Source organism: Citreicoccus inhibens (assembly GCF_019039035.1).
Classification (GTDB): Bacteria; Myxococcota; Myxococcia; order Myxococcales; family Myxococcaceae; genus Citreicoccus; species Citreicoccus inhibens.
Genome location: NZ_JAHNZT010000002.1, coordinates 112,150 through 342,835, shown reverse-complemented (window position 1 = coordinate 342,835; position 230,686 = coordinate 112,150). Strand labels below are relative to the sequence as shown.

General features: G+C 70.0%; 177 protein-coding genes (2 of these 177 running past the window's edge). 62 read left to right on the top strand and 115 right to left on the bottom strand.

Going from position 1 to position 230,686, the window contains the following annotated elements; all coding sequences use genetic code 11:
- Nucleotides 1-12,444, top strand: the 3' end of a protein-coding gene (locus KRR26_RS03965; protein WP_217079153.1) for a non-ribosomal peptide synthase/polyketide synthase. Its footprint begins 23,937 nt before the window's first position; the window shows 12,444 of its 36,381 coding nt (coding positions 23,938-36,381); its start codon lies off the left edge, out of view; its stop codon occupies nucleotides 12,442-12,444.
- 18 nt (nucleotides 12,445-12,462) lie between these two features.
- Here the strand turns inward: KRR26_RS03965 and KRR26_RS03960 are convergent, their stop codons facing one another.
- From KRR26_RS03960 to sppA, 23 genes are all read right to left on the bottom strand, one after another.
- Entirely contained in the window at nucleotides 12,463-13,269 is an 807-nt protein-coding gene (locus KRR26_RS03960) for a DedA family protein (protein ID WP_120204116.1), read from the bottom strand.
- A gap of 16 nt (nucleotides 13,270-13,285) precedes the next feature.
- Nucleotides 13,286-14,269 (bottom strand): hypothetical protein, encoded by a 984-nt coding sequence (locus KRR26_RS03955; protein ID WP_217079152.1) that lies wholly within the window; start codon nucleotides 14,267-14,269, stop codon nucleotides 13,286-13,288.
- A 67-nt stretch (nucleotides 14,270-14,336) separates the two neighbouring features.
- Complete coding sequence (locus tag KRR26_RS03950; protein WP_217079151.1) at nucleotides 14,337-14,807, bottom strand: cyclic nucleotide-binding domain-containing protein; 471 nt, start codon at nucleotides 14,805-14,807, stop codon at nucleotides 14,337-14,339.
- A gap of 32 nt (nucleotides 14,808-14,839) precedes the next feature.
- Nucleotides 14,840-15,355, bottom strand: a complete 516-nt coding sequence (locus KRR26_RS03945) for a gamma carbonic anhydrase family protein (protein WP_120204112.1) — start codon at nucleotides 15,353-15,355, stop codon at nucleotides 14,840-14,842.
- Nucleotides 15,356-15,394: 39 nt separating this feature from the next.
- The gene (gene miaB / locus KRR26_RS03940; RefSeq protein ID WP_120204110.1) at nucleotides 15,395-16,780 is read right to left on the bottom strand and encodes a tRNA (N6-isopentenyl adenosine(37)-C2)-methylthiotransferase MiaB; all 1,386 of its coding nucleotides are present in this window, start codon (nucleotides 16,778-16,780) and stop codon (nucleotides 15,395-15,397) included.
- 87 nt (nucleotides 16,781-16,867) lie between these two features.
- The gene (locus KRR26_RS03935) at nucleotides 16,868-17,389 is read right to left on the bottom strand and encodes a hypothetical protein (protein ID WP_120204108.1); all 522 of its coding nucleotides are present in this window, start codon (nucleotides 17,387-17,389) and stop codon (nucleotides 16,868-16,870) included.
- Between the two features lie 32 nt (nucleotides 17,390-17,421).
- Nucleotides 17,422-18,819 (bottom strand): vWA domain-containing protein, encoded by a 1,398-nt coding sequence (locus tag KRR26_RS03930; protein ID WP_120204107.1) that lies wholly within the window; start codon nucleotides 18,817-18,819, stop codon nucleotides 17,422-17,424.
- Nucleotides 18,820-18,844: 25 nt separating this feature from the next.
- Nucleotides 18,845-20,134: a class I SAM-dependent RNA methyltransferase gene (locus KRR26_RS03925; RefSeq protein WP_120204105.1), complete on the bottom strand. Its 1,290-nt coding sequence runs from the start codon at nucleotides 20,132-20,134 to the stop codon at nucleotides 18,845-18,847.
- A 37-nt stretch (nucleotides 20,135-20,171) separates the two neighbouring features.
- On the bottom strand, nucleotides 20,172-20,561 hold the full coding sequence (locus tag KRR26_RS03920) for a TIGR02266 family protein (RefSeq protein ID WP_120204103.1): 390 nt from the start codon (nucleotides 20,559-20,561) through the stop codon (nucleotides 20,172-20,174).
- A gap of 53 nt (nucleotides 20,562-20,614) precedes the next feature.
- Nucleotides 20,615-21,271, bottom strand: a complete 657-nt coding sequence (locus tag KRR26_RS03915; RefSeq protein WP_120204102.1) for a CoA transferase subunit B — start codon at nucleotides 21,269-21,271, stop codon at nucleotides 20,615-20,617.
- A gap of 7 nt (nucleotides 21,272-21,278) precedes the next feature.
- Nucleotides 21,279-21,977, bottom strand: a complete 699-nt coding sequence (locus KRR26_RS03910) for a CoA transferase subunit A (RefSeq protein ID WP_120204100.1) — start codon at nucleotides 21,975-21,977, stop codon at nucleotides 21,279-21,281.
- Between the two features lie 78 nt (nucleotides 21,978-22,055).
- A complete protein-coding gene (locus KRR26_RS03905; RefSeq protein ID WP_120204099.1) occupies nucleotides 22,056-23,237 on the bottom strand; it encodes a thiolase family protein in 1,182 nt (393 codons plus the stop codon).
- A 147-nt stretch (nucleotides 23,238-23,384) separates the two neighbouring features.
- On the bottom strand, nucleotides 23,385-25,100 hold the full coding sequence (locus KRR26_RS03900) for a 30S ribosomal protein S1 (RefSeq protein ID WP_120204097.1): 1,716 nt from the start codon (nucleotides 25,098-25,100) through the stop codon (nucleotides 23,385-23,387).
- 555 nt (nucleotides 25,101-25,655) lie between these two features.
- Nucleotides 25,656-26,801, bottom strand: a complete 1,146-nt coding sequence (locus KRR26_RS03895; protein WP_217079150.1) for an acyl-CoA dehydrogenase family protein — start codon at nucleotides 26,799-26,801, stop codon at nucleotides 25,656-25,658.
- A 15-nt stretch (nucleotides 26,802-26,816) separates the two neighbouring features.
- Nucleotides 26,817-27,257 (bottom strand): AgmX/PglI C-terminal domain-containing protein, encoded by a 441-nt coding sequence (locus KRR26_RS03890; RefSeq protein WP_120204094.1) that lies wholly within the window; start codon nucleotides 27,255-27,257, stop codon nucleotides 26,817-26,819.
- A gap of 5 nt (nucleotides 27,258-27,262) precedes the next feature.
- Complete coding sequence (locus KRR26_RS03885) at nucleotides 27,263-28,405, bottom strand: acyl-CoA dehydrogenase (protein WP_120204093.1); 1,143 nt, start codon at nucleotides 28,403-28,405, stop codon at nucleotides 27,263-27,265.
- Between the two features lie 131 nt (nucleotides 28,406-28,536).
- Nucleotides 28,537-29,313: an enoyl-CoA hydratase-related protein gene (locus KRR26_RS03880; RefSeq protein WP_120204091.1), complete on the bottom strand. Its 777-nt coding sequence runs from the start codon at nucleotides 29,311-29,313 to the stop codon at nucleotides 28,537-28,539.
- 30 nt (nucleotides 29,314-29,343) lie between these two features.
- Nucleotides 29,344-30,192, bottom strand: coding sequence for a 3-hydroxyacyl-CoA dehydrogenase family protein (locus KRR26_RS03875; RefSeq protein WP_217079149.1), 849 nt, complete (start codon nucleotides 30,190-30,192; stop codon nucleotides 29,344-29,346).
- 68 nt (nucleotides 30,193-30,260) lie between these two features.
- Complete coding sequence (locus tag KRR26_RS03870) at nucleotides 30,261-30,695, bottom strand: hypothetical protein (RefSeq protein ID WP_120204089.1); 435 nt, start codon at nucleotides 30,693-30,695, stop codon at nucleotides 30,261-30,263.
- Between the two features lie 4 nt (nucleotides 30,696-30,699).
- On the bottom strand, nucleotides 30,700-31,215 hold the full coding sequence (locus KRR26_RS03865) for a hypothetical protein (RefSeq protein WP_217079148.1): 516 nt from the start codon (nucleotides 31,213-31,215) through the stop codon (nucleotides 30,700-30,702).
- Nucleotides 31,216-31,233: 18 nt separating this feature from the next.
- Nucleotides 31,234-32,316 (bottom strand): iron-sulfur cluster carrier protein ApbC, encoded by a 1,083-nt coding sequence (gene apbC, locus KRR26_RS03860; RefSeq protein ID WP_217079147.1) that lies wholly within the window; start codon nucleotides 32,314-32,316, stop codon nucleotides 31,234-31,236.
- A 136-nt stretch (nucleotides 32,317-32,452) separates the two neighbouring features.
- Nucleotides 32,453-33,055, bottom strand: a complete 603-nt coding sequence (locus KRR26_RS03855) for a hypothetical protein (RefSeq protein ID WP_120204084.1) — start codon at nucleotides 33,053-33,055, stop codon at nucleotides 32,453-32,455.
- A 46-nt stretch (nucleotides 33,056-33,101) separates the two neighbouring features.
- Nucleotides 33,102-34,841 (bottom strand): signal peptide peptidase SppA, encoded by a 1,740-nt coding sequence (sppA, locus tag KRR26_RS03850; protein WP_217079146.1) that lies wholly within the window; start codon nucleotides 34,839-34,841, stop codon nucleotides 33,102-33,104.
- 79 nt (nucleotides 34,842-34,920) lie between these two features.
- Between sppA and KRR26_RS03845 the strand changes: the two genes are divergently transcribed.
- A complete protein-coding gene (locus KRR26_RS03845) occupies nucleotides 34,921-35,280 on the top strand; it encodes a hypothetical protein (RefSeq protein WP_120204081.1) in 360 nt (119 codons plus the stop codon).
- A 15-nt stretch (nucleotides 35,281-35,295) separates the two neighbouring features.
- Here KRR26_RS03845 and KRR26_RS03840 read toward each other — a convergent pair whose 3' ends face one another.
- From KRR26_RS03840 to KRR26_RS03830, 3 genes are all read right to left on the bottom strand, one after another.
- A complete protein-coding gene (locus KRR26_RS03840; protein ID WP_217079145.1) occupies nucleotides 35,296-36,372 on the bottom strand; it encodes an RNA 3'-terminal phosphate cyclase in 1,077 nt (358 codons plus the stop codon).
- A 79-nt stretch (nucleotides 36,373-36,451) separates the two neighbouring features.
- Entirely contained in the window at nucleotides 36,452-38,395 is a 1,944-nt protein-coding gene (locus KRR26_RS03835) for a CocE/NonD family hydrolase (protein ID WP_120204077.1), read from the bottom strand.
- A 76-nt stretch (nucleotides 38,396-38,471) separates the two neighbouring features.
- Nucleotides 38,472-41,096 (bottom strand): M16 family metallopeptidase, encoded by a 2,625-nt coding sequence (locus KRR26_RS03830; protein ID WP_236068260.1) that lies wholly within the window; start codon nucleotides 41,094-41,096, stop codon nucleotides 38,472-38,474.
- Nucleotides 41,097-41,378: 282 nt separating this feature from the next.
- Here KRR26_RS03830 and KRR26_RS03825 point away from each other — a divergent pair, with 282 nt between their 5' ends.
- The gene (locus KRR26_RS03825; RefSeq protein WP_120204074.1) at nucleotides 41,379-41,870 is read left to right on the top strand and encodes a peroxiredoxin; all 492 of its coding nucleotides are present in this window, start codon (nucleotides 41,379-41,381) and stop codon (nucleotides 41,868-41,870) included.
- Nucleotides 41,871-41,889: 19 nt separating this feature from the next.
- On the opposite strand, the gene KRR26_RS03820 is transcribed toward KRR26_RS03825, so the two are convergent.
- Together KRR26_RS03820 and KRR26_RS03815 are read right to left on the bottom strand one after the other, a co-directional pair.
- Nucleotides 41,890-43,311, bottom strand: coding sequence for a sigma-54-dependent transcriptional regulator (locus KRR26_RS03820; protein WP_120204072.1), 1,422 nt, complete (start codon nucleotides 43,309-43,311; stop codon nucleotides 41,890-41,892).
- The gene (locus KRR26_RS03815) at nucleotides 43,304-44,641 is read right to left on the bottom strand and encodes a sensor histidine kinase (protein ID WP_217079143.1); all 1,338 of its coding nucleotides are present in this window, start codon (nucleotides 44,639-44,641) and stop codon (nucleotides 43,304-43,306) included. The genes KRR26_RS03820 and KRR26_RS03815 overlap by 8 nt, the downstream gene beginning before the upstream one ends.
- A 450-nt stretch (nucleotides 44,642-45,091) precedes the next feature.
- Between KRR26_RS03815 and KRR26_RS03810 the strand changes: the two genes are divergently transcribed.
- From KRR26_RS03810 to KRR26_RS03785, 6 genes are all read left to right on the top strand, one after another.
- Nucleotides 45,092-46,156 (top strand): HlyD family secretion protein, encoded by a 1,065-nt coding sequence (locus KRR26_RS03810; protein WP_120204069.1) that lies wholly within the window; start codon nucleotides 45,092-45,094, stop codon nucleotides 46,154-46,156.
- Nucleotides 46,153-46,911, top strand: coding sequence for an ABC transporter ATP-binding protein (locus KRR26_RS03805; RefSeq protein WP_217079142.1), 759 nt, complete (start codon nucleotides 46,153-46,155; stop codon nucleotides 46,909-46,911). The genes KRR26_RS03810 and KRR26_RS03805 overlap by 4 nt, the downstream gene beginning before the upstream one ends.
- Nucleotides 46,908-47,843, top strand: coding sequence for an ABC transporter ATP-binding protein (locus KRR26_RS03800; protein ID WP_217079141.1), 936 nt, complete (start codon nucleotides 46,908-46,910; stop codon nucleotides 47,841-47,843). Before KRR26_RS03805 ends, KRR26_RS03800 begins: the two co-directional genes overlap by 4 nt.
- 4 nt (nucleotides 47,844-47,847) lie before the next feature.
- Nucleotides 47,848-48,984: an ABC transporter permease gene (locus tag KRR26_RS03795; RefSeq protein WP_120204064.1), complete on the top strand. Its 1,137-nt coding sequence runs from the start codon at nucleotides 47,848-47,850 to the stop codon at nucleotides 48,982-48,984.
- Between the two features lie 12 nt (nucleotides 48,985-48,996).
- On the top strand, nucleotides 48,997-50,133 hold the full coding sequence (locus KRR26_RS03790; protein ID WP_217079140.1) for an ABC transporter permease: 1,137 nt from the start codon (nucleotides 48,997-48,999) through the stop codon (nucleotides 50,131-50,133).
- 154 nt (nucleotides 50,134-50,287) lie between these two features.
- On the top strand, nucleotides 50,288-51,751 hold the full coding sequence (locus KRR26_RS03785) for a hypothetical protein (protein WP_217079139.1): 1,464 nt from the start codon (nucleotides 50,288-50,290) through the stop codon (nucleotides 51,749-51,751).
- On the opposite strand, the gene KRR26_RS03780 is transcribed toward KRR26_RS03785, so the two are convergent.
- The gene (locus KRR26_RS03780; protein WP_217079138.1) at nucleotides 51,743-54,670 is read right to left on the bottom strand and encodes a PAS domain-containing sensor histidine kinase; all 2,928 of its coding nucleotides are present in this window, start codon (nucleotides 54,668-54,670) and stop codon (nucleotides 51,743-51,745) included. The two genes, KRR26_RS03785 and KRR26_RS03780, sit on opposite strands and share 9 nt — an antisense overlap.
- Nucleotides 54,671-54,831: 161 nt before the next feature.
- Here KRR26_RS03780 and KRR26_RS03775 point away from each other — a divergent pair, with 161 nt between their 5' ends.
- Nucleotides 54,832-55,752 (top strand): cyclic nucleotide-binding domain-containing protein, encoded by a 921-nt coding sequence (locus KRR26_RS03775; RefSeq protein ID WP_217079137.1) that lies wholly within the window; start codon nucleotides 54,832-54,834, stop codon nucleotides 55,750-55,752.
- Here KRR26_RS03775 and KRR26_RS03770 read toward each other — a convergent pair.
- Entirely contained in the window at nucleotides 55,715-56,965 is a 1,251-nt protein-coding gene (locus tag KRR26_RS03770; protein WP_233576748.1) for an OmpA family protein, read from the bottom strand. The two genes, KRR26_RS03775 and KRR26_RS03770, sit on opposite strands and share 38 nt — an antisense overlap.
- Nucleotides 56,966-57,168: 203 nt before the next feature.
- Between KRR26_RS03770 and KRR26_RS03765 the strand changes: the two genes are divergently transcribed.
- The 3 genes from KRR26_RS03765 to KRR26_RS03755 all read left to right on the top strand — a co-directional run bounded on the left by KRR26_RS03765 (nucleotide 57,169) and on the right by KRR26_RS03755 (nucleotide 60,337).
- Entirely contained in the window at nucleotides 57,169-57,855 is a 687-nt protein-coding gene (locus KRR26_RS03765) for a biotin/lipoyl-containing protein (RefSeq protein ID WP_158611412.1), read from the top strand.
- Between the two features lie 95 nt (nucleotides 57,856-57,950).
- Nucleotides 57,951-59,525, top strand: coding sequence for a hypothetical protein (locus tag KRR26_RS03760; protein ID WP_217079136.1), 1,575 nt, complete (start codon nucleotides 57,951-57,953; stop codon nucleotides 59,523-59,525).
- Nucleotides 59,526-59,554: 29 nt separating this feature from the next.
- Nucleotides 59,555-60,337, top strand: a complete 783-nt coding sequence (locus KRR26_RS03755; RefSeq protein WP_120204052.1) for an SDR family NAD(P)-dependent oxidoreductase — start codon at nucleotides 59,555-59,557, stop codon at nucleotides 60,335-60,337.
- Here the strand turns inward: KRR26_RS03755 and KRR26_RS03750 are convergent.
- Nucleotides 60,321-61,742, bottom strand: coding sequence for a ribonuclease H-like domain-containing protein (locus tag KRR26_RS03750; RefSeq protein ID WP_217079135.1), 1,422 nt, complete (start codon nucleotides 61,740-61,742; stop codon nucleotides 60,321-60,323). The genes KRR26_RS03755 and KRR26_RS03750 overlap by 17 nt on opposite strands.
- Nucleotides 61,743-61,757: 15 nt before the next feature.
- On the bottom strand, nucleotides 61,758-64,175 hold the full coding sequence (locus tag KRR26_RS03745; RefSeq protein WP_217079134.1) for a DEAD/DEAH box helicase: 2,418 nt from the start codon (nucleotides 64,173-64,175) through the stop codon (nucleotides 61,758-61,760).
- A 190-nt stretch (nucleotides 64,176-64,365) separates the two neighbouring features.
- Between KRR26_RS03745 and KRR26_RS03740 the strand changes: the two genes are divergently transcribed.
- From KRR26_RS03740 to KRR26_RS03730, 3 genes are all read left to right on the top strand, one after another.
- Nucleotides 64,366-64,809, top strand: coding sequence for a nuclear transport factor 2 family protein (locus KRR26_RS03740; protein ID WP_120204047.1), 444 nt, complete (start codon nucleotides 64,366-64,368; stop codon nucleotides 64,807-64,809).
- Nucleotides 64,810-64,895: 86 nt separating this feature from the next.
- Nucleotides 64,896-66,689, top strand: coding sequence for a GYF domain-containing protein (locus KRR26_RS03735; RefSeq protein WP_120204045.1), 1,794 nt, complete (start codon nucleotides 64,896-64,898; stop codon nucleotides 66,687-66,689).
- Nucleotides 66,690-66,730: 41 nt separating this feature from the next.
- The gene (locus KRR26_RS03730; protein WP_217079133.1) at nucleotides 66,731-67,978 is read left to right on the top strand and encodes an ArsB/NhaD family transporter; all 1,248 of its coding nucleotides are present in this window, start codon (nucleotides 66,731-66,733) and stop codon (nucleotides 67,976-67,978) included.
- 1 nt (nucleotide 67,979) lies between these two features.
- Here KRR26_RS03730 and KRR26_RS03725 read toward each other — a convergent pair whose 3' ends face one another.
- On the bottom strand, nucleotides 67,980-68,816 hold the full coding sequence (locus KRR26_RS03725; protein WP_217079132.1) for a hypothetical protein: 837 nt from the start codon (nucleotides 68,814-68,816) through the stop codon (nucleotides 67,980-67,982).
- 162 nt (nucleotides 68,817-68,978) lie between these two features.
- Here KRR26_RS03725 and KRR26_RS03720 point away from each other — a divergent pair, with 162 nt between their 5' ends.
- Entirely contained in the window at nucleotides 68,979-69,665 is a 687-nt protein-coding gene (locus KRR26_RS03720) for a GspE/PulE/PilB domain-containing protein (protein WP_217079131.1), read from the top strand.
- A gap of 7 nt (nucleotides 69,666-69,672) precedes the next feature.
- Here the strand turns inward: KRR26_RS03720 and KRR26_RS03715 are convergent, their stop codons facing one another.
- The 6 genes from KRR26_RS03715 to trpS form a co-directional block, all read right to left on the bottom strand.
- Entirely contained in the window at nucleotides 69,673-71,739 is a 2,067-nt protein-coding gene (locus KRR26_RS03715) for a cyclic nucleotide-binding domain-containing protein (RefSeq protein WP_217079130.1), read from the bottom strand.
- The gene (locus KRR26_RS03710) at nucleotides 71,740-73,854 is read right to left on the bottom strand and encodes a HEAT repeat domain-containing protein (protein WP_120204040.1); all 2,115 of its coding nucleotides are present in this window, start codon (nucleotides 73,852-73,854) and stop codon (nucleotides 71,740-71,742) included. It lies immediately after the preceding gene.
- A gap of 94 nt (nucleotides 73,855-73,948) precedes the next feature.
- The gene (locus KRR26_RS03705) at nucleotides 73,949-76,393 is read right to left on the bottom strand and encodes a pseudouridine synthase (RefSeq protein WP_217079129.1); all 2,445 of its coding nucleotides are present in this window, start codon (nucleotides 76,391-76,393) and stop codon (nucleotides 73,949-73,951) included.
- 26 nt (nucleotides 76,394-76,419) lie between these two features.
- The gene (scpB, locus tag KRR26_RS03700) at nucleotides 76,420-77,409 is read right to left on the bottom strand and encodes an SMC-Scp complex subunit ScpB (protein ID WP_120204037.1); all 990 of its coding nucleotides are present in this window, start codon (nucleotides 77,407-77,409) and stop codon (nucleotides 76,420-76,422) included.
- Nucleotides 77,396-78,262 (bottom strand): segregation and condensation protein A, encoded by an 867-nt coding sequence (locus KRR26_RS03695; protein WP_120204036.1) that lies wholly within the window; start codon nucleotides 78,260-78,262, stop codon nucleotides 77,396-77,398. The genes scpB and KRR26_RS03695 overlap by 14 nt, the downstream gene beginning before the upstream one ends.
- Nucleotides 78,263-78,412: 150 nt before the next feature.
- Nucleotides 78,413-79,426, bottom strand: a complete 1,014-nt coding sequence (trpS, locus tag KRR26_RS03690; RefSeq protein ID WP_217079128.1) for a tryptophan--tRNA ligase — start codon at nucleotides 79,424-79,426, stop codon at nucleotides 78,413-78,415.
- Nucleotides 79,427-79,671: 245 nt separating this feature from the next.
- Here trpS and KRR26_RS03685 point away from each other — a divergent pair, with 245 nt between their 5' ends.
- Nucleotides 79,672-80,856 (top strand): DUF4388 domain-containing protein, encoded by a 1,185-nt coding sequence (locus KRR26_RS03685; RefSeq protein ID WP_120204033.1) that lies wholly within the window; start codon nucleotides 79,672-79,674, stop codon nucleotides 80,854-80,856.
- Between the two features lie 422 nt (nucleotides 80,857-81,278).
- On the opposite strand, the gene xerD is transcribed toward KRR26_RS03685, so the two are convergent.
- From xerD to KRR26_RS03650, 7 genes are all read right to left on the bottom strand, one after another.
- Nucleotides 81,279-82,211, bottom strand: a complete 933-nt coding sequence (gene xerD, locus KRR26_RS03680) for a site-specific tyrosine recombinase XerD (protein WP_120204031.1) — start codon at nucleotides 82,209-82,211, stop codon at nucleotides 81,279-81,281.
- Between the two features lie 61 nt (nucleotides 82,212-82,272).
- On the bottom strand, nucleotides 82,273-83,202 hold the full coding sequence (locus KRR26_RS03675; RefSeq protein WP_233576747.1) for a hypothetical protein: 930 nt from the start codon (nucleotides 83,200-83,202) through the stop codon (nucleotides 82,273-82,275).
- 71 nt (nucleotides 83,203-83,273) lie between these two features.
- Complete coding sequence (locus tag KRR26_RS03670; protein ID WP_120204027.1) at nucleotides 83,274-83,885, bottom strand: L-threonylcarbamoyladenylate synthase; 612 nt, start codon at nucleotides 83,883-83,885, stop codon at nucleotides 83,274-83,276.
- A 46-nt stretch (nucleotides 83,886-83,931) separates the two neighbouring features.
- Complete coding sequence (locus KRR26_RS03665; protein ID WP_120204025.1) at nucleotides 83,932-85,230, bottom strand: cation:proton antiporter; 1,299 nt, start codon at nucleotides 85,228-85,230, stop codon at nucleotides 83,932-83,934.
- Nucleotides 85,227-86,459 carry a sodium:proton exchanger gene (locus KRR26_RS03660; protein ID WP_217079127.1) on the bottom strand — a complete coding sequence of 411 codons (1,233 nt, stop codon included), beginning with the start codon at nucleotides 86,457-86,459 and terminating at the stop codon, nucleotides 85,227-85,229. The genes KRR26_RS03665 and KRR26_RS03660 overlap by 4 nt, the downstream gene beginning before the upstream one ends.
- 31 nt (nucleotides 86,460-86,490) lie before the next feature.
- On the bottom strand, nucleotides 86,491-86,829 hold the full coding sequence (locus tag KRR26_RS03655) for a hypothetical protein (RefSeq protein ID WP_120204021.1): 339 nt from the start codon (nucleotides 86,827-86,829) through the stop codon (nucleotides 86,491-86,493).
- A gap of 41 nt (nucleotides 86,830-86,870) precedes the next feature.
- Nucleotides 86,871-87,314 (bottom strand): general stress protein, encoded by a 444-nt coding sequence (locus KRR26_RS03650; protein WP_120204019.1) that lies wholly within the window; start codon nucleotides 87,312-87,314, stop codon nucleotides 86,871-86,873.
- Nucleotides 87,315-87,669: 355 nt separating this feature from the next.
- Here KRR26_RS03650 and KRR26_RS03645 point away from each other — a divergent pair, with 355 nt between their 5' ends.
- Both KRR26_RS03645 and KRR26_RS03640 read left to right on the top strand, forming a co-directional pair.
- Nucleotides 87,670-88,335 (top strand): TVP38/TMEM64 family protein, encoded by a 666-nt coding sequence (locus KRR26_RS03645; RefSeq protein WP_233576746.1) that lies wholly within the window; start codon nucleotides 87,670-87,672, stop codon nucleotides 88,333-88,335.
- 296 nt (nucleotides 88,336-88,631) lie between these two features.
- On the top strand, nucleotides 88,632-89,171 hold the full coding sequence (locus KRR26_RS03640; protein WP_233576745.1) for a DUF4833 domain-containing protein: 540 nt from the start codon (nucleotides 88,632-88,634) through the stop codon (nucleotides 89,169-89,171).
- Nucleotides 89,172-89,174: 3 nt separating this feature from the next.
- Here the strand turns inward: KRR26_RS03640 and KRR26_RS03635 are convergent, their stop codons facing one another.
- Complete coding sequence (locus tag KRR26_RS03635) at nucleotides 89,175-89,663, bottom strand: NUDIX hydrolase (RefSeq protein ID WP_217079126.1); 489 nt, start codon at nucleotides 89,661-89,663, stop codon at nucleotides 89,175-89,177.
- Nucleotides 89,664-89,809: 146 nt separating this feature from the next.
- On the opposite strand from KRR26_RS03635, the gene KRR26_RS03630 reads away from it, so the two are divergent.
- The gene (locus tag KRR26_RS03630; RefSeq protein ID WP_120204193.1) at nucleotides 89,810-90,769 is read left to right on the top strand and encodes an alpha/beta fold hydrolase; all 960 of its coding nucleotides are present in this window, start codon (nucleotides 89,810-89,812) and stop codon (nucleotides 90,767-90,769) included.
- A 57-nt stretch (nucleotides 90,770-90,826) separates the two neighbouring features.
- On the opposite strand, the gene KRR26_RS03625 is transcribed toward KRR26_RS03630, so the two are convergent.
- From KRR26_RS03625 to KRR26_RS03560, 14 genes are all read right to left on the bottom strand, one after another.
- Entirely contained in the window at nucleotides 90,827-91,564 is a 738-nt protein-coding gene (locus KRR26_RS03625) for a hypothetical protein (RefSeq protein WP_233576744.1), read from the bottom strand.
- Between the two features lie 94 nt (nucleotides 91,565-91,658).
- The gene (locus tag KRR26_RS03620) at nucleotides 91,659-93,107 is read right to left on the bottom strand and encodes a hypothetical protein (RefSeq protein WP_217079125.1); all 1,449 of its coding nucleotides are present in this window, start codon (nucleotides 93,105-93,107) and stop codon (nucleotides 91,659-91,661) included.
- Nucleotides 93,108-93,168: 61 nt separating this feature from the next.
- A complete protein-coding gene (locus tag KRR26_RS03615) occupies nucleotides 93,169-95,052 on the bottom strand; it encodes an ABC transporter permease (RefSeq protein WP_217079124.1) in 1,884 nt (627 codons plus the stop codon).
- Entirely contained in the window at nucleotides 95,049-96,902 is a 1,854-nt protein-coding gene (locus KRR26_RS03610) for a hypothetical protein (protein ID WP_217079123.1), read from the bottom strand. Before KRR26_RS03610 ends, KRR26_RS03615 begins: the two co-directional genes overlap by 4 nt.
- Nucleotides 96,899-97,852 (bottom strand): ABC transporter ATP-binding protein, encoded by a 954-nt coding sequence (locus KRR26_RS03605; protein ID WP_217079122.1) that lies wholly within the window; start codon nucleotides 97,850-97,852, stop codon nucleotides 96,899-96,901. Before KRR26_RS03605 ends, KRR26_RS03610 begins: the two co-directional genes overlap by 4 nt.
- 63 nt (nucleotides 97,853-97,915) lie before the next feature.
- The gene (locus tag KRR26_RS03600) at nucleotides 97,916-98,266 is read right to left on the bottom strand and encodes a PilZ domain-containing protein (protein WP_233576743.1); all 351 of its coding nucleotides are present in this window, start codon (nucleotides 98,264-98,266) and stop codon (nucleotides 97,916-97,918) included.
- Nucleotides 98,267-98,301: 35 nt separating this feature from the next.
- The gene (locus KRR26_RS03595; protein WP_217079121.1) at nucleotides 98,302-99,087 is read right to left on the bottom strand and encodes a CPBP family intramembrane glutamic endopeptidase; all 786 of its coding nucleotides are present in this window, start codon (nucleotides 99,085-99,087) and stop codon (nucleotides 98,302-98,304) included.
- Between the two features lie 66 nt (nucleotides 99,088-99,153).
- Entirely contained in the window at nucleotides 99,154-99,321 is a 168-nt protein-coding gene (locus tag KRR26_RS03590; RefSeq protein WP_158611409.1) for a hypothetical protein, read from the bottom strand.
- Entirely contained in the window at nucleotides 99,318-100,049 is a 732-nt protein-coding gene (gene ureG, locus KRR26_RS03585) for an urease accessory protein UreG (protein ID WP_120204008.1), read from the bottom strand. The genes KRR26_RS03590 and ureG overlap by 4 nt, the downstream gene beginning before the upstream one ends.
- A gap of 11 nt (nucleotides 100,050-100,060) precedes the next feature.
- Nucleotides 100,061-100,723, bottom strand: coding sequence for an urease accessory protein UreF (locus tag KRR26_RS03580; protein WP_217079120.1), 663 nt, complete (start codon nucleotides 100,721-100,723; stop codon nucleotides 100,061-100,063).
- 12 nt (nucleotides 100,724-100,735) lie between these two features.
- Nucleotides 100,736-102,451 carry an urease subunit alpha gene (gene ureC, locus KRR26_RS03575; RefSeq protein ID WP_120204005.1) on the bottom strand — a complete coding sequence of 572 codons (1,716 nt, stop codon included), beginning with the start codon at nucleotides 102,449-102,451 and terminating at the stop codon, nucleotides 100,736-100,738.
- A complete protein-coding gene (ureA, locus tag KRR26_RS03570) occupies nucleotides 102,448-103,218 on the bottom strand; it encodes an urease subunit gamma (protein ID WP_120204003.1) in 771 nt (256 codons plus the stop codon). The genes ureC and ureA overlap by 4 nt, the downstream gene beginning before the upstream one ends.
- Nucleotides 103,219-103,302: 84 nt before the next feature.
- A complete protein-coding gene (locus KRR26_RS03565) occupies nucleotides 103,303-104,157 on the bottom strand; it encodes an urease accessory protein UreD (protein ID WP_120204001.1) in 855 nt (284 codons plus the stop codon).
- A gap of 19 nt (nucleotides 104,158-104,176) precedes the next feature.
- Nucleotides 104,177-105,103, bottom strand: coding sequence for a LysR family transcriptional regulator (locus KRR26_RS03560; RefSeq protein WP_120204189.1), 927 nt, complete (start codon nucleotides 105,101-105,103; stop codon nucleotides 104,177-104,179).
- Between the two features lie 149 nt (nucleotides 105,104-105,252).
- Here KRR26_RS03560 and KRR26_RS03555 point away from each other — a divergent pair, with 149 nt between their 5' ends.
- On the top strand, nucleotides 105,253-106,623 hold the full coding sequence (locus KRR26_RS03555; RefSeq protein WP_217079119.1) for a hypothetical protein: 1,371 nt from the start codon (nucleotides 105,253-105,255) through the stop codon (nucleotides 106,621-106,623).
- Nucleotides 106,624-106,633: 10 nt separating this feature from the next.
- On the opposite strand, the gene KRR26_RS03550 is transcribed toward KRR26_RS03555, so the two are convergent.
- From KRR26_RS03550 to mutS, 5 genes are all read right to left on the bottom strand, one after another.
- The gene (locus tag KRR26_RS03550; RefSeq protein WP_217079118.1) at nucleotides 106,634-108,322 is read right to left on the bottom strand and encodes a hybrid sensor histidine kinase/response regulator; all 1,689 of its coding nucleotides are present in this window, start codon (nucleotides 108,320-108,322) and stop codon (nucleotides 106,634-106,636) included.
- Nucleotides 108,323-108,340: 18 nt separating this feature from the next.
- Nucleotides 108,341-109,510, bottom strand: coding sequence for an FIST signal transduction protein (locus KRR26_RS03545; protein ID WP_217079117.1), 1,170 nt, complete (start codon nucleotides 109,508-109,510; stop codon nucleotides 108,341-108,343).
- Nucleotides 109,511-109,680: 170 nt separating this feature from the next.
- Entirely contained in the window at nucleotides 109,681-111,492 is a 1,812-nt protein-coding gene (locus KRR26_RS03540; protein WP_217079116.1) for an N-acetylmuramoyl-L-alanine amidase, read from the bottom strand.
- Nucleotides 111,493-111,576: 84 nt separating this feature from the next.
- Nucleotides 111,577-112,347, bottom strand: coding sequence for a DUF3592 domain-containing protein (locus KRR26_RS03535; protein ID WP_217079115.1), 771 nt, complete (start codon nucleotides 112,345-112,347; stop codon nucleotides 111,577-111,579).
- 15 nt (nucleotides 112,348-112,362) lie between these two features.
- Nucleotides 112,363-115,146 (bottom strand): DNA mismatch repair protein MutS, encoded by a 2,784-nt coding sequence (gene mutS / locus KRR26_RS03530; protein ID WP_217079114.1) that lies wholly within the window; start codon nucleotides 115,144-115,146, stop codon nucleotides 112,363-112,365.
- A gap of 150 nt (nucleotides 115,147-115,296) precedes the next feature.
- On the opposite strand from mutS, the gene nhaA reads away from it, so the two are divergent.
- The 4 genes from nhaA to KRR26_RS03510 all read left to right on the top strand — a co-directional run bounded on the left by nhaA (nucleotide 115,297) and on the right by KRR26_RS03510 (nucleotide 120,531).
- A complete protein-coding gene (gene nhaA, locus KRR26_RS03525; RefSeq protein ID WP_120203990.1) occupies nucleotides 115,297-116,664 on the top strand; it encodes a Na+/H+ antiporter NhaA in 1,368 nt (455 codons plus the stop codon).
- Complete coding sequence (locus KRR26_RS03520; protein WP_120203988.1) at nucleotides 116,661-118,346, top strand: ABC1 kinase family protein; 1,686 nt, start codon at nucleotides 116,661-116,663, stop codon at nucleotides 118,344-118,346. Before nhaA ends, KRR26_RS03520 begins: the two co-directional genes overlap by 4 nt.
- Before the next feature lie 143 nt (nucleotides 118,347-118,489).
- A complete protein-coding gene (locus KRR26_RS03515) occupies nucleotides 118,490-118,945 on the top strand; it encodes a hypothetical protein (RefSeq protein ID WP_147422909.1) in 456 nt (151 codons plus the stop codon).
- Nucleotides 118,942-120,531 carry a hypothetical protein gene (locus KRR26_RS03510; RefSeq protein ID WP_217079113.1) on the top strand — a complete coding sequence of 530 codons (1,590 nt, stop codon included), beginning with the start codon at nucleotides 118,942-118,944 and terminating at the stop codon, nucleotides 120,529-120,531. The genes KRR26_RS03515 and KRR26_RS03510 overlap by 4 nt, the downstream gene beginning before the upstream one ends.
- Before the next feature lie 7 nt (nucleotides 120,532-120,538).
- Here KRR26_RS03510 and KRR26_RS03505 read toward each other — a convergent pair whose 3' ends face one another.
- From KRR26_RS03505 to KRR26_RS03490, 4 genes are all read right to left on the bottom strand, one after another.
- A complete protein-coding gene (locus tag KRR26_RS03505) occupies nucleotides 120,539-121,003 on the bottom strand; it encodes a DUF2267 domain-containing protein (protein WP_217079112.1) in 465 nt (154 codons plus the stop codon).
- A 115-nt stretch (nucleotides 121,004-121,118) separates the two neighbouring features.
- Nucleotides 121,119-124,217: an efflux RND transporter permease subunit gene (locus KRR26_RS03500; RefSeq protein ID WP_120203981.1), complete on the bottom strand. Its 3,099-nt coding sequence runs from the start codon at nucleotides 124,215-124,217 to the stop codon at nucleotides 121,119-121,121.
- Complete coding sequence (locus KRR26_RS03495) at nucleotides 124,214-125,416, bottom strand: efflux RND transporter periplasmic adaptor subunit (protein WP_120203980.1); 1,203 nt, start codon at nucleotides 125,414-125,416, stop codon at nucleotides 124,214-124,216. Before KRR26_RS03495 ends, KRR26_RS03500 begins: the two co-directional genes overlap by 4 nt.
- Nucleotides 125,417-125,421: 5 nt before the next feature.
- The gene (locus tag KRR26_RS03490) at nucleotides 125,422-126,756 is read right to left on the bottom strand and encodes a TolC family protein (protein WP_199723708.1); all 1,335 of its coding nucleotides are present in this window, start codon (nucleotides 126,754-126,756) and stop codon (nucleotides 125,422-125,424) included.
- Nucleotides 126,757-126,952: 196 nt separating this feature from the next.
- Here KRR26_RS03490 and KRR26_RS03485 point away from each other — a divergent pair, with 196 nt between their 5' ends.
- Complete coding sequence (locus tag KRR26_RS03485) at nucleotides 126,953-128,866, top strand: putative metal-binding motif-containing protein (RefSeq protein ID WP_217079111.1); 1,914 nt, start codon at nucleotides 126,953-126,955, stop codon at nucleotides 128,864-128,866.
- Between the two features lie 661 nt (nucleotides 128,867-129,527).
- Nucleotides 129,528-131,294: a DEAD/DEAH box helicase gene (locus KRR26_RS03480; protein WP_233576757.1), complete on the top strand. Its 1,767-nt coding sequence runs from the start codon at nucleotides 129,528-129,530 to the stop codon at nucleotides 131,292-131,294.
- A 9-nt stretch (nucleotides 131,295-131,303) separates the two neighbouring features.
- Here the strand turns inward: KRR26_RS03480 and KRR26_RS03475 are convergent, their stop codons facing one another.
- Complete coding sequence (locus tag KRR26_RS03475; RefSeq protein WP_217079110.1) at nucleotides 131,304-132,065, bottom strand: ParA family protein; 762 nt, start codon at nucleotides 132,063-132,065, stop codon at nucleotides 131,304-131,306.
- A 207-nt stretch (nucleotides 132,066-132,272) separates the two neighbouring features.
- Here KRR26_RS03475 and KRR26_RS03470 point away from each other — a divergent pair, with 207 nt between their 5' ends.
- Complete coding sequence (locus KRR26_RS03470) at nucleotides 132,273-133,112, top strand: MBL fold metallo-hydrolase (protein ID WP_120203973.1); 840 nt, start codon at nucleotides 132,273-132,275, stop codon at nucleotides 133,110-133,112.
- A 10-nt stretch (nucleotides 133,113-133,122) separates the two neighbouring features.
- Nucleotides 133,123-134,676: a sigma-54-dependent Fis family transcriptional regulator gene (locus KRR26_RS03465; protein WP_120203972.1), complete on the top strand. Its 1,554-nt coding sequence runs from the start codon at nucleotides 133,123-133,125 to the stop codon at nucleotides 134,674-134,676.
- Between the two features lie 8 nt (nucleotides 134,677-134,684).
- On the opposite strand, the gene KRR26_RS03460 is transcribed toward KRR26_RS03465, so the two are convergent.
- The 5 genes from KRR26_RS03460 to KRR26_RS03440 form a co-directional block, all read right to left on the bottom strand.
- Nucleotides 134,685-135,032 carry a hypothetical protein gene (locus KRR26_RS03460; RefSeq protein ID WP_147422908.1) on the bottom strand — a complete coding sequence of 116 codons (348 nt, stop codon included), beginning with the start codon at nucleotides 135,030-135,032 and terminating at the stop codon, nucleotides 134,685-134,687.
- A gap of 37 nt (nucleotides 135,033-135,069) precedes the next feature.
- Entirely contained in the window at nucleotides 135,070-135,738 is a 669-nt protein-coding gene (locus KRR26_RS03455; protein ID WP_120203968.1) for a spermidine synthase, read from the bottom strand.
- A 61-nt stretch (nucleotides 135,739-135,799) separates the two neighbouring features.
- Nucleotides 135,800-136,819, bottom strand: a complete 1,020-nt coding sequence (locus tag KRR26_RS03450) for a DUF2071 domain-containing protein (RefSeq protein WP_120203967.1) — start codon at nucleotides 136,817-136,819, stop codon at nucleotides 135,800-135,802.
- Nucleotides 136,816-137,430 (bottom strand): hypothetical protein, encoded by a 615-nt coding sequence (locus KRR26_RS03445; protein ID WP_120203965.1) that lies wholly within the window; start codon nucleotides 137,428-137,430, stop codon nucleotides 136,816-136,818. The genes KRR26_RS03450 and KRR26_RS03445 overlap by 4 nt, the downstream gene beginning before the upstream one ends.
- Nucleotides 137,427-138,755, bottom strand: a complete 1,329-nt coding sequence (locus KRR26_RS03440; RefSeq protein WP_217079109.1) for an MFS transporter — start codon at nucleotides 138,753-138,755, stop codon at nucleotides 137,427-137,429. Before KRR26_RS03440 ends, KRR26_RS03445 begins: the two co-directional genes overlap by 4 nt.
- A gap of 47 nt (nucleotides 138,756-138,802) precedes the next feature.
- Between KRR26_RS03440 and KRR26_RS03435 the strand changes: the two genes are divergently transcribed.
- Nucleotides 138,803-140,143 carry an MFS transporter gene (locus KRR26_RS03435; protein ID WP_199723707.1) on the top strand — a complete coding sequence of 447 codons (1,341 nt, stop codon included), beginning with the start codon at nucleotides 138,803-138,805 and terminating at the stop codon, nucleotides 140,141-140,143.
- A 153-nt stretch (nucleotides 140,144-140,296) separates the two neighbouring features.
- Nucleotides 140,297-142,054 carry a DUF4215 domain-containing protein gene (locus KRR26_RS03430; RefSeq protein ID WP_120203960.1) on the top strand — a complete coding sequence of 586 codons (1,758 nt, stop codon included), beginning with the start codon at nucleotides 140,297-140,299 and terminating at the stop codon, nucleotides 142,052-142,054.
- Nucleotides 142,055-142,123: 69 nt separating this feature from the next.
- Here the strand turns inward: KRR26_RS03430 and KRR26_RS03425 are convergent, their stop codons facing one another.
- A complete protein-coding gene (locus KRR26_RS03425) occupies nucleotides 142,124-143,176 on the bottom strand; it encodes an ABC transporter permease (RefSeq protein WP_236068257.1) in 1,053 nt (350 codons plus the stop codon).
- A gap of 161 nt (nucleotides 143,177-143,337) precedes the next feature.
- On the opposite strand from KRR26_RS03425, the gene KRR26_RS03420 reads away from it, so the two are divergent.
- Nucleotides 143,338-145,674, top strand: coding sequence for a hypothetical protein (locus KRR26_RS03420; protein WP_217079108.1), 2,337 nt, complete (start codon nucleotides 143,338-143,340; stop codon nucleotides 145,672-145,674).
- 3 nt (nucleotides 145,675-145,677) lie between these two features.
- Here the strand turns inward: KRR26_RS03420 and KRR26_RS03415 are convergent, their stop codons facing one another.
- The 4 genes from KRR26_RS03415 to KRR26_RS03400 form a co-directional block, all read right to left on the bottom strand.
- On the bottom strand, nucleotides 145,678-146,571 hold the full coding sequence (locus tag KRR26_RS03415) for a hypothetical protein (protein ID WP_217079107.1): 894 nt from the start codon (nucleotides 146,569-146,571) through the stop codon (nucleotides 145,678-145,680).
- Nucleotides 146,572-146,703: 132 nt separating this feature from the next.
- A complete protein-coding gene (locus tag KRR26_RS03410) occupies nucleotides 146,704-147,240 on the bottom strand; it encodes a YceI family protein (RefSeq protein WP_120203953.1) in 537 nt (178 codons plus the stop codon).
- 215 nt (nucleotides 147,241-147,455) lie between these two features.
- The gene (locus KRR26_RS03405; RefSeq protein WP_217079106.1) at nucleotides 147,456-149,732 is read right to left on the bottom strand and encodes a serine/threonine-protein kinase; all 2,277 of its coding nucleotides are present in this window, start codon (nucleotides 149,730-149,732) and stop codon (nucleotides 147,456-147,458) included.
- Nucleotides 149,729-151,390, bottom strand: coding sequence for an adenylate/guanylate cyclase domain-containing protein (locus tag KRR26_RS03400; RefSeq protein WP_217079105.1), 1,662 nt, complete (start codon nucleotides 151,388-151,390; stop codon nucleotides 149,729-149,731). The genes KRR26_RS03405 and KRR26_RS03400 overlap by 4 nt, the downstream gene beginning before the upstream one ends.
- A gap of 151 nt (nucleotides 151,391-151,541) precedes the next feature.
- On the opposite strand from KRR26_RS03400, the gene truD reads away from it, so the two are divergent.
- The 7 genes from truD to KRR26_RS03365 all read left to right on the top strand — a co-directional run bounded on the left by truD (nucleotide 151,542) and on the right by KRR26_RS03365 (nucleotide 159,817).
- Nucleotides 151,542-153,173: a tRNA pseudouridine(13) synthase TruD gene (truD, locus tag KRR26_RS03395; protein WP_217079104.1), complete on the top strand. Its 1,632-nt coding sequence runs from the start codon at nucleotides 151,542-151,544 to the stop codon at nucleotides 153,171-153,173.
- Nucleotides 153,174-153,269: 96 nt separating this feature from the next.
- Nucleotides 153,270-153,842, top strand: a complete 573-nt coding sequence (locus KRR26_RS03390; protein ID WP_407931708.1) for an RNA polymerase sigma factor — start codon at nucleotides 153,270-153,272, stop codon at nucleotides 153,840-153,842.
- On the top strand, nucleotides 153,839-154,342 hold the full coding sequence (locus KRR26_RS03385; RefSeq protein ID WP_120203945.1) for an anti-sigma factor: 504 nt from the start codon (nucleotides 153,839-153,841) through the stop codon (nucleotides 154,340-154,342). The genes KRR26_RS03390 and KRR26_RS03385 overlap by 4 nt, the downstream gene beginning before the upstream one ends.
- 7 nt (nucleotides 154,343-154,349) lie before the next feature.
- Nucleotides 154,350-155,855 (top strand): bactofilin family protein, encoded by a 1,506-nt coding sequence (locus KRR26_RS03380; protein ID WP_217079103.1) that lies wholly within the window; start codon nucleotides 154,350-154,352, stop codon nucleotides 155,853-155,855.
- A 239-nt stretch (nucleotides 155,856-156,094) separates the two neighbouring features.
- Nucleotides 156,095-157,441: a 2Fe-2S iron-sulfur cluster-binding protein gene (locus KRR26_RS03375; protein ID WP_217079102.1), complete on the top strand. Its 1,347-nt coding sequence runs from the start codon at nucleotides 156,095-156,097 to the stop codon at nucleotides 157,439-157,441.
- Entirely contained in the window at nucleotides 157,438-158,925 is a 1,488-nt protein-coding gene (locus tag KRR26_RS03370; RefSeq protein ID WP_120203939.1) for an FAD-dependent oxidoreductase, read from the top strand. Before KRR26_RS03375 ends, KRR26_RS03370 begins: the two co-directional genes overlap by 4 nt.
- A 97-nt stretch (nucleotides 158,926-159,022) precedes the next feature.
- Entirely contained in the window at nucleotides 159,023-159,817 is a 795-nt protein-coding gene (locus KRR26_RS03365; RefSeq protein ID WP_217079101.1) for a trypsin-like serine peptidase, read from the top strand.
- Nucleotides 159,818-159,824: 7 nt separating this feature from the next.
- On the opposite strand, the gene KRR26_RS03360 is transcribed toward KRR26_RS03365, so the two are convergent.
- The gene (locus KRR26_RS03360; RefSeq protein ID WP_217079100.1) at nucleotides 159,825-160,688 is read right to left on the bottom strand and encodes an SDR family NAD(P)-dependent oxidoreductase; all 864 of its coding nucleotides are present in this window, start codon (nucleotides 160,686-160,688) and stop codon (nucleotides 159,825-159,827) included.
- Between the two features lie 138 nt (nucleotides 160,689-160,826).
- Here KRR26_RS03360 and KRR26_RS03355 point away from each other — a divergent pair, with 138 nt between their 5' ends.
- Nucleotides 160,827-161,288, top strand: coding sequence for a universal stress protein (locus tag KRR26_RS03355; protein WP_120203934.1), 462 nt, complete (start codon nucleotides 160,827-160,829; stop codon nucleotides 161,286-161,288).
- A 7-nt stretch (nucleotides 161,289-161,295) separates the two neighbouring features.
- Here the strand turns inward: KRR26_RS03355 and KRR26_RS03350 are convergent, their stop codons facing one another.
- The 5 genes from KRR26_RS03350 to KRR26_RS03330 form a co-directional block, all read right to left on the bottom strand.
- Nucleotides 161,296-162,156 carry a hypothetical protein gene (locus tag KRR26_RS03350; RefSeq protein WP_236068256.1) on the bottom strand — a complete coding sequence of 287 codons (861 nt, stop codon included), beginning with the start codon at nucleotides 162,154-162,156 and terminating at the stop codon, nucleotides 161,296-161,298.
- Between the two features lie 256 nt (nucleotides 162,157-162,412).
- Nucleotides 162,413-163,093 carry a Fe2+-dependent dioxygenase gene (locus KRR26_RS03345; protein WP_217079099.1) on the bottom strand — a complete coding sequence of 227 codons (681 nt, stop codon included), beginning with the start codon at nucleotides 163,091-163,093 and terminating at the stop codon, nucleotides 162,413-162,415.
- A gap of 27 nt (nucleotides 163,094-163,120) precedes the next feature.
- Nucleotides 163,121-165,352 (bottom strand): TonB-dependent receptor, encoded by a 2,232-nt coding sequence (locus tag KRR26_RS03340; protein ID WP_217079098.1) that lies wholly within the window; start codon nucleotides 165,350-165,352, stop codon nucleotides 163,121-163,123.
- A gap of 145 nt (nucleotides 165,353-165,497) precedes the next feature.
- Nucleotides 165,498-166,790: a PepSY-associated TM helix domain-containing protein gene (locus KRR26_RS03335; RefSeq protein ID WP_217079097.1), complete on the bottom strand. Its 1,293-nt coding sequence runs from the start codon at nucleotides 166,788-166,790 to the stop codon at nucleotides 165,498-165,500.
- Nucleotides 166,791-166,849: 59 nt separating this feature from the next.
- Nucleotides 166,850-167,755, bottom strand: a complete 906-nt coding sequence (locus KRR26_RS03330; protein WP_236068254.1) for an energy transducer TonB — start codon at nucleotides 167,753-167,755, stop codon at nucleotides 166,850-166,852.
- Between the two features lie 237 nt (nucleotides 167,756-167,992).
- Between KRR26_RS03330 and KRR26_RS03325 the strand changes: the two genes are divergently transcribed.
- From KRR26_RS03325 to KRR26_RS03315, 3 genes are all read left to right on the top strand, one after another.
- Nucleotides 167,993-168,580 (top strand): hypothetical protein, encoded by a 588-nt coding sequence (locus tag KRR26_RS03325; RefSeq protein ID WP_147422907.1) that lies wholly within the window; start codon nucleotides 167,993-167,995, stop codon nucleotides 168,578-168,580.
- An 809-nt stretch (nucleotides 168,581-169,389) separates the two neighbouring features.
- Nucleotides 169,390-169,563: a hypothetical protein gene (locus KRR26_RS03320; protein ID WP_158611408.1), complete on the top strand. Its 174-nt coding sequence runs from the start codon at nucleotides 169,390-169,392 to the stop codon at nucleotides 169,561-169,563.
- Between the two features lie 86 nt (nucleotides 169,564-169,649).
- Nucleotides 169,650-171,752: a cation:proton antiporter gene (locus KRR26_RS03315; RefSeq protein WP_120203928.1), complete on the top strand. Its 2,103-nt coding sequence runs from the start codon at nucleotides 169,650-169,652 to the stop codon at nucleotides 171,750-171,752.
- Here the strand turns inward: KRR26_RS03315 and KRR26_RS03310 are convergent.
- Nucleotides 171,746-172,801, bottom strand: coding sequence for an alpha/beta hydrolase (locus KRR26_RS03310; protein ID WP_120203926.1), 1,056 nt, complete (start codon nucleotides 172,799-172,801; stop codon nucleotides 171,746-171,748). The two genes, KRR26_RS03315 and KRR26_RS03310, sit on opposite strands and share 7 nt — an antisense overlap.
- A gap of 140 nt (nucleotides 172,802-172,941) precedes the next feature.
- Here KRR26_RS03310 and KRR26_RS03305 point away from each other — a divergent pair, with 140 nt between their 5' ends.
- Nucleotides 172,942-173,463 carry a hypothetical protein gene (locus KRR26_RS03305; RefSeq protein WP_120203924.1) on the top strand — a complete coding sequence of 174 codons (522 nt, stop codon included), beginning with the start codon at nucleotides 172,942-172,944 and terminating at the stop codon, nucleotides 173,461-173,463.
- 56 nt (nucleotides 173,464-173,519) lie between these two features.
- On the opposite strand, the gene KRR26_RS03300 is transcribed toward KRR26_RS03305, so the two are convergent.
- The 4 genes from KRR26_RS03300 to KRR26_RS03285 all read right to left on the bottom strand — a co-directional run bounded on the left by KRR26_RS03300 (nucleotide 173,520) and on the right by KRR26_RS03285 (nucleotide 180,071).
- Complete coding sequence (locus KRR26_RS03300) at nucleotides 173,520-174,290, bottom strand: lysophospholipid acyltransferase family protein (protein ID WP_120203923.1); 771 nt, start codon at nucleotides 174,288-174,290, stop codon at nucleotides 173,520-173,522.
- A 22-nt stretch (nucleotides 174,291-174,312) separates the two neighbouring features.
- The gene (locus tag KRR26_RS03295; protein ID WP_217079096.1) at nucleotides 174,313-175,098 is read right to left on the bottom strand and encodes an exodeoxyribonuclease III; all 786 of its coding nucleotides are present in this window, start codon (nucleotides 175,096-175,098) and stop codon (nucleotides 174,313-174,315) included.
- 107 nt (nucleotides 175,099-175,205) lie between these two features.
- Nucleotides 175,206-179,675 (bottom strand): lamin tail domain-containing protein, encoded by a 4,470-nt coding sequence (locus KRR26_RS03290; RefSeq protein ID WP_217079095.1) that lies wholly within the window; start codon nucleotides 179,673-179,675, stop codon nucleotides 175,206-175,208.
- A 258-nt stretch (nucleotides 179,676-179,933) separates the two neighbouring features.
- Nucleotides 179,934-180,071: a hypothetical protein gene (locus tag KRR26_RS03285; protein ID WP_217079094.1), complete on the bottom strand. Its 138-nt coding sequence runs from the start codon at nucleotides 180,069-180,071 to the stop codon at nucleotides 179,934-179,936.
- A gap of 444 nt (nucleotides 180,072-180,515) precedes the next feature.
- Here KRR26_RS03285 and KRR26_RS03280 point away from each other — a divergent pair, with 444 nt between their 5' ends.
- Nucleotides 180,516-180,917, top strand: coding sequence for a hypothetical protein (locus tag KRR26_RS03280; RefSeq protein WP_120203918.1), 402 nt, complete (start codon nucleotides 180,516-180,518; stop codon nucleotides 180,915-180,917).
- 466 nt (nucleotides 180,918-181,383) lie between these two features.
- On the opposite strand, the gene KRR26_RS03275 is transcribed toward KRR26_RS03280, so the two are convergent.
- The 3 genes from KRR26_RS03275 to KRR26_RS03265 all read right to left on the bottom strand — a co-directional run bounded on the left by KRR26_RS03275 (nucleotide 181,384) and on the right by KRR26_RS03265 (nucleotide 183,306).
- Nucleotides 181,384-181,812 carry a YciI family protein gene (locus KRR26_RS03275; protein ID WP_199723705.1) on the bottom strand — a complete coding sequence of 143 codons (429 nt, stop codon included), beginning with the start codon at nucleotides 181,810-181,812 and terminating at the stop codon, nucleotides 181,384-181,386.
- A gap of 164 nt (nucleotides 181,813-181,976) precedes the next feature.
- The gene (locus tag KRR26_RS03270; RefSeq protein ID WP_120203916.1) at nucleotides 181,977-182,357 is read right to left on the bottom strand and encodes a nuclear transport factor 2 family protein; all 381 of its coding nucleotides are present in this window, start codon (nucleotides 182,355-182,357) and stop codon (nucleotides 181,977-181,979) included.
- Between the two features lie 100 nt (nucleotides 182,358-182,457).
- Complete coding sequence (locus KRR26_RS03265) at nucleotides 182,458-183,306, bottom strand: helix-turn-helix transcriptional regulator (RefSeq protein WP_233576740.1); 849 nt, start codon at nucleotides 183,304-183,306, stop codon at nucleotides 182,458-182,460.
- A gap of 274 nt (nucleotides 183,307-183,580) precedes the next feature.
- On the opposite strand from KRR26_RS03265, the gene KRR26_RS03260 reads away from it, so the two are divergent.
- The 4 genes from KRR26_RS03260 (at nucleotide 183,581) to KRR26_RS03245 (ending at nucleotide 187,442) form a co-directional block, all read left to right on the top strand.
- Nucleotides 183,581-184,483 (top strand): SDR family oxidoreductase, encoded by a 903-nt coding sequence (locus KRR26_RS03260; RefSeq protein WP_236068253.1) that lies wholly within the window; start codon nucleotides 183,581-183,583, stop codon nucleotides 184,481-184,483.
- A 288-nt stretch (nucleotides 184,484-184,771) separates the two neighbouring features.
- Nucleotides 184,772-185,464 carry a hypothetical protein gene (locus tag KRR26_RS03255; protein ID WP_147422906.1) on the top strand — a complete coding sequence of 231 codons (693 nt, stop codon included), beginning with the start codon at nucleotides 184,772-184,774 and terminating at the stop codon, nucleotides 185,462-185,464.
- Nucleotides 185,465-186,366: 902 nt separating this feature from the next.
- Nucleotides 186,367-186,675, top strand: coding sequence for an AgmX/PglI C-terminal domain-containing protein (locus tag KRR26_RS03250; RefSeq protein WP_217079093.1), 309 nt, complete (start codon nucleotides 186,367-186,369; stop codon nucleotides 186,673-186,675).
- A 344-nt stretch (nucleotides 186,676-187,019) separates the two neighbouring features.
- A complete protein-coding gene (locus tag KRR26_RS03245) occupies nucleotides 187,020-187,442 on the top strand; it encodes a (R)-mandelonitrile lyase (protein ID WP_217079092.1) in 423 nt (140 codons plus the stop codon).
- Between the two features lie 1,007 nt (nucleotides 187,443-188,449).
- On the opposite strand, the gene KRR26_RS03240 is transcribed toward KRR26_RS03245, so the two are convergent.
- The 4 genes from KRR26_RS03240 to KRR26_RS03225 form a co-directional block, all read right to left on the bottom strand.
- A complete protein-coding gene (locus KRR26_RS03240; RefSeq protein WP_217079091.1) occupies nucleotides 188,450-189,262 on the bottom strand; it encodes a hypothetical protein in 813 nt (270 codons plus the stop codon).
- A gap of 654 nt (nucleotides 189,263-189,916) precedes the next feature.
- Nucleotides 189,917-190,279, bottom strand: a complete 363-nt coding sequence (locus tag KRR26_RS03235) for a hypothetical protein (protein WP_147422903.1) — start codon at nucleotides 190,277-190,279, stop codon at nucleotides 189,917-189,919.
- On the bottom strand, nucleotides 190,276-191,682 hold the full coding sequence (locus KRR26_RS03230; RefSeq protein ID WP_217079090.1) for a hypothetical protein: 1,407 nt from the start codon (nucleotides 191,680-191,682) through the stop codon (nucleotides 190,276-190,278). Before KRR26_RS03230 ends, KRR26_RS03235 begins: the two co-directional genes overlap by 4 nt.
- Before the next feature lie 435 nt (nucleotides 191,683-192,117).
- Nucleotides 192,118-193,065, bottom strand: coding sequence for an alpha/beta fold hydrolase (locus tag KRR26_RS03225; RefSeq protein ID WP_120204180.1), 948 nt, complete (start codon nucleotides 193,063-193,065; stop codon nucleotides 192,118-192,120).
- Nucleotides 193,066-193,209: 144 nt separating this feature from the next.
- Between KRR26_RS03225 and KRR26_RS03220 the strand changes: the two genes are divergently transcribed.
- Nucleotides 193,210-193,992: a phytanoyl-CoA dioxygenase family protein gene (locus KRR26_RS03220; RefSeq protein WP_120203902.1), complete on the top strand. Its 783-nt coding sequence runs from the start codon at nucleotides 193,210-193,212 to the stop codon at nucleotides 193,990-193,992.
- Nucleotides 193,993-193,999: 7 nt separating this feature from the next.
- Here the strand turns inward: KRR26_RS03220 and KRR26_RS03215 are convergent, their stop codons facing one another.
- Entirely contained in the window at nucleotides 194,000-196,102 is a 2,103-nt protein-coding gene (locus KRR26_RS03215) for a PAS domain S-box protein (protein WP_120203901.1), read from the bottom strand.
- Nucleotides 196,103-196,197: 95 nt separating this feature from the next.
- Here KRR26_RS03215 and KRR26_RS03210 point away from each other — a divergent pair, with 95 nt between their 5' ends.
- Entirely contained in the window at nucleotides 196,198-196,989 is a 792-nt protein-coding gene (locus KRR26_RS03210; RefSeq protein ID WP_120203899.1) for a WbqC family protein, read from the top strand.
- Here KRR26_RS03210 and KRR26_RS03205 read toward each other — a convergent pair.
- Nucleotides 196,978-198,747, bottom strand: a complete 1,770-nt coding sequence (locus tag KRR26_RS03205; protein ID WP_120203897.1) for an ATPase — start codon at nucleotides 198,745-198,747, stop codon at nucleotides 196,978-196,980. The genes KRR26_RS03210 and KRR26_RS03205 overlap by 12 nt on opposite strands.
- Nucleotides 198,748-198,875: 128 nt before the next feature.
- Between KRR26_RS03205 and KRR26_RS03200 the strand changes: the two genes are divergently transcribed.
- The 3 genes from KRR26_RS03200 to KRR26_RS03190 all read left to right on the top strand — a co-directional run bounded on the left by KRR26_RS03200 (nucleotide 198,876) and on the right by KRR26_RS03190 (nucleotide 204,050).
- Entirely contained in the window at nucleotides 198,876-200,537 is a 1,662-nt protein-coding gene (locus KRR26_RS03200; protein ID WP_120203895.1) for an acyl-CoA dehydrogenase family protein, read from the top strand.
- Nucleotides 200,538-200,644: 107 nt separating this feature from the next.
- The gene (locus KRR26_RS03195; protein WP_217079089.1) at nucleotides 200,645-201,391 is read left to right on the top strand and encodes a phytanoyl-CoA dioxygenase family protein; all 747 of its coding nucleotides are present in this window, start codon (nucleotides 200,645-200,647) and stop codon (nucleotides 201,389-201,391) included.
- Between the two features lie 217 nt (nucleotides 201,392-201,608).
- Complete coding sequence (locus KRR26_RS03190) at nucleotides 201,609-204,050, top strand: TonB-dependent receptor domain-containing protein (protein WP_217079088.1); 2,442 nt, start codon at nucleotides 201,609-201,611, stop codon at nucleotides 204,048-204,050.
- A gap of 164 nt (nucleotides 204,051-204,214) precedes the next feature.
- Here KRR26_RS03190 and KRR26_RS03185 read toward each other — a convergent pair whose 3' ends face one another.
- The 7 genes from KRR26_RS03185 to KRR26_RS03155 form a co-directional block, all read right to left on the bottom strand.
- The gene (locus KRR26_RS03185) at nucleotides 204,215-205,039 is read right to left on the bottom strand and encodes a MetQ/NlpA family ABC transporter substrate-binding protein (protein WP_120203890.1); all 825 of its coding nucleotides are present in this window, start codon (nucleotides 205,037-205,039) and stop codon (nucleotides 204,215-204,217) included.
- Between the two features lie 21 nt (nucleotides 205,040-205,060).
- Nucleotides 205,061-205,720, bottom strand: coding sequence for a methionine ABC transporter permease (locus KRR26_RS03180; protein ID WP_120203888.1), 660 nt, complete (start codon nucleotides 205,718-205,720; stop codon nucleotides 205,061-205,063).
- Nucleotides 205,713-206,711 carry a methionine ABC transporter ATP-binding protein gene (locus tag KRR26_RS03175; protein ID WP_217079087.1) on the bottom strand — a complete coding sequence of 333 codons (999 nt, stop codon included), beginning with the start codon at nucleotides 206,709-206,711 and terminating at the stop codon, nucleotides 205,713-205,715. The genes KRR26_RS03180 and KRR26_RS03175 overlap by 8 nt, the downstream gene beginning before the upstream one ends.
- A 435-nt stretch (nucleotides 206,712-207,146) precedes the next feature.
- Nucleotides 207,147-207,428: a hypothetical protein gene (locus KRR26_RS03170; RefSeq protein ID WP_233576738.1), complete on the bottom strand. Its 282-nt coding sequence runs from the start codon at nucleotides 207,426-207,428 to the stop codon at nucleotides 207,147-207,149.
- 946 nt (nucleotides 207,429-208,374) lie between these two features.
- A complete protein-coding gene (locus KRR26_RS03165) occupies nucleotides 208,375-209,082 on the bottom strand; it encodes a hypothetical protein (RefSeq protein WP_233576737.1) in 708 nt (235 codons plus the stop codon).
- A gap of 70 nt (nucleotides 209,083-209,152) precedes the next feature.
- Nucleotides 209,153-212,170 carry an error-prone DNA polymerase gene (locus KRR26_RS03160; protein WP_217079086.1) on the bottom strand — a complete coding sequence of 1,006 codons (3,018 nt, stop codon included), beginning with the start codon at nucleotides 212,168-212,170 and terminating at the stop codon, nucleotides 209,153-209,155.
- A gap of 550 nt (nucleotides 212,171-212,720) precedes the next feature.
- On the bottom strand, nucleotides 212,721-213,575 hold the full coding sequence (locus KRR26_RS03155) for a hypothetical protein (RefSeq protein ID WP_217079085.1): 855 nt from the start codon (nucleotides 213,573-213,575) through the stop codon (nucleotides 212,721-212,723).
- 283 nt (nucleotides 213,576-213,858) lie between these two features.
- Between KRR26_RS03155 and KRR26_RS03150 the strand changes: the two genes are divergently transcribed.
- The 7 genes from KRR26_RS03150 to KRR26_RS03120 all read left to right on the top strand — a co-directional run bounded on the left by KRR26_RS03150 (nucleotide 213,859) and on the right by KRR26_RS03120 (nucleotide 223,515).
- Complete coding sequence (locus tag KRR26_RS03150) at nucleotides 213,859-214,167, top strand: hypothetical protein (RefSeq protein WP_147422901.1); 309 nt, start codon at nucleotides 213,859-213,861, stop codon at nucleotides 214,165-214,167.
- Between the two features lie 123 nt (nucleotides 214,168-214,290).
- The gene (locus KRR26_RS03145; RefSeq protein WP_120203878.1) at nucleotides 214,291-214,782 is read left to right on the top strand and encodes an NfeD family protein; all 492 of its coding nucleotides are present in this window, start codon (nucleotides 214,291-214,293) and stop codon (nucleotides 214,780-214,782) included.
- The gene (locus KRR26_RS03140; RefSeq protein WP_120203877.1) at nucleotides 214,770-215,870 is read left to right on the top strand and encodes an SPFH domain-containing protein; all 1,101 of its coding nucleotides are present in this window, start codon (nucleotides 214,770-214,772) and stop codon (nucleotides 215,868-215,870) included. Before KRR26_RS03145 ends, KRR26_RS03140 begins: the two co-directional genes overlap by 13 nt.
- Nucleotides 215,871-215,968: 98 nt before the next feature.
- Complete coding sequence (locus KRR26_RS03135; RefSeq protein ID WP_217079084.1) at nucleotides 215,969-216,904, top strand: aldo/keto reductase; 936 nt, start codon at nucleotides 215,969-215,971, stop codon at nucleotides 216,902-216,904.
- A 234-nt stretch (nucleotides 216,905-217,138) separates the two neighbouring features.
- Entirely contained in the window at nucleotides 217,139-218,653 is a 1,515-nt protein-coding gene (locus KRR26_RS03130) for an ATP-binding cassette domain-containing protein (protein WP_217079083.1), read from the top strand.
- 151 nt (nucleotides 218,654-218,804) lie between these two features.
- Complete coding sequence (locus KRR26_RS03125) at nucleotides 218,805-222,140, top strand: CARDB domain-containing protein (protein ID WP_217079082.1); 3,336 nt, start codon at nucleotides 218,805-218,807, stop codon at nucleotides 222,138-222,140.
- Between the two features lie 124 nt (nucleotides 222,141-222,264).
- Entirely contained in the window at nucleotides 222,265-223,515 is a 1,251-nt protein-coding gene (locus tag KRR26_RS03120; protein ID WP_120203870.1) for a threonine aldolase family protein, read from the top strand.
- On the opposite strand, the gene KRR26_RS03115 is transcribed toward KRR26_RS03120, so the two are convergent.
- The 7 genes from KRR26_RS03115 to KRR26_RS03085 form a co-directional block, all read right to left on the bottom strand.
- Entirely contained in the window at nucleotides 223,463-224,626 is a 1,164-nt protein-coding gene (locus KRR26_RS03115; protein ID WP_120203869.1) for a winged helix DNA-binding domain-containing protein, read from the bottom strand. The two genes, KRR26_RS03120 and KRR26_RS03115, sit on opposite strands and share 53 nt — an antisense overlap.
- Nucleotides 224,627-224,659: 33 nt before the next feature.
- Nucleotides 224,660-225,799, bottom strand: a complete 1,140-nt coding sequence (locus tag KRR26_RS03110) for a polysaccharide deacetylase family protein (protein WP_120203867.1) — start codon at nucleotides 225,797-225,799, stop codon at nucleotides 224,660-224,662.
- Nucleotides 225,800-225,813: 14 nt separating this feature from the next.
- Complete coding sequence (locus KRR26_RS03105) at nucleotides 225,814-227,013, bottom strand: tetratricopeptide repeat protein (protein ID WP_120203866.1); 1,200 nt, start codon at nucleotides 227,011-227,013, stop codon at nucleotides 225,814-225,816.
- Nucleotides 227,014-227,190: 177 nt separating this feature from the next.
- The gene (locus KRR26_RS03100; protein ID WP_120203864.1) at nucleotides 227,191-228,153 is read right to left on the bottom strand and encodes an NAD-dependent epimerase/dehydratase family protein; all 963 of its coding nucleotides are present in this window, start codon (nucleotides 228,151-228,153) and stop codon (nucleotides 227,191-227,193) included.
- A 4-nt stretch (nucleotides 228,154-228,157) separates the two neighbouring features.
- Nucleotides 228,158-228,694, bottom strand: a complete 537-nt coding sequence (locus KRR26_RS03095; protein WP_120203863.1) for a hypothetical protein — start codon at nucleotides 228,692-228,694, stop codon at nucleotides 228,158-228,160.
- 83 nt (nucleotides 228,695-228,777) lie between these two features.
- Nucleotides 228,778-230,289, bottom strand: coding sequence for a Y-family DNA polymerase (locus KRR26_RS03090; RefSeq protein ID WP_120203861.1), 1,512 nt, complete (start codon nucleotides 230,287-230,289; stop codon nucleotides 228,778-228,780).
- A 3-nt stretch (nucleotides 230,290-230,292) separates the two neighbouring features.
- A protein-coding gene (locus tag KRR26_RS03085) for an ImuA family protein (RefSeq protein WP_236068251.1) crosses the window boundary here: on the bottom strand, nucleotides 230,293-230,686 show its final stretch. The gene runs 488 nt beyond the window's last position; only the last 394 of its 882 coding nucleotides appear in the window; the start codon falls outside the window, past its right edge — the gene reads right to left on this strand; the stop codon is at nucleotides 230,293-230,295.

The following is a 230,686-nucleotide window of genomic DNA, read 5'->3' as shown; positions in this document are numbered from 1 at the left end:
AACGTCCTCAACACGCCCGAGGCGGATGCCTCACCGCGATCGCTGAAACTCAGCGGCGTGGACGTGTCGACGGACACCTCGAAGTTCGATCTGAGCCTGGAGGTCTGGGAGCACCGCGCGGGCCTCTCCTGCCGGTTCGAGTACGCCACAAGCTTGTTCGACGAGCGCACCCTCCAGCGCATGGCCGAGCACCTGTCGCTCCTCGCTCGCGCCGTGATCGCGTCACCGGACACACCGCTCGTGGACCTGCCGCTCCTCACGGAGTCGGAGCGGGCGCGGGTGTTGGTGGCGTGGAATGACACCGCCGCGGAGTACCCACGGGACGAGCAGGTGCACCACCTGGTGGAGCAGCAGGTGGCGAAGACACCCGAGTCCATCGCCGTGGAGTCGGAGGGAGCGCGGCTGACGTACGGGGAGTTGGAGGCGCAGGCGAACCAGCTGGCGCACCAGCTGCGCGCCTGGGGTGTGGGCCCGGAGTCACGGGTGGGCGTGTGCCTGGAGCGCTCGGCCGAGCTGGTGGTGACGTTGCTGGGCGTGCTGAAGGCTGGCGGCGCCTATGTGCCGCTGGAGCCGAGCTACCCGAGGGAGCGCCTGAAGGGGATGCTGGAGGACACGGCGGCCTGCGTCGTCGTCACCCAAAGCGGCCTGGAAGGCAGGGTGTCGGAGACGTCCGCGCGAGTGCTGCGCTTGGACGCGGACGCGGCGCAGGTGGGCGCGCAGCCGAGGACGCCGGTGCATACGGTGGCGGGGCCGGAGTCGCTGGCCTACGTCCTCTTCACCTCGGGCAGCACGGGCCGGCCCAAGGGGGCGATGAATGCCCACCGGGGCGTCGTCAACCGCCTGCGGTGGATGCAGCACGAGTACGGCCTCACCGCCGAGGACGCGGTGTTGCAGAAGACGCCCTTCAGCTTCGATGTGTCCGTCTGGGAATTCTTCTGGCCGTTGATGACGGGCGCGCGGCTGGTGGTGGCACGCCCTGGGGGACACCAGGAGCCGGCGTACCTTGCGCGACTGATGGGCGAGCAGCGCGTCACCACGGTGCACTTCGTGCCCTCCATGCTGCGCGCCTTCGTGGAGGAGCCCGGAGTCGAGCGGCTGACGTCGCTGAGGCGCGTGGTGTGCAGCGGCGAGGCGTTGCCAGTGGAGTCCGTGCGACGCACCCAGGAGCGACTGCCGGGAGTGGAGGTGCACAACCTCTACGGCCCGACGGAAGCGGCGGTGGACGTCAGCGCGTGGGCGTGCCCGCGAGGGGAGTCGTTGCGGCGCGTCCCCATTGGCCGGCCGGTGGCGAACACGCGGCTGTACGTGCTGGACGGACGAGGCCGGCCCGTTCCGGTGGGGGTGCCGGGAGAGCTGTACATCGGCGGCGTCCAGGTGGGGCGCGGGTACTGGGCGCGGCCGGAGTTGACGGCGGAGCGCTTCGTGCCGGACGCCTTCAGCCAGACAGCGGGCGCGAGGCTGTACCGCACGGGGGACAAGGCGCGGTGGCTGGAGGACGGGACGGTGGAGTACCTGGGCCGGCTCGACTTCCAGGTGAAGCTGCGGGGCTTCCGAATCGAGCTGGGCGAAGTGGAGTCCGCGCTGCGCGCCAGCCCTGGCGTGCGCGAGGCCGTGGCGCTGGTGCGCGAGGACTCGCCCGGAGACGCGCGGCTGGTGGGCTACGTCACGGGAGACGGGCCCGCGCTGGAGTCCGCCGCGCTGCGCGCCTCCCTTCAGCAGCGGTTGCCCGAGCACATGGTGCCCACCGTCTTCGTGCACCTGGATGCGCTGCCTCTGACGACGAGCGGCAAGTTGAACCGCGCCGCCCTGCCGGCCCCGAGCGCGTCCGCCCTTCCTCGCGGCGCGCACGTGGAGCCCCGCACGCCCACCGAGCACGCCTTGGCTACGTTGTTCGCCCAAGTGCTGGGTGTGGAACGGGTGAGCGTGACCGACAGCTTCTTCGAGCTGGGTGGTCACTCGCTGCTGGCCACCCAGGTGGTGGCGCGCGTCCGGAGTGGCTTCGGCGTGGAGCTGCCTCTGCGAACCCTGTTCGAAGCGCCCACCGTCGCCGCGCTCGCCGCGAGGTTGGACGAGCACGCCCCTCGCGCCGTCGAGTCGCCTGCGCCACCGACGCTCACCCGCGCGGACCGGACCTCGGATCACCCGCTCTCGTTCGCGCAGCAGCGGCTGTGGTTCCTCGGGCAGCTCGCCTCGACTGGCATCGCCTACAGCCTGCCGTTTGCCTTGAAGTTGACCGGCGCACTGAACGAGGCGGCCCTCCAGCAAGGCTTCGATGCGCTGGTGCGCCGACACGAGTCGCTACGGACCACGTTCCATGAAACGCAGGGAGCGCCCTTCCAGCGCATCCACTCGCCCTCCCCGCTTCCGCTCTCGCGGGGGGACCTGACGGCGCTGCGCGACAGCGCGCAACGTGAAGCGGAGGCCCTGCGCCTCGCCACCGAGGAGGGCTGGCGTCCGTTCGACCTCGTGCGGGGCCCGCTCGTCCGAGCGCTCCTCCTGAAGCTGAGCGACACCGAGCACGTCCTCGTGCTCAACCTGCATCACATCATCTCGGATGGCTGGTCCATGGGTGTGCTCGTGCGCGACATGGCGCAGCTCTACGCGGCCTCGCTTCGGGGACTCCCGTCGTCGCTGCCAGACTTGCCGGTCCAGTACGCCGACCATGCGGTGTGGCAGCGCGGCTGGCTCCAGGGCGACGTGTTGGCGACCCAGCTCGGATACTGGAAGCGACAGCTCGCCCAGGCGCCGTCCCACCTGGAGCTGCCCACGGATCATCCGCGGCCAACGCATCAGTCCTATCGAGGCGCCGCGGTGCGCCTGCATCTCCCACGCGAGCTGAGCCTCGCCATCGAATCCCGAGCCCAGCGCGACGGCGCCACGCCGTTCATGGTGCTCCTCGCCGCCTTCGACGCATTGCTGCACCGCTACAGCGGGCAGGAGGACTTGCTCATCGGCGCCCCCATCGCGGGACGGCGTCACGCGGATACTGAAAACATCATCGGCTTCTTCGCCAATACGCTCGTGCTGCGGGCTCGCATCCATCGTGGCACCACGTTCCGCGAGTTGCTCACGCAAGTGCGCGACACGACCCTGGGCGCCTATGAGCACCAGGAGCTGCCCTTCGAAAAGCTCGTGGAGGAGCTGCGGCCCACGCGCGACCTGGGGCGGTCACCGCTCTTCCAGATCACCTTCAACCTGCACAACACCCCGCTGCCGGAGCTGGCCTTGCCTGGGCTCTCGCTGCGTCCACTGCAAACCGAGCATGGCGTGACGCGCTTCGACCTGGAGCTGGCCCTGCAACGCGAGGCCGAGGGCTTCGTGGGCGGATTCACCTACAGCACGGCGCTGTTCGAGTCCTCGACCGTGGAGGGCATGGCTCGGCACCTGCGGCTGCTCCTCGAAGCGGCCCTCGCCTCGCCGGAGTCGCGTGTGTCCGACCTCCCGCTGATGACCGCGGAGGAGCGGCGGCGCGTCCTCGTTGAATGGAACGACACGGCCCGCGACTTCCCGCGCGAGCTGACAGTGCACGCCCTTTTCGCCATGCAGGCGGATGCCATGCCCGACGCGGTGGCGGTCAGCTCGGGCGAGCGGCGCCTCAGCTATGCCCAGCTCAACGCCCGCGCCAATCAAGTGGCCTGGCACTTGAAGACCCTGGGGGTTCGAGTCGGAGACCGCGTGGGCCTGAGCGTGGAGCGCTCGCCCGAGCTCGTCGTGGGCATGCTGGGCATCCTCAAGGCAGGCGCGGCCTATGTGCCGGTGGAGGCGAGCCAGCCCACGGAGCGCGTGGCGTGGATGCTCCAGGAGGCCGGCGTCAGTGTGGTGCTGACGCAGGAGCGACTGGCGGATGAGCTGCCCGAAGTGGGCGGCCTGCTGGTGCTGCTGGACGCAGAGTGGGACGCCATCTCGGCGAGGCCCTCCACCCCGCCCGATACGCAGGTGTGCGCAGACGACCTCGCCTACGTCATGTTCACCTCCGGAAGCACGGGGCGCCCCAAGGGCGTCTGCGTGCCGCACCGAGGCGTGACGCGACTGGTGCGAAACAACACCTTCGCGCGCTTCGGCCCCGACGAAGTCCTCCTTCAGTTGGCGCCCGTGGCCTTCGACGCCTCCACCCTGGAGGTGTGGGGTGCGCTGCTGCACGGCGCGAGGCTCGTGCTGGCCCCGCCGCGTGCGCTCTCGCTGGAGGAGCTGGGCGCGCTGCTGACTCGGGAAGGCGTCACCACCCTGTGGCTGACGGCGGCCCTCTTCACGCAGATGGTGCAGCACCAGGGCGCGGCCCTGACGCGTGTCCGGCAAGTGCTCGCGGGAGGAGATGTCCTGCCCGTGGAGCGCGTGTCCGAGCACCTGGCGCGGTTGCCCTCGGGCTCGGTGCTCATCAACGGGTACGGTCCGACGGAGAACACCACGTTCTCGGCGACGCACTCGCTGAGGGGCGGCGACTCGGTGGGGCGCACGGTGCCCATTGGCCGGCCGCTGTCGAACTCGACGGCGTGGGTGTTGGATGGCCGCCAGCAGCCGGTGCCTCCGGGCGTGCCCGGAGAGCTGTACGTCGGCGGAGACGGCCTCGCGTGGGGCTACCTGCGTCGAGCGGACCTGACGGCGGAGCGCTTCGTGCCCCATGGCTTCAGCGCCACGCCCGGAGCGCGGCTGTACCGCACGGGGGACAAGGCGCGGTGGCGCGCGGACGGCACGCTGGAGTTCCTCGGCCGAGTGGACTTCCAGGTGAAGGTGCGCGGCTACCGAATCGAGCCGGGCGAGGTGGAGGCCGTGCTGCGCCAACACCCGGGCGTGCGCGACGCGGTGGTGGTGGCTCGCGAGGAGGTCCCCGGAGACAAGCGGCTGGTGGCCTACGTCGTCCCCGGCGGAGAGGTGTCCTCGCTGCGAGCGCACGTGCAGAAGCACCTGCCCGAGTACATGGTGCCCTCGGCCGTGGTGGAGCTGGCCGCGCTGCCGCTGTCCCCCAACGGCAAGGTGGACCGGAGAGCCTTGCCCGCGCCCGAGGCGCCGGTCGCACGGCCCACCGAGGACGCCGCTCCACGCAACGCGCTGGAGGCGCAGCTCGTCGCGCTCTGGGCCGAGGTGCTGGGCCGCCCGTCGGTGGGCATCCACGACAACTTCTTCGACCTCGGTGGCCACTCGCTGCTCGCGACCCAAGTCGTCGCGCGCATCCGCTCGGTCCTGGGACGAGAAGCGCCGCTGGGCCTCTTGTTCGACGCGCCCACGGTGGCGAAGTTCGCCGAGCGCCTCGGTGATATCGCGGTGACTCAGGCCCCGCCCCTGAAGCGAGTCTCGCGAGTGGGCGCACTGCCGCTGTCGTTCGCGCAGCAGCGGCTGTGGTTCATCGATCAGCTCTCACCGGGCAGCCCGCTCTACAACGTCCCCCTGCCGCTGCGCCTGGAGGGTGACCTGGATGAGAAGGCGCTCCTGCGCGGCTTCGAAGAGCTGGTGCGCCGTCACGAGTCGCTGCGCACCACGTTCCGCACGGAGTCGGGAGAGCCCGTCCAGGACATTCACGCGAAGATGGCCGTGCCCATGGCACACGTGGATCTCCGCCACGTGGCGGACGCCTCCCAGCGACAGGCCGAAGCCGTTCGCCTCGCGACCGAAGATGCACGGCGGCCGTTCGACCTCGCGCAGGGGCCACTGCTGCGTGCGTTGCTGCTGAAGCTCCAGCCTCGCGAGCACCTCCTGCTCCTCACGCTGCATCACATCGTTTCGGACGGCTGGTCGCTCGGAGTGCTCGTCCGCGAGATGAGCGCGCTGTACGCGTCCTTCGCCCAAGGCCGTCCATCGCCGTTGCCGGAGCTGCCCGTCCAGTACGCCGACTACGCCGTCTGGCAGCGCACGTGGCTTCAGGGCGAGACGCTCCGCACGCGATTGAAGTGGTGGGCGGCTCGACTCGCGGGTGCGCCCCCCGCGTTGGAGTTCCCCACCGACAGGCCCAGGCCGGCCGTCTTCTCCAACCGAGGCGCCACGCTGTCCGTCGCCTTCCCGCGCGGCGTGAGCGAGGCGGTGGAAGCCCTGGCACAACAGGAGGGAGCCACGCCCTTCATGGTGCTGCTGGCCGCCTTCCAGTCCCTGCTCCAGCGCTACAGCGGCCAGGACGACGTCCTCGTCGGCTCCCCCATCGCCAACCGCCGACTCGCCGAAACCGAGCCCCTCATCGGCTTCTTCGTCAACACCCTCGTCCTTCGCGCTCGCTTCACTCCGGACTCCTCGTTCCGCTCCCTCCTGGCTCAAGTCCGAGACTCCACCCTCGGCGCCTTCGAGCACCAGGACATCCCCTTCGAGCGCCTCGTCGAGGAACTCCACCCCGCCCGGGACCTCGGCCGCACGCCCCTCTTCCAGGCCATGTTCGCTCTCCAGAACGCGCCCGTGCCGGAGCTGGCATTGCCGGGGCTCGCCTTGCGGCCCGCGCGACTCGATGACAGCGGCACGACGCAGTTCGAGCTGAGCCTGGATCTCCGTCGCGCGCCGGAAGGCTTCGTGGGGTGGCTGTCGTTCAGCACCGACCTCTTCGAGCACACCACCGCGGAGCGCCTCCTCACCCACCTGCGCGTGCTGCTGGAGTCCGTCACCACCCAGCCCGAGCTTCCACTGCGAGCGGTGTCCCTGCTCGCTCCCGAGGAGCGGGAGACCCTGCTGCGGAACTGGACTGGCCCTGCGGCCTATCTCCCACGGAGTGGCTGCTTCCCCCAAGCCTTCGAGCAACAAGTCGCCCGGACTCCGGACGCACCCGCGCTCCGCATGGGGGACGTGTCCCTCTCGTTCTTCGAACTCAACACGCGCGCCAATCAGCTCGCGCGCCATCTGCGCGCGCTGGGAGGCGGCCCGGAGAGCCCCGTGGCGCTCTGCATGGAGCGCTCGCCGGATGCACTCGTCGCCCTCCTCGCGGTCCTCAAGTCAGGTGGAGCCTTCGTCCCGCTCGATGTGAGCGCGCCCATCCCGCGTCGCTCCCTCTTGCTCCAGGCCTGCGGCGCAACCGTGCTCATCACCCAGCAGGCGGTGTTCGACGCGTGGCAGCCCCAGGTGCCCAGCGTCGTCTGCGTGGATGCGGAGCATGAGCGACTCAGCACGCTGTCGGGCGAGGACCTGCCCGAGAGCGCCTACCCGGAGAACCTCGCGTACGTCATCTACACGTCGGGATCCACGGGCACGCCCAAGGGCGTGATGGTGCAGCACCGCTCCGTCTCCAACCTCCATCGCGCCATGGTCCGAGCCGCCTGCGGTGCGCTCCCCTCCAACGCCCGCGTCAGCCTCAACGCTCCGCTCCACTTCGACGCCTCGATTGAGCACCTCGTCCTCTGGCTCGAAGGGCACTGCCTGCACATCGTCCCAGACGACGCTCGAAAGGACCCGGAGCAACTGCTGTCGTGGCTCGAACAGCACCACATCGACGCGCTCGACTGCACGCCGTCACAACTCAAGCTGTTGCTCCAAGCCGGCTTGCTCCAGCGGCACCACGTGCCGGGAATCCTCCTCGTGGGGGGCGAGGCCATCGACGAAGCCAGCTGGCTCGCCCTCCAAGCCACGCCGCGCACCAAGGCCTTCAATGTCTACGGCCCCACCGAGTGCACGGTGAACTCGACCCTCTGGCCCATTCAAGGGACGCCTGTCTCGGTGCCTGTCATCGGCCGGCCCCTCTCCAACACCGCCGCCCTCGTCCTCGACTCCTCCGGGCTGCCTTCTCCCATCGGGGTCCCGGGCGAACTCTTCCTCTCTGGCGAGGGCGTCGCACGCGGCTACCTCCATTCCCCCCACCTCACCGCCGAGCGCTTCCTCCCTCACCCCTTCTCCTCAACCCCTGGCGCCCGCCTCTATCGCTCCGGGGACAAGGCTCGCTGGCGTCCCGATGGCTCCCTCGAGTTCCTCGGCCGCCTCGACTTCCAGATCAAACTCCGCGGCCACCGCATTGAACTCGGGGAGATTGAGGCCACCCTGCGCGCAGTGCCTTCGGTGCGCGATGCCTGTGTCCTGCTCCGACAGGACTCCCCAGGGGACTCTCGCCTCGTCGCCTACCTTGTCCCCACGAGCACACCGCCAACCCTCGACGCCTTGCGCGTGCACCTGCGACTCCATCTGCCCGAGTACATGGTGCCCTCGGCCTTCGTCTTCCTCGGCGCGCTCCCGCTGTCCCCCAACGGCAAGGTCGACCGTCGCGAGCTCCCCGCGCCGGAGTGGACCGATGCACAGGCGGCGACTCCGCACGAACCGCCGCGCTCGGGACTGGAAGAACGGCTGGCCGAGTCCTGGCGCGCAGTCCTGCGAGTCGCCGCAGTGGGTCGCCACGACAACTTCTTCGAGCTGGGTGGACACTCCTTGCTGGCCACACAGTTGATGGCGCGCCTGCGCTCGGAGATGGGGATCGAATCGGGCGTTCGGGTGCTGTTCGAAGCCCCCACGCTCGCCCAGTTCGCCGAGCGCCTCCATGACCAGGCCCCGGGCATGCGGCCTCCGCCCCTGCTCCGCACGCCGAGGACCGAGCGCATCCCGCTGTCGTTCGCGCAGCAGCGACTGTGGTTCCTGGATCAGCTCGAACCTGGAAGCCCGCGCTACAACATCCCGGCGGCGCTGCGACTGTCGGGAAGGCTCGACGTGCCAGCGCTTCAGAAGGCTTTCGATGCGCTGCGCTTGCGCCACGAAGCCTTGCGGACCACCTTCCACGAGGAGCACGGGCAACCGTGGCAGCAGATCCACGCGCCCGTGGGCTTGCCACTGAAGGTCGTCAATCTCATCGAAACCCCCGAGGGCCAGCGCCAGGCCGAAGCCATTCGGATCGCGACGCAGGATGCGCGTCAGCCCTTCTCGCTGAGCGAGGGCCCGCTGATGCGCGTCACGTTGATGCGCGTCGGAAACACGGAGCACGTGCTTCTCGTCAACGTGCACCACAGCGTGTCCGATGGCTGGTCCACGGGCATCCTCGTCCGCGAGGTCGGCATGCTCTATGCCGCCTTCACGCAAGGACTGCCCTCGCCGCTGCCCGAGCTGCCCGTCCAGTACGCGGACTTCGCACGGTGGCAGCGCGACTGGCTCCAGGGACCAGCGCTCGACGCACAGCTCACCTGGTGGAAAGAGGAGCTCGCCGGTGCACCGCGCGCGCTGGAGCTCCCCACGGACAAGGTTCGCCCGAGGGGGCTCTCCGCGAGGGGTGAGGCGCTGCCAGTCCATCTGCCCGTGGCCCTCGCCTCCGCGCTGGAGTCGCTGGCACAACGGGAGGGAGCCACGCCCTTCATGGTGCTGCTGGCCGCCTTCCAGTCCCTGCTCCAGCGCTACAGCGGCCAGGACGACGTCCTCGTCGGCTCCCCCATCGCCAACCGCCGACTCGCCGAAACCGAGCCCCTCATCGGCTTCTTCGTCAACACCCTCGTCCTTCGCGCTCGCTTCACTCCGGACTCCTCGTTCCGCTCCCTCCTGGCTCAAGTCCGAGACTCCACCCTCGGCGCCTTCGAGCACCAGGACATCCCCTTCGAGCGCCTCGTCGAGGAACTCCACCCCGCCCGGGACCTCGGCCGCACGCCCCTCTTCCAGGCCATGTTCGCTCTCCAGAACGCGCCCGCCGAAGAAGTGGCGCTGCCCGAGCTGACGATGCGAGGCGTGGACGTGGAGGCCGACACCACGCTGTTCGAGCTGAACCTCACGCTCTCGCGGACCCCCGACGGATACCGGGGCGTGCTGACCTTCAGCACGGACCTCTTCGAGGTGACGACCGCTCGCCGATGGATGACACACTTCGAGCGACTGCTCGAAGGCGCAGTGGCCGCACCCACGCAACCACTGCGCACCCTGTCCCTGATCTCCGCCGAGGAACAGCACGGGCTGATGCGGGAATGCGCGGGCCCCGAGGCCTACTTTCCGCGCACGGTCTGTCTGCCTCAGGCCTTCGAACAACAAGTGGCGCGGACTCCCGACGCGGTGGCCATCGTCGCGGAGCAAGAGACGGTGTCGTTCCTCCAACTCAACGCCCGAGCCAACCAGCTCGCGCGACATCTGCGAGGACTGGGCGTGGGCCCTGAGGTCCCCGTCGCGATCTGTCTCGAGCGCTCCATTGCTGCGCTTGCCGCCATCCTGGGCATTCTCAAGGCGGGCGGGGCCTACGTCCCGTTGGATCCCTCAGCGCCCACGCAGCGCACGGCCTTGCTGCTTCGCGACAGCGGCGCGGCAGTGCTCGTCACGCGTCGTCGGTTGTTGGAGACGTGGCCTCTCGGCGACATGCACCTCGTCGACCTGGACACGGCCGGCCCGGAGATCGCGGCCCAGTCGCCCGATGACCTCACGCACCACACGACCGCCGAGAACCTCGCGTATGTCATCTACACGTCGGGCTCCACGGGCACGCCCAAGGGCGTGATGGTGCAGCACCGCTCGGTCCTCCACATCCATCGGGCCTTGGCTCGCTCGATCTACGCGGGCCAGCCCGCGGGGCTCCGCGTCGCCTTCAACGCACCGCTCTACTTCGACGTCTCCGTGGATCACCTCGTCCAGCTGCTCGATGGGCACTCGCTCCACCTCGTCTCAGAGGAGACGCGAAGGGATCCCGAGCGAATGCTGTCGTGGATGGAGCAAGGGCACGTGGATGTCCTGGGCTGCACACCGGCGCAAGCGAAGCTGATGCTACAGGCGGGCCTGCTCACGCGAGCCCATGTCCCGCGCTTGCTGGTCCTGGCGGGCGAAGCCGTGGACGAGTCCCTCTGGCGAACCCTCTCCGCGACGACGCGGACACGCGCGTTCAACGGCTACGGCCCCACGGAGGCCACGGTCCTCGCCACCACGTGGCTCATGCAGGGGACGGAAGTCCCCGTGCCCGTCATCGGTCGTCCGCTCTCCAACTCCTCTGCCTTCGTCCTCGACGCCTCCGGCCTCCCCTCGCCCATCGGAGTCCCAGGGGAACTCTTCCTTGCCGGTGAGGGCGTCGCTCGCGGCTACCTCCGTTCGCCGCACCTCACCGCGGAGCGCTTCCTCCCCAACCCTTTCTCTTCGGTCCCCGGCGCTCGCCTCTACCGCACCGGAGACAAGGCGCGCTGGCGCCCCGATGGCACCCTCGAGTACCTCGGCCGGCTCGACTTCCAGATCAAACTCCGCGGATACCGCATCGAACTCGGGGAGGTGGAGGCCGCACTGCGTGCACTTCCCGCTGTACGCGATGCCTGCGTCCTGCTCCGCCAGGACTCGCCAGGAGACGCACGCCTCGTTGCGTACCTCGTCCCCGCGAGCACACCTCCGCCGCTCGACGTCGTGCGCACACACCTGCGACTCCATCTGCCTGAGTACATGGTGCCCTCCGCTTTCGTCGTCCTCGAAGCGCTCCCGCTCTCACCCAACGGCAAGGTCGACCGGCGCGCACTTCCCGAGCCGCGGGCCGAGGAGCGCACCACGCGCGAGCGACTCGCACCACGAGACCCCGTGGAGCAACAGCTCGCGCGCATCTGGGAGGACGTGCTCGGAACGAGCGCGCTCGACGTGCGCGACAACTTCTTCGACCTGGGAGGGCACTCCCTGCTCGCGGTGACAGTGATGGCGCGCATCCGAGAGGCCATGGGACGACGTCTCCCCTTGGCCGCGCTGTTCCGCGCGCCGACGGTCGAAGCACTCGCCACGCTGCTGCGAGACGCCCACGCCGAGGCGCACACCTCGCTGGTGCCCTTCGGTGACACGGCGGCTGGAGCGCGACCGCCGCTCTTCTTCGTCCATCCCGTGGGGGGCGGCGTCCTCTGCTACGCGGAGCTGGCGCGACGGCTCGGCCCTGAACAGTCGTTCTACGGACTCCAGGCGCGTGGGCTCGATGGCACCAGCGAACCGAGAGAGACCCTGGAGGCGCTCGCGACGGCCTACGTGCAGGCCATCCAAGAGGTTCAGCCTCACGGGCCCTACACCTTGGGCGGGTGGTCCCTCGGGGGCGTCATCGCCTACGAGATGGCGCGACAGCTTCGCGAGCACGGTGAGCAGGTCGCCCGCATCGTCCTCATCGACGCCTACGCGCCCGCGCCTCCCCACTCGGCGGAGCCAGAGCCGGATGCGCTCCAGCGGCTGGGCATGTTCGCGCGAGACTTGATGGGCCTGTCCCTGGAGAGCCTGGACCTCGGCGCGGCGCGGCGCGCGGACCTGGAGCCTGAGGCCCTCATGAACGCGATCATGGAGGAGGCCGTGAAGTCCGGCGCGCTCCCGTCCGGCATGGGAGCGGACTCGCTGCGCGCGCTGTACCGCGTGTTCGAGGCGCACCTGCGCGCGGGACGGAGCTACCGCGCACGCGCGAGCCCCGGGCCCGTGCTGCTGCTCAAGGCCACGGAGACGCCAGCGGGCCTGCCTCAGGACGGAGGCTGGTCCGCGCTGGTGGGCGCCAAGTTGGAGGTGCACACCGTGCCAGGCGACCACTACAGCCTGCTCAAGGCGCCCGCGGTCGAGGAGCTGGCTCGGAGACTGAAGGAGGCGCTCGAGGCATCGCGCTGACGCCCCGCGAGCGCGGACCTACTTCTGAAGCTCTCGGAGCGGATCCGCAGGCGAGGTCCGCTCCGAGGACACATCGAAGAAGGAGCTGCTGCTGGGCGCGCGCGACGACGCCACCGTGTTCGGCTCACCGGACTCGCCCTTCGTCGAGGAAGCCACCTCGGGAGGAGTCGACACAGGCGATGCCTTCGCCGCCGCGGCGCGCTGATTGGCGGCACGGCGACGGCTCCACAGGAAGTAGCCCACGGCCAGGACCGCCAGCGTCCCGAGGACCGCGACCTGGCCCTCCTTCATCTTGGAGATGACCATGTCCAGCTCGCTGCCGAAGTGGAAGCCGAGCCACACGAACACCGGCGCGGACAAGAGCGCGGCCAGCCCATCCCAGAAGATGAAGCGCCAGTACGGCATGCCCACCGAGCCCGCGGTGAAGTACGTCACCGCGCGCACGCCCGGCATGAAGCGCGCAATCATGACGATCTTCTGGCCGTGCGAGGTGAAGAGCGACTCCACCTTCGCGCGCTTCTCCGGGGTGACGATGCGCGCGAAGAAGCCGCCCGCCCCCCCCTTCCCATCACGCCCGATGCGCGAGCCCAACCGCCGCCCCGCCAGGTAGATGAGGCTGTCGCCCGCGAGGATGCCGAAGAAGCCCACCGCCATCATGACCGGCAGGCTGGCGGCACCCTTGTGCGCGAGGAAGCCTCCCAGGATGAGCGAGATGTCTTCCGGAAGAGGAACCCCCAGGCCGCACGCCACCAGGATGCCGAACACCGTGGCATAGGCGATGAACCCCTGTGAGTTTCCCAGCAGCTGGGTGAGCAGATTCTCCACGCGTCGTTCCGTCCGTTCACTTCCGGAGGGGGCGCGCGGAAACCACCCGAGCCAGCCCCTCCAGCGCCCAAGCATCAACCGGGCGCGAGTCCTCAAAACTCCGAGCCAGGGCCTTCAAACCGAAGTACCCCTCCCGCCCGGCCGCCACGTAGGCCGCTTCCGGCGCTCCCGTGGCCGACAGCGCCAGGGCGCGGCTGAGCAGCGCCACACCGAATTCTCCCACCGATTCCTCGCGAGCCCCCTGCGCCCGAGCCTCCCGCCACACCGCCGCGCCCGCTGTCCACCGTGCCTCTAACTGCCTGCCTACCCGCTCCGCCAGCACCTGTGCGGCCCAGGCACGCACCAGGCACTCGGCACTCGGTGGCTCCCCGGCCCCCACGACAATCCGCCACCCTGCCCCTACCTTGGCCCCCCAACACTCACCTTTGGCACCCAGCAGGGTAACCACAAGCTGGACGGGGGGCTTGCCCTCGGGCAGGGAGAGCAGGCGTGCGGCCCGCTGGAGCGGCGCATCCACCACCGGGAGCCACTGACGTTGAGCGGCCCGATGCGCCTCGAAGGTCTGCTCGCGAAGTGAGCGCAGGGGCCACTCCGCCTCCACCCGTGTCAACACGTCGTCAAGACCCGTCAGGTCGGATGACGCCGTGTCACCCAGCACATGCCCCACGTAGTCCCTTAAGCGCCGGGGGTGTGCGTCGAAAAGGGCCTCGGCCTGCACCAGGGCGGCCGGGGAAGCCGAGCGGAGGGCCTCGCGAACGGCGCTCCGAGCGGGCCCGAAGTCATGCGCACGAATCGGGTGCTCGCGAAGCACGGGGGCCTCGTCGTAGCCCGCGCGATTCAGCAGCGCGAACAGCGAGAACACGCGGTCGTCCGAGCGGATTTCGATTCCACCGGGAGACCAGACGCTGGCGAACCAGTCCGCATCAGTGCCCGCCGCACGCGCACTGCCGGGCCCCAGGGCCACGAACAGGACGGAGGACACCAAGACACGCAGACGCATGAGCGGTCCGCACGCTAGCACGGCAACCGTACAGGCAGGCCGGCGAAACGCGCGCCGCGCGGACGCTTCAAGCCGCGGGGGCCTTGGTGATGAGCGTGCGGAGCATGTCGCGGTTGTCCCGCGCCTTCGTTCCGAAGTGGCTGACGATGCCCATCAACAGCTTGATGCAGGCCTGGGGCTTGGAGACGAGCAGCTTCTGAAAATCCGCGAAACGGATCTCCAGCGCCGAGACATCGGACACGGCCGTGGCCGAGCACAGCCGCTCGCCCTTCTGCACGAGCGCGAGCTCTCCGAGCGGCTCCCCTGCGCCCACCTCGCCCAGCGACACGTCCTCGCCCGACACGCTCTTGGCGCTCAACCGCACCGCGCCCTCCCCCACAATCAGCAACGACTCGCCCGGCTTGCCCTCGGTGAACAACACCGAGCCCTTGGGAAAGGCCCGAGTCACCGCCACCCCCGCGAAAATCTGGATGCCGGTGTCGGTGAAGCCCTTGAAGAGCGGGCACGCCTTGAGGGTCGTCTCGGGCACGAGAGGCATGGGAGTGTTCCTAACACGCACCAACCGTCGCGTCAGCGACTGGCGCGGTGCTCGGCGGCGGTGTGCACATAGTGGTGCGAGGACAAGACGAGGAACTCCCGCTCTGTCTCGGTCAGCGGGCGCTTGACCTTACCGGGCGAGCCCACCACCAACGAGCCCGGAGGCACCTTCGTGCCAGGCGTCAGCAGCGTCCCCGCGCCGATGATGCACTCGTCGCCAATCTCCACGCCGTCCATGACGATGGCGCCCATCCCCACGAGCACGCGGTTGCCGATGATGCAGCCGTGGAGAATCACGCGGTGGCCCACCGTCACGTCGTCCCCCACCTGAGTGGCGTACGAGTCCGCGGTGACGTGGACCATGGTGAGGTCCTGGATGTTGGTGCGCTTGCCGATGCGGATGGGATTCACATCCCCGCGCATGACGGCGTTGAACCAGACCGAGGAGTCCTCACCCAGCTCTACGTCACCAATCACCTGCGCCGAGTCCTCGACGAAGCAGCTCGGGTGGACGCGCGGGAGCACCCCGCGAAACGGCCTCAACGCCATGGCGATACCTCCAGGGATTGGGACAGCGGACGACGGACTTCAGGCCTCGGCGACCACGCAGGTCTGCGGCTCGACCGGATCCTCGACGGGCGCCACGGTGGGGCCTTGGAGCAGCGCCACCTGCTTGCCCGCGAGCTGGTTGGGCGTGGAGCGCTCCACCAGGACCTTCACGATGGCCCCGGCCTGCGCGTCGCCCTCGAAGTTCACGGTGCGGTTCTCCGGCGTGCGACCGAAGCGCTTGGTGGCGTCGTACTTCGAGTGCCCTTCCACCAACACCTCGACCTCGGAGCCCACCAGCGCCGCGGTGTACTCGCCGCTGATGCGCCGCTGCACCTTCTGCAGCCGCTCCAGCCGAGCCACCTTCACCTCGTGCGGCACCGGGCCCCAGTCGTTCTCGCGCAGCGCGGCGCCCGTCTTGGGACGCGGGCTGAAGACGAAGGAGAACTGGTTGTCGTAGCGCACCTGCTCGGTGAGCTGCATCGTCATCTCGAACTCTTCCTCGGTCTCTCCGGGGAAGCCCACGATGATGTCGGTGGTGACGGCGATGCCGGGGCGCGCCTCGCGCAGCTTCGCCAGCCGCTCCAGGTACTGCACCACGGTGTAGTCGCGCCGCATCATCTTCAGGATGCGATCGCTCCCGCACTGCACGGGGAGGTGGAAGTGGGGGCAGATCTTCGGCTGCGTGCGGAACGCCTCGATGAGCTCGTCGGACAGGTCATGCGGGTGGCTGGTGGTGAAGCGCACGCGCTCGATGCCTGGGACCTCGGCGGTGCGCAGCAGCAGCTGCGCGAAGCTGATGCCGCCCTGGTACGAGTTCACGTTCTGGCCAATGAGCGTCACCTCGCGCACGCCCACGCGCGCCAGGTCCGCGACCTCCAGCAGCACGTCGGTGAAGCCGCGACTCACCTCGCGACCGCGCGTGTGCGGCACGACGCAGAACGAGCAGACGTTGTCGCAGCCCTTCATCACCGTGACGAACTCGGTGACCTTGCCCCGTGACGTCTCCGCGTCCGCGCGAGGGAAGACGTACTCCTCGGAGTCCACGAAGGCCGTCTCGACCACGCGCTCGCGCTCGTTCTCCACGCGGCCGATGATCTCCGGCAGCTTCGCGATGTTGTCCGGGCCGAAGACGAAGTCGAGGTACGGCACCTTCTTCAGCAGCTTGTCCTTCTCCTGCTGCGCCACGCACCCCCCCACGCCAATGAGCGCCTTGCGGCTGGCCTTGACGGTGCGGTAGCGCCCCAGCGCGGACAGCATCTTGTCCTCGGCCTTCTCGCGGATGGCGCAGGTGTTGAGGATGATGAGGTCCGCGTTGTCCGGCACCGGGGTCGGCTCGTAGGACATCTTCGCCAACGCCTCGCTCATGCGGAGCGAGTCATTGACGTTCATCTGGCAGCCGAAGGTGTGGATGAAGTAGCGCTTCATGGGGTGGCTCTGGGTCTGAACGGCCCTGTCAAATCGGGCCCTTATGCGATGGCCCGGGCGGGATTGCAACCTGCCGGGCAGAGGGCTTCATCCCCGGCTGAGCAGTCGCGTCAGCCGGCTGTGGAGGTCCAAGAGCGGGGCCTCGCGCTGGCGCAGGAGCGCCAGGGTGGTGTCTCCGTAGCGCCGGGCGAGCGCGTCCGTGGCGCGCTCCTGCTTTGCCACCTCCTGCTGGAGTCGCGCGCGCAGCTCGGGCGCATCCGGGGTGTCCAAGGTCGCCCACCGCGCCAGCCTGGCCTGCAGCTGCGCCACCGCCCAGCGACGGCCGCAGAAGGCGCGCAGGAGCGCGGTGCCGGACTCCACCACCTGGGGCGCCAGCCCGCTGATGCGCACGGCCTCGGCGTGAGCGGCGGCCATGGCCTCGGCGGAGGTCAGGGCGCCCACGTGCGCCAGGAAGGTCTCCTGGAAGCGAATCAAGGCATCGAGCATCGCCTCGTCCAGCGGCAGGGCCGCCATGCGCAGCGTGCGGTCATCCGCCGCCGAGAGGTCCGTGCCGGACTCGACGTTGCGGATGTCCTGATAGGAGAAGTCGTCGAAGATCGAGGGGGCCATGCAGGGTTCCCGAGTCTACAGGGGGAAGGAAGTCAGGCGGGAACGAGCTGATCCGCGATGCGCGCCAGATCGGAGACCGAGGCCACCACCACCGCCTGATGGCAGTGCTTCTCGTAGGTGAGCATCTCGCTGTCGCCGATGCCCCAGTTGCCCCGGTCCTCGGGGCAGATCCACAACAGCCGCTTGGCCTTGCGCCGCAGATCCTTCAGCGCCCACGCGTTGTTGGGGTTGTAGTTATTGCGGCCGTCGCCAATGACCATCACCGTGGTGCGGCGGGTGATGCTGCCCAGATGGTCGCGCGTGAAGTCCGCCAGCGCGCGCCCGTAGTTGGAGTTGGCGCTGAGCGACACGGTGCGCCCCGCGGTGGCCATGTCGATGGCCTCGTCCACGTCCAGGTCCTTGAAGTACTGGGTCACCTCGCCCACGTCGGACACGAACACGAACGAGCGCACGCGCACGAACATCGACTGCAACGTGTGCATGAACAGCAGCATCATCCGCGAGGCGTTGCGGACCGAGTCGGACACATCGCACAGCACCACCAGCTCGGGGCGCTCCGGACGGCGCTTGCGAAACTGGGGCACCATGGGCACCCCACCCCACGGCATGTTGCGCCGGAGCGTGCGGCGCACGTTGAGCGCGCCCTTGCGGTGCGAGCGCTGCTTGCGGATGAGCCGGCTGCGCAGCTTGGCCGACAGCATGCGCACCGAGGCCTCCATCTGATCCACCTCCGCCTGGGTGAGCAGGTGCAGCGGCTTCTCCTGCACGCTGTCCGTGCGGCGCCGGATGCGGGCCTCGGCCTGCCGCTTCACTTCCTGACGCGCGGCCTCTTCAATCTTCCGCATCGCGCCGGCGACATGCCGCGAGACAATCTCGACGCCCTCGGGGTTCACGCCGCGCGCCCGCAGCTCGTCCTCCAGCGACTTCACGTCCGAGCGCGCGCGCTCCATGCCCGCCGCCGCCAGCATCCGCCGCGAGAAGAAGCCCGCCTGCATGGGGCTCTCCAGCTGAGACAAGTCCAGTTGCAACGACGCCTGCCGGAAGATCTGCGCCAGCCGGGCCCGGTCCCCCGAGAGGATGGCCTGCGCCAGCGGCGACATCTCGGGGAGCAGCAGGTTCATCTGGTAGATGACCATCTTCAGCAGGTCACCTTCGAGATAGCCCTCTTCCTCCAACTGCTTGGCCAGCGACTTGTCGATGGCCTCGAAGGTGCTCGCGGCGCCGGAGAAGAAGAAGTCGAACGCGCGGTTGAAGGTGTCCACGTCCAGCTCGCGCTTCACGAGCGTGGTGCGGAGCACGGAGCGGAACAGGGTCCGACTCTTCAAGCCCACCTCGGCGGTGGCGCGCAGGGCGTCCTGGACCTCGGACGTGCTGACGCGCACGCCGTTCTGGCGGAGCACCTCGGCGAACTCGACGATGCGGGCTTCCATGCGCCTCGGGTCCTCTCTGCTCGCGTCAGCGCTCGAACGACATGACGGCTTCGACGTGATGCGTCTGCGGGAACATGTCCACCACCTGCAGCGCCACGGGCCGATAGCCCGCCGCCACCAACCCCGCCGCGTCCCGCGCGAGCGAGGCGGGATCGCACGCGACGTACACCACGCGCCGAACCCCCAACGCCGTCATCCACCCCGCGATCCCCGCAGCCCCCGTGCGCGGCGGATCCGCCAGACACAGGTCGAACCGCCGGCCCTCGGATACCAGCCCGTCGCACACCTTGCGCGCATCGCCTTGGACGAAGCGCACGTTGCCCACCCCACCCTCGCGGGCGCTGCGCTGCGCGGCCTCCACGCCCACCGGCGACGTCTCGACCCCGAGCACCGACGCGGCACAGCCGGCCACGGGGAACGTGAAGTTGCCGTTGCCTGAGTACAGCTCCAGCACGTGGTCGCCCTCGCGCGCGGCCAGCTCCTGCACCGCGGAGGCGACGAGCCCCACGTTGGCCTCCGCATGCGCCTGCGCGAACGCATCCGGCCGCAGGAACATCGGCACCTCGGGCCGCAGCGGAGAGAAGGAGCGCAAGGACGGGCGGCCCACCACGCGAGGCGAACCCTCCTTCGGCACCAGCACCGCCCCCTCCAGCCGCAGCGCGCGCACCGCGCCCTCGGTCGCTTCCAGGTGTCGCGCCGTCACCGGACCGGTGAGGTTCACCGCGAACGCGGCAGCGTCACCCTCGGCGAGCAGCAGCACCTCCTCGGCGTCCTTCGCCAAGGGCTTGAGCAGGGGCGCGAGCTTCCCGGGGAGCGCGGCCAGCACGGGCGTCAGCGCGCCACACTCGGCGACAGGGATGCGCTCGTGGCTGCGCCGGCCGAAGTAGCCCAGCGCGCTCTTGCCCGCGAAGTGCAGCACCGCGCGGCGCCGGTAGCCCCAGTCACGCGGGGCCACCAGCAACGGCCGCACCGTGAAGGACTCGCGAGACAGGTGCCCCAGGTGCTCCAGCGTGGAGAGGACAATCTCCTGCTTCGCGGTGCGCTGCGCGGCCTCGTCCAGCTCCAGCCAGTCGCAGCCGCCACACTCCCCGGCCACCGGGCAGCGCGCCGGGCGCCGGGCAGGCCCCGCCTCCACCACCTGACGCAACAAGCCCCTCAGCACCCGCCCCTGGTGCTCCAGGTGGACGCGCACGGTGTCGCCGGGAAAGGCGCCGGGGATGAAGACGGTGCGCCCCTGCCAGGAGGCCACGCCCTCTCCGAGCTGCCCCAGGCGCTCGATGGTCAACTCGATGGAATGTTCAGGCAACGGCAGCATTCAGGCGCTCGGCGGGTGGCGCCCAGGGCGGCCACCCCTACTTGCGGCTCGCGTCGCGCTCGTCCGGGGGCAGCGCCGCGCGAAGGCGCTCCACGAACCGCTCGATGCGGGACCGCTTGTCGTCATCAACGTCCACGAACTCCACGGCCATCCCCGGCGACTCCGGCGCGGACGCTCCCGGCGTGTTCGAGCGCGTCACCCGTCCCGTCAGGTCCACCGGGAAGTCCGCCCCCGGCAGCGACACCAGCACCCGCACCAGCGTCCCCACGTCCAACGGCTGGGACGTATTGATGTACAGCCCGCCGCGAGACAGGTTCACCGCCCAGTCCGAGACGAAGCCCGCCACCGTGCGATACGCCACCGGCAGCTCGTGCTCAACGCGCGGGGCGCGGTGACCGGGGGATGTCTTCTCCAGGGAATCGGCCATGGTGGACTCCGCCGCGGCGCCAGGACGTCCGGCGCGCGGCGGAGGACCCTAGCTCAGAGCTTCATCTCGCGCAGGTCCGGCGCCACCTTCAGCGTCGGCTCGGTGAGCTTCTTCACCAGTTCCACCGTCACGCCGGGCGCCACCTCGCGCAGCACCAGGCCCTCGGGCGTCACGTCCAGGAACGCGTGGTCCGTGACGATGTGGTGCACGCACTTGAGGCCCGTGAGCGGCAGCGAGCACTTCTTGAGGATCTTCGGCTGCCCCTCCTTGTTCGCGTGCTCCATGGCCACGTAGATGCGCTTGGCGCCCACCGCCAGGTCCATGGCGCCGCCCATCCCCTTCACCATCTTCCCGGGGATCATCCAGTTGGCCAGGTCACCCTGCTCGCTGACCTCCATGGCGCCCAGCACGGCCATGTCGATGTGGCCGCCGCGGATCATCCCGAAGGACAGCGCCGAGTCGAAGAAGGCCGAGCCCTTGACGACCGTCACCGTCTCCTTGCCCGCGTTGATGAGGTCCGGATCCTCGTCGCCCGCGACCGGGTAGGGCCCGATGCCGAGCAGCCCGTTCTCCGACTGGAGCACCACCTCCACGCCCTCGGGGAGGTAGTTGGGAACGAGCGTGGGGATGCCGATGCCCAGGTTGACGTAGTAGCCGTCCCGAAGCTCCTGGGCGATGCGCTGCGCGATCTGTTCACGAGAGAGTGGCATGGGCTCCTCACGCCTGCTTGCGGACGGTCCGCCGCTCGATCCACTTCTGGAGGTTCTTCGCCTGGACGATGCGGTGCACGAAGATGCTCGGCACGTGCACGAGGTCCGGGTCGAGTTCGCCGGGCTGCACGATGTGCTCGGCCTCGACGATGGTCACCTTCGCCGCCATGCACATCATCGGGGAGAAGTTGCGCGCCGTCTTCCTGAACACCAGGTTGCCCCACGTGTCCGCCTTCCACGCGTGGATGATGGCGAAGTCGGCCTTGAGCGGCGTCTCCAGCACGTGGAGCCGGCCGTCGATCATCCGCGACTCCTTGCCCTCGGCCACCTGCGTCCCGGCGCCCGTCGGGGTGAAGAAGCCACCGATGCCGCAGCCGCCCGCGCGGATGCGCTCGGCCAAGGTGCCCTGCGGGTTCAGCTCCACCTCCAGCTCGCCGGAGAGGAACTGCCGCTCGAACTCCTTGTTCTCCCCCACGTAGCTGGCCACCATCTTCTTCACCTGCTTGTTCTGAAGCAGGATGCCGAGCCCCAACTCCGTGGTGCCGCAGTTGTTGGAGATGATGGTGATGCGCTTCACGTTCTTCCGGTGAATCGCCTCGATGAGGTTCTCCGGGTTGCCGCACAGCCCGAAGCCACCGCTCATCAGGGTGATGTCATCGGGGATGTCGGCGACCGCCTCATCCGCGCTCGCGTAGACCTTGTTCATCCGTCCTCCCGCATGTGGAAACGGGATGGAAGCCCTGCCCTGGCCCCCATCCCGCGCAAGATGCCTACGTGCTGAGCCTCAGCGCTCCACCATCAGCGCGATGCCCTCGCCACCACCGATGCACAGCGACGCCACGCCGCGCTTCTTGTCCAGGTCCTTCATCGTCTGGAGCAGCGTCACCAGCACGCGCGCGCCCGACGCCCCGATGGGGTGACCCAGGCACACGCCGCCGCCGCGCACGTTCACCTTGGACGGGTCCAGGCCGAGCAGGCGGTTGTTCGCGATGGCCACCACCGCGAACGCCTCGTTGATCTCCCAGAGGTCCACGTCCTTGGCCGTCAGCGACGTCTTCTTCAGGAGGTTGTTGATGGAGTCCGCCGGCGCGATGGTGAACTCCACCGGCTTGCGAGCGGCCTGCGCGTGGCCCTTGATGCGCCCCAGGATGGTGCGGCCCTCGGCCTTGGCGCGCTCCTCGCTCATCAGCACCAGCGCCGCGGCGCCGTCGTTGATGGAGGACGCGTTGGCCGCCGTGACCGTGCCGTCCTTCTTGAACACGGGCTTCAGGCCCGCGATCTTCTCCGGCTTCGCGTTGCGCGGACCCTCGTCATCCGTGACGGTGACGACGTCCTCGGGCTTCTTGCCCGGAATCTGGACCGGGACGATCTCCGCGGCGAACAGCCCGTCCTTCTGGGCCTTGATGGCGCGCTGGGTGGACTCGAGCGCGAACTCATCCTGCTGCGCGCGGCTGATGCCCTGGGACGTGGCGCACTCCTCGGCGCACAGGCCCATGTGGACGTTGCCGTACACGTCCCAGAGACCGTCGAGGATCATCGCGTCCTTGAACTCCACGTTCCCCATGCGGGCGCCGCCGCGCATGGTGTGGCTCAGGTAGGGCGCGTTGCTCATGGACTCCATGCCGCCCGCGACGATGACGTCCGCGTCGCCCAGCGCGATGGCCTGCGCGGCGGAGATGACGGCCTTGAGGCCCGAGCCGCACACCTTGTTGAGCGTGACGGCGGGGACGCTGTCCGGCAGGCCCGCGAAGATGGCCGCCTGGCGGGCAGGCGCCTGGCCCACGCCCGCCTGGAGCACGCAGCCCATGATGGCCTCCTGGACCGCCTCCGGCTTCACGCCCGCGCGCTCCAGCGCCGCCTTGATGGCGATGGCACCCAGTTGCGGCGCCGTGAGCTTGGAGAGGGCACCCTGGAAGGCCCCGATGGGAGTGCGGGCTGCGCCCACGATGACGACTTCACGAGCCATGACAACTGCCTCCTGAGATGACGTTCGTTAACAGCGGCGGGGGCCCTTATCACTGGGCGTTTCGGAGGGGTCAAGCACCGTCCCCAAAAAGGAAACGGCCGGGCCCCCGCTCGGGAACCCGGCCGTCGCCGACATGACGCGAAGCGACTACTTCTTCAGCTTGCTCGCCATCACGTCGCCCAGGCGCGCCTTGGAGCCTTCCGCCTGCTTGCGGAGGTACTCACGGTAGTCGTCGCCCTCTCCGATGAGCGCCTTCATGGACAGCGCCACCTTCCGGTCCGGGGTGTTGATGTCGATGATCTTGACCTCGACCTCCTGGCCCTCGTTCACCACGTCACGCGGGTTCTCGACACGCTCCTCCTTCAGCTCGGAGACGTGGACGAGGCCCTCGATGCCCGGCTCGATCTCCACGAACGCGCCGAAGTCGGTGACCTTGGTGACCTTGCCCTTCACGCGGCTGCCCACCGGCAGGCGCTCGGACAGGGTGTCCCAGGGGTCCGCGGCCAGCTGCTTGATGCCCAGGCTGAACCGCTCGTTCTCGACGTCGATGTTGAGGACGACCGCCTCGACCTCGTCGCCCTTCTTGAACATCTCGCCCGGGTGCTTGATGCGCTGCGTCCAGGAGATATCGGACACGTGCACCAGGCCGTCCACGCCCTCCTCGACACCCACGAAGATGCCGAAGTCGGTGACGTTGCGGATCTGGCCCTTGATGACGGAGCCGATCGGGTACTTGTCCTCGAGGAGCGTCCAGGGGTTCTGCTCGATCTGCTTCATGCCGAGCGCGATGCGCTTGGCCTTCGGATCGATGTCCAGGACGACGGCCTCCACCTCCTGGCCGACCTCCAGGATCTTGGACGGGTGCTTGAGGCGCTTGGTCCAGGACATCTCGGAGACGTGCACGAGACCCTCGACGCCCTGCTCGATCTCGATGAACGCGCCGTAGTCCGTGATGGACACGACCTTGCCCTTGACGCGGGTGCCGACCGGGTACTTCTCGTCGGCGCGGTGCCACGGGTCCTCCTGGATCTGCTTGAGGCCCAGGCTGACGCGCTCCTGCGTCGGGTCGAACTTGAGGACCACCACGCGGACTTCGTCGCCCACGTTGAACATCTCGCTGGGGTGACCGATGCGGCCCCAGGACATGTCGGTGATGTGAAGGAGGCCGTCGATGCCGCCCAGGTCGATGAAGGCGCCGTAGTCGGTGAGGTTCTTGACCACGCCCTTGAGGACCGCACCCTCCTTGAGGTTCTTGAGGGTCTCCTTCTTCATCTCCTCGCGCTGCTTCTCGAGGAGGACGCGGCGGGACAGGACGATGTTGCCGCGCTTCTTGTTGAACTTGATGACCTTGAACTCGAACTCCTTGCCAATGTACTGGTCAAGGTTTCGAACCGGGCGGATGTCCACCTGGCTGCCCGGGAGGAAGGCCTTCACGCCGATGTCGACGGACAGGCCACCCTTCACGCGGCCGACGATGGTGCCCTTGACGATCTCATCGCGCTCGCAGGCGGCGCTGATCTCGTCCCAGATGCGCATCTTGTCGGCCTTCTCCTTGGAGAGGACGACCATGCCGGTGTCGTTCTCGCGGCTCTCCAGGAGGACCTCGACCGGGTCACCCGCCTTGACGGAGACCTCGCCCCGAGGATTGGTGAACTCGGCGATCGGGACCTGACCCTCGGACTTGTAGCCGATGTCGACGATCGCGAAGTCCTTCGTCACCTGGACCACGGTTCCCTTGACGATCTCCCCTTCCTTGAGGATGCCGTCACCGCCACGCTCCTTGAGCGAGGCCTCGAACAGTGCCGCGAAATCCTCGTCACCACCGGCGTCCATCCCGACCTGCTGGTTCACGTTCTGCTGCATGAAATGAAAGTCCTTGGAAACGGTACAACTGCCCCCTGTTTGAGAATGAATCGCAGCGCCTGCGGGGAGCAACCGGTCGCTGCGGGCGTCCCTCCAATAGGGACATGATGCATGTTGAAGCCGCGCACCCTAGACACCGCTTATTCCGGTAGTCAAGCAGGCGCGTGCCTCATGTGGGGACTCGAGGAGAACTTCCCCCGGCCCTGTCAACCCCAGGCGGTGTCCGCCCGGACGCGGGGCACGACCGCGCCCCGCTGACTCCCGCTCCGCGTGAGAGCGGGACCCTTGATGTAAGGCCGCTCGCCCCGCGCCGCACCTGTTCCCGCTCGGGGAGAGCACCCCTGCCCTGCCCGCCCGGTGGGACTGCCTGGGCGGGGGCAAGCGGCGAATGGACTCGAACCGGGTGCGACATTTCGCGCCGGGGTTCGTCTTCCCGGTGGGCGGGGGCCGAGAAGTTCCGCGTCCGGCACGAAACACGGGGAGGTGCGCCCGGGGGGGTGGACTTGTTCCCGCGTGCCGGCGGATTCGGCCCCGCCCGTCTTGACCTCGCGCGCCTCAGCCGATGAGGCGGAACGTCTCGCGGGCGATGACCAGCCGCTGCACCTCGCTGGTGCCCTCGTAGATGGTCTGCACGCGCGCGTCGCGGAAGTAGCGCTCCACCGGGAACTCGTCGATGTAGCCGTAGCCGCCGTGGAGCTGGACCGCCTTGTCACACACGCGGTTGCTCGTCTCGCTGGCGAACAGCTTGGCCATGGACGCCTCGCGGGTGAAGGGCTGCTTCTGCTCCTTCAGGTACGCGGCGCGCAGGGTCAAGAGCTCCGCCGCGGACAGCTGCGTCTTCATGTCCGCCATCATGAACCGAGGCGCCTGGAACTCCGCGACGGCCTCGCCGAACGCCTTGCGGTCCTTCGTGTACGAGACCGTGGCCTCCATCGCCGCGCGGGCCACGCCGCACGCCTGCGCCGCGATGCCGATGCGACCGCCGTCCAGCGCGGTCATCGCCAGCTTGAAGCCGTCCCCCTCCTTGCCCAGGAGGTTCTCGGCGGGGACCTCGCAGTCCTCGAAGGTGAGCGCCACCGTGTTGGAGGCGCGCAGGCCCATCTTGTCCTCGTGCCGGCCGATGTGCAGACCCTTCGTGCCCCCCTCGACGATGAAGCAGGACAGGCCCTTGTTGCCGGTCCCGGACGTGCGGGCCCACACCACCATCACCCCGGCGTGCGCGCCGGAGGTGATCCACTGCTTGCTGCCGTTGAGGACGTAGCGGTCGCCGCGCTTGACGGCGCTGGTGAGCAGCGCGCCCGGATCCGAGCCCGCGTGCGGCTCGGAGAGCGCGAACGAGCCCACCACCGCCTCGCCCAACGTGAGCCGGGTGACGTACTTCTCGCGCTGCGCGTCGGTGCCGAAGGCGTGGATCAGCTCCGCGCACATGTTCGTCACCGCCATGGCCACGGACACGGAGGCGTCCGCCGCCGCCATCTCCATCATCGCCAGGGCGTAGGCCACCACGCCCGCCTCCGCGCCGCCGTACTTCGACGGGAGGTTCACGCCCAACAGGCCCAGCTCGGCCAGCTCGCGGAAGAGCTCCGTGGGGAAGCGCTCCTCGCGATCCATCGCGCGTGCCTGCGGAGCCACCCGCTCCCGCGCGAACTTGCGGGCGGTGTCACGGATGAGGGTCTGCGTCTCGGTCAGCTCGAGGTTCACGGCGGGCGTCCTGTGCTACTCAATGGCCTTGAGGTTGAACGGGTACTCGATGGGGTGGTCGCGTCCGTCCGTGGGCTTGGGGAAGCTCATGGACATCAGCACCGCCACCACGCAGTCATTGAGCCCCGCGTCCTTCAGCGTGCTCGCCTTCTTCACGACCTTGGCGTCCTTCACCAGCCCATCCGGCGTGATGGTGAAGGACGTCATCAGCTTGCCCTCCACCTTCTTGCCCTTCTCCACCAGGTGGTCCTCGTAGCACTCCTGGATGCGGACCTTGTGGTGGAGGATGACCTGCTGGATGGAGTCCGGCGTGAAGGGCAGCGCGCCGACGTCCAGCGCCTCCTCCTGCCGGGCCGGGGCCTTCTGGGCCGTCTTGTGCTTCGCGGGCGCACCCTGCCCCAGCGCCAGCGCCGGGCTCAGGAGCACCGCCATCGCGAGGGCGAGTGAACGCGTCATGGCGACTAGTCCTTGAGGAGGTTGGCCGAGATGACGATGCGCTGAATCTCGCTCGTGCCCTCGTAGATCTCGGTGATGCGCGCGTCGCGCACGTGGCGCTCGGCGTCCATCTCCTTGCTGTAGCCCATGCCGCCGTGCACCTGGAGGGCCTTGTTCGCCACGCGGCTGGCCATCTCGCTGGCGTACAGCTTGGCCATGGCGCTCTCCTGGCTGTGGCGCACGCCCTTGTCCTTGAGCAGCGCCGCGTTCCACACCAGCAGGCGGGCCGCGTCGATCTCCGTGGCCATGTCCGCGATCATGAACTGGATGGCCTGGTGCTCGCGGATGGGCTTGCCAAAGGACTTGCGCTCACCCGAGTAGCGCACGGCCTCCTCCAGCGCCGCGCGCGCGATGCCCAGCGCCTGGGACGCGATGCCGATGCGACCACCGTCCAGGGTGGACATGGCGACCTTGAAGCCCTCGCCCTCCTTGCCCAGGATGTTCTTGGCCGGCACGCGCATGTCCTCGAAGAACATGGAGCAGGACCACGCGGCGCTGATGCCCATCTTCTTGTCGGGCTCGGCGCGGATGAAGCCCGGCGTGTTGGTGGGGACGAGGAACGCGGTGATGCCCTTGTTGCCCGCCTCCTTGTTCGTCATCGTGAAGAGGACGATGGCGTCCGCCTTCGGGCCGTTGGTGATCCAGTTCTTCGAGCCGTTGATGACGTACTCGTCGCCCCGGCGCACCGCCACCGTCTTCTGGGCCGCGGCGTCGCTGCCCGCCTCGGGCTCCGTGAGACCGAAGCAGCCCAGCTTCTCACCGCTGGCGAAGGGCTTGAGGAACTGCTCCTTCTGCTCCTCGGTGCCGAACTTGCTGACCGGATCGCAGTAGAGCGAGTTGTTCACGCTCATGATGACGCCGGTGGAGGCGCAGCCGCGGCTGATCTCCTCCATGGCGATGGCGTAGCAGACATTGTCCAGGCCCGCGCCGCCGTGCTTCTCGGGGACCGCGACGCCCAACAGCGACAGCTCGGCCAGCTTCTTCACCGCGTCCGTGGGCCAGGCGTGCGTCTCGTCCCACTTGCGGGCGTTGGGGATGAGTTCCTTGGCGGCGAACTCGCGGCACAGACGCTGGATCTCGCGCTGGATGTCGGTCAGCTCGAAGTTCATGAGGCTTCTCGGACGGCGGGAGGAAGAAAGTCGGGCCTACATAGTATGCGGCCCCGCGTCCGGGAACAGCGAAGACGCGGGGCCACGGGACAAGCGCGGGTTGCCGCCGGGATTAGCCGGCGGCCCCTCGCTCACTTCCCGGTGAACTGGGCGGGGCGCTTCTCCAGGAAGGCCTTCATGCCCTCGCGCTGGTCTTCCGAGCCGAAGAGCACCGCGAAGCCCTGGCGCTCCAACTCGTTCGCCGCGCGCAGGTCCTGGTCCGCGCCGAACTCCACCACCCGCTTGGCCTGGGACACGGCCAGGGGGCCGTTCTTGAGTATCTTCCCGGCCACCGTGCGGCAGTGCTCCATGAGCTTGTCCGCGGGAACCACGTCCAGCACCAGGCCAATCTCCTTGGCCCGGGCCGCGTCGATGCGGTCCGCGGTGAAGAGCAGCTCCTTGGCCCGCGATCGACCCACCAGGCGCGTGAGCCGCTGGGTGCCGCCGAAGCCCGGGATGACGCCCAGGGTGACCTCGGGCAGGCCCAGCTTCGCCTTCTCCGAGGCGTAGATGAGGTCGCACGCCATGGCGAGCTCACACCCGCCGCCCAGCGCGAAGCCGTTCACCGCCGCGATGGTGACGATGGGCAGCGACTCCAGGGTCTGGAAGACGTGGTGCCCCAGCGCGGAGAACTCGCGCGCCTGGGCGGCGGTGATGGTGACCATCTCCGCGATGTCCGCGCCCGCCACGAAGGCCTTGTCGCCGCCGCCGGTGACGATGAGCGCGCGGGTGTCGTCGCCCAAGGTCTTCAGGGCGGCGTCCATCTCGTGGAAGGTCTTGCTGTTGAGCGCGTTGAGCGCCTTGGGCCGGTCAATCGTGAGGACCGCGATGCCGCCGTCCTTCTCCAGCCGGATGTTCTCGTAGGCCATGGTGCGGGCTCCTGTCCGTGCTCGGGGGAACTAGTACTTGTAGAAGCCGCGGCCGCTCTTCTTGCCGAACCAGCCGGCGTCCACGTACTGGCGCAGCAGCGGGCACGGGCGGTACTTCGGATCGCCCAGGCCCTTGTGCAGCACCTCGGCGATGAAGAGCACGGTGTCCAGGCCGATGAAGTCCGCGAGCTGCAGCGGGCCCATGGGCTGGTTGGTGCCCAGCTTCATCGCGGTGTCGATGTCCTCCGCGGTGCCCAGGCCCTCCATCAGCGCGTAGCAGGCCTCGTTCAGCATGGGGATGAGGATGCGGTTGACGATGAAGCCCGGGAAGTCCTTGGACACCACCGTCGTCTTGCCCATGCGCTCGGCCAGCGCGCGCGTGGTGTTGTAGGTCTCCTCGGAGGTGGCCGCGCCGCGGATGAGCTCCACCAGCTGCATCACCGGCACCGGGTTCATGAAGTGCATCCCGATGACGGACTCGGGGCGCTTCGTGGAGGCGGCGATGCGGGTGATGGGGATGGAGGACGTGTTGGTGGCCAGGATGCCGCCGGGGCGCACCACGGCGTCCAGCTCCAGGAAGATGCGGCGCTTGAGGTCCTCGTTCTCGGTGACGGCCTCGATGGCGAAGTCCACGTCCTTGGCGTCCGTGGCCTGGGTCAGCGTGGCGAGGTTGGCCTCGGCGGCCTTCTGCTTCGCCTCGTCCAGCTTGCCCTTCTCCACCAGCTTCTTCAGGCCGCCGCGGATGCGCTCGGCGCCCTTGGCGAGCCCTTCCTTGGACACATCCACCAGCGTGACGCGCAGGCCCGCGACCAGCGCCACCTGCGCGATGCCCGCGCCCATCTGCCCTGCACCGACGACGACGACGTGCTCCGTTGCCATGGCGTTCGTGGACCCCTCGGTCATTTGGGAAAACGTGCGGGCGGCCATAACGCACGCCCTGGGGGCGGTCAACGACTGGCGTCCGGCAGTCGGAGCTGGCGAACGATGCGCGCCTCCTCTCCTACGGAGAGGGTGTCCTCCACGCGCAGTCGGGCCTCCTGCCCTTCGCGCTTCACGAACACGAGCGCGCGGAAGGTGCCCTCGGGCAGGGCCGTCTGGACTTCCACCCGGGGTGGAGGTCCGGACGGAAAGAAGCGCTCCTCGCGCTTCTCGATGTGGCCGTCCGCGCCCAGCACCTGGATGTCCAGCGCGCGCGCCGAGGCCCACCCGGAGCCCTCCAGCTCGAACACCAGCTCGCGCTCCGGAGTGGCGGTGACACGCCACAGCCATAGGCCCAGCGCCGCCAGGAGGATGACCGGGAGCCGCTTGGCCAACGGGTGGGAGCGCCACCCCGCACGGGGCTCGGGGCGCGAGGACGGGGGGGACTCCGGTGCTTCCGCCACCCTGCTACTCCTTCTTGGTCCGCCGCGCGGGGCGGCGGGCGTTCAGCTCGGAGATGACCACCCGGGCCGAGTGCTGCGCGGGGGCCTTGGCGGACTTCTTGCGCGGCTCCGGCTCGGCCTGGGGTTCCGGCTCGCGGGGCGCCTCGTCCTTCTCGTGGGGCACCAGGCGGATCTGCGCCTTCACCTCGACCGTCATGCCGGACAGGAGCTTGAGGAACTCGTCGCGGAGCTTCTCCGACTGGAGGAAGCGCCGGAGCTCCTCGGAGACGACGCGGGTGAGGTCATCCTTCGTCTTCTCCGCCTGGGAGAGGATGAAGCCGAGCGCCTCCTTCGGGAGCTTGAGCTGCCCCGACAGCGAGCGGATGCCCTCCTCCGTCATGAAGATGGCGCCCAGGCCCGCGACCGCCATGCGCCGCACGAACTCGGGAACGAAGCCGCCGCCCGGGCGCCCGTCACGGCCGGGGTGCTGCTCGTCGTCGTCGAGCAGCGGATCGGGCGGGAAGTCATCGTTGCCGGCCATGCGGTCTCCTCGGGTTGTTCAGCGGGCCTGGACTACGGGCAGCGGGATGCCCTTCATCGTCTGCGCGGACACGCGCCCCGCGATGTTGCGCGCCACCTCCTGGAAGGCCTTGGCCTCCAGGCTGTCCTTGGCGGCCACCACCACGGGCGTGCCCGAGTCTCCGGACTCGCGCACCTTGAGGTCCAGGGGAATCTCCCCCAGGAACGGGATGCCGAACATCTCGGCGGCCTTGCGCCCGCCGCCGTGGTTGAAGATGGCCGTGGTGTGCGAGCAGTGCGGGCACACGAACTGGCTCATGTTCTCCACGATGCCCAGCACCGGGATGTGGACCTTGTCGAACATCTGCTTGGCGCGCACCACGTCCGCCAGCGCCACGTCCTGCGGCGTCGTCACCAGCACCGCGCCGGCCGCGCGCACCGACTGCGACAGGCTGAGCGCCACGTCGCCCGTGCCCGGCGGCAGGTCCAGCACCAGGTAGTCCAGATCGCCCCAGTTCACGTCGCGCACCAGTTGCATCAGCGCGCCGTGCAACATGGGGCCGCGCCAGATGAGGGCCTGATCCGCCTCCACCAGGAAGCCGATGGACATGACCTTGAGGCCGTGCGCGGTGAGCGGCTCCAGCGACTTGCCATCCGGGCTCACGGGGCGCTTGTCGGACAGGCCCGTCATGAGCGGTACGGAGGGGCCGTAGAAGTCCGCGTCCAGCAGGCCCACCTTGGCCCCGTGCTGCGCGAGCGCGGTGGCCAGGTTCACCGCCACGGTGCTCTTGCCCACGCCGCCCTTGCCGGCGCCCACGAGGATGATGTTCTTCACCTTGGGCAGCATCGCGTTGCCCGAGCCGCCGGCCACCGAGCGAACCTGCGCGCCCCACTCGATGTCGAACGACTTCAGGCCGGGCACCGCCTTGAGCGCCGCCTCGGCGTCCGCCTGGATCTTCCCCTTCATGGGGCAGGCGGGCGTGGTCAGCTCAATCTTGAGTTTCACCGAGTCACCGGCGACGCGGACATCCTTCACCATCCCGGCCTTCACCAGGTCCACGTGCAGCTCGGGATCCATCACCTTCGACATCGCCGTGAGGATGTCGGACTCGGAAACGCTCATCAGGACACCTGAAACCTTTTGGAATACGGGCGTTTGCACGCCTGAACGGGGCGCGGAGATTGCCAGCCCCCCGAGGGCTGTCAACGTCGATTAACGCGCCGGCACGACTGCCGCACGGGAGCGGAAGGACGCCTGTTCATTCGAGCGCCGCCACGCGGTACTCCCCGTCTTCCAGGACGAGCCGCACCGCGCGCTCCTCGCCCACGGGCAGCACCGCGGCCCCCGCAGCCACTCGGATGGGCGCATGCAGGGCGAGCCGGGCGCGGCGCAGGCGCTCCTTCGCCAGGGGTTCTCGCTCGAAGTCCTCGCGCAGCCGCTCCGGGGTGTAGCGGGCGCGCAGCGGCGCGGCGAGCAGCCCCCAGGTGGCCTTCCAGTCCCGAGCCTCGGCCGCGTCCAGGAAGCGCGTCAGCGCGGCGCGCGGCGCATCCGCGGGGCGAGCCTCCACCACCTTCCAGCCCTCCGGGCTTCGCGCCAGGGTGACCGAGGGCGCGCGCGCCTCCAGTTCGGCGGCCCCCGCGCGCACCGCGGCGGCCCGCTCCCGGCGGACCTTCTCGTCGGAGTATTGCTCCAGGAAGGCCCGCTCCCCGTCGGGCGCGCCTTGGGTGAGGGCATACGCCGCGGGCAGCCGGTTCTCCTCCAGCGCCTTCGCATAGGCCTCGGCCACGGCCCCGGGCTCGCGGGGCGCGGTGGCACAGGCGGCGAGCAGGGGCAGGCTCAGCAGCACGGTGGGCGTTCTCATGGGGCGCGGCAGGGTAGACCCGGCGCGGACGGAGCGGCAATCCCTGTTACGGGCGCGTGGCCCGCCACAGTTGGACGAGCCACGGAGGCAGCGCCCCCTCGGGCTCCTCCTCGTCCCAGGACTCCAGCCCCAGCGCCAGGGGGCACAGGGCATAGGTCCCCACGCGCGCCACGCGGGAGAGCAGGCGCACCAGGGACAGGCGCCGCTCGGCGGCCCCGTATTGGACCAGCTCGAAGTCCTGGGTGCCCTGCCCCGCCAACTCCAGCGCACGCCGGCACGCCTCCTCGAAGCCGCCGATGCGGTCCACCAGCCCCGCGTCCCTGGCGCGCAGCCCCGAGTAGACCCGCCCCTCCGCGCGCGCGTGGATCTCCTCCTTCGTGCGGCCTCGCGCCTCGGCCACGGTCTCCAGGAAGGACTGGTAGGACTCCTCCACCTCCGCCTCGAGCGTGGCCCGCTCGTGAGGCGTGAAGCCGCGCGCCGCGGAGGCGAACCCGGCGTTCTGTCCTCGGGTGATGACGGTGCGCCGGACGCCGAACCACTCCAACAGCTCGGAGCACTCGAACTTGCCGATGAACACGCCGATGGAGCCCACGACGGCATACGGCGCCGACCAGAGCTCACGCGCGCCGAGCGCCGCCATGTACCCGCCGCTGGCGCAGACGGAGTCCATGTAGGCCACCACGGGCTTGCGGACCGCCACGCGCCGCACCGCTTCGAGGATCTGCTCCGACGGCAGCGCTCCACCTCCCGGGCTGCTCACGTGCAACAGGACGGCCCGCACGCGGGGATCCCGGCCCGCCCGGCGCAGCGACTTGACCACCGCCTCCGAGGCCGCGAAGCGCCCCCGCCCAGCGCCCCCGCCCACAATCACCCCCGACACCGGGACCAGGCCGAGCCGAGGGCGCCGCCGCACCGGGAGCCACCGCACCGGGGGAAACACGCGCGTCTCCAGATAGCCCGCGAAGGGCGCCAGCGGCGCGGCGTCCTCACCGGGCTCCGTGGCCGGCAGGCCCAGGCGCGCGGGCAGGTCCGCCTCGCTCACCAGCGCGTCCACCAGCCCCGCCGCCAACGCCCGGCGCGCGCTGTAGGGGCCCGCGTCGATGAGCGCCCGCGCCTCGTCGGGCGTGCGGCGCCGGCCCCGGGCCACGGCGTCCACCAGCACCGCGTACCGCTCGTCGAGCAGCGCCTCGATGGTCTGCCGCTGGATGTCCGACACGGCGGCGTGGGTGAACAGCTCTGGCGCCGTCTTGTAATCACCCCGGCGCACGAACTGGGCTTGGACGCCGAAGCGCTTCAGTGCCTCGCCGAGCACGGTGGCCTCGGCCGCGTAGCCCACCAGCTCCACGCGGCCCATGGGCGCCAGGAGCACCTCGTCCGCCGCGCACAGCACCGGGTAGGCGTCCGTGTCCACCGCCACCGCCCACGCCACCACCCGCTTGCCCGCGGCGCGGAAGTCCTCCAGCGAACGGATGAGGGCCTCCCGCCGGGCCAGCGGCACGGACAAGGCCTCCACCTCCAGAAGCACGCCGCGCACGCGCGGATCCGCCGCCAACCCCTGGAGGGCCGCTCGGAACGCCGCGAGCGACGTCACCGTGGCGGGCTCGGGGCGCGCGCCGCCCAGCCAGGCCCAGCGCCTCCGAGGCTCGCGGTACGCAGGCGCCCCCGTCAGACGGAAGCGCACCCAGGCGGGCCGATGCCTCCGGGCCAGCAGGCGCCAGGGCAGCCCCAGCAGCAAGCGCACCAGGAGCAGCAGGTTGGCGAAGGCGACGAGCGGGAGTCGCAGCATGGGGGGCAGCTACGGGAGGGGCCGGGGCCGCGCAAGGCTTGTTCTGCACGGGTGTTGGCTCATGGTAGCGTCGAGCACCATGCGCTCTGCCTCCTTCTCCCGGCTTCTGCTCGTCACCACGCTCGTCTGGGGCGGCGCCGCGTTGGCCCAACCGGCGCGACGTCATCCCCAGGACTTCCAAGCTCCCCAGGCCCAGTCCGCCGAGGAGCGAGAGGCCGCCAAGCAACGCGCCATGGGCGGCAACATCAACTCCTACGGCCGCGACATCCAGCCCAAGGAACCCACCATTCCGTGGATGGCCGTGGGGCTGGCCATCATCGTCCTCACCGTCGCCTCGCCCTTCGCCGTCCGCGCCTACCGCGGGACCGCGAAGGAGATTGACAGCCACAAGGCCTTCGGTGACCGGCACGAGGACAGCGAAGAGGACGAGGCCGCCTGAAGGCAGCCCCCCGATTCACGCCGGACGGACCTCCACCCTGCCGTCCGGCCCCGCGGTCACCCTCACCGGCAGGAACCGCTCGATGATGCGCGCCTGCGACTCGAGCGGTTCGCGCTCGCCCGCGACCGTGAAGCGCGTGGTGCCCGGCGTCACCTGGCCCAGCCGCCCCGAAGCCAACAGCGCCGCCGGCAGGAGTACCTGCTGAGCCAGGAGCGCGTCGAGCGCCCCGCCCGCCTCCATGAAGTCCGCCAGCGCCGCGGCGGCCTCGCGTCCCACGTCTTCGGGTGACCGGCTCCGCTCGCCCAACGCGAGGAAGCCCGCGAGGGTGTACTCGAACTGCGCCAGCACGAAGGCCGCCATTCCGGCCGAGCGCGTGACGGGCACCGGGCGATTCTCCGCCTCCGCGTGGATGCCGCGCTCGCGCAGCAAAGCCACCGCCGCGCGAGACTGACGCTCCGCGAGCGCGAACGGGACGCCTCCCACGCACGCCTGCACGCGCACCTCGCGGAGCATGCCGCGCGCGGGCAGCTCCACTCGAAGCGGGGGGGCTTGGGGCGGGTGCACCTCGGCGGAGAAGTCACCGCCGCCGTCGGGATAGAAGCCGGCGTGCTTCAGGGAGAGCTGCACGGGCAGCCCATAGGCCTGCGCCAGTGGCTGCCACGCGCTCACCAGGTACGGATAGCTGGCGCCCCAAGGCAGGTGCGTGCTGCCGCGCAGCGTGAGCCGCCCTCCTCCCGCCAGCGCGAGCGGATAGAACAACGCCAGGAACAGCTCCGGCGCGCTGCCAGACGGCCCCAGCTCCACCACGTAGTCGCCCGGGCGCACGAGCCCGGGCGTGAAGGACAGCTCCGTGGAGCCCACGAGCGCGCCGTCGCTGACGCCGCCGCCCAGGGCCTCGGCGCCCCGGATCTTCGCCAGATGCTGCGGCCGAAGGCCCGGGGGCTCGCCGCGCGCGAGCAGGTGCGTGAAACGAAACGGGCGGCCGGTGATGAGCGACAGGGACAGAGCCATGCGGAGGTGCTGCGCCTCTCCCGCGGACTCGCTCCCGTCGAGCAGCACCGGCTCGGTGCCGGGCCGGTCGGTGCCGGTCATGACCCTCCCCATCCAGATGCCTGCGCGTGCGGGCGCGGAGCCTAGCAGAACCGACGGCGCGCCCGCGTGAGCCTCGGCCTCACCCGTCGAGCGGCGGCAGCACGCGCACCGTCACCGCGCTGGGATGCGCGGCGGACCGGTACACGCGATGGAAGGCGCGCACGAAGTCCGACTCCTTCGCCTCGAAGATGTTGGGCACGAAGGTCTGCGGGTTGCGGTCGATGAACGGGAACCAGCTCGACTGCACCTGAATCATGACCCGGTGGCCCCGGCGGAAGGTGTGGAACACGTCGTTGACGGTGAAGCGCACCTGGGTGGGCTCGTTGGGCGTGAACGGCCGAGGCTCGCTGTAGCTGGTGCGGAACCGGCCGCGGAACGGCTCGCCGCGCACCAGCGTCTGCTGGCTGCCCCGGTTCAGCGCGCCGGAGTGCTCGTCCTCGCGCGACCAACCCGGCAGCTTGCCTGGGTTCACGTCCACCAGCTTCACCACCCAGTCCGCGTCCGTGGCCGTGGTGGAAACCCACAGGTCCGCGTCCAGCGGGCCCGCCAGCGTGAGGTCCTCCGTCAGCGGCTCCGTCTCGTAGACGAGGACGTCCGGCCGCGTCGCCGCGAAGCGCTGATCCTCGGCCATGTAGTTCTTGGCCCAGCCCGCGGTGAGTTCCTTGGTGTACGGCACCGGCTTGGCAGGGTCGCTCACGTACTCGTCAAAGGACTCGGCGCTCTCTCGCGGAGCCTGGAACGACAGGGTGCCCTTGGGCTGGAAGTACAGCCGCGTCTCGCGCGCCTCGCGAGGCGGCCAGGACTCCATCTTCCGCCAGCGGTTGGCGCCCGTCTCGAACACGAAGGCCTCGGGAATCTCCGGCTTGGGCGCGCCCTTCAGGTGGTGCTTGAAGAAGTTCAGCTGCATCTCCTGGAACGTGGCGCTGGTGGCGAAGCCGAAGTCCGCGTCTCCCAGCGACGCGCCTTCCGTGCTGACCCAACCGCCGTGCCGCCACGGCCCCATCACCAGCGTGTTGGCGATGCCGGGGTTCTGCTTCTCGATGGCCGCGTAGGTGTGAAGCGGTCCGTACAGGTCCTCGGTGTCGAACCAGCCGCCCACCACGAGCACCGCCGCCTTGATGTTCTTCAGATGCGGCAACAGGTTCCGGGACTGCCAGAACGCGTCGTAGTTCGGGTGCGCGGTGATGTCCTTCCAGAACGCGACGTCCCCCTTGAAGTGCTTCGAGTCCGCGTTCGACAGCGGGCCCAGGTCGAGGAAGAACTCATACGAGTCCGGCGTGCCGTGCTCGAACGGCGTCCACTCCTCGCTCGCGGTGGGCGTGGGCCGAGGACGCCCGAACGCCGAGAAGAAGTCGAAGGCCAGCACCAGATTGAAGGCGCCGTGACGGTGCATGTCGTCCCAGAACCAGTCCGCGATGGGCGCCTGGGGCGACACGGCCTTGAGCGCCGGGTGCGAATCAATGGCGCCGGCCGCCGTGTAGAACCCCGGATACGAGACGCCATACATGCCCACTCGCCCGTTGTTGTTCGGCAGGCGCTTCACCATCCAGTCGATGGTGTCGTAGGTGTCCGTGCTCTCGTCGATGTCCTGCGCGCCGCGCTTGCCGGCCACCTGGGGGCGGACATTGACGAAGGTGCCCTCGGACATCATCCGTCCGCGCACGTCCTGGAAGACGAAGATGAAGCCTTCCTTCTCATCCGCGGAGGAGTTGCCCAGCGCGGACTTGTACCGGTCCGCGCCATACGGGGCCACCGAGTACGGCGTGCGCGTCAGCAGGATGGGATAGCGCCGGGTGGGGCTCGCGTCGTTGGGCGTGTAGACGGAGGTGAAGAGGTGCGTCCCGTCCCGCATGGGGATGCGGTACTCGAACTTGGTGTAGTGCGAGCGGATGTACTCGGTCCGCTCCTCGGAGAAGCCGTAGCGCTGTGGCTTCGGCGGGGGCGCCGACTGGGTTTGTGCCCAGGCGGCGCCTGACGCGATGAACAGGGTCAATGCCGCGAGACAACGGGACACACGGGGCATGCACGCTCCAGGAAGAGATGCGCGACATTGTGAGGGATACCCGGCCCTCCTTCCACCGTCGTGTGTCCCTGCCCCGCTAGAGCTGCGACGACTCCTTCGCGGCCGCCTTGGCCTGGGCCTCGTCTGCCTGGACGCCCATCACCAGGTGCTCGGTGCACCGGGCGAACTCGGACTTGAGGTCCGAGGACGTGACCCCCTGGATCAGCGTGGGGCGCTGCGCCACGGACTCGGCCGAGAAGTCACGCACGCGCGCGTCGAGGAGCGCATCCACCCAAGCCTCGGTGCTGCTGAAGTCCACCACGGCCTGTGTCATGAGGCGCGTGCGGGCCCGCTCCAGTTCCGCGGCCGGAACGCCGTCCTTGGCGAAGCTCGCGAACATCCGACGCGCCACGCCCAGCGCCATGCCGAGCTGCGGCGAGTCCACGACGCCTTCCACCAGGAGGTGCGCCGCGCCGCCTCGGGCCACCGACACCTGGGTGTCAAAGCCGTAGCTGGCACCGCGCTGCTGACGCACCTGCGTCCACAAGCGCGCCCGAGCCAGCTCGGCCATGACCGCATAGCGCGCCTCGGCCTCGGGCGTAGCAGCCGGAAGGCGACAGGCGACGCTCAGCGAGGCCTGCGTGGCGCCCGTGACCGGCGTGATGTACAGCGTCGGCGGCATGGCAGCGGGAGGCTCGGGAGGAGCCGGAGGCGCGACGGCGGGCCCCTTCGCACCCCAGCCCCCGAGGTACTTGCGGGCCAGCGGCTCCACCTGCGCCATGTCGAACTCGCCGGCGATCACCACCACCGCGTTGGCGGGCGTGTAGTTCACCTTCACCCAGTCCCGCGTGGACTCCCAATCCACCGCGGAGAGCGTCTGGTAGGTGGCGGGCTGCGCATACAGGTGCTTCCCATAGAGCGCCTGCATGAGCTGGCGGTTCGCGATGACGCCCGGGCGCGCGTCCGCGGCCGCGGTCCAGGGCAGGAGTTCGTCGTGAATGAACTTCACGACCGGCTCGGTGATGCGCATGGTGGAGAGCTTCTCCGCCGTGATGGCCAGCATGTTGCCGACGTTGCCAGCGGGGCCCGCGACTTCGTAGCGGACCTGATCGCTGCGCAGGGACTTGCGGGTGTGCAGCCCCCAATCACTGGGACTGCCCTCGTAGCTCGTCTCGGCCGAGGCGCCGAGGTTCGCGAGGGTGGCCACCGCGCTGGGACCACTCACCTCGCCCCCCTTCAGCGCCACGCCCACGCGCACCAGCGGGAGGCCCGGCCGCGGCACCATCACCACCTCCACGCCGTTGTCGAGCCGCACGGTCTTCACGGGCGCGGAGAACGCGGACAGCGACGGCGTCACGGGCGGCGCGCTCGCCACCGTCTCGTCCGGAATCAGGAGCGAGGGAGCCTTGAGCGCCCCGACCCCGGTGGCACCCGGCCGCACCAGGAAGGCGCGGGCGCGCGAGCGCTGCAGCCACTGATACGCGAAGCCCGTCACCTTGCTCCCACTGAGAGACAGCAGGGCGCCCTGCGCGCGGCTGAAGGCGCGCGCGTCCGTCATGAAGTGCGTCAGCTCGGCCCGGCGCACCGCGCGAGCCAGGAGGTCCTCGGAGTCGAGCACCATTCCGGCGGCCACGTGGCGCCGCATCTCCACGATCGTCTGCTCGCGCTGGGCAACGCCCGCGGCGTCGTTGGTGTCGGACCACGAATGATGCACCTCGTCGAGCACCTTCTCCAGCGAGCGCTTGGGATGATCTCCCTTGTTCAACACCACGCGCACCAGCAGGAGCGACGCGCGCGTGCCTCGGATGAGGCCGGTGTCGATGTATGCGATGTCTCCGTCATTCCAGGCCGCGCGCATCAGGCTGGAGTCCAGCGAGGACGCCACGAACTCCTGCACGGCGCTGGCCTCATCGAAGCCGCGCGGCAACACCCATGACACGTACAGCTCGGGCGACGTCACCGCGGCCTCGTGCGTCACCAACTCCTTGGCCGCGGGCGCGACGGGGGGCTCGACGATGTCGCGAGGCAGGCGCTGCTCCAGCGCCAGCGGCGGCCCCGAGCCCACCCATGAGGGCGGAAGGGCCTTGTTGATGAGCGCATCCACCGTCGTCAACTCCACGTCACCGGAGATGACAATGGTCACGTTCTCGGGCCGGTAGCTCAGCCGCGCGAAGCGCTGCGCGTCCGCGAGCGTGGTGGCTGTCAGGCTCTCATGCGTGCCGATGCCGGGGCGCGCATAGGGATGGCCCTCGGGGAACGCGTTCTCGAAGGCCCAGCTCGTGACCTTGCCCACATAGCCGGACTCGTTGCGCTGGCGCAGCTCGTTGCGAACGACCTCGCGCTCCACGGTGAACACGTCCGGCGTCACGCCATCGAGCGGCGCGGCCAGCCGCTGTCCTTCGAGCGCGAGCAGGGCCGGGAGGGACTCCCGAGGCCCCATGGTCTCGTAGACGGTGTGGTCCATGCCAGTGAAGGCGTTGAAGCGCCCCGCGCCGCTCTGCTCCAACCGCGTCCACACCGAGGCCGTGCCGCCATGCCGAGCACGGAAGGCGAGGTGCTCGACGAGGTGCGCCAGTCCCTCCTTGCCCTGAGGGTCATTGGAGCTGCCCACGCCCACCAACGCGGCGACCGCGACCACGGGCGCGCGCGAGTCCTGCTCGACCACGACGCGCAGCCCCGAGCCCAAGCGGAAGTCCCGCAGCGGGAAGGCCGTATCGCGCATGACGAGCTGCCCCCGAGGGGGCACGGTGGCGCACCCACCCAGGGTCAGTGCGAGCAGGGACAACACGCCCGGGAGGGCACACAGAGAGCGCCGTCCGAAAGGACGTACGCGAGGCATTGGGTTCATACAGTTCCGGAGAGGAGTGAAGGCACGGCGACAGCGGCCCGGGAAGATAGCGACTTCCCTTTCGGCTCACCTGACACTTTGAGCAGGATTTCTCCGTATAGAATGTCCCGAGTTCACTGGCGGGCGTGGTGACCCAGCCTGTCCTGAAAGCGAGCCATGGCCAGAGCGAAGACGCTGCAAGAGGGCGAAGCCATTCCAGACGTCACGCTGCTGGGACCGGGCGAGAAGCCGGTGCGCCTGAAGGATCTGCTCGGCGACAAGGTCCTGGTCGTCTACTTCTACCCGCGGGACGACTCCCCGGGATGCACCGTGCAGTCGTGCAGCTTTCGCGATCAGTACGAGGACTTTGCCGCGGCGGGCGCGGAGGTGGTGGGCATCAGCAGCGACTCGGTCGCGTCCCACGAAGGTTTCGCCACCAAATACCGGCTGCCATTCAAGCTGCTGAGTGACCCTGACGGCCAGGCGCGCGCGGCCTTCGGCATTCGCTCCACCCTCGGCCTCATTCCCGGCCGCGTGACCTTCATTGTCGACCGCTCGGGCATCGTCCGCCACGCGTTCGACTCCCAGATTCGCGTGGGAGAGCACGTGCGGAAGGCGCTCGAAGTGGTGCGCTCACTCGGCGCGGCCAAGGCGCCCGCAGCGCGCTGACGGACCCACGGAGGGCGGCTCACGCCGGTGCCCCGCCCTCCTCTGTTCCGTCCAACCCATACTTGCGCAGCTTGTCGTGCAGCGTCGCGCGGCCGATTCCCAGCCGCCGCGCCGCCTCGCTGCGGTTGCCTCCGGCCAGCGCCATCGCGTCCAACACGAGGCCTCGCTCGTAGGCTTCCACCCGCTCCTTGAGCCCCGCCCCGGCCACGCTGTCCACGGCACCAGCGGATGGGCCGCGCGCGGCGGTCGTCGCCGTCGTCTCCGCGCGCTGAAGCAACTCCATGTCCAGCTCGCCATCGCTGGAGAGCGCCACCAGGCTCTCCAGCGTGTTCTCCAACTCGCGGACGTTGCCGGGCCACGGCATGGACGACAGCCGCTCGATGAAGCCCGAGGGAACCTTCAAGGGACCGGTGTGGAATCGGTCGCGGAAGCGATCCAGGAACATTCTCGCGAGGACCGGGATGTCCTCCGGCCGTTCGCGCAGCGCCGGCACGCGCAGATGCACCACGTTGAGTCGGTAGAAGAGGTCCTCACGAAAGCGCCCCTCCGCCACGAGCTTGCGCAAGTCGCGATGCGTGGCGGCCAGGATCCGCACGTCCACCTTCACCGGGCGATCCGTCCCCACCGGCCGCACCTCGCCCTCCTGGAGCACGCGCAGCAATCGCGCCTGAAGCGTGGATGCCAGCTCCCCCACTTCGTCGAGCAGCAACGTGCCGCCATCGGCCTCGCGGAACAGGCCCGCGCGCTCTCGGTGCGCCCCCGTGAAGGCCCCCTTCGTGTGGCCGAACAGCTCGGCCTCGGCGAGGTCCTCCGTGAGCGACGCGCAGTTGAAGCGCAGGTAGGGCCTGGCCGCGCGCGGTGAGGCGCGCACCAGCGCTTCGGCCACGCGCTCCTTGCCGGTGCCACTCTCCCCGGTCACCAGCACCGTGACGTCCCGAGGCCCCGCGCGCTGGACGAGCTGCGCCAGCCGGCTCATCGACTCCGCGGCGAACACCATGGAGCGCGAGAGGTTCAGCTCTCCCGCCAGCCGCTCGTTGTCCATGCGCAGGCGCACGGCCTCCAACGCGCGAGACACCACCGCCAGCAGCTCATCCACGTCGAAAGGCTTGCGGAAGTAGTCGTAGGCCCCGGCCTTGATCGCCTCCACCGCGAAGCGCTCCGAGCCATGCGCCGTGATGACGATGACCCGAGGCGCATGCGGCATGGCGTGGATGCGCCGCACCAGCTGCATGCCATCCATGCGCGGCATCCGCAGGTCCGTGATGACCAGTCCATAGGCGCGCTCGGCCATCGCCTGGAGCGCGGCCTCGCCGTCCGCCGCCTCATCCACCTCCAGCTGCGCGGTGCTGGTCAGCGTCTCGCGCAAGGTGAAGCGGACTCCGGCATCGTCATCCACCACCAGGACGCGTGGACCTGCCGGCACCGCTGAGTCCCTAGACATGCGCCCTCGTCTCCACACCCGTCCCCAGCGTTCCCGCGGGCAGCTCGCGTGGGAGCACCAGCTCCGCCACGCAGCCGCACGTCCGCCCGTTCTCCAGACGAAGCTCGCCACCATGCTGGCGCGCCAACGCGCGTGCCACCGTCAACCCCAGGCCCGAGCCACGCGCCTTCGACGTCACGCCCGCGTCGAAGACCCGATCCGCCATCTCAGGTGAAATCCCGGAGCCCTCGTCCACGACCACGACGCGCGCGTCCCCCACGTCCGTCGAGCCCACGTGCAGCACCACCTGGGAGCCGGGAGGACTGGCCTCGATGGCGTTGTGCAACAGGTTCATCATCACCTGCTTCACCTTGCGCGGATCACACCGCGCCAGCACTGGCCCCGAGCCTTCGCGGAGCAGGCGCACCGCGTGCTCCGACGCGAGCCCCTCGTGCAGGATGAGCGCCTCATCACACAGCTCCGCGAGGTCGATGGCACTGACGGACAGCGGCACCAGGGGCCGAGAGAAGTTGAGGAACTCGTCCAGGATGCCCTGCATGCGCGACACCTCCGAGGACAGGACGCGCAGGCGCTCGCTGGGCTGCGGACGTCCGGGCTCGCGGGCCATGAGCTGGGTGAGGCCCTTCACCGTCGCCAGCGGGTTCTTCAGCTCGTGGGCAATCTCTCCCGACAGCGCCTCCAGCTCGCGGGCGTGGTTGCGATGAACGGCCAGCAGCTCATCGCGGTGGCCGAGCGCATCCACCAGCATGTTGTCGAACGCGACCCGGATGAGTGCGCCAGCGCGGTTGGCGATGACGCCGAGGATCGCCACGGCGATGACGCCCACGAGCAGGAACAACGGCGGCGCCGAGCCCAGGAAGCCCAAGGGCAGCCCCTGCAAGGCGCCGGAGAGTTGCAGACACGCCAGGACTCCCAGCGCGACGAGGTTCGCCACGAGGATCATCCGCCGCGCATCATCCTTCAGCACGACGCCGCTCACGAAGGACACCGGCAGCAGCGAGGGCAGCAGCGGACTGGCGATGCCTCCGGTGCACACGATGAACCCGAACTGGAACACCAGGCTGCCCCAGATATTGGACGGCATGCTGGAGGCCGTGAGGCCACGTCGACCGAAGCGCCACAGCTCAAAGAGCGACAGGCCGCTCCAGCCCGCCACCAGCATGCCCACGGTCACCCGCCGCCACAGGGCGGGATCCAACACCGCGGCCACGGTGGTCGCGGTCAGCAGCAGCTTCCCGATGTGCAACCGCATGCGCACCATCCGCCCGAACACGCGGCTGAAGTGTCGGATCTGGATCTCGTTGAAGTCGCGCTGCCTCGCCGTGTCCATGGCCACCTCGGGACGTCACTTCGCCTTCGTCCGCGGGCGCATGGTACGCCGTCGCGTGGAGCGCGCGGCGGGCTTCGGTGCCTGCGCCCGACGCGGCTTCGCACGCACAGGACGGCGCGCGGGAATCGGGCGCGGCGCCGGGCTCGAGGGGGACGGGGCAGTCCAGGGAAGCGCGAGGCCGTAGAACAAGAACATGTCGAGCATGGGAGAGCGGCCCTCCAGGGGCGAGTGGTCGGCGCCGCCCCAAAGCAATGGCGGTGCCACGCAGCCTCCCGAGTGAGCCGCGGTCCTCTCCCCTGCCTGGAATCCGACAGGTGTCGGGTTTCCGGCAGTCCGGCGGGTCGGGCTCCCGACGGGCGACACGGCGCATCCCTCGTGGGGCATCACGGGCACGAGCCTTGCGAATGGGCCATCGGTGGCACCACGGTCACCCGTGGGCCGGGAGGGGTCATGCGCCGCGCCGTCCTGCTGTTCGTCGCTCTCATCGGGGTTCTCACCGCGCTGCTGGGCGCTCGCCTGTTGCGGGAGCGGCGCGCGGCGCAAGGGCCGTCGGGAGGCTCGGGCGTGGTCGAGGGCACGGTGGTGGACGTGCGCTCGCGCCTCAACGCGCGCATCGTCGCCTTCCACGTGGAGGAGGGCGCCTCCGTGGCCAGAGGGGCGCTCCTGGCCACGCTCGACTGCAATGAGCCCGAGGCAGGGCTCGCGGAAGCCGAGGCGCGGCTCGCCCAGACTCGGGCCCAGGCGGACGCGGCGCGCGCCTCGGCCGTGGCCGCGGGCCGCAGCAGCGAGGCGGTCGCCGCGCAGGCGGAGGGCACCGCGGCGCAACAGGAATCGCTGGCGGATCAACTCGGCCTCGCGCGGCGCAACGCCGAGCGCATCGACAAGCTGGGCGAAGCGGCGGCGGAGTCCACGCGGGACCAGGCCCGCGCCGAGGCGGACGCGCTCAGCCGACAGCTCATCGCCTCGCGCCACGCGAGCACCGCGGCCTCCCGTCAAGCCCGTGCGGCCTCCGAGCAAGAGCGCGCCAGTCAGCAGCAGGCCGAGGCGGCCCTCCAAGCCGTCCAAGCCGCCGAGGCGGCGCTGCGGCGCGCCCGCGTCTCCGTGAGCGAGTGCGAGCTGCGCGCCCCGCTCAGCGCCACGGTGGAGACGCTGCCGCTGGAGCCCGGGGACCTGGCCATGCCGGGCACCGTGCTGGCGCGACTCGTGGACACGCGCCACCCGAAGGCCACCTTCTACTTGCCGAACGCGGAGCTGGCCGCCGCGCGCCCGGGCCAGTCCGCCACCGTCCACGCGGACGCGTACCCGGATCGCGCCTTCACGGCGCGCGTGGTCACGGTGTCGCGCGAGGCCGCCTTCACGCCGCGCAACGTGCAGACGCGCAGCGATCGCGATCGGCTCGTCTACCCGGTCGAGGTGCACATCGACGCGCCGGACGGGGCGCTCCTGCCCGGCATGCCGGTGGACATCGTGCTGGGGCCCGTGCCGGATGCCTCGGTGGCGGAGCAGCGCCCGTGAGCGCCGCCGAGACGCGGGACCTGGAGCTGCGCGACGTGCGGCGGAGCTTCGGTGCCACCCAGGCACTGCGGGGCGTGTCGCTCGCCGTGCGCCAGGGCGAGGTGTACGGCCTCGTGGGGCCGGACGGCGCGGGAAAGACCACCGCCATGCGCATCCTCTCCGGCCTCCTGCGGCCTCACGAGGGCTCGGCGACGGTGTTGGGCGTGGACCCGGCCCATCCACGAGGCGAGGCGCGCGAACGACTGGGGCTCGTGCCGCAGCGCAACACGCTCTACGGAGACTTGAGCGTGGACGAGAACCTTCACTTCTTCGCGAGCCTCTTCGGCCTGTCGCGGCCCGACTTCGAAGCGCGGCGTGAGCGGCTGCTGCACATCACCCGCCTGGGACGATTCACGGAGCGGCGGGCGGATGCGCTGTCCGGCGGAATGTACAAGAAGCTCGCGCTCGCGTGCGCCCTGCTCCACCGGCCTCGCGTGTTGCTGCTCGATGAGCCCACGAACGGCGTGGACCCCGTGAGTCGCCGCGAGCTGTGGGAGCTGCTCTATGGACTGGTGCACGAGGGAATGACCCTGCTCGTGTCCACGCCGTACATGGACGAGGCCGCGAGGTGCCACCGCGTGGGCCTGTTGTACGAAGGGCAGCTCATCGCGGAGGGAGAGCCTCGCGCCCTCGCGCGCGCCCACGGCGTGTCTCCGTCCGACTTCGAGTCCGTGTTCCTGGCGATCATCGCCCGCCGCGACGGGAGGGCCGCGTGAACGTCATCGAGGTGGAGCACCTGTCGCGGCGATTCGGCGACTTCAAGGCCGTGGACGACGTGAGCTTCACCGTGGGGGCCGGGGAGATCTTCGGCTACCTGGGGGCGAACGGCGCGGGCAAGTCCACCACCATCCGCATGTTGTGCGGCCTGCTCCAGCCCTCGGGCGGCCACGCGCGCGTGGCGGGCCACGACGTGGCGATCGCTCCCGAGCGCGTGAAGGCGGGCATCGGCTACATGTCCCAGCGCTTCTCGCTCTATCTGGACCTCACGGTGCGCGCGAACCTGGAGTTCTTCGCCGCCGCATATGGCGGGCACGGCGCCACGCTGCGCGCCGCCATCGACGCGATGCTGGAGCGCATGCAACTGACCTCCGTGCGTGACGCGGTGACGGGTGCGTTGCCGGGAGGAGTCCAGCAGCGCGTGGCACTGGCGAGCGCGGTGATGCACCGGCCCCGCATCGTGTTCCTGGACGAGCCCACGGCGGGGGTGGATCCGCTCCAGCGCCGCTCCTTCTGGCAGCTCATCCGCGAGCTGGCCGCGCAAGGAACCACGGTCTTCGTCACCACGCACTACATGGACGAAGCGGAGAACTGCGCGCGCATCGGCATCATGGTGGACGGGCGGCTGGTCGCGCTCGACACCCCCGAGGCGCTCAAGCGCGAGCACGCCCCAGGCCGTGTGCTGGATGTCCGCGGCCCGGGGCTGGCCCAGGCGCTGGATGGGCTGCGCGGTGAGCCCGGCGTGCTGGATGTGAGCCGCTTCGGGTCCGGGGCCACCGTGCGCGTGGATCCAACGCGAGTGGAGGCTCAGGCCGTGGCGCGGTGGTTGCGCGCCCGGGGAGTGGAGCCGCTGGAGATGGAGGAGTCCGCGCCCACGCTCGACGACGTGTTCCTCGCGCTGACGGCCTCCGCGCAGCGAGGAGAGGACTAGCGCCATGGTGGCTTCGACCTTCGGTCGCTCGGGGGGGCGCATCCTCGCCATCGCCGGCAAGGAGGTGCTGCACATTCGCCGCGACCCACGCACGCTCTATCTCGCGCTCGCCATGCCGGTGGTGATGCTGGTGCTGTTCGGCTTCGGCATCAGCTTCGACGTGGACCACCTGGAGTTGGCGGTGGTGGATCAGGATGGGACGTGGGCCTCGCGCGAGTTGGTGCGCCAGTTCACCGCATCCAAGGAGTTCGTGGTGAGCACCGAGAGCCCGTCCCCCGAGCAAGCCCTACGGGATGCGCGGCGGGGCCACGTGGTGGCGGTGCTGGTGCTGCCCAAGGGCTTCGCGCGGGCTGTCTCCTCTGGAGGGGCCCAGGTGCAGCTCTTGGTCGATGGGGCGGACGGCAACACCGCCACGCAGGTGCTCGCGAAGGCACAGGCGCTCATCCAGGTCGCGAGCCCCCGACTCGCGGGCGAGGGTGCGCCCCTCCCCGCCCCTCCTGTGGAGGTGCGGATCCGCACGCTGTTCAATCCGGGGGGGCGCTCGGCGCTGTTCGTCGTGCCGGGGCTCGCCGCGTATCTCCTCGCCATCGTCGCGGTGCTGATGACGGCGCTCACGGTGGCGCGCGAGTGGGAGCGCGGCTCGATGGAGCAGCTCTTCGCCACGCCCGTGGGGCGGATGGAGATCGTCGTGGGCAAGCTGCTGCCCTACCTGTGCATCGGGCTCGCGCAGGTGCTGCTGGTGCTCACCGCGGGCGCCTGGGTGTTCAGCGTTCCCATCCGAGGCAGCCTGCCCGTGCTGGGGCTGGGGGCGCTGCTGTTCCTCATCGGGATGCTGGGCCAGGGACTGCTCATTTCGGTGGTGACGCGCAATCAGGTGGTGGCGACCCAGGTGGCGACCCTGACATCCATGTTGCCCTCCATGCTCCTGTCGGGCTTCATCTTCCCCATCTCCAACCTGCCCGCGCCGCTGCGGCTGCTGAGCACGCTGATCCCCGCGCGCTACTTCGTCAGCGTGCTGCGCGGGGTGCTGCTGCGCGGCAACGGGCTGGAGGTGCTGTGGCCTCAACTCGGAGCGCTCGCCCTCTTCGCGCTGCTCATCCTCGCCGCGGCCATGGCGCGCTTCCAGCGCCGGCTCGACTGAAAGGCCGGACACGTGCATCCGCTCCTCGTGCAGTACCGCGCGGTGGTGGTGAAGGAGGTCCGGCAGACGGTGCGCGACCGACGCGTCATGGCGCTGCTGACCCTCGCGCCCCTGATGCAGCTCTTCGTGCTGGGGTTCGCCGTCAACTTCGACGTGCGTCGCGTGCCCACGGCCGTGGTGGACCGCAGCCGCAGCGTGGAGAGCCGCGAGCACGCGCGCACCCTCCTGGCCGGGGACACCCTGCGGTTGATCGCGGAGCCCCACGACGAACGGTCCGCCGCGACCCTGCTGGAGGACGGGGAGACCTCGGTGGCGCTCGTGTTCCCCCCGTCCTTCGAGAAGGACCTGCTGCGCGGTGACGGCGCCTGGGTGCAGGCCCTGGTGGACGGATCGGATCCGGTGCGCTCGAGCGTGGCCGTGGACGCGGTGGCGCGCCATGCGGCCGCGCGAGCCTCGACCCTGGGCATGGAGCAGGCACGGCGCCTGGGCCGCGAACCGCCACGCTCCACGGTCACATTGGAGTCGCGCGTCCTCTACAACCCGGCGCTGGAGACCGCGGTGTACGTGGTGCCCGGCATCGCCGCGATGCTGCTGCTCATCGTCACCACCCTCATCATGTCCATGGGGCTGGCACGCGAGCGTGAGACGGGGACGCTGGAGCAGCTCCAGGTGACGCCCCTGCGCTCCAGCGTGTTGATGCTGGGAAAGGTGACGCCCTTTCTCCTCGTGGGGCTCTTGGACGTGGGGCTGGCGCTGTGCGTGGGCGCGTGGGTGTTCGGCGTGCCGCTGCGCGGCAGCCTGCTCCTGGTGGCGCTGGCCACCCTGCTCTACTTGATGTCCACCCTGGGCACGGGGCTGCTCATCGCGACGGCCAGCCGCACGCAGCAACAGGCGTTCGTCGGCGGCTTCCTCTTCATGCTCCCCGCGGTGCTGCTGTCCGGCGTGATGACGTCACTGCGCGCGATTCCGGATTGGCTCGTGTGGCTCACCTGGCTCAATCCGGTGCGCCATTACGTCGAAGTGTTGCGCGGTGTGCTCCTCAAGGGCGCGGGCCTCTCCGACCTGTGGCCACAGTTCCTCCTGCTCTCAGGTTTTGGAGTGCTGATGCTGGGCATTGCGACCCGTCGATTCCACAAGACCGCCGCGTAGTCATCCAACCCCCGACGATGGTCGGACCTCGGGCCCCCTTCCGCCACGCGCCTCCCCGACGATATGTCAGAGGCGTCGTGGACGTTGACGGGCGTGTGGGCAAGCCCTCCGTGCTGGGGGCCGTGGCCAGACCTGGACTGACGGGAGCGATGCGATGCGGTGGCACTGGATGCTGGGACTGTTGTGCATGGGCTGCGCGAGCGTGTCGGGCTCGCGGGGGCAGTCCGCCGAGGCGCGCGCGGAGGACGAGGATGCCGTCCCCACCCAGGAGACCGTGTACCTGGTGCCGCTCGACGAGGCGCTGATGATGACGCGGCACGTCTTCGAGGACATGAAGTACGACGTCTTCGAGCGCGCCGGGACGCATGAGCTGTACACGTCCGCGCACGAGCCGGGGCTCAACCTCCCGGGCAATCGCTCCTGGGAGCGCTTCTTCGTTCGCGGGGTGCAGGTGGCGCCGCGGCAGTCGGTGGTCCGCGTCTTCCGGCTTCGCTACAGCGAGAACGAGATGAACATCGACGAGAAGCCGAAGTTCATCGGCGACCGTCTCGCGAGCGAGGAGAAGTACCTGCAGCGCAAGACGTTCGTCCACGACACGTTCGAGGGCGTGCCCGCCATGGAGGGCTTCAAGCTGGTGCGCGGCACGCGCGACCTGGAGATCGAGCGCCGCTTGCTCGCGCGCCTGGAGATGGTCCCGTCGCTGGAGTTGGTGGGCGGCAATGCCTCGGTGCCCATGCTCTCGGTGGTGACGGAGGACAGCTCGGAGACGGGGCCCGCCGAGCGCGAGCCGCCTGACTGTGGGGCGCCGCTCCCGGGCGATGAGGTGCTCATTCAAAAGGGCCACGTGCTGCTGCTGGCGGATCCGCTCGGCACGCGCGAGCTGCCCGAGGCCGCCACGCGGCTGCTGTGCGACGCGACCGCGCGCGACGTGCCCGTGTCCCTGGCCTTGTCCATCCCTGCCTCCGAGCAGCGCGTCCTGGACGCGTACCTGACGAGCGAGGGCCGCCCGACGGACCTGGAGCGCCTGCTGCGCGACAGCTCCTTCTGGCGCCGCGCGTACCAGGACGGCCGCAGCAGCAGCGCGATGCTCCGGCTGGTGGAGCAGGCGCGGCGCCTGCGGGTCTCGGGGCGCTCGGTGTCCGTGGTGGCCTTCGACTCGGACGCGGCGTCGGGCAATGCGCGGGAGGCGGAGATGGAGCAGCACCTGCTGGCCCACCGCGCGAAGAACCCGGAGGCCTGGACGCTGGTGCTCGCGGGCGATGTGCACGTCCGCACCGCCAACGTGCGCTGGGACAGCAAGTTCGTGCCGCTCGGCGCGCGGCTCTCGCGCCAGCTCGCGTCCGGCAGCGTGAAGGCGCTCGACGTGGGCTTCCTGCGTGGCACCCAGTTCGCGTGCCGCTTCAACGTCTGGGAGAAGGTCGCGTGCGACACCTTCGCGCTCAGCCCCAACGCCGAGGCGCGCCAGGGCGCGGACACTCCGCGCGGCGTGCACCTCTTCTCGGAGACGAACGACAAGGGCTTCCACGGCCGGCTGTATGTGGGCACGCTGAGCGCTTCGGCGCCGGTGCTGCGCCGCTCGGGCTCCGAGGCCTTCGCCCAGCCGGTGGCGTCACACTGAGGCCTGGGCGGGAGGCTGGGGCCCCGCGAGCGGGAGCGTGAACGCGAACGTGGCCCCCTGCCCTGGCGGGCTCTCCACCTGGACGAGCCCGCCGTGTGCCTCCACCACGCTCTTGACGATGGCCAGCCCCAGGCCGGCCCCCGCCTTGCGCGCGTGGCGGGCCTGCCAGAAGCGATCGAACACGTGCGGCAGCGCCGCCGGCTCGATGCCCGCCCCCGTATCCGCGACCGAGAAGCGCACGAAGTCCCCCCAGGGCTCGGCGCGCAGCAGCAAGCTCCCGCCGCGCGGGGTGAACTTGATGGCGTTGTCCAAGAGGTTCTGGAACACGCGCAGGACGCGCCCGCGATCCGCCCAGACCTCAGCGGCCTCGCCCTCCAGGGACACGCGCAGCGTCAGGCCTTGGCTGGTGGCCAGGGGCTCATTGAGCTCCACCACCTGGGCCACGAGGCTCGGCACCTCCAGGCGCTCCGCGTCCAGGGGCGAGTGCCCCGACTCCAGCCGAGCCACCTCCAGCAGGTCTTCGATGAGCCGGTTCATCCCCACCGTCACGCGGCGGATCTTCTCCAATCCCTCACGGCCGCGCGCTCCAGGCTCACCGGGTGGCAGGTGCCGTGCGGTCGCGCGACACAAGAGCGTGATGGCCCCCAAGGGGGAGCGCAGGTCGTGAGAAACGATGCCGAGCATCTCGTCTCTCACGCTGATGGCTTCGCGCGAGGCCCGGTACAGGCGCGCGTTCTCCATGGCCAGCGCGGCCCGGCGGGCGAACTCCCGCGCGAGCGCGAGGTCGTCCGCGTCATAGCGGCGGCCCGGCCCCGCCGCGGCCAGCAGCAGGCCCACCGTGCGCTGGTGCGCCACGAGCGGCGCGGCGATCGCCGAGGCCACGCCCGAGACGTCGCCCGAGGGCGCATCCCAGCCCACGGCCTCGCCCGTCGCCAGCGCCTGCTCCACCACGCCGCCCAGCGCGCCCCGCGGAGGTCGCGCCACCGCCGCGCGCAGCAGGGCGCTGAGCAGCGGGCTCATCGCCGACACCTGAGTGCAGGGCTCGACCTTGCCCTCCGTGTCGCGCGCCACCACCGCGCACCCATCCGCCAACAGTGGTACGGCGAGCCGCGCGATGGCCCGCGCGGTGTCCTCCCAATCCAGGGTGCGGGTGATGGCGGCTCCGGCTTCCGCGAGGAAGTGCTGCCGCCGCTCCGCGTTGCGCCGCGCGGTGACGTCGCGAAGCATGGCGACCATCACCCGTCCATCGTCGAGATCCAGCCGGGAGATGGACGCCTCGGCGGGGAACACTTCGCCGCTCTTGCGCAGGCCGAGGATTCCCGCCCGCTCTCCCATGCTCCGTGAGGGCGCGCGGGGCTGCTCACTGAAGCGCTGCACGAACTCGCGGTGACGCTCGCGAGACGCTTCGGGGATGAGGACCTCCAGCGGCTGGCCGAGGACCTCCTCGGGGGCGTAGCCGAAGATGCGACGCGCGCCGTCGTTGAAGAGCTGGATGCGCTGGCTCGCGTCCACCACGATGATGGCATCCAAGGCCATGGCGATGATGCCGGACAGCTTCGCCTCGGAGCGCCCCAGCGCCTGCTGCGCGACGCGACGCGCGGTCACATCCCGGAAGTAGAACGAAAGCCCCTCGGGCGACGGGTGGACCACGACGCGCAGCCACCGGTCGGAGATGGACGAGGGCACCTCCTCTTCCTGGACCCGCTGGGTCTGCGCCGCCCGACGCAGCAGGTGGTCCAGCGGCGAGCCCACGGCCCCTGGGAACGCCTCCCACACGTAGCGCCCCAGGAGCGAGCCGCGGGGGCGGCCGATGTGCGCCTCGGCGTGCTGGTTCACGTAGGTGAAGCGCCAGGAGAGGTCGCACGCGACGAAGCCATCCTCGATGCGTTCGAGCGCCGCGACCATGGCCTCCCGCGTGGCCTCCGCATCCTTGCGGGCCGCCTCTTCACGCGCGAGCAGGCGCTGGGCCTCCGTCGCGGCGCGACGTACGCGCGCGTCCTCATGGTCCGAGGAGAGCGCGCCCAGCACCGAGCGCATGAAGCGCTCCGAGTCTCTCAGCCGCAGCTCGGCGCTCTTGCGCTCGCCGATGTCGCGGAAGAAGACGGACAGGCCTTCCTCGGAGGGGTACGCCCGCACCTCGAACCAGGAGTCGAGCGTAGGATGGAACTCCTCGAAGACCAGCGTGCGCTGCTCCGCCAGGGCGCGCCGATAGCTTCGCTCGAAAGCGCCGCCCACCAGCTCGGGGAACTCCGTCCACAGCACGCGGCCCAGCAGCGACTCGCGGCTTCGGCGCATGAGGCGCTCCGCGTGCCGGTTGATGTACGTCAGGCGCCAGTCGCGATCGACCGCGAAGAAGGCATCGGTGACGCGGTCCATCGTCTGGAGCATCAGGGAGCGCTCGCGCGCGAGCGCTCGGGACGTGGACCTCCAGCGCGACGTGCGCTCCCGGACGCGCCGCTCCAGCTTCGCGGTGAGCTGCCGGACCTCCGCCTGGGCCTGCTCTCGCTCGGTCACGTCCCGCGCGATGTGGAAGGCCCCTTGCCGCGTGCCGGCGGCGTCGAAGAGCGGGCGGAACACGATTTCATACGTGCGCCGCAGGCGGCTCAGCTCCCCGAAATCGGAGACGAGGGTGTACGCCTCGCCCTGGAGCGCGCGAGCCCAGGCGGCCTCGGCGTTGGCCCGCTCCACAGGCTGTTGGATGGCCGCGCGCAGGTCCATGCCCACCGCGATGGCGACGCCGAAGAGCTGCTCGAACGTCCGGGCGTAGGCGGGGTTGAAGGCGACGAAGCGAAAGCCGGTGTCGAGGGCCGCGATGAGATCGTCGCTGCTCTCCGAGATGTACCGGAGGATGTCTTCCTGGGATGACGCCGGTGGAGCCACCGTCGGCCGCACCAGCCCCGGCGGCGGTCGCGAGACCATGCGAACCCCCCATGCAACTGGTGCGAGAACCCCGCGCCCCCCGCCCCTATTCGAGGGCCGGGCGCCCGGGCACGCGAAGCGCTCTACTGCTTGGACGCCGGGCAAAGGTATGGTGCGCCCCACGTCGCCCTGGCTGCCCAGCCTGGCTTCATGGAGGGCCCATGTCCTTGCTGAGTGCACGCATCCTGTCCCTCTTCGCGCCCAAGTCGAGCGGCGCCCAGGCGCCCGCGGGCGACGCGCAGCCGAGCGACTCTCGCCTGGGCGACGTGCACACCGCCTGGGCGGCCCCGCCCATGTGGACGCGCTTCTATCCCGCCGGCCAGGTGGTGGTCCGCGAGGGAGAGGCCGGCCGCTCCATGTTCGTGGTCCTGGGGGGGCGCGTGTCCGTGGTGCGCGAGTCGCAAGATGGCGCGCGCGACGAGGTGGGGCAGCTGGGCGCCGGCGAGTTCTTCGGCGAGTTGGCGATGCTCACCGGAACGCCGCGCACCGCCAGCGTGGTGGCCATGGAGAGCACCGAGCTGCTGGAGATCACCGAGGCGGGCGTGAAGGAAGCCGAGGAGCGCTACGGCGTGAAGGGCGAGGCCATCGTCGAGGCCTGCCGCGCCCGTCTGCTCGCGGATGCCTTGCGCAGCAGCCCCCTGCTCGCGGGGCTCTCCACCGAGCTGCGCTGCCAGTTGGGCAGCGCGTTCGTGCCCTGCACCCTGGACGCCGGCACCACGCTGCTCACGCGCGGCAAGCCGGGCAACGCGCTCTATCTGCTCCTGCGGGGCCGCTGCGAGGTCTTCCACACCTACGAGGACGGCCGCGTGACGTCCTACCCCGAGCTGAAGGAGGGGGCGCTCTTCGGGGAGATCTCCCTGCTGCGCAGCCGCCTGGCCACGGCCACGGTGCGCACGCTCACGTCCTGCACGCTGCTGCGGCTGGAACGCGACGTCTTCGAGAAGTTCTTCCTCGCCCAGCCCGAGCTGCGCGGCGCGCTCGTGCGCATGGGGCTCCAGCGACTGAAGCACACCATGGAAGTGATGGGACTGGACGCCGAGGCGCCTACGGGGGCAGGAGCACCAGCTCCACGCGGCGGTTGAGCTGTCGTCCGCGGGGGATGAGGTTCGGGGCCTTGGGCCGGCTGTCGCCCAGGCCGGCCGTCTCCACCCGAGCGGGATCCACGCCCGCGCGCGCCAGCAGCTCGGCGATCGCCTTGGCGCGGGCCTCGGACAGCCCCTTGCGCGCGGCGGCGGGGACCTCCTGACCATCCGTGTGCCCCTCGATGCGCAGGCGCGCCCCGGACTCGCGCACCAGGACGTCCACGACCAGGTCCACGGTCGCGAGGGACGCCTTGTCCGGAGCGGGCTTCTGCTCGGGGAAGCCCATGGGCGTGGGCAGCTCCACGTGGTTGCCCTTCACCGTCGCGCGCTGGGCGGGCTTGGGCTGGGGCACCAGCGAGAACGCCAGCGAGGACTCCGCCCCCGCGGCGAGCTGTACGCGGCGCGTCTGCGCGAGGAAGCCCTGCGCCACCACGTCCACGCTGTACGTGCCCGCCGCGACCGCGACGTCCGAGGGCTTGCGGGCCTTGCCATCCACCGCCACCTTCGTGGGGGACGCGGCGCCGCGCACGAAGACCGTGGCGGGCACGGGCTTCTTCTTGGCGGTCACCTTGAACACCAGCCGCCCAGGCCGCGCGGTGGGCGCTGGCGGAGTCACCGGGGCCTGCGCGCGCGGCTTCGGCGTGCCCGCGTCCGGGTGGAGGTCGGCCTGTGAGACCTCCTGAACGGGCTTCATCATCTCCGCCGTCACCTGGTGCCCGAGCTTCAGCTTGAGGCGCGGATCCGGCGCATTCGGAACGACGGCCGGGACGACCTTCACCACCACGCGCAGGCCCCGCTGCGACTGGAAGCCCACCGACGCCGTGAGCTTCCACAGGAAGCCGTTGGTCGCGCTGAACAGACTCCACGAGTCGTTCGCGAGGCTCACGCGCGACACGAGCGTGTGCTCGCCCGGCTCCACCTTCACCACCGCGAGCCGGTGCGGCCCCGCCGCGTTCAGCTCCTCCACCGAGGGCACCGCCAGCGGCTTGCCGTCGAGGACGAAGTCAGTCTCCACGACCTTGTAGCCCTCCTCGGGAGCGAAGCCCTCGAACGAGAGGACCACCTCGGTGGGGGACTCGGGGACCATCTCGCGAAGCTGGCGCTCCAGCTCTTCGCGGACCGCGTCCTCGCGCGTCGGTTCGGCGGCGCGCGCCACGCTGGCCAGCAGGCCCAGGAGGAGGACCAGGAGGGCTTTGAAGGAGGACGGGGTCACGGCGGCCTGACAGCATGGCACATCAGGGCGTCGGGAGGATGCAGGCATACATGCCTGTGAGTCGCATCCGGACCCACCGGTGCCCAGACAGCCCCGCAACCCAGGCGTTCCAGGAGCGGGCGCGCGGCGGGAAGCGGCTCCTGGCCTCGCATCCGAGGTGGAAGGCCCCGCGGGACTGTCCCATCCTGCGCGCGGAGGAAATCGTGCCCCCCGCCCCACCGACTTCGCCGCCGGATCATTCGACCGCCCCCCGCCCGAGGCGCTGGGGGTGGATCGCGCTGCCCCTCGTCGCGCTGCTCGTGGGCGGGGCGCTGCTGTGCGCGCGCCAGCCTGGAGACATCCAAGGGGGTGTGCTCGTGCAGCTGGGCGATCGCCTCGCCATCGAGGGGGGCGCCGGGGGGCACCTCCAGGACGTCCTCGTGGGGCCGGGCCAGCACGTGGAGGAAGGCCAGGTGCTCGCGCGCCTCGTGACGCAAGGCGGCCCGGTGGAGCTCACGGCGCCTCAGGCTGGAGTGGTGGGCGACGTGCGCGTGAGCGCCGGCGATGCGGTCAGGTCGGGTGAGTTGCTGATGTGGCTGGTGGTGCCGAACGCCCTGCCCGCCCTCGTCGCGCTGTTCCCCGAGCGCTACCGCGGCGAGCTCGCGCCCGGCATGACGCTGCGCTACCGGATCCCTGGCATCCCCTCCACGCTGGAGACGACCATCGAGTCCGTGGAGCCACCCGAGGCCGCGCGCGCGCTGAGCCAGGGGCAGCCGTGGCCGGGCCTCACCGCGGGCGAGGCGGCCGTCCTGGTGCGGGCCCACGTGCCCTCGCGCACCTATCTCATCGAGGGGCGCACGCACGTGTACATGGACGGGATGATGGGCAAGGCCCAGGTGCCGCGGCGCTGACGTGTTTCACCTTGGGTGAGCCCCCCGGGCTGTGACTAGAGTCGCGGGCCGACCGCGGCAAGGGTGGAGCCGCGGCGCGAATCCGGCGAGGGCCCGTGAACCTGTTGCAACGATGGAGAGCCGTAACGAACTGGGGGGCGCTCGTCGCGACCCTCGTCGCCGGGCTGGGCTGGGGACTCACGCTGCCGCTGATCCTGCGCCTCATCTCGCCGTCTTCCTCGTGGCATCACGAGTTCACGTCCGACAGCGCCATCCCGGTCCTGGTGACGCGGGCGCGCACGCTGGACGTCTTCCACCTCTTCTACTTCGGGCAGGACCGCTTCGGCATGTGGCCCTTCCTCCTGGCCCGCGCGCTGGGCGGGACGAACTGGACGGCCGAGGGCCTCCAGCGCGTGATGTTCGTGATGCTGTGGCCCTCGGCGCTGGTGCTCGGGGCGCTGGTGCCCTCGGGGCCCATGCGACGGGGGCTGTGGCTCTTCATTCCGCTCCTCCTGGTGCTATCGCCTGGGCAGGAGCGTTACTTGCTCGACCTCTCGCAGCCCTATGGCTGGCAGGTCGTCGCCCTGGTGTGGAGCTGGCTTGCGCTGAGGGGCCAGGCAAAGGCCGCTGAGCCCCCCCGAGTCGTGGCCTACGGCGCCCTCGCGTTCCTCGCGGCGACGCTCGCGATGTGGATCTCCTCTTCGAGCCTCCCGTCGCTGCTCGTGCTCGCGGGGCTCGAAGTGGCAAAGGCCCGCCTGGAGGGCACCGGACGGGCGCGCGCATGGCGACTGGCGCCGCTGGTGCCATTGCTGGGCGCGTTCCTCGTGGAGCGCGAGCTCCTGGTCCTCTACCACCGCTTCTCGCGCCAAGCGTTCGGTCATGCCTACCGGACCGACCTCATGCTGGACCGGGGATATCTGCTGGAGAACGCGCGGCAGGTGCTGGGCCAACTGATGACCGGCCCTGCTCCCGCGCTGCTCGTGCTCGCGGCCCTCGTCGCCGCGGTGCTCTGGGGGTTGGTGGCGGCGCGACGACAAGGCCGCCCCCCCTCTCCGACGACGTGGTTCGCGGCCGGCTGTGCGCTCGTGGCCCTCTCGCAGATTCCCGCCCTGGTGCTCATCCAGCACGTGCGCCTGAACGCCTACAACCCGCGCTATTTCTGTCTCATCCTCCTGTTCGCGCAGATGGGCCTGGGAGCCGTCGTCCTCTCGGAGCTCGCCGCGCGCGTCTCGCCGAGGATTCGCCACGCCGCGGGCATCGTCCTGGTGGGAGGGCTGCTCGTCGCGGGCCCCGTGTTCCCGCCGACGCCACCGGAGCACCTCCGCCACACCCATGCCCGAGCGGCGGCGCTCGCCCTCTCCGAGGCAGCCCCGGGCACGCTCTTGCTGGGCAACTACTGGTGCGTCTACCTGATCGCCGCGTTGCAGCCCCCGGACGAGCGCGCGGCCCGGCCCCTTCCCCAGGACGGGGACTATCAGCGGACGCCGTTCTACATCCCCGCGATGAAGACCGCCGCGGACGCCGTCTGGGTCCAGACCGAGGCGGAGGAACCCGTGCCTCCCACGCGGCAGGTGCAGCACGGCGTCGAGCTCGAGCGAGACGCGGCTCCGATGCTGCGCCGCTCGGGGTTCGCCTTCTGGCACTACCGGGTGTTGGGCCCCGCTCCTCGAATGACTGAATCCGTGCCCTGACGTCCGGGCACACCAATCGGAGACACGACATGTCGCGCAAAGTGGCCCTCATCACGGGCGCATCCATGGGCCTGGGCGAGCAGTTCGCGGAGTGCTTCGCTCGGGATGGGCATGACGTCATCCTCGTGGCGAGGAGCGCCGAGCGACTCCAGACGCTCGCCACGAAGCTGGAGAAGGACCATGGCATCCGCGCGCATGTGCTGCCCGCGGACCTCACGCGGCCCGAGACACCCGAGCGCCTCTTCGAGGACGTGAAGGCCCGAGGCCTGGAGGTCGAGTTCCTCGTCAACAACGCCGGCTTTGGCTCCGCGGGGGCCTTCCTGGAGTTGGAGCTGGCGCGCGAGGCGGAGATGGTGGAGGTCAACTGCACCGCGCTCCTCAAGCTCACGCACCTCTTCGTTCGGCCCATGCGCGAGCGCGGCAGCGGGCGCGTGCTGAACATCGCGTCCACCGCGGGCTTCCAGCCCGGGCCGTACATGGCCACGTACTACGCGACCAAGGCCTTCGTGGTGTCGTTCTCCGAGGCGCTGTCGTACGAGCTGAAGGACACCCCCGTGACGGTGACGTGCGCGTGCCCGGGTGCGACGCGCACCGAGTTCGCCTCACGGGCGGGCACGGAGAAGTCCCGCCTGTTCCAACGGCCCGGCGTCGCCCAGGCCGCGGACGTCGCGGCGGATGCCTACCGCGCGATGATGAAGGGCCGGGTGTTGTCCGTGCACGGCGTGGCCAACTGGTTCGGCATGGAGATGGTGCGCTTCAGCCCGCGCGCCTTGGTGCGCTCCATCGCCGCGGGGCTCAACCAGAAGTCCTGACGCTCCCGCGGGGCTCGACGTCGAGCGCGAGAGGCAGCTCTCGCGCTCCGCGGGACACCCTGCGCTCCAATCGCTCGACGCGGCTCCGGTGGGCCTCGGGCAGCTCGGCCGCCGCCGCGAGCCGGGCATGCTCCAGCGCGCGCGGCAGCCGCTTGAGCGCGTGCTCATACAGCTTGGACAGGGACAGGTGCAGCTCGGCGGCCTGCGCGCCACGCGCGGTGGTCAGGGCCCGGTGGAGGTACGTCACCGCCTCCTCGTTGTCCCCCGCGCGGCGTGACACGCGCGAGGCCAGCACCAGCGCCTCCAACCCCACGTCGCCTCGGCCCCCCTCGGCCGCGGCCTGCGCGAAGGCCCGAGCCCGCTCGGCGTCCCCCGCGCGCTCGGCCACGCCCGCGAAGCCCAGGAGGTCTCGCGGATCCTCCCCCGCGCCGCCCACCGCCCGGAAGCGCCGGACCATCTCCCCCAGCAGCGCCGCCAGGAGGAGCAGATCGTTCACGTTGTGCTCCAGCACCCCCGTGAGCTCCGAGCCATCCGTGCCACGCAGGAAGCGGAAGTACAGCTCCGGAATCAACGAGCCATCCACGTCCCCCACCCGCCGATGGCCCAGCCACTGCTCCTCCAGGTGCACCAACCGCGCGCCACTGCCCCGGTGCTTGAACACGCGCCGCGCGCAGTGCAGCAGATCCAGATGCGGTGGCACGGCTGGCGTGGGCACGCGGTTCAGCACGAAGCGCGTTCGCAGCAAGGGCCAATCGAAGCTCTTGCCGTTGTACGTCACCAGGCAGGACGCCTCCGCCAGGCGCTCGGCGAGCATGCGCAGCAGCGGGCCCTCCTCGCCCAAGCGACGCAAGAAGAGCTGCTGCACGCGCAGCGCCCGGCCCTCGAACCACGCCATGCCTACGAGGAACGGCACGGTGCCCGTTCCGCCCGCGAGCCCGGTGGTCTCGGTGTCGAGCAACAGCATCCGCTGGAGATCCACCCCGGCCAGCTCCGGATGCAGCGCGAGGCTTGCCACCAGCGCGGCGTCCGCGTCCAGCGCGCCGTCCAAGGGGGCACTGCCATGCCGGTGCCCTGGCGGGAGCAGTCGCTCGGACACGTGCACGGTGCCGTGAGGCGTCTCGCGGGCCTCCACGGGCAGCGGCGTCGGAGGCGGCACGGGCCCCACGGCCCGACGCGCTGAAGCGGTCCCCTGGCGCTCAGCCCACCCCGTCAGCAACCGCCGCAGGGCCTCCACGCGCGGATCCGTGGAGGGCGGCGCGGACGATTCGGGCTCGGGCGCCGAGACAGAGGACTCGGCCTCCGCGGCCACGGGCTCGGGCGAGACCGGCGGCTCCGCGGCCTTGGCGACGGGCCGACCTCCCGGCCCCGCACTGGTGAGCCGCGACAGCTTGCGCTTCAGGTCCATGCCCGCGCCCCTCGACTACTGCACGCCCGCGATGCCCAGCGCGGCCAGCACGTCGAGCCCCAGCCGCTTGCGCGGATGCACGTCCACCGGTGCCGCGCCCGGCACGTTCCCCGCCGCCGGACCGATGCACGCCGGGCACCCCTCTTCACACGCGCACGTCTCCAGCAGCTTGCGCGCGCGCAGCAGCAGCTCGTCGCGCTGATCGAACAGCCGCGCCGCCAGCCCCACGCCGCCGGGGATGTTGTCGTAGAGGAAGAGGGTGGGGTCGAAGCCCACGCTCCCATCCTTGCGCGGCGGACCGTCCGCCTCGTCGCGATTGCCCAGCGTCTTGCCGAGGTCGCGCGGGTCGATCATCAACCCCACGCACGCCACCGTGCGCAGCGCCGTCGCCAGCCCGCGCAAGGAATCGATGACCGCGGGCCGGGGCGCGTCGAGCGAGCGCACCACCGACTCCGGCACCGTCAGCCACAGCGCCGTGGTGTGCATCTGCATCTCGGGGAGGCGCACGTCGCCGTAGCCGACGTTCTCGTGCGTGTGGAACTTGATCTTCTTGTAGCCCACCACCTTCTCGATGACGGACACCTCGCCCATGCCCACCTGGAGCACCGGCCCGAGCGGCGCGCCCTGGTCCTCCTGGATGACATTCACGCGGACGTAGGTCATCGCGTCGGTGAAGTAGTCCGGCGCCACCTTGCGCACGAAGGCCTTGTGGTTCTCCAGGTCCAAGCGCTCGACCTGATACTGCTCGCCCTCGTGCTGATAGATGGCCTGCTCGTGCAGCATCGTGTGCGCCGAGCGGAAGTCCATCTCCGCCAGGGTCCGATCCGAGCCCAGCTCGATGATGACCACGTTGTCCCAGCCCACGCTGCGCAGCGACACATGGTTGGCTGGGTACGCATCCGAGGACCAGTGGAACACCCGGCGTCCCCCCTCGCCCGACGAGGGATGCACCACCTGGTGCTGCGCCAGGAACCCGAGCGCCTCGGTGGTGCTCTCCACCGGCACGTCGCCAAAGGAGTCGCCCTCTTCGAAGGGCAGCTCGAACGCGGCGCACTTGAGGTGCTGGACGAGAATCTCCACGTTGTCCGGATCGATGCGCGCGTGCTCGACCGGAGCGCCCGTGAGCGCGCGCGGATCTCCCGCGAGGTATTGATCCAACGGCGCGCTGGAGGTGACGAGCAGCGCCAGACTGCCCGCGCCGCGGCGTCCCGCGCGACCGAAGCGCTGCCACAGCGCGGCCACCGAGCCCGGATAGCCCGCGCACACCACCGCGTCCAACGAGCCGATGTCGATGCCCAGCTCCAGCGCGTTCGTGGCCACCACGCAGCGCACCTCGCCCGCGCGCATGGCCGCTTCAGTGGAGCGCCGCGTCCCGGGCAGGTAGCCCCCGCGGTAGCCCTGGATGAGCGAAGGGTCCAGCTTCTCCTCGACGAACCGATCCCGCAGGTACTTGAGCATCACCTCGATATTGTTGCGCGACTGTCCGAACAGCAGCGTGGACACGCCGGAGCGCACCAGGTCGGCGGTCAGCCGCACCGCGCTCTTGAGGTAGCTGGCGCGGATGCCCAGCTCGGCGTTCACCACCGGCGGGTTGTAGACGAGCACGCGCCGCTCACCCGAGGGCGCCCCGCTCTCCGACACCAGCGCGACCTTGCGCCCCAGCATCCGCTCGGCATGCGCCTTCGGGTTGCCGATGGTGGCCGAAGCCAGGATGAACGTGGGCGACGAGCCATGGAAGCGCGCGACCCGCTGCAGGCGCCGAAGCACGTTGGCCAGATGCGAGCCGAACACACCGCGATACGTGTGCAGCTCGTCGATGACGACGTAGCGCAGGTTCGCGAACAGGCGCGCCCAGCCCGCGTGGTGCGGCAGGATGCCCGTGTGGAGCATGTCCGGGTTGGTGAGCACCACGCCGCTGCGCTCACGGGCCGCGCGCCGCGCGTCCCCGGGCGTGTCGCCGTCGAAGGTGATGGCGCCGTGCTCCAGCCCCGCCTCGCGCATGAACGCGCGCAGCGACTCTTCCTGATCGCGCGACAGGGCCTTGGTGGGGAACAGGTAGAGCGCACGCGCCTGAGGCTCGCGCGCGAAGCGGTCCAGCAGCGGCAGGTTGTAGCAGAGGCTCTTGCCCGAGGCCGTGGGGGTGGCGATGACCAGGTCCTGGCCCTCGCGGGCCCGCTGGTACGCCTCGGCCTGGTGCGAGAAGAGCTGCTCGACGCCGCGGCGCCGGAGCGCCTCTCGAACCTGGGGCGCGACGTCCTCGGGCACGGGCGCGAAGGAGCCGGTCCGCGCGGGAGTCACCTCGTCGAGGGCAAAGCAGGACCAGAGCTGGCGATCGCGCTGCCACCCCTGGAGGACGGCGTCGAGCCCGCGAGGACCCGACCACGGCGTGCGGCGAGCCCCGGAGAACGCCTCGGGTTCCTTCACGGACTTCATGGGCCGGGCACTGTACAGACGTGCACCGAGCGAGACAACGCGCGAACTCAGCCGTCGCCCTCGCGCTGAGTGGTCATCAAGGATAACGGGGAGTCCTACCGACACAGCGGACGAGGGAGCGCCCCCAGGAATAGGGAGCAGTGGTCGGGCGCTTCCGGTACCCTCGCGTCCCCCTTTTCATGGAGCCCCCATGCGCCGCATCACGCCCATGCTGCTCGCCCTCGGACTCATGGGCTGCGCCTCGACGCGAGGCAGCGCGGCAGCGGGCATGACGGAGGCCGCGGTCCTGGAGACCGAGCAGGCGTGGTACGCGGCCCTGGTCGCGAAGGACTCGGCCGGACTGGAGAAGTTCCTGGCGGACGACTTCGTGCTGAGCGGGCTCGACCCGTCCGTCGAGTGCCGCGAGCGCTACCTCCAGACGGTGGCCATGCCCGAGCGCAGCCTGGAGCCGCTCGCGCTCGATGATCGACAGGCGCGCGTGTACGGCGACAGCGCCGTCACCACGGGCCGCGCCCAGCTGCGGGGACTCTGGAACGATCGCCCACTGGCCATCACCTTTCGCTACACGAACGTCTTTGTCTTGCGGGACGGACATTGGCTTGCGGTGGCGTCGCACGTCAGCAAGGTTGAGTAGGCTCGCGCGCGGGAGCGGTGCCTCCGGGTCCAAAGTCACCGGGGTCCTTGGGTCCCGGCCCTGGCGAGCGATGAAGGAGCAGCAGCATGGGCAGCAACCCTGAGGATGGTGGAAAACCCCCGGCCACTCCCGAGGCGGACCGGTCCTCCGTCCTGGGTGAGGTGTCGGAGTCGGAGCTGGATGCGTTCGTCGGCCAGCTTCGCACCGCGCGCAACGCCGTGGTCCCCCGCGCGCCGGCGCCGCGCTCGCGCTGGGATGTGGGCTCCGAGCGCCTGCACCGAGGCACGCGCTATTCGCAGCGCGCGAGCCCGCTCGATGGCCCCCCCGAGCCGCCGAAGGAAGAGAGCCCGCCGAGTCACGCCTGGTACGCGGTCATGGGTGGAAGAATCACCGGGCCCTACGACGTCGCCGCCCTGCGGGGCCATTGGCAGCGCGGTGAGCTGCACGCCGATTCACTCTGCTGGCGCGAGGGGCTCGCGGCCTGGCAGCCCATTCATCAGCTGACGGAGCTTCGTGAGGTGCTCGCGCCCGGTTCAATGCCGGCGCCAGCGACATCGGCACAGGTGGTGTCCCCCGCCCAGGCGGTGGTGCCCCAAGCCCCCGCGGCACAGTCCGCCCCGGCACCTCAAGCCCCGGTCCACCGAGCGCCCGCGGCGCAGCCCAACGCGCCCGTGCAGGCCGCCCCGTCGCCGCGGACGTCATCGAGCACCGAGGCACTGGCGACGCCGGTCGCCGCGGTCCCCATCGAAGCCAGTTCGCCCGCACACCAGGCGGAGCCCGAACCTGCGCGCGCGGCCGCCGCGCCGCGAGACATCTCGGGAGATCCAACGCTCCTCGTGCCCATGCTCGCCGGCGACTCGGCACCGAGTGGTCACGAGCCTTCGTCGCAGGGGGGCACGCGGAAGCGGCGCTGGCTCTCTGGGCTCGTGCCGCTGCTGGGCGGGGGCCTCCTCGGAGGCGCGGCCGTGGCGGCGGTGCTCGTCTACGTGGGGAATCGGAGCCCGACGCCTCCGCTCGCGCAGCATGAAGCAGCGCCCGCGCCCCAAGCGCAGGCCCTCCCGGCCGAGACAACCGTCCCCGCGCCCCCTCCTCCGCCGATTCAGGACCCGGCGCCCACCGTTCCCACGGCGACGGTCGCGAGTGCGCCATCCGTCGCGACCGAGGCCGTGCATGAGGCAGCGCCCGCCTCGGCACCTCCGGCCCCCTCGCCGGGAGCGCCTGTCGCCGCGCTGCGCGCTCCTGCGCCCGTGACGTCGCGAACGGATGACGACTCGGACGACGAGCCGCCCCCGTCCAAGAAGGGCGCCGCGCGAGACACCGAGGCGGACGAAGGGACGCCGCTGCCGCCGCTCGCGCCAGAAGTTCACGTGCGCGCCTCGTCCGTGGCGCCCCTGTCTGGCCGAGCCCGAACCCAGCCCGAGGTCACCCAGCCGCCGCCCCACGACGGCACTCCGCCACCGCCCGCGCCGCCCAAGGAGTCCGGTGAAGACATCGGCCCGGACGAGGCCTACGCCCATGAGCTGGAGCACCCGCCCCCCCGCCCCGCAGCACCGAAGCCGTCCGTGTGGATTCCTCCGGATCCCTCGGTGAAGGCGATGCCAGCGAAGCTGGCGCAGGAGGACATCTTCTCGGTGGTCCTCGCGAATCAGTCGGAGCTGGCGACCTGCGCGGCCTTGCCCGGCGCGGCGACCAACGAGGGCAAGCGGGTCGTCGTTCGCTGGAACATCCTGCCCACGGGCCGTGTGACGGACGTGCTGCTGGAGAATGGTCGGCTGCGCGGCACGCCCATGGCTCGCTGCATCGAGGGGAAGATCCGCGCGTGGGCCTTCACGCCCCATCGTGAACAGGGCGAGCCGGTCCGCTTCCCCTTCGTCTTCTGAGCACCTGCGAAGCGCCTCGGTTCGGGTAGTGTGCCGGCACCGTGGCGCTCGCCATCTTCCTCTTCACGTATGTCTTCATCGCCGGGGCGAAGGTGCCCGGGCTCAAGCTGGACCGCGCGGGTGGTGCGCTGCTGGGCGCCCTGCTCATGGTCGTCTTCGGCATCGTCACCCCCGCCCAGGTCCTGGGCCACAGCACGCTGCCGAGCGGGCGCGCCATCGACGGCGACACCATCCTGCTGCTGCTCGGGATGATGCTGCTGGCCGAGTACCTGTCGGTCGCGAATGTCTTCCGCCTCGCAGGAGCCCAGGCGGTGCGGGTGGCGCATACGCCGCGCCGGCTGCTCGTGGCGGTGACGTTCGTGAGCGCGGGCCTCTCCGCGTTCCTCGTCAACGACACGGTGTGCCTGATGTTGACCCCGCTGGTGCTCGCGGTGGTCGAGGAGGTCGACCTGCCGCCCGTGCCGTACCTGCTCGCCATCTGCATGGGCAGCAACAGCGGCTCGGTGGCCACCTTCACCGGCAACCCGCAGAACATGCTCATCCAGGGAGCCTCGGGCCTGTCCTATGCGAGCTTCGCGGCCTACATGGCGCTGCCCGCGCTGCTCTCGACCGTCATCGTCGCCGGAGCGCTGGTGTACCTCTTCCGCTACGACCTCCCCGAGCGGCGATTCGATCCCCACCCGCCTCCGTCCGACGTGAACCGGCGGCTGATGTGGCTCGCGCTGGGTTCGCTGCTCGGCGTCGTGATTGCGTTCTTCCTGGGCCTGCCCATGAGCTGGAGCGCGCTGGCCGGTGGCGTCGCGGTGATGACGCTCAGCGGCCTGGAGCCGAGGCGATACCTGGAGCGCCTGGACTGGGTGCTGCTCCTGTTCTTCGCCAGCCTGTTCGTCGTCGTGTACGGCGTGAACCAGGGCGGCTGGGCCGAGGCCATTCGCCGGCTGTTCTCACCGCTGATGGCAGGGCCGCCGTGGCGCGAGACGCTCGGGTTCGCCACGCTGACCCTGGTGGGCTCCAACATCTTCAGCAACGTGCCCTTCGTGATGCTGGCGCGCTCCTGGGTGCCCGGCCTGCAGAACCCCGAGCTGGGCTGGCACGTGCTCGCGCTCGGCTCCACGCTGGCGGGCAACCTCACGCTGGTGGGCAGCGTGGCGAACCTCATCGTGTTCGAGGCCGCGCGCGGCAAGGTACACATGAGCTTCATGCGCTACCTGCGCGTGGGCCTCCCGGTGACGCTGCTCAGCTTCGTCGTCGGCCTCGCCGTGCTGCTGGCCGAGCACGCGCTGTTCTGACTCAGGGATCCGGCGCGGGAAGCTCGCCCGCGGGAAGCTCTGGCTCGGCGGGCTTGGGGGGCGCGGCCTGGCGCCCCGTCACATGCACGCTGTCCGGTCCGTTCCCCTCCAGCCGCGCGGGCGCGGCCTTGGGAGCACTCCCGTGTCGGTCCTTCGGCGTGAGGTCCTTCACGAACGTCGCGGCCACTTCGTCCAGCATCGCCGTCACCGCGAGCCGGAACAGCTCCGGATCCTTGCCCACCTTGAAGGGATCCAGGTGCGGCGCGCCCGCGGCGACCTGATCCACATGGAACGGCCGGCGCCACACCTCCGAGCGACCACTCAGGGAGAACATGCGCCCGTAGCCCTCGACGAACGCGCCCGCGTGTCCGCCCTTGCTGCGCATGCCGTAGCCCTGGATGACGAACTCGACGATGGTGTCCGCGCCCAGCGGCGAGAGCAGCTCGTAGTCCGGCGCGTTCGCGGGGACCTCCTCCACCAGGAAGCTCTCCAGCGACGAGGCCACCTGCGCGGGGTCCACCGTCTGCGTCCACGGCGCCTCGCGCGGCAACTGCGTCAGCGTGTTGACGCGCAGGCGCTCGGAGATCTCGAAGCGCGTGACGGCCCTCTGGAGCTTCACCACGAGCCGGCGGTCCGCCTCCTTCGGCTCCAGCTTCTTCAGCTTGCCCCCATAGGAGTCATCATCGCGGAACACCATGCTGCGAGGCCCCGCGCCATCCTCGATGCGGGAGATGAAGGCGGGCCGCTGCACGCTGTCCAGGTCCGCGCCCGCCAACCGCTGGGTGGCACAGCCGGAGATGAGCAACCCAAGGATTCCCATGAACAGACTTCGAGCCATGTGCAAAAGCTACCTCAACCGAGCCCCGCAGGCGCCTTCCCGAGCAGGATCCACGGACGCGACCTCGCCTGCTCGCTGGTATGCTGGGCGGCTGTGAATCCCCTGTCGCCCCCACCTTCCGCACCCTCGATGGGCCGCAAGCGCCGCCTGGGTGAAATCCTCATGGACGCGGGTCTGCTCACGGAGACGCAGCTGCGCTCCGCGCTCGCGGAGCAACGCAAGTGGGGTGGACGGCTCGGCCTGACGTTGGTGCAGATGGGTTACGTGGACGAAAGCTCCATGGTCCATGCACTGTCACGGCAGCTCTCCATTCCCACGGTGGAGCTGGAGTCGTTCGTCCCCTCTCCGCCCGCGCTCCAGGCGCTGCGCGTGGACATCGCCGAGCGCTACACGGTGTTCCCCACCGCGGTGGACCTCGCGCACAAGTTGCTGACCGTGGCCACGGCCGACCCGACGAACGTGGAGTCGCTCCAAGAGCTGGCCTTCCACGCGGGCCTGCGCATCGGCGTCGTGGTGGCGAGCGCGTCGTCCATCGAGCGCGCCATCCGCCGCAACTACCACGGCGAGGTCACCGCCACCGCCGCGACCCCGCTCACGTTCGGCATGGAAGAGGCCCTCTTCGAGTTGGCCCCACCCGCCGAGCCTGAGACCGCCCGCGCCTCACCGCTCCCGGTCGCGAGCCCCCCGCGCGAGTCGGAGTTGGCGCGTCGGGTGGAGGCGCTCACGCAGCAGGTCTCGGACCTGGAGCGGATGGTCGCGCAGCAGGCGCGCGTGTTGCGCGGGGTGATGGCGGTGATGGAGTCGCGGGGGATCGCCACCCGCGAGGAGCTGATCTCGAAGGGGAAGTAGCGAGCCCTCAGACGAGGATGAGGTCCTCGTCGAGATCGTGCGTGTCGGTCCCCGCCGCGTGCGTGCTCAAGAGCGCCTCGGTTCGACGGAGGCGCTCGTCGGTCAGCTCCGACACGAGCACGAGGATCTGCGGGTGGCTGGAGATGAGCTGGTCGAAGTCCTCGCGAGGCAACCGCAGCAACGTGGTGTGTCGCGCGGCCATCACCGTCGCGGTGGCGGGCGTCTTCTGGAGCAGGGAAATCTCTCCGAAGAGATCTCCCTCCTTGAGCCGCGTCAGCAAGTGGCCGTCCTTGTGGACCTCCACCTCTCCGGACAGGACGACGTAGAGCCCATCCGTCGCGGCGCCGTCCCGGATGATGACATCGTCGCGCTCGACGTCGCGCGCACGGAAGCGCTCCACGAGGCCACGGCGGTCCTTCCGGCTGAACGGACGGAAGAGCGCCGAGCCATTCATGACGTTCACGAGCAGGCGCTCGCGGCAGAACTTCTTGAGGGCCTGGGCCACCTGCGGATAGCTCCGCGACAGCTCCGCGAGCACGGATGCGGAGATCTCCAAGAGCTGCGTGTCCTCGGAGGCGCCCTCGACCGACGCGGTCCGCGGCGCGCCAGAGAGCAGCGCCATCTCGCCGAAGAAGGTGCCACCTTCGAGCGTGGCCAGCACGTCGCGACGACCGGAGTCCTCGCGGAAGACGCGCACACGGCCCTCGCAGATGACGTAGAAGGCATCGCCCAGACTGCCCTGTTCGATGATCCGCTCGCCCGCGCCGAATCGCCGCAGCGGGCAGCGCTCGAACAGCGCGATGAATGCCTCGCGAGGCAGATCCGAGAACAGCGGGATGGAGGGCAGCGCTTCCAGATCCGCAGACTCGGCGCCGAGTTCCTCCGTGAGGGGATACGCCTCTTCCTCCACGGAGACATCCACCGCCCGAGCCTCGCTGCCCGCGCGAGCCGCCAGCTCCACGGCATGGAGCAGCGAGTCCGCCTCCAGCTCCAACTCCGTGAACGAAGAGACCACCGCGGAGGGGCGCGCAGGAGCACTCACGGGCACCGACGCACGAGGCGCCGCATCCGCACGAGCCGCGCTATTCGCCCCATGCGCGGCTTCCGCGCGACGAGGCCGAAGTCCGGGAGGGGCCGCGGTCGGCGCGCGGGCCACCGTAGGCTCAGACGTGGGGGCAGCGCTGTGCATCGGCGCAGCAAGCGCCGTCCACCGCGATGGCTGCCCACCCGGCGCAGCCGCCACGCCAGGAGCAACTTCAGTGCGCGGAGCGAGTTCCGCACGAGCTCCGGCATCTACCGTCGCGGCGGCCACTGGCCATGGCGCGGCCTCGGGAAGGCCCCCCGCCCCTGCACGCGCGGCGGAGGCTGTGGATGACGCCGGAGCCGTCCCGGGCGTTGCGCCCCCCAACCCGCCCACCGCAGGCGCACGGCCCGCTCCTCGCGGAGACATCCCGGGCGGCAGCGACCGCGTATCCACAGGTCCGGAGGCATCTGCCGGGAAGATCTCCACCCCCGTGACATCCGCGGGCTCGACCTCCACCTCGACGGTCACCACGACCGCATCAGACTCAACGGCCGCCATGGGCCGAGCCAACTCGAGCGGCAGCTCGTCCGAGAGGTCCACGGGCGCGCCCGCCACGTCCAGCGCCAACGGCGTGGGACGTGGCGACGCCAGCGGGACTGGCAGCTCCGGCCCCATCGCGGTCGCCGCGGCGGGAGGCGGCCCCTCGGGCCTGCGCGCACGCGGAGAGGCTGGCGTGCCTCGGCGAGCATAGAGGTCCGCGAGCATCTGCTGCACACCGCTGTGCTGCGGATCCAGCTCGAGGATCAGCTTGCTGGCCGCGATGGCTCTGGGGAGGAAACCCTCACGGGCGAAGCCCTCCGCGGCGGATTGATACGCGGCGATGGCTCGCACGCGCTGCCCCGCTTTGGACCAGGCATCCCCCAGCCGCAAGCGCGACTGATGATCCTTCGGATCGGCCCGGCAGTACTCGTCGTATAGCTCCGCGGCCTTGGAAAAGCGCCCCTTGGTGAAGGCCTCGGTGGCCTTGTCCTTGAGCTGGCGCAGTTCCATCTAGTGAGCCCCCTCGGAAGCGGTGCCTCCCTTGGCGAGCGCCGATCCCGCTGCCTCGCGGACCGAGCGGAAGTAGTCGCCCTTGAGCGCATCGAGCGGCTCACTCTGCGGCCCGCCGCCAATCTCCTTGAGCGCCCGCGCCGCTGCCGCGCGAATCTCGGGGAGGTCGTGGTACAGGTCGCGCGCCACGGCATCCGCCGCACGCGGATCTCCAATCGCCCCCAGGGCGAGCAGCACATCCCGGCGCGCCACGCTGTTCGTCTCGTCCAGCGCCTTGAGCAGCGTGGGTACCGCGTCCTTGGCGGGGATCCGCCCCAGCAGCGACGCCGCCAGGGCGGCCTCGGGGCCGCCTTCGCGAACCACGGCCTGAAGCGACTCGGACGCCGCGGGGGGCACCGTCGTGCTGTGAGACAGCGCGTCCAACACCAGGAGCTTCTCGCCGCCCATCTTCGGCAGCGCCTCGACCAGCGCGTCCCGCCCCGGTTCGGCCTGCTCGGAGAGGGCCTGGGCGAGCGCCTTCTGGAGATCGCGGTCCGGCTCCAGGAGCGCGGACTTCGCCAGGGCCACACCCTCGGGCCCCAGATGCGTCAGCCCCACCAGCGCCGCGGTGCGCAGCGTGGTGCTCGAATCGTTCGCATAGCCCGTCAGGAGCTCCAGCGCCCCGGGGGCCTTCAGCTCGCCGAGCGCACCCAAGAGGCTGGCCAACGGCACCAGGCGGGCAGAATCCACGTCGTCGCAAAGCTCCGAGGGGGCACGCGGCGGAACCACTTCCCGCCCCGCCGCGCGGGCCCGCGCCGCGTTGAGCGCGCGGATCCGATCGAACAGCTGCGCATGACGGGCCGCTCGGCCATCATCGCTCCCCCGCCCCGATGCGACGGGCGCGTCCGGATCGAAGCCCGGGCCGTACTGGCGCGGCAGCGGCTCCGAGACCCAATCCGCGCGCAGCGCCGCGAGCCCCTTCACCTCTTGCTCGTACAGCTTCTGAAGCACGGGGACGACGGACGCATCTCCCACGGCGGCCACGGCCTCCACCGCGAGCCCACGCAGGCCCGCATCCGCCTGGTTCAGCCAGGGAGCCACCTTGGGAAGCAGGGCCTGCGCGGACGGCCCCAGGCCCATGATCGCCTGGAGTCCACTGGCTGCGGTGGTCGCTCGCGAGAGGCGCTCCGCGATGGGCTCCGCGGGGCATCCACCGCGCTGACGCATGGCCCGGCCAGAAGCCAGGGCCTCGGCACGCGCGCCATCGAGCGCGATGGCACACAGCGCCGCGTCCGTCGCGGGCGTGCGCGGGAAAGACAGGATGGCGTCCGTGGCCTGAGGGCTCACGGCGCTCTTCTCCATGGCCACGGCCTGGAGGCGCGGCGCGATGGCCGGGTCCTGCAACTTCATCAACGCGATGAGCGCGGACTCGCGCAGCTCCGGGAAGCTCTCGTCGAGGAGCAGCCCAATGGGACCGACAGCGGCCTTGTCTCCCGCGTCGCCGAGGCCACGAACCGCGGCGGCGGCGAGGATGACCTGGCTGTCACGCACGAGCGGCAGGAGGCGATTGACGGCCTCGGCGCGGCCACTCTTGCCCAGCTCCTCCGCGGCGCCCACGCGCTCGGGCAGCGCGCCCTCGGTCAGGGCCAGGAGGTTGCGCTCCCAGAGGCCCTTGGACTCGGCGGCGACGACCTCGGCCATCGCGCCTGGAACGTTCGCGCTCTTGAGCGCCTGGACGATGACCTGTCGCGTGGCTCGGCCGCGGCGACCGTACTGAAGCTTGAGGTAGCCCTTGGCCTTGTCGTTCTTGACCTTGGCGAGCGCCATGGCGGCGCGGCCCTGGACATCCTCGTCGGGGTCCTCCAGCAGTTCGCCGAGGAGATCGACGACGCGAGGATCCTGACTCTCTCCCAGGGCGACAGCGGCCTCGCCGCGCACGATGGCGGCGAGGTCCTTGGCCGCGCGGGTGAAGAGGACCAAGTCATCCGCGTTGCCCTGGGTGGCCAGCTTCTTCACCGCCGCGGCGCGAATCTCCGGACGAGGACTCTGAATGTCAGCCAGGAGCTGGTCCCGGCTGCCATTGCACCCGAGGACCAGTGCCATTGCGAGAATGAGGGGGCGCGCGCCGGTTCGCATCGTTCTCCGAGGAGGCAGACGGTGGAGATTGCGGCCGGGGTTATATCAACGCGCCCCCGAGCCGCCCACTGGGGGCGGCTCTTCCCTACCCGACTCAGGAGGGACGGCGAGGACCCCGCGACGGCGGACGGCCGGCTCCCCCACGAGGGGGCTTGGACCCGAAGTCGTCCGAGGCCCCACGGCGCGAGCCCGCCTTCACGACGCGCTCCTGAGGACGGCCCGAGGCGTCATACGGCGCCCAGGAGCGCCCTTCGGAGCCACCGGACCGAGGCGCGCGTCCACGTGGCGCACGCTCCTCACCCGCGGGCTTCCACTCCCGCCGCTCAGGACGGCCGGCAGGCTTGCCAGCCCCGAAGCCACCACGCGAACCGCCCGCCGAGCGAGGGGCGCGACCACCGCCCTCGTCTCCTCCGAAGCGCTCCCGCGAAGCCCCGGCCGGCTTGCCCGCGCCGAAGCGCGAACCGCCGCGAGCCCCACCCTCGGAGGCACCGAAGCGACCCCGAGGAGCCCCAGCCGGCTTGCCCGCGCCGAAGCGCGAACCACCCCGAGCGCCACCCTCGGAGGCACCGAAGCGACCCCGAGGAGCCCCGGCCGGCTTGCCCGCGCCAAAACGCGCCCCCCCCTCGGAACCGCCGAAGCGGGAGCCACCACGAGCCCCACCCTCATCGCCACCGAAGCGACCGCGAGGCGCGCCCGCTGGCTTGCCCGCGCCGAAGCGCGAACCGCCGCGAGCCCCGCCCTCGGAGGCACCGAAGCGCGAGCCACCCCGGGCCCCGCCTTCGTCACCTCCGAAGCGACCCCGAGGAGCCCCCGCCGGCTTGCCCGCGCCGAAGCGCGAGCCACCCCGGGCGCCACCCTCGGAACCACCGAAGCGAGAACCACCCCGGGCTCCGCCCTCATCAGCGCCAGCACGGCCGCGAGGCGCGCCCGCGCCGAAGCGCGAAGCGCCACGCGCTCCCCCCTCGGAACCACCGAAGCGAGAGCCGCCACGAGCCCCACCCTCGTCACTCCCGAAGCGGCTCCGAGGCGCACCCGCCGGCTTGCCCGCGCCGAAGCGCGAACCGCCGCGAGCCCCGCTCTCGGAAGCCCCGAAGCGAGAGCCGCCGCGGGCCCCGCCCTCGTCACTCCCGAAACGGCTCCGAGGCGCACCCGCCGGCTTGCCCGCGCCGAAACGCGAACCGCCACGCGCTCCACCCTCGCCAGCGCCGAACCGGGCTCCGCCGCGGGAGCCGCCCTCGCCGCCAAAGCGAGCGCCACGGCCTCCACCCTCGTCGCCGCCAAAGCGACCGCGAGGTGCACCCGCCGGCTTGCCCGCGCCAAAGCGCGAACCACCACGCGAGCCACGTTCGGAAGCCCCGAAGCGACCGCCGCGAGCCCCGCCCTCATCGCCGCCAAAGCGGCCCCGAGGCGCACCCGCAGACTTGCCAGCGCCACGAGACTCGCCCGCGGGCTTCCACTCGCGCCGCTCCGGACGACCCGCGTCGGCTGACGGAGTCTCGGCCGCGTCGTCCTCTTCCTTCCAGCCGCGGCGCGCCGGGCGCTCACCGGCCTCACCATCGCGCGAACGCGACGCGAACCGCGCCGTGCGCGTTCCACCCTCGGACGGAGCCTTCCGCTCGGCACGCTCCGAACGCTCGCCACCCGCGGCCTTGCGGGCGCGCGGCGCGCTCGTCTCGGCCGCCTTGCGCTTGGGCATGAGGGGGGCGTCGTCATCCATCGACAGCTCCTCGTCGTCCTCCATGCCTTCGAAGCCCGGCGCCGAGCGCCCATGGCGCCGAGGCGGCAGCTTCAGCGACACGTCCGGCGGCGTGACCGTTCCGTCCGCCACGCCCTGGAGGAACTTCACTTCCTGCGCCGACAGCGGGCGCAGCGCCCCCGGGCGCAGCCCCTCCACCTGGATGCCCGCATAGGCCGGGCGGAACAGGCGAACCACGGGGTGCCCCACCGCCGCGCACAGGCGCTTGATGAGGTGCGGTCGCCCCTCGGCGACCACCAACTTGAGCCACGTGTTGCGCTCGGCCCGCTCGAAGACGTCCACGGACACTGGCGTGGCCATGCCGTCCTCGAGCCGCACGCCGCCGCGCAGCTTGTCCAGCGTGGCCGCGTCCGGCACGCCCTTCACCTTGGCCAGGTACGTGCGAGGAACCTGGAAGCTGGGGTGCGTGAGCTTGTGCGCGAGCGCGCCGTCATCCGTGAAGAGCAGCGCGCCCTCGGCGTCGTAGTCCAGGCGCCCCACCGGGAACAGCCGCTTGCCCGTCTCCTCGACGTAGCCGGCCACCGTGGGACGGCCCTGCGGATCCGACAGCGTCGTCACGACGCCCACGGGCTTGTACAGCAGGAAGTAGGAAGTCTCCTCAGGCGGCGTGGCGAGCTTGCCATCCACCGCGACCAGGTCCGTACCGGGCTCCACCCGGCTGCCCAGCTCCGTCACCGTCTTGTTGTTCACCGTCACCCGGCCAGCGGTGATGAGTTCCTCTGCGTGCCGGCGCGAAGCCACTCCCGCGCGAGCCAGATACTTCTGCAAACGTTCCGCCGCCATACTTCCCCTTCTTCCATTGCTGCCCGTCACTCGGGCTTGGGCCCCTCGGTGCCGCCCGTCTCGGGCGGTGGGGGCGCGTCTAGGACACTGGAGCTCACCTTCTGAGTCCGCTCCGCGGCGGCCATGGCTTCCTCCAGTTCCTCGAGCGCGGCCTCGCTGGCCGCCGCGCTCTTCTCCATCCGCTTCGTGAAGCCTGGATCCGCCAGGACTTCCACTGTACCCGCAGCCACCGGAACCGGCTGCGTCTCCTTCTCCACGATCTCTCGGTGCTCCTGCGTGAGCTCATGGAACTCACGCAGCGTCGGGAGCGCCGACAGGTCCTTCAGCGCGAAGAACTCCAGGAATTCGCGCGTCGTGCCGTACAAAATGGGCCGCCCCACTTCCTCGCGCTTGCCGAGGATCTTCACCAGCTTGCGGTCCATGAGGGCCTTCAGCACGGCGCCGCAATCCACGCCACGTATTTCCTCCAACTCGGGCCGAGTCACCGGTTGGCGGTAGGCGATGATGGCCAGGGTCTCGACCGCGGCGCGGGTGAGCCGCTGTGGTTTCACCCGCAGGTAGCGGCGCACATACTCGGCCGAGTGGGGGTCCGTCCGGAACTGCCACCCGCCCGCCACCTCGTACAGCACGATGCCGCTGATGCCGTCGCGGTGGATGCCGGAGAGCTGGTTGAGCGCCTCGGCGATGAGCTCCCGGGTGATGCCGGTGGCCTGGTACAGCTCGTCCACGGACAGCGGGCGCTCGGCCACGAAGAGGACGCTCTCAATGACCGTCCGGACGCGGTCCCCGGACAGCCCCCGGCTCTTCGAGACCATCTTCTCGAACGAGGTCTGGAGGTCCGGAGCGGCATCCTCCGAGTCCTCCTCGATGGCCGCGGCCTCCACCTCGTCCAGGTCGCTGTCCGCGGGGCCAGGGCCGGTGACGGCGGCGATCTCCTCCTCGGAGAACTGCCCCGGGCCTCCGGGGGTACCAGGCGCGGGCATCTCGTCGTCGGGACCGTTCCTACCGGTAGTCACTCTCGTCGACCTCCGTGGGGACCAGCCGCTCCAGGGCATCCCCATTGGGCATCAGCAGGATGGGGCCCAGCGGCTCCTCCTGGTACACCTTGATGAGGCGTCGTTTCACCATTTCCAGGATGCCGATGAAGGTGATGATCACCTCCTGCCGGCTGGTCTGCTCGGTGAACAGGCTCTCGAACGTCGCCTGCTCGCTCTTCCGCAGATGCTCCGCCACCCGGAGAATGGCCTCGGACAGGCTGACCCGCTCGAGCACCACCTCGTGCTGCACCTTGGGCGTCAGCCGCTCGAGCACCCGATCCAGCGCCTCGATGAGCTTGAGGACCGAGAACTCCTGGAGGCCCACCTCCTCCTCGGGGATGGGCACCGCCTCCACCGGGACGCTCCGGGCGAAGACGTCACGGCCGAGCAGGTCCTGCATGGACAGGTGCTCGGCCGCGTCCTTGTACTTCTGGTACTCCAGCAGGCGGCGGACCAGTTCGGCGCGCGGATCCTGCGCCTCCTCCACCGCCGCCAGCGCCTCGGCCCCCTCGGGCACCGCCGCCGCATCCTGACGCGGCAGGAGCATGCGGCTCTTGAGGTGCGCCAGCGTGGCCGCCATCACCAGGAACTCCCCGGCGATGTCCAGGTTGACCTCCCGCATCCGCTCCAAATACTCGAGGTACTTCTCGGTAATGAGCGCCAGGGGGATGTCGAAGATGTCGACCCGGTGCTCCTTGATCAGGTGGAGCAGCAGGTCGAGCGGGCCCTCGAAGTTGGGCAGCGCGACCCGGAAGGCATCTCCGGGGGTGCGCGGCCCTTCCCCGTCACGTGGGAGGTCATCGGGCGGCGGCGCGTGGCGACCTTCACTCACCGGACGATGTCCTTCGCTGCGGGTTCGAGGTGGATTCGGGTCGTCATCGCGCACAAGCCCGAAAAACCGGCCTCTGGCGCGAGCCGGGGGGGACACACCTCCTTAACAGTGCCTCCTAGGGGGGTCAAAGAAACTGACAGGAACAAGTGTTCAGGGAATTCCCACTGCCCGTCGCACCTTCGCCATGAGCCGGCTGGCTTCCTGGCGGGCGCGGTCGGCGCCGTCCTGGAGGATGCGCTCGACCTCGGCGGGGTCGGCCACCAGCTCCGCGTGGCGCTTGCGGGCCGGGCCGAAGACGGTGTGGTAGGCCTCCAGGAGCTTCTTCTTGTAGTCGCCGTAGCCCTTGCCGCCCGTCTTCCAGGTGGCGTCCACCTCGGCGAATTCGGACTCGGGCAGCATCAGCTTGAGCAAGTCGTAGAGCGGGCTGTCCTGGGTGGGCTTGGGGGCGTCCACCGCGGTCGAGTCCGTCTTGATGGACATGATCCGCTTCTTGATCTCCTTCTCGTCCCCGAACAACTCGATGGTGTTGCCGTACGACTTGGACATCTTCTGTCCGTCGACGCCAGGCACCGTGGCGGTGGACTCCTGCACGCGCGCCTCCGGCAGCTTGAGCAGGCCGGGCGCGTGTCCGCGCTCCCTGCCGTCGGGGTCCGCGGGGTCGTAGCCGGGGACGTACTGGGTATTGAACTTCACGGCCCAGTCGCGGGCGAACTCGATGTGCTGGATCTGATCCTTGCCCACCGGCACCACGTCCGTGCTGTAGAGCAGGATGTCCGCCGCCATGAGGACCGGGTAGGCGAACAGGCCGAAGTCCGGGCTGAAGCCCTTGGCCACCTTGTCCTTGTAGCTGTGGGCGCGCTCCAGGTGAGCGTGGGGCACCACGGTCCCGAGGATCCAGTTGAGCTCGAGGACCTCCTTCACGTCACTCTGACGGAAGAGGACGGCCTTCTTCGGATCCAGGCCCAGGGACAGGTAGGCCAGGGCGGCCTCGCGAGTCAGCTCCAGCGCGAGCTTCGGATCGCGCACGGTGTTGAGCGCGTGGAGGTTGGCGATGAAGAAGTACGCCTCCCCCTCCTCCTGGAGCTGCACGAACTGGCGGATGGCCCCGTAGTAGTTGCCGATATGCAGCCGTCCGGACGACTGCACGCCTGAGAGAATCCGCATGGCGATACCAATAGTGAGGTGACGGGTGGACGACGAGGCTGGTTCGCACACCCGCCGCCCCCCTGCAACCTTCCGGTCACCCTGCCCGAGCGGACCGCGCGGTCCCATGGCAAGCGCGACCCAGGCTGGAATTTGGTAGCGAGACCGAAAAACACCTGGAATTTCAGACACTTGAGGCAGCTCCGGGTTAGGAGTTACCCTGACACCTCTCCCATCGACCAACCCACCTCTGAAGGAGTCCGCGGATGGAACCATTCACGGGAAGCCTGTCGAGCTACCGGCTGCAGATGGTGATGCCACCGCTGTTCACGGCCGCGAAGCTGGAGGGGACGCTCCGAGTCGAGCGAGGGGCCATCCGCCGCCAGTTCTTCGTCAAGGACGGGTTCCTGGTGGGCGAAAGCTCGACGGATCCGCGGGAGCACCTGGCGCAGGTGCTGGTCCACCTGAGAATCCTGGACGCGCCGCGCGCCGCGGCGGCGTTCGAGGCCGCCGAGAGCGCGGACATGCCCTACGGCACGTTCCTGGTGCAGCGCTGCTTCGTCGAGTTGCCGCGGCTGCTGGAGGCCATGGAGCACAAGGCCCGCGAGGCCCTCTTCGACTGCTACGACTGGGAGTCGGGCGAGGTGGAGTTCACACCAGGGCTCCCGCTGTCGGCACGGGCCATCGGGCTGCGCCTGCCACTGGCCACGCTGCATCGAGACGCCGTCTCACGCCTGCGCGAGTGGGCGGTGTTCCGAGAGATCTTCCCCCACCTGGACGTGACGTTCCGCGTGTTCCGCGAGTTCGCGGTCGAGACATTCTCCGAGGAGGAGGACGTGCTGCTGGACCTGGCCGCGGGAGGCGCGACGCTCGGCGAGCTGCTCGCCAGCGCTCGCGAGGCCCCGCTCTTCGCGGCGCGCTGGGTCCTGCACCTGTACCGGCGAGGCGCGCTGGCACCTCAGCGCCCCAAGGGACCGCGCGTGGGCGAGTCCGCCGAGTTCGCCGAGCTGCTCGGACTGGTGCGCGCGTTCCTGTCCTCCGGGAAGTATGACCATGCCGTGGCGCTCGCCGCGCAGATCCTGGAGCGCGGGCCCGTGCCCGAGGCCCACGCCCTGTACCGCGAAGCGGAGATCCGCCTGACGCTGGCCTTGAGCGATGAGCTGTTCGCCTTGGACGGGCGTCTGGTTTTCGAGCCGATTCCTCGCCCGACTCCGTCCGAGCTGACCGCGGATGATCTGTACCTCTATTCCAAGCTGCGAGGCAGCCGGAGCATCCGACAGGCGCTGCGCACCGCCGCCATGGGCGAATTGGCGGCGTCGCGCTCAGTGCATCGGCTGATGGCCTGCGGACTCATCCACGTCGCGCCCCTCTCCGGAGATGCCAGCCGGAGCGCCCCACGGCGCACGACGACCGAGCCCTATGGCATCCCATTGGCGAAGTCGGGAACGTAAAGACAGACATCAAAGCCAGACATATCAAACACAAAACACGTCTGCCCATTCTCCAAAATCAAAGACACACAATTGCTCAGTCAACCCGTTGGGTGGTACGTTTCTGGTCGCTGGCGAGAAGTGAATGGCATTGCCAATGCGTTGGCTCGTTCGGCCCGAGACCCAAAAGAAACCACTGAACATGAGGTCATGTGGGCATGAATCCCTCCGCGAGCACTCGATTCGAGGCGACGAAGGGTACGCCCCACTGACGGGCGGCCTCGTATTACAGAGGGAAATGCCTGAACATCCAATCATGTAGGCATTGCTCCTCGATGTCTGACAAATGCTGGGGCACCGCCGTCCAAAACACGCACAATCACCGCACGCCCACTCACTGAACATCCAGCCATGTAGGCATGGCCGTTGCGCCGCGAGCCGACTCAGCCCCCTGCCCTGCGCTTGCGCGGCGCCTTCGGCGTGAACGCATCGCTGCGCGGGTGGAACTCGTCGTACACGCTGCGCAGCCGGGCGCTGTTCACGTGGGTGTAGATCTGAGTGGTCGCGAGGTCCGCGTGGCCGAGCATCTGCTGCACGGCTCGGAGATCCGCGCCGCGCTCCACCAGATGGGTGGCGAACGAGTGGCGCAGCTTGTGCGGTGACAGGGGCTTCCGGATGCCCACCTTGAGCGCATAGCGCTTCAACAGCTTCCAGAACCCCTGCCGCGTGAAGCCGCCGCCACGAGGCGTGACGAACAGCGCGTCCGCGACCCGCTTCCCCAGGAGCGCCGGGCGCGACGCGGCGAGGTACTCCTGGACCTTCTCGATGGCCACCCGCCCCAGGGGCACGATTCGCTCCTTGGAGCCCTTGCCCTTGGCCACCAGGTAGCCCGCGGTGAGCTGGACCGCGTTGAGCTCCAGGCCGCACAGCTCGCTCACGCGGAGCCCCGTGGCGTAGAGGACCTCGATCATCGCCTTGTCCCGCAAGCCGGTCGCCGTCCGCTCATCCGGCGCGGACAGGAGCAGCTCCACCTCCTCCACCGTGAGAAAGGATGGCAGCTTCCGCGGCGAGCGCGGCGTGTCCACGTCCTCGGTCGGGTCCTTGTCGGCCAGCCGCTCAGCGACGAGGAAGCGGTGGAAGACACGCAGCGCGGCCAGATGGCGCGCCTGACTCCTGCGGCCCAGGCCACGCCGGCCCAACGTCACCAGGTGCGCGAGGACATCCTCCTGCGTGGCGCGGGCCACGTCGGCGACTCCGCGCGAGCGCAGGTCCTCGAAGTAGACCGTGAGGTCCGCCGCATAGGCGTCCACCGTCTTCCCCGACAGGCCCCGCTCCGCGCGGATGAAGGCGATGAACGCGTCGAGCAGCCCTTCCATGCCGCGCAGGCTACCGGAGGTGGCGGTCAGGGCAACCCGTCTGTTGCGGCCCCCGCGAGGCTCAGCGAGGCTCGGCGGGACTCGCGGCGTGGGCGCGCTCCAGCGCCTCCACGACCCAGGGCCACCCCACCAGGATGTTGCCGGGCGAGCGCAGGCAGGCGTCCGCCACCGCCAGCACTTCCTCCGGACGCGAGCGCACGGCCAGCGCCAGGTGCCGGCCCAGGAACGGGTGCGGCAGGTAGCTGAGATTGTGGTGACGCACCGGCGCCCATTGCAGCGTGGGGCGTCCCGTCCACCGCTCGACGGCATAGGCCAGGGCCTGCGCCAGGACCTCCAGCGCGTACAGCGGAAGCCGGAAGGCGCACGTCAGGAACGTCACCAGGGCGCTCGCGGCCACCGCCCCCGCGAACGACACCGACGAGGCTCCGCTCCACACGAGCATCGGCACCAGACTGGTGGCGATGGCCGCCACCTGGACGCGGCGCACGGACGGCCCGCGCCCCGTCATCAGCCCGCCGATGCTGCCCGACGCGAGTCCCGAGACCACGCCCAGGCACACGCCCACGGCCACGCCCGCGGCTCCCCCCAACTCGGGCCCGAAAGCGCCCCCCGCCTTGGCGTGCAGCCCAATCAACATGGACAGGCTGGCCAGCGAGCCGAGCAGCACCCCCGACGCCAGCCCCGACACCAGCGCGATGAGCAGCCCCACCGTGGAGCAGAACACCGCCGAGGCGATCCACCCGCCCGCCAGCGGCACTCCCGCCGCGCGCAGCACCAACCCCGAGAACGCCGTCATGCCCGGCGACAGCACCACGAGCAGCAACAAGAGCCGGCGAACATAGGCACCCGCGGCGCGGCCTCCCTCTGACTGCTCACGCCAGAGTTGGCCAATGCGACCTCCGGGGACCCGGATTCCAGCGGACCTCAGCCGGTAGTGAAGATCCACCGGGCGCAACAACAACAGCACCAGCAAGGCAAACGTACCGGGCACCCGCTCTGGCACGTCGGCTTGCCGCGACTGACTTCCCCCCTGATCCAAGCATCCCCCCCTAAGGTTTGGGTTCAGGACTCCAGACTACCCTTGCCTTGCCGGAGGATTTCAAGTGCATCGCCCATGAGTGAAATCACCGTGGACGGCTCGTTCAATGTCACACCACCGTCCAGGATCAGATCGAGCCCATGGCCAAGGGCAGTCTTGATGTCACGCGCGACCGTGAGGGGCTCACCCTCCGTGTTGGTGGCGGACGTCGTCACGAGCGGGCGCCCCAGGGCCTTGGCCAGCTCGCGCGGCAGAGTGAGATCCGGCACGCGGATGCCCACCTGCTTCTGCTTCGTCATCATGATCTCTGGCACCAACCGTGTGGCCTCCAGCACGAACGTGAAGGCGCCCGGCGTGAGTCCTTTCATCGTCCGGTACGCGAAGTTGCTCACATGGGCATAGCGCGCCACGTCGGAGAGATCCGGACACAGAATGGACAAGGGTTTCTTCTTGTCGCGCCCCTTGAGTTGGTAAAGCCGCTCGATGCCCTTCTTCGAGGTCAAATCACACCCCAGGGCGTAATACGTGTCGGTGGGATAGGCGAGCAGTCCGCCCTTCTCCAGTACTTCCACGGCCCGGGCCACGTGGCGTGGCGAGGGATGCTTCAGGTCCACCTCGAGGATGGGTGCAGACATGGCGTGACAAGGCCTCCGAGCGTCGAGGACGCGGCGCCCTGAAAGCCTATGCGCTTTCCACGCCCTCGTCCGCGCGGATCTCTCCACTGGCGGACAGCGCACGCCGCGTGAGCACCGGGCCCACCAGCTCGTGTGCGGTAATCATCGCGACGATGAGCACCTCGACCTGGGGACCGAACGACGGGAACGTCTTGGTCACCAGCGCCGCCAGCCCGAACGTCACGCCCGCCTGGGAGATGAGCCCCATCCACAGGTAGCGCTTGAGTCGAGCATCATCCGCGGGCGCGAAGCGGCGGCAGGCCAGCCAGATGGCCAGCGCGCGCAGGCCCACGAGCAGCGCGGCCGCTGGCCCCACCGTCACCAGCGCGTCCAGCTTCAGGCCCGCGCCCGCCGCGGCGAAGAACAGCGCGAACACCGGCAGGCCCGCGCGCTGGATGGCTTGATGGATGCGCGCGCCCTCGCGCTCGTCCAGGTTCGCGATGAGCGCGCCAGCCGCCAGCGAGATGAGCAGCGGCGACAGGTGCAGCCGCGCGCCCCCTTCCGCCGACGCGAACGAGAGCCCCACCAGGAACAGCGGCAGCTCGCGGTTGACGCCACGCATGTACAACAGCATCGCGATGGCGAGCAGCGCGCCCACGCCCACCGAGCCGAACAGCTCCCAACCCACGCCGCCCAGGAGCGCGCCCAGATCCAACCCACCGCCGAAGCTGGCCCGCGTCAGCCCCGCCGCCAGCGCGAAGGCCACCATGACGAACAGGTCGCCGATGATGACGAGCGCCATGAGGAACTCGGTGAAGGAGCCGCGCGCGGAGGTCTCCTGCACGATGGCGATGGTGACCGTGGGAGAGAACGACACCACCACCGTGGCCACCAGCGCGCTGACCGCCATGGCCTGCGGCATCGTCATGGGCGTGAGGAACGGCAGCACCGGCTTGAGGGCCACCATCGTTCCAAAGCAGACACAGAACGTGATGCCGCACACCGTGGCGCACAGAATGGCCACGCGCGCGCCCACGCGCCGCAGCAGGCCCAGGTGCAGCTCCGTGCCTGCGACCAGGGCGATGAGGCTCACCGCCAGGCCCTTCACCAGCTCCAGGCCCTTCACGCCCGCGCCCGGGATGAACCCCAGCGCGTACGGCCCCACGGCCACGCCCACGAGCAGGTAGCCGGTGAGGCGCGGCAGGCCCATCCCCTTGGCCACCTTGCCCGCGAACAGGCCGCACAGGAGCAGCGCTCCCGCGGCGAGCAACACCGGCGTCCCCGCGTCCGCGCGCAGCCCGCGGGCCTGCGTGATCCCCGCGAGCAGCACCATCAACAGGCCCAGCCGGAAGACAGACCCCGTCATGCCGCCACCCCTTCCCCGCCCGTGCCCGGGGACGCGGGGGCCCCCTTCACCGCGCGAGGCGGCGCCACTTGCCGGAACGCGCGGTGCGCGAGCATCTCGTTCACCACCGCGCCCACCGCCACCACGTCGAAGATGCGCTGCGACAGCGTTCCAGGCACCAAGAGGAGGAAGTCGGCGACCAGACACAGCGCCAGACCGCCCTGGGAGATGAGCGCGTGGCCCAGCCTCGGCGGCAGGTCCAACAGCCCCACCGTGAGGCGCTGCGCGAGCTTGCCGCCCAGCATCTTCCCCATGAACCGCAGGACGACGAACGCGGGCAACAGCGCCCAGGCCTGCCAGTCCCGCGCGTGCAACTGACAGCCAATCAGGAACACCAGCACCAGATACGAGGGCCGCTCCACCCGTCCCAGCGCGCGCGACACGCGCTCCACCGCGCGCCCGCCCACCACCGCGAGCGTGGCGCCACACGCCACACCCGCCAGCAGCGGCGACACGCGCAGGTACGCCGCCGCGCCGCCCACCAGCGCCACCATGCCCAACGTCACGGTGGTCAGCTCGGCCGGGTCCTTCAGCGAGTACGTGAGGAACGCCAGCAGCGCGCCACACAGCACGCCAAGCAGCAGCGCCAGCCCCACCAGCGCCACGCCCTCCGGCGCGCTGGAGGCCGCGCCCAGCACCAGTGCCAACGCGAGCACGCCCAGGCCCACCGCGTCGTCCATCATCGTGAGCAGCGCCACGCCCAGGCCACGCGCACGCTCCAGGCGCCCGCTGCGGTGGCCCAGCACCGCGAAGTGGCCCGAGGACAAACTCGCCGCCGCGCCGAGCAGCGCCGCCGCGCCCACCGCCGCTTGGGGCGGGAAGTCCATCCAGATCAGCAGCGGCACCGACAAGGGCACCGCCACGAAGAAGAAGGCCGTGCCCGCGTGCGCCAGCGCCGCCGCATAGATGGGCCGGGGCAACAGCCGCAGCACGCGGGGCTCCAGGTTGAGGCCGAGGATGACGCCCGCGGTCCCCAGTCCCAGCGCCACCAAGGGACGCAAGGACTCGAGGTTCACGGGCGTCAGGACCGCGACGCCGGAGGGCCCCAGGAGCGTGCCGAAGACGAGGAACAGCAGCCCACTGGCGGCGAGCTGCGCCAGCGCGGGGTGGCGCCCGGGATCAAGCAGCGCGCGGCTCGAAGCGAGCAGCGACAGCGCCGCGATGGCGAGGAAGACGAGCAGCGCTTGCACGCAACGTGCTTACAACGGACCGCCACGTCCGTCACGAACGACGGTGGGTGGGTGCCGCGAGTACCGGCAGGGCAACCAGCCGGCCCATGGGCGGATCGTCCGCATCCATCTCCAACTGGACGCGTTGGATCATCCGCTCCATCTCCTCCTGCGGCAGCGCGGGCACCACGCTCACCAGCAGCACGCGATCCTCATCCGCGCCGAGCGCGAGGCTGCGCAGTCCCGCGAAGATGGGCACCTCCGCGGACAAGGCCGCCGCGGCGCTGCGAGCACGCACCACCAGCGGCTCCGGGATACCGAACTCCCGGAGCCGACGGATGGCCCGCTCGGTCGTCTCCACTGCCTCGAGGAACGTGATGACCAGGTACACGCGGTTCTCTTACCGCAAAGTCCGCGTGCCGTGTCGCCCCGTTACTCGTTGCCGCTGGGGCCAGTCGACTCCGGAGGAGCCGCTGGGGTCGCGCCTTCCTGCGACGAAGGCGCCGCGCCTTCCTGCGCGGCCATCGCGGCGCGCGCCGCGCGCTTGCCCTCTTCGATGAGCTTCTTCACCTTCTGCCCGCCCTTGCGGCCAATCTCCTCGTAGAAGTTCGGCCCTCGCGTCGCCTTCACGCGATCGCCGCCCTTCTTGCCGATCTCCTCGTAGAACTTCGCGCCGCGCTCGGCCTTCACGGTCTCGCCGCCCTTGCGGCCGATCTCCTCGTAGAAGGAGCGACCGCGCTCGGCCTTCACCGTCGCGCCGCCCTTGCGGCCGATGGTCTCGTAGAACTCACGACCCCGTTCGTTGCGGACCGTCTCGCCACCCTTTCGGCCCGCTTCGGCCACCGTCATGCTTCCCTTGTTGTCCTTGTCCGACATGTCGCCATCTCCTCTCGTTGCTGCCGTCCCCGGCCTCGCCTCGGCGCCCCTTGCCTGAAACCTTGGGACGGAAGCGCCCCGATGCAAGCAAGCTCCGTACACCGCCAGCCGTTCACGCCGGCCCCGCCACTCCGAAATCCCAATGATTCCGGCGGGTTTCCCACGCGAAGCGAGCATCCGTGCCAGCCGGAGGCCCGTCCGCCAGGACGCTGCATTGTCGAGAACACGCCCCACCGCATTGCCGATTCCCCAACCCACCCTCAGGTTGTCTCCACACGGCGGGGGGCGCGCGGGGAGGCTCTGCGTGATGCGAGGCAGAGGGCAGGCAACGACATGGGTTCGTGTTCTGGCCCCGATGGTCATTTCCATCGGGGGAATGGTGATGCTCCGGCTGCTGGGGCCGGACTTCGTCGATCAGCGACGCCTCCACGAGCTGCTCCTGCCCCTGGGTGCCGCAGCGCCATGGGCATACATCGCGTTCCTGGCGGTGCGCCCGCTCACGCTGCTGCCAGGGCAGGTCCTGACCGCGGTGGGCGGCATGATGTTTGGAACGCTCGCCGCGACCCTCTATTCACTAACGGGCAGCTTCCTGTCCGCCACGCTGCTCTTCACGCTGGCTCGTAAGCTGGGCACGGGGCCCATGAAGCGCCTGGCCGGTGGGAAGTATCCAGCGCTGATGCGCGTGGCCCGACGCCATGACTTTCATTTCAGCCTGCTCGCCTGCATCAACCCCCTGTGTCCCACCGACGTGACGCTGATCGCGAGCGCGGCGAGCGGCGCCCGCTTCTGGCCCACGGTGGGCGGGATGATGCTGGGCACGCTGCCCGGCACGTTCCTCACCGCACAGTTCGGCAGTGGCTTGGCGCAGGGGCGCGCGGTGATGACCGGCGTGTCCGCGGCGGGGCTCGTGCTGTCGCTGTGCCTGGGGACCGTCTTCGGGCGGCGCATCTACAAGGAATTCAACGAGGCCCCCGAGGTCGAGCGCGCCGAGGGCAAGGTACCGCTGACCTCCACGCCGTGAGGCGGCCGGCAGGAGGAGGCCCGCGTCGCGTTGCCCCCTCGGGTGACACTTCCTTCGCGCCGAGGTGTTTCCTCCTGCGGACGGAGTGAGGCGTGGCGCCGAGGACCCCAGCGCCGCGATGAAGTGCGGGTGGAAAGGTGCATCCGGCGGGCGAGCCAGCTATATGGCGCGCGGGTCCGGACAGCGCCTCGGCCGGACCGGCGGGCAGGCAGTCACCGTCCATCAATCACATGCGGCGCGCGAACGCGCGGGGCCTCCTCACGGGCCCGCCCGCGACGGATGGAAGGATGGACCGGGTGACCTCGATTCTCAGGACGACATGGACCGGACTCGCGGCGGCGCTGCTCGTCGCCAGCCCCTTTGTCGCGAGCGCCGCGGCCCCCGCTGTGCCCAGCTCCGTGTTCTTCATCTCCCGCAGTGAGAACCGCAACCAGGTCCACTACGGCCTCCGCCTGGGCGAGGGCTGCCGTCCCGTTGGCAGCACCCCCGTCTACGCGTACTGGCGCATGCTGGAGCGCGGTGAGTCCGAGGTGGAGGACCTCTTGAGCGTCGAGGGGCCCGTGTACGGCGTCGCCGACGCGCAGGTGGTGGAGAGCACGACCGAGGGTTGGCACGTCCAGTTCCGGCTGCGCGCCTTCGCGGATCGCCCCATCGACCTCTCCGTCACGTCCATCAACGGGCAGTGCGCGGTGCAGGCCTGGACGAACCTGTCCGGCAAGCGCGCCCAGCTCGAGCACATCTTCGTGAAGACGTCCTGGCCCTTCTCCATCGACTTCGTGCGATTGGATGGCGTGGGCGCGGACGGTCAGCCGATGCGCGAGCTCATCCGCGGCTGAGCCTCACAGCCGCGTGAAGCTCCAGCTCACCGCGCGGCCCCCCGCGTAAGGCATCACCCCGTGGAAGGGCCGTGGATCCGCGTCGAACACCAGCGGGATGAAGTGCCGGTCCCCATCCCAGAGGTTCAACGTCAGGATGTCCGCGACGGGCACCCACGACAGCGTGCCCTCGGGGTTGCGCTCCAGCGGCGTCCCTTCGAAGGCGTCCACGCGGAAGACGAACCCGAGCCAGTCCTCGCCCTTCTTCCCAAAGCCGGGCCAGCTCACCGTGCCCCGCAGTGACATGCGCGTGCACTCGATGCCCGCCTCCTCACGAAGCTCCCGACGCATGCACGCCGCCACGTCCTCGGTGCGCTCCAGCTTGCCACCCAGGCCGTTGTACTTGCCGAAGTGCGCGTCGTCCGGCCGGGCATTGCGGTGGATGAGCAGCACCCGCTGCCCGTCCGGGGACAGCACGTAGCCCAGCGTCGCGATGATGGGGGTGTAGGCCATGGGGTTCCTCTTGGGGACTGGACCTCGCATCTTGACGCACCGCGCCAGCGCGAGACCAGAAGCAGACTCTAGCGGACTCGCAACTTCTGTCGGGATAGGAAGACAATGGTGTGACGCCCACCTCCCCCGTGGGTCGCGAGGGTTCCATGAGCACGATCGATCGCAACCGAGGCCTGACCACTCCGGCGACTCCCGCAGCGCGGCAGCCCGCGACGGCGAAGACGCTGAGCAACCCCCTCGGCTCGATCCTCGATGCGGCGAAGGACGGCCTGAAGGACATCCCCCGCTTCGTGAAGATGGGCAAGGACGTCTTCGAGGCCTCCACGGTGAAGGAGCTGCGCCGCATCTTCGGCTCGGACGCCACGCCGGACCGGATGACGGACGGAAAGTTCGTGGGCGCCCAGGGGCAGACGTTCCCGCCGACGACGGCGCTCAAGGACCTGCCGGCCGTCACGCCGCGCAACAACCCCAACGCGTCCGAGACGCTCATCTACGTCAACGGCATCATGACGCCGTTGCAGGGCCAGCTCGGCGAGATGCAGGCGCTGGCGGACAAGTCCGGCGCGCGCGTCATTGGCATCCACAACGCCACGCAGGGACTGGTGACGGACCTGGCCCAGTGCGTGACGGACAAGCTGGACAAGGGCAAGAACCCGGCCGTGGATACGCTGGCGGACACCGTCTACACCGAGCTGAAGGCCGGCCGTGACGTCCACCTGGTGGGCTACAGCCAGGGAGGCCTCATCACCGCGCGCGCCCTGGGCGATGTCCAGCGCCGGCTGCGCATCGAGGATGGCCTGTCCGCCGCGGACGCGGAGAAGGCCATGAGCCACATCAACGTGGAGACCTTCGGCGCCGCGTCCACGCACTACCCGGACGGCCCCAAGTACGTGCACTACGTCAACAACGCGGATGCCGTGCCCACGCTCACGGGCCTGGGCGGCAGCTTTGATCCGCTCGCCTTCGCCAAGGACGCGGGCAAGGGCGCGGTGGTGCGCCGCTTCACCGACGGCAACCTCAACCTCATCAGCAACCACATGCTGGACACGGCCTACCTGCCCCACCGCGTCCCGTTCGATCAGGCCCGCGCGGGTCGCTTCGAGTAGTCCCGCGGGAACCGCGCCCGGCGCCAGTTCAGGCCTCCGGGCGCGCTCCCTCCGGCGTCACTGCTTGCAGTAGTCGCCCTTGTCGAACACGCCCGTCACGGTGATCTGCGAGCCCGAGCGCACCACGAACTCGCTCGCGCCCACGTGCGTGGTGGGGTTGCACCAATCATACGTGTAGCCCAGGCCCGTCCAGGGATACTGGGTCTTCAGCCAGAAGCCATAGCTGTTGGCGTAGTTGGCGTTGATCCAGTTCTTGTGCTCGGCCGTCGCGGTCGCCGGGAAGGTCAGGCCGCACGTCGTGTCGTCGATCTCCGCGTCCGGGCACGGACGGAACATGTCCGACGGCTTCACCCACGCCTCGACGAAGAAGCGCGGGTTGCTCTGCGCGGTGAAGGGCGGCAGGCCCAGCACCTGGTTCATCCGCTCGGACACGTTGGCCGCCGCCACCGTGCGGCAGATCTCCTGGAGCTGCGGCGCCGCCGTCATCCACACCTCGCGGGTGAGCGACATATCGCCGGGCTTGTAGCCCGTGTAGTCCGTCCAGATGACCATGCGGACCGCGGTCTTCGCCTCGTTCCACACCAGCTTCGTGTTGGACGGGGCAATGGCCCACAGCCCGTCCACCACGTCGTCCTGGGTGGGCTCCGCGGCGTCGTGGACGCCATTCGTATAGGCCTGCGCGTCGCAGACGAGCGGCTGCGGCTCTTCCTTCTTCGGCTCGTCCTCACCACAGCCCGTCAAAGCCAGCGACGCCACCACTCCGGCCAGTGCATACGCACGGCTCAGGTTCTTCATGCTCATGAATCCTGCCCTGTGTCTCGGTGATGCCGTGTCAATCACAGCATCGAACTAGCGAGTTCAGGAATAGCAGAAACACGGGCCGCACAGGTCATTTCGGTGGACGGAAGACGTACTGAAAAACCGGCTCAGCCTTCGCGGGCAGATACTGGGCATCCAGGAACGCGAAGTAGGCGTGCGCCGCGAGCAGCGGGTCCTTCAACGTGTCGTAGACGATGGCCACCTGGGTGGCGTGACCCGCCTCATCCACACGGACCGTGACCTTGAGGATGCCTTTGAGGTCGGGCGCCTCTTTGAGACGCTCCGTGTAGAGCGCAACCAACCCCAGCGACACGCGCGAGTAGACGCGGTCCTCCGCGCCACTCGCGGGCGTGGACGGCAAGTGGAAGCGCTTGGTGAGCGCCGCGGCCTCGGCTTCGGCCTCCGGAACGCGGCGCTCCGGGGCGGCGAGCGCGGCGCGGTAGGCCACGAGGGCCTCGCGCAACCGCTCCTGCTTCTCCAGGAGCCGCGCCCGGCGCACCTGCACATCGGCGCGCGCGGGGGCTCGCTCGGAGGCCTTGAGCAGCCACTGCTCGGAGCCCGCGGCGTCGCCGCGAGCCTCCGACAGGTCGGCCAGCCGCAAGAGCGGCTCCGCGTCCGTGGGAGCGAGCTCCGCGAGGCGCATGAGGACCTTCTCCTCCTCGGCACTCCGGCCCAGCTCCGCGTCCAATCTCGCCAGCGCGCCGAGCGCCTCGGGAGCCGCGCCGCCCAGGGCCACGTATCGCTCGAATGAGGCCACCGCCTTCTCGCGGTCACCCACCGCCTGCCATGCATCCGCCTGCCGGCGATGCGCTTCCCGATCCGTGGGCCGCAGCGACACGAGCGCATCACCTGCCTGCGCGGCGGCGCGGGGATCCTGTGTCTCGCGCCCCAACCGCACGAGGGCCTCGAGCGCCTCGGGTTGGTCGGGCCAGGCCTCCACCGCGCGCGCCAGCTCGACCTTCGCCTCCGCGGCGCGTCCGCTCTGCCCCGCCAGCATCAGGCCCAACGCCGCGCGGACCTGCGGCGCGTCCAGCTTCTCCAGCGCGGCGCGATAGCGGGCCTCCGCGTCGCGGCCCTTGCCCTCGGCTTGCAGCAACACGGCCTGTCCCCAGAGCGCGGGGGCCGAGTCCGGGGCCAGGCGCTGCACGGCGTCCAGCGGCTCACGGGCCTCACGCAGCAGACCCCACTTCACGTAGATGAGCCCCATGCCCAGGAACGACCAGGGGTTCTCCGGGTACAGCGCCGAGATGGCCTTCAGCTCGTTCCAGCACGCATCCGAGGGAAACGACAACCAGGCCTTGTAGATGCGCGGCATGGGGTCGCTCGGGCGCGCACGCGCCTGATCATCCAGCTCCAACCCGAGCACGGTGGACTTGCCGCGCACGCGCCGCGACTCCACCGTCCGCAGCATCGCCATGACGTCCGCCACGGGTGGCGGGGGCGTCCTCGCGGCCGTGGCGGGGAGCGCCAGCAGCAACAGCAGGAGCGCCGGAAGGCGAGAGAACGAACGGGGCATCATGGCGACCGCGCGGACGATAGCAGGCGCCCTTTCCGCGCGCCCCCGACTGCTCGGGTCATCCTCACTTCACACGCACCAGCGTCCAGGGCTCATAGAGGATGAGGGACTCAGGCCCTTGGATGCCGAGTTGATACCAGATACGACCCTCTGAGATATCCGTCGCCTCGCGCCAGTGCGGACCTTCCCCGGCGTACGGTCCGTCCAACTCGTACGACTCGGCTCGCTCAGTCCGCCGGAAGCGGCAGACTACACGCCAGCCGGAAGGCAACGGCTTGTCGAGCCGCGCGCGGATGGCCACGCGACCGTCTTGACGCTCCACCACCCCGCGCGGGCGCGGCAGTGAATCCAAGAGCGTTCGCTGCGCCGCAACCTGCGCGTCCAGCGCGGCGAACATGTCGTCGAACACCTGGGACAAGTCGATGCCCGCGGTCTGGAACGCGTCCTGCCACGCGAGCGCGCCGTCGAGCCCCTCGGGTGCTCCCTCGCGACCGATTGCCGCGAGCACGCGGGCCGGCGCGCCCTCTCCATGCCTCCGCACGAGCGCGTCCACGAAGGCCCGGCCCAGCGGATACACCCAGTCCGCATCCCGATCCGCGGCGAGGCGCTCTGGGTCCAACAACTCCTCGATCTTCACCTCACGCCGCGCCCGCGCCGCCGCGGCGATGAGTTGATAATCGGACGTCCGCTCGGGCGAGAAGAAGCGGGTCTCCACGTAGGTGGCCAGGCCCTCGCTGAGCAACTTCATCCGCGACAGCTTGGGCACCGAGGCCACGCCCACCAACCGATGGGCGAGGACATGCGTCGTCTCGTGCCCGAGCACCGCGCTCGCGCGCTCCGCGTCGGACGCGCCCGCGAGGTCCATCCGCAGGGTGTTCCAGTAGGCCGTGCCGCCCGTATGCGCCGCGCTGCCGCCCAGGTCCGCGTGAATGAGGGCGCCGGGCGACTCGCCCAGGAACTGACGCACCTGCTCATGCACGCCATCCGCCGCGTCCACCAACGGGCCCGCGCGATGGCGCAGCTCGGCGGGATACGTGAAGCGGTAGTAGCGCGTGGCCGCTTGCGCGACCGTGCTCGTGGGGAAGCGAACCCGAGGACGCTCGTCCGCGGCGCCACCGTCCGCGCCTCCCGGCGGGGGGCCAAGCACTCGCGCGAGCACCGCGATGAACAACCCGAGCGTGCCCAGGCTCACCACGCCGCTCATCCACGATTGCTGCAACCAGCGCAGGAGCGCCCCCAACCGCCGCTGCCCCAACCCCAGGAACTGCGCGAGCGCGATGAACAGCAGCACACCCGAGGCGCCGAGTTGAACAGCCATTGCCTCCACGGGCCATGGCCATCGCGTCCCCTCGAACTCCGGCGCGGTGAGCTGAAGCGGGTTGAGCGCGGCGAGCCACGGCACGCGGTCCTGCCAGAGGCTCAGCGCCAGCATCAGCACCGCCAGCGCGGTCCACGACAGCCGCCGCAGCGGCGCCAGGGCCAGGGCCAGGGCCAGCACCGCGAGCGCCTGGATGATCCGCAGCACCGAGCCAACCACCAGCAGGTCCACGTGCAGGCTCGCGTCGAGCGACGTGCGCGACAGCCCGTGCTCCACGAGCGTCCAGGCCGTGAGCCCCAGCGGGTACAGCAACACCAGCCCGAGCGCGACGCCCAGCTTCACGCTGAACAGCATCCCGCGCGAGGTGGGCAGCGCGTCGAGGAACTCCAGCGTGCGATCATCCTGCTCACGCACGAGCAAGCCCGTCCCCAGCGCGAAGGCGAGGACGAAGGTCATGGTGGAGAGGTCACCCCCCACCTTGAAGCGCTCGACGAATGTCTGCGCGTAGGGGCTGAACCCCAGCGGCTCCGTCCACAGGGAGGTGATGACCTCCACGGCAAGGAAGAACACCGAGAGCCAGAGGAACGGGCGCTGATCCCTCAGCTCCTTCGCGATGAGCGGACGGATCATGGAATCTCCCTCCGCTCCGCCACCAGCCGCACCGGGCACCCCAGCTCGGGCCGCTCTTGCTGCATCACGAACAGCCAGCGCTCTCCTCGCGCGAGCCCTTGGGGGAGGATGACGGCATCCTCCGCGCCCACCGCGTCCTGCCGCGACAGCGCGTAGGGCGCCACCTCCGCGGTGAACGGGCCCAGATTCTGCGACAGCAGCGCGTACCGTCCGGCTGGCGTGTTCCCTTCTCCGCGCAGCCGGTGCTCCAGGCGGAACGTCTCCTGGGATTCCGCCACCACGTGCAGCGAGGGGTGCAGGCGCGACAGCGCTTCGAGCAAGGCGGCGTGCACGGCCCGGTCCTGACTCGCGGCGGTGCGCCAGCGCGTGAACAGCTCGGACTCGGAGCCGAGGCCCCGCGCGCGCAACAGGTCCTCCAGGCGAGGCTCGCTGAGCCTTCCCGTGACGCCGGTCCCAGGCGGCCATGCCAGCAGCTGTCGCGCGAGGGAGTGGAAGGCCTCTTCGTCAAGCTGGGAGCGCAGCACGGTGATGCCTCGCGCGGCCAGCGCCCCCGCGAGGCAGGGCCCCACGCGTTCGCGCGTCGTGAGCCAGGCCCGTGGATCGAAATCATCACGCGAGGCCACGGCGACGCGCGGAGACAGACGGGGATCCTCCTCGTCGCGGCGCGCCCACCACGCGGTGAAGCCGTCCAACCACCATCGGCGCTCCTCGCGCAGCACTTGCCCCTTGCTCGTCCAGATCAGCACCTGCTGGAAGAGGAAGGCCTCGAAGTCGCGCACGTCGAACGCGGGGTCCGCGAGGTTGGCGCGCACGACGACGCCATCCGCGTTCTCCAACTCCGCGCGCTGGAACACGTCCGCGTCCAGTTCGCGAATGGGCATCACCGCCACCGCGGGCAGCCGCTCCAGCCCCAGATAGCGGGAGAGCGCGCCGAGATCATTCGCGAGCCGCGTGGCCAACCGCGCCGCGTCTTCGCGTGAGAAACCCACGCCCGACGACACTTGGACGGGCGAGCCCACCGCCAGGGCCTGCTCCGCGTCATGCAGCGTGAATGGCTGCCGCTGCTTGGCCGCGTCCATCACCGAGATGACCACCACCAGGCCGACGCAGATGCACGCGATGAAGACCTTCTCGCGGTGACTCATCCGCTGGGAGAGCAGCTCGGCCAGCGTCCCATCGCGGTGCAACACGAGGCCGAAGCACACCGCGGCCATCCCCAGGATGGCGGCCCAGCAGAGCCCCAACGCAGCCCAGGGAAAGTGCTGGCGCTCGAACGCGAAGTCACTGCCCAGCAGCACCGTGGGCCCCACGCGCGTGAGGTCGAAGTCCGTGAGGCGGTCCGCCGCGAACAGCGCGAGAAAGAGCAGCAGGAAGAGCGGGTTGCGATAGCGGCCGATCAGTCCCGCGAGCGCGCAGAACATCCACCCCAGCAGCACGGGCGTGGCCGCGCGCAGGCCCAGGATGAGCAAGAACCGCGCGGACAGGTCCTCGTGCAGGCGCGCGCGACTCCACAGCGCCAGCCCCGTCAGCACGAGCGGCAACAACAACACCCCGCCGCCCAACAGCAGCTTGGTCGCGAGGATGCTCGCTCGCGAGAGCGGGAGCGACTCCAAGAAGAGCTGGGTGCGCTGACCGTACTCGCGCGTCACCAGCCGGTGCGCCACGAACAATGCCGCCGCCGTGGACAGCATCACCGCGGGTATCTTGAGCACCTCCATCAAGGTGCCGTGCGTCGCGTAGCGCGCCTCGTTGAGGACGAGCAGCGCGCCCAACACGCCGAACAGCACGTTGAGGAGGATGAGCGCGCCCCGGTGCTCGCGCCACTCCTTGCGCAACAACGCGGCGCTCATGCCTCGTCCGACCGGCGCGCGTAGGCGAGGAAGATGTCCTCCAGCGAGAGCGCCTCGATGGCCTCGCGCGGAAACGGGCTCGTGTCCCACGACTCAGGCGCGCCCGAGTAGACCCATGCCCGTCGGCCCTCGTTCGCGCGCTCCTTGCGCACCAACTCCAGACCTGGAGGGGCTGACTCGGGGCCTGGCTCCTCCAAGCGCACCCGACGCACGGACTGGCGCAGGCGCTCCAGGCTGCCCTGATAGCGCAGACGTCCTTCGTGGAGGATGCCGATGCGATGCGCCACTTCCTCCACCTCGCCGACGAGGTGCGAGGAGAACAGCGCGGTCTGCCCCTCGCTCCGGACCTGCTCGCGGAGGATGTCGAGGAACTCGCGCCGCGCGACCGGATCCAACCCGGCGGTGGGTTCATCCAGGATGAGCAACGGCGGGCGATGCGCCAGGGCCAGGGCCAGCCCCAACTTCATGCGCGTGCCGCCGGAGAGCTGCGCGGACTTGCGCTCCACCGGGACGTCCAGCACGCGCAAGAGCCGCGTGAAGTGGGCCGCGTCCCAATCCGCATAGAAGCCGGCGACGAACTCCCCGAGCTGCTTCGCCGTCATCCACGGATAGAACACCTGCTCCTGCGACACGTAGCCGAGCCGCCGCTTCTGCGCCGCGCGGACACGGCGCACGCGCTCGCCCATCAGCTCGATCTCTCCGGAGTCAGGTCGCAGGATGCCCATCAGCATCCGCAGCGTCGTCGTCTTCCCGGCGCCATTGCGCCCGAGGAAGCCGTAGACCTCACCGCGGCGCAGCTCCAGGTCCACGCCGTTGACCGCGCGCACCGCATCGAACGCGCGCACGAGGCCGAACGTGCGTAGCACCACCTCGGGCTCGGAAAGAGGAGCCCCTGAAGCCGGCACGTCCGCCGCCTCCCCCGTGGCGACAGCGGCATTCTCATCAATCATGTGAAGGCGATTCCTGCTGGGCGAAGGTGACTGCGTGGGCTCGGGCCTCGCGGGCCCGGGCGCTCACTGGCCCAAGTCGTCGATCAGCACGGGCTGGAGCCGGGCGAGCGCGTCCGGCGAAACATCCAGGAACGCCAGCCCCACCTCGTAGCGGGCCACCGCGTCCTTGGGCAGCTTCAACGTCCACACCACGCGCGCGGTACACTCGAGGCTCCCGCCGTCCGGCAGGAACAACTCGACGTCCAGGCGACTGCCCTCGGCGTGGTATTCGTCGGAGTAGATGCGGGCGCCACTGAGGCTGACGTCCAGCACCTTTCGCTTCTCTCCGAACTGGACCCGCGCCGGACGCGCATACAACGGGGCCTGGAGGCGAGGGAACGAACGACGGTCGATCGGGCCGGTCTCGGTAGGCACGGCACACGATTGTAAACCAGACAGCCATGCGTAGCCTACTCACCGGGGTCCCGGGGCACGGACGACCCCGTGGATGCCGCAGTGCTCCATCGCGGCAGGAGCGCCACACACCCCAGCGCCACCCACCCTGTCATGGTGGACAGCACCGGCAGCCACCCGCCCACCGGGGTGACGTCCAGCACCAGGTCCATCCCTCCGTTCGCGAGGTTCCAGCCCCAATGCAGTCCCACCGCGCCCCACAGGGAGCCGGTGCGCGCGGCGGCCGCGGCGAAGGCCAGCCCCATGGAGAACAGCATCAACCATTCCAGGGGGCCCTTCCCCAAGCGATAGACGTGGGTCAGCACGAAGCAGGTCGCGGAGAGCAGGACATAGCCCCGGCCCTGCCCCGCCACCGGCCACGCGCGCAACCAGAAGCCGCGCGCGACGATGTCCTCCGCCACCGACGGAATGAACGTCGTCACCAGGAGCGCCAGCGTCGCGACGGCCACCGCGCTCGCCTGGGGAGGGTTCGCCAGGGGCTGGATGCGGACCCAGCCCAACGCGGCCCCCACCCCCAGCGACAGCGGCTTGAGCACGAGCATTCCCGCCAACGCGGGCAACAGCGCACGCCAGCGCCACGCCAGCCCGTAGGCATGGAAGCCATTGCGGTAGCCCAGCCCGCGCCCCACACACCAGGCCACCGCGTGGAAGGCCACCATCATCGCCGCGGCCAGCGCCGCGTTGCCGAGCAGCCGACCCCCGATGCCCTCGGGCGCCTCGTAGGCGGCGAAGAGGAGGAGGAACGCCAGCGCGAGCCACGCACGGTGAGGGAGCACTGCCACGGGGAGAGGGGGGGCTGAGAACACAGGGCGGATCGACATGGCGCGAGGTCGATCCGCCTACGAACCTCAACGCGGGCGCTTGCGCAAGGGCGCCGTGGCGCAGGGCCCCACGGCCACCGCCGAGCCGCTGAACGGCACGACGCTCGTGAACCGGGCCGTCGGGGGCATCACGCCCGTGGGCCCCGCCTCGCCCGTCACGTACCACGCGACGTGTCCCGCGCGGAGGGCCGTCATGCCACCGCTCTCCCCCCGTGACGCCGCCAGGCATCGAGCAGGTGCGTGATGACCGCGTCCAGGCCCACACCGCGCGTCACCTGGGTGAAGACGAAGGGCCCGGGGCCCCGCATCTTGCGCGCATCGCGCTCCATGACGCCCAGGTCCGCGCCCACGTGCGGCGCCAGGTCCGTCTTGTTGATGATGAGCAGATCCGACTGGGTGATGCCGGGGCCGCCCTTGCGCGGCACCTTGTCTCCGCCCGCCACGTCAATGACATACACGGTGTAGTCCGCCAGCTCGCGACTGTACTGCGCCGCGAGGTTGTCTCCCCCGCTCTCGACGATGAGCAGCTCCGGTTGCAGCTCCTCCATGAGCTGCTCCAGCGCCAGGAGGTTGTGGCTGATGTCCTCGCGAATGGCCGCGTGCGGACAGCCTCCGGTCTCCACGGCGCGGATGCGCTCGGGCGACAGCGCCTGATTGCGCACGAGGAACTCCGCGTCCTCCTTCGTGAAGATGTCGTTCGTCACCACGCCCAGGCGGATCCGCTCGCGCAAGGCCCGGCACAGCGCGAGCACGAGCGCCGTCTTCCCGCTGCCCACGGGGCCGCCAATGCCAATCGTGAACGCGCGGGCGGAGAAGTCTCGCCGGCGAGGAAGCTCGCGCTCCTCGTAATGACCAGGGTGCTCCCACTCCTCGTGCTCGTGGTCGGTGTCGTCATGGCCATGGCCACGGTGGTCGTCGTGCATGTCGCCTCACCTCAGGACAGGAAGAGCCTCGAATAGAGCCGGTCGTGCGTCGAGCCGAGCAGGTCCAACACGGGAGATGGCTGCGCCAGGGATGCCACGCCCAGCTCCGCGCATTGCTCCAGCACCGCGTCGAGCCGCGGCGCGCTCTCGTGCTGGAGCTGGTGTGACTCGTGCGTGCCGAGGATGCCGAGCCGCACGCCCGCCGAAAGCGCGCCTCGCAGCGTCAACGAGAGGAACAGCCGGCGCGTGTCGTCCGCCTCCACCCCCAACACCCGCAGCACCGCGCCGAACAGCGGCGCATGGTGGCAACGCAGTCCCTGGGCCCGCGCGGACTCGCGCAGCGGCGCGACGGGCTCCGGGAAGATTCGCGCGCACGTGTCCAGGAACGCGCGGCCCTGCGTGCGGCTCGCGCGGTGCGCCATGTGGTTGGCGAGGAAGCTGTCCGCGCGCGCGTCCAGCCGAGCCAGCGCCGTGGGGTCCGCGTGCGCCTCGTTCACCAACGGGAGGCCCCCCAGGCCGGCCTGCCACAGCAGCTCGCGCACGAAGCGCCGCATGCCTTCGGCCCCGCGCACCTCGCCCTGTTGGACGGCCGCCTCCAGGCCACCGGAGTGCGCGAAGCCCCCCGTGGGAAAGCCCGAGTCCGCCAGCTGCAACACGCGCCAGGAGGTGCCCAAGGTCCGTGCCTCTCAGAACAGCGAGTAGCGCATCGTGAGCGGGAGCCGCGCGGCCGGCGCGCAGCGCAAGAGTTCGCCGTCGGCGCGGACCTCGTAGGTCTCCGGGTCCACCGTCAGGCGCGGCAGCGCGTCGTTGAGGCGCATGTCGCGCTTGGTCAGGCCCCGACACCGCCGCACCGCGGACAGGCGCTTGGTCAACCCGAGCTCGTCCAATCGCCCCTCGGACAGCGCACGCGCCGAGACGAAGGCCACGCTCGTGGCGCCCACCGCGCGGCCTCGCGCCCCGAACATCGGGCGCATGAGATAGGGCTGCGGCGTGGGGATGGACGCGTTCGCGTCTCCCATCTGCGCCCAGGCGGTCAGCCCGCCCTTGAGCACCAGCTCCGGACGGATGCCAAAGAAGGCCGGGCGCCACAGCACCAGATCCGCCAGCTTCCCCACCTCCACCGAGCCCACGTCATGAGACAGCCCGTGGGCGATGGCGGGGTTGATGGTGTACTTGGCCACGTAGCGGCGGATGCGCAGGTTGTCATTGTCGCCGCGCTCCTCACGCAAGCGCCCGCGCTGCTCGCGCATCTTGTGCGCGGTCTGCCAGGTGCGGCAGATGACCTCGCCCACGCGCCCCATGGCCTGGCTGTCCGAGGACATCATGCTGATGGCCCCCAGGTCATGAAGGATGTCCTCCGCGGCGATCGTCTCGCCCCGGATGCGGCTCTCCGCGAAGGCCACGTCCTCGGGGATCTCCGTATCCAGGTGGTGACACACCATGAGCATGTCCAGGTGCTCATCCAGCGTGTTCACCGTGTACGGCCGCGTGGGGTTCGTCGAGCTGGGCAGCACGTGCTCCACGCCGCACACGCGGATGATGTCCGGCGCGTGTCCGCCACCCGCGCCCTCCGAGTGGTACGTGTGGATGGTCCTCCCCCGGAAGGCCGCGAGCGAGTCGTCCACGTAGCCCGACTCGTTGAGCGTGTCGGTGTGGATGGTGACCTGGATGTCCTCGCCCTCGGCCACGCTCAGGCACGTGTCGATGGCGGCGGGCGTGGTGCCCCAGTCCTCGTGGAGCTTCAGGCCAATGGCGCCACCGCGGATCTGCTCCAGCAGTCCCTGCGGCAGCGACGTGTTCCCCTTCCCCGTCAGCCCGATGTTGAGCGGCAGCGAGTCCGTGGACTGGAGCATCCGGTGCAGGTTCCACGCTCCCGGCGTGCACGTGGTCGCCTTGCTGCCCGTCGCGGGCCCCGTGCCCCCGCCCACCCACGTGGTGATGCCGCTGGCGAGCGCCTCGTCCGCCTGCTGCGGGCAGATGAAATGGATGTGCGTGTCCAGCCCGCCCGCCGTGACGATGAGCCCCTCCGCGGAGATGGCCTCGGTGGTGACGCCCACCACCATGCCCGGCGTCACCCCCGCCATGATGTCCGGATTGCCCGCCTTGCCAATGGCGCTGATCCGCCCCGCCTTGATGCCGATGTCCGCCTTGTAGATGCCGGTCCAGTCCAGGATGAGCGCGTTGGTGATGACGCAGTCGAGCGCGTCCGCGTCTCCCGTCCCCGCGCGCTGGCCCATGCCCTCACGCAGGACCTTGCCTCCGCCGAACTTGCACTCGTCACCGTAGACAGTGGCGTCGCGCTCCACCTCGGCCCACAGGCCGGTGTCGCCCAGGCGCACGCGGTCCCCGGTGGTGGGCCCGAACATGTCCGCGTAGTGACGGCGATCGATTCCCCGGCTCATGACTGCCCCTCCTCGTGACCGAAGCCGCGCGCTCGCACCTGCGCCATGGCGCGCTCCAGGCCCTCGGGCGTCACCTCTCCGCTCCCCAACGCGTTGCCTCCCTGCACGATGCGCGCACCCGCGATGGGCACCAGCCGCACCGTCTTGCGCTCCCCTGGCTCGAAGCGCACCGCGGTGCCCGCGGGGATGTCCAGGCGGTGGCCGTAGGCCCGAGCCCGGTCGAACACCAGCGCGCGGTTCGTCTCGAAGAAGGGGTAGTGGCTGCCCACCTGGATGGGGCGATCCCCTCGGTGGGTGACGACGAGCGACACGGCCTCACGGCCCGCGTTCAACAGGATCTCTCCGGGCGCCGTGCGCACTTCTCCGGGCGTCCCCTCCGAGGAGGCCACGGGCCACGGGAAGCGCTCGCGAGGAGGCACGGGCAAGAAGCTGCCATGGAGCGCCAGCGACAGGTCGCCGTGGTCCGCCTCCACCGGGTGGTGCACGGTGACGAGCTTCGAGCCATCCGCGAAGGTGCCCTCCACCTGCACCTCGACCAGCATCTCCGGCACGCCGTCCATCACCTGGGCGCGCCCCAGCAGGCCCCGCCCCAGGTTCATCAGCTCGGCCACGCTCTTCCCGTCACGGATGAACTCCAGCAACTGGGTGGCAATGAGGGCGACGGCCTCCGGGTAGCTCAACCTCAGGCCGCGCGCGAGCCGCTTCTGCGCGAGGAAGCCCGCTTGATGGAGCAACAGCTTGTCGACGTCTCGTGGGGACAGGTGCATGAGCCCAACTCCCGAACGGCGCGCAGCGATGGACCAACGGCGCGCTACCCTAGTTCCGCGCCCGAGCGGCCACCAGCACGGCGCTCAGACGCGCCGCGCCCAGGGGTCATCCCCCAGACCCTCGGGCAGGAAGTCCAGCCACGCGCGCACCGCGCCCTGAAGCGCCTCCACCGACACCGCCGCCGCGCGCAGCAGCAGGCCCGCATCTCCCAGCGGGCTCGCCGAGCGAACGAGGCCGGCGCGAGGCGTCACGCGCGTCTCCGCGAAGTCTCGCGCCAGCCGTGCCCGCGCGGCCTCGGTCGCGGGCCCCACCAACACCACCGTCGCGAGCGCCTCGAAGCGCCCCATCCGCTCCGCCACCGGGCCATGCGCGGGGTCCAATAGCCAACACTCATCCAGGAGCGCGCGGTCCTCCACGACGACGCGCACGGTGGAGGACTGGCGCGCGAAGGCCCACCGCTCGCCCTGCGCGCTGCGGCCCGAGGTGAGCACCTCCGTCAGCACGAGCGACGCGGACCGCGCCATCCGCACCTCCGTGAGCTGGGCGTAGCGCGCGCCCGCGAAGCACGCGGTGGGGTCGGGCACGAGCGCGAGCAAGGCATCCTCCGCCACCCGTGCTCGCACCTGGCTCCCACAACCGGACGGCGAGCGGTACACGCGATTGGCGCCCTGACTGGCCAGGAGCGCCGTGGCACCGGGCCCCACCTCCAGGTCCAGGCGCAGCGAGTCCCCGTCCACCAAGCCGCCGCCGAGCGTGCTGCTGTAGACCCACGCGGCGTGGCCATGGTTGCGGGGCGTGAGCAGCCGCAACGGACTGTGCGCCAGCGCGGTGCGCACGATGGTGCGCGCACCCCCGCGCTCGAAAACCAGGCGCGCCGTGCCCGCGCGTCCTGCCGCGCGCGGGGGGCCTGACTCCACGTCCTCGATTCGCCTCGCCATCCGCGCACCTCGCAGGGGTTCAGCTTGCGTCGGCTTCTCTTGCATCCCAGGGCAGCTCGGCGCCGCGCTCCGCCAACAGCGACAGGAACGCGCGCACCTTGAGCGGCAGTTGGCGACTGCTCGGGTAGACCGCGAACACCGGGATGCCCGGCGGCGTCACGTCCTCCAACACCGGCGCGAGCTGCCCCGAGCGCACGTCCTCCGCCACGAGCGACGCGGGCAAGCGCACCACGCCCAGCCCCGCCCGCGCGGCGATCTGCCCGGCGCGCACGCTGGCCACCCGCAGCCGCCCCGTGACGGGCACCGTCCGAGCGCCCTTGCCCTCCCCGAAGAACCACACCTCTTCGGTCCCGGGCTCGGCCAGCACGACGCAGGCGTGGCGGCGCAAGTCGTCCGGCTGGCGCGGCATGCCTTGCCGACGAAGGTACGCGGGGCTGGCGTAGTACCCCGTGCGCAGGCGCCCCAGCCGCCGCGCCACCAGCGATGAATCCGCGAGCGGTCCGGTCCGCAGCGCCAGGTCATATTCCTCGGCGATGAGGTCCACGTGCGCCTGGGCGAGCGACACCTCCACGCGCATCTGCGGCTGACGCACCAGGAACTCCGCGATGAGCGGGGTCAACAGCTCGCCCAGCAGGGACAGCGTCGCCAGCCGCAGCGTCCCTCGCGCCGAGCCGCGCGCCTCGCTCACCGCCCGGTTCACCTCGTGGGCCTCGGCGACGAGCCGCGCGCACTGCAGGTGGTACTCGCGCCCCGCCTCCGTGAGCCGCAGCCGGCGCGTGTTCCGCTCCACCAGCCGGATGCCCAACCGCTCCTCCAACGCCGCCAGCCGCCGGCTCACCGTCGACTTGCGGAGCCCCAGGCGCTCGGCCGCGGCCGTGATTCCGCCCGTGGCCACCACCTCCGTGAAGAGCAGCATGTCATCCAACAACGGCGGTCGTGCGGCCACGCACACACACTACGCACCCCGTCCTTCCCGTGCGAGCACCTCCGACGTGACACTCTCGTTTCACCATCGGCACCGATATTACAGCGAATGTGCACGATGCTGCTCTCTCCTGGAGTACACACCTGGAGTTCACACCCGGAGTCCCGCACATGAAATACCTCGCACTCGCCTCACTCCTTGCCCTCGCCACGCCGGCCTGTTCCGGCACGGACGAGCCGACGCCCCCGCCTCCCGCTCAGGAGACGGGCACGAGCACGGGCGCGGTCACGGTGCCCACCCGGCTGTACGCGGAGCTGGGCGCGCACAACCTGAGCTTCGAGACGCTCGGCACGTTCGAGGACCGCGACGGCGTTCGCGCGCTCGTGCTGCGCGCCACGGCCAACCGCTACGTGAGCAGCGTGCTCAGCTTCGTTCCGGATGACGCCTTCGGCGATGCGCACGTCATCAGCGAGCGCCGCTTCGAGATCGTCCTGCACGAGGGCCACGAGCTGAACAGCGTGCTCTCCGGCCTGCCGCTGTTCATCCTCATCAACACCTTCACGGGCACGCCCACGCAGTACACGGCGCGCATCGAAGTGACGCCGCAGTTCTTCGACTTCCGCGGCGACGACTCCATCTGGGTGGACTCCGCCGTCACGCCCTACTACGTGCACAACGGCACGGATAACCTCGTCTATCGCGGCAGCGCCGGCGTGGTCGCGGACAGCCTCTCGGTCACCGCTCCGGACGGGGCGCCCGCGGTCAGCCGCGTGGCCGCGGACAGCTTCCAGCTCAACTGGTCCTACACGACGCTGCACCAGGCCATCGACCCGCACACCGTGCCGCTCACCTTCACCGCCCCGCTGGCGGGCGGGACGACGGCGTCCAAGACGGCTCGGCTGGTCGCGCGCGTGGTGAGCCTGGCGCTGACCACGGGCGATGCCTACGACGTGTGGCCGGAGCCGGGCTGCGTCCGGCCCGTCTATGACTGCATCCACGCCCAGCCCGCGGGCACCACCGACTTCTCGGTCTGCGGCAAGTACCGCCAGGTCGCCAACTGCCAGTACGTCACCGCGTGCGAGATTCATCCGCTGCCGCAGCTGACGCTGTCGCCCATCGACGGCTCCTCGCTCGAGCCGGCGCGCACGGCCTGGAACGCGGGCTCGAACAATGGCGCGTGGCACTCGCTCAGCGCCATGACGACCTACAGCACCCCGAGCTGCTTCACGGATCCGACTCCCTTCCAAACCATCATGGCGCAGTTGGCGGCGAACCAGGGCGGACCCGATGTCTCGGCCGGAACCTTCACCAACCGCGCGGGCCTGAGCCAGAACGTCTTCTTCAACCAGTCGTACGGCAACGGCGCGGCGCTGCTCTCCGCGCTGGACGCCTTCGCGGGCGGCGGCGAGGTGCAGGCGTGGATCTCCTCGCAGCCCGAGTCGTGCCAGAACTGCCACCAGTTCGGCGCGCAGGCGGTCCTGTACTACCCGGCGAGCCACAAGGTCATCGTGCTGTCCGGGCACTACGGCTACGACTCGTGAGGCTCGCGGCTCACGCGGCCTCGGGCGCACCTTCAATCAGCTCCACCAGCGAGGCCACGCGAATGGGCTTCACCAGGTGGTGCTCGAAGCCCGCGTCCCGCGTGAGCGCGCGGTCCGCCTCCTGGCCGTAGCCGGTCGCGGCGATGAGGCGCAGGCGCGGGAGGTCCTCGCGCCCTCGGAGGCGTCGGGCCAGCTCGACGCCATCCATCACGGGCAGCCCGATGTCGAGGATGGCGACATCGGGCGCGAAGCGGCCCACGGCCTCCAGGGCCCCCGGTCCATCGTTGCAGCACGCCACCTCGTAGCCGTGCAGGCGCAGGGCCTCCGTGAGGAGCTCCGCCGCGTCCTCGTTGTCGTCGACGACGAGGACGCGGGTGCCCTTGGCCCGCAAGGGCGGCCGTCCCCAGCCGGGTGACGCCTGCGCCGGCTCCTCCACCACGTGGAGCTGCGCGGCGGGCAGATCCACCACGAACTCGCTGCCCATCCCGAGCCCCGCGCTGCGCGCCTCCACGAAGCCCCCGTGCAACGTGACGAGGTTGCTCACGATGCACAGGCCCAGCCCCAAGCCGCCGCGGTCCTTCGAGCGCTCCCCCTGGACGAACAGGTCGAAGATGCGCCGGAGCATCGACGGCTCAATGCCCATGCCGTTGTCGCGCACGCGCACGACGATGCGCGCCCCTTCCCGCGCGGCGGTCAGCGACACCTCTCCGCCCGGCGGCGTGTAGCGCGCGGCGTTGGTGAGGAGGTTGGAGATCACCTGCGCCATGCGACGCTCGTCCGCATCGAGCAACAGTCCGCGCTCGGGCACCTCCAACGTGAGCCGGTGATGGTGTTGCTCCAACAGCGGGCCCGCCATCTCCACCGCTTTGTGCGCCACGACGGACAGCTCGACGCGCGCGCGCTTGAGGACGACCACCCCGCGGGTGATGCGCGAGACATCCAGCAGGTCGTCCACGAGCTGCCCCAGGTGCGCCACCTGCCGCTCGATGACGGAGAGTTCACGCGGCAGCGTCGGTCCACCTCGCAACTTGAGGAGCTGGAGCGCGGTGACGATGGGGGCCAGCGGATTGCGCAGCTCGTGCCCGAGCATGGCGAGGAACTCATCCTTGGCGCGGCTCGCGGACTGCTCGCTCGCCAAGAGCGCCGCGCGCTCCTTCGCCGCCGCGGCGAGCTCCCGGTTCAGGCGATCGGACTCCGACAGCACGGCCTCCAACTCCCATCGCGCCTTGTCCAGCGCGGACGCGAGCGCCGTGGCGTGTCGCGCGACCTCGCGCTCGGCGGTGAGCTGTCGCTGGGTCAGCGCGTTGGCGCTCTCCGCGCGCAGCGCCGTGGCCAGCAGCGGCAGCGCCAGGGCGTCGGGCTCCAAGGGGCGCGGCTCACCGCCGAGCAACATGAACAGCAGTCCTTCGGGCAGGCTCCAGGCGTGCGCTCGCGTCAGGCGGTCCGGCGTGGGATAGGCCACGTCGCCCACGTGGGCGCCAGAGGCCCGGCAGCGCTCCAGCAGACAACTCCACGCGGGCCCCCCCGGGAGCGTCTGCGGGAAGCCGGGGGCGGGGACGAACGCCTCCACTTCCTCGTCGAGGATGAACACCAGGCAGTGCTCGGCGCCCAGTTCGCGAGCGAGCTCCGCCGCCGCCTCGGCTCGGGTCTGGGGGACCGCGAGCTGACAGCAGAGCCTGAGCGCCAGCGATGCGGGCATGGTGCGCGAATCCCCGTGCTAGCCAGGCAAGACGCACACCACGGCCGTGCAGTTGTGGAAGCCGTTGAACTGGCCCGGCGCGCGGACAATCTGCCCGTGGGTGTTGCACCCCACGTACTCGGCCGTGCCGAGCTGCGCGGCCAGCGCGCCCAGCTCCTGCCCGAACGCCTCACCCATCCGCAGACGGGACGCGACGCAGTCGAAGAACAGCGCCACCTGGGCCGGATGTCCGCGCAAGGCCTCCAGCGCCTGACGCGTGGCCCACGTGGTCGCCTCGACCGCCGCGTCCACCGTCGTGCGCATCAGGTGAACCTTGGAGCCCACCGGCACCTCGGACGCGAAGAGGATGGAGCCATCCGGCTTCGCCGCCAGCGGAACCCGCAGCAAGTAGTGGCCCGTGGCCGTCTCGATGCCCAGCAGGTTGTGGAGGAAGAACCGGTCGGGGCCGGTGAGGACGAAGCGCTGGCCCGTCTCGTCCGCGTGCTGCTCGAACACCTGGAGCGCGGGCAGCCCGTTGAGGCTGATGAGCCGCCGGCCCTCCGCCGCCGTCACGCGCATCAGCCGTGAGGCCACTCCCCACCCGTGCCCTACCCCCACGCCCACCGGCGCATGCGAGAGCATCTCCAGCCCCACCACCGCATCCGTGAGCACCTCGGAGCCGAAGAAGACCGAGGTCTTCTGGAAGCGCGCGTCATCTCCCGCCGCGCCACCGAAGAACTGGTAGCCGCCCGAGGTGGCCAGGGTGAGCTGACTCACCAGGTCGTCCGTCTCGCCCGACAGCGCGTCCGTGAACAGCAGCGCCGTGCGGTGCGCGTAGGGGCCCTGGGAGAGCCCCCGGAAGGAGGACACCAGCTCCCGTGCCGCACCCGCGCGATTCGCCGCGAGGCCTCGGCCAAGCCCCGCATGGAATGCCATCGCCGAGGAGCGCAGCGCCAGCGCGCACACCCGCCCCGATCCTCGCATCCCCGAGGCGAACTCCCCCGCGGACGACGCGCCAATGAGCGCGCGCGGAGAGAGCGCGTCTTGCAGGGCGCGCAGCAGGACGGGGTGCTCGTACGAGGGCGAGGCGAACACGACGAGCGCATCCGGAGCCCCTCCCGGCAGGGCGTCCTCCAGCCGCTCACACAGCTCACGGGCCGCCTCGGCGGACCCCAACGCGTTCGAGTGAACGACGGCGGATTCAGTCACGGGAGCACCCGTCGGCTGCGGAGCGTGGCGCACGGTCTCGGCTGGGGCCGCTGCGGAGCGCCAGTCAGCGCTCCCCCGTCCATACGCCAAGAAGGGGCTTGCCAACTAGTCCGGTTATCAGTGCCTGTCCGGTTCAGTGCACTCCCACGTCCCCCGGGTGCCCTGGCCCGTCAGTCCACCTTGGCCACGCGGCTGCGGTCGCCGAGGAACTCCTCGACACCGTGGGCGATGGACTGGGCCACGGCCTCCTGGTAGCCGTCCGAGGCGAGGCGATCCTCCTCCTCCGCGTTGGAGATGAAGGCGGTCTCCACCAGGATGGCCGGCATCTTCGCGCCCAGCAGCACGTAGAAGAGGGCCTCCTTGTGGCCCAGGTCCTTGATGCCGCCGTACTTGGGCGCCAGGTTGGACACGAGGCTCTTCTGCACCTGCATGGCCAGCCGCGAGGACTCCTCGGTGTTCGCCTTGGTGGCCAGGTCCGCCAGGATGAACTGGAGGTCGCCGATGCCCTTCTCCGAGGAGGCGTTCTCGCGCGCGGCCAGCCGGATGGAGTAGCGGTCCGCCGACGTGTTCAGCGTGTAGGTCTCGATGCCGCGCAGCTTGCGGCTCACCGCCGAGTTGCAGTGCACCGAGATGAAGAGGTCGCCGTGCTGCTCGTTGGCGAGCTTCGCGCGGTCCTCCAAGCGGATGAAGCGGTCATCGTCACGCGTCAGGAGCACCTCCAGCCCGCGCGAGCGCAGCTCCGCCGCCAGCCGCTTCGAGATGGCCAGCGCCACGTCCTTCTCGCGCGTGCCCTCCTTGCCGATGGAGCCCGGGTCATGACCGCCATGGCCTGGGTCGATGACGACGCGGCGAACCTTCAGGCCCAGCTGCTCCGCCAGCGTCAGCTCGGCGCTCTTGGACTGGCGGGCCACGGCCTTGAGGCGGGCCTGCGCCACGCGCTCGTCCACCGGCGCCGTCACGGGGCGCGGCGGCTCGGACTCGATGATGGGCTCTTTGCGCGCCTCGACCTTGGACGCGACCGCGCGGCTCGACGGCGGCTCGCGGACCGGCTCGGCCTTCGCGACGACGGGCTCGGACTTGGGTGTGGGCTCCGCCTTGGCGATGACCTCGGACTTCGGGGTGGGCGGCTCAGACTTCGCGCCGGGCTCGGCCTTCGCCACGGACGGCTCGGCCTTCGCGGCGGACGGCTCGCTGGCGGGACTGGTGTCCTTGGCCGAGGCCACGGCCGGAGCGGACGGCTCGCGCGACGGACGGGACTCCTTCGCGGGCGCGCTGGACGTCTCCCTCACACCTTCGGTGGAAGGGTCCAAGCGGGGAATCATCGGCGACGGCTCGCGCGCCAGTTTCGTCACGGCCTCCACCAGCGCGGAGCGCCCGGCGACGGGGGCCTCGGCAACGGAGATCTCCGGCGCGGGGCGGGCGGAGGGCGGGGCCTTCGGGGTGGACTTCGCGGGGGTCGGCTTCGGCGGCGGAGGCGGCAACGAGGCGAGCAGCTCGCGCAGCTCCTTGGCCTGATCGCTCTTGGGGTTGGTGGCCAGCGCCTCGGTCAGCACGCGGCGCGCGGCCTCTGGCTTGTCCAGCCGGTTCAGATCGATGCGCGCCAGCGCCAGCGCCGCGTCGTCCGCGAGCCGGTGCTTCGGGTGCGCCTCCAAGAGCTTCGTGTAGTCCGCGATGGCCGACTGGAGGTCCCCATCGACGAAGGAGATGCGGCTGAGCTCCTGGAGCAGCTCGGCGGCGGTGAAGAGCGCATCCGGGGCGCGGTCGCTCTTGGGGTAGCGCGCGGCCACGGCCTCGAAGCGGGCCGTCACGTTGAGCCAGTGGTGGCGCAGCTTCCGCCGCGCGGCGTCGTCCTTCAGCGTGTAGTAGGCCCGGCGCGCCTGCTGATACGCCGCCTCGGCCTCATCGCGCTTGCTGGCCCCGGATGCGCGCGGGGCGAGCAGCAGCAACACGGGCAGCACGAGGTGGGACAGACGCACGGACATGAGGTCCTCCGGACCATGGAGCTACATGCGTGTGTCACACGGCCCCCACAGCCCGGCAAATTTTCGGCCCCCTCGACGTGGCCCTCAGGGCGCCCCTGCCCAGCCCAACGTGCGCGCCAGGTCCTCGTCGATGACGCGGCACCACCCGGGCTGCCGGGGCACCACCGCCGCCAGCACCTTCTCCCCGTTGCGCACCGGCGCGCGCCCCGGCCGAGCCCGCGCGCGGACCGCGTGTTTCACGTCTTGCCGGAAATAGTGCGCGGGGAAGACGACCTCGGCGCGCGTGCGCGGCAGGGGCTCCTCCACGGTGAGCCACACCAGGGCGCCCAGCCGCAGCGGCTCCACCTCCGCGCGCCACAAGCGCCGCAGCTCCCAGCCGAAGACGCCCGCCGCCAGCAGCGCGCCCAAGGCCAGGCCCCACGGCAGCCACCCCACCCGTGACGCCAGGGCCCGAGCAAACCGCGCCTCGCGAGGCCGATCCGGCTGGCGTGGATCCACCAGCAGCGTCACCCGAGCGCCCGGCCCCATCGCCGCGGCGGCGTCCGCGAAGGTCCGCACCCCGGTGATGGAGTGCTCCATCCGCGCGTAGGTGTAGAGGACGTCCAGCGTGCCCTCCGCGCCCTCGCGCTCGGCCGGAGGCGGCGAGTGGCTGCGGGCCACCCGGGCCTCGATCTCCTCGGCCCGCGCCGCGAAGGCCTGCTCCTCCACGAAGTAGCGCCCGGCCCAGCCCACGCCGGCCGCCACCGCGCCCATGAGAACCAGGCCCACCACGACACCACGCGCCAGTCGCCCCACCGCGCCGGGGACCTGGGTCAAACGCACGCGCCGAGGGGCATGGGGGATGGCGAGTCGCATGGGCGACCGGGGAGACTACCCCAGGTCGCGTTGCAGCTTCGCCAGCAGGTTGAGCGCATCCAGCGGCGTCATCCGCTCGATGGCCGCGGCCTGAAGCGCCTCCACCACCTTCTGGTGCATCGGGTTCACCGCGGGAGCCGCCGCCACGGGCGTGGGCTCCGTCCCGAACAGTCCGAGCTGCCCGGTGGCGGCCCCAGCGGGGGGCGCCGCGCGTCGCGCGGGGGGCTGACGAACCGCCACGCGCGGGCGGCCCGCCTCGTCCAGCTCTCCCGACTCCAGGTTCTGGAGCAGCTCCCGGGCGCGCGTCACCACCTCCGGCGGCAGGCCCGCGAGCTTCGCCACCTCGATGCCATAGGAGCGGCTGGCGCCGCCCGCCACCAGCTTGCGCAGGAAGATGACCTTGCCGCCCTGCTCCTTCACCGCGACGCAGAGGTTCTTCACCCGAGGCCGCTCGCGCGCCAGGTCCACCAGCTCGTGGTAGTGCGTGGCGAACAGCGTGCGCGCGCCCACCTTGTCGTGCAGGTGCTCCGCCACCGCCCACGCGATGGAGAGCCCGTCGAACGTGGAGGTGCCGCGCCCAATCTCGTCCAGGATGATGAGGCTGCGGCGGGTGGCGTGATGGAGGATGTGGCTGGTCTCCGTCATCTCCACCATGAAGGTGGACTGGCCGCGCGCCAGATTGTCCGCCGCGCCCACGCGCGTGAAGATTCGGTCGCACAGCCCGATGCGCGCCGCCTTCGCGGGCACGAACGAGCCGGCCTGCGCCATCAGCGCGGTGAGCGCCACCTGCCGCATCACCGTGCTCTTGCCGGCCATGTTCGGACCGGTGATGACCAACAACTGCGCGTCCTCTGGATCCAACCGGATGTCATTGGGGACGAAGGACTCCCCCGCCCCCAACATGCGCTCCACCACGGGGTGGCGCCCACCGGTGATGACCATCCCCTCGGAGGTGTCCACCTCGGGGCGGGCATAGCCGTACTCCGCCGCGCAGCGCGCGAACGACAAGAGCGCGTCCGCCGTGGCCACCGCCTCGGCCGCTGAGCGGATCCGCGGCGCCGCGGCCACCACCTGCGCGCGCAGCTCCTCGAAGAGCTGGAGCTCCAGCACACCCCGCCGCTCCTCGGCGGTGAGCACCTGCTCCTCGTACTCCTTCAGCTCCGGGGTGACGAAGCGCTCGGAGCCCACCGTCGTCTGCTTGCGGAAGTAATCCTCGGGCACCAGGTGCAGGTTCGACTTGGTGACCTCCAGGTAGTAGCCGAACACCTTGTTGAAGCGCACCTTGAGCGAGCCGATGCCGGTGCGCTCCCGCTCGCGCTGCTCGATTTGAAGCAGCACGTCCTTGCCGGAGGTGGACAGGGCGACCAGTTTGTCCAGCTCGGCATGGAAGCCGGGCCGGATGAGGCCCCCGTCCTTCAACGTCACGGGCGGCTCGTCGGCCACCGCGCGCGCGAGCAGCGACGCCAGCTCGGGCAGCGCGCCCAGCGGACCGGAGAGGGACTTCAGCAGTCCGGACTGGCAGCGCGCCAACGCCCCCTCCAGCCGAGGGAGCTGAAGCAGCGACAAGCCCAGGGCCCGCAGGTCGCGCGCGTTGCCCGCGCCCAGCGACAGCCGGCCGCACAGCCGCTCCAGGTCGCCCACCTCCTTGAGGATGCCGGTGAGTTCCTCGCGCCACACGCCGCGCTGGGACAGCTCCTCCACGGAGTCCAACCGCGCGTGGATCTCCGGCAGCGACGACAGCGGCGCCGCCAGCCAGCGGGCCAGCTTGCGCGCCCCGAGCCCCGTCGCCGTCCTGTCCAACACCCCCAGCAGCGAGCCGCGCCGACCTCCATCGCGCAGGCTCTTGAGCACCTCCAGGTTGCCCCGCGAGGACTCGTCCATCAGGAGCTGGCCCGAGCGCTCCACGCGGCTCAGCCGGTCCACGTGCGCGGCCGGCGTCTTCTGCGTGTCCTTCAGGTAGCGCAGCGCGGCGCCCGCGGCGCCCGTCGCCAAGGGCGCTCCGTCCAGGCCGAACGCGGAGAGCGACTGCACGGCGAAGTGCGTGCGCAGGAAGGCGGAGGCGCGCGTGGGCTCGAACGACGCGGCCTCGCCCTCGGCCACCGCGGGCATCCGGGACAGGCGCTGACAGACCTGCGTCACCTCGGGGGACTCGCGCTTGCCTTCCGGCACGAGCAGCTCGCGCGGATCCACGCGTGACAGCCCCTCCACCACCTCGGACAGCGTCGCGGCCTCCAGGGAGAGGAACTCACCGGTGGAGGCCTCCAGCAAGGCGGCGCCGAAGCCCTGGTCGTTCCAGCACAGCGCGGCCAGGAAGTTGCTCGCCTGGGGCTCGAGCACCTCCTCGTCCAGCACCATGCCCGGGGTGATGACGCGGGTGACTTCGCGCCGGACGATGCCCGGCCCGTTGCCCGGGGCCTCCACCTGCTCGCAGACGGCCACCTTGAGGCCGTGCTCCACCAGCCGCGCGATGTAGCGGCGCGCCGAGTGGTACGGCACCCCGCACATGGGCACCTTGTCCGCGCCCTTGGCCCGGGCGGTCAGGGTGATCTGGAGCAGCTCCGAGGCGCGGATCGCGTCCTCGAAGAACATCTCGTAGAAGTCCCCGAGCCGGAAGAAGAGCACGGTGTCGGGGTGGAGCGCCTTGAGCTCCAGGTACTGGCGCATCATCGGGGTGAGCGAGGCGATCTCCCTCGCGCCCGCGGGCTGGTCGCCCGCCGGGTTTCCGACGTCCGAGGTCTCCTCCTCGGAGGGCTCCACCGCTGGTGCCTTCGCTGTCTTCGCCTGCTGCGTCACGGCCATCCTCGCCCTTCTCGCATGCCCCCACCCGTGGATCAACGAACGCGGGCCCTACCCGCCGCGTTCCCATACCACCGCCCGCCGACATTTCGCCGCGCGCCCGTCCGAAAACGGTTCCCCGGGCGCCGCGCACTCGGCAGGCTGGGCGGCTCGATGGCGACGCCCCCCACGACTCCCGCTCCCGAGCCACGGCCCCCGCCGCCCGTGCCCGCCTTGTTCCGGGTGGCGCTCGCCCCCTTGCAGGCCTTCTTCCGCCTGGAGGCGAGCAGCGGCATCCTCCTGGCGCTGTGCGCCCTGGCCGCGCTCGTCTGGGCAAACTCCCCGTGGGCCGCCACGTACACGGCCGTCTTCGACGCGCCGCTCTCCGTGGCGCTCGCCGGCGCCGAGGGCCACTTCACCTTCCGCGAGTTCATCAACGACGGGTTGATGACGGTGTTCTTCTTCCTCGTCGGGATGGAGATCAAACGCGAGCTGTCCTCGGGCGAGCTGCGCACGTTCTCGCGCGCCGTGCTGCCGCTCATCGCCGCGCTGGGCGGAATGATTGTCCCCGCGCTCGTCTACCTCGCCTTCAACGCGGGCACGCCGGCCCAAGGGGGCTGGGCCATCCCCATGGCCACGGACATCGCGTTCGCCATCGGGTGCCTCACGCTGGTGAAGCAGCGGGTGGGCCATGGGCTCGTGGTGTTCCTCACCGCGCTCGCCATCTTCGATGACATCGGCGGCATCCTCGTCATCGCCCTCTTCTATGGCACGGGCCTGCACGCGGTGTGGCTGCTCGCGGCGGCGGGCGTGGTGCTCGTGCTGGTGGGCTTCAACCTCTTCTCCGTCCGCTGGGGCGTGGCCTATGCGCTGGCCGGCGCGGCGCTCTGGTACTGCATGCACCACGGTGGCATCCACGCGACGCTCTCGGGCGTGGTGCTCGGGCTGTGCATTCCCTCACGCCCCACGCGCCGGGGGATGGACGTGCTGCAGGAACTGCAGTCCTATCTCAACACCTGCGTGAGCGAGCCCGAGGACGAGACGCGCCGGGGCGCGCAGATCCTCCACATCGAAGAAGCGCTGGAGGACATCGAGCCCCCGCTCAACCGCTTCGAGCACCTGTGGCACCGCTGGGTCGCGTTCGGGATAGTTCCGCTGTTCGCCCTCGCCAACTCGGGCATCAGCCTGGCGGGCATGGGCCGTGAGGAGCTCTTGTCCCCGCTCACCCTGGGCGTGTTCTTTGGCCTCTTCGTGGGCAAGCAGGTGGGCATCTTCGTGTTCACCTGGGTCGCGGTGAAGCTGGGCGTGTCCAGCCCACCGGGCAACGCGAGCGTGGGCCAGTTGCACGGGGTCTCGGTGGTGGCGGGAATCGGGTTCACGGTGGCCCTGTTCGTGGCGGGCCTCGCCTTCCCGACGCAGCCCGTGCTCTTGACCGAGGCGAAGCTGGGCATCCTCCTGGGCTCGCTCCTGTCGGGGGTGGTGGGCTACGTTCTGCTGCGCTTCGTGACGAAGCCCTCCCGCGCCGTGGCGTCTCCCGAATGATCCTCCAGGACCTCAACCGCGTCCGCCAGATTACCGTCATCGCCGCGCGCCACGGCTTCGGCGAGATGGCGGAGCGCGCCGGGCTGTGGCGGATGCTGGGCCGCAAGGAGAAGGTGGAGGTCTCGCCGGAGGCGCAGCGCGCGTCGACGGCCCGGCGCTTCCGCATGCTGCTGGCGGACCTGGGCCCCACCTTCATCAAGCTGGGACAGGTGCTCTCCACGCGCGCGGACCTGCTGCCCGCCGAGTACGTGGAGGAGCTGTCCACGCTCCAGGACCACGTCGAGCCCATCCCGCTCGCGGAGGTGCACGCGCAGATTCGCGGCTCGCTGGGCAAGGACGCCTCCGAGCTGTTCGCGCAGATTGACCCCACGCCCTTGGCCGCGGCCTCCATCGCGCAGGTGCACCGCGCGGTGACGCTCGAGGGCGAGGAAGTCGTGGTGAAGGTGCAGCGGCCGGGCATCGCCGCGCAGATCGACTCGGACCTGGGCGTGCTGCGCTCGCTGGCGAGGCTGCTCGAGGCGGTGGTGGAGGAGACGGGCGTGTACACGCCCAGCGGCATCGTGGACGAGTTCGACCGCGCCATCCACGAGGAGCTGGACTTCGTCAACGAGGCCACCAACGTCCGCGCGTTCCTGGAGAACCACCGCGAGCGGCCGTACCTGAAGATTCCGCGCGTCTACTCGGAGCTGTCCAGTCGCACGGTGCTCACGCTGGAGTTCATCCGCGGCGTGAAGGTGAACCCGGCGCAGCTCTCGGATGCGGTGCGCAAGCAGCTGGCGCAGAACATCGTGGAGGCGAGCTTCCGGCAGCTCTTCGACGACGGGCTGTTCCATGGCGACCCCCACCCCGGGAACATCCTGCTCATGGAGGACCACCGGCTGGCGCTGCTCGACTTCGGCGTGGTGGGCCGGCTCACGCGCCCCATGCAGGAGACGCTCGTGATGCTGTGCCTCGCGGTGGCGCTGAAGGACAGCGACTCGGTGGCGCGCATCCTCTACCGGGTGGGCGTGCCCGACGCGCGGGCCAACCTGGTGGGCTTCCGCAACGACATTGAAGGCATCCTCGGCCAGCACCTGCCCACCACGCTGGGGCAGGTGGACGCGCGCACGCTGCTGCGCGACCTGTTGGACCTGGCCGTCAAGTACCGCATCCGCATCCCCAAGGAGTACGCGCTGCTGTCGCGCGCCTCCATCTCCACCGAGGGCATGCTGCGGGGCCTCTACCCGGAGCTGAACATCCTGGAGGTCGCGCTCCCCTACGCCAAGGAGCTGCTCGCCGGGCGGTACGACCCCACGCAGCTCCAGGGCGGGCTGATGCGCACGCTCCTGCGCTTCCAATCGCTGGCGCAGGACCTGCCTACGCAGTTGTCGCAAATCCTCCTGGACCTGGAGTCCGGCAAGTTCAGCGTCAACGTGCGCGCCGAGCAGTTCGACAAGCTCAACGAGAACCTGCGCAGCGCGGCCGTCATCGCCTTCCTGGGCCTGTGCGCCTGCGGGTTCATCGTCGGGGCGTTCATCGCCTTCGCGCCCCGCCCGCCCATGTACGGCAATGTCCCCGTCCTGGGCGTGGTGGGCATCGCCTTCGCGGCGGCGCTCTTTGGCGCGGCCATCACCTGGTACCTGTTCGGCGGGCGACTGGGGAAGGTGAGCGTCAGCCGTTGGCTCACCAAGAAACACCGGTAGCCGCCAACCCCCTGAAGCGCGGCGGACCCGGGTGGCTTCGGGTGCGCGTGACACGTGCGTACCGTGCGTGTTCGGGGCTGCGCCGCGCAGGGCGCCGGGCTAGGCTGAAGGCCCCGTTTCCCTTCCCTTCCAAGATGGCCGACTTGTTCGCGAACGCTCCTGCCCGCCGTCCGTCCCGAGCTCCGCTGGCGACTGTGCTGCTCGCCCTGGGGTTCTCCTTCACCGCTGGCTGTGCCGGCGCCCTCGATGACCCCGAGCGCTTCACCGGGGAGAGCACCGGGTGCCCCAGCGGCACCACCGCGCAAAGCATCATCCAGAGCCAGTGCCTCTCCTGTCACTCGACGGCGTCGAAGCTGGGTGACCTGGACCTGGAGGCCGCGGGCCTACCCGGGCGCCTCTTCACCACCACGAGCACGAGCTGCGGTCAGCAGCGCCCGCTCGCGGACTCGAGCAACCCGGCCGGCTCGTACTTCCTCCAGAAGCTGGGCGCGGACCCATCGTGCGGCGTGCGCATGCCCCAGGGCGGACAGGCGCTCAGCTCCGCTCAGGTGGCCTGCCTCTCCGCGTGGCTGACCGCCGGCAAGGCGGGTGCGCCATGAGCCCGTTCCGCCTGTCGCGTTCGTGGCGCTCGGGTCGAGCGCTCCTCTCGGTGTCCGCGCTCGGCGCGGCGCTGGTGTTCGCGCCCACGTCGGAGGCCGCTCCCACGGCGCGCAAGGGCAGCCGCCCCGCCGCGACCGCGACGAAGAAGGCCGGCGCGACGAAGAAGACCGCCAAGGCCAGGCCCTCGGCGGGCAAGAAGAGCGAGCAGCTCCGGGTGGCGGTGCTCGCCTCCGGGCCGCTGGCCGCCGAGGCGCGCACCGCCGTGGAGGCCGAGCTGGCCCGCCGCGCCGCGCGCTACACGCTGGTGCCCGAGTCGCAGGTGCGAGCCGCCGCGTCCCGGCACGGCGAGGACCCCACCCAGGCCGACGGCGCCGCGGACGTCGCGCGCGAGCTGAACCTCGCCGCGATCATCGTCGTGGACACGTCCGGCCCCGCGGGCAAGCAGCAGCTGCGCCTCTCCGTGCGCAATGGCAATGACGGCAAGGCGCTCGCCTCGCCCGCCGCCGCGCGCGTGCCTTCGGCGCGCACGGTGCCCGCCTCGGTGAAGCGGCAGTGGCCCGCCGTGGAGCGTGGACTCGGCAAGGCGCGCGCGCCCGCCGAGGCGAGCCCGGACGTCACGCCGCTGGAGCCCGCCACCCAACTGACGGACAAGCCCGCCACGGCGACGCGGCCCACCTCGCCTCCGCCACCAGCCGAGCCGCCCCCGACGCCACCGCCCGCGGAGACGCGCAAGCCCGTGTCGAAGCCGCCCGTCGTCGTGGCCGCCCAGCCCGAGAAGCCGGCGACGCCCGACGACGACGCGACGCCCATGCCGCAGCTGTCGCCGGAGCGCTCGACGATCGTGGAAGGCGCGGTGGGCCTGCGGCTGCTCGGCCGGACGCTGCGCTACCGCGACGACGTCTTCCAGACGCTGCGGCCGTACACGCTGGGCAAGGACGTGGCGGGCTACGCGCTGCCCGGCGCGCCGCAGGTGGCCGGAACGCTCACCGTCTACCCGGCCGCGGCCTTCTCGCATGGCCCCATGACCCGGCTGGGCCTCACGGGCGGAATGGAGCGCTCGCTCGTGCTCCACTCCACCGGCGCCACGGGCGCGACGCGCTACCCCACGGTGGCCAGCGAGTGGCGCGTGGGCCTGCGCTACGTGCTGCCGCTCGACTCCGGTGGCCGCAGCGCGGTGGACTTCTCCGGCACCTATGGCCAGCACGCCTTCCGCATCGATCCCGCGGAGGACGGCTCGCGCCCCGCGGACGTGCCCAACGTGGCCTATGACGAAGTGGGCGTGGACGTGGGCCTGCGCATGGCGGTGACGCGCAAGGTGGAGGTGGGCGCGCGCGTGGGCTACCTCCTGCCGCTCGGCGCGGGCGAGCTGTCGTCCGACGAGTGGTTCCCCCACACGTCCATGGGCGGCATCACCGCGAGCCTCGGGCTGGCGTACCGCCTGACGCAGAACCTGGATGTGCGCCTGTCCACCGAGCTGAAGCGCTACTTCTTCAAGTTCAAGCCCGAGGTGGGCGACTCGCGCGTCGCCGGTGGCGCGGTGGACCAGTACCCCGGACTGGCCCTCCAGGTCGGCTTCCGCCTGTAGGCCCGCGCTACACGGGCCGGCGGAAGAGGTCCGCGAGGTCGGCGGGGAGCTGCGAGGCCACCGCCGCCACCTCGTCCTCGGGGATGCGGTCGCGCACCGCCGTGAAGACGGCGGTGAGGACGCGGAACGCCTGGTCCACCGGGATGCGCAGGTGGTCCGCCACATCGCCGATGAACTCGGCGCGGTGCATGCGCTTGGCGTGGGAGGGGCCGCGGTGAATCTCACACGCGCCCAACAGCTGCCCGATTCCGCCGGGCAGCGCGCGCATCAGCTTCACGTCCTCGCCGTCGGACAGGCGCCGCGCCAGCGTGCAGAGCACGGCGCTGGCCGCGTCGCGCGCATCCAACCCGTTGACCCGCAGCTCCTGGCTGTTCTGCAGCTCGTCGAGGAAGGGCTGGAGCTCCGCGGACTCGTCGCGCTCCTTCACCGGCACCGTGTCGGGATCGCGGGGAACGTCGGGGTGCTGCGCCATGGAGAGCCTCCTGGCCCGCGTGGGGCCGTCCACCGCCAGTCACGGTGCGCACGGCCCTCCTCCCTGGCACGGGACGGCGGGCGACGGGCCAGGCCCCTCGCCCGCCTGAGCGCCCCTACCCGTGCGGCGCCGGGTGCGCGACCTCGGCCGGAGCGGACTCCGCGTCCGCCTTGCCACCGCCCAGCCGCGTCTTGATGCGGTCCGCCACCACATAGAAGGCGGGCACCACCAGGAGGCTGAGCACGGTGGAGACGGACAGGCCGCCGAGCACCGCGATGGACATGGGCGCGCGCGTCTCGCTGCCCGCGCCCAGCGACAGCGCGGCCGGCACCGCGGCCATCATGGTGGCCATGGACGTCATGAGGATGGGCCGCAGGCGCACCGGGCCGGCCCGCAGCATGGCCTCCTCGGCGTTCGCCCCCAGCTCGCGCTGCTGGAGCGCGTAGTCCACCAGGATGATGGAGTTCTTCTTCACGATGCCCATCAGCAGCAAGAGGCCAATCATGCTGAAGATGTTCAGCGTGCTCCCGGTGCCCAACAGCGCGAAGGACGCGCCCGCCACCGACAGCGGCAAGATGGTGAGCACCGTGACGGGGTGCAGGAACGAGTTGAACTGCGCGCCGAGCACCATGTACGCGACGCCAATCCCCAGGAAGAGCGCGAACACGAGGCTGCTCATCGACTCGCGGAACGCCACGCTGGCGCCGCCCACCACCACGCGGGTGCCCCCGGGCAGGTCCTTGGCCAGCCGCTCCACCGTGGCGAGCGCCTCCTCCTGATTCGAGCTGGGCGACACGTTGGCGAAGATGCTGATGGCGCGCTCACGGTCCCGGCGCGTGATCGCCTGGAGCGCGGGGCGCTCCTCCTGCGCCACCAGCGTGGACAGGGGCACCAACGCGCCGCTCGCGGTGCGCAGCTTCAGCAGCGACAAGTCCTCCGGCCGCGAGCGCTGCCCCGACATCAGCCGCAAGCGCACGTCGATGCGCCGCCCGCCGGTGCTGTACTTGCCCACGCGCACGCCGCCCACCAGGGCGTTGATGGTGGAGGCCACCGACTGCATGGGCACGCCCAGGTCCGCCGCGCGCGCCCGATCCGGGGTGATGCGCAGCTCGGGCATGCCCAGCTGGTAGTCGGTGTCCACGTCCACCACCTTGCCGCTGGCCTGGAGCTTCTCGCGCATCTCCTGGCTGGCATCCACCAGCCGGTCCCAATCCGAGCCGCGCACGCTGAACTCCACCGGAAAGCCACGCTGCGCGGTGAAGCCGCTCTGCGACAGGTCCTGCACCACGGCGCGCAGGCCGGGGAAGGCGTTGAGGCCCTTGCGCAGCACCTGCTGGAACTCGGCCTGCGTCATGCGCTGTTTCGCCGGCACCAGCGTGAGCATCAGCATGCCGGTGTTCACACCCGAGCCTCCCATGCCGCCCACCACGGCGAACACGCGGTCCACCTCGGGGCGGTGCATGACGAACTCCTCGGCCTGCTTGAAGAGCTGGTTCGTCTCGTCCAGGCTGCTGCCCACCGCCGTCTGCAGGCGAATGACCAGGCGCCCCTGGTCCTGCGACGGGACGAACTCCCCGGGCAGGGCGCGGAAGGCGAACACGCTCGCCAGCAACATCAGCGACGCGCTGCCCAGCACGCGCCACGGGCGCTTCAGGCCCCACGCCAGCACGCGCGCGTACAGATGCTCCAGGCGGGTGAAGGCCCGGTCCACCGCGAGCCCCACGCGGCCGCGGCCCTCGCGCGTGGTGCGCAACAGCTGCGCGCAGCGCGCTGGCGCCAGGGTGATGGCCTCCACGTAGGAGAGCAGCACGGCCACGCACAGCGTGACGCCGAACTGGAGGAAGAAGCGGCCGATGATGCCCTTCATGAAGATGACGGGCAGGAAGATGGCCACCACGGCCACCGTGGCCGCCAGCGCGGCGAAGGTGATCTCCGCGGTGCCCTCGCGCGCGGCGCGCACCCGCTCCTTCCCCTCCTCCGAGTGTCGGAAGATGTTCTCCAACACCATGATGGCGTCGTCCACCACGATGCCCACCGCCAGCGCCAACCCCAGGAGCGTGAAGGTGTTGAGCGTGAAGCCGAGGAAGTAGATGACCGCCACCGTGCCGAGCAGCGACATGGGGATGGCGAGCACCACGTTGAGCGTGCTGGACAGCGAGCCGAGGAACACCCAGCACACGAGCGCGGTGAGCAGACACGCCAGCATCAGCTCGAACTCGATCTCGTGGACGCTCTCCTCGATGAACTGCGACGAGTCGAAGTTGATGCCGATGGTCATCCCGGCCGGCGCTTCCTTCTGGATGCGCGCCAGCTCCGTGCGCACGCCCTGGGCCACGGCCACCGCGTTGGCGCCGCGCTGCTTCTTGATGCCCAGGCCCTGCGCGGGCTCGCCGTTGACGCGGGCCATGCGGCGCACGTCCTCGAAGCCGTCCTCCACCAGCGCCACATCGCTCAGGTAGACGGGCTGACCACTCTGCTCGCGCAGCACGATGTGCCGCAGCGTCTCCAGGTCCAACGCCTCGCCGAGCACGCGGACGTTGACCTCGCGGCCCTGCGTCTCGATGCGGCCCGCGGGCAGCTCCACGTGCTCGCGCTGGAGCGCGTTGATGACGTCCTCCACGGTGAGCGCGTGCGCATCCAGCTTCTGCGCGTCCACCCAGATGCGCACGTTGCGCTCCAAGAGGCCGCCGAGCTGCACCTCGCCCACGCCGGGCACCGTCTGCAGCTGCTCCTTCACCCGGTAGCGGGCGAAGTCACCCACCACCTGCTGCGCGAAGGGGCCGGACACGCCCAGCCACATGATGGGCTGATCCTCCGGGTTCGTCTTGGAGACGACGGGCGGATCGATGTCCCGCGGCAGCGCGCGCTGCGCCTGGCTCACCTTCGTCTGCACGTCCTGGAGCGCCAGGTCCACGTTGCGCGACAGGTCCAGCTCCACCGTGATGCTGGCGCCGCCCTGGCGCGCCGTGGAGGTGATGCTCTTGACGCCCTCGACCTGCGTCACCGCCTCCTCGATGGGCTCGATGACGTCGCTCTCCACCGCCTCCGGGTTGGCGCCTTCCCACGTCACCCCGATGTTGATGGTGGGAAAGTCCACGTCCGGGAACTGGCTGATGCCGATGCGCTGCGCGGCCACCAGCCCGAAGACGATGGTCGCCGCCATGATCATCCAGGCGAGGACCGGCTTCTTGATGCAGACCTCGGTGATGTTCATGGCCGGGCGCCCCCGGCGACATCCGCCCCGGCGGGCGTCTGCTGTCGCGGCTCACCGGTGAAGGCAGGCCCGGTGCCCTGCGTCACGCGCACCGCCGCGCCGTCTCGGAGCGCCTCGGCGCCACGCACCACCAGCTGCTCTCCGGCCTTCAGGCCGTCGCGCACCTCCACGCGGCCGTCCGCGGTGCGCATGCCCAGGTCCAGCACGCGCTCACGCGCCTTGTCGCCCACCACCACGAAGGCGAGGAAGCCGCGCTCGCTGGGGCGGATGGCCGTCTGCGGCACCACGGGGCTGCCGCCGCGCGTCTCCACCGGCACGTTGACCGTGGCGAACGCGCCGGGCCGCAGTCGAGCCGCGTCCGCGCCCGTCACCTCGGCCGTCACGGCCACCATGCGGCTCTGGTCGTCCGCGCTGGCGGACACGTGGGTGATCTTCCCCGCGTACGCGCCCCCATCCGAGCGCACCGTGAAGCGCGCCGTCATGCCCGGCTGGATGCGCGCCACGTCCGCCTCGGGGACGTTGAAGCGCAGCAGCAGCGGCTCCCGGCGCAGCAGCGTGGCCATCACCGCGCCGGGCTGGAGGTACTGGCCCGTCTGCACCGTGCGCGTCTGGAGCACGCCGTCCATGGGCGCCTTCACGTACGCGTCGCGCTGGTTGAGCTGCGCCTGCTCCAGCGCGGCCTTCGCCGCGGCCACCTCGGCCTGCGCCGTGGCCGCGCGCGCGTTGTAGGTCTGCAGCTCTTCGGCGGGCAGCAGGCCCGGGCGCTCCGTGTTCACCGCCGAGCGGCGCTGCGCGCCGGCCTGCGCATCCGCCAGCGAGGCCTGGGCCTTCTGGAGCGCGGCCTCGGCGGCGCGCACCGCGATGGCGTAGCGGTTGGGCTCGATCTCCGCGAGCACCTCGCCGCGCTTCACCGCCTGCCCCTCCATGAAGAGCACGCGCTCCACGGCGCCCGGCACGCGCGCGGTGATCTGCACGCGCTCGAAGGCATCCACCGAGCCCACCGCGCTGACGACATACTCCACGTCGCGCGCCTCCACGGGGGCCACCTCGACGGGGAACTGGAGCGGACCACGGCCGCCTCCCGGTCCACCCTTGCCCGCGGCCGGCGGGGCTCCTGGCGCGCCCGCCTCGTCCTTCTTGCAACCAGCGCCCGTGGCCAGCACAGCCACCGACAGGACCACGATTCCAGCGCGTCGCATTGCCTTCACGGTTCCTTCCCCAGCGGATCGAGTCCCACGGATGCGCGCAGCCCCAGCAGCGCCACGCCCAGTCCATACCGGCTGCTCGCCAGGGTCACCTCGGCCTCGAAGAGCCGGAGCGAGGCGTCCGCCACCGCGAGCGCGGTGGACAACCCCTGGCGATAGAGGACGCCGGTCTCCTCGGCGTTCTTGCGCGCGGCCCGAGCGGCCTGATCGCTCTGCGCCAGCGCGGCCCGAGCCGTCTCCAGTGCCACGCGCGCCCGCTCGATGTCCACATCCACGCGGCGGGTGCGCGCCTGCTCGTCCAGCGCCGCCGCCCGCGTGTTGGCCACGCGCTCACGCCGCTCGGCATAGCGCTCGCCACCGTCGAACAGGTTCCAGGTGAGGTCCACCGACAGGAAGCCATCTCCGACGCGGCCCGTGAGGCCCGCCTCGTTGGTCAGCTTGTACTGCGCGGTGGCGCCCAGCGTGGGCAGCAAGCGCGCCAGCGGCTCGCGGGCATTGGCCTCCAGCGAGCGCACGCGCAGGCGCGCGGCCAGGATGTCCAACCGCTTGTCCGCCGCGCCCTGCGTCAGCACGTCCAGCGCGGGCGACGGGCGCGCGGCCTCCGCCAACAGCACATCGGGCGGCGCGAGCGAGTCCCCCACCCGCTCCACCAGCAGGTAGCCCAGCTCCAGGTTGCTCGTCTGCGCGGTGCCCAGCGCCGAGGCCCGGCCCGACTCGGCCGTGGCCACCTCCAGCTCCGCGCGCGTCACGTCGTTGGAGCTGGAGAGCCCAGCCCTGGCCCGCGCCTGGGCGTCCTCCAGCCCCTGGCGCGCGAACGCGAGCCGCTGCTCCGCGGCGCTCGCCACCTGCTGGTTCTCCAGGCTGATGAGGAACGCGTTGGCCGCCTCGAACTGCACCTGCCGGCGCGCCTCACGCACGTCCAGCCGAGCCGCCTGTCCCTCCAGCTTCGCCGCCGTGTAGAGCGGAAAGCCGCGCGCGTCGAACAGGGTCATGCGCCCGGTGAAGTTGGCACCGAGCGCGTCGTACTTCTGGAGCACCACGGTCTGCCCGCCCACCTCGCGCGTCGATTGGTGCAGTCGCCGCGTGTAGGTGCCGCTCGCCGTCAGCTCGGGGAAGAAGAAGGCGCGGGCGCGGGCCACGCGGGCATCGGCCGCCTGGGCGCGCTGGTCGGCGGACAGGACGCTCTCGTTGCGCTCCGCGGCCAGGGCCACCGCCCGCTCGAGCGTCAGCGGCGCCTCGGTGGCCGGGGCTTCGGCGCGGGCTCCGACTGGAATCAGGGTGAGCCAGGCACACAAGGGCGCGGCGAGGAGGGGGCGGCGGACGTCGGTGAGCATGGGCAAAAAGGTGTTCGAGCCGGTGGTGGCGGGTCGGCGGGCCATATCACGGGCATGGCCCACGGGGTTCCCTGACCGCGTTCCACCCTGGACGATGGCCGGCGGCACGGTCTAAGGGTACGACGTGATTCTCCTCGGTAGTCGTCCTCACCGCGCTTCTCCGGGGGCACGCGGCGTGCCCCAGAATGCCTCCGCGATGCGTTTATTCCTGCTGGGCTTGCTGTGTGTGTCGATGGCGGCGTGCAAGCGCGAGCCCAAGGACGATCCCCGCACGGGCGCGCTGCGCGTCCTCGTCTTCTACGCGACGTTCCGGCCGGCCTGTCTCACGCTGACCGCCCGTGACGTGGCTGACACGAGCCGTGAGGCTCACACGCCCATCTCCGTGGACGCCACGCGCCAGAGCGACACACGGATGGTCGCGGTGTTCCGGCAGCAGGGCTGGAGCCAGGACCTGCGGCTGACGGTGCAGGCCCGCGAGCGCTCCTGCGCGGGGCCCGTGGTGGCCGAGCAGACCGTGACGGCGACGGTGCCGCGCGAGGGCCGCTTGGACGTGGAGATGGACCTGCGCGCCGAGGACCTCGACGACGACGGCTTCATCTCCACGGCCCAGGGCGGCACGGACTGCGACGACACCCGCGCGGACGTGAACCCCGAGGCCCCCGAGGTCTGCGACGGCGTGGACAACAACTGCTCCCAGGGCGAGGCGGATGCCTCCGGCAATCAGCTCTGGTACGTGGATCGCGACGGGGACGGCTACGGCACCACGCCCTTCCCCGCTTGTGGCCGGCCCGCGAACGCGGCGGCGCAGGGCGGCGACTGCGATGACTCGGACGCGAGCATCCACCCCGGGCAGGAGGAGACGCGCTGCGACGGCGTGGATGAGAACTGCGACGGCACCAAGGACGAGCCCTTCCGGGTGGGCCAGGCCTGCGTCACGGAGCAGCAGTGCCCCGGGACGTATGCCTGCGCGGCCAGCGGCCTGGCCTCGGCGTGTCTGGGCTCGCAGAGTCCCCAGGCGTGGTTCGTGGACGAGGACGGTGATGGCCGCGCGGGGACGAGCACCGCTCCGAGCTGCGTGTCCCCCGCCCCGGGCGCCACCCACGTGTCCGAGGACTGCGATGAGAGCTCGCGCTTCGTGGCCCAGGGCCTCTCGGAGGTCTGCGACCGGATGGACAACGACTGCGACGGACACGTGGACAGCGCCAGTTGCGTGCTGACATGGGCGCCCCTGGCCAACGCGCCCGCCACGAGCACGCGGTGGAACGCCGTGGCGGCCTATGGAGCGGGCAAGGCGTGGTTCGCGGGCGAGGAGCAGCAGCTCCTGGATGTGGACGGCGCCGCGAGCACGCCCCTCACCTGCGCGGGCAACTGGAGGTCCGCGTGGGCGACGGCTTCGGGCCGCGTCTTCCTGGGCGCTGACGACGGGCGCATCGCCACGCGCACGGCCACCGAGGACTGCGCGGTGGTGTCGCTCGCCGGCATGAGCGCCAGCATCAACGGCCTCGTGGGCTTCGAGGCCGGGAACGGCACCACGCTGTATGCCGTGACGAGCAGTGGCCGTGTCCTGCGCTGGGACTACCCCTCGGCCGCCGCGCCCGTGGAGGTGGCGAACCTGGGCGTCAACCTGCGCGCCATCCATGGCGCGCCGGGCCCACAGACGCTGCTCGCGGTGGGCGCGTTGGATCAGGGCGTGGACTCGCCGCAGCCCCGGGCGTTCCGCTTCGACGTGGCCACCGGCAGCTGGACCTCGGAGGCCCTGGGCAACACGGGCGCGGGGTTCCTGCGCGGCGTGCACGTGGTGGATGCGCGCACGGCCTACGCGGTGGGTGACCAGGGGCTGGTGCTGGAGCGCGCGAACGGAGCCTGGCGAATGCTCCCGCGCCTCACGGACGCCACCGGCACGCCCCGGGATGCGACGGGCGTGGTGGCCTATGGCCGGCACGCCATCTATGCCGTCGCCAGCGATGGCGAGGTGCGGTTCTCCGATGGCGGGGCCGCCTGGGTGACGGCCTATCGCGGCGTCACGGGGTTGACCGCCATCGATGGCCCGACGCCGACGGAGATCTGGGCCAGCGGACAGCAGGGCACCCTCGTCCGCTTCCACCCGTAGGGCCCGAGTCCCAGACTCCCCCTCCTGAGCGCTCGGAGGCGGGAGTCGACGCGCCACCGCTCTGACGTCGAACTTACGAACTTCTTCGTAGACATCTACGAAGCACTTCGTATAAACGTCGCACGTCGCGCGAGGAGGCCCCATGCACACCCTCGTTTCCCTGTTCCTGCTGCTCCACGCCGCGTCTCCGTCGGAGGCGAGCGGCACCCCGCCCGCCCTTGCGAGTCCTCAGTCGGTCTGGACCGCCGTGGTGGCGGGAAACCTTGGCTCATCCGAACCTGGGATGACACTGCACCTGCACCGCGATGGCGTCGCTCGGATCACCTACTCCATCGGGGCGAGCGGGCTGTCGGACAGCCCTCCGGATACGCTCTTCGTCGCCACCGTCGTCACGCACCGCCCGTCGCTCGCCTCGGTGTGGGCCAGGGCCCGGACGGAGCTGACCACCCGATTCCAGGCGAGTCTGCGCCGGCCGCTCGCCCGCATGCAGCGCGCCTGGGCCACCCTCACCGGAGCCCCCTCCGAGCGGGATTCCGAGGTGGGAGCCCGACACGCATCCCTGGATTCACCGGGGTCGCTGAACATCCCGGGTGTCCGGGGAGGGACGCCCTCACGAACCTCATTGCCTCCTGAGGCGAAGGAAGGTGTTACAAGCCGCGGCGTGACTGCCCCCAATCCCCCCTCTGATGCTGGCTTTGACGGCCTGGGCCTCAAGCCGGCCCTCGTCGAGGCGTTGACCACCCTCGGCTACGAGGAGCCCACTCCCATCCAGCGGGCCGCCCTGCCGCCCCTGCTGGATGGCAAGGACCTGTTGGGCATCGCCGCCACCGGGACCGGAAAGACGGCCGCCTTCTCGCTGCCGATGCTCCACCACATCACCCCGGGCCAGGCTGGCCCCCACGCCACGTCCGCGCTGGTGCTCGTGCCCACGCGCGAGCTGGCCATGCAGGTGTCCGAGGCCATTCATCGCTATGGCCAGAAGCTGGGCATCAGCGCCCTGCCGCTGTACGGCGGCCAGGAGATTGGCCGGCAGCTGCGCGTGCTCAAGCGCGGCGTGGACGTCGTCGTCGCCACGCCGGGCCGCGCGTTGGACCACCTGCGCCGCAAGACGCTGCGCCTGGACTCGGTGCAGACGGTGGTGCTCGACGAGGCGGACGAGATGCTCGACATGGGCTTCGCGGACGACCTGGAGGCCATCCTCTCCGAGACGCCCGAGGACCGGCAGACGGCGCTGTTCTCCGCGACGCTGCCCCCCCGCATCGCGAGCATCGCCGAGCGCCACCTGAAGAACCCGGTGCGCGTGAAGATCGCCAAGGAGAAGGTGGAGCCGGGCTCGATGCCGCGCGTGCGCCAGACGGCGTACGTCGTCCCGCGCGCCTACAAGGTCGCCACCCTGGGCCGCGTCCTGGACCTGGAGGCGCCGAGCGCCGCCATCGTCTTCTGCCGCACGCGCACGGAGGTGGACGAGCTGACCCTGTCCCTCAACGGTCGCGGCTGGCGCGCGCACGCGCTGCACGGCGGCATGACGCAGGAGCAGCGCGGCCGGGTCATCAAGCAGCTCAAGTCGCAGGGCACCGACCTGCTCATCGCCACGGACGTGGCGGCGCGCGGCCTGGACATCCCGCGGCTGTCGCACGTCGTGAACTTCGACGTCCCCAACGCCCCGGAAGCGTACGTGCACCGCATCGGGCGCACGGGCCGCGCCGGGCGCGAGGGCGTGGCCATCACGCTGCTGGAGCCCCGCGAGCACCGGCTGCTGCGCAACATCGAGAAGCTGACCGGCCAGCGCATCGACGTGGCCACCGTGCCCACCGTCGCGGACCTCCGGGTGCGGCGCATGGACCTCTTGCGCGCCTCCATGCGCGAGGCCCTGCTCGCCGGAGAGCTGGAGTCCTTCCGTGGCGTGGTCGAGGGTCTCGCCTCCGAGTTCGACGTGCTGGACGTGGCCGCCGCCGCCCTCAAGCTGCTCCAGGAGGCTCGGGACGAGGGCCACGAAAGCGCCGAGGAGGAGATCCCCACCCTGCCGCCGCCCTCCGAGCGGCGTGAGCGCCCGGAGCGCCCCGGGTTCGCCCGCGCGCAGCCCCCCCAACGAGGCGAGCGAACCGAGCGAGGCGACAGGTTCGAGCGCGCCGAGCGGCCCGATCGCGGCGCCCCGGCTCGGCGCCGAGGCGGTCCCCAGGACTGGGAGATCACCCGGCTGCACATCAACGCCGGGCGCAACGCGGGCATGCGGCCCGCGGACCTCGTGGGTGCCATCGCCGGCGAGTCCGGGCTGGACTCCTCGCAGATCGGCGCCATCCACATCGCGGACACCTACTCGCTCGTGGAGGTCCCCGAGCGCGAGGCGTCACGCATCATCGCCGCGCTGAAGCAGGCCACCGTGCGTGGGCGCAAGGTCGCCGTGCGCCCGGACCGCGATCGCGCCTGAGCGCAGCGCTCAGCGCACCCCGGCGCGCCTGGCCAGCTCCTGCGCCAGCGCGCGCAGCTCCTGCACTCCAGGCGCGGCCGGGCTCGTGTCGAAGACGACCTCGTAGCCCAGCCCCGCCTGGTTGATGGACTCCGAGCGGGGGATGCGCGTGCGGAGCACCGGGACGGTCGAGTCCTTCAGGGCCTCGTCCATGGCGTCGTTGGTGGCGGTGGTCCGGCGATCCCACAGGTTGATCGCCGCCACCAGCTCGCCGCCCTGCTCGCGAATCCCGCGCCACGCCGACTCAATCTCACCCAGCCCCTGGAGCGCGAACGCGCCCGTGGGCACGGGGGCGACCACCAGGTCCGCGTAGCTCAGAACCGCCTCGGTGAACGCGCCGATGCTCGGCGGCGTGTCCATCAGAACCACGTCCGGCGTCCAGCTCAGCGTCTTGAGCGCGCGCGGAATCGCCTGGAGGCGGTGCCCCCACTGGAACAGCTCGCGCTCCTGCGTGGCCATGCGCGGCGCGCCGGGCGCGATGAACAGACCCGGGCGCTTGGGGGACACCACCACCACATCATCCATCCGGCGCGCGGGCCGGGCCCCCAGCGCATCCGCCACGCACGGCCCCTCGCGAGACTCCAGCCCCAGCACCAGCGAGGCATGGGCCTGCGGATCCAGATCCAACAGCAGCACCCGGTGCCCCGCGTCCGCCAGGGCCGCGGCCACGTGCGCGCAGAGGGTGGTCTTTCCGACCCCTCCCTTGATGGTGGAGAACGCGATCGACGGCATGCCCCGTCCTATATCTCAAGCCCCCCACCCCTCGTTGCCCCAGACTGGCGCACCCCGCGCCATCCCGAGCGCCCCAGAATGGCGCAGGGGCCCCCCACCCCGCGCCCCTCTCCAACGATTTCCAGGGGTTGGCCCTGGCACTGCCCGTGCTCCGGTCCCCCGCGTCAGGCGCGCCGACTACGGTCGCCGGGCGCCAGGAGATTGGTCATGGAAATCCGCTTCTTCGGAGTTCGGGGCAGCATCGCGGTGTCGGGCTCGCGCATCGGGGGGAACACGGCCTGCGTGGAAGTGACGAGCCAGGGGCATCGGATCATCCTCGACGCGGGAACGGGCATCCGCGGGCTGGGCGAGGTGATGCTGCGCGAGGGCGCGCCCCAGAAGGCCACGCTGTTCTTCTCGCACCTGCACTGGGATCACGTGCAGGGCTTTCCCTTCTTCACGCCAGCGTACCTGCCCACCACGGAGCTGACGCTGTACGGCCCGGGCAGCAACGGCGCGCAGGCGCTGGAGTCCACGCTCGCGCAGCAGATGCAGCCGCCGCAGTTCCCGGTGCCGCTGTCCACCATGCGCTCGAAGATGACCTTCGGATCCGCCGAGCACGGGCGGACGGTGGAGGCGGGCCCGTTCCGCGTCACGCCGCTGGACGTGCCGCACCCGAACGGATGCATGGCCTACCGCGTGGAAGCGGATGGACATTCGTTCGTCTACGCCACGGACGTGGAGCTGGCGCCCGGACAGTTGGTGCCGGACATCGCGCGGGGCTTCGAGGGCGTGGACGCGCTGTGCCTGGATGCCCAGTACACGCCGGAGGAGTACGACGGGCGCAAGGGCATGCCGAAGAAGGGCTGGGGCCACTCGACGAACCTGGACGCGGCGCGGGTGGCCGCCACCGTGGGCGCGGGGCGGCTGCTGCTCTTCCATCATGATCCGTCTCACCCGGACGAGGTCGTGGAGGACATGGCCCAGCAGGCGCGCGCGTACTTCGCCCCCACCGAGCCAGCGCGCGAGGGCCAGCGGCTGCTCCTGGGCCGCGCGGCGGGCGCGTGAGGCGGGAGCCATGCGCTATGGTTCCCCGGCGGCCTTCCTCCTGCCCTCGCTGCCCTCCATGCCCCAGCCCACGGATGTGACGCAGGTCCTGCTCCCCTTCGGCGGACTCGTGGGGCGTGAGGTGGACCTCGATGCGTTCCTCCAGAACCTGGTGGACCGCATCGCTGCCACGATGCAGGCGGACCGAGGGACGCTGTGGCTCTTGGATGCATCGCGCAACGAGCTGTTCAGCCGCGCGGCCCACCTGCCGGAGCTGGCGCAGATCCGCGTGAAGCTGGGCCAGGGCGTGGCGGGCACCGTCGCGCAGGCGGGCGAGGCCATCAACGTGCCGGATCCGCGCGGCGAGGTTCGCTTCTTCGCGGACATCGACCGGATGACGGGCTACCGCACCACCAGCTTGTTGGCGGTGCCGCTGCGCGACGCGGACGGCGCCGTCTACGGGGTGCTCCAGGTGCTCAACCGCTTGGGTGGCGGGCGCTTCACCGCCGACGACACCGAGCGCCTGACGAGCATCACCGCGCAAGTCAGCACCGCGCTCCAGCGCACCAGCCTGTACTCGGAGCTGCAGCGCGCGAAGGATCAACCCCAGGCCCCCGTGGCCTACTTCTTCAATCACATCATCGGCGAGGCGCCGCCCCTCAAGGCGCTCTACCGGCTGGTGCAGAAGGCCGCGCCCACGGACGCCACCGTGCTCTTGCGCGGAGAGAGCGGCAGCGGCAAGGAGCTGTTCGCGCGAGCGGTGCACGTCAACGGCCCACGGCGCGACCGCCCCTTCGTGAAGGTGGACTGCGCCGCCCTGCCCGCCTCGCTCATCGAGAACGAGCTGTTCGGCCACGAGAAGGGCGCCTTCACCGGCGCGGACCACCGCATGCCCGGCAAGTTCGAGGCGGCGGACGGCGGCACGGTGTTCATCGACGAGATTGGCGAGCTGCCGCTGCCCGTGCAGGGCAAGCTCCTGCGCGTGCTGCAAGACCGCGAGTTCGAGCGCGTGGGCGGCACGCAGGCGGTGCGCGTGGACGTGCGCATCGTCGCGGCCACGCATCGCGACCTGGCGGCCATGGTCGCGGACGGGCGCTTCCGCGAGGACCTCTACTACCGCATCAAGGTCGTGGAGCTGGTCCTCCCGCCCCTGCGCGAGCGCGGCGGCGAGGACATCGAGCGGCTCGCAAGGCACTTCGTCGCCACGGTGGCGCGGCGTCACCGGCTGCCACCGCCCAGGTTGAGCGCGGCAGCGTTGGATCGGCTCAAGCGCTACCGCTGGCCCGGCAACGTGCGCGAGTTGGAGAACTGCATCGAGAGCGCCGTGGTGCTCTGTGAGGGAGAGATCCTCGAGGAGCACCTGCCCCTGCCCACCCTGGAACGCGCGCCGGCCAGCGCCCCCAGCCCGGTGCGGGTGAGCGACGAGCCCGCCCTGCTGCCGCTTGCCGAGGTGGAGCGCCGCCACATCCTGCGCGCGCTGGAGGCCGTGAAGGGCAACCGCACCGCCGCCGCGAAGGCGCTGGAGATCGGCCGCAACACGCTCGCACGCAAGCTCAAGGAGTACGGCCTGGGCGACGAGGGCTGAGCCGCGACTCAGTCGCCGTAAGGGTCGGCGCGCCCTGAGCGCCCCATGGCCAGCACCACCATGCCCATGGGCAGGCCCAGCATCCCCGCGGCGAGCAGGAACGCCACCTCCACGCCCAGGTCGCCCAGCGACTTCACCGTCCAGGCGGCCAGCCCCGCCACCGTCGCGAGCCCCAACCCGTAGCACGCGACATCATTCTTTCGGCCGAGCAGCGCCATCCCCGCGCCCGCCGCCGCCATGACCATGGGCAACGTCCACGGGTACTTGCCGGGCACGGGCCAGAACGCCAGCGCCAGCTCGAAGGCCAGCACCAGCAACGCCACGACCGTGAGCACCGAGACGCCCGAGAGCTTCATGGTGTTCCGCACCTGGCGCGGCCGCCGGACACGTGCCTCACGCGCGCCGCCCCACGAACAGCGTATGCCGCGTGCCCTTGGTGCCATGCGCGGCCGGGTTCAGGACCTGGGTGGTGAACCCCGCCATGCCCAGCCGCTTCTCGAAGCCCGGCGCGGGGCCCGCGCTCCACACCACCAGCCTCCCCTGAGGCCGCAGCGCCCGCGCCGCTCGGGCCAGGCCGCCCAGGCCGTACAGCGCATGATTGTCCGGGTGCGTGAGGGCCACCGGCCCGTTGTCCACGTCCAGCAGGATGGCGTCGAAGACCGCGGAGTGCCGAGCCATCAACGCCCCCACGTCCCCCTCCACCACCGTCACGCGCGGGTCCTCGAGCGGCGCCCTCGCCAGGGGCGCGAGCGGTCCTCGGTTCCACGCCACCACCGCGGGCAGCAGCTCCGCCACCGTCACGCGGCCCTCGGGCCCCAGGCGGTTCAGCGCCGCCCGCACCGTGTAGCCAAAGCCCAGGCCGCCCACGAGCACCCGCCCCCCGCCCTGGCCTGACAGGTGCGCGCAGCCCGCTTCGGCCAGGGCCTCCTCGGAGCCATGCTGCCGGCTCGACATGAGGATCTGCCCGCGCACCCGCAGGACGTACTCGTCCGAGCGCCGCGCCAGGATGACTTCGCCCACGTCTGGAACTCGGGCGCTGTCGAGGGTCTCCCACGGTTTCATGCGCCCGGCTCTTCCCCCGGACGCGCGCGAGGGTCAAGCGCTCCGCCGTCCCTTTCGTCCGTCATGCCCCGTGCCGCTCACGCCGGAGGGGGCGCCAGCGGTAGGCACACTCGGTGAGGTGAAGCACGGAGTCCAGCCGAGCCCCATCCGCCAGGGGCCCTTCCTGGAGGTACTCGCAATACAGTTGCACCGGGGTGACGAAGCGCGCGTTCCACGGCGCCCGGTCAATCGTCAGCACGTACACGTACCCGTCCGCCACGCCGAGCGCGTCGTAGCACTCGACGAGGGGCTCGTGCAGCGCCTCCAGCCCGCTCCACACGCTGCCCTCGGGCGGTCGTGTGCTCGGCCGCGTGTCGAACACGCCCACCAGGCGGCCCCCTGGATGTGAGGGCTCGGGGTCCACCGCCGTCGTCAGCAGGTTCCCCTCGCGCGCCATCACCATCTGCGCCTCGCCGAAGGCGTGGAACTTGAACTCGACGAGGGCGTTGCCCACGCGTCGCATGACCGGATCATTGGTCTCGCTGCGCACGAAGTAGCCGCCGCGTCGCCAGTCTCCGCGCGCGTTGCGATAGCGGACCGCCGCGCGATAGCTCACCTGGTAGAAGCAGACGCCCAGCACCGGCGCCACGCCCACCGGGCGCATGTCTCGCAGCGAGGACATCAACACCTGGACCCAGGCCGTGCCGTGGAACACCTCGGGCTCCAGCGGCGCGGGCAGCAGGCGCGCGAGCCGCTCGGGCGACACCGCGTAGTTGAGGGACACGGCCTCCACCCAGTGCGTCTGCACTTGCGTGAGCCACGGCACGGACGGGCATGTCTCCATCCCCGGGGTGCTCGGGCTCGCATCGTGCGCGAGCGCCAGCGCGGCATGGGCCTCGCGCAGCGCATCGTGTCCCCGAGGGGTGAGCCTCCAGGTGCCCCGAGACTCCACGCGCGCATGGCCCGCGGCCACGAGCCCGCGCAGCGCCGCGTCCGCATCCGCCACGCCCGCCTCTCGCAGCCGTCGCTCAGCCTCCACGCGCGGCAGGCCACTCGGCGAAATCGCCAGCGCGACGAGGGCCGCGAGCGACTCAGGCGTCATACGAGCCGCGGCCCCAGGCCCTCGGCCGCGATCCTCCGGATGCGCGCACGGTGCAGCGCCAACCCCGAGCAGAACTGGACCAGGAACCACAGCCCGCCCAGCACCCCGAAGGCATGCTCCGGCACGCGTGTCATCCCCAGCGAGACGAGCCCGAACAGCGCCGCCATCGCATACCAGCCCCGCCCCATCAGCGCGCCCATGCCACAGAACGCCATGGCGAACAGGACGCACGCCACCGACGGGAAGAACAGGCGATCCAATCCCAGCAACAGATTGAGGACCGCCACCAACACCATGCATCCGATGAAGCTGGTCCAGATGGCCCAGATCTGCCGCTCGATGAACGAGCGCACCCCGGCCGTCTGGCCGCGCTTCATGAAGAAGATGCTCGCGAAGTTGCACCCGAGCAGCACGCCCCACAGCAGCATGTAGGGGCCGGGCTCGCGCAGTCCGCGCGCCCACAGCGCATCGGTGGCGAGGAAGCCGCCGCCGTTCAGGAACGCGTGCACCATCCAGATGAGGCCCCAGTTCTGCAAGGCCGTGTCGTCGCGCGCCTGGGTGACGACCCGCCGCAACAGCTCCAGGGCCTGCGTGGCCTCCTCGCGGTTCATCGCTCGGCCTCGGAGCGCAGCGCCATCGGATGGCTCACTCCGCCACTCGCCACCAGATAGAGCGAGACGCCCACCCCCAGGGCGCACAGCGCCGCGACATAGTGCGCGGGCGCATGCGGGTCCGCCTTCATCAGCAGCGTGACCACCAGCGGGGTCAACCCGCCGAAGATGGCGTAGGCCACGTTGTATGAGAACGACAGCCCGGAGAAGCGGACCTCGGCCGGGAACGCTCGCACCATCACCGTGGGCACCACGCCCACCACGCCCACGCAGAAGCCCACCAGCGCGTAGAGCGGGACGATGCGCTCCGGCTGCGAAGCCACGCCGAGATAGAAGGCATACGTCGTCGCGAGCAGGGCCAGACACCCGACGCCCAGGGCTCGCCCCGCGCCGAAGCGATCCGCCATCAGCCCGAAGCAGATGCACCCCACGGTGAGCGCCGCCGTGGCCACGCTGCCCGCGCCGAGCGCCACGGCCGAGGGAATCTTGAACAAGGTCTGCACCAGCGTGGGCGTCATGAGGATGACGACGACGATGGCCGCGGTGAGCACCCAGGTGAGCAGCATGGACACCACGACCGCGCGCCCATGGCCGCGCAGCACCGTCTTGAGCGGCAGCTCCTTCACCAGCGCGTGCCGTCGGCGCATCTCCTCGAACACCGGCGTCTCCGCCAACCAGCGCCGCAGGAACACGGCGAGGAATCCGAACACGCCGCCCACCAGGAACGGGATGCGCCAGCCGAAGTCCCGCACCTGCGCGGGGACGAAGAACGTGTTGATGGCCGTCGCCACCAGCGACCCCAGAAGGATGCCCAGCGTGAGCCCCGAGGTCAGCGTGCCGCAGGCGAATCCCACGCGCCGCTCCGGCACGTGCTCCGAGACGAAGACCCACGCCCCTGGCACCTCACCGCCCACCGCCGCGCCCTGGAAGATGCGCAGGATGAGCAAGGCCACCGGCGCGATGTGTCCCGCCGTCGCGTACGTCGGCAGCAGACCGATGAGCAGCGTGGGAACCGCCATCATGAACACGCTCAACGTGAACATGCGCTTGCGTCCGCCGCGGTCACCGAAGTGCGCCATCACGATGCCGCCCAGCGGTCGCGCCAGATAGCCCGCCGCGAACACGCCGAAGGACTGCAACTGTCGCAGCCAGTCCGGAGTATCCGGAGGGAAGAAGAGCGCGCCGATGACCTGGGTGAAGAACACGAAGATGATGAAGTCGTAGAACTCCAGCGCGCCCCCGAGGGCCGCCAGCCCAAGGGTCTTGGCGTCCTGGGCGGTCAGCGGGCGCTGCGCGTGTGTCTCGGCGGGAGATGAGGTCGACATGCGAGTGGAGCGGGAGCATAGGCCGAAGCTGGGATAGAAGGCGCGACATGCGCCAGCGTCTGCTCTCGATTCTCGGTGGCTCGGTCGGCAACCTCATCGAGTGGTACGACTTCTACGTGTACAGCGCCTTCTCGCTGTACTTCGCCAAGGCGTTCTTCCCCTCCGCGGATCCCGTCGTCGAGCAGCTCAACTCAGCGGGCGTCTTCGCGCTGGGCTTTCTCATCCGCCCCGTGGGGGGATGGCTGATGGGGCTCCACGCGGATCGCCACGGGCGCCGCGCCGCGTTGACCCTCTCCGTCGCGCTCATGTGCCTGGGCTCGCTCGTCATCGCGCTGTGCCCCACGTATGAGCGCATCGGCGTGTGGGCCCCCGCCGTGCTCCTCCTCGCCCGACTGCTGCAAGGGCTGTCATTGGGCGGCGAGTACGGCACCAGCGCCACCTACTTGAGCGAGGTCGCCACCTCGCGCCACCGGGGCTTCTTCAGCTCGTTCCAGTACGTCACCCTCATCATGGGCCAGCTGCTCGCCACGGTGACGCTGCTCGTCCTCCAGCAAGTCGTGCTCACCGAGGCCGAACTCCAGTCATGGGGCTGGCGCATCCCGTTCCTCCTGGGCGCGCTGCTCGCGGTGGTGGGCTTCGCCGTGCGGCGCGACATGGTGGAGACCCAGGCGTTCCAGCACGAGGCGCACGCGCAGGCCCGCGCCCACCCCTTGCGCGAGCTGCTGCGCCACCCGAGGGAGATCGCCACCGTGGTGGGCCTCACGATGGGCGGCACGCTCGCGTTCTACACATACACCGTCTACATGCAGAAGTTCCTGGTGAACTCCGTGGGCCTGACGCGCGAGCAGTCCACGCGCGTCTCGGTGTCCAGCTTGTTCGTGTACATGCTGCTGCAACCCGTGTTCGGCTGGCTCTCGGACAAGGTGGGCCGCCGCCCGGTGCTGATGGGCTTTGGAATCCTGGGGACCCTGTGCACCGTTCCCTTGCTCACCGCGCTCACCCAGACGCGCGATGCCCTCACCGCGTTCCTGCTCGTCATGGCGGCGCTGGGCATCCTCTCGGGCTACACGTCCATCAACGCCGTGGTGAAGGCCGAGCTGTTCCCCGCTCGCATCCGCGCCCTCGGGGTGGGGCTGCCGTATGCGCTCACGGTGTCTGTCTTTGGCGGCAGCGCCGAATACGTGGCCACGAGACTGAAGCTGGCGGGACACGAGTCCTGGTTCTTCTGGTACGTCACCGCCGCCATCGCCTGCTCGCTGGCCGTGTATGTCTTCATGCGTGATACACGCGACACCAGCCGTATCACCGCCGAGGGTGAGTCCACGGCCAGCCCGCGCCCCCTCGCGCCGTCTCAGGCGGACGACACGGGCCGAGCCGCCTCCGGGTGACCGTGTGGAGTGTGACGATGCAGGAGAGGAACCCACCTCGATCGCGCCCACCTGCACAAGTCTGATACCCCTGCTCGCGCGTTCAACACCGGTCTGCCCTCGGGGATGTTGAGGTTGACACCCTGTCCTCGGCCCTCCCACGATCGGCGTCCTATGGTGACCTCCTCGACCCGCCCCCTGCTTTTGAGGGTGTTGTTGACCTCCCTCATGCTCACCCTCGCCGCTTGTGGCGGCTCGACCCCCAGCAAGGATCCAGATGGCGGCACGGATCCAGGAGAGCCAGACACCGGCCCCAAGCCGACGGTCGCGGTCTGCGGCGACAACATCAAGCACGACTCCGAGGCGTGTGACGACGGTAATACCATCTCAGGAGATGGGTGCTCGGCCAAGTGTGACGCGGTCGAGGCGGGCTTCACGTGCCCGGAGGCAGGCAAGCCCTGTTACCGCATCCCGGTCTGCGGCAACGGCGTGGTGGAGACGGGCGAGAGCTGCGACGACCACAACACCGCCTCTGGAGATGGCTGCTCGTCGAGTTGCAAGGAGGAGGCGGGCTGGAACTGCCCCAAGAGCGGCGGGCGCTGCGTGGCCAAGCAGTGTGGCGACAGCATCATCGCCGGCGATGAGGACTGCGACGACGGCAACAACAAGGCAGGGGACGGCTGCAGCGCCACCTGCCGCGTCGAGGACAACTTCAAGTGCCCGACGCCCGGCGCCGCGTGCGTGGCCATCCGCTGTGGCGACGGCGTCGTCGAGGGCAATGAGCAGTGCGATGACGGCAACAACGACCTGGGCGATGGCTGCTCGCCCTTGTGCCGCAATGAGCCCAAGTGCCCCAACGGCATCTGCCAGGAGGTCTGCGGCGACGGCGTGATGCTCCCCGGCACCAAGACCGAGCAGTGCGATGACGGCAACACCCGCGACAACGACGGCTGCTCGCACACGTGTCAGTTGGAGCCGGGCTTCAACTGCACCATCGCCGACACGACCCTGCCGGACTCCGTGAACCTCACCATCGTCTACCGCGACTTCCGCGGCGCCGACCTGCAAGCTGACGGCACCCTGCCCGCGGGCCACATCGACTTCGAGAATGGCAACGCCGCCGAGACGGGCATCCTGGGGCCGCTCTACTCGCCGCTGGACGCCACGACGCACAAGCCTGTGTATGCCAAGGGCGTGGATGGCTCGGGCTCGGCGACCACCCACGGCAAGGCGGCCTTTGACCAGTGGTACAAGGACACCAAGAACGTGAACATCCCGTACGTGTCCACCATGAAGCTGACCCGCAACACCGCGGGCGGCCCCACCTCCGGCATCTACGTCTTCGACGAGCCGAACTTCTTCCCGCTGGATGACAAGGGCTGGGTGGCGCTGGGCAAGGAGCCCAAGCGCACGAACGGTCACAACTTCAGCTTCACCAGCGAGGTCCGCTACTGGTTCGAGTTCAAGGGCACCGAGGTGCTCGCCTTCCGCGGTGACGACGACGTCTGGGTTTTCATCAACGGCAAGCTCGCGCTGGACTTGGGCGGCGTGCACGGCGCGATGAACGGCTCGGTCGACCTCACCAACGCCACGATGGTGAGCAATCTGGGACTGCAGAAGGGCCGCATCTACGAGGTCGTCGTGCTCCAGGCCGAGCGCCACACGACCGCGTCCTCGTACAAGCTCACCCTGAGCAACTTCACCACCAAGACGACCACGTGCACCTCCACCTGCGGCAACGGCACGGTCGAGGCGGGCGAGGAGTGCGACAACAAGGATGGCAATCTGGGCGGCTACAACCAGTGCTCCCCGGGCTGCGTGTGGGGCCCCCGCTGCGGCGACAAGCGCATCGACGCGGACTACGGCGAGGAGTGCGACGACGGCGGCCCGACGCGCACGTGCAGCGCCACCTGCAAGTCCATCATCGGCTGAGTTGAGCTGACCTGCTCGAGGGCCGCTGGCGGAGACCTCTCCGACAGCGGCCCTCTTCTTTTCACCCGCCTAACCGTCGCGCCGCAGCGCCTCACCGGGGGACACGCGCAGCGCCCGACGCGTGGGCAACCAGCTCGCCAGCAACGCCACGGTCGCCAACACGCCGGGCACCGCCACGAACGTCACGGGATCCAACGGCGCGACCCCGTGAACCATCCCCGCGAGGCTCCGCGCCAGCACCGCGGCCCCCACAAGCCCCAGCGCCACGCCCAAGCCGGTGAGGCGCAGCCCCTGCCCCACCCCCGCGAGCAACGTCAGCGGCTCCTGGGAGTCCTCCGCGAGCTGCGCCTGGAGCGGAACGACGCGCACCCCCGCGGGCTCGCGCGCATGCGCAGGCTCCCGGGCGAGCGCGGCGGCCACGGGGGTCAACTCCGCGCGCGCCGATACCACCGAGACACCGGGCCGCAGTCGCGCCACGGCCCGCAAGAAGATGGCCTCGGGCGCCTCTCCCTCGGCCACGCGGGGCACCAGGGGCATCCAGAGGTCCACCTCGGGCGCGAAGCGGAAGGTCGCCGGTAGCACGCCGAGGACCGTGTGCGGTGCGCCATCGAGCGTGAGCACCTGCCCGACCACGTCGGGGCGACCGCCGAATCGCCGCTGCCACAACGACGCGGAGATCAACACGTCCCGCGCTCGCCCCGAGTTCTCTGCGTCGGGAGCGAACGGCCGTCCCAAGTGGGGCCAGGCCCCCAACAGCGGTAAGAGCCCATCCGTCGCGCGGCCCACCATGACCCGCTCGGCGCCCTCCTCACCGGTGAGCGTCATGTCCTGCTTCGACAGCCCCTCCAGCGCCTGGAAGGCGTGGGTGCGCTCACGCCACGCCTGGAGCGCCCCGTACGACACCCCGATGCGCTCCCGCTGCGGCGTGGACTGATAGAGCCGCACCAACTGCTCAGACGCGGGATAGGGCAACGGCCGAACCATCACCCGGTAGACCGCGCTGAGCACGGCCGTGGTCGCGCCCATCGCCAGCGCGAGCGTGGCCACGACCACGAGGGTGAACCCAGGCTCACGGCGCATCCGACGCAGCGCGAGGCGGAGATCCAACAGGAACTCGGTCATGGATGGGGCTCCCGGAAGGCCCCGAGCATAAGACATCACCTCCGGGTCGTTTTGCCGCCTTTCATGCAATTCGAGTGCAGCTTGCCGGACGTGCGAGGACGGCGTACGACCAGGGCCTCGGCGCCCGCGGTGGCGCTGACACACCCCTGGGGGGCTCCCACATGGCGGACACGCTGAACCGACTGCTGGACAAGATTCCGGACGCACTGGCTCAGAAGATTCCGGACGTGAACCTGGGCGCGCAGGACATCGACGTGACCGTGGCGCAAGGGACCTTCACGCGCGAGAACATCCTCCCGCCCCTCCTGGACCTGAAGGACTTCACCCTCTCGTTCGAAGCCGCGGGCGACGGCACCCTCCGCAACTTCAACTCGGTCGGGGACAAGGACGACAACGGCATCGTGGGGGATCCGCCGCAGACGTCCCCCAACGGCGCGGGCACGTCGCTCCAACCGCAGCTCCTGCTCGATGGAACGCGGGGATGGATGCGCTACCAGGTGTCCGCGCGCATCAAGTCCGGCGCGAACGCGAAGGTCTTCTTCGTCGCCGCCTCGGGCCAGGGCGAGTTCGCCGCGACGCTGTCTGACTACCGGGCCCACGGCCTGGACGAGCGCATGCCCGCCGCCGTGAAAGCGGACCTCTCCGCGCCTCGGCTCGCGGTGCAGCAGACCGACCTGAGCAAGCTGGGCGTGGGCGACGCGCTGGGCTGGCAGACGCGCGGCCAGCTCAAGACCTCCGTGACGGTCAATTGGGCGGACCTCTTCACGGCCAACCTGGCGGCGCTCACCTTCGTGAAGGGCGGCGAGTTGCTGGGCATCAAGCTCGCCTTGAGCGCCTCGGTGACGGCGTCCGTGTCCGTCACGGATGACTTCCAGGTGTCCTTCTCCCGCCCGCGCACGGGGCGCATCGAGGTCGCGGTGCGCAAGGCGAAGTCCCGCGAAACGGCGATGGGCGCCGGGCTGAGCCTGTCGCTGGAGTTCGCGGACAAGAACGCGGTGAAGGACAAGCTCGCGGACCTCGTCACGGCCATCGCCGGCAAGCCCATGGCGGAGGTGGACGCGCTGGTGGAGAAGGCCGCCAACCGCCAGCTCTCGGACCTGGAGAAGAAGGCGCTCGCGCTCATCCTGGACCGCCTCGGGTTGGATCCGCAGCTCGCCGACCTGACCACCGTGAAGGCGAAGTGGGAGGAGCTGAAGGCGACCCTCCAGTCCACCCTGGAGAAGGTCGCCCAGGCGCAGATCTCCGCGGGCTTCCGGTACGAATACCTGCGCATTCCCCAAGCGTCCACCCTGTTGCAAGTGGAACTGGATGACGCCGTGGCCATGCAGTTCCATGGCGGGCTCATCCGCGGCAACTTGGAGGACCTGCTCGGCTGGCTGCGGGATCCGGCCCATGCCCAGGCCTTCACCCTCAAGAGCTTCCTGCGCCAGACGAGCCTCGCGGTGCGCCACAACTATGGCTTCACGCTGGGGCTCGGGAGCGCCGAGGTGCTCACCTCACGCACCACGCGCGAGCTGAGCTGGGTGACGCAGGAGAACGTGCAGGGCGCTCGGCGCATGGCCTTCCAGGGACAGCGCGGCTACGAGGACACGCTGCTCGGCACCCGGGGCCAGTGGATGGTGGACCTCAAGGCGGAGATGACGCAGTTCTCCCCCTCCCCCGTGGCCTCGGACTTCTACTGCGGCCTGCACTTCATGCTGTCGGGCAGCAAGAAGAAGCTGTCGCGCGATGACCTCTCCGCCGCGATGGATGACGCGGTCGTCTGGGGCGCGCTGGACGAGAAGGACGTGCCGGGCATCCTGGACTCGCTGAAGGACGCGGTGAACACGGAGGCGTTGGAGACGCGGCTCGACCTGAAGGTCGACAACGACACCTTCCGCGCCATGCTCCCCGGGCTCCAGGGCTTCGACGTGGCGCTCTTCGCGCGGGTGCTCGCGCGCGCCATGCCGTGGAGCAGCAACACCGCCCGCGCTCGCGCGGACACCCGGCAGATTGTCTACGGCCCCATGTGGGACGCCTACCTGCGCGAGGTGCGGCAGAACGGCAGCGCCCGCGTGCAGGACCTCGCCCCCACCCGCGCCGCGCAGATCGCCGGCTGGGTCCTGAAGAACGACGCATCCGCGCATGCGGTGGGCCAGGACCTGATGGCCATCGAGTCCATCTTCCGTCCGCCCGGGGGCGCGTTCTCGTTCGCGGAGGTGACGGACAAGAACCCACGCACGTTGGGCAAGTGCCTCGACTTCGTGGAGGGCGTGACGCACCTGAACAACGCCTTCGCCCAGCGCTGGGGACCGGAGTCCTTCCAGACCGTGTTCGGCAAGCTCGAAGGCATGTGGAACACTGGGTTCCACCTGCGCGCCACCGGCGCCCTGCTGCTGGAGCTGGCGAAGGGCACGTCGCGCGGGCTGGCCAGCGTGGAGCGCACGTTCACCGTCAAGCGCGTGGAGAAGGATCAGCAGCTCGTCTTCACCACCGCGCGCGGCTCGGGCACCCCGTAGCGCTCACATCGCGCGAGACAACACGAGCATCGCGGTGGCGGACAGCGCTCCGGCCACCACGAACCGCCCCCACGCCCGGCGCGCCAGCACGGCGCCCGTGCTGGGGGCTTCGTCTCCCAGGATGACCAGCGCGGGACGACCATCCCGCCCGCGCAACTCGTAGCTTCCCTGGGTGCGGCCCGGACGCAGCTCGCCTTCCACGAGGCAGGCCTCGCCCGCCAGCCCCACGCGCTCCCAGGACAGCGCGTCCGCAGAGTCCCCGAGCCCCCCGAATGAGACGGAGGCGCTCCGGCACCGCCGCACCTCCAGCGGCGCCCGCAGCGTGGAGGGCGCGAAGCGCACGGTGGCGCGCGTGGTGGTGCCCCGGAGCGACAGCACGGGCACGTAGGCCCGCTCGCGGGACAGCAGCGGCCCTCGGCGTCCTCGCGGCGCCACCGCGTGCACGGCCGCGTCGTAGAACGCGCACGTCACGCCACCGGGGGACACCAGCGAGTCCGTGGCCTCCAGCACCCCGCCATAGACCGCGATGCCAGGCGGACGCCCCGCGCGCAGCTCGGCCACCGCCTCATCCAAGGACAGCGGAGCACACGAGCGCAGGGCCACGGCCCGCAGGCGCGCGCGCGAACCGCTCACCGCGAGCGCCCCGGCCAGCACCAACAGGCCGCTGGCCACGGCGCGCCACAGCGTATCGAACGGGTCCCCCTCCATCAGGGACTCATGCCGGAACTGCACGAGCACCAACAGCGAGCCGATCGCCAGCAGCGTCAGCCACAGGAGGTGCACGCGCAGCGCGAGCGAGGGCCCCGGCTCGCGCCTTCCAAACGTGATGGCCGCGACCACCCACGCGGCCAGCGCCGCCGCGTAGAAGGGCGCCAGCAGGATGCGCCACGACTCCATCCCGACCCCCGCCGAGCTGTTCCACGCACGCGTCCTGGGGGGCGCGTCGCGCGGGACAAGGGTTGGGCGTCGGGCGGCCTCGGGCAAGGCCACTCCCGGGGCAGGTGGCCGTCCTCCGTCCGACGATGGACGTCAGGCGGCCGCGGGCACGGCCTGGATGTCCAACTCGATGTCCACCTTCTCGCCCACCAGCCAGCCGCCGTTATCGAGCGTCTTGTTCCAGCGGATGCCGAAGTCCGAGCGGTTCAGCGTGGTGCGCGCCGTGTAGATGAGGCGCATGTTGCCCCACAGGTCCTTCTGAGCCGCCAGATGACGCGCCTCCAGGAGCACGGGCTTCGTCACGCCGCGCAGGGTCAGGTCCCCCAGGACGCGGAAGCCCGCGCCCACCACGGCCTCCTGCTGAACGCCCCGGAACGACAGCCGCGGGGACACCTCCACGTCCAGGAACTCGGGCGAGCGCAGGTGCGCGTCGCGCTCGGGTGAGCCCGTGTAGATGCTCGCCGTCGCCACCTCCACGTCCACCTCCCCCTGCGTGGGCTGCTGGGGATCGACCCGAAGGGTTCCGGTGACGCGCTCGAAGCGACCGTGCACCTTCGCGACCACCATGTGGCGCGCGATGAAGAGGACGGAGGAGTGGGCAGGATCAATGGTCCACGTGGAGAGAGGCATGGCGAGAGGGGGCTCGCGGTGAGGGGGACGAGGGGGGAAATCCAGTGCGAGCCCCTGCATTGCAGCAGAGGTGTCCGCGCCCGGAGAAGGCGCGCCGCGTGCGGCCCGACCCAGGGTGTAGCGCGACCACGCCAGTTCGCACGCCGCGTTCACGGCGGGGGCAGCCGCTCCCACTCCTACCTTCCTGGACGGACACGGCTCGGGTGCCCGCGGCGCTACTCGATGCCCGCGGCCACCTTGCGCGCGGGCCGAGCGCCCAGCACGCCCCGCACCTTGAGGTCATCGAAGGTGCACGCGAGGTTGCGGCAGCCGAGCGCCACCTTGCCCACGCGCCCTTGGAAGCCGGGCAGCACCTTGCTCGCGAACAGCTGGTTGTTGAGGAACGCCTCCACCTTCACGGCGTCGCTCTTCAGGCGCCGGAGCTGGAGTCGCACGAGGAAGGGCCCGTGCGTGGGCAGCGGCATCTCGTCCGCCACCATGTTGTCCAGGTCCTGCGCGCTGTTGCCGACAATCTCCTGCCCCGCGTCGGTGATGTAGCGCCAGGACAGCCGCATGCCCACCTCGGGGATGGCGAAGGCGGACACCTGGAGATCCTTGATGCGGAAGGCCAGCTCACCGAAGTGCTGCGCGTCCGGCTCCTCGGGATAGGCCGGCCCCAGCGGCTTCACGTCCATGAGCACCTCGGACGTGAAGTCGTCGCTCATGAAGTAGCGGTGGGCCACGTACGCGCGCGGCACCAGGCGATGCCCGTCCGTCTCCTTGCCGCCCTGGCGCGCCTGGAGCTGCCCATCCTGCATCTTCCACTCGCCGCTGTGGACGTTGAGCTCCTCTTCGCCCGCGTCGAAGCCCACCTCGAACCGCGTGGTGCCGCCCGGGCCCTCCACCACGTTGGCCGAGGCAAACACCTCGCCTTCCGTGTTGGGAGGCCAGGGCTGAGTGCCCGGCCGGACCTTCACGCCCTGGGTGCCGATGACGACCTTGTCATCCTGGCCCACGTGCAGGCTCACGGGCCCCACGGCCCACCGCACGGTGAGCCCCAGGAGCGCCAGCCCGCCCACCACGGACAGGCCCGCGCGCACGCGCCGCCAACCCAGCCGCAGCCGCCGCGTCAGCTCGCTGCGCGCCCGAGGCGTCCCCGACGGAAACGCCCGCGCGGAGTCCCCCAGCGCCAGCGCCGGCGCGGACGAACTGGAGACCATTACCTCCAACGCCGCGCACACCTCACCGGCGTTCGCGTAGCGGGCGGCGGGCTCCGTCTCCAGCAGGCGCTCCACCACGGCGTCCACGCGGGGATCCAACCCGGGGACGCGTGCCGAGGGCAGCTTGAAGCGGCCCAGCGGCAGCTCGCCGGTGAGCGCCTCGTAGAGCATGACCCCCAGGGAGAAGAGGTCCGCGCGCCCGTCCACGTTCTTCGCGTCGCGGCGCTGCTCGGGCGCCATGTAATTGAGCGTCCCCATGGCCACCGCGGTCGCGGTCAGCTGCAGGCGCGAGTCCGGCTGCCGGATGCCCGCCAACCCGAAGTCCGCGACCTTCACGTGGCCGCGCGCGTCCAGCAGGATGTTCTCCGGCTTGAGGTCGCGGTGGATGATGCCCTTGTCGTGCGCGCACTCGATGGCGCGCGACACCTGGAGCAGCAGCTTCAGCGTCTGCTGCGGCGTGAGGCCCTCGCCCGTGCTCATCGCCTCGCGCAGCGAGCGGCCCTCCACGTACTCCATGACGAAGTAGTAGTGCTCGCCCACCACGCCCCGGTCGATGATCTGCACGATGTGCGGGTGGCTCAGCGCCGCCAGCGCGGTGGCCTCCTTCTCGAAGCGGGTGACGAACTCCGGATCCTTGGCGAGCCGCGGCGGCAACAGCTTCACCGCCACCGTACGCCCGAGCGACTGCTGTCGCGCGCGCCACACCTCGCCCATCCCGCCCCGCCCCAGCACCTCTTGCAACTCGAAGCCCGGCAGCTCGGGCCGAGGCGCCGCCACGAACGTCTCCGCGCCCTCCTCCGCCCCGCTCGCCACCGGCGTCACGGCCGACGACGCGGACCCAGGCGCAGAGCCGCGCACCAGGGTGGCCGCACCGGCGCCCGCCGCGTCCTCCACGCCGGGCGTGGAGGGCAGCGCGACTCCCGAGGGCTCTCGGGACACGGGTGCCCAGGCCCCCCCCACGGGAGCAGTTCCACCCACCTCGTCCCCGCCCGGTCGACCCGCGCGCGCGGGTTCGCTCGCGTCCATGGCGGGAGAAACACCCGAGCCGGCGGAAAGTGACACCGACGCCTCGCTCGGCACCTGGGCGGGCCTCTGCGCCGGAGGCTCCGCGGGGTGCGGGACGAGGGTGGCCTGCCCCTCCTCCAGCCGCGCCGCGGGCCGGATGAGGGAGACGTCGTTGCGACGGACCTCGAAGCGGATGCCGCAACGGCAGGCCACCTTCTGGCCGCTCACGTACACCCGCGTGTCGTGCACCACGCCGCAGTTGGGGCAGGCCTGCCGCGTCGTGCTCATGCGCGACGCGAGGTGGAGGTGGTCAGCTCGGCGCCGTGGACGCGGTACGTCTGGACGCCCTTCTCCTTGCCCTTCACCTGTAGGACCGGCAGCGCCTCCACGTCGAAGCCCGGGCCCGCCTTGCGCACGGTCATCTCCGAGGCCAGCACCTCGCCGCTCTTGGCCAGTCCGCACAGGCGCGATGCGGTGTTCACGGTGTCGCCGATGGCGGTGAACTCGTGCCGCTCGGCGCTGCCCATGTAGCCGACAACCGCCTGACCCGTGTTGACGCCGATGCCCACCTCGATGGGGCGCTTGCCCGCCAGCACGCGCTGCCGGTTGAGCTCCGTCACGGCGTCCTGCATCTCCAGCGCGGCGCGCAGCGCTCGGCCCGGATCATCCGGGTGCGAGGACGGCGGGCCCCACACGGCCATCACGCAGTCCCCGATGAACTTGTCCAGGTTGCCCTCGTAGCGGAACACCACGTCCGCCATCGCCGTGAAGAAGGCGTTGAGCATGGACACCACCTCCTGCGGCGAATCGTTCTCCGCCAGGGTGGTGAACCCCCGGATGTCCGCGAACAGGCAGCTGACCTCCGCGAGCCGGCTCTGGCGCAGGTCCTCCGTCCCACCGTTGATCACCGCGTCCGCCACCGCCTTGGACAGGAAGCGCGACAGCTCGGCGCGCGTCACTGCCTCGGCGCGGATCTGCTCGGCCAGCGCCGCGTTCTCCAGCGCGATGCCGGCCTGAGCGGCGATGCCGGAGAGGATGGCCAGGTCCTTCTCGGAGAAGGCGTTGATCTGCTGCCGGCTGTCCAGGAACAGCACCGCCTGGAGCTTCTCGTTGACCATCAGCGGCACGGCCATGGCCGAGCGGATGCCCTGCGCGACGATGCTCTCCGCGGCGCTGAAGCGCTCGTCGATGATGGCGTCCGCCGTCAGCACGGCCTTGCGCGTCTCCACCACGCGCTTGAGCACCGTGTCGGACAGCATCACGTTGGCCTGCCGGCCCTGCCGGTGCTGCACCGCCACCGGGATGAACTGGCCGTCCGCCACCTTGAGGATGACGCCGTGGTCCGCGGCCAAAAGCTGGAAGGCCACCTTGAGGATCTGATCGAACAGGTCCTGCTGCCGCCCCTGGACCGTCACCTGCCGGTGGAACTCGTGCGCGATGCGCAGCTTCTCGTAGTCCCGGCGCAGCGCCTCCGTGTCCGTCACCTGCTCGGCCGGCCGGAAGTTCTGCGGCACCGCGTCCATCTGCGCCAGGAACGCCGGCACGGAGACCGAGTGGGCGACCACTGTCACGCCCGGCATGGTGGGCGCGGTGTTGCTGGCCGCCGGCGGCTCGCCGCTGTGGAAGACGAGCCGCGAGGCGCCCAGGGCAATCTCGTCCCCGTCCCGCAGCTTCAGCTCCAGCACCTTGCGGCCGTTGACGAAGGTCCCGTTCGAGGACCCCAGGTCCTTCAGGACGAAGTCCCGGCCCACGCGCTCGATGATGGCGTGTTCCTTGGAGACCTCGCGGTCCACCAGACGGAGCGTGTTGGAGGGGTGGCGGCCGAGCGACGTCTTCGGGCCGAGCGGAAACTCCCCAAGCGAGCCGTCCGCGAACCGCCCTGTCAGGTGCGGCCCACGCAGCTGCGACCCGGGCTTGGGTGGGAATGGAGCGGGTGCCTGGCTCACGCGCGGATCCTCAGAGCGCCGGACACTACCAGAGCCACCAAGCCAGGGGGAACGTCCGGATACGCCTCCTGTACGGCCGGTCAGCGTCCGGGCCCCCTTTTCCTGGGGCTCGCCCTTCTAACCACGCCCCCGCGCTGCTAAGGGGGCTGGCGTGCGAATCAAGCAAAAGCCCGAGGACTTCTCGGTGAAGGAGTCCTACCGCTTCGACGAGGTCCCCACCGGGAAGCACCGGGTGTACCTCATGGACAAGCAGAAGCTGTCCACCTTCGACGCGGTCGGACGTATCCGTGACGCCTTCGGCCTGAAGCCCGGCGCCATCAGTTATTGCGGCCTCAAGGACAAGCAGGGTCGGACCGAGCAGCTCATCGCGGTGGACGGCTCCGACGTGGACATGCAGGACCCCGACCTGCGCCTGAAGTACCTGGGCCGGACGGACCGCGCCCTCTCCGCGGCCAACATCACCTCCAACCGTTTCTCCGTCACCGTACGCGCCCTGGGCCCGGAGTCCCTCGGCCCCCTCAACATGGCCGCCGCCGAGGTCAACCGCCTCGGGGTCATCAACTACTTCGACAGCCAGCGCTTCGGCTCGCTCAAGCACGGCCAGGGCTTCATCGCCAAGGACCTCATCCGGGGCGACTTCGAGGCCGCGCTGCACAACTTCTTCGCCAAGCCCTCGGAGTTGGATCGCACCGAGGACGCCAAGGTGAAGGCCTTCTGGCGCGACAACTGGGGCCGCTGGGACGCCCGCGTCCCCTTCGAGGGCTCGCGCAAGTACCACCGCGTCCTGCGCTCCTTGCGCGACTACCCCAATGACTGGGTGCGCGCCTTCATGCAGATCGACTCGGACTACCGAGCGATGATGCTCTTCGAGTACCAGAGCTACCTCTGGAACGAGGGCGTGCGGCGCTACCTCCAGCTGCTCATGCCGCGCGAGCACCTCTTCCCCATGCGCTACCAGGCCGGCACGCTCCTGCACCACCGCGACGCCAGCCCGGAGGTGCTCCGCACCCTGCGCGACGCCACCTTCCCCCTGCTCGGCCCCAACACCACCTTCTCCAATCCGCAGATCGAGGAGGCGGTGAAGTGGGTGCTGGGTCGCGAGAAGCTCGCGCTCAAGGACCTGAGCATCGAGGAGACCCCTCGGATGCTTTACTTCAAGTCCGAGGAGCGCCCGCTCCTGATGTTCCCGCACAAGCTCGTCGTGGGCCGCACGCAGAACGACGAGGTGAACCGCGGCGACATCAAGGTCAACGTCGCCTTCACCCTGCCGCCGGGCGCCTACGCCACCCTCGTGGTCAAGCGCCTCTTCCACTTCGAGTACGCCGAGGACTCGGCGGAAACCATCCGCGCCACCCAGCGTCCGCTGCGCGCCGAGCTGGAGGCCGCGGCCCCGCCCCGGAGCGCCAGCGCTCGCGCCGCCAGCGGCCCCCGCGCCCCGGGAGCCAAGGCCCCCGTGTCGGACGCAGGGCCCTCGCGCCACCGCGCGCTCGCCAGCAAGGCCCCGCCATCCGGCCGCCCTGCCCGTCCCAGCAGCGCGCCCGCCTGGAGCGCCCGCCGGTCGAAGGCCGAGCCCCACGCCGAGGCGCCGACCCGAGAGGACGCCCGCGCGCCCACGGCCCGGCCGCGCCGCGCCGCGCCCGAGCCGGAGGTCATCGCCCCCCCGCCTCCCGAGCCCGCTGTTCCGCTCGGATTCCGGGAGAAGCAGCGCCAGCGCAAGCTCGTCAAGGCACAGGCACGCGCGGAAAAGGCCGCCAAAGCCCTGAAATCACGAAAGAAAAAGTGATTGTGACGCGGTTTGCAATGGGTGGGCGGATTTCCCGTAGACGAGGGCGTGAACTCACTCGCCCTCGACTCGCTGCCCCTGGCCATCGGAATGTTGATGGCTGAGGAAGCCGCCCCCCTCCCCTGGACGGCGGACGTGCAGGCCGCCCGCCGGGGAGACCCCTCCGCCTTCGCGGCACTCGTGCGCAGCGTCCAGCGGCCGGTGTACGGCCTGGCGCTGCGCCTGCTCCAGAGCGAGGCGGAGGCCGCCGAGGTGGCGCAGGAGGCCCTGCTCCGCGCCTACCAGAACCTCCACCGGTATGACGACTCGCGTCCGTTCGACCTGTGGGTGCTCGCCATCACCCGGAACCTCTGCCTGGACCTGCTCCGCCGCCGCACCAAGGTGCGCACCGAGGAGCTGGAGCCCATGAAGGAGGTCCTCGCCAGCGGCGAGGCGTCGCAGGAGGAAGGGGCCATCGCCCGCGAGGAGCGCCAGTCGCTCGAGGCCGCGATGAACACCCTCTCCGTGGACGACCGCGAAGTGCTGGCGCTCTACTACGTCCAGAAGCGCACGACGAAGGAGATCGCCCAGCTCCTCGGCTGCGCGCCGGGCACCATCATGGCCAGGCTGTTCCGCGCCCGCGAGAAGCTCCGCAAGAAGATGTCCCCCTCTGAGGAGGAGTCCGCATGAGCCCGCATCCCTGCCCGGACCTGGAGCAGCTCTTCACGGAGCTGGAGGCCGGCGAGGGTCCCGCGCTGGACCACGCCGCCGAGTGCGACGCCTGCGCCGGAGTCCTCGAGGAGCACCGCCTGTTGGAGCAGGACCTGTACCGGCTGGCGGATCCGCTCCCGCCGCCCACGCTGGTCGCCTCCGTCATGGCCCGGGTCGCCGAAGAGCCCGTGCCGCGGCAGCGCGAGGTCTGGTCCGGCCTCATCATCCTCGTCACGTCGATTTCCATGGGACTGGGGTACCTGATCAGCAACGACAGGGCCCTGGGCCGGCTGGGCACCACCGCGGCCTCCACGGTGGTGAACGGACGGGTGTTCTTCGAAGGACTCCTTAGCGGCGCCCATGCGCTGTGGAGCACGGTGGGCGTGAGCATCGCGGGCATCCTGGCCCTCTTGCTGCTCACCTCGCTGTTCGGACTCAAGCGGCTCGTCGGCGGTTCCCCCTCCCTCACCGAAGCCTGAGCGCCTCATGAGAATCCCCTCGCGACTCGTCGTCTCCGCCCTCCTGCTCGGTGCCCCCCTCGCCCTCGGCGCCGAGTCCCCCACTCCGGCCCCCGCGGTCGCCGCCGCCGCGCCCACCATCGACGTGAGCTATCGCGGCACGCTGCGTGATGCGCTCAAGGCCATCGCCGAGAAGGGCGGCATCAACATCGTCGTCACCGGCGCGCTGGACACGCCCGCCGAGGTGCGACTGCGCGGCGTCACCGCCGAGCAGGCCCTGCGCACGGTGGCCCGCGCCTACTCGCTGCGCATCGACGCGGACGGCTCCATCTACACGCTGCGGCCCATGACGGCGCAGGAGCAGTCCGCGGGCAGCGCGCCGGAGGACGCCGCGCCGGTGGCCCCGCCCGCGCCGCCGGCTCCGCCCAAGCCGGCCGCCGTCGCCGCGCAGGGGGGCGCGAAGTCCGACGACGCCGCGCCGGAGAACGAGGACCTCGAGGACATCCGCCAGCAGGTCCGCGAGGCGGTGCGCGAGAAGCTCCAGCAGGCCCAGAACGAGGTGCGCGGGGGTCGCCGAGGCTCCAAGAACGTGGTCGCGCGCGGCCAGTCCCTGGAGGTCAAGGAGGGCGAGACGGTGGAGAGCGCCGTCGTCTACGGCGGCAACCTGCTCGTGAACGGCCACGTGGAGGATGACGCGGTGGCCTTCGGCGGAACGCTGGAGATTCGCGGCCACGTGGAAGGTGACGCGCACGCCTTCGGAGGCAACGTCATCCTCGGGCCCGACGCCGTGGTGGAGGGCGACGTCTCGGCCTTCGGCGGCACCGTGCAGAAGTCCGAGGGCGCCAAGGTGGACGGCAGCACCGAGTCCTTCGGCGGCGCGGGCATCGGCCGCGTCGTCGCCGGCGAGCTCAAGGAGGGCCTGCGCGAGCTTCGCAACGGCCGCCACCTGAAGAGCCGGGACATGGGCAAGCACTCGGACTCGGACGACTCCAGCAGCGACGCTGACGAGGACGACGACAACGGCCGCTCCAATGGGTTCGCGAGCTTCATCCTCCAGTTCGCGGTCCTCTTCGGCCTGGGCTTCCTGGGGCAGCTCTTCTTCCCCACGCGGATGAAGGAGCTGGGCGAGGAGATCCGCACCCGCCCGCTACAGAGTGGAATGGCGGGCTTCCTCGGGGCGATCGCGCTCGTGCCGCTGACGCTGGTGCTCATCATCACGCTCATCGGCATCCCGGTGGCCGTGCTCCTCTGGATCGTAGCGCCACTCGCGGCGGCCCTCGGCTACGCGGCGGTGGCGAGCGAAGTGGGCACGCGGTTGCCGGTGATGCGCGGTCGCAAGACGCAGGCGGTGGTGCTGGCGCTCGGCCTGTCGATCCTCCTCGCGCTCGGCCACGTCCCGGTGCTCGGTTGGCTCGCCAACATCGCCGCCATCCTCGCCGCGTTCGGCGCCGTCATCCGCACCCGGTTCGGTCAGCGGCTGCGCGGAATCCCCGAGCCCATCTTCCGCGACGAGAACACCGTCCAGCCCGGTTAGCTCAACGCGTCAAGCAGCACCCTTCGGGGATCGCCACGGAGCCGCACCGGCCCGTCGCGGTCCCCGAAATCGTTTGGGGCCCGAGCGAGGCAGCACACCGCGCCGCGCCATGGCGGTGCGTACAAGAGAACGTCGCGCGCTCCATCACACGCACTGTCGACTGCCCCGCGTGGGGGTGTGTGCGTGGGTCGCGACAGGCTTTGACCACCCGGTCCGGGTGCGCCATTTTGCGCCCACCCATGCGACGCCTCCCCGATGTACCTCCGCGCGGCAGGGCCATCACCGTGGACCTCGAGGGCGAGAGCATTCCCGCCATCGAAGGTGAACCGGTGGCGTGCTCGCTCATCGCCGCGGGCGAGTCCGTGCTTGCCCGCTCCGTGAAGTACCACCGACCTCGCGGCCCGTATTGCTTCGCCGCGGCCTGCTCGCACTGCCTCATGCGAGTGGATGGCCAGCCCAACGTCTACACGTGCCGCACGCCCGCGCAGGCGGGCATGAAGCTGGAGCGGCAGAACGCCTACCCCTCCGCGAAGGTGGATGTGTTCGAAACCATCGACTGGTTCTTCCCCAAAGGGCTGGACCATCACGAGATGTTCGCGGGCGTGCCGGTGGCCGAGACGGTGATGGCCAAGGTGGCCCGTCAGCTGGCGGGCCTCGGCCTGTTGCCGCGCGAGGCGGCGGATCCGCTTCCCCCCGCCCAGACGCTGCGCACCCACGTGGCCGTGGTGGGCGCGGGCGCCGCGGGCCTGGAGGCCGCGCGCGTGCTGTCCACCCGCGGCATCCCCTTCCGGCTCCTGGAGCGCGATGACGTGCTCGGAGGCCGTCTGGCGCATGGCGCTCCCGAGCAGGACGCGCCGCACGTGCCCGAGCCCACCGCGTTCCCCGCGGGCAGCGTGATGACGCGCGCGACGGCGCTGGGCCTCTATGACGACGAGCACGGGCGCTATCTCGCCGTGGTGACGCGCGGCGAGGAAGGACCGCGCCTCATCAAGCTCTACGCCGAGCGCTTCCTGCTCGCGGTGGGTGGCCATCCGCCCATCCACCCGTTCGAGAACAATGACCTGCCCGGCGTCTACGCGGGCCGCGCGGCGAGCCTGCTCTTGCGGCGCTACGCGGTGGCGCCCGAGGTCGCGACGCTGGTGGGCTGGGGTCCGGAGCTGCACGCGCTGGCCCGCCTGCTGGACGAGCGCGGCGTGAAGGTGGCCGCGGTGGTGGACCTGCGCGGACCGCTGCCCCCGGATGCGCACCCGACGGCGTGCATGGGCGCGGAGCCCAAGGCCCACGGCCTCCGCGCGGTGAGCGCCCTGAGCTTCGAGGCACAGGGCAGCGGGCGTCGCAAGGTGGAGTGCGACGCGGTGCTCGTGTCCGTTCCGGTGTCGCCCGGCTTCGAGTTGGCGCGCCAGGGCGGCGCGAAGGTGACGTTCGACGCGAAGGCGGGAGCGTTCCAGGTGGAGGCGGACGCGGACGGGCGCACCGAGGTGCCAGACGTGTTCGTCGCCGGAGACATCACCGGGGCTGGGACGGCGAAGGCCGCGGCGGCCGCCGGACACCGCGCGGCCGAGGCGCTCGCCGGAGGGCTGTCATGAGCAAGGCGTTGGTCTGCTCCTGTGAGGACGTGACGGTCAGCGATGTGAAGCACGCGGTGTCGCGCGGCTTCTGCGACGTGGAATCCGTCAAGCGCTACACCGGCTTCGGCACCGGCATCTGCCAGGGCAAGAACTGCCTGTCGGCGGTGGCCGCGCTGCTGGAGCGCGAGAAGGCGCTCAAGCCGGAGGCGGTGGTGCCGTTCACCCCGCGCCCGCCGCTCTACCCCACCGAGCTGCGCGTGCTCGCCAGCGCCCCGGTGGACGAGTCCCAGCCGCCCGTGGGCGGCGTGCCGCAGGAGCTGGAGCACTTCGCCTCCGCGCTGCGGCCCGAGGGCTCCGTGCCCGCCAAGGCCAAGGTGGTCATCATCGGCGGCGGCATCATGGGCCTGTCGCTCGCGTACAACCTCGCGCTGCGCGGCGAGACGGACGTGGTGGTGCTGGAGCGCGGCTATCTGTGCGCCGGTGCGTCCGGCCGCAACGGCGGCGGCGTGCGCATGCAGTGGGGCACGCCCGCGCTGATCGAACTGGCCAAGCGCTCCATCGACCTCATGAAGGACTTCGCGCGCGACCTGGGCGTCAACGTCTGGTTGCGCCAGGGCGGCTACATCTTCCTCGCCAAGCGCAAGGACGTGGCCGAGCGCCTGGAGCGCAACGCCGTGCTGCACAACAAGTACGGCGTGCCCACGCGCATCATCACCCCGGACGCGGCGCGCGACATCGTCCCTGGCCTCACCATGAAGGACTGCCTGACGGCGGCCTACAATCCCGAGGACGGCGTCATCTTCCCGTGGGCCTTCCTCTGGGGCTACGCGCAGGGCTGTCAGAAGCGCGGCATCAAGGTCGAGACCTATACCCAGGTCACCGGCTTCGAGACGAGCAACGGGCAGGTGCGCAAGGTGAAGACGGATCGCGGCGACATCGCCTGCGACACCGTGGTGCTCGCCTCCGGCGCGTGGAGCCCCGAGGTGGCCAGGCTCGTGGGCGTGCAGCTCCCCAACGAGCCGCACCGCCATGAAATCCTCAGCACCGAGCCGCTCAAGCCCTTCCTCGCGCCGCTCGTGTCCGTGCTCGACACGGGCCTGTACTTCAGCCAGTCCATGCGCGGCGAAATCGTGGGCGGCATGGGGGATCCGCTGGAGCCCGCGGGCCTCAACATGGGCAGCACGCTGCGCTTCGTGAAGCGCTTCGCCGAGGCGCTCATCGAGCAGATGCCCCAGGTGGGCTCGGTCAAGGTGCTGCGCCAGTGGGCCGGCTGCTACGACGTCACGCCCGACAACAACCCGGTGCTCGGCCGCACCCCGGGCCTGGACAACCTGCTCCAGATGTCCGGCTTCGTCGGCCACGGCTTCATGATGGCGCCCGCCGTCGCCGAGCGCATGGCCCAGTGGATGACCACCCACGAGTCCGACGAGCTGTTCACCCGCTTCAACCTTCGCCGCTTCGCCGAGGGCAAGCTGGAGCGAGAGGACATGATCATCGGCTGAGCCCCTCCCCTCGCGCGGAACCCTCAGAAACCATCTATTCAATCTAGACTGGTTTCGCGAGGATGGCGGATGCGCAGTTCCGCGCGAGGAGGATGGAATGGACACGAGGAGCGTCGTTGGAGCGCTGTTGCTGGCAGGGCTGACCGGCTGCGGTTCCATGGGGCCACCGGACGTGCCGAACGCGGAGGCCCCGGAGCCGCTCCAGTCCGTGGAGTCCAACGTCATCGTGGGCTCGGTGAACTGGAGCAGCGCCACGACGCTGACGGGCACGCAGCGCACGCGTTCGCAGGCCGTGGGCTATCTGTCCATCCCCGCCAACGGCACGCGCTGCACGGCGTGGCTCGTGTCCGCGGACACGATCATCACCAACAACCACTGCATCGGCTCGGCGACCGAGGCCGTGGGCGCCAAGGTGTCCTTCAACTACGAGGACGCGGTCGCCTCGGCGGACCGCATCTGGTACCCGTGCGACACGTTCGTGAAGACGTGGTCCGCGGATGACATGACCGCGGTGAAGTGCGCCGCCGTCAATGGCAGCCTCCCGGGCGCCGTGTACGGCTGGCTGACGGTTGCGACGACCAACGCGGCCACCAACGCCAGCGTCTACGTCATCCACCAGAACTGCGACTATTACACGACGAGCGGCTGCTCCCCGACGAAGAAGTACTCGCCGGGCAAGGTGCTCAACGGCAGCTACAGCACCACCGACATCTCCTACGACGCGGACACCCTGGGCGGCTCGTCTGGCTCGCCGGTGTTCTCGTCCACCAGCAACGAAGTGGTCGCGCTGCATCACATCGGGCTGGGCGGCAATTCGTCGGGCCGCGGCACGGGCAACACCGGCGTGAAGGCCACGCGGGTGCGCGCGCGCCTGGCGGAGATCGGCCTCTAGGTCGCGCTCACGCGGGCTCCGGGCGGCTGGCCAGCAGGACTGGCGGCCCGGGGCCTGTCGTCCGCGTCGGAGGCGCCAGCAGCAGCCGCGAGCGCACGCCTCGCAAGGCCAGTCGGCCTACGCCGCGCTGAAGCCACCGCGGTAGTCGAGGCACCACCCGCATCACCCAGCGGTGCCCCGCGCCTGGATAGACGAGGGCCGCGCCCCGCTCGAAGCCCGCGAGCGCCTCACGCGCGCCGCGCCGCGCGGAGAGATGGAAGAGCGGCGTGCACTCGTCGGGAAGGGGCGGCTCCCAATCCAGCGGCCCGGGCGACACCTGGGTGACGGTGACGCCCGTCCCCTCCAACTCCAGCCGAAGCGACTCGGTGAAGCCATCCACGAAGCGCTGTGTGCCCGCGAAGACGGAGGCACCCGGCAGCAGCAGGCGGCTTGCGCCCGAGCCGACGTTGAGGATGCCGCCGCGTCCGCGCGCGACCATGCCCGGCACCAGCCGATGCGCGATGAGCGCCGGCACCACGATGTTCGAGCGCAGCGTCTGGCGCAGCCGCTCCCACTGCTCCTGCGCGAACAGTCCGGGCGCGCCCACGTCCGCGATGTTGATCAACACGTCCACGCGGACAATGCGCTGCTCCAGGTAACCCAGCAGCGCATCCACGTCCGCCGCATCGCAGAAGTTGCACGTGCGCAGCAACACACCGAGCGTGGGATTGGCGGCTCGCAGCTCGGCGCGCAGCGGCTCCAACCGCGCGACCTGCGACGACACCAGCACCAGCGTGCGAACGCGTCGGGCCAGCAGCCGGGCGAGCTCCGGCCCCAGGCCGTCGGCGGCGCCGACAATGAGCACGGTACTGTTGTCGATGGGGGGACGCATGAGGCGCTGTCTCGACCACAAACCTGCCCATGCCGCGCGCGCGCCGCGCCCCACAACCACGGCCCTTGGATGCCCGGGCGCTCTCCGGGCACGCGGGCCAGCGGACGACGCCGCGCGCCCCTTGCCTGGAGGCCTGTCATGACCGCGCCCTCTCACATCCTCGTGCCCGTGGACCTGACGGAGGGGTCGGCGGCGGTGGTGGACTACGCCCTCCAGATTGCCCGCCCCTTCGGCGCCTCGGTGGACATCGTCCACGCGTGGGAGCCGCCACAGTACGTGGCGCCGGATCTCCTGGTCGCGTCACCGGGCTGGAGCTCGCAGACCCTGGAGACGGTGGCCGTGGACACGGCGAAGCAGGACCTCGACACGCTCGTGAAGGACCTCGAGCACCCCGAGGTCTCCGTCCAGCATCGCGTGCTGGTGGGCGAGCCCGGCGCGACCATCCTGGATGAAATCGAGCGAGGAAAGTTCGACCTCGTCGTGATGGGCACGCATGGGCGGCGCGGCCTGTCGCGCTTGCTGTTGGGCAGCGTGGCGCAGAAGGTCGTCTCGCGCGCCGCCAGCCCCGTACTGACCCTGCACCTGCAACCCACGAAGTAGCCCGTGCTCAGGGCCCAGGTGCGAGCACGGCGCGCGCGGCCCGCCGAGCCGCCAGCACGGTGGGCACGGCCAGCACGAGCATGGCCGCCACGAGGAACCCCGCCCCCAACAGCTCGCTCGCGTCCGCCCCCGGTACGCCCAGCCACATCGACATGGCCGCCGAGGCCACCACGCCCGCGAGCACGCTGGACGCCCGGTTCACCGGCACGGAGAAGGAGTTCTCGCGGCCATCCAACAGGATGAGCCCACCGAAGATGCCCGTCCCTTGCGACAGCACGCCCACCGCCACCTCCGCCAGCATGTGCCCGCGCGCGAAGAACTCGGTGAAGCCGTCACGAATGTCCCCGAGGACGCCGTCACCGCCCACGAGCGCCAACGTAATCAACACGAACACCAGGGCGGGAGTCGCCACCATCTGCTCCTCCACGAAGTAGCGCCGCGCGACCGCGGGGTCGCCGGACTTCGCCAGGTGGCTCATGGCGAACAAGCGCACGAAGTACGCGAGCAGGTACACCGTGACATCCACCACGGCCACGACCGTGAGCTCCAGGCTCACACCGGGCCCCGTCGCCGCCCCGAGCGCGCCCAGGCTGAGCGCCAGCGCCACCCACGAAGGCCACCGGACCTTGCGGCCAATCCACAGGTCCACCAGCGGCGCGAGCGCCAGCACTCCGCCGCGCATCAGCAACATCATGAAGACGATGGACGCGCCCGGCAGCGTGTACGCAAGCGTCGTCGTCCCGATGATGGCCGCCGAGCACAGGCCCGAGATGAACGTCCACCGCCCAGGCATGGGGACGCTCCGGCCGAGCACCTCGCGATGGCTGGCGTCCTTCCACCAGCCCTTCCACGTGATGAAGATGAACATCCCCACCAGGGACGCGGACGCGCTCGCCGGCAGCAGCGAGAAGCCGGAGATGCCGTGTGACATCCCGTTCAACATCCCGCTCGACAGCATCTTCGTCAGCGCGCTGTAGGGCGCGTAGGCCGCGAAGTAGCCCAGCGCATACAGCCAGATGGAGAGGTCGGCGTGGGGAGCGTCGTGCGACGATGTCGTGGCGATGGCGGGCCTCGGGAACGCGGTGCCCCCATTGTGCAGCAGCGGCGGGCGCGGCGCTCGCCTCTCAGGACTCCGACCACTGCCGCAGGAGGTTGTGGTACACGCCCGTCAGCATCACCAGCGCCGGACTCTTCGGCACCTCCTTGTTGAGCTGAATGATGGAGGTATCCAGGTCGAAGAGCAGCGCGCGCTGGGACACATCGCGCACCAGGCTCTGGACCCAGAAAAAGGACGCCAGGCGCACTCCGCGCGTGACGGGCGTGACGTGATGCAGGCTGCTGGACGGGTAGATGATGAGGTCGCCCGCGGGCAGCTTCACGGAGTGGTCGCCGTAGGTGTCCTCGACCACCAGCTCACCGCCGTCGTACGACTCCGGGTCCGAGAGAAAGAGCGTGGCGGACACGTCCGTGCGCACGCGCAGCGGGGTGCCCGGCACCGGCCGGATGGCGTTGTCCACGTGCGAGCCGAACGTCATCCCCGGCCCATAGCGGTTGAACAGCGGAGGGAACACGCGCTGGGGCAGCACCGCCGAGATGAACAGCGGGCTGCGCTCCAGGCCCGCGAGCACCAGGTCGCCCAGCTCGCGCGCCTCGCGACTCCCCTCGGGGAGCTGCTCGTTGCGCTTCACCTGGGCGGACTGGTGGCCCGCGGTGCTGCGACCATCCTCCCAGGTCGCCGAGTCGAACACGGCGCGACAGTGGGCCACCTGCTCGGCGGTGAGGACCTGGGGGATGTGCAGCATCATGGGGTGTCTCCTGGCGAGCGAGCGCGCCTAGAACCGGACCCGACCCGACAAGAGCGCCGAGCGGCCCTTCGCCGGCACGGCCTGCCCGGCATAGTACTGCTCGTAATAGAGCGTGTTGGTGAGGTTGTTCACGTTGAGTTGGATGTCGTACCGGCTGACCGCGTAGCTGGCGAACGCATCGAAGCGCCAGTAGTTGGGCACCTTGTTGAGCACGTCGGTGTCCTTGGCCGGGTTGTTCACCGTCGCCACGTCCTGGTAGACGGCGCCGCCGCCCACGGTGAGCGCGTCGGTGACACCGTACGTCGTCCAGAGCGAGCCGCTGTGCTTCGGCGTGCTCGGCAGGCGCTGGCCCACGATGAACGGGTTGGTGTGCTTGAGGATCTCCGAGTCCAGGAACGTGTAGTTGAGGAACACGTTCCAGCGGCGCAGCGGCGTGCCGGCAAGCCCCACGTTGATGCCCTGCGAGCGCTGCTCACCATCCAGCACCGTGGGCGGGCCCGCGGGGTCCGCGTTCGCCACGCGCGCGTTCTTCTTGTCGATGCGGAAGGCCGCCGCGTTCACGCTCAAGCGCTCTGCGATGACGTCCGCCTTCGCGCCCACCTCCACCGTCTCGTTCTTCTCCGGGTCCAGCGTGTCCTGGCCAGTGCTGATGGTGCCCACCTCGGCCGACGGGTTGGAGGACGTGCCATACATCGCGTAGACGCTGGTGGCCTCCATCGGGTGGACGACCACACCCGCGCGCCAGTTGAGGTACTTGTTCTTGTTCTCCAGGCGCGTGGTGACGTTCGTCGCGTTCACCGTCGCGTAGTCCGTGCGGAAGATGTCGTAGCGCAGCGAGCCCAGCACCTCCACGTACTTGCCGATGGCGATCTGATCCGCCGCGTACGCCGCCACGGACCACTGCGTCGTCCCGCTCGACGTGCTGAACGTCCGCTCGACCGAGGACAGGTCCGGCTTGGGCTCCGGATCGTACAGGTCCGCGGGGATGTTGGGCCCGGTGGGCAGCCCCACCGCGCGCAGGTTGTAGCGGCGCTGCTCCCGCCACTCGCGCGAGTACTCCAGGCCCACGTTCGCCGCGTGCTTCAGGATGCCGGTCTGGAACACGCCGCGCAGATCGAGCTGCTCGGCCAGGTACATGTTGTCCGTCGCCGTCTCATACCGCTCGCGGCCGATGGCCGTCGGGTCCACGGCCGGCGTGAGCCCGCGCGGAGACGTGGGCCGCGAGAAGCGATCCACGCCGCCCAGGCGCACCGTGTTGGTGAGCTGCGTGCCACCGCCCAGGTCCACGAGCAGCCGGCCCGTCCCGATGTGGACGTTGACCTTCTCCGTGTCCGAGCCCTCCACGCCGTAGAACGCGTCTCGGCGCACGTCGAGGCTCGTGGAGACGGGATAGCCCTGGTAGTACGGGTGGCCGTAGTCCGGGACGCTGTCCTCGCGCTGGTAGAAGTAGTCCAGGTCCAGCGTGACGTGCTTGCCGAGCGCCAGCCGCGCCGACGGCGCGATGCCCGCACGGTTCTCCTGCGCGATGTCGCGGCCCGCCACGTCCGACAGCTGCCCCATCGCGCTGATGCGCATCTGGAACGACTCGGAGATGACCTCGTTGAGGTCGGCCTCGAAGCGGCCGGACGGCGACGTGCCCGCGGTGAGCCGCAGGTCCTGGAAGGACGTCTTCTTCGGCTTCTTCGTCACCATGTTGATGGCGCCGCCCGTGGAGCCTCGGCCGAACAGCACCGACGACGGACCGAAGTAGACCTCCACGCCCTCCACGTTGAACGTGTCGCGCGTGAACCAGCCCAGGTCGCGCACGCCATCGCGCATCACGTCCGTCTGCGCGGAGAAGCCGCGCAGGTTGAACGTGTCACCCTGACGGCCCCCCTCGCCCGCGGCCACGGTGATGCCAGAGACGTTGCGCAGCGCATCGCGCAGCGTGGTCGCCTGCTGCTCCTCCATCACCTTCTCGGGCACCACCACCACGGTCTGCGGCGTGTCCACCAGCGGGCGCGGCAGCTTCGACAGGCTGCTCTCCTCCGTGTGGTAGCCCTGCTCGGCCTCGGCCTCCACCTGCACGGTGGGCAGCACGTACTGCTCCTCGGTGGCCTCGGTCTTCGGGGACGCCTCCTGCGCCGCCGCGCCGCTCGCCGCCAGCGCGGACGCCAACCCCACCGCCGCCGGGCCCCACGGCCTCAGCGCGGCCCGCAGCCCTCCCGCGTTGCCCTGTGCGGAGCGGATCCCAGACCTACCGAGCTTCGATGCAGACACGTGCACTCCCTCTGGCGCGCCGCGAACCCGGCGCATCGCGCAGTGAATCTTGATTTGGAGAATGATTCTCAACTTCAAGAAAAAGACAGACACGCACCAAGACTTCGTGCGCGGGGTGCTGAGGCCTCGGAGGGAGGCCTCAGCGTCAGACCGATTCCGAGCGAGGCGTGGCGGCCTCGGGCGCCAGCGACGCGGCGGCCACCTCGGGCGAGGCGGGAGCACGGCGGCGCTTCGGGAAGAAACGGCGCCACGCCAGCGCGTAGCCGGTCCACACGAGGAAGAGTGTCCCGAACGAGGCGATGGCCGCGATGAGCTGGCCCATCCAACCCAGCGCCTCACCGGTGTGGAGGAAGCGCAGCCACGTGCGCGCGCGACGACCGGCGCTCGCATCCGCGAACGTGTCGCGACGCAGCGACTGCGCGGTGAAGGGGTCCACCGCGATCTGCACCGAGGCGAACGGCGGCCACGCGCCGCGTTCCTTGATGTTGAAGTTCGTCGCGGCCGGGCCACGCTTCTCGGCGTCACCTCGCGGACCCGCGCCCGGCCCCCCCTTCCCCGCTTCGGGGCGCGGCGCGCCGCCCGGTCCACCGGGCCCGCCCATGCGAAGCGTGGCGCTCTCCCAGCCGGAGACCTGGGCGATCGCCGCCGCGAACTGCGCATCCAGCTCACGCGGCTGCGCTCCTGGAGGCGGCGTGGGGACCTTGACCGGGGGCGCCGCGGCCGGCCCCTGCGCGGTCGGCGGCGTCTCGCCCGCGGCCTTGTACACGAGGTCCGAGGCCCACCTGTACGAGATGACCATGCCGGACGCCGTGAGGACGATCAGCACCGGCAAGGACCAGAACCCGATGACGTTGTGCCAGTTGAAGTCGCGCGCCTTGCCGTGCAGTCCCCTGCGGAACCACAGCGTCGGCCGCATGGCGCGCATCGTCCACTTGCGCGGCCACCACAGATAGAGCCCGGTGATGGCCATGAGCAGGAACGCGGCGTTGCAGATGCCCGTGGCGCCCTTGCCCAGCGCCCGCTGCTCGCCGTCCGTGCCGAGCCAGCGGTGCCACTCCTCCATCGTGTGGAAGAACGCACGCCAGCCCGCGGCGCCCTGCTCTCGCACCTCGCCCGTGTACGGGTTGACGTAGACGCCGCCCGAGCGGCCCGTGCTCACCAGCACCACGGAGTCCGGCGCGGCGTAGACCGTGATGCCGGAGACCTGCGCCTCGGGCCGAGCCTCGCGCACGCGCGCCACCATCGCATCCACGGGGAGGCGCGCGGCGTCCGGCGCGGGAGCCTGTACGAGGCGCGCGTCGCGGTCGGCCCAGTCGATCACCTGGGACTCGAACGCCAGCGCCACGCCGGTGAAGGCCATGATGGCGACGACGAGACCGGCGACGACGCCAGCCACGAGGTGGACCCAGAAGAGAACGGTGCGGAGGGTGCTGAACATGGAGGTCTCTCGCGCGCGGGCACGCGCCAACGGGAGGTGGGCGGCCGGCGCCCACCGGCTCACTTCAGGGTGAAATTCATCGGGATGTCGACGATGACGCGGACCGGGCGTCCCTCGCGGCCCAGCGCGGGCGAGAAGCGCCACTGCGAGACAGCGGCCACCGCGGCCTCATCCAGCCCGGCCACCGAGCGCATCACGCGTGTGTGCTCAGGCTCGACCTTCCCGTCCGTTCCGATGATGACGCGCACGAGCACCAGCCCGGTGACACGCTCGTCCTTGGCACGGCGCGGATACTGCGGAGCCACCTGCGTCAGCACCACCGGCGGACGCGACACCTGCTTGAGCGTGAGGGCATCGCCCCCCACGGCCCCCAGCGCGCCCCCCTCACGCCCCTCGACCGCTCCACCCACCACGCCGCCGACTCCCCCGCCCACGACTCCCGCGACCGCGCCCGTGCTGGCAGAGGCGTCCGCCGTGGCAGCCACGGGCGCCGACTCCGGCTCGGGCTCCGGCGCGGTCTCCACTGGCGTCGGCTCGACCTTCTCCACCGGGGCCTCCACCGGCGTGGGCGTCGGCTCCTTCAGCCGAGGCGTCTGCACCGGGGCCTTGCGCTGCACCTGCGTCACCGGCGCGCTCCGAGTCGCGGTCGGCACGCCCGCCGCGGCAGGAGGCGGCGCCGCGTACGCCAGCAGCACCAGCTCCGGCTCGGGCTCGGGCGTCCGAAGCACGCGGGGATTCGCGCCCGCGCTGGCGATCCCTCCCGCCAAGAGCCCGACGTGCACGATGCCGGCGATGAGGCACGCGCGGCTCCACCGCCCCCGCCCCTGCTCACCCGGCGCGGGTGCTCCCATCCGAAACAGCCCAGGCGGCTCCACGCGCTGCCGCGCCGCGTCCACGGTCCGCGTCTCCACGCCAACCGGGCCACCCACCACCAAGGCATCCTCGAAATTGAGAACAGTTCTCATTTTCACTGCCGCCAGAGATACATGCTGTCGGCCGGAGCGTCAATCCGCGCGAACACGGCCCCCTCGCCAAATTTCGAGCCAAAGCAGAACTCCCAGGTGCGGCGGGCCAGGATTCGCCGGTCACCCCGTCACAGCGGCGGGAACAGACCGCGACAAAGTGACCGAGGACATCTCCTCACTCCCAAGGAGGCCCGCCAGCCCCCAGGCTGGCCCGGGCCTTGCCATGGGGTGGAGGCCATGACGATGCCCGATGCGCCTGCCCCCCCGGCCCCCGCGTTGCGCAAGGCTCCTCCTGGGCTCCTGGTGCCCCTGACCCGTGACGCGCTGGAGGGCATGGCCTGGGGCGCCGTGTGGAGTCTGCTGCCGCTGGGAATCCTGATGATGCTGTTGCCCGCGGGCTGCCTGGGCTTCTTCATCCGGCTGCTCGTGCGCACCTCCTCACGGCGATACGGGTTGATGGGGATGGTGGGCGTGGCCGTCGCAACGGCGGCGCTGGCGCCGGCGGTGCCGTTGACGCGCGGCATGGCCCGGCCGCTGCGCGCGCCACTGTCTGGACGCGTCCTTCCCTTGCCCGTGCTGCTCGAGGAGCTGCGCGCCCAAGGACTGGCCTCGTCCTCGAAGCTGCGCCGCGAGGCCCGTGACGTCGCGGTGACCCTGCCCTCGCATCACCCCACCTATGCGGAGCTGGATGCCGCGCTGCGAAGCCAGGCCGCGCTCAAGCTCGATGACTTCGCGAGTGCGTTGGACGCGTCGCTGCTGTGGGGCGTGCGGCCCGAGCGCTTCACCATCGTGGAGCACGCGGCCTCACGCGCGCGTCGTCCTTGAGGACCCGCGGCGGCAAGGAAGGACCGCGCCTGGCCGCCTGCACGTGAAGCACGATTCGCCCATCTTCACGGGTGCGCGGTCCCCAATCGTGGTGTACAGGAAGAAAGGGGCGGGACTGATGGCATGTGCCGTCCCCGGCGGGCGGCCAGCGCGGCGCCCAGTCGCCCGCTTCCCGTCCCATGACCCAGGCACTTCGTCCAGCAGGGCATCAGGCCCCTCGCGAACGATGGACTCCCATCGCGCTGCTGGCGTGCGCCCTGACCTTTGCCGCGTGGCTCGCCCATGCGCCAACGGCCGCCCCCTCCACGAGCGCCCCGCCCGAGCCGACGCAGGCCATGCGCGTGGCGGAGGCGGGGGAAGACGCGTGTAGCGCCTGGAGCCTCACGGGTCTTCATGACCCACGCGACGGTGCCGTCGATCCTTCGCCTGGGGGGCGCTTCGATGCGTCCCGGCCCTGCGCCCATCCGGCGCCGGTTCCCAAGCGCGTGGCGTCTTCGCGCGCGGCCCTGGCTACGCGGCTCGATGCGTCCATCGTCGCCCTCTCGCAGCGCATCCGCGCCTGCGCCCTGCCCCCGCGCCATGTCCCGGGGGGGGATCGCCCGCTGACCGTGAACTGTCCCGCGCAGGGCCCACCGCGCGCGGCGTGACGCGGACCGCTTCACCTCCCTCACCCATTTCCGTCGTCTGACCGGAGCCACGGCCGTCGTGTGCCCGCGCGATGCCGTCGCGCGCGGCCGGGGTGCCGCCATCGGACGCGTCCTCCTTCACATCGCGCCCCCGCGAGCCCGCGGACGCGAGAGGTCTCTTCAATGTCCCAGCAAAGTGTCCAGCCGAAGCCGGCGCCTTCGTCCACCGCTCAACCCGCGCCCCAGGCCGCGGCTCCCACCGAGCACGCCCACTGGCAGTGGGCGCGTCTGGTGTTGAGCATCCTGGTGTGCGTGCTCATCATCGGCGCGGCCGTCGTGTTCGATAAATGCGGATGAGAGCGCAGGCATGACCTTCCAGGCCTCGGCTCCGCGCGACGCGGGGCCGGGGTCCCCTTCTCCACCTTCCTTCCCTCAGGCGCCCCATGCACGACGCCCACGCCTTCCTCCAAGCTCTCGCCATCGTCCTCTGCGTCGCGGCGGTCACCACCGTCGTGTTCCAGCGACTGCGCCAGCCCGTCGTGCTGGGTTACATCATCGCGGGCCTCATCATCGGGCCCCACGTCCCCATCCCCCTCGTCGCGGACGCGGGCATCGTCCAGACGCTGTCCGAGCTGGGCGTCATCCTCCTGATGTTCTCGCTCGGGCTGGAGTTCAGCCTGCGCAAGCTCATCCAGGTGGGCCCCACCGCGGGCATCACCGCCATCATTCAATGCAGCGTGATGGTGTGGCTGGGCTTCATCACGGGCCGCGCGTTCGGGTGGACGCGGCTGGAGTGCCTGTTCGCGGGCGCGGCCATCGCCATCTCCAGCACGACCATCATCGCCAAGGCCTTCGACGAGCAGAACATCCGCGGCAACCTGCGCAAGCTCGTCATCGGCATCCTCGTCGTCGAGGACATCATCGCCATCCTGCTGATGGCCACGCTCACCGCGGTGTCATCCGGCGCGGGCCTGTCCGCGGGCGCGCTGGCCGTCACCGTGGGCAAGCTGGTGGCGTTCCTCATCGAGCTCGTCGTGGTGGGCCTGCTCGTCGTGCCGCGCGCCGTGCGCGCCATCGTCAAGCTCAACCGCCCGGAGACCACGCTCGTGGCGAGCGTGGGCATCTGCTTCGCCGTCGCGCTGCTCGCGCAGACCCTCGGCTACTCAGTGGCGCTGGGCGCGTTCCTCGCGGGCTCGCTCGTGTCCGAGTCCGGTGAGGGCAAGACCATCGAGCACCTGGTGCAGCCCGTGCGCGACATCTTCGCCGCCATCTTCTTCGTGTCCGTGGGCATGCTGTTGGATCCAGTCCTCGTGGCGCAGCACTGGGGCGCGGTGGTGGTGCTGACCCTGGTGGTCGTCTTCGGGAAGATTCTCAGCGTCACCCTGGGCGCGTTCCTCACGGGCAACGGCATGCGCACGTCCGTGCAGGCCGGCATGAGCCTGGCGCAGATTGGCGAGTTCTCCTTCATCATCGCAGGGCTCGGCCTGTCGCTGAAGGCCACGGGCTCGTTCCTCTATCCCGTCGCGGTGGCGGTGTCCGTCGTCACGACGCTCGTGACGCCGTGGCTCATCAAGGCCTCGGGACCGTTCGCCAGCCTGTTGGACCGCAAGCTCCCGCAGCCCCTGCAGACCTTCGTCACGCTGTACGGCAGCTGGGTGGAGCGCCTGGGCAACCTGCCTCGGCGCGAGACGGTGGGCGCGCGCGCACGCCGCAGCATCCTGCTCCTGTTGGTGGACGCGGCGCTGCTCGTGGCCATCGTCGTCGGCGCATCCATCGGTTCGGCGCGGGTGGTGAACTTCCTCGTGCGCGAGGTGGGCCTGCTCGAGTCGGTCGCCCGGACGCTCTTCATCGTCGCGTCCGTCGTGCTGTGCGTGCCCTTCGCCGTGGGCATCGTGCGCGTGGCGCGGCGGCTGGGCGTGACGCTGGCGGAGGCCGCGCTGCCCGCGGCGCCGGATGGCAAGGTGGATCTGGCGGCGGCACCGCGCCGCATGCTCGTCGTCACGCTTCAGCTCGGCATCGTCGTCATCGTGGGCGTGCCCGTCATGGCGCTCACCCAGCCGTTCCTCCCCGGCCTGCCGGGCGCCACCCTGCTGTTGATCATGATCGCGGTGCTGGGCTTCAGCTTCTGGCGCAGCGCCACCAACCTCCAGGGGCACATGCGCGCGGGCGCGCAGGTCATCGTCGCGGCGCTCGCCGCCCAGTCCCACGCCACCGGAGACTCCGAGCACCCCGAGGAGAACAAGGACTCGCTCGCGGACATCCGCGCGCTGCTGCCGGGCATGGGTGACCCCGAGTCCATCTCGCTCATCCCGACGAGCCCCGCGGTGGGCCGCACGCTCGCGGAGCTCGACCTGCGCGGCATGACGGGCGCCACGGTCCTGGCCATCCGGCGCGGGGACGCGGACGTGCTCGTCCCCACCGCGCAGGAGGTGCTCCGCGCAGGAGACGTCCTCGCGCTGGCCGGGACGCACGAGGCCATTGACGCCGCCCGCGCGGTGCTCGAAGGCGGCGGCGAGGCGCGGGCGGAGGTGGCGGAAGTTCAGTGAACGCTGGCGCCCGGCCCCACCGAGGCGTCGCCCGAGGCGCGGGTCGGGATGGAGGGCTGCCCGCTGCGCAGCCCCGCCCCCAGCACGCTCACCAACGTCACGCAGGCCTGGATGACGGCCGCGCGTGCCGCGGGCGTGCTGGCCAGCGCATCCAGCATCACGAAGTCATGCGGAACGCCCAGGTAGCGCGCCGACGTGACCGTCACCCCCGCGTCGATGAGCCGATGCGCGTAGGCCTCGCCCTCGTCGCGCACCACGTCGCACTCGCCGGTGATGAGGAGCGCCGGAGGCAGGCCCTTCAGCTTCGCGGCCGGAGCCCGCAGCGGCGACACGAGCGGGAGCGCCCGCGCCGAGGCATCGGGCACGTAGCAGTCCCAGAACCACGCCATCGACTGGCGCGTGAGGAAGTACCCCTCCCCGTACCGCTCATACGAGGCCGTGTCGCAGCGCGCGTCCGTGACGGGCTGGAACAGCACCTGCTGCGCGATGCGTGGTCCTCCCCGCTCACGCGCCAGCATCGTGAGCGCGATGGCCAGGTTGCCACCCGTGCCGTCCCCCACCACCGCGATGCGCCCGCTGTCGAGCCCCGCCACGCCTCCGTGGTTCGCCACCCACTGGAGCACCGCGTAGGCCTGCTCGATCTGCACCGGGTAGCGGGCCTCGGGCGCGGGCGAGAACTGGATGAACACCACGGCGGCCCGCGTGCCGAAGGCCAGCTCGCGAATCAGGCGGTCATGCGTGTCCCCATCGCCCAGCACCCACCCACCGCCGTGGCAGTACACCAGGACCGGCAGCGGACCGGACGCACCGGGCGGGCGGACGATGCGAACGGGCACCTGCCCGCCTGGCCCGCCGGGGATGACGCGGTCCTCCATGGCGGCCGGCATCCGCGCGACGTCGCCGGACTGAAGCTCGCGCAACACCTCCCGCGCCGCCTGGGGTGAGAGCGTGGACAGCGGAGGCCCACCCCGGGCCTCCAGCATGGCCAGGAAGGCACGGGCCTGGGGGTCAACCCCCGCGTAGCGGTCCTCGGGTCCGGTGACGGGCATGGTGGTCGCTCCTTGCCGCAAGGGTGCCCACGGAGAATTCCGCCGCAAAGTCCCGGCCTCCCCAGCCTGGGGGCATGCAATGGCTCGCCAGGACGTCCGTAGGAGCCCATGTCCCGGAGTCCTCGCCCAGGAGCCCTCCCATGCGCGCACCGTTTCTCTCCACCCTCGCCGTCTGCTCCATGCTGGCCACGCCCTCGCTCGCGGCGGATACCGCGAAGCGGTCCTCGAGCACGCCACGCATCGTCTGTATGAACTCCACGAAGGACGGCAGCCGCGCGGTGCAGGGCACGGACCTGGTCATCGAGGCCGGTGAGAAGGTGAAGGACGTGGTCGCGGTGGACGGCAACGTCATCGTCCGCAAGGGCGCCGTGGTCGAGGACGCCGTCTCCGTGCGCGGGCGCGTCATCATCGAGGCCGGAGCCCACGTCACGGGCTCGGCGGTGTCCATCGGCGGCGACGTGCGCATCCGCTCCGGCGCTCACGTGGACGGCAGCGCCGTGGCCCTCGGCGGGCGCCTCACGGTGGACTCGGAGTCCGACGTGAAGGGAGACCGCGTGGGCCTCTCCTTCGAGCTGGGCGGCGAGGACATCATCCGCGGCCTCATCAACGAGGCGCTCGACAAGGACCTGCGCTGCCACATCCTCGACGACAAGGAGGTCTGAGCACCTCCCGACCCAACGCGGAGGGAGGCCCGAAGACCTCCGCTCCGTCGTGGGGACTACGAGGCGACCGACCGCGCCTCGGAGGGCTCGACGCGGGTCAGCGGCGCCAGGGACGCGCGCAGCGACTCGATCTGCGCCCGCGCCATGTCCTTCAGGCGCTCCAGGTCCGCCACCGTCATGCCGCGCGTGGAGATGGGCGTGCCCACCGTCACCAACCCGCGCGAGGTGTTGAAGCGCCACGAGTGCTTCGGCAGCGCGCGCCGCGTCCCGCTCACCGCCAGCGGCAGCACGTCCGCCTGCGCCTCGATGGCCAACCGGAACGCGCCGTCCTTGAAGGGGAGCAGTTCGTCCGTCTTCGAGCGCGTGCCCTCGGGGAAGATCATCACCGGCATGCCCTTGGCCAACCACTTCTTGCACTTGCCCATGGCGCCCGTGGCCGAGTCGCGATCGCCCCGATTCACCGGCACGTCGCCCGCGAACCACATCATCCAGCCCACCACGGGAATCTTGAAGAGGCTCGCCTTGCCCAGCCACTTCATCTCCCAGGGCAGGTGCGAGATGAGGAACGGATCCGCGTTGGACTCGTGGTTGCTCACCACCACCGTGTTCGGCGCCACCGAGCGAGGCACGTCGCCGTGCACGCCGAAGCGCCAGTAGGGCGTCAGCTTCGCGGCCATCCACCCCACGCGCCGGAACGTCCGCCCCGGGATGTGGCGCCGCCGATCAAAGGGCCAGGTGAAGAAGACCAGGACCACCTGGATGCAGAAGCCCACCAACGCCACCAGCGCGATCTCCAACCACGTCCAGATGGACAGCAGTGCATTCATAGAGGCATCTCGTTGAAGGGACTCACCGGATGACCTCCGGTGCCAGGTCCACGCTCACAGGACAGTGGTCCGAACCAAGCACGTGCGCGTGAATGTCCGCGCGCCGCACGTACTTCATGGCCGCGGGCGTCGCCAGCACGTAGTCGATGCGCCACCCGATGTTCTTCTCTCGCACGCCGGCGCGCTGGCTCCACCACGAGTAGTGCCCGCCGTCCGGCTGGAAGTGCCGGAAGGAATCCACCCAACCCGAGCGGATCCACCGGTCGAACTCCTCGCGCTCCTCGGGGCGAAAGCCGCTCGTCTCGCGATTCTCGCGGGGACGCGCCAGGTCCAGGTCCTGGTGCGCGGTGTTGAAGTCACCCACCACCAGCACGCGCTCGCCATCGCGCAGCGCCTTCTCCAGACGCTGGAAGAGCTTGCGGTAGAAGGCGAGCTTGAAGGGGATGCGGCTGAGGTCCCGCTCCTTCCCGTTGCCATTGGGGAAGTAGCCGTTGACCACCGTCAGCTTGCCGAAGCGGGCGAACTGCAGGCGACCCTCGCAGTCCATCTCCTTCACGCCCAGCTTCGTGTCCAGGTCATCCGGCGTGGCGCGGCTGTACAGCCCCACCCCGCTGTAGCCCGCGCGCTGCGCCGAGGAGAAGTGTGTCCGCCACCGCGCGGGGGCGCGCACCTCCTCGGGGAGCTGCTCCTCGGTGGCCCGGACCTCTTGCAAGGCCACCACCTGCGCCCGGGCTCCCGCGAGCCACGGGAGGAATCCCTTGCGATGCACCGAGCGCAGACCGTTGACGTTCCAAGAGACGACTCGCACGCCCTGCTTATGGCCTGGGCGCGCGGGGTTTTCCAGCCCTGTCCGCTCGGACGCCGGGCGAAGCCCCCGTCCCGGTGGTCCGGACGGGGGCCTCCACGTTCTGCGACCTACTGCTCGGTGGGGCTGGTGCGGTTCTGCGGGCCGCGCGTGGTGCGCAGCACGAAGTCCACCGCGTTGTTGTTCGAGTCGAAGCCGTTGCCCCGGTTCGCGTCCGCCCCGGTCTCCATGGACGCCGCCGTGGAGGTGTCGAAGGCCTTGCGCTCGAAGCTGCCCGCCGTGCCCGGCAACGACGGGATGGGCTGGGTCTCCGGGGTGACCGCGGGACCGTACCCGACCGTGTCCACCACCAGCGGGTCCGCGTTGGTGACGCCCATCCCCGCCGAGCCGATCCGCACGTGGCCTCCCTTGTTCGCCGCGGCGGACATGGCGATCGCCGTGCCCCAGTTCGCGTCTCCCGTGACGCTGCCCTTATACGAACCGGAGACCACCAGGTAGAAGCCGTGCGGAGCGATGCGCGCACCGGACGGCAGCGCGAAGCCCGCGCCGTAGTCGCCAGTCGCAGAGCCCGCCTTGTACTGAACCTTCCAGCCGCTCAGGTCCACCTCCTGGTTCGTCGGGTTGTACAGCTCGATGAACTCGTCATCCGCGCCACCGGAGCCCTGCGGCGCGAACTCGCTGATGACCACGTGGTCCATGGACGGCAGCGGCTTGCCCGTCACGTCGATGGTGGCCGAGACCCTCTGGCCGCCGACCGTCGCGTACACCGCGCCGCTCCCGCTGAAGGCCCCCGCGATGAAGGTGAACGACGCGCGGTCCTTGTTGGCCGGGATGGTGACGGTGGTCGGAGCCGAGCCCACGGCCGCCGGCACCAGCTCGATCGTCATCGGCGTATCCTGGAACGTGGGCGGAGCCACCAGGACGGTGAAGGTGACCGCCTGCCCCGAGGTCAGACTCACGGCGGTCGGCGTCATCGAGGAGGCGTAGGCCGGCTGGTTCGCGGCCAGGACCCAGAGCCGCGACGTGAGGGACACCGAGTCCAGCGTGGCCGTCATCTGCACGTCCTCCTGGCCCGGCTGCGTCTGCTCCGTCGCCGTGACGATGACCTGCGCGGTGGTGGCGCCGGCCGGAACCATCACCCTGCCCTCGTTCGCCACCGTGAGGATGGGGCTGGACGACGTCACCGTCACCACGGTGTTCACCGGGGCCGGCGCGCTGAGCGTGACGGTCAGCGGCTCCGGAATGGTGGGGCCAGTGGTGCCCGAGTGCGCGTAGGTGAACGCGGGGGCCATGGCGCTGAGCGTGACGGGCGCGCTCGCCGCCGTGACCAGATCCGTGGCGGCGCGCGGCTCGATCTTCGAGTTGCTGTTGCGCAGGTTCAGCACACCGGTGATGGACTGGAACACGGTCCCCACGGTGGGCATGGTCGCCTTGAACAAGTAGTCGTTGATGCGCAGCACGCCCGCCACCTCGAACTCGTTGGTGGGCGCCGTGTCACCGTTGACGGGCGGCAGGGACACCGCCGTCACCGTCACCGGAGCCACGCGAACGAGCACGCCCTCCAGCGCGGTGGCGCGCAACCCGCCCGTGGCGACCTCCGCGGCCTGCACGCTCTCCGGCGGGGGCGCCGAGCTGCCGTGGCTGGTCACGGTGAACACGGGGTTGGTGAGCTCCACCTGGCCGAAGTAGGTGGCCACGGACGCCGACGAGATGTTCACGCGGTCACCCATGCTCACCGTCGCGCTCGGGTCGGTGCTCGTGAAGACGAACAGGCCCGAGAAGTCCGCGCCCTCGTAGCCATTGTCCATCGGGTGCGTCTGCACGAAGTACCCGTTGCGGCCCACGCCAGTCACGAGCGCCTGATTCAGCGAGACCGCCTTGCCCACCCACGGCGAGTTGCCCGTCGCGTCCGGGCGCTTCACGGAATAGATGCTCAGCACGCACGCCTCGCCGTTTCCGTTGGGCGTGGGGCACAGATCGCACGCATCCCCGATTCCATCGAGGTCCGTGTCCTCTTGCCCGGGGTTCGGCGTGTTGGGGCAGTTGTCGACGCCGTTGGCCACGCCGTCCCCATCCGTGTCGTTGGGGTTGGGCACCGCGCACTGCACGGAGTTCGCCAGGAGCGGGCACACGTCGCAGGCATCACCCACACCGTCGTTGTCCGCGTCACCCTGAACGCCCTGGTCCATCGGGCGCACCGGGTTGAAGACCGCCGGGCAGTTGTCCTGCGCGTCCGGGATACCGTCGCCGTCAATGTCCGATGCAGAGGGAGTGCCGCTGTAGCGCGTGGAGCCGCTCACCGAGCCGGGCCACCGCGAGTCGGTGGAGAAGCGCCGAGGCTCGCAGGCCGGCTCGTTCGGGGGCGTGTCCGTACAAGCGAACAGGCCGTACGCGCCGCTGACCTGCGAAGCCAGCGCCGAGTACGTCTTGCCCAACTCGGACTGGAGGCACACCGCGTGGGGCGTGCCGCACACGTCCACCGCGTCACAGCCCGTGGACAGCGCGTTGACGATCGCTTGCTCACCGTAGAGCGCCTTGCCGCCGCGCATCGTCAGGACCACGTCCGCGGGCATCGCGGAGATGACCGCGCGGTGCGGCGAATCCGCATGCGTCCCGAGCCGGAAGATGGCCACGTCGGCCACCTTGCCCACCGCCAGGGCGCCAATTCGGCTCGCCTTCAGCGCCGACGCCGCGTTGCCCGTCACGGTCGACCACAGGTCCGCGTCGCTCAGGGCGAAGTTGTAATAGGTCGCGTTCAGGTTGTCCGCGCACCGCAGCTCGCGCAGCAGGTTCATGGAGCCCGTGGGCAGCCAGTCCGTGCCCAGCGCGATGTTCACCCCGAGCCGCTTGTAGAGCGGGACGTCCGCCGTATCGCCGTAGAGCGCCACGTTCGAGCGCGGCGACCAGACAAGGCTGCTGCCCTGCGTGCCCATGAGGGCGATGTCCGACGCGCGCAGGCCGATGCCGTGGATGATCGCCGTGCGCCCGCCGACGAGGTTCTGACCGCCCGTGGCCTGCCCGGACAGACACTTGAACTCGTTGTTCGCCGACTGCTCGATGCCCTCGGAGATGTGTGGAAGGTAGGCGGCATCCTGCGGGATGGCGCTCGGGAGGTTGATGCTCGGATAGGCACAGCTGCTCGTCAGCTCCGTGCCCGAGCTGTCGCCCAGCGGGAACGTCTCGTAGTTCACGCCGCCGCTGCTCGCGTTGAGGCCCTCCTGGTTGCCGCCGCTGCTGCTGGTATTGGGCTTGTCCAGGTTGCGCAGCAGGCCGTTCTGTCCACCGGAGCCCGCGATGGACGTGGTGCCGGCCATCACCTGCCGCAGCTCGGCCCACTCGATGCCCGCGCCCGTCGTGGTTCCGCCCGAGGGGATCAGCGTGTGGCCGTTGTTGCCCTTGCGCCAGTCGTGGCGGTGTTCATAGCGCTGCTCATTGAAGGTGTAGGGCTTGCTCTGGAACGTGATGTGGTCATGCGAGTTGATGAGGCCCGGCGACACGACGCCCTGCGGGCAGACCACCTGAGTCGCCGTCGCCGCGCCCGCCGCCGCGCTGCAATCGCAGCTCACGCACTGGATGACACCCGCCGAGTCGAACAGCACCTGACCGCCCGCGTACACCCTGTCCGGTGCCAGGATGACACCCGTGATCAACTTGCTCGTGCCCGTGCCCGGGGTCACCTGGCAGGTGCCGCTCGTCGGCGGCGGCAGCGACGCCGCGGGGCACATCACCACCGTGCCCGGCCCACCCGTGCCAGCGTCCGTGGACGTGCCAGCGTCGGGCTGCGTGCCAGCGTCCGTGGAGGTGCCAGCGTCGGTCTGCGTGCCAGCGTCCGTGGACGTGCCCGCATCCGTCTGCGTCCCGGCGTCCGTGGACGTGCCGGCGTCGGTCTGCGTGCCAGCGTCCGTCTGCGTGCCAGCGTCCGTGGACGTGCCCGCGTCCGTCTGAGTCCCGGCGTCCGTGGACGTGCCCGCGTCCGTCTGCGTCCCGGCGTCCGTGGACGTGCCCGCGTCCGTCTGAGTCCCGGCGTCCGTGGACGTGCCCGCGTCCGTCTGAGTCCCGGCGTCCGTGGACGTGCCCGCATCCGTCTGCGTCCCGGCGTCCGGCTGCGCTCCCGCATCCGAGGTCGTCCCGGCATCGACCTGCGTGCCGGCGTCCGTGGACGTGCCTGCATCCGTCTGCGTCCCAGCATCGTCGCTCGTGCCGGCGTCGCTGTGCGTCCCCGCGTCGTCGTTCGTGCCAGCGTCGACGTGCGTCCCCGCGTCGTCGCCCGCGTCCGGATTCGGGTTCACCGGCGTGACGGTGCACGTGTTCTCGCACCCATCTCCGTTGACCCGGTTGCCGTCGTCACAGGCCTCGCCCGTCTCCACCTTCCCGTTCCCACAGACCGGCGTGACCTCTCCTGGCTTCGTCGTCTGGCACGTCCGACTGCATCCATCCCCATCCGCGACGTTGCCGTCGTCGCAGGTCTCGCCTTTCTCGACGATGCCGTTTCCACAGACAGGATCGCTGCCTCCACACGCGGACAGCAGCACCGTCACCGCACAAAGCGGCGCCAGCAGCCATCGGGACGACCAGGACATGAGGACTCCAGAGTGACCGATACGAGGCCCCCTCCAAAGCACACCTGTTGACCTTCAAGCAAACGCCCCAACGGCAAAACTTCGCCACGAACAGAAGACGTGTGGGGACGCAGTGACCCGGGGAGAGCCCCACCCAGCGACGGGGGCACTCCCCGACTCAGCCCGAAGCGCGCCGCCTACACGCTCCGGGCGAGGCGCCCACGCCCGGAGCACGTCCGAGACGCCCCCCGAGACCATGAAAAGGACGGGGGCATGTCCTCAGAGACTCGGCATCTCGCCGTGCAGCACCTTGCCGCCGCGCATCGTCAGGACCACGTCCGCGGGCATCGCGGAGATGACCGCGCGGTGCGGCGAATCCGCATGAGTCCCGAGGCGGAAGATGGCCACGTCGGCCACGTTGCCCGCCGCCGGCGCGCAAACTCGGCTCGCCCTCAGCGCCTAGAACCGGTGAACAGCCAATCCGAGCCCGGCGCGATGCTCACCCTGAGCCGCTGCGACAGCGGGATGCCCGCCGTTCCGTCCCCAGTGGGAATGTCTGATACGCCACGCCGCTGAGGCTCGCCGCGAGCCCCGCCTGATTGCCGCCGCGGGTGTTTGTGTTGGGATTGTCCAGATTGCGCAGCAGGCCGTTCTGCCTGCCAGCGCCCGGAACGGACGTGGTGCCCGCCATCACCTGTCGCAGCTCGGTCCACTCGACACCCGCGAACGCCGTTTGAGCAACCGGCCCGAAGGCAAACTTCGACGCGGAACCTCGACGGCCCCTCAAGTGGCACGATCCGTGGCAGGCGCGCTTTTCTCCGAGCACCGGGGCTCTTATAGGCTTGTCCCATGAGCTTCCCCATGTTGGTCGCGATCATCGTCCTGCCATTGATTCTCGTGCCGCTCGTGCTTTGGGGCCTCGCGGCCAGCGAGAAGAACAGCTACGAGCAGGTCCGCCGCGATGGGAAACGCTATCTCGCCATCATCAAAGAGGTACACGCGATGAGGGGCGGCGACCACAGCAAGGCGGGGCTCCTGCTGAAGCTGGAGGGCCCGTCGGGCCCCGTGGGAGTGCGACTGATTGTGCCGCTCAAGGGAGCCATCACGTGGGAGTTTCTCACCACCGCCCGCGTGACTGACCGGCCAGTGTATGTCCACTGCATCCTGGACCCGCTCATCGAGGAAGCCGTTCGCCAATACGGCTTCATCCTCGAAGAAATGCCTCCTGACACGGAGGGTCAAGCCGTGTCTGGAATGAAGTAAGGACCTCCTTCATCATGCGGTTCCAGACATTCAAAGGCGCCGTCGCCGCCTGCTGCACGCCACCCTCGCCGCTGCCGCGCCGCCGACACTCTCGCAACTGCCGCAGTTGCAGGCCAATACCGTTGAGGCGTTCTGACTGCAGCCCGTCCTGCCGCTGCCCCCCACGCCATCCGCACATCGTCGAGGACTATCGGCACAGCTGCGCCACCGTGCGCGCCCTGCCCTGAGACATCCTGCTGACCCCACATCCGGGCTCCAGCGGCTGGAACGATGCGGACCAGGACGCGGCCGGCGCCAAGACGATGGCCTGCCAAGCCTCCGCGGACGCCTCCGAGCCTACCTTCAACACACAACTCGCCGAGGAGCGCCTCAAGCCCCGTTGCATCACGCAGGTGCCAGGCCCGCCTGGACGCCGCCGAGGCCCACGTGGCGCTCGCCATCGCGCGCGCGCCACGCTGTCCCAGGACTATGCCGCGCTGGGCTTCGCACCGAGCCGCTTGGCGCGCTCTTCGGCCTCGCCCGGCACATCGAACTCCGCCGGGTCGAACAGCGGCCGGAGATCGACTTCCACCTCTTCACCGTCGCGCAAGAGGAGGCCAAACGGCGCGCGCCGGGCCCACTCAATGGCCTCGGCGAACGTCTTGACCTCGATCAGGCTGTAGCCGGCGACGAGCTCCTTCGACTCGGCGAACGGGCCGTCGAGCACCTTGCATTGGCGCTTGCTGTAGTGAACCCGGGCGCCACGGCTCATCGGCGTGAGGCCGCCGAGATCGAGCAACACGCCGGCCTTCCGCAGCTCCTCGTTGAAGTTGTGCATCGCGACCAACGCCTCCTCGCTCGGCGGCTGGGCGGCGTCACCTTGCGGGGTCGTCTTCACCATCATCATGACCTTCATCGCGCGTCTCCTTGTGGCTCGGTGGATCTCTCCGAGGCGACGAGGCGACGAATCGTGCGCAACCGGATCGACATCCGCGATTCCGAATATTCCGACGGGCGAGCGAGAACGCCACGGGCGGATTCCAGTCTGGCGAAAATCCTTGGGCGCCGCGCACCAGGGGCCTACTCGATGGGCAGCCCGTGCATGCGCAGGAAGGAGAGCTTGTCCCAGTAGCCGCGCTGGAAGCGGATCCGCCCGTCCTCCACCTGGAAGAAACCGCAACCTCGGAGCCCGAGCGGATCCTTCCACTCCAGGATCGCCCATGGGGCATCTTCGAGGATCTGCTCGACAATGCAGACCATCTTGGCAGCCGCGAACTCACGCTGGAACATCTCGTGGATTCGCGTCCGCCCCTCGACGGGCTCGTTCGCGACCTGATGATTCACCGCGTTCTCCCAATAGAGGGCGGCGAGCCCGTCAGCGTCTGCGGCGTTGAAGCGCTCCACCCATCGCTCCACCACTTCACGGGGCCGAGGGGCCGAGCGCGTATCTGTGTTGGCCATGGAGCGTGACCCTACCGCGCGACCGACGCTCCAGGGCATCATCACCGCGTCATCCAGTCCTTCAGGCCCGTGGCGGGGCTCGCACGCACGGCCTCCTCGCTCAGACGCCGACCCGCTGCATCAGCGTCGCGATCGCCCGCGCGCTGGCCTCGTTCGCGGGGGAGAACACGAACATCGACAAGCCGTCGCTGCCTTCGAGCTTGAACACGGACGAATCGAGCACGATCTCGCCAACTTCGGGACGCACGATCCGCTTTTGGAATCCTCCGTGCGACCGGAGCTCGCCTTCAGCCCACAGGCGACGAAAGTCGGGGCTCGTCTCCATCAGCTCGTCGATCAGCGCCGTTGCCTCGTCCGACGGGCCGGCACGCGCGATGTCGACACGAAACGAAGCGAGACAGGTGCGGCGAACCTCGTCGACGTGGGTCACCTTCGTCTCGGAGCCTGGCTGGAAGATCCGCCGCAGCAAGTTGCGGTCGCGCTCCGGGACCGCCGCGTAGTCACCGAGCACTGCGACCGCCACGCGATTCCACGCGACGATCTGGAACGTCGGCGTCTTCACGAACGCGGGGACGGAGAGGTTGTCGAGCACGCACTGGAGGGACGGCGTCACCACCCCGGGCGCCGCGGGCTTGCGAGGGGGCGGACGGTCATGCGCGAGCAGGAACAGCATCTCGCGATTCGTGTCGTCGAGCTCGAGCGCAAGCGAGAGGCGTTCGAGAACGTCCCCCGACGGCACACCGCCCCGACCTTGTTCGAGCCACGTGTACCAGGTGACGCTCACACCCGCTCGGGCAGCGACCTCCTCGCGGCGCAATCCGGCGGTACGGCGGCGCGCGGTGGTGGCGGGATGAACGCGTGCGCGACGGTCGCGCAGGAATGTTGGGAGCGTGGTGGTCGCCATATCCATACCCGTGCGCGTCTTCTCAGACACATCCTTCATCATCATGACGGCACTCACACAACGAAGACGGCGTGAGCATAGCATCCGAGGCCCCGCTTCACCGCGCGGAGTGAGCATCGCTCGCAGCGGGGGGGGTGACCCACGAGGTCCGCACGTTTGCCACCTCGGTTGTAAAGTCAGCAGTCGTGCGGCTGGGGAGCTGCTCCCGCGACGTCTCGAACCGGTGACCAGCAGGCGAGGAGGCCGCGAGGGTGTTAGTCGCAATACCCGTATCGCTGCTCATCTTTTCAGACAGGCCCCCCGTGCATACGGTGCCCGCATGACCAAGACAATGCGAGTGTTCGTCACGGGCGCAACGGGATGGATCGGCACCGCGGTGGTAAAGGAGCTGCGTGAGGCGGGCCACTCCGTTCTGGGCATGGCGCACAGCGATGCGGGCGCAGTGAAGCTGCAGGCGCAAGGCGTGGACGTCTATCGCGGGGATCTTCGGGACCCGACCACCCTCGTAGAAGGCGTCCGCGCCACCGACGCGACCATCCACCTGGCGTTCCATATGGACTTCACGGACTACCCGGGGATCAACCGGATGGATCGCGACGCGATCACCGCGATGCTCGAGGCGATGGCGGGCACGAACAAGGCGTTCGTCGGCACCAACGGCACGCTCGTGGTTGCGAACCCCGGCAAGGTCGCGCTGGAGACGGATGCAGCTCTCGGGAACTCGCCGCTCACGGTCCGGGCGCAGGCCGAGCGCCTCGTGGTCGATGCCGCGAAGCGCGGTGTGCGGGGCAGTGTCATCCGGCTGGCTCCAACGGTGCACGGCGCGGGTGACAAGGGCTTCATCGCCATGCTGATCCACCTCGCCCGAGAGAAGAAGGCGGCTGGGTACGTCGATGACGGAAACCAGCATTGGCCCGCGATCCATCGCGACGACGCGGCACGGCTGTACCGACTTGCCGTCGAGAGCGCACCTCCGGGAACCGTGCTGCACGGAACCGCGGAGATGGGCATCCCCATGCGAGCCATCGCGGAGACCATCAGCCAAGGCGCTGGAGTGCCGACGACGCGCGTGCCAGCCAGCGAGGCAAGTGCACACTTCGGATGGATGTCGATGGTCGTCGGGATCGACAACCTGGCCTCGAACCAGGCGACGCGTGAACTCCTTGGATGGAAGCCGGAGCGACCGGGCCTGCTCGACGACATGCGTGCGCACTACTTCTGAGTGCCAAGGCGCCCCAGGACCAAGAGGCCTGGATTCGGGATGGGTGAGTCAGGCTTTCCGACTGCGCAATCCAGCGCTCCCGCGGTGAGGGTTCAGGAGGAAGGATTGGGTCGCAGCCCAGGAGGCACGCGCGCGGGGGATGTCACCACCAAGTCGCCGGGACTCAAAGAGTCCGGTGTCACTCCACAACGGCCCCACCCTGCTCATGATGAAATCGTGACGTTTCCGTGCTGAACACGATTCACGCGCTTCATACAGTGAACCCATCCAACCAAGAGGAGCGGGTTCATGGCCTGGAAGTGGAATCTGTGTGCATCACGAGTGGCGTCCTGGCGAGGAGTCCTGACTTGCGCGGCACTGGGCCTCACGGTCCTGAATCCAGGCCGTGCCTCCGCCGAGCTGCCTCTCCTCTCCGTCGGATTGCTCACGGATCAAGCCATCATCACGGATGTCCTCGCGGGCACTGGCCAGATGGGCGCGAGCATTGCCTTGCCGTTCAAATGCACCCGGCAACTGGATGGTCTCGTGCTCGAGACCCGGCAGCGCTACAAGAACGCCGCCATCAGCGTTGACGCCGCCTACTGGATGTATGCCTCGCCCCCCCACGAGCCGATGGGCGTCGTCACCCAGTTGGGTCTCCACGTCCGCACCGCTTCGTCCGACAGCAAGGACGCAGGCCTGGGCCCCTCCATCGGACTCAGCCTCACCCGCGACCTCATCCGACGGATTCGCGACCCGTTTGATGCACATGGCCTGGACAACCTCAAGGCCTTCGCCGGACTGCAGGGCACCGCCGTGATGTCGCCCGCCCATGCACAACTGCAGGTCCCTGTCCGCGCGAGCCTTGGCCTCCAGGCAAGTATCGCAAACCTGCACCTGATGCTCGCGGGGCGTGGGGGATGGGAGGACATGCGCCTCGGGTTCACCCCACGCCCGACCTTCGATGTCACGTTTGGAGTCGGATTCCTCGATTTTGTCTAACCCAAGGTGCGATTGACGTGGTCGTTTGGGGTTGAGCTCGATGGGGGAGTCCTCCGCCCTCCGACTTCTTGAGCCATCTCTCCCCGGCGAGTCAGCCGCCCACGGTCACGACTGCGCAGGCGCTGCTGTTTCCCTCCTTGATGCAGGGCTCGCTTCTTCTTCCGGTTCTTGCGCACACAATGCCGAACGGAGCGGGTTGCCGCCGCTTCCCCGCGCGTCCTGCACCTGCTTACCCTCCGGGCCGATCGAAATCGCGACACGTCGTTCAGGCGCCCGGCCACAGCAGTCAGCTCAATCAGGCGGAGGTAAAGGCTTCCCTATTTTCACGTCAGCCTTTGGGAAAGGCGGCCCCACTCTCGACAAGCTCCGCTGCGAAACGCAGACATGAGAAGTAATCCAGCCGCCACCGGGTCCGAATTCGCGGGCAAGTCACCGTACCGAATGCCCGAGCGAAGTTCCATGACACCCAAAGACTTCACCCGGCCATAGGATTTGGCTCCGTACGCCTCGAACAACTTCTCACTGACGCTGGCTCCGTGGGCCTGGGACGCTATGCTGAATGGAGCGTGCGCAAACTCCTTCCTCTCTTCGTGGTGCTGGCGTTGGGGCTGGTGCTCCTGGCTCGTTACTGGATGGCTTCGGAGGCCCAGGTTCCCCCGGTGACGGAGGCGGAGAGGCCCTTTCACGCGACCGCTCCTTCCGTGGAGCCGAGCGTCCCTCGCGAGCCCCAGACCAATGGAGGGGGAAGTCCGGCGCGCGCGGCCCTCACACCAGCCTCCCAGCCCGGGGGGCCCGACGCTACGGGGACGTCGGGTGAAGCAACGCGCGAGGCTCCCTCAGGGGGCATGGAGGCGCCAGGTCCGCCACCGGTCAAGGCGGTGGGAGCTGCCGAGGAGGCCACGGTGCGCAAGGAGGACATCCGGACGGCCATCCAGGACGCCCGCCCTGGGCTCCAGAAGTGCTACGCACCCCTGGCCGAGCGTGGTGCAGGCAATCAGCGCGTGGTGGTGCGATTCACGCTGGTGGGCCAAGGCACGCTGGGGTCATTCCAGGACGCGGACATCATCGAGTCCACGCTCGATGACCCGATGTTCCTGTCCTGCCTCCTGAGGGAGCTGTCTCAGGCCCGCTTCCGTGCGCCCTGGGGCACGGGAGCAGCGACCATCACCTATCCCTTCGTCTTCCAATCGAGCGCACGGGACGGAGGATAGACTCGCCGTTTCGAGCAGGCCCCTTGTACCTACCCAAACTGCCGACTCTGCAGGGCGCCAAGAAGCATTCCCAGACCGAGCCAGCTTCGGGACTTGACCACCTGAGCCTGCCCCTGACGCCAAAGGAAGGGGCCGGCCCCAGCGAGCGCATGTTCGGGGTGAATTGCCTCGTGGCCTCGTCCTCTCGGCGGATGGAGCGCTGGCTCCATAGTCCAGTTGAACTTCACAGGCCTTCTTCCAGCTGGGTCTGGTCTTCCGAACGTGTGCGCCCAATATGGTCCAGAGGGAGGCGCGTTCGACCGCGCAGCGGCACCGCGCCCACCCGACGAAAAGAGGCGGATGGCATGGAGATCAAGCGAAGTGGAACGCAGCCCTCCCAGCGAGCGCCGGCCGAGCACTTCACGGGCATGGTGCGCATCGACCCGCTCTTTCAATCAAGCCCGCCCGCGCGGGCGGCGGGCGCCTACGTAACCTTCGAGCCATGCGCGCGGAGCGACTGGCACACACATCCGCTCGGGCAAACGCTCATCGTCACGTCGGGCTGCGGGAGACACCAGCGCTGGGGCGGCCCCATCGAAGAGATTCGGCCCGGGGATGTCGTGACGGTCGGACCGGATGAGAAGCACTGGCATGGCGCGTCACCGACGACGGCGATGACGCACCTCGCAATCCAGGAAGCCCTCGACGGCGTCGTCGTGAACTGGATGGAGAAGGTCACGGACGCGCAGTACGACACGGGGAGCCCATCCACCGAGAAAGGAACCTGACCCCATCTCCCGGCAATACCGATGACAATGCCGAGCAGCCCGCTCCAGAGGACTGGGGCGGGCCGCAGTAGCAACCCAGGGAGACTGGGCCAACGCCCTAGAGGCAAACGTTGCAGTCTTGCTTGATGATTCCCGCCCGGTACCGAGTTCCGTCAGGCTTGATGCAATCGAGCACCGTGTAGTTGCCCTTGAGCGAAGTACAGGCACCACAAAGCGTATACCTGTCGGAAGTCTCACCTGGCTGGCAGCTTGGAGCCAAAGCGCCTTCTTGCGTATCCGTCACGTCTGCTGCGGATCCGTCCTCAGCGACACCTCCGCACCCGACCGACAGGCCCACCGCCAACAGAACACCGAACGCAATTCTTTGCATGCGCATCTCCATGTTGGTCTGTCCGCTTTACGCGGCCCTGCAAGCATAGCCCATTTCAATGCCAATGCCGAATCGTGTCTGCCAGCGATGCCCCTTCCCACACGGGGGGACATCAAGCCATCGGCGAGGAACGCGAGTCTTGCTGGCGCGCCCGCCATGCCGCCTGCGGGCGATGACCCACGAAGTTAGCGACCGCCCCCGACCCTACGGGAGATGCGGACGTCCCACGCCCGTTCACTCCCCCAGGCGCGCTCGCCCATCGGCACACGCACACTCGTGTCCTCCAGCGTGACGACCTGCCCTCCTGCGTCACGGACACGGGTCACCAGCTCCGTCTTGTAGGGCTCCTGCCAGAACACTTTCGCGCCATACGGCGACTCCCGAGTCTTCTCTCCGCGCGAAGCGTTCGCCTCGCGGCGCACCTCGAGAGTCCAAACGATCGCGGGCCTACCGGGACCGCTCCTGTCCCACACTTCGCGACCACCAGCTCGCTGCAAGACGCCTACATCCCGTCCGCACGCGGAGAGCCCATGACACGGCTCAAGCACCCGTCTGATATTGCTTCGTTCTGCAGCTGTTCAAAAGCGACTCTGCTGAAGAACGGGCCACCCACATCGGCGACCGCGTCAAACAACCCCTAGTTGCCAGTCTTTCCATACTCAAAAACAGTCTCCGATACGAACTTCTGCTTCCCGTAAAGCTCGCTCATCCTATCCAAGAACCGGCCCAGATCTGAATCCCCGACAACAGACTCATCCGGCCGCAGCTCGAATTTAAACTCACCCCAGTTCGGATCCATGAAATGCAATTCAGTCGCGGTCTGCCGCATGGCCATTGCGTGCGGAAGCTGAATCACCGAGTTCGCTGCATCGGCCGGGATTCCACTCACCCCCACCAAGTAAGCCCCCTCCTTGCGACATCCGCGGTTGTTGACGATATCCATCAACATCTTCCCAAAGGGCTTGCCGGCTGCAGCGCTCCGACTCTCCACGAACACGCAGGCCTTGGGCTCCACTTCGCCAAGCTTCTCCAGCTTCAAGTCAATGGGCGCATCCGTACCACCGGCGCCCGGCGCACTCGCAGGCTGATTGCTCGCCAACTCCTCCAAGTGCTGTCGGAACCCAGCATGAGTGGCCTTCTCCAGCTCAAGAAGCTCGACCTTGCCGAATTTCATCTCAGGGTTCTTCTTCTTCATCTCCTTGAGAACTGCTCCACTCAAGGCGTTCCACTGCGTATTCAAGACATCAAACCGCTTGTACTTTCTCTGCATTCGCTCGAAAGACTTTTGACCAGCATCCGTCTCCCCGACTGCGGCACCGGCATGCTTCGAGCCGACATCCGAAAAAGACAGCTTATCCTTGGCGAGACTTCGCCGAAGCCAATCCAGCGAGGCCCCTCGACAGGCACCCAGATTGTCCTTGGGAAGAACAGTACTTTGCTGGAAGTTCAAGGTGATCTCGCCCCCACCCGCCACCGACGCCTGCGCTCTCGCTCTTGGAGGCCCAAACACCTTTCTCTGAAATATGTTCTCTCTGCTGCGAACGGGCATTTCAGCCTTGAGGAAGTTGGGACTCCTGCTCAACCCAGTCTCGGCGCTGTACCCATCCCTCGGGGCGCCCCCGTGCCCCGTCGACTGCGCTCCCTCTTGAGCCTGCGTCGAGACATTCGCCGGAGCCCCAGGCGCGACGGTCCCCTCGACATTGCCGCTGCTGCCCGTTCCGGCTGCCGAGTCAACATCCGACTGCGACAAGGAAACGTTGCGCGACGGAGGCAATCCGCCAATCGAACCCTTCAGCATATACCCTCAATCTTGACAGACTCCGGCGAAGTCCGGAGTTCCCACTGAACCATCGCACCCATGCCACTATCCCATCAGGTGCGCACATCTGTCGACTCCGCAGGCCATGGACACCGCTGAGACGAGACCGGGCAGCCTGCCCGACACGTCAATCTGCGTGTCATTGACCCGAGCGTGCTCTCGCCGAGGTCCGTGGCGACGTACTCGCCGCTGAGGGGCGGCGCACCACCTCCGAGAGAGGCGTGGGTGCGCCGGGCACACGGCTCGGCAGGAGGCACCCTGCCGAGCCGCTTGATGAACGTGGCCTCAGGGACGGCTCTGCTTGGCCTTCTTCGCAGCGGCCTCCGTCGACGAGCGCGAACCCTGGGGCTCGACCGGGACCTCGTCCAGGCGATTCAGGAGCCCCTCGGCAGCAGCGATCTCGCCATCCAGACGCGCGAGCTGTCGCTGATAGTTCTTCGCGGTGACATGCTTCATGGCCAAAGCCGCGTGATTCGGCTCCTGGATGGGCGGCGGCACGGCGCGCGGCCCTTTGCCCGCAACGCTCGACTGTGCGACCGCAGCCGGTGCAGGCGTGAGCGCGGCGGACTCGGTCACGCACGAAGCCGCGAGCAGTCCGCCGATGGCGACGGTGACAGATGCAATCAGTACAGCCTCAAGGCGCCTCACGGATTCCACTCCTTCGCGTAGAGCTTCTCGTGACCACCGCTCTGATAGACCGCCATCCACTTCTCGTGGCGCTGCGTTTCGCGGTTCACCAGCCCTCTCGCCCGATTCGTGGCGACGTCATCGTGGGCTTCGGATGCCAGGACTTCAATCCGCGCGAGCAACGCGAGCCGGCGCGCATGGCGTCGCAGCTCAACATTGAACGGCGTCCTCGAGAGAGTCTCGATGCCATCACGCATCCGGGAAAGAGACAGTTTCTTCATGAAATAGTCGCGATGAGGGTCTGCGGAAACGGGCCCCAGCGCGGTCCCCTGAGCACCCGAGACAGTGGCCCCTGAGCCTTGACCATTCATCTGCGCAGGCGGATCCCAGCAAGACCCATTGAGACAAATGAAGGGATAGTGACACACTTGATCTCCGCATTGCTGCTGCTTGGGCATACAAATCCCATCCTTACAGAACTGATCGACGCCACATACTGTGTTGCCACAAATCTGAGTTGGGGCGACGCAAGCCCCCTGAAAGCACGTCTGGTCGGCGGTGCAAACAGAGGTCCCTCCGCAAATCTCGGATGGGTCGACACAGGCGCCCTGGAAGCACGTCTGGCTGGAGGTGCAAATGACAGTGCCTCCACAGATCGTCGATGGGTCGACACAGGCGCCCTGGAAGCACGTCTGGCTGGAGGTGCAAATGGCAGTGCCTCCACAGATCGCCGACGGGTCGACACAGGCGCCCTGGAAGCACGTCTGGCTGGAGGAGCAAACGGAGTCCCCGCAGATTTGAGTCCCCTCCTCGCAAGACCATCCGTCCGCCGTCAGGTAGCCGCTGGCACAGCATCCGCCGGTGGTGATCTGGTTCTGCGGGCAGGTCCCCTCTCCACCGTTGGCGCCCATGGAACCATCGATATTGATGTCTTGCCCCTGGCAGGTGCCTTCCCAGCATCCCAGCACGCCATACTCGTAGGCCTCCAAGACACCACCATTGTAGGTCTTCGTGTATGCCGTCACATCCCCCACGAGTGGCAGCGAGAGATAGTTCGAGAAATCGTCGATGAACTTCTGCGATTCATCCATATACAAGGGAGTCGTCGAGGGGGTCTGTCCGGTGAGCAAGAAATAGAGCACCCCTATGAAAACATCCTTGGCGACCTTGGTGTCCGGATTGCCCTTCAAGCTGGCGATCAGACTCTCCAGGTCATTGAGGGCGTCCTCGAGGTCCTCGACGGAGGCCGTCTCAATCTCATCCAGGTCCGTGTCATAGTAGAAGGCGAACTTCGAGGTACCAGTCTGGTCCTTGTTCTCAGCACAGCCCCCTTTGTCCCAATTGCAACAGGCGTAGTCGCCGGGGGCGATTGAGTCTTTGTACTCCGTCGAGACCAGCGAATAGGGGAGCCGCACCACGCTCACGTACTCGCTGCTGGAGTTCCAGATGCAGTACGCCGAGGCGACAGTGGGTGCGAACAGAACAAGGCCCAGCAGAATTCCAAGCAGCCATCCCGCCGCACAATTGCGCGGGCGTGGTGGCGCGCTCTGCCGCGCGGATCGTCGAAGACTGAGGCGCATGAAGCTCCCTGGGGTGAGGTTGGAGGAACAGAGGCGCCCACAGGCAGAGCGCCTCCCGCTCCCAAGCGCAGTCCTATTCAGTCCGCGTGCCACCGGCCGCTGAGAGAGGACGCACGTCCCAAACCCATGCATGGCGCATCCTTGACGTGTCGTTGACGCGCCATTGACGCGTCAATGCACAGCATTCACTAGGAGGCAAAGCCAGCACGGCGCCAGGGTCACCGTGAAGACAGACGCGCTCACATGGGCCGGGGGGAAACTTCCCCGCGCGGTCTGGACTCAAAGTGGCGTGGCCACGGGCGTCCGCAGTCCGTGGTTGATCAGGAAGCCACGGACCGCGGTGGCGATCTCCGTTCCCGCTTCCAGCAACCCGGCGTGGCCTGCGTCCTCCACCTGGAGCCAGTGGGCATGCGGGAGCGCGGCACGGAAGCGCTCCATCTCGAACATGGGGACGAGGAAGTCATTGCGCGCGGCGATGAGGAACGTGGGCACCGTCACACTCGGGACCACGTCCCAGGCGCTGCCTTCAATCAACCCGCGCAGCGTGAGCCAGTACGCCCGTGGACTCATGCGCCGCAGCGCGAGCATGAACTCGTCGATGTCCTGCCGAGGCGCCCGCTGCCGGAGGACCCCCACGGCCCGCCCCAGGGGATACGCGATGCGGCTGTTCATCATCACGTGCGCCGCCGGCGCCGCGAGCGGGACCAGCGGCGTGCTCGCGCGGAAGGCCTGTCGCGCGGCGCCGAACATCAGCCGGGAGCTCAGCCGCCCGTTCGCCGCGCCGGGCATTCCGGGAGCCCCCGCGATGAGCGTCATCGCCGGGACCAGCTCCGGACGCTTGCGATACAGCTCCAGGAGGACGCGCACGCCCATGGAGAACGCGATGTGGTGCGGCGGCTTGCCATCGCCCCGCGCCATCATGTCCTCGGTGACGCGCTCCAGGTCGTCCACGTGCACCGGGATGCGGTAGTCGTCCGAGCGCGACTCCTCGCTGCTGCCATGTCCCCGGTAGTTCCAGTGCACCACCCGGTGGTCCTGCTCCAGGTCGGCGACGATGTAGCGCCAGAAGTTCTCGGAGCTGCCGATTCCATTGGTCAACAACACCGAGGGACGGCGCGCCAGCAGCGCGTCCGCCTGCGCCTCTGGCAGGTCTCCGTGGTGCGTATGACTGGCCACCCGGGTTCCATCGGGGGCCACGACGAAGCGGGTCAGGCGGCGGTAGGGCATGCCAGCGTCAACCATGCGGCGGTCGGCACGCCAGCGCAAGGACTCCAAGCAGCCAACCCACCGGCACAGGAATGCTGGACGGCGGCCCCCCGACCGGGCGATGTGTCCCGCGCCATGAGTCCAGGACGGGAGATACCCTCAGGCATGCTGTGCGTGGCCCCAGAGCGATTCGACGTGGCAGCGGCGCTCGCGCACTACGCCGAGCATGGCTATGCCCGCCTGGGTCGGGTCCTCGGTGACGAGGGCCTCCACGCCCTGCGCGAACGGGCAGACGACCTGATGCTCGGGCGCGTGGTGTATCCCGGCATGTTCTTCCAGCCGGACGCTCCGTCGGGTCGCTACGAGGATGCTCCGCTGGGGCTCGGCTGGCAGGGGCCGTCCCTGGACTATCGCAAGCTGGAGAAGCTGGAGCTGGACCCTCGCTTCCTCGCGTGGATCGAGAACCCCCTGTTCGAGCGCATCGTCCACACGCGCATCCCCGGCGACATCGTTCTCTACCGCGCCATCCTCTTCCACAAGGGACAGGCCGGAGGCAGCAACCTCCCCTGGCATCAAGATGGCGGGAAGCTCTGGGGCCTCACGCGCGACCCCGAGCTGCAGATCTGGACCGCGCTGGACGACGCCCCGCTCGACGGCGGATGCCTGGAGGTCGTGCCCGGAAGCCATCACGCGGGCCGGGTGACACAGCTCGGCGGAGTCATCCCCGAAGACCGTGTGCGCGCCGAGTCGGCCGAGTCGCGCACGGTCCCCCTGCCCGTCCAGGCCGGAGAGTCCATCCTCATCCACAACCACCTCTGGCACCGCTCCGGACGCGGGCGGCCGGGACTGCGGCGCCGCGCGTTCTCAGCCTGTTACATGAGCGTGGACACCACCTGCGTGCGCAAGAAGAAGGCGCCCCGCGTCTTCCACCCCGTCTTCCGCCGTTAGCGCCGCCTCACCCCGCGAAGTCCAACCGCGCCTTGCGCATCCCCTCGGCGCGAGCGGGTTGCACCAGGGGCAAGGAGACGCGGAACGTGCTGCCACGCCCCGGCTCGCTCGTGACGGAGATCGTCCCACCAAAGCCCGTGACGATGCCGTGGCAGATGGACAGCCCCAGGCCCGTCCCCTCTCCTACCGGCTTCGTCGTGAAGAACGGATCGAAGATGCGCGCGCTGACCTCGGGAGACATGCCCGCGCCCGTGTCCGCCACCTCGACGATGACCCGAGACTCCACGGCGCGCAGCCTGATGCGCACTTCGTTTCGCTCCGGAGCGCCGGGAGCGATGGCCTGCGCGGCGTTGATGAGCAGGTTGAGGAACACCTGCCCGAAGCGCCCCTCGCTTCCCTCCACCGGGGGCACGTCCTCGTAGTCGCGCACGATGCGCGCGCGATGCCGCAGCTCGCCCCGCGCCATGGTGATGGCGGACTCCAACACGCCTTGCAATTGCACCGGCGCCACCGCGTCGTCGTCCCCGCGCGAGAATGTCCGCAGGTCTCGCACGATGTGACGCACGCGGTGCGCCCCATCCGTGGCCTCGCGCAACACCTCCTCCAGCTCCGCCACCCGGCCCGGGGGCAGCTCGTGCGCCAGCCGCTGCAACTCGGTGGCGACGAACGACAGGTTGGAGAGCACGAACGCCAGCGGGTTGTTGATCTCATGCGCCACGCCCGCAGCCAACGTGCCCACCGCCGCCAGCCGATCCGACACCACGAGCTGCGCCTGCATGGAGCGGCGATCCGTCAGGTCGCTCGCGCTGACGACGGTGGACAGCTGCCCATCAAACAGCAGGCCCTGACTGCTCACCTCCGCGGTCATCACCCGTCCATCGCGACGCAGGAAGCGCAGCTCGCGGTGCTCCGAGCGAGCCACTCCCGGGGGCGCCGCGATGATCTCCTCCGCCGCGCGCCGATCCTCCGGATGAACGAAGTCCAGCGGCGCGGCGCCAATCAGCTCCGGTCCCGTCAGCCCCAGGAAGCTCAGCGCCGCGGGATTGACGTAGAGCAGCGGTCCGCCGCGATGCACGAAGATGGCCACGGGCGAGCCTTCGATGAGCGCGCGGAAGCTCTCCTCCGAGCGCCGCAGCGCCTCCTCCGCGCGCTTGCGCTCGGTGATGTCCAGCGACACCGCCCCGAGGAAGCGCTGCCCCAGGGCATCCTTCGCGAGGAAGCGATACGTGAGCCAGTGGTGCTCGGTGCCGTCGCGCGCGGGCACCATCCCCTCGCCCGCGGTGAGGCGGCCCGTCTCCAGGACCTCGCGATCGCCCGCGCGAATGCCCTCGGCGGCGGACAGGGGCATCAGGTCCGTGTCGCTCAGCCGGCTCACGTCCGTGTCGCGCGGCAGCCCGAAGAACGCCAGGTAGCGCTCGTTCACCCAGACCCGGCGCCCCTGCTCGTTCTTGATGGTGGCGAGCACCGGGCTGTGATTCATGAACGACTCGAAGCGCTCCTGTGAGACCCGGAGCGCCTCCAGCGCGGCGGTGCGCTCGGCGATGAGGGCCTGGCGCGCGGCGGCCTCGGACGCGTTGCCCATGGCCGAGCCCAACAGCCCCGCCATCAACTCCAGCGTCCGCACGTCCCGGTCCTGAAACGCGTCGGGCGAGCGCGCCGTGACGGTGAGCACCCCCACCGGGCGCGCGTCTCGCCACAGCGGCGCGATGATGATCGAGCGGACCCCCACCTCGCTCGCCGCGCGCCGGTCCACGCGGGGATCCGCAGGCGCATCGTCCGTGCGCAGCACCTCGCCTCGCGTGAAGCACGCGCCGGTCAGGCTGCCCTCCAGGGACACGATGAACCCCACGAAGCCAGAGAGGCTGCCGGTGGCCACGCGGTACGTGAGCTGCCGTCCCCCGACCCGGGGCAACCCCACGGCCGCGCCCTCCGCGCCGCACAGCACCCGCGCGCGCTCGCAGATGAGGCGCATCAGCGCGCCCAGGTCGAGCCCCGCCAGTGCCACGTCCGACTGGGTCTGAATGATGGCGGCCAGCCGCTCCAACTCACCAGCCGGGGCGGCGCTCGTCGGGGCTCGCGGCGCCATCAGGTTGATGACGAGGAGTCGCATCGAAGCTCGTTTGTACGGGCGAAGCGCGGAATCGTATGGTTGTGGACGGGAGGCAGTCCAGGTCCACCCCGCCGGACAGTGGACGCAAACAATTCATGTCGGAGTCGGGTCACCCTGGAGTGCTGGTCGCGGAGCAACCCCATTACCTGCCCTGGGTGGACTATTACGAGCAGGTGGCCCGAGCGGGCACCCTGCTCGTCCTGGATGACGTCCAGTGGCTCCGGCGCGGCTGGCAGCGGCGCACCCGCGTGGCCTTGCCCGTGGGCGTGCCCACCCCACCCCCTTCCGAACCGGGCTTCCAATGGCTGTCCATTCCCCTGGAGGATCCGCATCGGGACGTTCGAATCAAAGACCTCGCGGTGGACGCAAGCCAGCCCTGGGCGCGCAAGCACTTGCAGACGCTGGTGACGCTGTATGGCCGGCGGCCGTACTTCCGCACGCAGGTGTTGCCCCACGTGGAGCCCTTCTACGACGCGGCCGCGCGCGAATCGGGACCGGGCTCGCTGCTGCGCCTGCTCCTCGCGAGCATGGCGCTGTTCTACGCGCCGCTGGGGCTCGCGCCGCGCATCCTCCTGGCGTCCTCGATGGAGCGCACGGGAGAGGACAAGAGCCAGCGGTTGGTGGAGTACTGTCGGCAGCTCGGGGCGCATACCTATTACTCGGGACTGGGCTCGTCGCTGTACCTGCGGGTGGATCGATTCCGCGACGCGGATGTGCGCGTGCTGTGGCAGCGCTTCCGCCACCCCACCTATGCGCAGGGACGCGAAGGACGCTTCGTGCTGGGATTGTCCATCGTGGATGTACTGGCCAACGTGCCCCTGGACGAGGTGAAAGCCTGGCTTCAGCCCTCGCCCTGGGGACCGTTCGCGCCGCGCTCAGCGGACTGACGCGGCGGAGCCTCCGGCGGAAGGCCGCTTGTCGAAGCGCACGAAGTAGCTGTGCACGGCCGAGTCCAGGAGCGCCGGCTCCAGGCGCGGGACGATGCCCTGGTAGTGCGCCATGTCGATGACCTGATCCAACAGGTCGCGAGGCTGGCAAGCCGCGAAGGGCCGCCCCAAGGGCCGGTAGTGTTTGTCGATGAGGTAGTCCACCGCGCCCGCGTCGTAGGGCACACCGCGCTTGTGGCACATCAGCTGGAAGATTTCGTGGAACTGCTCCTCGTCCGGACGCTGGACCTCCAGCTTGTAGCGGACGCGGCGCAGGAAGGCGTCATCCACCAGATCGCTGGGGTCGAGGTTCGTGGAGAACGCCGCGAACACGTCGAAGGGCACCTGCACCTTCTTGCCCGTGTGCAGCGTGAGGATGTCCACGTCGCTCTCCAGCGGGACGATCCACCGGTTGAGCAGGTCCTTGGGGGACACCTTCTGACGGCCGAAGTCGTCAATGAGGAGCATCCCGTTGCTGGCCTTCATCTGGAACGGGGCCTCGTAGTACTTGACCTCCGGCGTGTAGACGAGGTCGAGCATCTCCAGCGTCAGCTCGCCGCCCACCACCACCAGCGGCCGACGGCAGCGCACCCAGCGGCGATCGTACGCGGGCGCGCCCGGCTCGTCCGGCAGGGGCTTGTGCAGGTTGACGTCGAAGATCTTCACCACGAAGTCATCGATGAGCAGCGCATGCGGGACGAAGATGTCCTCGTCGAAGCAGTTCACCATGCCCTGGCAGATGGCTGTCTTGCCATTGCCTGGCGGCCCATAGAAGAAGATGGCGCGACCCGAGTTCATCGCCGGACCGATGCCGTCAAAGATGTAGTCGCGGATGATGAGGTCCCCGAACTTGTCCTCCATCCGCGCGCGGGTGATGCGATTGCCGCGCACGGTCTGCCGCCGCACCGCGGCCACCCACTCATGGAAGGGCACGGGCGCCGGGCCGTTGTAGCGATTGCGATCCAGGATCTGCCGCATCACGTCCGTGACGAACGTGGTGAGCTGGTAGATCATCGTGGACTTGCCCACGCCCGAGGAACCACCCCCTCGGATGTCCACATACTTCTGGCGGCGCAGCCCCTCGATGGTCTCGTCCACCAGCGCGGTGGGCAGTTGGAGCCGGCCAGCGATGTCCATGCCGCGCATCTCGCCGGCGAAGAACAGCGCCTTGAGGACCAGTTCCTCGATGAAGGTGGCGTTGAGGCCGGTGTCCTCCAGCGTGCGCGGCTGCGCAGGCCAGAAGCGGTCCACGGGAGGAGGTGCCTCGGCGGCGCGGCGCGGCGGCAGTGGGGTGCGGCGCTCCGGGCCCGGGGGCACGCCCGCCATCCCTGAGACGCGGCGCTCCGGCCCCGCATAGCCCGAGGCGGCCGGCGGCAGCGAGCGGCGCTCGGTGGCGACCTCGGGCGCGCCCGCGAAAGGAGCCGGGGTTGCCGCGGGGGGACGCGGCGGGGGGCGCATGGCCGCCTCGGCGGCGGGAGTCAGGGCGGGGCCCAGCCCCGTGGTGCCACGCGGACGCGGAGGCGCCTCCAGCAGTCCGGAAGACGGCGGCGTACCGGGCGCCGCGCGAGGCCGAGGCGGCGCCGAGAGCACCGGGCCCGGCGCGGGCTGGGGCGCGGCGGGGCTCTCCAGTGGGGTGACGGTGCGGTTGCGGTCCTCGGCGGAGTCGGGCTGGGACGGGCTGGCAGGGGGGGACCCCGGCCTCCTGAAGAAATCGGGCATGACGGCTCCGGTTGGAACTGCCGGCGCAGCCTACTCCACCCGCCCGGATTTCAACGATGTGGCATATCCAGGGATTTGCCGTGGTCTTCGCTCGGCCACGCCGGGCGTCCTGGTGCTAGCTTCACCCCATGAGCTTCTTCCAGGCCCCTCCCCAGTTGGGGAACCAGTACGACGACGACGCTTTTCTCCAGGGCTACCTGGCCCGCACTCTCCCCGAGGACGTCCGGCGCTCACTGACGGACGAGTTCCGCGAGCTGGGAGAGCTGAGTGGCAAGTACTTCTACGAGTTCCAGCTCCGCGACCGGCTGAACGAGCCGGTGTTGACGCAGTGGGACGCGTGGGGACACCGCATCGATCACATCGAGGTCTCCCCGCTGTGGAAGGAGGCGGAGGCGCTCACGGCCCGCAAGGGGCTGGTGGCCACCGCCTATGAGCAGAAGCACGGCGCGCTCAGCCGCGTGCACCAGTTCACCCTGAACTACCTGGTGCAGCCCTCGCTGGACGTCTACTCGTGCCCGCTGGCCATGACGGACGGCGCGGCGCGCTCGCTGCTGTCGCTGGGGAACAAGGCGCTCATCGACCACGCCCTGCCCCGCCTCACGTCGCGCGATCCCGCCACCTTCTGGACGTCCGGACAGTGGATGACCGAGCGCACGGGCGGCTCGGACGTGGGCCTGACGCAGACCGAGGCGCGCAAGTCCCCCGAGGGCTGGCGCCTGTACGGCACCAAGTGGTTCACCTCCGCGACGACGGCGCAGATGGCGCTGACGCTGGGGCGGCCCGAGGGCAACGGCCCCGGTGGCAAGGGCCTGGCGCTCTTCTACGTGGAGACGCGCGACGCGGCGGGCAAGCTCAATGGCATCCAGATCAACCGCCTGAAGGACAAGTTCGGCACGCGCAAGGTGCCCACCGCGGAGCTGACGCTGGACGGCGCGCTGGCGGTGCCGGTGGCGGGCCTGACGGATGGCATCCGCAACATGGCGATGATGCTGAACGTCACGCGCACCTGGAACGCGGTGGGCGCGGCGTGGAGCATGCGTCGGGCCATGGCCCTGGCGCGCGACTACGCCAGGCGCCGCGTGCAGTTCGGCGCGAAGCTGTCCGAGAAGCCGCTGCACGTGGACACGCTGGCAGGCCTGGAGGCCGAGTACCAGGCGGGCTTCCTCCTGAGCTTCCGCGCGGTGGAGCTGCTGGGGAAGCTGGAGACCCAGACGGCCACCGAGTCGGAGCTGCTGCTGCAGCGGCTGGTGACGCCGCTGGCGAAGCTGACCACGGGCCGGCAGGTGGTGCACATCACCTCGGAGGTCACCGAGTCCTTCGGTGGCGCGGGCTACGTGGAGGACACGGGCCTGCCGCGCGTGCAGGCGGACGCGCAGGTGCTGTCCATCTGGGAGGGAACCACCAACGTGCTCTCGCTGGACGCGCTGCGCGCGCTGGCCAAGGAGGGCACGCTGGAGGCCTTCTTCCACGAGGTCGAGGGCCGGCTGGCCAAGGTGCGCGACGCGGACCTGCGGCCGTGCGTGACGGTGGCGCAGGACGCGCTGGAGCACGCGCGCGCGTGGGTGTCCGGAGCGCTGGGCAACCCGACGACGCTGGAGGCCGGGGCGCGGCGCTTCTCGCTGACGCTGGGCCGCACGCTGGAGCTGGCGCTGCTGAGCGAGCACGCGCAGTGGTCCCTGGAGAACGGCCACGGCCCGCGCAGCAAGGCGGCGGCGCGGCGCTTCAGCAAGCACGGCGTGGACCTCATCCGGGACGACATCGACCTGGATGACGCCCGGCTGCTGGCCTGAGCGGCGTCACGCCGAGGTGAGCAGGACACGCGGGGGCGGCTTCGTGGCTGCCCCCGTTTGCGTTTCCGGCTGCGTCCGCGAGGCACTCTCGCTAAGAGACGGACGCCATGTCCGTCCTGAGCCCCGCGCAGAGCCAGCAGTTCGCCGCCCAAGGCTTCCTCGTCCTCCCCGCCTTCGTCGCCAGGGAGCGCACCGAGCGGATGCTCGCGCTCGCGAAGGACCAGGTCGCCGCGGACCAGGGCCCCGCGGAGTACGAGGCCGACCTGCGCTACCCCGGAGCGCCCGAGAGCCGCGCCGCCGAGGGAGGCCGCACCATCCGACGCCTCCTCCAGGCCCACGCGCGCGGCGAGTCCTTCGCCCAGTGGTTCTCCGAGGACCGTCTGCTCGGAGCGCTGTCCGAGTTGCTGGGCGGCCCGGTGAAGCAAGCGCGCTCGCATCACAACTGCGTGATGACCAAGCAGCCGCGCTACTCCTCGGAGACGGGCTGGCACCAGGACATCCGCTATTGGTCCTTCACGCAGCCTGAGCTGATCTCTGTCTGGTTGGCGCTCGGCAGCGAGACGCCAAGGAACGGCGGGCTCCTGGTCATCCCCGGTACCCATCGGATGGACTTCGCCCCCGAGCGCTACGACGAGCGCCTCTTCCTGCGCCCCGAGCACCCCGAGAATGTTCCCCTCATCGCTTGCGCGGAAAACGTCGCGTTGGAGCCGGGCGACGTGCTGCTGTTCCATGCCCGGCTGTTCCACGCCGCCAGCCGCAATCACACACAGGACACGAAGTACTCCGTGGTCGCGACGTACCGGACGCTCGACAACGCCCCGGTGCCCGGCTCGCGCTCCGCCGCGCAGGATTGAGCCCGCCGCGCGGGGCACCCTCCCATCGTGATGAAACGATGATGAAGTGAAGAGGCGCGCGTGCGGCGCGCGGCGAGTACCGCCCTGAATGATGGACGCCTCACTCACCGAGGCGACCCTCTTGAATCCCGACCCGCACCTCCGTGGAAGCCGCCAGCCGCGCTGGCGGACAGAGGACGCCCCCTGGGCACGCAGCTTGCCTAGGCGCTCAAGCCCCATGAGGGCGCTGTCCCTCGCGTGCGTCCTCATGCTCCTGAGCAGCCGCGGCGCCTCGGCGCAGGGAGCCGCCATCGTTGGGACGATCATCGACGCCGAGGACAAACAGCCCCTCGCCAACGTCTGGATCTATCCGACCTCCCCGGCGCTCTCTCCTTACGAACGGCGAGAAACATCGACAGACGCCCAGGGAAATTATGGCATCTTCAACCTCCCCCCTGGCGTCTACAAACTCGGTATCGCGACAGACATCGGCCCAGGCCCTGATCGCTACGGGCTGGAGCTCAAGCCAGGGCAAACCCTTCGCGTCAACATCCAAGCCGTCAAATTCAACCTGGGAGGTCTCCCGAGTGCTGGGGCGACTGAGAGTTGGGTGGATTACAGCTGGTGGAGCGAGGGCAATTGGTTTCCCACGGCGCATCGCTCCATCAAGAAAGGCTTCACGGAGGACTTCGCGCGCCATCGACCGTCGCGAGACTCGGGCGGCCTGCTTCGTTCGTATGACAGCAGCCTGGAGCTTTTCCCTGACACGCGGGTGATGGCTGGGGGCCTCAGCCTCTCCGGAGCCTCTCCTCTCGAGGGAGAGACCCGGCTCGATGGACTCTCGACGATGGACCCCGCCTATGGGGGAAACGCCCTGCCCCTCCCCGACGCCTTGGTGGAGAACCTGACGCTCGTCACCCGTGGCGGGCTCACCGACGAGACGCGGGCCATTGGAGCGAACATCGCGGCAACCACCCCGGCCGGCGGCCCCCAGTTCCACGGCGCGGTCTTCACCACTTGGACCCCGGGGATCTGGGAAGGGCCTCGAGCGCAGCCTCAATCCACCACAGGCCCCGTGCGCCGCGAGACCCTTCACCAGTTCGGCGACCTTGGCGGCATCGTCAGTGGACCGCTGCTCGAACACCGAAAGCTGACCTTCGTGCTCGGTGCCGTTCCGACCTTCCGTCGCGTTGCAAGGTCCGAGGACGTCTCCAGCGAGGGGGCGGTGCCGAGTCCAACCTCCACCACGAACTTCCTCGACCAACGCGCAGCCCAGGTGATGGGCAAGCTCGAATTCTCCCCCTCCCGGGAGCAGCGCCTGTCCCTTTCCCTCATCACTCAGCCAACAACCTTCGACGACGACTCCGTCACAGGCGAGCCTCTCCATCCGGAGCCGTTCAAGAGCACCGTCACCCGAACCAGTCTGTCCTGGAGGATCCTCCCTTTAATGAACTCCTACGCGGAGGTAGAAGCCCACCTCGGGTGGCTCCACCGAGACACTTCGCGAAAAGGGCGCGTCCCACCGGATGCGACCAATGAACCGCCGCCCCCGAACGATGGACGCGTCGAAGACAGTGCGGATCGCTATCAAGCGAGCCTCCAGCTTTCGCACCTCGCTCCAGGCCGTCATGATCTCAGCCTGGGCGTGAGCGGTGAGTATCTCACCCACGAACAACTGAGCGGGGACGAGGGGGCTGCGCTCCTGCGCTCGAATCAAGGCGGGGACGCCCCAGGACAGCCCTCATCGAGGACGCGCGGGCTGGTCCTCGGGGCATTCGTTCAAGAGGTCTGGTCTCCCGTGTATTGCTTCACGGTGTCGGGGGGGCTTCGCTATGACCACGAACGCGTGCTGCCCGCGGATGGCGGCTCTTCTCTCTTCACCGGAAGCCGTGTCTCGCCGCGCCTGGGAGTCACCTACGCAAGGTTCTCGTTCATCCGTGTCTTCGCGCAGTACGGGATGACCGCGTCTCAGGTCCCACTGGTACTCGTCGAGGCCCGCTCGCGAGCCCGCCCCTCATCCGCGCCCCTCTCCATGCCAACGTCTCAGGATCTCGTGGTCGGCATGGAGGTCCGCAAGACGACTGAGTCGCGCGTCAGCCTCCAACTCCTGCATCGGAACCTGCGTTCGCCCATCGACAGCGCGATGAGCGTGAGTCCGCCCGGCGACCGCAGCTATGACGCCGTCACGTTCGTCTTTGGCCACAACGAGCCAGCAGCACAAGAAGGGCTGAAGGCGCTCTTCAGCTACACGTGGTCACGACTCACGGAGCAAGGACAGGGACGAGTCCGGCTCTCGCCTGTCCCTGACGCCTCAGCCCTGGTTCTCGGCGCCACGGGGATGGATGATTCCGCGCCAGCGGACCGCCCACACACCCTCAAGGCCCATGTCTCATGGGCCCGTCTGTTCGGGCCCCAGGTCATCACCCAGGTGGGCCTGTCCTATCAGGGGGAATCGGGTCCTCTGATGCTCGGAGCACCCCATCGGCTGGACTGGCATCACAGCCTGGATGCCTTCGTGTCCTTGGGCCTGTTGAAATGGGGCTACGAGCGACTTGTCGGAGGCGTGGATGTCTTCAATCTCCTCAACTTCCAGACCGTCACTCGGACCGATGCCCGCGGCGCTCCCGTCGCGTATCAGCCGCCCCGCCAGATTCGCATCCAGGCACGCTACACGTTCTAACTGAGCCCCCCAGACATCCTCGGCCTGCCCCCACGAGGATTGTCACTCCTCGAAGGGGCGACCCTGCAGGTCCCCAGGCGTCGCCCGCCCCATTCCCGCCCAAGGTCTCCTGATGAATGCCTGGACGACAGAGGTTCGATGCAACCGCGATGAGCGCGTGCGGGTCAGAACGCCGGAACCACCGCGCCCTCGTAGGTCTTCTCGATGAAGCGCCGCACCTCTTCGGAGCGCAGCGCCTTCACGAGCGCCTGGATCTCCGGACGCGCCTCGTCCCCCTTCCGCACGACGAGGACGTTGGCGTAGGGGTTGTCCTTGGCGGACTCCTGCGCCAGCGTCTTCGCGTTGAGTCGGAGGTTCTTCCGCGCCTCCAGGAAGTAGTTGCCGTTGATGACCGCGGCATCCACGTCCTCCAGCGTGCGCGGCTGCTGTTCCGCATCAATCTCTCGCAGCTCCAGCTTGCGCGGATTGCCCACCACGTCCTGGATCGTGGCCGCGGCCCCCACGCCGTCACGCAGCCGCAGCAGGCCCTGCTGCTCCAGGAGGCGGAGCGCCCGGCCCGCGTTGCTCGGGTCGGCGGGGATGGTCACCTTGGCGCCCTCGGGCAACTCCGCGAGCTGTGCGTGCTTCGTCGAATAGAGCGCGAGCGGCTCCAGGTGCACCGCGCCCACGCTGACGAGCGTCAGCTTGCGGTCCGCGCTGAAGCGCTCCAGGTAGGGAACATGCTGGAAGTAGTTCGCGTCGAGCTGCCCATCCGCGAGCGCGAGGTTCGGCTGCACGTAGTCCGTGAACTCGACGACCTGGACGTGGGTGCCAGCACGCTCGGCCACGGGCACGGCGACGCGAAGGATCTCCCCATGAGGCACGGGATTGACGCCCACCTTGAGCGTGCGCGCGCCCTCCCCGGCCGCGTCTGACTTCTTGCAGCCCGCCACACTCCCCACGCCCAAGAGAAACAACGAAGCCAACAGCGCGCGAGACCAACGGTTCATGGATGTGTTCTCCAGGAAGACTCAAGAAGACGTGCGTTCAAATCGGGCGGCGAGCCGATCGCCCAGCCACTGGACGAGTTGCACCAGCACCAGCAGCACCACGAGACAGCCCAGCATCACGTCGGTGCGAAAGCGCATGTAGCCATACTTCACCGCGAGGTCGCCCAGACCGCCGCCCCCCACGGCGCCCGCCATGGCGCTGTACCCGAGCAGGCTGATGATCATCAGCGCGAGCCCGCGAATGAGGGACGCGCGGGCCTCGGGGATGAGCACGCGGAGGATGACCTGCGCGTGCGTGGACCCCATCGCGACCGCGGCCTCGATCTTCCCCGAGTCCACTTCGCGCAGGGCCTGCTCGACGACACGCCCCATGAAGGGGATGGCGGCCACGACCAAGGGGACAATGGCGGCGGTGGTGCCAATCGTGGTGCCCGCCAGCAATCGCGTCAGCGGGACGATGGCCACCATGAGGATGATGAAGGGCACCGAGCGCCCCACGTTGACGAGCACGCCCACGGCTCGATGCAACGCGGGACGAGGCCACAGCCCGCCTTCGTCGGCGATGGCCAGCAGGACGCCCAGCGGAAGGCCGGCCAGGAGCACCAACACCGCGGCCACCGACGTCATATAGAGCGTCTCGCCCGTGGCCACCCAGAGGGAGTTCAGCAGTTCGCTAGACATGGGCACGCTCCTCGGGGGACAGGCCCTGCTCGCGCAGGAAGTCGAGGGCACGGCTCACCGCCTCGGGTTCTCCGGTGAGTTCGAAGAGCAGGCGTCCCACGGGCGCACCGCCCACGCGATCCAACGTGCCCTCCATCAAGTTCGCGTCCACATCGAAGCGACGCGCCATGGTGGTGAGCACGGGCCGAGTCGCGTGCGCGCCCACGAGGAACAACTCCACCAGCCGGCGCCCCGGATTCGCGGGCCATTCGCGCATGGCGAACGGCGCGTAGCAGAGCCCATGGAGGCGTGTGCCAGGACGGGACAACAGGTCGAGCACCTTGCCCTGCTCCAGCAACTGGCCTCGCTCCAGCACCGCGACGGAGTCGCAGAGTTCCTTCACCACATCCATCTGGTGGGTGATGAGGAGGATGGTGAGGCCCAGCTTGCGGTTGATGTCGCGCAGGAGGTCGAGCACGGAGCGCGTCGTCTCGGGGTCCAACGCGGAGGTGGCCTCGTCGGACAGGAGCAACCGGGGCCGAGGCGCCAGGGCGCGAGCAATGCCCACGCGCTGCTTCTGTCCACCCGAGAGCTGGGAGGGATAGGCCTTCGAGCGGTCAGACAGTCCCACGAGGGCCAGCAGCTCCGCCACGCGCTCACGAATCAGCGTGCGCGACCAGCCCGCCACTTCGAGCGGATAGGCGACGTTGCCCTCCACGGTGCGCGAGGCGAACAGGTTGAAGTGTTGGAAGATCATCCCGATGCCCTGCCGCGCCTCGCGGAGCTGACGGTCATCGAGGGAGAGCATGTCCTTGCCGTCCACTCGCACCGTGCCCGAGGTGGGGCGCTCCAGCAGGTTGACGCAGCGGATGAGCGTGGACTTGCCGGCGCCGCTCTGGCCGAGGACACCGAAGACCTCGCCTGGGGCGACGCGCAGGGAGACCTCGCGCAGGGCCGCCACGTCGCGATCTCCTTGTCGGTACAGCTTGCTGACTTCGTGCAGCTCAACCACGGACCACTCCGGCGGGGGTGCTCGCACGCGAGGGGCGGCGAGCGCTGGGGATGGCGATGAACAAAGCGGCCAGGTTCATGATTCAGGGGCGGGATGCAATGGGAGGAGCGCCCTGCCGAGCAGGCCGGCGTGCGCCGTGTCGCTCGGGGAGCGGGCACGCGGGGCACAGGGAGACCGGGAGGCGGAAACGACAACGCCCCGGTCCGAGGCGCGGAACCGGGGCGGCGCGAGAAGGCGTCGGCGAGAGGCCGACCACTCTTCGAAGACTACGTGCGCACGCGGGCTCCCTCGTGGCCACACCAGGTGGCGACGACGTGGGGACAACAGCGAGCGCAGGCTAGGAGCACGGGCGGAGTGGTACGGCGCGCGGCGCGACGTGTCAAGCCACGCAGATGCAAGGAACTGATGGGAGCGGTGACGGACAGCGAGCGAGCATCACGGCGAATAGGGATAGCGCTCGAGGATCCGACCCTCCCGGGAGACCGCATAGAGCTCGAACCAGTCGGTTTCGAAGTCTCCGCCGGGCCCCATCCCCTTGCAGCGATCCATCCGGCGATTGACGCGGACGATGTACAGACCCTTGGCTTCTCCGACGACCACTTCCAAGGCCTGCGCCGAGAAGGCACACGTCCCCGCATACTCCTTGGGGAAGCGGGCCACCACGCGCAGGAGCACCGCGTTCGCGGCCACCACCGCGGGGCCATCCAGCGTCGCCAAGGGCTGAACGTCGCTTGGCCACTCGAATGCAATCGAGGCATCAGGCCTAGCAGGAGCCCCCCGAGTGCCATACTCACTGGGGGGGCCTGGCTGAACCGCCACGCCCGCGTCCCCCTCCCGTCGGTCAACAGAAGCATCAACGCCAACGACGTGGACACTCGTTGCAGGCGTAGCCCGTTGCGGGGCCACGCTGCTGGAATCCCGAGCCCGCACTCCAGTCGGCACGTGAGCGCCCCCGTCAGCGCCCCCAAGCAACACCAGAAGTGCGACACCTAATTCAATCATACCTGTAGAAGCGCGGCTCATCTCGATGTCCTGTAGCAAGCCAGCCCAACGCTGGAATGGGCTGCCCGTTCGAGTCGCGCGCGAGCCTCCCACTCGGACTGGTCGCGTATGCGACCACAATCCAATCTCCCTCTTGGGATTTCGCTCTCGGCCAATTTGCCAGATCTCGACTACTCGCCCCTGTCCCACATGGGTGATTGTGGGCATAGCCAAACACGGGGAGTTCATTTCCAAAGTCGGAATCCACAACTCCACCAAATGGTGGCCAACACGAGTTGGCCGAATCCGTCAAACCACGGATTGGCCAAGAGACACGCCAGTCATCTGGTGTCCGGTAGAGCGCGACGCAGTATTCCGAAGCATCAGGCCGAGGACGACCTGTAATGGGGTCACAAGCGTCGGTCGCCCCTGGCAGCGCCATCAATGCGCTCAACGCCGGAACCACCAAGTCATCCGGAACTTCCGGCGTATCTGCAACGACGATCGGAACCTCCGGCCATGGCCCCGGCGCCACGGCCAACTGGGGAGCTCCCTCCAACTTGGTGAGTTCGCTGTGCAGGTAGTACCGCCTGGCACTGGAACACGCCAAGAAAGCCAAGCTCCCCAGCAATACCAAATGACGAAGTGACCTGCCGGCCACTCTCATGATGGGTTCACCTCGTTAGGTGCGGAGCTGGCTCAGGGCTTCCTCGACGTACTTGACGCCCTTGGACGTGATGGCCTTGCCCTTCTTGGTGTCCTGCGCGTAGCCCGCATGGAGCCGCAGCGCCTTCGCCGCGTTGGGCGCCGCGTACGTCACGCCGAACTCGCCCCAGAAGCGCGACATGGTCCCGGACGTCACCTCCACGTCCAACGAGCGCGCCAGATAGAGCGGGATGAGCGAGCGCAGGAGCTGATCCTTTTGTCGACCAGCCGACACCAGCACCGATTCCTTGGGGTGCGATCGCAGCGCGTCCACCAACTGCCCCACCACATCCCCCGCCTCGGGTACCCGCGCGACCTTCTTGCGCGCCGCCGGCTTCTTGCGGACCGCCGCTGCTGCCTTCTTCGCTGCTGGACGGGCCTTCTTCACCGCTGTCTTCTTCACGCGAACCCCCGCTGACTTCGCTGGCTTGCGCCGAGCCTCCGCCGGCCGGACTTCCATCCGCCCTGTCATCGGAAGGAACGCCGCCCCCGAGAACTCCGGCACCTCGACCCCCTCGACGGAACCATCCGGCACGGGCGACGACGTCCGAGGCGAGGCGCTCCGGGACACGTCCTGGGCCCGGCCCTGGACGTAGTACCGCAGCATCTCGCGCGCGTCGTTCACCACGCCTCCGAGACCCACGCGATCGAACAGCGATTCCAACCACCGGAGACCGTTGAGCACCTGCGAGCCCTCCTTGAGAGTCCCCAGACGCTACTACAGCCCCCGGAATTCCGGATCATCCCTCGTCGGATCATCGACTCACGGACATCACGGTCCGAACCTTCACGTTCACCACCTGCCCCGAACGCTCCACCACCCCCTGCCCCACCAGGAACAAGGATCCGTGAATCTCCCGCCGGCACCGCGCATACACCTCGGGCGGCACCACCAGATTGGCGATCCCCGTCTCATCCTCCAACGACACGAAACACACGCCCTTGGCCGTCGGGGGCCGCTGACGACAGATGGACAACCCACCCACCGAGACCGTCCGGCCCGCGGGCACCTGCTTCAGCCCCTCCGCCGTCACCGCGCCCAGCCGCTTCAAGCTCGGCCGCAACAGCTCCAGCGGGTGCTTCTCCAACGACAACCCCACCGTGTCGTAGTCCGCGCAGACCCGCTCATGCACGGACATCGGAGGCAGCTCCACGGCCGAGCCATCCATGGCCATCCCGAAGAAGAGGTCGTCCGGATCCAACGGCCCCAAGGCCTGGATGTCCCACAGCGCCTGCCGCCGCTCCCCGCACAGGGAGCCCAGAGCCCCCGCCAAGGCCAGACGCGTCAGCTCATGCCGAGGCACCCGCGCCCGCCGCGCCAACTCGCCCACCGTCGCATAGCCCTCCCCCCGAGACGCCGCCACGCGCTGGCCCACCGCGTCGCCCAACCCCCGCACCATCCGCAATCCCAGCCGCAGCGCGCCATCCTCCTCCAGCGTGCAGTCCCAATCCGAGCGCCGCACGTCCACCTCGCGCACCTCCACGCCATGGCGCTGCGCGTCCGCCACCAAGGTGTGCGGCGCATAGAAGCCCATGGGCTGGGAGTTGAGCAGCGCCGCCGCGAAGGCCGCCGGGTAATGACATTTCAACCAGCTCGACGCATAGGCAATCAGCGCGAAGCTCGCCGCGTGACTCTCTGGAAACCCATACTCGGCGAACCCTCGGAAGTTCCCGAACCACTCCTCCGCCAGGGCGCGTGCATACCCGCGCGCCACGCAGCCCTCCACGAAGCGCTCGCGATAGGACAGCATGCGCGACTCGGCCTGCTTGTGGCTGAGCGCCCGTCGCAACCCATCCGCCTCCGCCGCCGAGAACCCCGCCGCCGCCATCGCGAGCTTCATCGCCTGTTCTTGAAACAGCGGCACGCCCAGCGTCTTGCCCAGGATGTCTCGCACCGCCTCGCTGGGATGGTGCACCGGCTCCAATCCGTCGCGCCGCCGCAGGAAGGGATGCACCATCTTCCCCACGATGGGCCCTGGGCGGATGAGGGCAATCTCCACCACCAGGTCATAGAAGGTCCGCGGCTTGAGGCGCGGCAGCATGTTCATCTGGGCGCGGCTCTCCACCTGGAACACGCCCACGGTGTCCGCCGCGCACAGCATGTCGTAGACCTTGGGATCCTCGGGCGGAATGGTCGCCAGGGACAACTCCTTGCCGTGGTGCTCGCGGAGCAACGCGAAGCACTTCGACAGCGCCGTGAGCATGCCCAGGGACAAGAGGTCCACCTTCAGCAAGCCCATGGTGCTGATGTCATCCTTCTCCCACTGGATGACCGTGCGGCCCGGCATGGCCGCGTTCTCCACCGGCACCAACTCCACCAACGGCTCACGCGTCAGGACGAAGCCGCCCACGTGGATGGACAGGTGGCGCGGAAAGCCCTCCAGCTCCGCGGCCAGCGCCAGGGTCTGTCTCACGCGCCCGTCTCCACCGGACAGGCCGGCCTCGGCCAGGACGTCGGGGGTCACCTCGAAGCCATGCGCCGCCGAGACCTTCGACAGCCGGTCCACCTGATCCAACGACAGCCCGAGCGCCTTGCCCGCCTCGCGCAGGGCCAGCCGGCCCCGGAAGCAGATGACCTCGCACACCATGCCCGCGCGCTGACGTCCGTGCTTCGCGTAGACATACTGGAGCACCTCCTCGCGGCGCTCGTGCTCGAAGTCCACGTCGATGTCGGGCGGCTCCTTGCGCTCCATGCTGAGGAAGCGCTCGAAGAGCAGCCCCATGCGCACGGGGTCGATGGAGGTGATTTGAAGCGCGTAGCAGACCGCCGAGTTCGCCGCGCTCCCTCGTCCCTGACACAGGATGCCCTGCTCACGCGCGAACCGGACGATGTCCCACAGCGCCAGGAAGTACCCCGCGAAGTCCAGCGCCGCGATGAGCCGCAGCTCGTGTTCAATCTGCTTCACCACGTCCGCGGGCACGCCGCCTGGGTAGCGAACCTGGAGCCCTCGGTAGGTGAGGTCCCGGAGGTGCTCGTTCGCGCTCATCCCGGGCGGCAGGTCCTCCTCGGGGAAGCGGTAGTGCAGGTCATCCAGCGAGGCCTGACAGCGCGAGGCCAGCGCGAGGCTGTGCTCCAGCGCCTCGGGCCGATCCGCGAACAGCCGCACCATGTCCTCCGGGGACTTCAGCGTGCGCTCGCCGTTGGGCATGAGGCGCGTGCCGGCCGCGTCCAGCGGCACACCATGGCGGATGGACACCAGCATGTCCTGGAGTGGCTGGCGGCGGCGGTGGTGCGTGTGCACGTCGTTGTGGGCCACCAGCGGGACGCCCAGGGCCCGGGCGAGCGCCTCCGACCGAGCCTCGCGCCCCGCGTCCCCCGCGGACAGCGTGCGGCACAGCCCCACGTGGAAGCGATCCGCGAAAGCCTCGGCCAGGGGGGCCACCACCTCCCGCGGCGCGGGCGCAGGCAAGAGCGCGAGCAGGCCCTCGGAGCGCTCGGCCAGCGCGCGCCAAGGCAGCCCCGATTCGCCCTTGGGATGAGACATGCGGCTCTGAGAGACGAGCCCGCACAGGTTCGAGTACCCCCGCGCGTTCTGCGCGTACACCGCCACGGGCGGGCCGTCCTCGAGCGTCAGCTCGGCGCCGAGCAGCAGCTTCACCCCGTGCTCCTTCGCCGCCAGGTGGGCCTTCACCACGCCGTACAGTCCGTCCACGTCGGTGAGGGCCAACGCGGACAACCCGAGGCGCGCCGCCGTGGAGATGAGCTCCTCCGGATGGGAGGCCCCGCGAAGAAACGAGAAGTTGGAGCGGCACACGAGCTCGGCGTAGGTCACACCGGATCCAAACACTGAGCGGGCGTTCAGGCGCTAGATTGGATCTTCGCTCGGTGGAGGGAGAACCTCGTGGGTTGATGGAACCCCCCGGGACGTCGGGCGGCCAAGGCGGACCCGCCGCGTCACGATGACGAGCGTTGTCTTCCAAGAGGCTGTTTGCCATTCCATTCCTCGTCGTAGCAACTCGAGTCATCCACCTCGTGAGGAAACAGGAGGCACTCGGCGCCAGGGAATGACTGGCCTCGGCCTGCGCCGCCTTGCGTAGCAGCCCACCAGCACCAGACCAGCTCAGGACTCACGAGGCAGCGCGTTGCGCGGAAGCGCTCATCCACCTTGCGCTGGCCATTGCGGGCCCGCCACGCCACCAGCCCTTCGCGTCCGCGCTCCACGTGTAGCGCTGACGGCGGCCACCCCGGTGGAGGTGGCGCGCACAACGACTGCCGCGCGGCCCGCGGGCGAGACTGGCCCTCGGCAACCTGGGCGCTATTTCCGCAAGCACTGCCGGCACCTCGCCCTGCCCCCGGGCGCCAGCGCCAACGGAGCCCTGGGGTTAGTTGACGTCCTCATGGGCGAGGAGCTGAGCGCCGCCGCACAGGGAGCAGAACGAACTGAAAGTCTTCACCTCCGAGTCCGGAGGCATGTCGGGGAAGCGGAACCGCGCCATGACGCTTGGCGGGTCGAAGGCCTCGCTCCAGCCACACTTGTCACACGGCGTGATGCGCCAGTTCGCCCGCTCCTGGAGGTACTGCGCCGTGACATGGAGCGGATGCGATAACCCCGGCCCCGTGATGAAGCGGATCTCCTCTCCCTGGCGGACCTCCCGGAGTTGGTGTGGTGCGTTGAGGAGTCTGGCAACGTAGACCCACGCGCCGAGGGGGACGTCCACCGGGACGGGGGAGTCCTGGTCGGAACTGGTGCTCACCAGGCGCACCGGTCCTGGCTCCGCGCGAAGAACTCGAACCCAGATCATCTCGGGCCTGCGCTGGGTTCTCTGAGGGTCGCCGTCATGCACCATCACTTGCAAGTCGTTCGGGTAGCTCGCGTGAAACAACCCTTGGAGCTGTGGGTCCTTGCGCCAGGGGGCGTCCGGGTCGGGTTGGGGCCCGAAATGGGTCAGCCAGGATGGAGCCACGGGCAGGCCCCTCGCGGAGACCTCCTCGGCCGTGAGGATGCTGAAAGGAAACTTTCCCGGAAGCCTCACGGTGAAGGAGGGCAACTCGACGGTCGCCGCCGAACTCGCGGGGCCTCCCTTGGCGGACAGCCCCGCCTCGCTGTCAACATAGGTGAAGCCGAGGAACCGCTCCTGGAACTGCCAGGGCAACTCCAGCCATACCCAGCATCCCCAGGGGATGGTGCCCGCTGCCTTGTCCGTCCCCGAGACAGCGATCGTCTTCGCGGTGTTCACGGGCGCCAATGGACGAGGCGCGGGGGGAGAACCACGGAATTTTCTTCGGAGCCAGTCGAACATCCTCTCAGGCTGCCATGACGCTCGGAGAATCTCTCGTAAAATGGCAGGACGTCATGCGACTTCAATGAGCGCATGGCGAAATGCAGTCAGCCTCGATTCACGGGAGAACCCTCGCCCACGTCGGCGCACAATTGGCGCCCTGGCCAATCCCTGACGAGCCCGCTAGGCTCCAATCGCTGTCATTCACGACAGTGCTTGTGAAACTCTTCACGGAGGCATCATGAGTGAACGATTGAAGTCCCTGGCCCGCGTCGCGCTGTTCGCTGTCCTGGCGATGGGGGCTCCCGCGATGGCCGCGCCCAATCAGTGCGATGTGGTCTGTTCCTGCTCGGGCTCGTGCAACTGGCTGTGTTCAGACGGGACGGCGCGGACGAACTGCGGCACCTACGGCATCTGCAGCGGGACGTGCCGGACGGGGCCCCAGACGTCCCAGAACGAGGCCCGCGAGTCCGATGCGGCCGACCGCGCCTCACAGCAGGTCTGCGGTGAGAAAGCCCCCGAGACCTCTTCTCCGCCCGCCAGGGGCTGAGACCCTCGGCCAGCCGCCGGTCCCCCACCCGGGCCGGCGGCGTCCCTCGCCCGGCCAGCAACCCACCCACCCCAGAGCCTCGCGGGTTTGACAGGAGGGCGACCCGGCTGCCAAAGAGCGACCATGGACCCCTCCGCCTGGCAGCTTTGGATCATCGCCGCGCTGCTCGCTGGCGCCCTGGAGATCAAGCTCTCCGGCTTCGTGATGCTGTGGTTCGCCGTGGGCTCCCTGGCGGCCGCGCTCGCCGCCAGCGTGGGACTGGGCATCAACGGACAGCTGTTCCTCTTCACCCTGGTCTCCGTGGCGCTCTTCAGCGCGTCGCGCACCATCTTCAAGCACGCTTTCATGCGCCGTGCGGCGCACTTAAAGACGGGCGTGGAGGCCATGGTGGGTCAGGAGGCGGTGGTGGTGGAGGCGCTCACCGAGGGGCACGGGGGCGCGGTGCGCATCAACGGAGAGCAGTGGACCGCTCGGTCGCTGTCGGGGCCGGTGCCCGAGGGCGAGCGCGTCACCGTCGAGCAGGTCGAGGGCCTCAAACTCTGGGTGCGGCGCGCCTCCGCGTCGCACGAGATTTCCGCGCAGCAAAAGAAGGAGAAGGCCGGATGGACTTCCTGACTGTCGTCTTCATCATCGCGGCGCTGGTGGTGGGCTTCGCGCTCATCACGGGCATCCGCATCGTGCCGCAAGCCAAGGTCATGGTGGTGGAGCGGCTCGGCAAGTTCCACAACGTGGCCACCAGCGGGTTGAACATCCTCATCCCGTTCCTGGACAGCCCTCGGGCCATGGAGATGCGCACCGGCAACCGCTTCATGCGCACCACCCTGGTGGACCTGCGTGAGCAGGTCATGGGCTTCGAGACCGTGCAGGTCATCACCCACGACAACGTGAACATGGAGGTCGGCTCGGTCATCTACTACCAGATCGTCGACCCGGCCAAGGCGCTCTACCAGGTGGAGAACCTGGCGCTGGCCATCGAGCAGCTCACCATGACCAACCTGCGCAACGTCATGGGCGGGTTGACGCTGGACCAGACGCTCACCAGCCGCGAGACGGTGAACACCAAGCTGCGCATCGTCCTGGACGAGGCCACGGAGAAGTGGGGCGTCAAGGTGACGCGCGTGGAGCTGCGTGAGATTGAGCCGCCCCAGGCCATCAAGGCCGCCATGGCCAAGCAGATGACCGCCGAGCGCGAGCGCCGCGCCGAGGTCACCAAGGCCGAGGGCGACAAGGCCGCCGCCATCCTCCAGGCCGAGGGCGAGAAGATCTCCCGCATCCTCCGCGCCGAGGCCGAGCGCGACGCCGAGGTCGCCCGCGCCGAGGGCAACAAGCGCGCCACCATGCTGGAGGCCGAGGGCAAGGCCGAGGCCACGCGCCTGCTCTTCGAGTCCATCCACAACGGCCGCGCCACCCCCGAGGTGCTCGCGCTGCGCTACCTGGAGACGCTGCAGGAGCTGGGCAAGGGGCCCAACAAGATGTTCATCCCCTACGAGGCCACTGCGGCCCTCGGCTCGATTGGCGTGCTCAAGGAGCTGTTCACCACCGTGGGCTCGGACCCGTCTGCGCCGAAGCGCGCCGCCGCCGCGCCCGCGGGCCGGCCCACCGCCTCGGCGACGAGCGCGCAGACCATCGCCCGCAACCTGAACGAGCCCGCGCCCGTCCCGGTGCGCCGGCCGCTGCCGTCCACTGAATCCAAGGACGACTGAACACTGTCTTTGATCAGTCCTGAGCGCCTCCCATGATTCCATGGCGAGGCGCTTTTCTTTGGATTACTGCGGCCACCTCAACGCGAGGAGCACGCACCATGGTCCAGCTCGGTACGAGCGCGCTGAACGTCTCCCCACTCTGCCTGGGTGGCAATGTCTTCGGATGGACAGCCACCGAGCCGCAGACCTTCGCGGTCCTGGATGCCTATGCGGCGGCCGGGGGCAACTTCGTCGACACCGCGGATGTGTATTCGGCGTGGATCCCCGGCAACTCTGGCGGCGAGTCCGAGACCCTCCTGGGGAAGTGGATGGCCTCGCGCAACAACCGCGCGCGCATGGTGATCGCCACCAAGGTGGGGCAGCACTCCGGACGCAAGGGATTGTCCGCCGTCAACATCCGCGCCGCCGCCGAGGACTCCCTGCGCCGGCTGAAGACGGATTACATCGACCTGTACTACGCGCACATCGATGACGGCTCGCCGCTGGAGGAGACGCTGGGCGCGTTCGATGCGCTCGTGCGCGAGGGCAAGCTGCGCGCGCTGGGCGCCTCCAACTACTCGGCCGAGCGACTGGCCCAGGCGCTCGACATCTCGCGCCGCGATGGACTGGCGCGCTACGTGGCCCTGCAACCCCACTACAACCTGATGGAGCGCTCGGGCTTCGAGGGGGCCCTCCAGGCGCTGTGCGAGCGCGAGAAGGTCGCCACCCTTCCCTACTTCGCGCTCGCGGCGGGCTTCCTCACCGGCAAGTACCGGCCCGGCCAGCGCGTGGAGAGCGCCCGCGCCGAGCGCGCCCGGGCCTACCTGACTCCGCGCGGCCTGCGCGTCCTCGCCGCGCTCGATGAGGTGGCGCGCGCGCAGCGCACCACCGTGTCCGCCGTGGCGCTCGCCTGGCTGCGTGCCCAGCCCACGGTCGCATCCCCCATCGCCAGCGCGCGCACCGTCGAGCAGCTCCAGGACCTGCTGCCCATGCTCCAGCTTCAGTTGAGCGCGGAACAGCTCCGCCTGCTGACCGAGGCCTCCGCCGAGCGGTGAGCCCCGCGCCGCGCGACAGAGCAAGCAGTTGCATCGATCGCGCGCGCCGTTTATAGCTAGGCGCGCTGTTCGACGCGTCATCCCGAGGGCCGCCGCCCTCTTGTCGCTCTGGAGGGGTCAGCCCTCCGCCACACGAGGTTTCCACACCCTTGCGCCTGCACTCCTGAATCCCCGGTTGCCGTTGACGTACCCCTTCGCGCCCCCCGGGCGTGATCCGGATTCAGGAGTCGCTGCTTGTCATCCCTTCGCGCGCATGGCGTGTCGTTCGCCTTCACTGACGCTGTTCCCGTTCTCACCGATGTCGAGTTCCACCTGCCCTCGGGCTGGACGGGACTCGTGGGCTCCAATGGCGCGGGCAAGTCTACCTTGCTCCGGCTGCTGTCCGGGGAGCTGACGCCCACCGACGGGCACCTCCAGTTCGAGCCCCCCTCGCCCCTCATCCGACTGTGTCCACAGAGCGTGGAGGCGCTCACGCCGGAGATCGCCGCCTTCGCGGACGCGTATGACGCCCTGGCGCGCCGGCTCCATGGGCAGCTCGGGCTGGATATCACCGCGCTGGAGCGCTGGCCCTCGTTGTCACCTGGGGAGCGCAAGCGCTGGCAGATTGGCGCGGCGTTGGCCGCCGAGCCGACCGTGTTGCTGCTCGACGAGCCCACCAACCACCTGGACGTGGAGGGCCGCACCTGGCTCGTGTCCGCGCTGCGCCGCTTCAAGGGCGTGGGCGTCGTCGTGTCGCATGATCGCGCGCTGCTCGAGGCCCTCACGACTTCGACGCTGCGCGTGCATGCGGGCGAGGTGCGCCTGTGGCCCGGCGCGTATGCCACCGCGCGAGGACACTGGGAGGCCGCGCGCGATGTCGAGGTGGCGGCGCATCAGCAAGCACGCAGCGAGCGGGATCGCGCCGCGCAGCTGCTGGACAAGGCCCGCCGCGAGCAGCAGGCGTCCTCCGCCTCGCGCAGCACCGGCAAGCGGATGAAGAACAAGTACGACAGCGACGCGCGCACGCTCGCGGCCTCCACGGTCGCGAGCTGGGCGGACGCGCGGCTGGGCGCGCAGGTGGGCTCGCGCCGACGCGAGCTGGAGCGCGCCGAGAAGGCGGTGGGCGAGTTCGTCCCGGACAAGACCGTGGGCCGCTCGCTCTTCGTGGACTACGTGCGCTCGCCCAACCCGTGGCTGTGCACAATCGATGTGCCGTCCTTGCGCGCCGGGGACGTGGAGGTGCTCGGCCCCGTGAAGCTGTCCGTGGGCCGCGAGTCGCGGGTGCGCATTGAAGGCCCCAATGGCGCGGGCAAGACGACGCTCTTGCGCGCGCTCATGGACCATCTGCGCGTGCCGCGCGAGCGCGTGCTCTACCTGCCCCAGGACGTGAGCGACCAGGAGGCCCGCGACACGCTCGACGCCGTGCGCGAGCTGCCACCAGAAGAACGAGGCCGCGTGCTCTCGCTCGTCGCGGCGCTCGGCGTGGATCCGCAGCGCCTGCTCGCCTCCGAGCAGCCCTCTCCCGGGGAGGCGCGCAAGCTGCTCATCGCCCAGGGGCTGGGACAGCATGCGTGGGGGCTCGTGCTGGACGAGCCCACCAACCACCTGGACCTGCCGTCCATCGAGCGACTGGAGACCGCCCTGCGCGAGTACCCCGGCGCCCTCGTGCTCGTCAGTCACGACGGCCCCTTCGCGCAGGCCTGCACCGAGGAGGCCTGGCGCGTGGGTCACGGCGGCGTGACGGTGAGCACCGGGCCCGCCCCCACCTGAGACGCGAGACACCAATCCCTGTCGCAACCCCGGAACCCTACCTTTCCGGTGCTTCTCCAGAATTACATGTTTCTGGTAACTCCCCGTCTGTTCTGGAGTGGACGAAGGGCCGGCAGCGCCGCTCCAGAACCCCTCACAGGAAGGGGAGTCCATGAAACGGCAACAACCGACGTCGAGCATCACCCGCCTGCTTTGGCTCGCGGGGATGCTCGCGGCAGTGGGCTGTGGTGGCGCAGGTGATTCCAACGCGACAGACACCTTGGGCAAGAAAGGACAGGCGCTGATCTCCGCGCCGGATCTCGTCATCACATCCCTGAGCGGTCCCCCCAGTGCCGCCTCGGGCGGCGCCTTCACGGCGACCGTGAAGGTGTGCAACGTGGGCACGGCGGGCTCCACCACGGCGCGACTGGAGCTGTACCTCTCCACCACCGCGACCGTGGCCTATCCGCCCACCCCACCGCCCTCGAGCCAGGTGCTCATCGGCTCGCTGGATGTGCCGGGCATGATGAATGGCCAGTGCGTGACGCGCACCGTCCCTGCCAATGCCACCATCCCCGCGGGTGCGCCGCCTGACGCGGCCTACTATCTGGGCGGAATCATCGACGCGAACCAGGCTCAAGCGGAGCTGCGCGAGGACAACAACGCATTCGTTGGTGGCCTCATCGGCGTGGGCAACCGCTCGGACCTCGTCGTCACCCGGCTGAGCGCGCCCGCGAGCGTGCGCGCGGGGAACGCCTTCGTGGCCTCCGTCACCGTCTGCAACCAGGGCACCTCTTCGACGATGGCCAGCAACATCCCCGTGGAGCTGTACCTGTCCACCGTCCCCAGCCTCACGCAGCCCGGGATGGGCGTGCCTCCACCGCCCACGCAGACGTTTCTGGGGGCCATGACCTTGAGCTGGCTCGCCGCGGGACAGTGCACCACGCGCTCGCTGACCGTGAACGCGACCCTGCCTCCGGCCGCGACGGGGGACGGCGCCTATACGCTGGGCGCCATCGTGGATACGTACCGCGCGGAGACGGAGCTGCGCGAGGACAACAACATCTTCCTCAGCGGCCTCATGGGCGTGGGCAGCCGCTCGGACCTCGTCATCACCCAGCTGAGCGCGCCGCCGAGCGTGACGCCGGGCAGCCCCTTCACCGCGTCCCTCACCGCCTGCAACCAGGGCACCACCCCCACGAACAGCAGCAACATCCCCGTGGAGCTGTACCTGTCCACCGTGGCCAGCCTCACCACGCCGCCCCCGGCGACGCAGCGGATGATCGGCTCCACGCAGCTCCCCATGGTCATCCCGGGGCGGTGCATCACCGTGGACGTGAACGTCTCTGCCCAGCTTCCCCCCGCAGCCACCGGTGACGGGGCCTACACGCTGGGCGCCATCGTCGATCCGTACGGCACCGAGCAAGAGCTGCGCGAGGACAACAACGTCTTCCTCAGCGGCCTCATGGGCGTGGGCAGCCGCTCGGACCTCGTCGTCACCCGCGTGAGCGCGCCGCCCAGCGCGACGCAGGGTGGCGCGTTCACCGCCTCCGTCACGGTGTGCAACCAGGGCACGTCAACGACGGGCGCCAGCAACCTCCCCGTGGAGGTGTACCTGTCCACCGTCCCCAGCCTCATCGCGCCCGTCACGGGCGGCCCCGGGGCGCCTCCGTCCAGCCAGATGCTGCTGGGCGCCTTCTCCCTGTCGTATCTCGCCGCGGGACAGTGCACCACCCGCGACCTGCAGGTGAACGCGAACCCGCCGCCCGAGGCCACCCCCGACACCGCCCTCTACGTGGGCGCCCTCGTCGACCCGTATGGCTACGAGCTGGAGCTGCGCGAGGACAACAACGCGTTCGTCGGTGGCCTCATCGGCGTGGGCACTCGCCCAGACCTCGTCATCACCCAGCTGAGCGCGCCGCCCAGCGTGCGGATGAGCTCCCCCTTCACGGCGTCCGTCACCGTCTGCAACCAGGGCACGGCCTGGACGAACAGCAACAACCTCCCCGTGGAGCTGTACCTGTCCACCGTCCCCAGCCTCACGATGCCCGGCATGGGCGCCCCCCCGCCGTCCACGCAGACCCTGCTGGGCTCCGTCCCGCTCCCCTCGTTCGCTCCGGGCCAGTGCGTGACTCGCAGCCTCACGATGAACGCCTACCTGCCTCCGGACGGCACGGGGGACGGCGCTTACACGCTGGGCGCCATCGTGGACCCGTACCGCGCGGAGACGGAGCTGCGCGAGGACAACAACGTCTTCCTCGGCGGCCTCATCGGCGTGGGCAACCGCTCGGACCTCGTCGTCACCCAGGTGAGCGGTCCTCCCAGCGTGATGCCCGGCGCCTCGTTCACCGCCACAGTCACCGTCTGCAACCAGGGCACCGCGATGACGAGCGCCAGCCTCCTCCTCGTGGATCTGTACCTGTCCACCACCCCGACGCTCACCGTGCCGTCGCCCGCCTCCGGGCCGCCGCCCAACACGCAGAGCCTGTTGGGCTCGCTCTCGCTCACGGCCCTCGACGTGGGGCAGTGCACCACGCGAACCGTGACGGTGAGCGCCTACGCGCCTCCGCCGACCTCGCCGCTGGCGGACCGGGCCTATTACCTGGGCGCCATCGTGGATTCGCTCAGCAATGAGACGGAGCTGCGCGAGGACAACAACACCTTCACCGGCGGACTCGTCGGAGTGGGGACCAGCCCCGACCTCGTCGTCACGCAGGTGACGGGCCCCGCCAGCGTGCGCACGGGCACCTCGTTCACGGCCGTCGTCACGGTGTGCAACCAGGGCACGTACCCGATGAGCTACACCGCGCTCCCGGCGGAGCTCTACCTGTCCACCACCCCCACGCTCAGCGTGCCGTCCACCTCCGGTCCGGGCCCGATGAATCCGAACCAGATGCGGGTGGGCATCCTCACCGTGCCGCAGCTCGCGGCCGGCCAGTGCACCACTCAGACGGTGCAGGCCTACGCGGACCTCCCGAGCACCAACACCGGAGACGGGGCCTACTATCTGGGCGCCATCGTGGATCCGAACCGCTCCGAGCCCGAGCTGCGCGAGGACAACAACACCTTCGTCGCCGGCCTCATCGGCGTGGGCAATCGCTCGGACCTCGTCGTCACCCAGGTGAGCGGTCCTCCCAGCGTGCGCATCAATGCCCCGTTCACCGCCTCCGTCACCGTGTGCAACCGCGGCACCGCCGCGGTGATGAGCAGCAACGTCCCGGTGGAGCTGTACATCTCCACCGTGCCCAGCATCACCCCGCCCCAGGCGGCGCCCTCGGGGCCCCCGCCCACGAGCCAGCTCATGGTGGGCTACCTCGTCCTCACGCCGCTCGACGCGGGACAGTGCATCACGCGCACGATGAACGCCTACGCGTACCTCCCCTCCGACGCGGGTGGCCTCGCCGGGGTGTACTCGCTGGGCGCGGTCGTTGACTCGTACCGCCAGGAGTTGGAGCTGCGCGAGGACAACAACATCTCGGCGCTCACGTCGCTGTTCGTGTTGCCGTAGTCGTCGCGAAACTGGGACGCGGCCCGCTCGGTGATTCATGCGCCGAGCGGGCGCGATATCCCTGCGCCCCTCCGGATGAGCGATTAGCGTGGCGCCGCTCAGTCCTCTCCGGAAGGAAGCGCGCATGTCCCATCGAAACTTCAGTCGGAGTGAGTTCCTCGCCCTCACGGGCCTGCTCGCGGGCACCTCGCTCCTGCCGGCCTCCTCGGGCGCGGCCCCGGGCAAGCCCACGCCGCCTCCCGCGAACACGGGCAGCGCCGCGCCGGCCCGCCCCGCACCACCGCCGCCCTCGCCGGAGGAGTTCGAGCGGCTGCGCCACGCCTGCCGCGCCGCCATCCCGCACGAAATCCCCAGCGATGACGGCTCCGAGCTCATCCGCGTGGGCGAGTGGATGAAGCACCAGGGCGTCCGCGGCGACTTCTACGGAAACAGCGAGTTCATCCAGGCCTTCGAGAAGCGCATCGCGGGGATGCTCGGCTTCGAGGACGGCTGTTACATGCCCACCGGCACCATGGGCCAGCTCATCCTCCTGCGCATCCACGCGGAGGCCACGGGCAAGCGCAGCTTCGGCGTCCACCCGTCCTCGCACCACGTGATGCATGAGGACGACGCGGAGTCCGAGCTGCACGGCCTGCAACCCGTTCTGCTCGGGCCGTGGAGCCGCCCGCTGTTGGCCAACGACGTGCGCGAGGCCCGCGAGCCGCTCGGCACGGTGAGCGTCGAGCTGCCCGTGCGCTGGCTGGGCGGACAGCTCCAGACCTGGGAGCAGTTGGAGGACCTGAAGCAGGCGTGCCGCGAGCGCGGGGTGAAGCTGCACATGGACGGCGCGCGGCTGTGGGAGAGCCAGCCCTACTATGGCCGCTCCTACGCGGACATCTGCCGCGGCTTCGACTCCGTCTATGTCTCCCTCTACAAGATGGTGGGCGCGCTCAGCGGCGCCATGGTGGTGGGCAGCAAGGAGCTGATGCGCTCCGCGCGCCTCTGGCGTCACCGGCACGGCGGCAACCTGTTCCAGATGACGCCCTATGTGGCCTCGGCCGCCATGCGTCTGGACAGCGCGCTCGCGCGCATCCCGGCCTACGTGCAGCGCGCCCGCACGCTCACCGAGGCCCTGGCCGCGGACCCGCGCATCACCGTGCTGCCGCGCCCCGTGCAGACGAACATGTTCCACGTCTTCCTGCGCGGCGAGCCCATGGACCTGATGCGCCAGCGCGACCGCATCGCGAAGGACAGCGGCATCTGGGTGGCGGATGGCTTCGGCCGCACCCGCGTGCCCGGCATCGCGCAGACGGAGATCCAGATTGGCGAGGGCCTGGGCAAGCTCACCGACGCGGAGGCCGCGCGCGCGTTCTGGCGGCTGCTCGAGCCGGCTTAGCCGCCTCGCCCCCGACGCGGACCTCGAAGTCCCGAGCCTCCGGCTCCAGGAAGCGCAGGAGGGCCTCGCCCTCCTCCGTGAGCGCCGCTCGCACGGGCTTCGTCAGCGCCTCGAAGGGCTCCAGCACGAGCGCCGCCACGGAGCGCTTCAGCGCACACGACCAGGTGCCCGCCGCGAAGCCGTCCACCAGGAACGTGGGCAGGATGCGCAGGTTCGCCTTGGCGATGCGCTTGCGGTGCGCGTCCGCCACCACGCGCGTGCGGTCCTCGTGGCCCAGCATCAGGTTGTCGAAGTCGGGGAGGAAGCGCACCGGCGCCTCCACGTCCTCGGAGGGCCGCGGCGCCTTCGGCAGATCGAAGAGCTCGCGTCCCCGCTCGTCGCGGAACGTGGCCAGTTGGGGGCGCAGCGCCTCGAAGGTGTCCTTCAGCCGCGGGAGCCCCGACCACTCCTGCGCGTCGGTGACCGAGGCCGGCCCGAACGCCGCGAGGTAGCGCAGCACGAGCGCCCGAGGTGAGACATCGGTGCCCAGCGGAGCGCCCAGCCAGGTCTCCGCCACCGCGAAGGCCGCGGTACCGGGGAAGCCCCACGCGTCATCCCCGGTGGGCACCTGGAGGACTGGCAGCGACATCCGCACGGTGAAGCCCATGGCCCGCTCGTCGAGCTTCGGGTGGCGCGCGACGAGGAAGTCCCGCAGGGCCTCGAAGGGGCGTGGCTGTTCGTCGAAGAAGGCCCGCGCCTCCGCCACCAGCACCGGCACGTCCAGGTTCTCCGCGCGCTCGCGCAGGATGGACTTCGCGGACTGCGTGAACAGCTCCTGGAACGCCGCCCGCTGCGCGCGGTAGTCCCTCGCGCTCGCCAGGTGCAGCGTGCCACGCATCAATGCGCCTCGGACCACGTCACGCGAGAGGAGCAGCCGCGTGAGGTCCTCGCGCTGGAAGTCCCGCACGCGAGACCACAGACCGAGGAAGGGAGGACGGGCCAGCTGCGCCTGGAGCCCGGCGAGGCGCTCGACAGCGTCGAGCGTGGAGACCTTCTCGCGCGACAGCAGCATCTGTCGCGCGAGCGTGGCCCGGTTGAGCTGGCGCCGCGTCAGCGTGGGGGAGACGGACATCCCCCCTACGCTAGTGGAGACGCCGCGCCCGCGTCACAACGACTTGCAGTCGCGCCACTGGAGCCCCGCCGCGGAGGCGAAGTCCAGCAACTGCGGCAGCGCCACGTGCACCTTGTCGTGCACGTCGTGGAACAACACGATGCCGCGGCGCCACAGCAGCATCAGGCTGACGAGCCGGTCCGTCATCGGCGCCGGCGCGATCTTCGCGTTCCAGTCCTGCGAGTCGATGTTCCACAGCACCACCGACGCGCCCTCTCCCTTCAGGAACGTCGTCAGTTCCTCGGAGCGCTGGCCATACGGCGGCCGGAACAGCACCTTCGCGTTGCCCTGGATGCCGAGCGACGCAATGAGCCCGCGCGAGCCCTCCAGTGAGTCCTTCCAGGTGGCCAGCTTCTGGTGCGACGTGTGCGTCTGCCCATGCGAGCCCACGCACTGCCCCTGATACAGCGCCTGGAGGCTCTCCGCGCTCGTCTTCGTCTGCCGCGCCTTCAGCGAGTCCCCGAGCACGAAGAAGATGCCGTTCGCCTTGCGCGCCTTCAGGATCGCCATGAGGCGATCCGTCCCGCCGCCCGCGGGCGTGGGCCCGTCATCGAACGTGAGCAGGAACTGCCGGTCCGGCCAGTCCGAGCCCGTCACCTCCCCCGGCGCCAGCGTGAGAATCTCACTGGTGGGCCCGGGGAACAGCGCCGCCAGCCGCAGCTGCTCCTTCGCATAGAGGCCATAGAAGCGCGTGGCCATCTCCAGCCACGCCTGATGGCTGGCCGGCACGTCCTCCGCGAACGCCTGTCCCAGTGAGACAACGTTCGCGGCGGTGGGGGCCGCGCCCGCGCAGCCCAGCTCGCTCGGAGCGGCGCACGCCACGCGCGCCGCCTTCAGGTTCTCCGCCACGCGCCCCTTCACTTCACCCAACCAGCGGCGCACGGAGTCCTCGTGCACCTGCTTCACCCCGAGCAGCGTGCTCAGGGTGGCCGCGTCGCTCCCCTCCAGCTCGCCCAACGCACGGGCGAAGGCGAGGTTCTCCGCGCGGGAGGCGCGATCGAAGTCCTTCGGGGTGCGGATGGGATCGGGCCACAGCGAGCGATCCGCCGAGGCTACCTCCTTGGGACCCGCGGCATGGGCCACCGGCCCAGCAACAAGGACAGACGCGACGAGGAATGGAATGGCAAGGCGCATGGCGGAGTCCTGTCTCAGGGCTGACCGAGCTTCTGCTTCATCTTCTCGATGCCACTGCGGTAGGCAGGGTGCTCCTTCTTGCCCAGCGCGGCCTGGTAGTTCTCCAGCGCGTCACTCCACTGGCTCTGGCTCTCGTAGACGCGGGCGATGTTGTAGAAGGAGCTGGCCTGGATGGTGTTGGCGTTCGGGCCCGAGGCCAGCGCGATGGCCTTGCGGTTGGCCCACAGCGCCTCGGCGCTCCGGTCGAGCTTCTGGTAGGCGAGGCCCAGGTTGCTGTACGCCTGCCCGTGCTCGGGGTTGTTGGCGATGGCCTCCAGGTAGAGCGCCACGGCCTCGTCCAGCTTCTTCGCGTGGTAGGCCTGCTCGCCCTGGCGGTTGAGCTTGTCCGCGAGCTTGACCTGATCCGACGACACCTCGGGCACGGACTTGAAGCCCTCGCCGGAGATGAGGCCCTGCATGAAGTCGCCGACCTTCGAGCGGTCGCTCACGTCGGTGAACTTGTTGATGTCATAGAACTCGCCGTTGTCGCCAATGCCAAACACCACCCAGACATTGCCAGCCTTGCCCTGGGGCGGCGTGAAGGTGCGGACGAGCGAGGAGCCCACATAGACAAACACCTTGGCCTGGCTCACGTTGGACAGCGTGGTGGAGCCCTGGACGTCGCCCTCGGTGTAGTTGTGCACCGCATAGAGATACTTCACGCCTGGCTTCTTCTTCTCCAGGGTGATGGTCTCCGGCCCGTAGCTCGTGGTGTCGTCCACGTCGAGGTTGGCCAGGTCGCCCTTCTTCTTGGAGAAGAAGACGTGGGTGGACGGGTGTACCAGGTGCGAGTCGAGGTCCGCCGGCTTGGCGCCCCAGTTCAGCACGATGCGCATGCCGTCCAGGTTCTGGGTCATCACCGGGCTGACGGCATACGTCAGGCCGTTGCACGGGCAGCGCGCCACGAGGTTGGAATAGCCATCCTTCTTCACGATGAGGCTGACGCCGCTGTCATCCAGGCCGCCGAAGGGCTTCTCGAAGCGCGCCGTGCCGTCCGCCGCCGTCTTGCCCTGGATGGAGGCCTCCCCGTTCTTCTGAAGGATGACCTCCGCGTTGGCGATGGTCTGATCCTTCACCGTCGCGCTGAGAATCTGCACCCGAACCGACTCTGCCCCCAATGCGCTCATCGGCAGTCCCAAACCCAGGGAGACCGCCAGCGCCAGAACCCGCTTCATCGTGTCACTCCGTCGAATCATGAGATGGAAGGTGCGCCGCACAGGCCGCCCGGACGAGGTGATACTGCAAGGCGCTCGCCAGCCATAGCCCCCCGTCCGCATCCCCAGACGTGGGAGCGGGACCGCGCTCTGGGCGCCTCGTGTGGCCAAGGGGACGCACCGGGTCCGCGGCGGGGTTCAGCCCGCGCGCAACGCCCGGTGCCACGCCACCAATCGCGCCACGCCCTCTTCCACGGGGACCTGGGGGCGAAAGCCTGTCTCGCGCTCCAGCGCGGAGGTGTCCGCCCAGGTGGCGTCCATCTCTCCGACCTGCGCGGGCCGGGACTCCCGGCGGGCTGAAACGCCCAGGCCTTGCTCCAGCAACGTCACGAAGTCCCGCAGCGCCACCGCGCGGCCGAAGCCCACGTTGAGGACGCGGTGCGGCGGCGCCCCAGTCGGGGGGCGGTCGAGCACGCGCAGCACCGCCTCGGCCACGTCGTCCACGAAGGTGAAGTCGCGCCGCATCCCCCCCTCGCCGTGCAACACGAGGGGACGCCCCTCCGCCATCGCGCGCAGGAACAGCAAGGGCGCCATGTCGGGCCGACCCCACGGTCCGTACACGGTGAAGAAGCGCAGGCCCGAGGTGGGCAACCCCTGCTGGTAGCTGGCCGCGTGCGCCATCAGCTCGTTGGCGCGCTTGGTGGCGCCGTAGAGGTTGAGCGGGCGGTCCGCCGCGGCGTCCTCGCGAAACGGCGGCGTCCCCGCGCCATAGACGGAGCTGGAGGAGGCGTAGACGAGGTGCGCGACACGCGCCTCCCGACAGGCCTCCAGCACCTGGAGGAAGCCGGTGACGTTGGTGTCCGTGTAGCGCCGAGGCTCGCTGCCCGCGTCCCGCACGCCCACGCGCGCGGCCAGATGCACCACGGCCTGCGGTTGCTCGTGCGCGAACAGCTCGCGCAACGCGGGCCCGTCCGTGATGTCCACCGGCTGGAAGAGAAAGCCCCGCGTGCCCAGCAGCCGCGCCAGCCTCGCTCGCCCCGCGTTCACGTCGAGCGAGGAAGCGAAGTGGTCCACGCCCACCACGCGGTCACCGCGCCCGAGCAATCGCTCACAGACATGAAACCCGATGAAGCCCGCCGCGCCCGTGACGAGGACCCGCATGCGCTCAGGGCACGGCCCGCACGGCGTCCACCGCCGCGCGCCGCAGGTACGACTGCCAATCCGACTGCGCGGCGTACACGCTGATGACGGGCTGGGAGCGGAAGGTGTCCGTCCACTTCACCTGTCCATCGGGGCCCACCAGGCCCATGCGCAGCACCACGTCCGCCCGGCCCATCACCGCGGCCCCGGACACATCCAGCCAGTCCAGGATGATGACCACCGCGGCCTCGGCCTGGTTCTGCTGGATGAAGGACATCACCTCGTTCGTCTGCGGCAGCGGCGCCTCGGAGGCGCGCGTCGCCACCACCTCGAAGCCGCGCTCGCTCAGCACCGCCTCCGCCTGCCGCGCGAGCACCAGCCGGGGGCTGCTCTCATCGAGCATGTCCTGGCGATAGGTCCCCGTGGGGAGCCGCTCCACGCGCGAGCCAGACACCACCACCACCTTGCGGATGGCGCCCGGCGGACGCACCTCGCGCGGGCCCGCGCAGGACGCGGCGACGAGGCACAGCAGCAGGACGGGGACGGCGCGGAGGGCGAACATGCCCCGAAGCTAGGCCACCTCGCGGCCGCCCTCCACCGACATGTGACGCGACTGCGCGAGGCCAGACACAGCGTGTCCCCCGCTCAGTCGAACAGCCCTTGCAGGTAGTAGCGGCCGTCGCGCGCGTCGCGGAACACCCACGCGGGCCCCAGCCCCTCGAAGAACACGCGATAGTAGTCGCGCGAAAAAGCCGCCTCGGACCACCACTCACCGTCCAGCCGCTCCGGTCCCTCCATCATCGTCACCCCGTGACGACGCCCGTTCAGCCACGCGGCCTGCATCCCGCCGGAGGACGACAGCTCTGCCTCCAGACAGGCGGGCTGGGCCAGCAGCCGAGGGGGGCGCTCCCACGCCACCGGGTCCCGCCCGAGCGCGGACTCCACGGGCCGCCCCAGGTCCATCCCCAGGCCCCGCCGGGCCTCCGGAGGTTGGAAGCGCCGAGGCAGGTGCGCGGCCTCGGGCCGGAACGCCGCCTCCAGCGCCGAGGAGAACAGCGACTCGTCCCCCAGCGTGGTCACCAGCCGGGACAACACCACCTCCAGCGCCGCGTCCCCCTCCGGCACCTCGCCCAGCGAGAGCTGCTGGCCCGAGTCCTCCCCGTGCTCATCCACCCGCGCGGCCACCTCCACCACGGGGTGTTCCACGCGCAGCTCGCTCAGCCGGTGCCGGGCCAGGTCCAACAGGAGCTTCGCGCGGGCCGTGGGGCGCGCCAGCGTCAGCGGCAACTCCAGACACCCGGAGGGATCCAGCTTGAGCAGGAAGGTGAGCTTCACCGCCGCCCAGCCTCGGCCGGACAGCCGCGCGCCCAGGCGATCCAACAGCGTCTTCAGCGCGAACTGGAGCGGCTCGAAGGACTCGACGGGCCCGTCCAGCACCACCCGCTCCTCCAGGACCTCCTCCAACACGGCGGGCACGAAGGGCGTGTCATCCGCGCCTCGGCAGCGCGCCTGGATGCGCGCGCCCGCCGCGCCTCCCCGCGCCGTCACCGCCGCGGGAGGCAACGCCGCCACCTGCCCCAGCGTGGACAACCCGAGCGCCGAGAACGCCTCGGCCTCGCGAGACTCCAGGGCGGACAGCGACAGCGGCGAGAGCGCCCGACCGCTCTGGCCCTCGGCCACGACCTCCACGCGCCGCGCCCCGTGCCGAGCCAGCGCCCGTGCGGTGAAGGACTCCGAGGCCACCGCCACGTGCCCGCGGTAGCCCTGCTCGGCGCAGACCTCCAGCACCCGGCTTCCCAGGGCCTCCTCTCCACCCACCAGGTGCGCCGCGCTCGCGTCGAACCAGAGTCCCTCCGGCGCGCTGAGCTGGAAGCCCGGAGACAGGCCCAGCAGCGCCTCCCCCAGCGCGGCGAGCGCGGCGGTCTCCGCCTCCGGCCGATAGGGAAAGTTCCCCAGCGCGGGCTCCAAGGCGCACGCCGCCGTCAGCGTCAGCCCGGGCCGCGCGCCGGCCCGCAGCGCGCTCGTGGACGCGAACGCCACGCGGCGCTGGCCACGCGCCTCCTCCACGAGCACGAAGGGCCGCCCCGCCAGCTCCGGCGACTCGACCACCTTGCGCTGTACGGGGAAGCGCACGAGGTGCAGATAGCCTCGCCGCATGGATCAGCACCGCCTCGCCTCGCGCGCCCCCTCGGCACGCGACATCGCGGGCACGCGCACGGGCCGCGCCTGACCTTGGACGCCAGCGCCGTTGCGCAGGGCGCTCCGCTGCGCTCGCTGGAAGTCCGCCGTGGCGTCCGCGGCGCCCGCCGCGACGTCCAGCAGGTGCCCGCCGCCGTCCAGCCCCAGCTCCGGGTACAGCTCACTCCAGGGGCGAACCACCCGGCTGCCCGTGCCGCCCTGCCGACTGCGCACCAGCTCCACGGACCAGCCCTCCACGCCCCGGGCCTCCAGCCGCAGCCGCGTCATCCCATCCGCGGGCGCGTCCGGCGTGGTGAGCAGCAACAACCCTCCGCCGCGCCCCGCCGCGTCCGCCAACTTGCGCGTCTCCGGCAAA

Excerpts from the sequence above, each read along its gene's own strand:
- KRR26_RS03265 (WP_233576740.1), bottom strand. The coding sequence starts at position 183,306 with ATGATGATGAAGGATGTGTCTGAGAAGACGCGCACGGGTATGGATATG.
- KRR26_RS03840 (WP_217079145.1), bottom strand. The coding sequence starts at position 36,372 with ATGACCGGCACCGACCGGCCCGGCACCGAGCCGGTGCTGCTCGACGGG.
- KRR26_RS03345 (WP_217079099.1), bottom strand. The coding sequence starts at position 163,093 with ATGATGCTGCACATCCCCCAGGTCCTCACCGCCGAGCAGGTGGCCCAC.
- KRR26_RS03520 (WP_120203988.1), top strand. The coding sequence starts at position 116,661 with ATGATCCTCCAGGACCTCAACCGCGTCCGCCAGATTACCGTCATCGCC.
- KRR26_RS03715 (WP_217079130.1), bottom strand. The coding sequence starts at position 71,739 with ATGGAACTGCGCCAGCTCAAGGACAAGGCCACCGAGGCCTTCACCAAG.
- KRR26_RS03335 (WP_217079097.1), bottom strand. The coding sequence starts at position 166,790 with ATGTTCAGCACCCTCCGCACCGTTCTCTTCTGGGTCCACCTCGTGGCT.
- KRR26_RS03505 (WP_217079112.1), bottom strand. The coding sequence starts at position 121,003 with ATGGCGCAGCACCCCGACGTTCCCCGCGATCCCGACACGGTGCCGGTG.
- KRR26_RS03375 (WP_217079102.1), top strand. The coding sequence starts at position 156,095 with ATGCGACGCCTCCCCGATGTACCTCCGCGCGGCAGGGCCATCACCGTG.
- KRR26_RS03755 (WP_120204052.1), top strand. The coding sequence starts at position 59,555 with ATGTCGCGCAAAGTGGCCCTCATCACGGGCGCATCCATGGGCCTGGGC.
- KRR26_RS03670 (WP_120204027.1), bottom strand. The coding sequence starts at position 83,885 with ATGTCTGCACCCATCCTCGAGGTGGACCTGAAGCATCCCTCGCCACGC.
- KRR26_RS03135 (WP_217079084.1), top strand. The coding sequence starts at position 215,969 with ATGGTCCAGCTCGGTACGAGCGCGCTGAACGTCTCCCCACTCTGCCTG.
- KRR26_RS03590 (WP_158611409.1), bottom strand. The coding sequence starts at position 99,321 with ATGACGGCCCTCCGCGCGGGACACGTCGCGTGGTACGTGACGGGCGAG.
- KRR26_RS03430 (WP_120203960.1), top strand. The coding sequence starts at position 140,297 with ATGGTGACCTCCTCGACCCGCCCCCTGCTTTTGAGGGTGTTGTTGACC.
- KRR26_RS03455 (WP_120203968.1), bottom strand. The coding sequence starts at position 135,738 with ATGAAACCGTGGGAGACCCTCGACAGCGCCCGAGTTCCAGACGTGGGC.
- KRR26_RS03145 (WP_120203878.1), top strand. The coding sequence starts at position 214,291 with ATGGACCCCTCCGCCTGGCAGCTTTGGATCATCGCCGCGCTGCTCGCT.
- KRR26_RS03635 (WP_217079126.1), bottom strand. The coding sequence starts at position 89,663 with ATGGCCTACACCCCCATCATCGCGACGCTGGGCTACGTGCTGTCCCCG.
- KRR26_RS03100 (WP_120203864.1), bottom strand. The coding sequence starts at position 228,153 with ATGCGGGTCCTCGTCACGGGCGCGGCGGGCTTCATCGGGTTTCATGTC.
- KRR26_RS03665 (WP_120204025.1), bottom strand. The coding sequence starts at position 85,230 with ATGACGGGGTCTGTCTTCCGGCTGGGCCTGTTGATGGTGCTGCTCGCG.
- KRR26_RS03735 (WP_120204045.1), top strand. The coding sequence starts at position 64,896 with ATGGGCAGCAACCCTGAGGATGGTGGAAAACCCCCGGCCACTCCCGAG.
- KRR26_RS03630 (WP_120204193.1), top strand. The coding sequence starts at position 89,810 with ATGAGCACGATCGATCGCAACCGAGGCCTGACCACTCCGGCGACTCCC.
- KRR26_RS03890 (WP_120204094.1), bottom strand. The coding sequence starts at position 27,257 with ATGACGCGTTCACTCGCCCTCGCGATGGCGGTGCTCCTGAGCCCGGCG.
- KRR26_RS03140 (WP_120203877.1), top strand. The coding sequence starts at position 214,770 with ATGGACTTCCTGACTGTCGTCTTCATCATCGCGGCGCTGGTGGTGGGC.
- KRR26_RS03105 (WP_120203866.1), bottom strand. The coding sequence starts at position 227,013 with ATGAAGCGGGTTCTGGCGCTGGCGGTCTCCCTGGGTTTGGGACTGCCG.
- KRR26_RS03450 (WP_120203967.1), bottom strand. The coding sequence starts at position 136,819 with ATGACGCCTGAGTCGCTCGCGGCCCTCGTCGCGCTGGCGATTTCGCCG.
- KRR26_RS03555 (WP_217079119.1), top strand. The coding sequence starts at position 105,253 with ATGAAATACCTCGCACTCGCCTCACTCCTTGCCCTCGCCACGCCGGCC.
- xerD (WP_120204031.1), bottom strand. The coding sequence starts at position 82,211 with ATGGAAGGGCTGCTCGACGCGTTCATCGCCTTCATCCGCGCGGAGCGG.
- KRR26_RS03405 (WP_217079106.1), bottom strand. The coding sequence starts at position 149,732 with ATGAGCACGACGCGGCAGGCCTGCCCCAACTGCGGCGTGGTGCACGAC.
- KRR26_RS03650 (WP_120204019.1), bottom strand. The coding sequence starts at position 87,314 with ATGTCGGACAAGGACAACAAGGGAAGCATGACGGTGGCCGAAGCGGGC.
- KRR26_RS03115 (WP_120203869.1), bottom strand. The coding sequence starts at position 224,626 with ATGTCCGTCTCCCCCACGCTGACGCGGCGCCAGCTCAACCGGGCCACG.
- KRR26_RS03930 (WP_120204107.1), bottom strand. The coding sequence starts at position 18,819 with ATGGAAGCCCGCATCGTCGAGTTCGCCGAGGTGCTCCGCCAGAACGGC.
- KRR26_RS03425 (WP_236068257.1), bottom strand. The coding sequence starts at position 143,176 with ATGACCGAGTTCCTGTTGGATCTCCGCCTCGCGCTGCGTCGGATGCGC.
- KRR26_RS03255 (WP_147422906.1), top strand. The coding sequence starts at position 184,772 with ATGGCCTGGAAGTGGAATCTGTGTGCATCACGAGTGGCGTCCTGGCGA.
- KRR26_RS03310 (WP_120203926.1), bottom strand. The coding sequence starts at position 172,801 with ATGCCCGTCACCGGACCCGAGGACCGCTACGCGGGGGTTGACCCCCAG.
- KRR26_RS03280 (WP_120203918.1), top strand. The coding sequence starts at position 180,516 with ATGTTGGTCGCGATCATCGTCCTGCCATTGATTCTCGTGCCGCTCGTG.
- KRR26_RS03810 (WP_120204069.1), top strand. The coding sequence starts at position 45,092 with ATGCGCCGCGCCGTCCTGCTGTTCGTCGCTCTCATCGGGGTTCTCACC.
- KRR26_RS03470 (WP_120203973.1), top strand. The coding sequence starts at position 132,273 with ATGGAAATCCGCTTCTTCGGAGTTCGGGGCAGCATCGCGGTGTCGGGC.
- KRR26_RS03420 (WP_217079108.1), top strand. The coding sequence starts at position 143,338 with ATGGCGGACACGCTGAACCGACTGCTGGACAAGATTCCGGACGCACTG.
- KRR26_RS03460 (WP_147422908.1), bottom strand. The coding sequence starts at position 135,032 with ATGAAGCTCTCGGGCGTCTCGGTGCTCACGGTCGTGGCGTTGCTGGTG.
- KRR26_RS03605 (WP_217079122.1), bottom strand. The coding sequence starts at position 97,852 with ATGATTGATGAGAATGCCGCTGTCGCCACGGGGGAGGCGGCGGACGTG.
- KRR26_RS03185 (WP_120203890.1), bottom strand. The coding sequence starts at position 205,039 with ATGAACCGTTGGTCTCGCGCGCTGTTGGCTTCGTTGTTTCTCTTGGGC.
- KRR26_RS03215 (WP_120203901.1), bottom strand. The coding sequence starts at position 196,102 with ATGCGACTCCTCGTCATCAACCTGATGGCGCCGCGAGCCCCGACGAGC.
- KRR26_RS03220 (WP_120203902.1), top strand. The coding sequence starts at position 193,210 with ATGCTGTGCGTGGCCCCAGAGCGATTCGACGTGGCAGCGGCGCTCGCG.
- KRR26_RS03775 (WP_217079137.1), top strand. The coding sequence starts at position 54,832 with ATGTCCTTGCTGAGTGCACGCATCCTGTCCCTCTTCGCGCCCAAGTCG.
- KRR26_RS03745 (WP_217079134.1), bottom strand. The coding sequence starts at position 64,175 with ATGAAGTCCGTGAAGGAACCCGAGGCGTTCTCCGGGGCTCGCCGCACG.
- KRR26_RS03540 (WP_217079116.1), bottom strand. The coding sequence starts at position 111,492 with ATGTCCGTGCGTCTGTCCCACCTCGTGCTGCCCGTGTTGCTGCTGCTC.
- KRR26_RS03835 (WP_120204077.1), bottom strand. The coding sequence starts at position 38,395 with ATGCCCCGTGTGTCCCGTTGTCTCGCGGCATTGACCCTGTTCATCGCG.
- KRR26_RS03305 (WP_120203924.1), top strand. The coding sequence starts at position 172,942 with ATGCGCGCACCGTTTCTCTCCACCCTCGCCGTCTGCTCCATGCTGGCC.
- KRR26_RS03955 (WP_217079152.1), bottom strand. The coding sequence starts at position 14,269 with ATGCGTCTGCGTGTCTTGGTGTCCTCCGTCCTGTTCGTGGCCCTGGGG.
- KRR26_RS03535 (WP_217079115.1), bottom strand. The coding sequence starts at position 112,347 with ATGCGACTCGCCATCCCCCATGCCCCTCGGCGCGTGCGTTTGACCCAG.
- miaB (WP_120204110.1), bottom strand. The coding sequence starts at position 16,780 with ATGAAGCGCTACTTCATCCACACCTTCGGCTGCCAGATGAACGTCAAT.
- KRR26_RS03110 (WP_120203867.1), bottom strand. The coding sequence starts at position 225,799 with ATGCGCCTTGCCATTCCATTCCTCGTCGCGTCTGTCCTTGTTGCTGGG.
- KRR26_RS03935 (WP_120204108.1), bottom strand. The coding sequence starts at position 17,389 with ATGGCCCCCTCGATCTTCGACGACTTCTCCTATCAGGACATCCGCAAC.
- KRR26_RS03510 (WP_217079113.1), top strand. The coding sequence starts at position 118,942 with ATGAGCCCGTTCCGCCTGTCGCGTTCGTGGCGCTCGGGTCGAGCGCTC.
- sppA (WP_217079146.1), bottom strand. The coding sequence starts at position 34,841 with ATGCTGCGACTCCCGCTCGTCGCCTTCGCCAACCTGCTGCTCCTGGTG.
- KRR26_RS03355 (WP_120203934.1), top strand. The coding sequence starts at position 160,827 with ATGACCGCGCCCTCTCACATCCTCGTGCCCGTGGACCTGACGGAGGGG.
- KRR26_RS03865 (WP_217079148.1), bottom strand. The coding sequence starts at position 31,215 with ATGGCCGGCAACGATGACTTCCCGCCCGATCCGCTGCTCGACGACGAC.
- KRR26_RS03725 (WP_217079132.1), bottom strand. The coding sequence starts at position 68,816 with ATGGCTCGAAGTCTGTTCATGGGAATCCTTGGGTTGCTCATCTCCGGC.
- KRR26_RS03740 (WP_120204047.1), top strand. The coding sequence starts at position 64,366 with ATGCGCCGCATCACGCCCATGCTGCTCGCCCTCGGACTCATGGGCTGC.
- KRR26_RS03325 (WP_147422907.1), top strand. The coding sequence starts at position 167,993 with ATGACGATGCCCGATGCGCCTGCCCCCCCGGCCCCCGCGTTGCGCAAG.
- KRR26_RS03945 (WP_120204112.1), bottom strand. The coding sequence starts at position 15,355 with ATGGCGTTGAGGCCGTTTCGCGGGGTGCTCCCGCGCGTCCACCCGAGC.
- KRR26_RS03195 (WP_217079089.1), top strand. The coding sequence starts at position 200,645 with ATGTCCGTCCTGAGCCCCGCGCAGAGCCAGCAGTTCGCCGCCCAAGGC.
- KRR26_RS03920 (WP_120204103.1), bottom strand. The coding sequence starts at position 20,561 with ATGGCCGATTCCCTGGAGAAGACATCCCCCGGTCACCGCGCCCCGCGC.
- KRR26_RS03910 (WP_120204100.1), bottom strand. The coding sequence starts at position 21,977 with ATGAACAAGGTCTACGCGAGCGCGGATGAGGCGGTCGCCGACATCCCC.
- KRR26_RS03500 (WP_120203981.1), bottom strand. The coding sequence starts at position 124,217 with ATGAACATCACCGAGGTCTGCATCAAGAAGCCGGTCCTCGCCTGGATG.
- KRR26_RS03625 (WP_233576744.1), bottom strand. The coding sequence starts at position 91,564 with ATGAAGAACCTGAGCCGTGCGTATGCACTGGCCGGAGTGGTGGCGTCG.
- KRR26_RS03885 (WP_120204093.1), bottom strand. The coding sequence starts at position 28,405 with ATGAACTTCGAGCTGACCGACATCCAGCGCGAGATCCAGCGTCTGTGC.
- KRR26_RS03565 (WP_120204001.1), bottom strand. The coding sequence starts at position 104,157 with ATGGCGAGGCGAATCGAGGACGTGGAGTCAGGCCCCCCGCGCGCGGCA.
- KRR26_RS03720 (WP_217079131.1), top strand. The coding sequence starts at position 68,979 with ATGGACGCGGGTCTGCTCACGGAGACGCAGCTGCGCTCCGCGCTCGCG.
- KRR26_RS03370 (WP_120203939.1), top strand. The coding sequence starts at position 157,438 with ATGAGCAAGGCGTTGGTCTGCTCCTGTGAGGACGTGACGGTCAGCGAT.
- KRR26_RS03710 (WP_120204040.1), bottom strand. The coding sequence starts at position 73,854 with ATGCGAACCGGCGCGCGCCCCCTCATTCTCGCAATGGCACTGGTCCTC.
- KRR26_RS03645 (WP_233576746.1), top strand. The coding sequence starts at position 87,670 with ATGGTCATTTCCATCGGGGGAATGGTGATGCTCCGGCTGCTGGGGCCG.
- KRR26_RS03360 (WP_217079100.1), bottom strand. The coding sequence starts at position 160,688 with ATGCGTCCCCCCATCGACAACAGTACCGTGCTCATTGTCGGCGCCGCC.
- KRR26_RS03095 (WP_120203863.1), bottom strand. The coding sequence starts at position 228,694 with ATGTTCGCCCTCCGCGCCGTCCCCGTCCTGCTGCTGTGCCTCGTCGCC.
- KRR26_RS03785 (WP_217079139.1), top strand. The coding sequence starts at position 50,288 with ATGCGGTGGCACTGGATGCTGGGACTGTTGTGCATGGGCTGCGCGAGC.
- KRR26_RS03825 (WP_120204074.1), top strand. The coding sequence starts at position 41,379 with ATGGCCAGAGCGAAGACGCTGCAAGAGGGCGAAGCCATTCCAGACGTC.
- KRR26_RS03795 (WP_120204064.1), top strand. The coding sequence starts at position 47,848 with ATGGTGGCTTCGACCTTCGGTCGCTCGGGGGGGCGCATCCTCGCCATC.
- KRR26_RS03210 (WP_120203899.1), top strand. The coding sequence starts at position 196,198 with ATGTCGGAGTCGGGTCACCCTGGAGTGCTGGTCGCGGAGCAACCCCAT.
- KRR26_RS03815 (WP_217079143.1), bottom strand. The coding sequence starts at position 44,641 with ATGGACACGGCGAGGCAGCGCGACTTCAACGAGATCCAGATCCGACAC.
- KRR26_RS03620 (WP_217079125.1), bottom strand. The coding sequence starts at position 93,107 with ATGATGCCCCGTTCGTTCTCTCGCCTTCCGGCGCTCCTGCTGTTGCTG.
- KRR26_RS03615 (WP_217079124.1), bottom strand. The coding sequence starts at position 95,052 with ATGATCCGTCCGCTCATCGCGAAGGAGCTGAGGGATCAGCGCCCGTTC.
- ureC (WP_120204005.1), bottom strand. The coding sequence starts at position 102,451 with ATGAGCCGGGGAATCGATCGCCGTCACTACGCGGACATGTTCGGGCCC.
- KRR26_RS03290 (WP_217079095.1), bottom strand. The coding sequence starts at position 179,675 with ATGTCCTGGTCGTCCCGATGGCTGCTGGCGCCGCTTTGTGCGGTGACG.
- KRR26_RS03245 (WP_217079092.1), top strand. The coding sequence starts at position 187,020 with ATGGAGATCAAGCGAAGTGGAACGCAGCCCTCCCAGCGAGCGCCGGCC.
- KRR26_RS03330 (WP_236068254.1), bottom strand. The coding sequence starts at position 167,755 with ATGAGAACTGTTCTCAATTTCGAGGATGCCTTGGTGGTGGGTGGCCCG.
- KRR26_RS03610 (WP_217079123.1), bottom strand. The coding sequence starts at position 96,902 with ATGAGCGCCGCGTTGTTGCGCAAGGAGTGGCGCGAGCACCGGGGCGCG.
- KRR26_RS03685 (WP_120204033.1), top strand. The coding sequence starts at position 79,672 with ATGGAACCATTCACGGGAAGCCTGTCGAGCTACCGGCTGCAGATGGTG.
- KRR26_RS03410 (WP_120203953.1), bottom strand. The coding sequence starts at position 147,240 with ATGCCTCTCTCCACGTGGACCATTGATCCTGCCCACTCCTCCGTCCTC.
- KRR26_RS03275 (WP_199723705.1), bottom strand. The coding sequence starts at position 181,812 with ATGAAGGTCATGATGATGGTGAAGACGACCCCGCAAGGTGACGCCGCC.
- KRR26_RS03485 (WP_217079111.1), top strand. The coding sequence starts at position 126,953 with ATGCGTTTATTCCTGCTGGGCTTGCTGTGTGTGTCGATGGCGGCGTGC.
- KRR26_RS03350 (WP_236068256.1), bottom strand. The coding sequence starts at position 162,156 with ATGTTCATCTTCATCACGTGGAAGGGCTGGTGGAAGGACGCCAGCCAT.
- KRR26_RS03190 (WP_217079088.1), top strand. The coding sequence starts at position 201,609 with ATGAGGGCGCTGTCCCTCGCGTGCGTCCTCATGCTCCTGAGCAGCCGC.
- KRR26_RS03475 (WP_217079110.1), bottom strand. The coding sequence starts at position 132,065 with ATGCCGTCGATCGCGTTCTCCACCATCAAGGGAGGGGTCGGAAAGACC.
- apbC (WP_217079147.1), bottom strand. The coding sequence starts at position 32,316 with ATGAGCGTTTCCGAGTCCGACATCCTCACGGCGATGTCGAAGGTGATG.
- KRR26_RS03435 (WP_199723707.1), top strand. The coding sequence starts at position 138,803 with ATGCGCCAGCGTCTGCTCTCGATTCTCGGTGGCTCGGTCGGCAACCTC.
- KRR26_RS03125 (WP_217079082.1), top strand. The coding sequence starts at position 218,805 with ATGAAACGGCAACAACCGACGTCGAGCATCACCCGCCTGCTTTGGCTC.
- KRR26_RS03705 (WP_217079129.1), bottom strand. The coding sequence starts at position 76,393 with ATGGCGGCGGAACGTTTGCAGAAGTATCTGGCTCGCGCGGGAGTGGCT.
- KRR26_RS03090 (WP_120203861.1), bottom strand. The coding sequence starts at position 230,289 with ATGCGGCGAGGCTATCTGCACCTCGTGCGCTTCCCCGTACAGCGCAAG.
- KRR26_RS03200 (WP_120203895.1), top strand. The coding sequence starts at position 198,876 with ATGAGCTTCTTCCAGGCCCCTCCCCAGTTGGGGAACCAGTACGACGAC.
- KRR26_RS03120 (WP_120203870.1), top strand. The coding sequence starts at position 222,265 with ATGTCCCATCGAAACTTCAGTCGGAGTGAGTTCCTCGCCCTCACGGGC.
- ureA (WP_120204003.1), bottom strand. The coding sequence starts at position 103,218 with ATGCACCTGTCCCCACGAGACGTCGACAAGCTGTTGCTCCATCAAGCG.
- KRR26_RS03205 (WP_120203897.1), bottom strand. The coding sequence starts at position 198,747 with ATGCCCGATTTCTTCAGGAGGCCGGGGTCCCCCCCTGCCAGCCCGTCC.
- KRR26_RS03225 (WP_120204180.1), bottom strand. The coding sequence starts at position 193,065 with ATGCCCTACCGCCGCCTGACCCGCTTCGTCGTGGCCCCCGATGGAACC.
- KRR26_RS03875 (WP_217079149.1), bottom strand. The coding sequence starts at position 30,192 with ATGGCAACGGAGCACGTCGTCGTCGTCGGTGCAGGGCAGATGGGCGCG.
- KRR26_RS03180 (WP_120203888.1), bottom strand. The coding sequence starts at position 205,720 with ATGTCTAGCGAACTGCTGAACTCCCTCTGGGTGGCCACGGGCGAGACG.
- KRR26_RS03550 (WP_217079118.1), bottom strand. The coding sequence starts at position 108,322 with ATGCCCGCATCGCTGGCGCTCAGGCTCTGCTGTCAGCTCGCGGTCCCC.
- KRR26_RS03830 (WP_236068260.1), bottom strand. The coding sequence starts at position 41,096 with ATGCGCGATACGGCCTTCCCGCTGCGGGACTTCCGCTTGGGCTCGGGG.
- KRR26_RS03315 (WP_120203928.1), top strand. The coding sequence starts at position 169,650 with ATGCACGACGCCCACGCCTTCCTCCAAGCTCTCGCCATCGTCCTCTGC.
- KRR26_RS03300 (WP_120203923.1), bottom strand. The coding sequence starts at position 174,290 with ATGAATGCACTGCTGTCCATCTGGACGTGGTTGGAGATCGCGCTGGTG.
- KRR26_RS03445 (WP_120203965.1), bottom strand. The coding sequence starts at position 137,430 with ATGAACCGCGAGGAGGCCACGCAGGCCCTGGAGCTGTTGCGGCGGGTC.
- trpS (WP_217079128.1), bottom strand. The coding sequence starts at position 79,426 with ATGCGGATTCTCTCAGGCGTGCAGTCGTCCGGACGGCTGCATATCGGC.
- KRR26_RS03490 (WP_199723708.1), bottom strand. The coding sequence starts at position 126,756 with ATGCTCACCGACGTCCGCCGCCCCCTCCTCGCCGCGCCCTTGTGTGCC.
- mutS (WP_217079114.1), bottom strand. The coding sequence starts at position 115,146 with ATGGCCGTGACGCAGCAGGCGAAGACAGCGAAGGCACCAGCGGTGGAG.
- KRR26_RS03415 (WP_217079107.1), bottom strand. The coding sequence starts at position 146,571 with ATGGAGTCGTGGCGCATCCTGCTGGCGCCCTTCTACGCGGCGGCGCTG.
- KRR26_RS03465 (WP_120203972.1), top strand. The coding sequence starts at position 133,123 with ATGCGCTATGGTTCCCCGGCGGCCTTCCTCCTGCCCTCGCTGCCCTCC.
- KRR26_RS03845 (WP_120204081.1), top strand. The coding sequence starts at position 34,921 with ATGCGCTCTGCCTCCTTCTCCCGGCTTCTGCTCGTCACCACGCTCGTC.
- KRR26_RS03750 (WP_217079135.1), bottom strand. The coding sequence starts at position 61,742 with ATGGACCTGAAGCGCAAGCTGTCGCGGCTCACCAGTGCGGGGCCGGGA.
- KRR26_RS03905 (WP_120204099.1), bottom strand. The coding sequence starts at position 23,237 with ATGGCTCGTGAAGTCGTCATCGTGGGCGCAGCCCGCACTCCCATCGGG.
- KRR26_RS03950 (WP_217079151.1), bottom strand. The coding sequence starts at position 14,807 with ATGCCTCTCGTGCCCGAGACGACCCTCAAGGCGTGCCCGCTCTTCAAG.
- nhaA (WP_120203990.1), top strand. The coding sequence starts at position 115,297 with ATGGCGACGCCCCCCACGACTCCCGCTCCCGAGCCACGGCCCCCGCCG.
- KRR26_RS03880 (WP_120204091.1), bottom strand. The coding sequence starts at position 29,313 with ATGGCCTACGAGAACATCCGGCTGGAGAAGGACGGCGGCATCGCGGTC.
- KRR26_RS03440 (WP_217079109.1), bottom strand. The coding sequence starts at position 138,755 with ATGTCGACCTCATCTCCCGCCGAGACACACGCGCAGCGCCCGCTGACC.
- ureG (WP_120204008.1), bottom strand. The coding sequence starts at position 100,049 with ATGCACGACGACCACCGTGGCCATGGCCATGACGACACCGACCACGAG.
- KRR26_RS03260 (WP_236068253.1), top strand. The coding sequence starts at position 183,581 with ATGACCAAGACAATGCGAGTGTTCGTCACGGGCGCAACGGGATGGATC.
- KRR26_RS03320 (WP_158611408.1), top strand. The coding sequence starts at position 169,390 with ATGTCCCAGCAAAGTGTCCAGCCGAAGCCGGCGCCTTCGTCCACCGCT.
- KRR26_RS03150 (WP_147422901.1), top strand. The coding sequence starts at position 213,859 with ATGAGTGAACGATTGAAGTCCCTGGCCCGCGTCGCGCTGTTCGCTGTC.
- KRR26_RS03820 (WP_120204072.1), bottom strand. The coding sequence starts at position 43,311 with ATGTCTAGGGACTCAGCGGTGCCGGCAGGTCCACGCGTCCTGGTGGTG.
- KRR26_RS03855 (WP_120204084.1), bottom strand. The coding sequence starts at position 33,055 with ATGAGAACGCCCACCGTGCTGCTGAGCCTGCCCCTGCTCGCCGCCTGT.
- KRR26_RS03925 (WP_120204105.1), bottom strand. The coding sequence starts at position 20,134 with ATGCTGCCGTTGCCTGAACATTCCATCGAGTTGACCATCGAGCGCCTG.
- KRR26_RS03270 (WP_120203916.1), bottom strand. The coding sequence starts at position 182,357 with ATGGCCAACACAGATACGCGCTCGGCCCCTCGGCCCCGTGAAGTGGTG.
- KRR26_RS03365 (WP_217079101.1), top strand. The coding sequence starts at position 159,023 with ATGGACACGAGGAGCGTCGTTGGAGCGCTGTTGCTGGCAGGGCTGACC.
- KRR26_RS03495 (WP_120203980.1), bottom strand. The coding sequence starts at position 125,416 with ATGCGACGCGCTGGAATCGTGGTCCTGTCGGTGGCTGTGCTGGCCACG.
- KRR26_RS03915 (WP_120204102.1), bottom strand. The coding sequence starts at position 21,271 with ATGCCACTCTCTCGTGAACAGATCGCGCAGCGCATCGCCCAGGAGCTT.
- KRR26_RS03385 (WP_120203945.1), top strand. The coding sequence starts at position 153,839 with ATGAGCCCGCATCCCTGCCCGGACCTGGAGCAGCTCTTCACGGAGCTG.
- KRR26_RS03780 (WP_217079138.1), bottom strand. The coding sequence starts at position 54,670 with ATGGTCTCGCGACCGCCGCCGGGGCTGGTGCGGCCGACGGTGGCTCCA.
- KRR26_RS03390 (WP_407931708.1), top strand. The coding sequence starts at position 153,270 with ATGGCTGAGGAAGCCGCCCCCCTCCCCTGGACGGCGGACGTGCAGGCC.
- KRR26_RS03900 (WP_120204097.1), bottom strand. The coding sequence starts at position 25,100 with ATGCAGCAGAACGTGAACCAGCAGGTCGGGATGGACGCCGGTGGTGAC.
- KRR26_RS03380 (WP_217079103.1), top strand. The coding sequence starts at position 154,350 with ATGAGAATCCCCTCGCGACTCGTCGTCTCCGCCCTCCTGCTCGGTGCC.